Source organism: Shewanella putrefaciens, assembly GCF_016406305.1.
Taxonomy (GTDB): Bacteria; Pseudomonadota; Gammaproteobacteria; order Enterobacterales; family Shewanellaceae; genus Shewanella; species Shewanella putrefaciens_C.
Genome location: NZ_CP066369.1, coordinates 115343 through 346028, shown reverse-complemented (window position 1 = coordinate 346028; position 230686 = coordinate 115343). Strand labels below are relative to the sequence as shown.

Here is a 230686-nt window from a genome sequence, read left to right as displayed (position 1 = left end):
GGACATAAAAAAGGCTCCCTTGGGAGCCTTGTTGTTGCATTTTTTATGGCTTAAGGCGCGATACGCTCGACACGCTTCACCCAGCCTTCAGGGCCTTTAATATGGCCCTTTTGGATCTCGGTATACAGCTTGTAAATGCGCTGAATATGCTCACCCACTTCGCCGTTGCCCACAGTCACAACACGACCATCTTCAAAAATATAGGAACCCACAGCCGATACCACGGCCGCAGTCCCAAAGCCCCCCGCCTCGATAATTTCGCCGGACTCGATATCGGCAATAAATTTATCCAGCATCACGGTTTCTTGGCGAATTTCGCAGCCGAGCAATTCACCCAACTCCATAATGGATTGCGAGGTAATGGATTTTAAGATGGTATCGGTGAAGGTGGGGATAATCACAGTGCCGTCTTTCAGAATATGGAAGTGGTTCATCGCCCCCGCTTCTTCAATCTGTTGATTGGTCGAGTCAAGATACAACACTTGGGATGCACCAAACTGCGCTGCCGCTTTACCCGCACGCAATGAGGCCGCATAGTTACCCGCCGCCTTAGATGCGCCCGTTCCACCCGATACCGCGCGGTGATAGGTCTTACTGATCAACAAACGTATGCCTTTGTTCACGCCGGCGGCATAGTAAGCACCGCTAGGGCTCAAGACTACGCAGAAGGTGTAGCGTGAACTTGGGCTAACAGAGAGTCTATCTTCGGTCGCAAAAATAAAGGGACGAATGTATAAACAGGCGCCTTCTTGCATCGGGAACCAGAGACGATCCACATCGATCAAGGCATTGATCGCATCGATTTGCATCTGCTCATCGATATTCGGAATACAGACGATATCGGCGGAGCGATTCATCCGCTCGGCGTTTTTATTGATACGGAAAGTATAAATCTCGCCATCTTCATGCATAAAGGCCTTCGCGCCTTCGAAGATTGACTGACCATAGTGTAATGCCATTGCACCCGGCGCCATTTCAAATGGACCATAGGGAACAATTCGCGGATCACGCCATTCACCATCGCGGTAATCCATTAAAAACATATGATCGGTTCTGAGGCTACCGAAGCCCACATTCCCCTCGGGCTTGAATTGCTCAGTACGGCGCTCGGACGCAGGTTTTAAATTATATTTTATTTCCATCGCATACCACCTTGATTACTGAACAAGCAGACTAGGGAGCGATAGGAATAAAGTCAAGGGGGCTAAAGCCAATGACAAGTATTTTTGCCACAATAGGGGCGAGCTTCAGTCAGATGAGATAAGCCAATGTCAGACTATAAGATGATCCCCTGTGAGCACTACGATTACCTCGAACTCGCCTGCCTGCGCGGCTATCAACTTAAGATGGAGTTGATTGATGGCACGCAATGCCAGGGCCAAGCCATCACCACGCAGACAAGGGCAGACAAAACTGAGTGGCTTATCATCCAAGAGCAACAAACGAGACAATCCGTTAGGCTCGACCAGATAGCCGCCATCACGCCCCTTGAGCCTAATGCTGAATTTGGCAGGGTATTGATTGCGACTAAACAACTTTAACTAAGAGGATGACATGGCAAAAATGATTTTAGCGGTTGATATTGGTCATTGGACTGGTGGGCATAACGGTCAATATCCCCATCTCATTGAGTTTACTATGGCGCACCTAAATAGACCCTTTCATGTCAGCGAAGGTTGGGGACATGGTTTAGGTGGCGCGGCTTACTCACTCGCACAATTTGTCGAAACGCCTTATTACCTCAAACTCAAAACCGAGGCTCCTTGGGCGTTTGCCATTATCGAACAGAATTTAGCGCAACAGAATATTGATGCGATAGCCGCGGCATTCTCAATGCAATACGTGGATCATCCCCCCCTTGTCCCTGCACATTTAATGGAATACTTATCGCGCTAAAAATATGCAGGCTTAGATAGCTTAGTTAAAGAGTGTGTTAGGAGGATAAAAATCCACCGAGTTATGACACTCGGTGACAGGATGTTAAATAGGGATCGAAACAGGGTTATAAACCGAGTGGCAGAGTCGCTTCGCGCTTACAGCGCAACAGCCGCAATCACAGAAACTTCGACCAAATATTCCGGCTCAGCAATCGCTGCCTGCACACAAGCGCGGGCTGGCGCATGGCCCTTAGGCACCCAAGCATCCCATACCGCATTCATCGCATCGTAATCACCCATGTCTTTCAGATAGAGCGTCGCTGACAATAAATGCTCACGGGAACTCCCCGCCTGTATGAGCAAGCTATCGACTTCCTCTAACATGGTCGTGGTTTGCTCGGTGATATTTTGATATTTGTCCTTTGCCACTTGGCCACACAAATACACAGTACCTTGATGAATCACTATGCTACTCATGCGGGTGCCAACGTCTAAACGGGTAATGCTCATATTGATGTTCTCTTAAATCAGTACACTTGAAAAAGGCTTCGGCTCAAATCGAATCGGCCATTTTAGCGATAAACGAACCTTATGTCTGCGACGATAACTTAGGCCAAGGCGAATAGAAGCGCGCCATCAAGGCAAATAAACCGAGACCACAACCCACCACGGCCAACCAGACTAAAGGTAGCGCCACACCTAAATTCACCAATTGAAATCCAATCAGGGCCGAACACGCCGCCATCAGGGCAAAAGGCAACTGAGTCACCACATGGTCATGGGGTAAACAACCGGAACTGGTTGCACTCAGCACACTGGTATCCGAAATGGGCGAGCAATGATCGCCAAATACCGAGCCCGCCATCACGGCGCCCAATACGGGCAGCAACAAACTAACATCCATAGTGTGGGCAATCTCGCCACCAATCGGGATCATAATCGCAAAAGTGCCCCAACTCGAGCCAGTGGCAAATGCCATAAGGGCACAGAGTAAAAACATTCCCGCCACCAGCAATTGCGCCGACAGATACAGTTTGGCCCACGAGGCCAGTAAAGTTGCCACCCCTAAGTCTTGGATCACTGCACCTATCATCCAAGTGCAAAGCAGAATGGCGATGGCAAAGGTGATCATACGCACACCATGGCTAAGATCTCCAAATAGCGCAGGCATTCGTCGCCCCGAGAAACTTAACATCGCAAGGGTGACCAGTGTCGCCAGCAGACAAGCATTGCGCATAGACGCGCCAATATCGGCCTTAGCTAACCACTCTGCCAGATCCCACGCAGCCACCTGCTGTGCCCCTGACCACAGGGTTAACCCCACCGAAGCCCCAAGCAGAGTTAACATTGGCACAGCCAATAACCAAGGATTGCCCCTTGTATCTGCCTCGGTGACAGTCGTCGCCGAAAGCTCTTGCATCCGAGGAGGATTCTTGTCCATCTTCAAGGGGCGAAATCCCAACCCAAACCAAGCAACCAGCAGGGATAATCCTAAGGTGGATATAGCGTAAAAGTTGAGTGCGGCGACCTCAATAAAGGCCTGCAGCGGTGAGATAGGTAGAAAGCTTATCCCCGCGAGTAAAGCCATCACATAGGGACCCCAACTCGAAAAGGGTAATAAAGCACAGAGGGGTGAAGCATTCGAATCGACCAGATAGGCGAGCTGCTCATTGCGAATGCCATAACGCTGACTCAAGGGCTGACAAACATGACCCACGGCCAAACAGCTAAAAATGCCATCGATAAACACCAACCAACCGAGAAAAACGATCCCAAGGCGCGCCTGACGCTCGGTGCGTACCCTGTGATATAGCCAATCACCAAACTGCCCGACGGCACCACCCCGAGCCAATAACTGTGTCATGCTGCCGAGCAATAACATGGCGAGCAGAACATTAAGATGCCACCACTGCCAAGCGCCTTGGCTATAAAACTGTTTGAGCCCAATCTTGGCTAAGTAGCCGCCGGTTTGCATAATGTCGAAATGACTAATGATCAAGGCGCCGGAGATAATACCAACCCCGAGCGCAATCAAGGTTCGACGTAGCCACAGAGCCAAAATGAGGGTGAGCAACAGGGGAAGCATGGCGAGCAGGCTGGGTGACATAAGCCATTCCGATAATAAATAAAACCAAGAATACTAACGAGTTAATAACAAATGCAAAAAAACTTGAATTAGAACTCAGTTATCGGACGATTTTTCGCCAAACGGTAATAATCACTATTCCTTATGCTCTTGGCACTGCTAGAATCACAGTCCCATCCAGAAACCATAGGACTCTCCAGATGAGCCTTGAATTACTGTCCAAACTGGAAACCAAAATCCAGGCTGCACTCGAAACCATCGAGCTTCTAAAAATGGAGCTTGAAGAAGAGAAGCAAAAAGCTTCAACCTTGAGTGAGCATAATCAACAACTGAACGAGCAAAACCAACAACTGCAACAAGAACTCGCGTCTTGGAACGAAAAAGTCACTGGACTTGTTGGCCTGCTCAACAGCGAAATCTAAGCTGTTTTGGTTTGATGGTTCTGCGCTTCAATCAATTCGTTCAGTTCTAAAATAGCCTGCTTCACTTTTGGCAGGCTTTTTCTTGGCAATAAAAAACGTCCTTTCTCAAATTCTAATCGTCCTAAATCTTTAACCCATATCACGCCAGTCAGGAAAATGCGCGCATGCTTAACAATAAGCTTAGGTGCGTAGACAGGGAAAACTCTCATATAACCCCCAACATGCATTCTTGTTATTTTAAATTACAGTTGTTTGACAAAACGTTTATCCATTGAGTTTCATCTCCCCCACTCTTTTTTTCGATCTCTCACACCAAAACACATTAATCATATGATTTAATTGGCTTATATTGTGATATCTTTAACTCACGACAAAAGCGCCATTATATTGACACTTGCCATTTTTTTGACGCGATGATACATTAGCTGCGTTACTCAGGGTAAAAATGAGCCCTATGGCTCAAGTCCGTACTTTCCGTTAATCGGAAGTACGGTTTTTTTTTGCCAAATTCTAGCTAATACCTACGAATACACCGAAATACTGGTTCAACGTATTTTGGACTATATGTGCTCGCCAATAAAAAAGGAGCACTAGGCTCCTTTTTTATTACTCTTATATTATCAATAAGTTAGATTGCAGACAAATGACAAAGTCACTGCAATCCTGTGATAATTACTTTCTCGCTAAGTAGTAAGCGATATCTAATAGCTCGTCGAAGGACTTAACTGCACCATTTTCAACACGGTATTTGCCATTAACAACCAGTGCGGGTACGCCTGTCAGTTTCGCGTTTTCAGTATCGCGCTTCATTTTCGCCATTTGGGCTTTTACCATAAATGAATCGGCCGCAGCATCGAAAGTTTTACCATCGACCCCATTTGCCACAAACAAGGCACGCACATCATCACGGTTAGTAAAGTGTTGTTTCTTATCATGGATGGCAGCAAATAATGCGGCGTCGATTTTTTCACCCACATTGAGTTGGTGAGCCACGGCAAAAGCACGTGACATTTCTACGCCCATTTCTTTACCGATAAAATCGACGTGTGTCTGACTAAATTCCACACCCGCTGGCTTCTCGGCTAAGATTTTTGGTACGACGTTTTTGGAAAAGCTGTAGCAATGTGGGCAATAGAAAGAGAAAAACTCGGTGATCTCTGGCTTAGCAGTGGCTGGGCCATCGTTGATCACTGTGTAATGTACACCTTCTTGGTATTCCACAGCCGATGCCGCCAGTGGTGCTAATAACAACGCAGCGGCCATGAGTAATACTTTTTTCATAAAAATTCCTTAAATCAATTGTATAAATGAGCTGGAGCCTAACATATTCTATTTTTCGAGTGTAACTCAAGCCTAAGAGTTCAATCTAATGTCACAGGATATCTCTTTAATAGGGTATTAGGCTCAATGGCGGCTCATCGAGGGCAAATAATTGCTCCTTAAAAGCCAAGATCTGTTGCTCCCAGTACTTGTCATCCCCAAACCAAGGGAAGTTCATCGGGAAAGCGGGATCCTGCCAACGTCTGCCAATCCAAGCGTTATAGTGCACCATACGCAACGCACGCAGCGGTTCAATCAAGGCCAGTTGCCGAGTATCAAACTCACAAAACTCTTCATAGGCCTCGAGTAAAATCTCAAGCTGCATAAGTTGTTGCGCTCGGTCGCCCGTGAGCATCATCCACAGATCTTGGATCGCTGGCCCCATGCGGGCATCATCCAAATCCACAAAACCTGGGCCATCGGGCGTCCATAAAATATTACCAGGGTGTAGATCCCCATGGAGTCGAATAGCCGCAAAACCTTGACGAGCCCAAATGGCATTCGCCTTAGCTAACACTTGTTCTACCACAGTAAAAAATGCCACCCGCAGATTTGTCGGTACAAGCTCAGATTGCTTTAACCACGCAAGCGGCTCAGCACCCAATATTTGCGGATTAAGCGGTTCACGTTCACTGAACGCTTCCTGCCCCGCGTACTGATGCATACGGCCGATAAAACGGCCCACTAATTCCAACTGCTCCAAATTATCGACTTCAAAGGCTCGCCCCCCGAGGGAAGGAAACAAGGTAAATCGAAAACCTTGGTAGAAGTGCAGGGTTTTACCGTCTAAAACAACGGGCACCGCCATGGGAATATCTTCAGCGGCCAAGGCAAGCGCATAGTCGTGCTCTTCTTGAATTTGAGCATCGCTCCAGCGATTAGGGCGATAAAACTTCACCACAAAGCGCAGTCCTTCATCGCTGCGAAATTGATAGACGCGGTTCTCGTAGCTGTTGAGTGCCAGTAGCCCTGTCTCGGGATAAATGCCAAGGCTCTCAATGGCATCTAAGATCAAATCCGGAGTCAGGGCCTGAAAATGAAACTCGGCCCCCCTGTCGTCTTGATTCTCGGGTAGCGAGTTGTTTTGGTTAACCACATTTTGACTCATATCGATTCACTTATAGGTAAGGTTTTAGCAAAGTGGCCAGGTATTCCAACACCTCGAAATCGGCTTCCCGCTCGGTCGAAAGCCAACAAATGTTGCCGTAAAACTCATAATTGAGCCATAAATGACTCCCTTCAAACTCCAATAACCATTGATGCCTATCGGCACCCCATTGACGCTCGCGCACATGGCAATCTAATGCCGCCACCAGTGGTTCGGCAAAATCGGTGAAACGATCGAAATCAATCTCGGCACTAATCGCTAGGCTTAATGCCGCTTTATCTAAATGAATAGCTTGTAATTTCATGCTGACTTTTCGCTCAACTGCTGCATGACATGATCAAACCTTGGCCCCAGTCCGGTGGACGCTTGGCCAAGTCTTCATGTTCGGTTTGTTCGGCAAAGGGCTGACTCAGCACCTTTTGCAACCTGTGCAGCGGTGCCAAATTCCCCTCTTCTACCGCGATAATGGCCTCTTGGGCCAAGTAATTACGCAAAATATACTTGGGGTTTACGCTATTACGCTCGGCTTGCCAAGCGTTAATATCTGCGACAGCTCCCAATCGCCGTTGATAAGCCTGATACCAAGCATCAAATTCACTGGTATCGATAAAATCATCCCGCAGTGAACTCCATTGGCTGGTGGGATCTATTTTGCCGAATCGACGCCATGTTTGAGTGTAGTCGAGCTGATTTTTCTCCATTAACACAGTGAATCGGCCAATAAGCTCTAAATCTTGTTTATCTTGCTCCGCCGTCTGTATTGCCAAGGTTGGCAGACCTAACTTTGCCCGCATCAAACGCAAATAAGGTTGAACTAAGGCATCTTGGTATTGATTGAGCACGGCGATCAGATCATCGGATGGGATCACGGGCGTGAGCGCCTGCGCTAAGCGTTGCAGGTTCCATAGGCCAATTCCGGGCTGCTGGCCAAAGGCGTAGCGACCTTCGGGATCCGAATGATTACAGATAAAATCTTCTTGAAAGGTATCGAGAAACGCGAAGGGGCCAAAATCGAAACTCTCCCCTAAAATCGACATATTGTCCGTGTTCATCACCCCATGGGCAAAACCTATTGCCTGCCAATGGGCAATCATTCTGGCGGTATCTTGTACCACCTGTAAAAACCACGCTTTATAACCCGATGGATCGCAACTCAAGTGCGGATAATGCTGAGTAATAGTGAAGTTGAGTAATTGGGTCAGCTTATCGGCGCGGCCACGTTCGCTATGGCAAAAAAATTCAAAGTGACCAAAGCGAATATGGCTACGGGCTAAGCGCACTGTAATGGCTGCGGTTTCTTGGCTCTCGCGCCACACGGGTAAGTCAGAGCCAATTACAGCCAAGGCTCGGGTCGTCGGCACATGTAAATGATGCAGAGCTTCAGAGACTAAAAACTCCCGCACCGCTGAGCGCATCACGGCACGGCCATCGCCATGGCGCGAGTACGGCGTTGGACCACCGCCCTTTAGCGCCACATCCCATGCTCCATTGGGCCCTATCGCTTCGCCGAGAATGATCGACCGCCCATCCCCTAAACGCGGTGTATAACCCCCAAATTGATGGCCGCTATACACTTGGGCATAATAAGTCGCGCCATCGAGGGCGGCATTACCAGAGAGCCCCAGCAATAACGCCTCGTTGGGCTGAGTTAAGCCAATTAATTGCGCGGCATCGTCACTCCAGGCAAGCCAATGGGGATGGCTTATCCCCTGAGGGTAAACTTGGGAATAGAACTCTGGCAGCTGATTAAAAAAATCCTGTTTGAACTTCATCTCTACCCGCCTATTGGCTCAAGCTCTTACACACCAGCACCGACTTATCATCGAGCCCACAGAGATGCCCACATTGATAAACACCCGCGCCCATATCATCCCCCTGCCTTAAACGCTGCATACCCTGGGCTTTGCGCTGGCATTGTTCCAAGGTGTCGTAATAGCCATGAATATCCTCAGTTTGCAGCTGTGCCGCAGGTAGGGCGCTCACATCGTTATAGTAGAACAAGGTCCATTCGGGGGTTTTAGTGCAAGCACCCAAAAATAGTAACCCTAGCGTAAGGAACAGTCTCGGCGTGGCAAAACTTAGTTTCATCGTGTTAACCCATAAAAAAAGCGAACCTTAGTTCGCCTTTTGCGCATTCAGTTAACAGGGATTCTACACTGCCTAGGCGAGGGAAATAACCGCTTTTCGCCTAAGGGTTTATCCCGCTAATACATTATGCAGTGGTAGCCTTTGCCTGCGCTTTCTCGATACGGCTTATGCGTCCCTCAAATCCAGTGACAGTGCCATCGCTAAGCCCAAGAGTTAAGGCTTCTCGGCAAAGTGCGATGGCAGCATCGAAGGCTTGGATATCGTTAAGCAGTGTGGCCAAGTGTAAAAAACCTGTGGTTTTCAGCTCAACGCCTTTACCTTGCTCAGCACCAGCATCGCGGAAAAGGAGGAGATAAGGCTGTGCAAGTTGCGCCCCATAGTTAAGATAGTCGGCGGATTTTCGCTGTTTATAACATTCAGCAATGATATTTTGCAGTGCGGTGTAACGCTCAAGTACAGAGGCAGCCTGTTGATATTCTTCGAATGCCCGCTGCAGCGTGATATTTCCCCAAGAGCCTGGAGTAGCAATATCCATTGGCGAAGTCGAGGCCGGAGTGACAGACTCTGGTATGGCAGATACTGGTATGACAGGCTCAGGCATTTCAGGCTCGGTTGCCGCGGCGGATGTCAGAGTCTCAGACTCAGCGGGGGCTTCACCTAGGATGATCACTGCGTCTTTATTGTGGGCCGCAGGCATATCGACATCGATAATATCCTCGGTAATTTCAGTATGATTTATCTGCTCTTGGGATTCACGGGGCAGCAGCTCGGCTTCCACTGTGGTGATGCTCACAGGCTCGGCTTGCTTAATAACTGACGGTTCCGGCTCATCATTAGCAACGACTTCTGCCGCTGAATCGACTGACGTCACATCGGCAACGGATTTTTCAGCCGCCTCTTTAGACATCCTTGCCGCTTGCTCTTCCTTCGCCAAACGCTGGGCGCGACGAAATAAAAACACACCGACTACGATCAGTATAAATACGACTAAAATCTTCATTCTTGTTCACCTTTGATGGCCGCTTCTCGTCCAAAGCCATGTCAATTGACTTGCCAAACCGAAACCAATAAGGTGGCTGGCAATGGGGTCTATCCAAAAATTGAGCAGAGATTAACCGCTATTAAAGTCCATAGTGTCAGTGTAAATCAAGTATTTATGCCTTTTTATACGATCTTACGCTCAAATCGTTATAGTAAACTGCAGTAGACTGCCGCTTTACCTCTCCCTTTAATCTACGACTTAGCGAATGCCCATTTAAAGTAGGAAAAGCTTATGCAAAAAATACTGATCGTCGCCCACGCGAGCCCCTATGGAACTGAAAAACTATTTAATAGCTTACGCATTGCCTTAGCGTTAAAGGATTATGATGAACAAGCGGTTGATGTAAAACTCTTTTTAATGTCCGATGCCGTATTCGGTGTACTCAAGCATCAAACCACCCCCGACTTAAGCTACAACCTACAGCAGATGTTCGAAATCCTCCGAGCCCAGCAGGTGCCTATCCTACTCTGTAAGACCTGCGCCCAAGCGCGGGGCGTGACGGAAGAGCTGATTATCGATGGCGCACAAATAGGAACATTGCAGGATCTTACCCTCTGGACCTTAGAAGCCGATAAGGTCATACATATTTAGTTCGATTCATTTAAAGCATTATTTTGTGCGCATCTTCATAATTTGGCGCTTCTGTTTTGTCAGCGCCAACTTCACTGCCTATCATGGGATATCCGAGTAACACACTAAGGTATTCCCATGGGCTCAGCTGAACTACTGACGGGCAAACTGCTTTACGAACACCAAACGATTGCCGCCATGATGAAAATCTACTGCCGAGCGAAACACCAAGGCCAAGGTGAAAGCGGCCTGTGTGACGAGTGCCTAGCGCTATTAGATTATGCCGCGGTGCGCCTCGATCGCTGCCCCTATGGTCAGAACAAGCCGACCTGCAACAAATGTCCAGTGCATTGCTACAAACCTGAGCAGAAGAAAATGGTCAAAGAGATCATGATTTTCTCAGGTCCGCGCATGTTGTTACCGCATCCCATACGTGCAATCAAGCACTTACTGGCAGAGCGGACGCCCGTGCCTGAAGTCGTCCCCGAAGCCGCATCCAATCGACATCAACGCATTGCGATTTCGCAGAAAAATACTGAGTAACACTTTTGCGCCTCGAATTTCCCTGTTATAACAGGGCTCGAGGTATCGCACATGAACAGATCGAATGGACGAATTTAATACTTTTTTCGCTCAAGCCTACTGGTGGTTGTCGTTATTTGGGGGCTTACATTGCCTCGCGTTAGCTATTTATATTCGTTATTTTTACTCAGCCAATAATAATCAAAAACTGCTTGCTGGATTCTTAAGTCTTATCGCCCTTTACTTCCTCACGGGTATGCTCAACCGGGATAACTCCCCCATACCTATACATATTCTATTTAACCTGATTAACCCTATTTACTTTTTACTCATGCCCCAGCTCTACCTTTACTGCAAACGCAGCCTAGAGCAGAGCACTGAACCCATTGGATTTTCTAAGCATTATTGGCCTTCCCTCCTAACCCTGTGCCTTGCCATAGTGGATATTTCGCTCAGGTTTAATCTGCATAATGATGCTATCTGGTTCCAAGCTGAGTTCTTCCAATATCGCCAACATATAGATCTGAGTCATTGGGGTTTAGCACTCCCGCTCTTTCTTTTTATTCAAACTAGCTGTTACTTTGTCGCGCTCTGGTTTTTGTTTCGCCGGCACCAGCAGCATAAAAGCCAACCCGTTAATGACCCGCAGGAAACCCTAAGGTTAATTCATTTCCGTTGGTTATTTGGCCTGACTGTAGCCATGCTGCTTAACTGGTTAATTCGCGTATTTGTGGTGATACTTCCCTTCTATCTTGGGGATATTCTCTCCCCCTTATCCCATGCATTGCCGCGTTTAAGCTTACTGCTGAGTTTTTATTTCTTAGCCGCATATGGCCTGAAACAAATTACCCGTACGGCCTACTTAAAAGGCCATATCGCGGCGCCAGCACCTAAGGTTGAACCCCAGACAACGGAACTGTTAACGTCAGAGGAATTTGAATTTATTCAACAGCTTCAAAAAGAATCGAACGAAGTTAACTCAAAATCTGCCGAGATAACTCCCGATACTAAGAACTAAAAGCCCAATGCAACCTCAAAAGGTATATCGCGCCCACTGACTCATCCACACAAGCTGAACCTAAGCTGATATTTCTTCAGCTAAGGCTGTCATTTGTAACCACAAAGAGTAGTCTGATAGCACAAAAACCCGAGGAGGAAACCCATGAAATCATTTTTAACTGCCATTGCCGTCTCCACATGCCTATTAGCCAGCCTGTTTAGTGCTCCTGCGGTACAAGCGGATGAAAGCTACGATCAAGCCATCGCCAATTTTCAGCAAGCGAAAGAAACACGTAAATTTTTCGACACTGCCTATGGTTATGCCCTGTTCCCCACTGTGGGTAAAGGTGGCATTGGAATAGGCGCAGCCTATGGTAAAGGTCGCGTCTTTAAAGGTGGTGTTTATATGGGGGATTCTAGCCTGACCCAAATCTCTATTGGATTCCAACTCGGCGGGCAAGCCTATAGCGAGATCATCTTCTTTAAAGATGCTAAATCCTATGATGACTTCACCAGCGGTACATTTGAGTTTGACGCCCAAGCCTCGGCGGTTGCCATTAATGTAGGCGCGAATGCGCAGGTGGGAACGACGGGGAACTCTGCAGGCGCTGGACAGTCCGGTGGTAATCAATCGGCCAAGGGCGCATATATCAATGGTATGGCGGTATTTACTGCGGCTAAGGGCGGCCTAATGTTTGAAGCCGCGCTCGCGGGTCAAAGCTTTAGCTTCGAGCCGAAAGCCAACTAACCTAAAGAGAGATACTTAAAATAACGGCGAGCCCCAGTGCTCGCCGTTTTTGATATTGTTAATCTAAAACCTGTCGCTGCAAAATTAACTCTGTTGCCAACAAATCGGCATGGGTCACCCTATTTCGGCCCTTAGCTTTAGCGTCATATAAGGCTTTATCCGCACTAACGAGTAACGGTTCAATGCCAGTGATTTTGCGAGATGTCGCCACACCAATACTAATTGATAAGGTGATATCAGGATGGACATCAAGGATTTCAATCGCAAACCGCAGTTTTTCGGCTACCGCTAACGCCTGTTTGCTATCGGTTCTAGGCAAAATAACGGCAAATTCTTCACCACCTAAACGGCCAATAATGCCCTGTTGTTTTACCCCATCCTGCAATGCATGGGCACAGAACTTAAGCGCAGTATCGCCGACATTATGCCCATAGGCGTCATTAATTTTCTTAAAATTATCAAGGTCCAACATCAAAACACTCAAGGGTAAGTTTTCACTGACCATGATGTCCTTGGCATTATCAATAAACGCCCTTCTATTAAACAGGCCAGTTAAACCATCTAGGGATGCTAATGCTGATAACTCTTTGTTTAATTTATACAATCTAACTAAGAGTATGATCACAGTGCTGAAAATCATATAAATGATGCCAGTAATCACTAAGCTACCTTGAATAGTGCTTTTGGCGATAATTTGAATAAACAGTTCTGGTTTTATATAACAATATAAAGCTCTTACGAAAAATCCTAGCCCTAGTAATCCCGTCGAATAAATAAGCCATCTCTTTAATTTTTCGCTGCCAGACCAACAGCCTCTGGTCAAAATTAATGACATTAACATCAGCTGTATGCCAACGATAATACTGGCAAAGATGACCCGCATAACAATGTCATCGATATAAATCGACATACTTATGGGCATCAACAATATGGGTAATACAAATAGCCAGTTTGAGACTGTTTTATCGACTAGGCGAGCAAACGCTAAATAGCTGAATGAAAACGCCAAACTGACACAAAAATTATAAAAAACAATGGCAACTACAGGGGGTAAATGGGGGCGTGCAAAAAGCAGTAGGTTAGCGAAGCCATGGATGAACAGCGCTATAACCCAATATTTAGTCCCTTGATCTGTTCCCCTCTCTGCCATGAGCAATATTGCAAGCAGCCATTGGATAATCGCCTGCGTGATAATAAGCGTTGGTGAATCGAGTGCTATCATATTTTGGACTAATGCTTGATGCCTAGATTTAGGGAGAAATAGTAGCAGAGCCTATGTGCTCATCATATATAAAAAAGCCCGGCCACTTAAGCAACCGGGCTTTTACACTAAAGTTTAGAGATTGTGGTTTGGCTAGGGGGTTAACCGTCGCCATTCCACAGAACATCACTTATATAACATCACTTACATTTTACGACGACGGACCCACATCAGCGGCAGCAGTAACGCTAGCAGACCGCCCATGGCACCACCAGATGACTCCTTCGCTTCTGGCTTAGGCGCTGGTGGAGGTGTCACGACCTCAGGGTCAACACCATCTGAAGTCACTGTCAGTTCAAAGCTTTGAGAAGCGAGATCTGAAGGAACCGTTTTATCCGCAACAGTCACAGTGACCATAGTGCTACCGTGCCAATCTTTGTTTGGTGTCAGCGTTACTGTGGCATCGTTCTCATGTGAGCTGATAGCGCTAGTGAAGTTTTCACCCGTTACTGTAATGACTTTGGCATCACTTTCAGTATCAGAGAACATCACATTGAAGGTCGCAGTACCGTTTTCGTCCATTGTCAGGTCTGACAATTCAACCAGAGTAATAGTACCAACGACTTCTACTGGATGCGCAAGTGTGACCTGCTCTAGACCAGTGACATCACTGATCCAATCCATATTCAACGTCTGACCCGCAGCGGTTTCTGCTACGCGAACCTTAAAGCTAAGATCAAACTGAGTCGCTTCAGGACCTGTGTAGTCGTAACAAACTACTTTGTTTTGCTTCACTTTGTCTTTCAGGCCACCAAAGGCGTACTGAATACCCGTTTCCTGAGTATAAGGAATATTGAAGACATCCAGCGGGCCGTAGTGGCCGTGCATACCGATAGAACCAAAGTCAGCCTGTGTACCAAAGTCCATGGTGTCATAGGCCATCATAATTTCAAACTGACCTTCACCATAACGGTAGTTACGGTTCATAATCAGGTCGAAGGTATAACGGTCATCACGGATAGTTTCCGGGTTAGTCGGCTTAGCGCCAAACTGGTTAAAGGTAAAACGCTCGGTTCGAGAGTTAACCCACTCGACAATGATTTCATCGTCGCTGAATCCCAAGGTAATACCTGAACCTTCCCATGGTTTGCTGCTGTTTTGTTGCAGCGGTGTACTCAGCGCTTCCACTGGAATACTAAAACCTACGGAGTTTTCGTCGACCTGACCACGCCAGAACGGCGCGATAAATGGCCCGTATGGGTTCATATAGTAGGGGAACTTCGATTGCATTAAATGCTGGTAATCAAACCAGGCATCACCAAAGAACACAAAACCCTGAGGTGATACACGGAATTTGTCGTAGGTATTGTAAGCACCGTTGTTGAAGAACGACAGGCTCGCATCAGCTCCCCAATAGTCGGCAAGGTTGATCTGGAACGGATCGACCCACTTGTTATTGACGATCATACCGGCCCAGTCATCAGCCTTACCGCCCAAACCTGGCACATAGCCGTAGTTTTTCGCCAGACCAACAAAACCTTCACCATTACGGCCATAGTTTGGTACGCGGCACAATGGATCTGTATCACTGTCGGTAACATTGTAGGTATGCATCCAGTTGGATGAATCCTGTTGCACACCGGCAATACGAATGGTATCGCCTTCAACCGTTAAGTTGGCTTTCTGCTGAGCATTATTGATAGTGACAGAACCTGGAATTAAGGTCAGACCTTTTGGCAGTTTGGCACTTAAGTCAAAGTCACGGTCCATACCGCTGTTGTTTTCTACCACATGCAACGCAACATCAATGACTTCACCGCCTTTCACTTTGGTCGGTGCACTGATACTGATATCGTCCATTTCGCGGGTCAGTTTTAGCGGAATAGTACCAATACCGTCAGGTGTGCCAGTGGTACCCAGCTTTATAGCTGAATACACCACATCACCTTGTTCCAGCTCATCGATATCCCATTGAACATCAAGACTCGAAGGATTAACACCATCCGACGTTGCAGGACCTGACACGGTAATGTTGCCAGCAGCCATAGGCACAACTGCAGTAGCCACTTTATAGGTGTCTTTCAGGTCTGGAATAGTGACATTGTCAGGTGCCTGAGTTCTGGTGTTGGACAACATCACCCAATAATTACCCGGTTCTGGATTAGTCAGGCTGCAGTAGTTCAACTCAATCTCGGTCATCGACCCACAGAGCCACTCGTCGTTAAAGTCGGCTTTACCATCGTTATTGCTGTCTTTACCGATAAAAATCTGTAAAGCACCATTAATATTGCCATATTTCGATGCCCCTAAACCCTCCACGTGTTTCAGTACTTCAACCACTAAACGGGCACTGTCCGCTGGTACATTGATAATCCTTGTGTCGATATGACCCGGGGTATAATCATTGTCCATGTAAACAGGGAAATGGTTATTGTCTTGCGGTAAGGTCAGTTCAAAGGTATCAGCAATAGCGTGTCCCACTGTGCTGAATTCCAAACTGTCACTCGCTGGCAAAGGCAGGCCGGCAATATGATAAGCACCAGTATTGCGGTGCATTTTTGCACTTAACCAGTCAGGCAGATTATTACGGTCAAAGTTGACCGATACAGGCCAGTGTACTGCAGGAATATTGCTATTATCCGGCGTCAGGTGCACTTGGCTCCACAGTTCTAGCGTTTCCAGACCTTGTGCACTACGTAGTAACAGGGCATCTTTCCACTGGATATCCTGAATATTGGCTTTGATGACAATAGTCTGCGACTCACCGGCTTTGAGGCTGAACTGCGCCGGGAAAAACTCCAGTTTGGCGTTATTCATATCGATTTCGCCATAGGAAGGAATATTCCAACGATCGTAAGCCCATTCGCCGCCAGACATTGTCCAGCTGCCATCGCGGGTAGCTTTAACCGTCCGGGTCCAGCTACACACACCACGGTTACAGGAACTGTCTACCAGTTGTGGCAGGTTTAACTGACGTAAGTCACCCCCCTTAGTCGGGTTAGCGGCAATAAAATTCGCCACAGTTTCATCCATCACCAGGCCGCTGTTTATCGCAGCATGCACATCAATCCGCCCAGAACCGGCGCGATGTTGCGTAGCCGGGAAGCCTATGTCGTCGCCGATTAACGCCGCGCCACGGCGTACTGTGTTAGAAGCCGTCATCTCCAGTGCAGATTGCACTTCAGCTGGAGTCCAATCCTTATGGGCTTGGCGTACCAGAGCCATAGCACCGGCCACATGGGGCGATGCCATCGACGTACCGCTGATAATCGCCCAGTCACGTGAAGTGGTTGCACCCGCAGGGTCCAGTGGATGTTCATCGGCATAGGGTGCCAGAATATCCACACCTGGTGCTGCGACTTGAGGCACCATCGGCATTGAATAGCCATTCTCAAGGGCGAAACGTGACGGGCCTAAGGACGAGAATTCAGCCAGCATATCGGCTTTAACTTTATCCACACCAATGGTGATGGACCCACCTTGAATGGTGATTTGATGATCAGTATTACCATCCTTCAACCAGTTCAGGATCTGAATCCCCGCACTGTTGGTCACATGCAGGCCTGGCAGTTCAAAGAAATCATCATTAATATGATTATCTGTCGGTACGGCAGGGTTGAATTTGTCGTTATACAAAATAAAACCACCAGCACCACCGGCTTTAACGTTTTCAGACTTTTCTATCCGACCATTCTCGCCACGTTTACAAATAACAATTTCATCTGGCTGGAATGTGCCTGGGGCAAACTTAGTTTTACAGAGTTCATCACCAAAGTTGGCAGCAAGTACCGGACGACCGGTAACAGAGCCAGTGGAGTAACCGGCAATGGCATCATCCGCAGGTTTATCAGGATAATAGCTGACGTAAGGCGCTCTTTTACCACCGGTAAAACTGACACCATTATTCACTTTATCAAGGGTACGGTCATGGGTGCTAGCTGCAACCACCATCGACCATGGCGAGCTGTGGCCGATACTGGAGAAATTGACTTTTTTGCCATCGCCACCATTGTTACCGGCAGCAACAGCCACCGAAATACCCGCTTCACGGGCAGATAAAATCGCCTGTTCTACCGGGTCATCCCACGGAAATTGTTCGCCACCGCCGATGGAGAAGTTGATAACATCGACACCATCTTTAATCGCCTGCTCATAGGCCAGTAACAGCGCTTCTTGCGGGCAACCACCCGTTGCCATACAGACCTGGTAAGACACGATATTAGCATTTGGTGCTACACCAGAGGCAGAAGCGAAAGTGACACCATAATCACGACCATCGCTGGTATTAGTACCATCGACATTACCACCAGACTGCATAGGCACGTTTTCAATGTAGTTACCCGCAGCGGTGCCAGCGGTATGGCTACCGTGACCGTTATAGTCTTCACCCGTTGCCGGTGCTTTACCTTCGTAGCTGTCAGTAATCACAGGCCAGCTGTAGATACCAATTAATTTGTCGTTACACTCTTTGACGCCAGTGGCACATTCACCTAGGTAATTGCCTTTACCCAGTGGGTTAGTGTGGTCGTAACCCTCACCACCATTTTCACCTAAATCTTGGAATGCGACGTGGTCTGAGTTAATACCGGTATCGATAATACCCACAACCATACCTTCACCTTTAAACTCACTGTTGTCAGGTGTCTGGCCAACCCAAACCTTTTTCGCCCCAATAAATTCAGGGCCACGGTCAGTTTGGATCTGTAACATCTCAGCGCGTTGGATGTAAGCGACTTCAGGGGATTTAGCCAGCATAGCAGCTTGTTGCTGCGTCATACGCATCGCAAAACCGTTGATGGCATGGGTGAATCGGCTGCTAGTATCGGTAGCAACGCCCAGACGTTGTGCCTGTGCGATCACGGATTCTTGTTTGTTATTTAGGAAATTTTCATAAACACTGATGCGGCTTTCTTGCACTCCGCGAACTTCAGCGACAGAAACTTGGTCAGCGCCACGCTTCATACCACTTTGCGCGGTCAGTTCATTGCGGATCACCGCCTGAGCTGTTGCTTCCAAACCCGATACGCGACCATCGTAGGTTGCGACGGGTAAGTCACGTAAGCGTACAATGTAAACATCTTCGCCTGTGTGGTTGGCTTCTGGTTTAAATTTATCTTTGGCAGAAGCAGGGGCAATTTGCATATTGCGGCCACCAGGATATACACCCTGACGCGCACCGGCATTGATGCCTTGCGTTGCAGCTTTTTGCTGTTGTTGTACTTGCTGCTGTGGGTTTGCAGGCATAGGATTGAGCTGCTTCAACAGTACCGGGCTACCGGATTGAGCTGCTGCAGCCACAGTTGCACCATAGAGTGCAGACAGTATGGCTAGACTTACTGTTTTAAGATTCATTGTTACCTCCTTCGGGTAAACATATTATTATGTATCGTCTTGTATTCTGGTCTTATTTAGCTGACAGCCTGTTGGAGTTAGCGGCACTGAGTTTTCAGCGCAGTCACCGACACAGCGGTTCTAAGTTCCAAACAACAAGAAATCAATCCCATTGCCTGCCGTGCGAATTTTTGATGCTAAATTGAGCTTTAAAAAAACGCGCCTAACTTTTAACAAACAAACAATAATGCAACAAGAAATTAACTGTGCAAAAGTGTACCGCTGCCAAGACTGGGATACAGAGGCAGTGCCGAGGATGTTGTTTGTATTGGAATTGTTATAGGGCAGAAAATGAATAAGGCCCTGCATTGCAGGGCCTTGATCGAGTAGTAACAGTAGCGTCCTTGCTAAGGATCACTATTTCGTACAGATAGCCTGTTACTTCTTCACTGAAAAAATCCGACGTGTATAGATAAACGGCAGTAACAGCAACACAAACCAGCCCATTGAACCTGAACCAGAAGATGCTGGAGTTTCAGCGGCCGGGAAGGCACAGCTACCATTATCTTTGTTTGCCGCTGGGTCAAAGTTAGTAGCACCACTGTCGGTACAACCTAACTCGACACCATCAGACACCACAGTTAAGGCAAAACTCTGCACTGCTGCATCTGTTGGATTGACGCTATCGGCCACGTTCACTGTCACTGTAGTCTCACCATGCCAGTTAGCTTCTGGCGTAATAGTGACCTGAGCCCCCACTTCAGTTGCATTAACCATTGCACTGATATGTTCACCAGTCACGCTGACGTTGTTTGGATTGGCATCAATATCGGCGTATACAACCTGAATATCAAATGACGTATTTTCATCAACAGTCACATCATTAAAGCCTGGTAATGTGATATTGCCAGCAACATCAATCACATTGGCAATCACTTTCTGGCCCATACCACTGACATCACTGGTCAAATCCATAGCCAGAGTCTGACCCGCAGCAGTTTCAGCAACCCGGACCTGGAAGCTTAGGTCAAATTGAGTGGCTTCAGGACCTGTATAGTCATAACAGATCACCATATCGCGTTTTGTCACATCACTTAAATCGTTATAAGCCGCACTGATACCAGTTTCCTGGCCATAGGGATAACCAAAGATATCCAGCGGGCCATAGTTACCATGCATACCTATAGAGCCAAAGTCTTCTGTATCTGCAAAGTCCATGTCACCGTAGGCCATCACGATTTCGAACTCACCCGCACCGTAACGGTAAGCTTTGTTCATAATCAAATCAAAGGTATAACGGTCAGTATCTTCAGTACCCGTTGGAGTAACTCGGCCTTGCCAATTGACGCTCATACCCTGAGTACGTGAGTTCACCCATTCAATGATAACTTCATCAGTGGAGTAGGCCACTGCAATACCAGAGCCGCTCCATGGTTCGGCTCCATTTCGCACCAACGGCGTACCTAAGGCATCTACTGTCGTGTTCCAGCCCGGAGCATTAACGTCACGCTGACCACGCCAGAATGGAGCAACAAAAGGACCATAAGGTGTCATGTTGTACGGGAACTTCTGCTGCAATAAATGCTGCCCAGCGCTTAAAGCAGGACCAAAGCTGACAAAACCCTGTGGTGAAACAATGAAGCGATCATAGGTTGCGTAATCTTTGTTGTGGAAGAAGTGAATTTTACCTTCGTCACCCCAAAAGTTGGCCAGTTTAATCTCAAACGGGTTATTGGCTACCCAGTTCCAGTTTTCGTCGTAATAGCCTGTGCCTATCCAATCAGCGGCATTGCCACCCAGTTCAGGTACAAGACCATAATTTTCAGCTAAGCCAACAAAACCTTTACCATTGCGACCGTAGTTTGGCACCTGACACATGGCATCAGTTTCGCTGGTGGTCACATTGTAGTTACGCATCCAGTTCGTGGAGTCTTGCTGCACGCCGGCAATACGGATGGTATTTCCATCAACCACCAAATTAGCCTGTTGTTCAGCAGTACTGACTTTCACTGAATCTGGCACCAGCAATAAACCTTCAGGAATAACAGTGCTTAAATTAAAATCACGATCTGCACCTGTGTTGTTTTGCACTACATGCACTTTGACATCCAGTACATCACCACCACGGGCTTGGTCGTTTACAACGACTGTCACATCATCCATACCACGCTCTAAACGTAGAGGGATAAAGCCGACATTACCCGGCACGACGCTGCTGCCAATATCTACACCGGCATAAGCCACATCACCTTCCACCAGTTCATCTAAGGTCCAGTTTAAATCGATATCCACTGGAGCACCTGTAGTCACTGCAGGTCCCGTGACCTCTAAGCCGTTTGCCCCCTGAGGTACAACAGCCGTTGCCACTTTATAACTGTCGACCAGATCTTCAACTTTCACACCGTTATAGCCATATGGATCTGGGCCTTCTTCACGTGTCCAGTCCACCATATTGGTGCTGGTATTGCTTAACATGACCCAATACGAACCCGCATCAGGGTTAGTTAAACTACAATAGTTCAGCTCAATTTGAGTAGTGGAAGAACATAACCATTCCTCATCAAAATCAGCTTCGCCATTACCATTAAAGTCACGGCCGATATGAATGGCTAACGAGCCTTTTAAATCGCCATAATATTGGTTAAAACCTGGGCCTTTTAAGTGGTCCAGCACTTCCACCACTAAACGGGCCGAGCCTTCAGGTACGTCGATCAGCGATATCTGGTTGTTACCTTGCTCATAATCACCATCAAAATAGATAGGCTTATGATCATTATCCTGAGGCAAGGTGACTTCCGCAGTGTCAGCTTTCACGGCACCATGGGCACGGTAAACCACGTCTTTACTGGCAGCTAAGGGCAGATCCGCAATACGGTATCCGCCATTATCACGATGTACTGTCAGGTTCACAGCTTCTGGCAAGCCCATACGGTCAAAGTTGACCGAAACAGGCCAGTGTGATTTAGGGATCGAAGCATCTGAAGCTGTTAAGTTAACATTGGTCCACAACTCCAGACCGTCCATTGTATTGCCAGAACCAGAAAGCTCTGAATTGTGCTGCGCCAGAATATCTGCAATATCTGCTTTAACCACGATAGTCTGACTTTCACCCGCTTTCAGGCTAAAGCTTGCAGGGAAAAACTCCATTTTGGCGTTATGCATATTAATTTCGCCTGCTGATGGATTATTCCAGCGATCGTAAACCCAGGTATCTGCGCTTAATGTCCAGTTACCGTCACGGGTTGCAGTCACGGTGCGAACCCAGGAACAGACACCAACACGGCAATTGCTATCAACCAGTTGAGGTAAATTCAACTGGCGTACATCACCACCAGCTTTAGGATTAGCTAACTTAAAGTTGGCGACTGTTTCATCCATCACCAGGCCCGCATCAATAGCGGCTTTGGCATCCACTCGTCCGGCACCAGCTCTGTGCTGAGCTGCGGGATTGCCTTCTGGCAAAAATTCAGGATCTACATCACGGCGCACTGTTTGTGATGCCGTCATTTCCAGTGCAGATTGCACCTCTGCAGCAGTCCAGTCTGGATGCACCTGGCGAACCAGAGCCATAGCTCCTGCAATATGAGGGGAGGCCATCGAAGTACCACTGAGCATGGCCCAATCTTGCGATAAAGCAGAATTTGGATGCAGTGGATGCTCGTCGGCATAAGGGGCGTAAATATTAACACCCGGAGCGGAAATATTTGGCGCCAGATGGTGTTTGTAGGTACTAGAAGGGCCAAGCGAAGAAAACTTAGCCAGAATATCCCCGGCGGCAGGATCGATAGTGCGGGCTATTGAGCCGCCTGTAATAGTAATTTTATGGTCTGCACCACCGTCATTAAGCCAGTTAATAATATTCTGACCAGTGTTATTGCTGACATGAATACTTGGCAAAGGATAAGTATCATCAAACAACTGCATTTCTGCATCGGTGATCTCAGGGTACCACTCTTCGTTGTACAGAATAAAACCACCAGCACCACCCGCTAATACGTTGTGAGCCTTCGCTACTCGCGCATTAACACCACGCTTACAAATAACAATTTGATCTGAGGTAAAAGTACCAGGTGCAAAGGCGTTTTCGCATTTTTCATCGCCAAAATCAACCGCAACTACGGCATTGCCGTCCACAATACTGCCAGTTGAAAAACCTGCAATATCGTCTGGCCACTGTGCTTCAGGCTCAATATAGATGTAAGGCGCATAATTGCCACCACTTAAGCTAAGCAGGTTTTTTGTCACATTCAGTACACGGTCATGAGTGCTGGCTGCGACTACCATGGACCAGGGAGCACTATGGCCCAAACTGCCAAAATAGGTATTGTATTGGTCACCACCAGAGTTACCGGCCGCAGCAGCTACTAAAATTCCGGCTTCACGAGCGGCCAACATGGCCAATTCAGTCGCATCTTCCCAAGGGAAACGTTCAGCACCACCAATGGAGAAGTTAATGATATCCACACCATCTTCGATGGCTTGCTCATAGGCGCTCAGTACCGCTTCGGTTGGACACCCCTCTTCAGGCAAACAAACCTGATAGGAAATAATGTTGGCGTGTGGCGCCACTCCAGAAGTTGATCCAAAGGTAAAGCCCATACTGTCACCATCGCCATCACCTAAAGAAGGAGACAACAACGGCACATTTTCCACATAGTTACCTGCAGCAGTACCAGCCACGTGACTACCGTGCCCCTGATAATCCTCACCCGTTGCTGGTGCCTTGCCGCCATAGGCATCTGTGATCACAGGCCAGGTATAAACACCGATCAGTTTGTCATTACAGACTAATTTATCTGTCGCACAGTCACCAAGGTATACCCCTTCACCCAGAGGGTTGCTATGGTCATAACCATCACCACCTACATCAGCAAAAGCGATGTGATCAGTGTTAATGCCGGTATCAATAATACCAACCACTACACCTTCACCTTTTTGTGGAACGGTGGCCACGGTATTACCAGACCACACCTGATCGGCACCGATAAAGGTAGGGCCACGGTCAGTCAGTATTTTCTGCATGGTAGAGCGTTCAACAAACTCAACAGAGGGCAAGCTAGCTAGTTTTTTCGCCTGCTCCTGCGTCATCTTCATTGAAAAGCCATTTACAGCAGTGGTAAAACGGGCTGTTGTTTTAGCATTGATACCCAGCCCACTTGCGGCTTGTAAAACAGTTTCTTGTTTTTGTGTTAGATAGCTTTTGTAACTGTCAATACGTTCATTCGCCAGCGTTTCTACAGCCTCTATGCTCACCGCGTTGGTACGACTACGGTTGCCAATGGCAGCTTTGTCTGCTCCAGATTTAAGTTCAAGCTCACGTTTCACCACACTTTTGGCCGTAGCGGCAAAGCCTTTAACCCGACCATCGTACGCTGCAACTGGCAGGTCACGTAAGCGGACAATATAAACCTCTTCACCTGTACGTTCTGGTTCAGCAATAAACTTTTGCCGTGCAGAAGCAGGGGCAATTTGCATATTGCGGCCACCAGGAGATACACCCTGACGCGCACCAGCATTGATGCCTTGCGTTGCAGCTTTTTGCTGTTGTTGTACTTGCTGCTGTGGGTTTGCAGGCAGTGGATTGAGCTGCTTCAACAGTACCGGGCTACCGGATTGAGCTGCTGCAGCCACAGTTGCACCATAGAGTGCAGACAGTATGGCTAGACTTACTGTTTTAAGATTCATTGTTACCTCCTTCGGGTAAACATATTATTATGCATCGTCTTGTATTCTGGTCTTATTTAGCTGACAGCCTGTTGGAGTTAGCGGCACTGAGTTTTCAGTGCAATCACCGACACAGCGGTTCTAAGTTCCAAACAACAAGAAATCAATCCCATTGCCTGCCGTGCGAATTTTTGCTGCTAAATTGAGCTTTAAAAAACGCGTCCAACTATTAACATGGCAACAAGATGACAACAATGAATTAACTGTGCAAAAGTGTACCGCCGCCAAACATGGAATACAGGGGCAGTGCTGGGGATGTTGTTTGTATTAGAATTGTTACAAAACTAATAAAGACAATACGTCGGTCACTAAGGATGTGTACGGGTATCAATGCGGATGCTTTTTTCAGGAAGCGAATACAGAAAAGTGGGGATGAGGTATAAGAGCAAGGCAAAACCAAGACAATCGAAGCTGGTTATTCACCTTAAATGGACACTAACGCAGAAGAAAAACCGCCAAACGCAACCCTAAGGGTGCATTTGGCCAAATTGATGTTCGAAAGCTCAACAAGCCCTAGTCGTGGCCCCAGGGTGTTGGCGGTAGGGCAACTGGCTGGGTCAGATCAAAATCGACTTTAAAATCACGGTTTTCGCGGGTGAGTTGGTAACTAAAAGTCGTTGGCGTAATCGCCATATGCCACACATTAGTGACCGACTGAGTTAGGCCATTGTTGATGAAGTTATCGATGGACGCTTTATCAATAGGAAAAGACTGCCGCTGGTCAGTTCCCGCACTTGCCGTATCGCCGCCATACATAGTCACAGCATCTTCGCTGCCATCTTGATGGCGATGGTCATGCTTCAACCTGAGCCCCTGCGAGGTCTTCGTTAGCACCCAAGTGCGCGAATGGTCATCCCCCACATGGAATGGGATCTTAAGCTCAGTATCACTGCATTCACGTACATGCATAATCAAGGCTTTACCGCTAAACGCTGAATCCGCACTATCACCAGAAACCACTTTGCCAGCAAAAGCTTGGCCGCAGTGACTCGCAATTTGCGCAAAAAAGCTTTGCTGCTGTTGCGTTAACTTAGGTTGAGATTCGGCTTGGGTGGCGCTAACAGGCATGGCGCTCAAGCATAGAGCGGTAAGCCCTAACGCTTGTAGGGTAGGCATGGACTTCATTGTGTTCTCCATTTTATTTATTAGAAAACAACTTAGCATAGGGGGATAAATTCAAACTGAATTATCCCCCTATGCTTGTCTTGGTATTAGCGCAGGCTATTACCAACCAATATAGGTTCGGGAACGGTTACCTAAACGCTTCTTGATAAAGCGAGCCGTGACGATACTGCCGACCATCATGAACATGAAAATAGCCGCAGAGAAGAGCACGCTCGTTATCGCAGAACCAGGGGGGAAACGGAAACGGAATACGGTTGCCGCTGTATTAAATAACATATCAAACAGAGGATGGATAAAGAAAATCGCAAAACTCATCTCGGCAATTTCAACTAACCAAGGCAAGCGGCTGCGTTCCGACAACCATTCACAAAAATTCAATGTCAGCACGCACAGGCAAAGTTTCTGAATAAACTGCCAATCGATACCGTTATACTCAAACGGCGCTTTATGGTAATTGCCAATATGTTGTACTACGTAACTCTGCTCGACCAAACTCACGATTAAAAAAACGATGGCCAATCCGGTAATCATCCCCCCGAAACGTGTCACCAGACGTTCATCTTGGGAATATAAAATACCAATCAAATAGAAAGGCATAAAATACACCACAGAGTGGATAAAATTGATGTTACCTATGGGTCTGTGGAGCAGAATAGCGACTAGGCAACTGACGATAAATAAGGTCCAACGCATCTGCTGCGAACAGCGGATAAACCACAAAAATACGGGGGAAAATAAAAATACTGCCATGATGAAGGGAATATACCAATGCGGATACAGGATATAACCGTTGCGCACCGTATAAAAAATGCTGAGTAATACCTGACTAGGTGGCTGCTGCTCCATAAAAATCCAGCGCAGACACAGACAAAATAGCCCCACTAAGGAGACGACCAAGAAGGGATAAAGCACATTTTGTACTTTATTCTTCATAAACTTACTGTAGTCGAAGTCCTTATAAAAAATCCGGTGGAAAAAGTACCCCGAGATAAACACGAACAAAGCCGTGCCCCCCCTGAGTAAGTTCTCCAGCAGCAGTGGAAACCCTTCTCCAGAGTTATAAATACTGTGGCCAAGTACGATAAAAATAATCGCAATGCCGCGCATGTAGGTAAATTCGAGCTGATTTTTTCTCATATTAATTCATCGCACAGTAGAGGGTTCGTCCCTCAACAACACTCGCAGAAACCCTTATCGTGCCATGGACTTCCGACTCATTAAATACTAGATACTGCCCCTCACGTTGGAAGGGGAATGCCAAAGGTAACAGAGTTGCCGCCTCAATGCCCTCACAAAAATTTTGTATCGGTACATCGAGTAACGCACTACCACTTACATTTAAGTTACTGAATTGTGAACTCATCCCTAGATAGGCTTGGGCTATGTCACCTTGATAAGGCACCACATAAAAGCCAGAGCGGACCTCGCCCACATCGATAAAACTGCTGCTATCACTCACGCTCGGCATCACTAATAGCGGCACCTTAGGGTCCTGCACCTCTTGAAGTAATTGCGATAATTTTTGTTCAGTCGCGGGGTAATAAGCCAACATCTCCTGCAAGCGTTTCTTTTGCGCATTATGTGGCCCAACGGGTGGCGTAATAGCTTTAACCCGATTGAGCAATATATCCACGGGGAGCATGCCCGATATCACCGACTCTTTCCAAACATAGGGGTCTTGGGTTAAATCCAGCAATATTCCCGCCAACGCCCCAATATTTTCGGCTTCGGCGGCCCAACCGCCTAACATCTGCTGCTGTTGATAGTAGTTGTGAACATACTGCAACAGTATCTGTTGATATTCCAAATAGCTTTGGTTTTGACTCAAAAAGCGCGCCCCAGCGACTAACTCCACATATTTGGCGCTGCCTTCGACTAAGTCGTTTAAATAGCCGACTCTGTCCTCATTCGGTGCGGCCTGACGCCACACTTGTAACCAGTAGGCGGCATAGCCCAACTGCACCGTTTGCTGCTCAGGCTCTAATGCTGCCATCAAGGCATTGAATAGCTGTAGACGATAAAAGCGCGCATCCAGATTAAGCGGAAAGACTTCGCCTTCGTAGCGACGGCCTTCCTCTAACACTCGCCATTCGGACTGCGCATAAAAATGAAACGCCTCATGCAAGCTATTACCCGCCCACACTAAAAAGGGTAAATCAGTAGTTTTAGTGTCACTGGTAAATTGAATATTGGGTGCTTCGAGTTGAATTAACACCCCAGGCTGCCCCTGATACTGGGGAAAACCAAAATTAACGGACAAGCCGGAGCGCAAATTGACTGACTCTAAAACACTATTATCTTGAATGATTTCGCCACCAGGCTGACGCAGCCAGACGTTACCGCCATAACTAAAGAGATGCACTTTATCGTCGAGGCGAAACCCCGGCCACAGGGCTTCACTACGGCGACTATTTTGAGTCATGTAATCGAGGTACAAACGGGCGAGTTGTTCCGGAGATGCCTTATCGGCGAGCGCTGGGGTAGCGGCGGAGACACCTAGAAACCATAGGATCACCACCATAATATTTTTCATTTATTTGCCTAAACACACACAATGGGTTCACAAAACAGCGCTAGCATATAGCGCAATCAAGCAATAGTGAAACGTTTGCAAAAAAATATTTTTCCCTTAAAAAAGCTAAGGAAAAACCAAATCAGTGACTACTAATAAAATCATATTTTTAGCGTCAAAATGTCGATTTATCCCCGCTGTGAATCCCCAACTAAAGTCATCAATCCTTGGGATCCGTAGGTTCTTCTCCAAACCAACTGGCCAGCTTATCGGCGGCGAGCGCCTTCACCCCATCATCAATATAGAGTGTCACCATAGTCAGCGCAGCAGCCAAGGCGCCAAGATCGTCGGTAAAGCCCACTAAGGGCGTAAGATCGGGAATGGCATCTAGAGGGGAAATAAAATAGGCCAAGGCGCCGAGGATGACAGATTTAGCCCACTTAGGGGTATTAGGTTGTTGCGCGGCATAATAGAGCCACAGGGCCCGCTCGATCACCTCCCGGCCCGCCTGACGGCCAAAGAGTTTGATCTTGTTCCAAAATCCGCTATCGGTAAATTGCTCATCCGCCATCACATCTCTCCTGTCGCTTGAGATTGTTTGGGTATAACCCGTTTCCACTCACAGTGTACGACGATAAGCCGCAGGGGTCAGGCCAAATTGTTGCTTAAAACGTAAGGAAAACTTTTCCGCAGACTGATAACCACAGGCTAAAGCCACCTGCAATAATGGCTCAGCCGAATTTTGCAACATAGCCAAACCATGGCTAAGTCGAACTTCGACTAATAACTGCCTGAAGCTAGTGTCTTCTTGAGCCAATTTACGCCTCAGGCTGGCCGTACTCATATGTAATTTGTCGGCAATCTCCTCCTGCTGCCACGGCGCCGAGGGGCTCACGCCCATCAAGGCCAAAACCGCTTGAGTCACGCTATATTGCCTGTGCCCGTACAACCAATTCACACAGCCTTTATCGGGCAAACTCAGCAGTAATGCGGCCAAATAATGCAATTGAACAGACTCTGCGAGCGACAAAGTCAAACTCTGTAATAACGCATTCCAGGCTAAGTCGACTGCGCGCGATACATTTTGGACCGGCATAGGATCGCGCCAATCGGCATTGCCCGATAAAACACCTTGGGGTAAATCGTGGGGAAGCAGTAACTGCACCGCCCGATAGCGCCCAAGGAAAGGCCGATTAACAAAGCTGATATGCGAGCCCGCAGGAATTAACAGTAACTGACCTTGACCCACTAAAACGGATTCATCCTGCCACAGCAATGACTTTTCACCATGAATAACCCGAATAATCGACGGCTGGTGTACAGGGACTTGGGATAAAGATTGTGCCTGTTTCGAATCATACTCAAACATTTTGATCATGACACCAGCCTAGTGATTAATGGATTATCTGTTATATACCGCAGTCAACTTGGCACTGCCTAAGGCCTGTGCCCTGAGCATAAAGCCTAATAATGCAGGGCTGGCATCCTTTGGCAGCTCTAGCGCACTGGGCAATGCCCATACAATAAATTCATACCTATGCACACCATGGCCTTCAGGCGGGCAGGCACCACCAAAGTTTGTGGTGCCGAAGTCGTTTTTCAAGGCGATAGCGCCTTTGGGCAGACCATCGGCATGGGAACCTGCACCCTGCGCCAGTGATGTTTGCGCTGCGGGTAAGTTATACACCGCCCAGTGCCACCAACCGCTGCCCGTTGGCGCATCGGGATCATAGGCCGTGACAGCAAAGGCTTGCGTTCCCGCCGGCACTTGGGTCCAAGTCAGTTGCGGCGAAATATTTTCACCTTGGCAACCAAAGCCATTAAATACTAATTGCGGGGAGAGTTTATTGCCCTCGCTCATATCTTTGCTGGTTAATGTCAGCGCATTTGCCTGACCACATAAGCCCAGTACTAAACTTGCCCCTAGCCACCATTTATTCATGTCTATCTCCCATTGATGTTTCGACTTAGCTAATCTACGTCAATCCAAAAAATAACATCTGCCCTAAAACGGCAACTTTCTGCCCCAAATGCTCAAATGTGAGAAAAAAACTGTCATTTTTGCAATCTTTAAGCATGCCGGTGATTTTGTAAAGGAAATATCTGCATAAAAATGCAAAGGTGGCGTGCGGTATAAATCAAGATGTCTATTGTAATAGCCTTTTAATTAAGATTAGCAAAATAGCATAAGATATTTTATGCAAATAATTTTATTTAAATAATACTGACAATATTCATTTTCATAATTTAGCTAACCATACTTAAGTATTAATAATTCATTTTAATATTGGTAAACCAAGTTAAATTTAAGTCGTGATTATTAAAAAATAAGACATTGGTCATGCTTTTATTTATAACTGACATATAAACTCCACTCCGTAATAAAAACCCAGTCATTTTCTCTAAGTCATAATGGAGTTGTATATGAAGAGGAAATCTAAAATCATGGCACATATTAGGCGCACACGACATATCATGATGCCTAGCCAACGTGACTATTTCGATCACTCATTTATCTTCCTCCGCTAATCCTGCGCAGGTGGTAGGCCAAACGACAGTTAAGCCATGGTATTTGCATAGCATTACCAAACACTTACACCACTGTTATTTGTAGTCTTACTATCTCGCATCGCTATCACAGCATTCTTTTGTTAGTGCAGTTTAACTGCGGCTAAGCAACCCGCTTATCCAATAGAATATTATTCTACTTCTATTTTATTTAGCGGCTTAAGCATAGTCACAACTATTCTGCGCACGGAATTGCTATATCTAATTTTCATGCCTCAAACTTAATTAATTAGGTATAGGCACTGTTGTATCCAAAATTATTTAAAGTAAAAAGGAAATTAACAATGAAATTATTAAAAGTTGCCGCAAGCTTATCTGTAAGATCTTGTTTTGATATCGACAGAGAAGTGGTCAATGTATTAACTACAGATTTTTGTGATGTGGGTGCGGCCGTAGTCTCAGTTAGTGACGTTAGAAATGGTATTGTTGAAAAAATTAAAAACACCGGATTGAAACTACCGATTTTTGTTTCAGTTTGCTGCGAAGAAACCTTCCCTGATGATGTGTGCTTATCTATTACTGGGGTATTTGAACTCTGCGGTGATAATACTGACTTCTACGGAAAACAGGTTGAGACGGCAATCAATAAATATGAACAAGCGCTATTACCGCCCTTCTTCGGCACCTTGAAAAAATACGTTGAAATGGGTAACTCCACCTTTGCTTGCCCAGGCCATCAGGGCGGTCAATTCTTCCGTAAACACCCAGTCGGTCGTCAGTTTTTCGATTTTTTTGGCGAAACTATTTTCCGTGCAGATATGTGTAATGCCGACGTCAAATTAGGTGATTTGCTGATCCATGAAGGCGCACCACTCGACGCTCAAAAATATGCCGCTAAAGTCTTTAATGCCGATAAAACCTATTTCGTGCTGAACGGCACTTCATCATCGAATAAAGTGGCGACCAATGCGCTGTTAGCAAAAGGTGATTTAGTCTTATTCGACCGCAATAACCATAAATCGAACCACCACGGCGCGCTAATTCAAGCGGGCGCAACACCGATTTATTTAGAAACGGCACGTAACCCCTTCGGCTTTATTGGCGGTATCGACGCCCATTGTTTCCAAGAATCCTATTTACGGGAACGAATCCGCGAAGTTGCCCCAGAACGTGCCGATGAAAAACGCCCCTTCCGTTTAGCCATTATCCAACTCGGCACCTACGACGGCACTATTTATAACGCTCGCCAAGTAGTTGATCGTATTGGTCATCTCTGTGACTACATTCTGTTTGATTCGGCTTGGGTAGGCTATGAACAGTTTATTCCCATGATGAATGACTGCTCACCACTGCTACTGGAACTAACCGCCGAAGATCCCGGCATTATCGTGACTCAGTCGGTACATAAACAGCAGGCGGGTTTCTCACAAACATCGCAAATCCATAAAAAAGATAAGCATATCAAAGGCCAAGCGAGATACTGTAACCATAAGCGTTTCAATAACGCCTTTATGATGCACGCCTCAACCAGCCCCTTCTATCCTCTGTTTGCGGCGCTAGATGTGAACGCCAAAATGCATGAGGGTGCCAGCGGTCGCTATCTGTGGCGCGAAGCCGTAAAAGCCGGGATTGAGGCTCGTAAGTTATTGCTTAAAAAGTGCAAATATATCAAGCCATTCGTCCCAACTATGATCGATGGCCGCCTATGGCAAGAGTATGAAACCGAGCAAATGGCCGACGATTTACGCTTCTTCGAGTTTGAGCCAGGGCAAAAATGGCACTCCTTCGACGGTTATGAAAAAGGCCAATATTTCGTCGACCCCTGTAAATTCCTATTAACCACACCGGGCATTGATGCGCAAACGGGCCAATATACTGAGTTTGGTATCCCTGCGACTATTTTGGCTAACTTCCTACGGGAAAATAATATTATCCCCGAGAAGTGCGACTTAAATTCGATTTTATTCCTGATGACGCCAGCGGAAGATATGGCCAAGATGCAACATCTGGTCTCGCAAATCGCTCGCTTCGAGAAATTAGTCGATGAGGATGCGCCATTATCCGAAGTCTTACCTAATGTCTATAACGCCAATAAAGCCCGTTATAAAGACTACACCATCCGCCAACTCTGCCAAGAAATGCACAACCTTTATGTCAGCCATGACGTAAAACAACTGCAGAAAGAAATGTTCCGCCAAGCCCATTTCCCAAGAAAAGTGATGGACCCACAGGAGGCGAATCTCGAGTTTATCCGCGGCAAAGTGGAATTAGTCCCGCTAGCGCAAATTGAGGGCAGAATTGCCGCCGAAGGTGCGCTGCCATACCCACCAGGAGTGCTTTGTATGGTGCCAGGGGAAATTTGGGGCGGCGCGGTGCAGCGTTATTTCTTAGCCCTAGAAGAAGGTATCAATTTATTACCCGGATTCTCACCCGAATTACAGGGGGTTTATCTCGAAAATACCCCAGACGGAAAAATCCAAGCCTTAGGTTATGTATTAGCTAAATAACGAATATTGGCTGCGGCGTTAAATAACCCCGCGCTGCAGCCAGTTTCACACTTTATTATGAGTCACATAAATTAGGTCGTTATTATGAGTAAATCAGAGAATAAAATTGGCGTCGTCCAATTAACGATTATCACCATAGTGAATATGATGGGTTCAGGCATTATCATGTTGCCCACCCAATTAGCCCAAGTGGGCACTATTTCGATTTTATCTTGGTTGGTGACTGCCGCAGGTTCTACTGCGCTGGCATTTGCCTTTGCTAAATGCGGTATGTTCAGTAAAAAATCCGGTGGCATGGGCGGTTATGCCGAGTATGCCTTTGGCCGCTCGGGCAACTTTATGGCCAACTACACCTATGCGGTTTCACTGCTCATTGCCAACGTGGCCATTGCCATCTCGGCTGTAGGCTATGCCGCCGTATTGCTTGAAGTCAATTTAAGCCCTATGGCCATCTGTCTTGCCACTATCGGCGTGCTTTGGTTGGCAACGATTGCTAACTTTGGCGGCGCACGCATTACCGGTCGCGTGAGTAGCGTAACCGTGTGGGGCATTATCATCCCCGTGATTGGTGTGTCGTTAATTGGCTGGTTCTGGTTTGATATTGACCTCTACAAAGGTGCATGGAACCCCCATGAACTGCCCTTCTTTAAGGCATTAGGCGGCTCAATTGCGATGACCCTATGGGCATTCCTTGGCTTAGAATCTGCCTGTGCAAACTCTGAGGCAGTTGATAATCCAGAGAAAAACGTGCCTATCGCCGTAATGGGTGGCACCTTAGGTGCGGCGCTTATCTATATTGTTTCGACTAACGTGATTGCCGGTATCGTGCCTAACGCCGATCTTGCCTCATCCAACGCACCCTTTGGTTTAGCCTTCGCGCAAATGTTTAACCCTACCATAGGCAAAATCGTGATGGCCTGCGCCATTATCTCCTGTACTGGTTCGCTGCTCGGTTGGCAGTTCACCATTGCCCAAGTATTTAAAGCCTCGGCCGATGAAGGCTTCTTCCCGAAAATCTTCTCTAAGGTCAGCAAGGCCGATGCACCTATTTGGGGGATGACGATTATTGTCTCTATCCAAACCTTCCTGTCGTTGATGACTATTAGCCCATCACTCAGCAAACAGTTCGAAGCCCTAGTTAACCTCGCCGTAGTGACCAATATTGTGCCCTATATCCTGTCGATGGCCGCCCTAGGCGTGATGCAGAAACAACTGAAAGTACCCGCTAATAAGGCACGTGTGGCCAACGTCATTGCCGTGATCGGCGCCCTGTACAGCTTCTACGCCCTTTATAGCTCGGGTGAAACCGCCGTCATGCTCGGTGCGATAGCCACTTTCTTCGGCTGGACGATTTACGGGGTGATCTCCAATAAAACCCCCGTTACCAATGCTCGCCCAGCGTGAACACGGCTGGCTAGCACTGGATCTCCGTCCTTAAAACACACAGCCTGAGCCCTAGTGAGCCAATGCTAGGGCCAGTGCTGATACTTGCTCATTTTGGTGGAATTATGAATAAGACCCGCATCGCGTTACTGCTTCCCATACTATTGGCGGCCACCAGCAGCCAGGCAGTTGAGCTCTATAAAGATTCAAAAAACACATTAGATTTAAGTGGTTGGCTTGGTTTTGCCGCCCTAAATGACAGCCACGATACCTCAGTTATCGATGACTCCTCCCGGGTACGCTTTAGTTTTGAGCGCAGTGAAAAAAATGGCTGGACCGCCTTTGCCACCACGGAATGGGGCATCAATATGGTTTCGAGCGACGATAGCCTAGTGATGCAAGGTGGCAAACTCGCCGCCGAAAAGACCGAGGATTTCCTCTATAACCGCTTAGGCTATGTCGGCATGTCCCACGATGACTGGGGCAGTTTAAGTTTCGGTAAACAATGGGGCGCCTACTATGATGTCGCTGGCACCACAGATCTCCCCAATGTTTTTGCGGGCTATAGCGTTGGCGCCTACGCCTTTAGCGATGGCGGCCTCACGGGAACGGGGCGTGCCGATTCCGCCTTTATTTACCGCAATAGCTTTGGCCCAGTGCAAATTGCCCTGCAATACGCCGCCAAAACCAACGGCGATGTGATCCTTAAAAATGCTGATGGCAGCGAAATGGCTGACTCTGAACTGAGTTTCGATAGCAGCTACGGTGCCAGCATCACCTATTCGGTAACGGACAAATTCAAGCTACTCGCAGGCTTTAATCGCGGCGATTTTGAAGGCCACTTAGCTAATACCCAAGTTGATGAAACCAATGAGATTATCGGTATTGGCGCTATGTATGGTGACTATTACCACTATGCGGATAATCGCGAAGCGAGTGGCCTCTATGTCGGCTTTAACGCCCATCAGAGTAAGAAAAATGAATTAGTTGACGGCAACCTCTACGATGCCACAGGGGCCGAGTTGATGACGGCCTATCAATTCGATAACGGCTTTGTGCCTATGCTAGTCCTCAGCTATCTGGATTTAGACACAGATGCCAGCACGCCTATCCAAGGTAAATGGACCCGTCAATTTGCCATGCTGGGCCTGCACTATCGTTACAGCAACGACACTGTGATGTTTGCCGAAATGAAGCTGGATTTTAGCGATATGGATGATGCCGCCCAAGAAGCACTGCAAGACAACGGCTTTGCAGTGGGGATTAACTACTTCTTCTAGGGATAAGCACGCTTAAGTTCTAGGGATAGAGACACTTAAGTTTTAGGGATGGTGACGCTTAAGCATCGGCTCGCTGGTTAAGATATTGGGGATAACGGCTCACGTCGCTCATATCCGTGAGCCTTTTTGAGACTGAGGCGCGGTGCACGTTCCGTCTACAAACGCCCACCGCACCCTCATTGGATGGTTCCGCTGGTTTGCCATCACCTCTTCGCCACTCCAAAACAACAATGATGGAGTGGCTTTTTTACGCGCGATTTTACGCGCGATGCGAACTCACCCGTTACTTGGCTTGCTGGCGTCCCGAACCTCGCGATTGAGCGCCGCCCTTAGCCTGACCACCCGCTTTAGCTTGCCCGCCCGCTTTAGTTTGCCCGCCCGCCTTAGCACTTGACTGTCCAAATGGTGACTGTCCAAATGGCGCCTTGGCTCCTGGGCGGCTCGACTTAGGTGCATTTGGCTTAGCTGAGGTGGGCTTGCCCCCTTTAGTGCCGGCCTTTGGCTCGGCATTTCCCTGACCTTGAGCTGCGCCTTTAGCCGAAGCTTTAGATTTACCCTCGCCCTTACGGTCATCGAACTGATTACCCGAGAAACGCGTAAAGGCTTTTTGGCCTTGGTTGGCATCCTTCATCCATTTAGGCCCGCGCTCATTGCGCCCTTCTGGTGGCACTAATTGGTTGGGACTATTGCCAATCAAGTCTTCACGCCCCATGGCAATCAGGCCTTCACGGATAATCGGCCAACCTGCGGGATCGTGGTAACGCAGCAGCGCCTTATGCAGGCGGCGCTGGCGGCCCTTCTTCGGCACTGGCACTACTTCGCTGGTGTGCTTGACGTTTTTAAGCGAGTTAAGCTCAGTGTGATAAATGGTCGTCGCATTCGCCATAGGTGAAGGATAGAAGTTTTGCACTTGGTCGAGCTTGAACTTACGTTCCTTCAACCACAGGGCTAAATTCACCATATCTTCGTCGGTCGTGCCCGGATGCGCCGAAATAAAATAGGGGATCAGGAACTGCTCTTTACCCGCTTCCTTCGAATACTTGTCAAATAGCTCTTTAAACTTATCGTAGGCGCCCATGCCGGGTTTCATCATCTTGCTGAGCGGGCCTTCCTCGGTATGCTCAGGGGCGATTTTTAAGTAGCCACCCACATGGTGTTGCACTAACTCTTTGACATAGGCCGGATCTTCAATCGCTAAGTCGTAACGCACACCCGAGGCGATCAAAATCTTCTTAATGCCGGGCACGGCGCGGGCGGCGCGGTATAAATCGATAGTGTGTTTATGATCTGTGCCTAAATGGCCGCAAATCGAGGGGAACACACAGGATAAACGGCGGCAGGTTTTCTCCGCTTTTTCGCTGGTACAGCCGAGGCGATACATGTTGGCGGTTGGGCCGCCAAGGTCGGAAATCACCCCAGTAAAACCAGGCACTTTATCCTGAATATCTTTGATTTCTTTGATAATTGATTCTTGCGAACGGCTCTGAATTATCCGCCCTTCGTGTTCGGTAATCGAGCAAAAAGAACAGCCACCAAAGCAACCGCGCATGATATTGATCGAGGTTTTGATCATGTCATAGGCGGGGATTTTCGCCTTGCCATAGGCAGGATGCGGCACCCTTTTATAGGGTAAATCGAACACCGCATCCATCTCGTCGGTATTGAGCGGCCAAGCGGGCGGATTAACCCACACACCACGGTCACCGTGGGGCTGGAACAGCGCCCGCGCGCAGCCGGGGTTTTGCTCTTGGTGCAAAATCCGTGAGGCATGGGCGTATAAGTATTTGTCCTCTGACACCTTTTCAAAGGCGGGCAGCAGCACATAGGTTTTATCCCAGGGCTTAGGACGAGGCGGCTGCACACTGATGGCTTTTGGCGCCTCGTTATCGAAAATCTTTGCATCCGAAGGGCCAGATAAATTGGCACAGCCAACATCATCGGCACCATAGGGATTAGGGATAGGATCGATTTTATGTAGCTGGTCGATTTTGCGAGAATCCATGCCGCGCCATTCGGGCAAAGGCTCGCGGCGAATAACCGCAGTACCGCGCACATCGTGCAGATCGTTAATCGACTCACCCGCCGCTAAACGGCGCGCCACTTCGGCCAATGGCCGCTCGGCATTGCCGTACATTAAAATGTCGGCCTTGGCATCGAAAATCACACTGCGGCGCACTTTGTCCGACCAATAATCGTAATGGGCGATACGGCGCAGGCTCGCCTCAATCCCGCCGATAACCACCGGCACATCCTTAAAGGCCTCTTTACAACGCTGGGTGTACACAGTCACGGCGCGGTCGGGGCGCTTGCCACCGATATCGTCAGGGGTATAGGCATCGTCGGTACGGATACGGCGATCGGCGGTATAGCGGTTGATCATCGAATCCATATTACCGGCGGTGACGCCAAAAAACAGATTGGGACGACCTAACTGCATAAAGGCGTCTTTGCTCGACCAATCGGGCTGGGAAATAATCCCCACACGATAGCCTTGGGCTTCTAGCATACGGCCGATGACCGCCATACCAAAGCTGGGATGGTCCACATAAGCATCACCTGTGACAATAATAATGTCGCAGCTATCCCAGCCGAGCTTATCCATCTCCCTGCGGGACATAGGTAAGAAAGGCGCAGTGCCATAGCACTCGGCCCAATATTTGGGATGACTAAAAAGTGTGGATTCAACTTGCATTGATTTTGACCCGAAAGCGTAATGTCAAACAAAGGCGAAGCAAAAAGCGCCGCGCCGATTTAGGGACGCGGAGTATAGCAGGCAACCTAGGTTATGTGCGATTAAAAAAACACCAATCAGGGCATTTTTCAGGGTATTTCAGCCTCGGCAGTAATACCCTTAAATCGGCTATGGATATGGCTTCGGGGCGAGTGAGCAACGCCGTAGGCTTATAAGGTCTGGGCAAAATGCACGAGATTCACTAAAGCCAACGCGATGATCACTATCCAGGTCAGTAACACGCCCCAGAAACGGCCAAAATGATAACCGCCCTTGCCTTGAGTCAGGCCGATGGCATGGAGTAAACGCGCCACAATCCACACAGTACCAAAGCAGTGTAAATAGAATGGCGCTAAACCACCCGTTTCTGCCAACATCATTAAGATCAAAGCGATAGGCGCATTTTCAATCAGATTTGCATGGACACGCCCCGCCAAAACTAGGGCGTTATTACCGCCATCACCCAAACCAATTTTTTGGCTGCGTCTTAATTTCACCACCCGATAGGCCAAAGCCACTATCAATAGGCCAGTCAAGCTGGCGTACAAACCGGTAACCATCAAAGGCATGTTCCATTTCCTCATTGAAAAAATCGACTATAGCCCGAACCGCAAAAAATCAGCAATTTATTTGTATTAAGGTTAAAAGCCATTAACCTTTACGCGACAAGATAGGTTAATATGCGCCCGTGCTCCCTAACAACTTTAGAAACAGTGAATACCCCGATTGGATAACGAAGAGTTTATCAAAAAGCGTAAATTTATCATAAAGCTAGGTAAAGCCTTGCATAAGTTTGGCACACCCGCTTACCGCCTTGAAACCCACTTACAAACCGTTGCGCGCACCTTAGGTATCGAAGGGTATTTCCTGATCTCGCCAACGTCGATGACCTTTGTTTTACAGCACGATACAGATCAAGAATATAACCATGTGGCTAGGGTTAAACCCGGCGAACTCGATTTAGGCTCACTCGCTCGCACCGATGAGTTAGTCGATGAACTCACCTCGGGCAAGCGCACCTTAGCCGAAGCCTTAGACAGGCTCGAAGAAATTGCCAATAAACCCAACCCCTATGGTCCAGCCTTAACCTGTTTTTCCTTTGGCACCTCGGCGGCGGCCTTTGCCATGTTAATGGGCACAGGTTGGAACGATGTGTTTTGGTCAGGCCTATTGGGTCTCGTCGTTTACGGCTTTGTTTACCGAGCCGAACGCTCGGCCCGCATGACCGAAGTGCTAGAGCCCTTTGCCACTATCACCTGCGCCATTGCCGCCTGCGCCATTGCTCGCATCGACCCCAATATCAATATTCCCGTGGTGATCCTCTCCTCGATCATCATCTTTATTCCCGGTTTAGCCTTAACCTTAGGCCTTGCAGAACTGGCCGCACGGGATTTAATCTCGGGTACGGCGCGGATTATGGACGCGAGTATGCTGTTGTTTAAGCTGTACTTTGGTGCGGTGCTCGGCATGGCAATTGGTAAAGCCTTCTTTGGCGAAGCGATCCATATCGAACCCGAGGGCCTGCCCCGCTGGGCAATTTGGTCGGCGGTGCCCATTTTATCCATGGCTCTGGTATTTATCTTCAAGGCTCGCATGCAGGATTCCCCTTGGGGCGTGCTCGCGGGGATTGTCGCCTTTTTCTCCGCCATGCTGGGCGGGCATTTTTTTGGCGACTCTGTGGGGATTTTCTTCGGCGCCCTCGCAGTAGGGATTTACTCCAATCTTTATGCCCGCTGGATGAAAGCGCCCGCCTCTATCGCCCTGCTACAGGGGATAGTGATCTTAGTGCCCGGCAGTAAAACCTATATCGGTCTCAATGCGCTTATTTCCGGCGAGACTATGCTCAACCAGTCCCATATTGGCTCGCAGATTTTTTTAATCTTTATGTCGCTGGTCGCTGGGCTTATCTTCGCTAACGTTGTCGTCCCGCCAAGGCGAACACTATAAAAAATGAGGATCTGGCTGGAGCCCGTGCCCAGCCTCATTCTTAAGTTAACCTTAAGTAAAATCATCATCTTATTAAAATGTTTACTTGACTAACGGCTACTTCCTGTGTGTTATTAAATTGTGAATTGCAGAGTGAGTGTTATACCGCTGCAGTCGTCAATTCCACGGGAGTGAGCCTTTATGCAGAAATTCATCCAGTATGCATGCATCCTACCTTGTTGCATTGGCAGCCTAATGAGTGCCGCCAGAGCCGATGATGATGCCGGCGCTGCAACGGCCCATGCCCAAGTTAAAGTCCAAGAGACTAAAAACGTTAGCAAGATTGTGGTCGTAAGTAATCCCATCTTCGATGAATCCGCTCCCGATGCCTTTTTTATCCACCGCTGGGCAAACTACCTGCATATCAACACCAAAGAATATGTCGTTCGAGATAGACTCACCTTCACTGAAAATGATCAAGTCACTCAAAAAGATCTCGACGAATCCCAGCGCCTGCTGCGCGCCGAATCCTATATTCGTGACGCTAAGATTTATATTGCCGAGAAAGATCCGCAAGCCGACACTAACCCAGAGGATGAATCCATCGTCATTGAGACTTGGGATAACTGGTCATTATTGCCCACGGCGAGTTTTAGTAGCTCGGGGGGCGACACCAAATATTCCTTTGGGATCAAGGAAGATAACCTGTTCGGCACAGGAATACGCACCCGCTTAAAGTATCAATCCGATGAGTCGCGTACGGGGTACAAATTTGCCTTCGAAGCCCCTATCAGCATTATCGAACATGGCATAGTCGCGGCCGAGTTTTACGATAATAGCGATGGCCAAGCCAAGCATGTGTATGTGAGCAAACCCTTCTATGCCCTTAATACGCAAACCATGTACTCGGCAGAATATTTAGACGATAGCCGTATCGATACCCTGAGGCAGAACGGCCAAGATATAAATGAGTTTGCACACAGTGTCGACTACCTCAACCTGAAATACGGCTGGTTAATCGATAGAAATACTGACAACCTCTCCCGCATCATTACTGGTTTTACCCAAGATAAACATGAGTTTGCCAACTTAGACACCTACCCCAACTCTGAGCTACCCCAGGACAGGGACTTTATGTACCCTTGGGTGGCCTATGAGTTTATCCAAGATGATTTTCATGTACTGAACAATGTCCATCTGATCACTAATAACGAGGACTTTAATTTAGGTTGGCATCACTACGTACAATTTGGCTTAGAAACCAACGATATAGCCGATAACAATCCCCTAGGCTACCACCTTAAGTGGCAAAGTAGCGCTGGCTACAAGTTTGACGATCAGCTGTGGTTACTCGAAATGGGCGGTTCCAGTACGCTTGGGACGACTCAAGCAGACACCTATCAAGTTAATGCCCAAGCCGAATACTTCTACCAAATCAATCCTAAATGGACCGCCTATGGCAAGGCATGGGGCAGCATTTCCAACAATACCTATCTGGATCTCACTCAGGGGCTTGGGGATGACACTGGGGTGCGCGGTTATCCCAACGATTACCAATTGGGTGACAACCAATGGTTACTGACCGCCGAAATACGCAATTATCCCAATATTAATCTGTATCAGTTGGCAGAGCTTGGCTGGGCCGTCTTTACCGACCTAGGTCAAGCCTCGGGCGGGCCACTAGCCGAAAACAACGAAGTCAGCGGCCCACTGGGCAGTATTGGAATTGGCGCCCGCATTTACTCCTCTCGCTCCAGCTACGGCAACGTCGCCCATATCGACCTTTCCATCCCCTATACCGGCGGCGATTCAGTGAATAGCTGGGAATGGCGCTTCTTAGTCAAACAAAGCTTTTAAGTGGTTTGGTTAGTTCGCGTGCCAAAGTGACACAAGGATTGCGCATTGAACACTTTGCCACCATAATACCCATGTGACAGTTTGACACAACAGGAGATAAAAATATGGCAACGACTTTGCCTCGCATCACCGCTAGAGTTGATGTCGATACTCAAGATTTACTCACAAAGGCTGCGGCACTCGCTGGCATGTCCAGTATTAACTCATTTGTTTTGAATGCGGCAATCGAAAAAGCAAAACAAGTGATTGAACGTGAGCAAACTCTAAAGCTAAACCAAGCTGATGCGGTATTGCTGATGGAAGCGCTCGATAAGCCAACAGTCGTCAATACCAAACTCAAATTGGCGTCAGAGCGTTATGAGCGTAAAACCCAATAATGAACACGGTACTTCTCGACAAAGACAAGCACGATAGGAACCGTTTCAATTGTGGCACCGACGCCCTCAACAATTACTTTAAAGTCATGGCGAGTCAGCAAGCCAAGAAAGACAACACCAGAACGTTCGTTTTGGAAGATGATAATAACAACGCCCATATCATCGGCTTTTACACCCTAACGATGACCCCGATTGATTTGAAGGCATTGCCCGAGAAGTTACAGAAGAAACACCAATCTTCAACCTCAGGTGGTCTTATTGCTCGTTTAGCTGTTGATGACAGATATAAAGGAAAAGGTTTTGGCGAGTGGCTGCTTATTGATGCACTCCGAAAACTATTAGCTGCCAGTGACAGCGTAGCGTTCCCCTTTGTTATCGTTGATGCCAAAGACGGTGCAAAACACTTCTATGAACGCTATGGATTTCAAGCGTTTCAAAATGCTGAAAACAAACTCTTTGTGACTATTGCAGATATCAGGGCAAGTTTAGGCTAATTAACTAGGGCGTGAAGTGCATGGCCAATGATGTTCCATAGATCATACTGACATTTTCCATTTCACTAGGGATCAGCTGCACAAGAACGACCATGCCTAGATTACGCAACAAACACTAATGCCCGTGGCTCTCCGAGGGGATGGCGTATTCCTTTGACGCTAGTGTTATTGGCCAATTTATTAAGGAAGAAAAGTTATGCCTGCCCGATTTTTTCCTTTTATTTTAGGCTGAGCTCTCTACACAACCTTTTAGCTAAGGAGTCTAAATCACAGTAGATAGTTGTAGTGGCATAGTGAATTTGGCCACCTAATAAGAAATGTTATGATCCCCTCATAACCCATTTAGGTGACAACATGAATAAAAGTAAACGTGCACGATATAGCGCTGCCATTAAGCTTGAAACCGCTCAATTAGTCGTTGATCAAGGTTACACACAAGAAGCGGCGGCGAAAGCCATGAACGTGGGTAAATCGACGGTCAGTAAGTGGGTAACACAGCTTCAAATCGAGCGCCAAGGGCTTGCGCCTAAAGCCTCACCCATGACACCTGAGCAGATTGAAATCAGGGCACTTAAACGTGAAATTGAGCGCATAAATCTCGAGAAAGAAATCTTAAAAAAGGCTACTGCTCTATTGATGTCGGACTCGCTGAACAATTCTCGATAATCGAGAAACTCAATCAGAGCAACAAATACCCTATTTCAGTGTTATGCCACGTATTCAACGTGAACCGGAGCAGTTACCGTTATTGGATGAGCCGTGAGCTTTGTGTAACACCTGAACAGCGGCTTTTAGAATGTGAAATCAAAGCGATACATGCTGAAAGCAAACAGTCTGCGGGTGCGCGAAGTATCGCCACAATTGCCTCTGAACGTGGCTTTGCATTAAGTCGTTATCGGGCAACGCGGTTAATGAAAAAGCTCGGATTAGTGAGTTGCCAACAACCCAAACACCGTTATAAAAAGGCTGAAAATGAGCATGTGACTATCCCTAATGCACTCAAACGGCAATTTGCAGTTGTCGAACCTAACACCGTTTGGTGTGGCGATGTGACGTATATTTGGGCGGGTAATCGTTGGTGCTATTTAGCGGTTGTACTGGATTTATTTTCGAGAAAGGCCATTGGTTGGGCAATGTCATTTTCACCGGATACAGAGTTAACGGTAAAAGCGTTAGAAATGGCATTTGAATCAAGAGGAAAGCCTAAAAACCTGATATTCCACTCAGACCAAGGCTGCCATTATACCAGCCTGAAATACCGTCAACGGTTGTGGAAATATCAAATCACCCAAAGCATGAGCCGTCGCGGTAACTGCTGGGATAATGCGCCAATGGAGCGATTTTTCAGGAGTTTAAAAACGGAATGGATCCCGACACAAGGCTATAAGAGTTTTAGCGAAGCTAAACAAGATGTGACCGATTACATCATTGGTTATTACTGTGAAGTCAGGCCACATCATTACAATGCAGGATTGAGCCCAAATGAATCAGAGCGACGATTTTGGGAAGATTCTAAAGCTGTGGCCAAATTTAGTTGACCACTACAAGTATCCTCCACAACACCAAGCCTATGAAGTTGCTGTAGTATTTTTTCTCGGGCTTTGAAATCAATATCAATGAAATCAATAACACCTGTACTAACTTGTTCATCTAGAGACTTTGAGCAGTCCCCATGTACAGTAAAAACACTTTGTTGTGCTGACATTCTGCTATCAAGTGGGATTGTTTCAATTGCCATGGGATGTGAAGGCATAATATGCCTTGAACGTACAGCTAGATTAGCAGGTAAATAAGAGTCCAAGATTAATTTAGGTCTAGATAGGGAAATCTCTTTAGGATAGTTTTTTAGCTCTCCCTCGCCACTGTCAAAATACTGTTCCGTTTCTATGTGCCGTGTTTCATTTCCCATCTGGGATGGACAGTAAACTCGATCGATACCAATAAATTGCTCATTCAATTTAAACGGTTGGAGTATCCAAACTCGATGGTCGTTTTCCAAATTAGGCTTTTGTGTCAATGCAAAAAACAAAGCAACCAAAGGGGAGGCAGTCCAATCTAACAATCTTGTAGGTAAACCATGGTGTTGCATTACAGCATATAAATACCAAGGATTAGTATTACTAGTCTTATGATACTTAAGATGTTCTTTAAGAAATCTATAGGCAAGTGTTTCTTCTACTTCTGTAGTTATCTCATCCCAATGAATCCTTGGTTTCAAAGTGTACTGTGTAGAAGCTACACCTCTAAACCAACAATCCTCGAACTCAGTTACCAAACCTATAAACTCCTCGATGGAAGATATCTTCATTCAGTGGACTCCATTCTTAATATACTTCTTAACTCAGTTAGAGCTAAGATGATAGTTAACTAAACTAGCGTACCCGCATTAGAGAGTTATACGCCCTAGGCATTTGATTTAAATAGTTTTACCAAACATGACATCATAGTTCAACGAATCTAACAAAGGCTTTAGTTTATCCAATGAAATTAGATAAATATGAGAATATTTGTCATGTATCTCATCTCCTCGTTTAGAAGATTTGTGTCCTGCGATAGCTTTACTTAAAAACTCATTTGCTCCATTCGCTCGGATCAATGAAATGACCGTGTGCCTGAACGAATATAAAGTCAGCTTACAACCATCGATATCCCTTTCTGGCAAACCTATTTGCTCTCTTATTTAACTAGCCACCCATTGTTAAATTTCCAGAGCGCATGCTTATAAAAAGTCATTCTGATTACTGGAGGGGTGGTGAGAGATTAAACACTGTCATGTAAGTGACCGTTGACGGCATGGATGCCGTCGTCGAGCCCTCATGGATGAGTTCACGGCGTGTCACTGGAATGACAGTGTTAATCATCAGATGTATCTTCAGAGATACAGTAAGGTGTAACAACTCTCTGTTTCCCTATGTATTATTAGATAATAAACCAGCGTAAATCAGCTTTTTAGAAAACCTAGAGAGGGTTCGGCTCCTTCTCTTCTTTATGCATCAATTAATCGTACAGCCTGAAAAATAAAAGGCCTCGCATCGCTGCGAGGCCTTCTATATCGAAAGGTTTGAGTTGGCCGATAAGCCGGGTCCTGTCTTGGACAGTCATTCATCTAGGCCTGCAATCGCTCACAGGCTCAAGCGACCTACCCGGTTCCAACGCGAGCCACGTCATATGGAACCCTATTTGGTCTTGCTTCGGGTGGAGTTTACCTTGCTACGGACTATTGCTAGCCGCACGGTGCGCTCTTACCGCACCCTTTCACCCTTACCACCTTAGCCGAGGCTAGGATGGCGGTCTCCTCTCTGTTGCACTTGTCGTCGGTTCACACCGCCCAGGCGTTACCTGGCACCCCGCTCTTTGAAGCCCGGACTTTCCTCCCCGTTCTTGCGAACGCGGCGACTGTCTGGCCAACTCGGCGCGGATTATAGCCTAAGCCTCCTTTATGTACCACAGTTAATCCCAGTACCGAGTGCTGGCGCTTATAAATCAGACTCTAAACCGTATTTATACAGGGCGTTCTTTTTAAGACCGTGGATTTGCGCGGCAATCGCGGCGGCTTTTTTAAGGGGTAATTCTTCGCAAAGTAATTTTAGGGTGTTAATGGCAACCGTTGGAATGGCTTCATCGTCATTGAGGTGATAACCGTGCACCATCAGCACTATTTCACCCTTCTGCTGATTGGGATCGGTACTCACGGTGGCCAGCACGTCGGCGACTGGACCCGATAAAAAAGTTTCAAAGGTTTTGGTCACTTCCCGCGCCATCACCACATGGCGATCGCCGCCGAGCACCTCGACCATAGTCGTTAAACTGTGCTCAATACGGTGTGGCGATTCGTAAAAAATCAGCGTGCGCGGATCTTCTTTTAGTTCTAATAACTTGTCGGCTCTGGCTTTTTCCTTTGAGGGTAAAAATCCTTCGAAGGAGAAGCGATCCGATGGCAAACCGGAAGCGCTCAATGCGGTAATCGCGGCGCAGGGGCCGGGGAGTGGAATAACATTAAAGCCCGATTGACGCACATGGGACACGAGATGATAACCAGGGTCGGAGATCAGCGGCGTGCCCGCATCGGAAATCAGCGCGATTGACTGGCCCGCAGCCAGTTGATCCACAATCCACTGGGCACGAGCGCGCTCGTTATGGTCGTGAAGTGCAATAGTTTTAGTCGTGATACCAAAATGGCTCAATAACTTACCGCTGTGGCGTGTGTCTTCACAGGCGATCAACGAAACCTGATTTAGCACCTCTATGGCCCGTGAACTCATGTCGCCCAAATTACCTATGGGAGTGGGAACTATGTAGAGTGCGACGCTTTGGTCCATATATACCTCTGTAATGACAGTGCCAAGACTTTCGTCAAGCGCGAGAGAAGGTTAAACTAGAGGCAGCATCTTACCAGAGTGAAGCCCAGTGTTAAAAAGCCTGAATACAACTAAGTTTATTTCCGTGGCCATTTTATCGGCAGTTTTGGCGGGTTGTGGCACTCAAGCGCCTACAACCTCAACAAGTACAGCCCCCACAGCGGCCACCTCGTTAGCTTCTGCTCCTTTGGCGCCCAATGTGTATTTAGCACAGGCAAGCAACAGCAAAGATCCACAGCAGCGCGATATTAACCTGCTGTTGGCGGCGCATGCCTATATCAATGCCAACGATTATGCCGCCGCGCAAAAGCTGCTGAAGTCTATGTTGCCCAGTTTAACCCAGAGCCCAATACTATTGGCCGAGCATAAATACCTCACGGCCCGGGTACTTGAGCACACATCGACTTACCTCGATGCCTTAAATACACTTAACTATCCAAGCACTTGGGTGTTACCCAGTTGGCAAATGGCCACCTATCACCAATTTAAAGCTCACTTATACCAGTTAAATAAACAGCCGATTGAGCAAGTACGCGAGCTAAGTTTATTGACCGGCTATTTACCTCCCGCCGAGGCAAATGAGGTCAACAACCAAATTTGGCAAGTGTTACAACCTATGCATGAGCAAACCCTGCAGACCTTTACCCAAGATGCTAAGAATCCTGTGTTTGCCGGTTGGTTGCAGCTGGCTTATATTGCCAAACATTATGCCGTCGATCCCTCGCAGCTGGTGCGCTATTTAGGCGAATGGCAGAAACAAAACCCTTACCATCCTGCCGCGGCCAAACTGCCCGCCGATTTAGATCGAGCGTTAAACGCTAAGCCATTTACGCCCAAGAATATTGCCGTACTCTTGCCATTGACGGGCTCGAGAGCCAATGCCGCCAATGCGATTCGCCAAGGTATTTTGGCCAGTTACTTAGCGAAACCCAATGAGCAGGTTTCAGTGAATTTTTACGACACAGCCAATGATGCCGTTTCCGCCTATCAGCAAGCGGTAAATGCGGGCGCTGAATTTATCATTGGCCCGCTATTACCGAATGAAATCGATCAGCTATTGGCACTGAACACCACGGCAAGCACCGTGACAACAGCGGCGACAGGTGCGACAGGTGCAGCGCCGACTGCGCCAATTCCACAGCTATTTTTAAATCAGACCGACAAGTTCGTACCTGATATTAATAAGTTTTACTTTGCACTCTCCCCCGCGCAGGAAGCTGCCGACGCCGCCACTCGCATGTACCAAGATGGCGTGACCATGCCACTATTGCTCGCCAGCAACGATGCCATAGGTAAACGTATGGCCGAGAGCTTTATTCAGGCGTGGAAGAAAAAGAGTGATACTCCCATCGAAGTCTATTACTACGATGGCGGTGACAAAATGCGAACCACAGTACAAGATGCCCTTGGCGTACGCGATAGCCAAGAACGCATAGCGCGCATTAAAGAACTCTTAGGCAACTCAGTACAGGCCGATTTTCGCTCGCGCCAAGATATCGATGCCATTTATATGATCTCGACGCCGCAGGAGTTAACCCTGCTAAAAGCCTTTATCGATGTCAACTTTAGCGTCTTTACTCAGCCAGTGCCTTTGTACACATCTAGCCGTAGCCGTATCGATAATGAATCGAGCCAAACTGCGCAGGATTTAAATAACTTAACCATGAGTGATGCCCCTTGGCTAATGCAAAATAGCGAAGAAAACCTGATGGTTAATACCCTATGGTCAGGCTGGAATAACGGTCAAAAACGCTTGTTTATCATGGGTTATGACGCAATGGATTTGATCAGCAAACTCGCCCAAATGCGCTCATTCCCTGGCTTCCAGTTTAATGGCCGTAGCGGTGTCTTATCGGTTAATCCCGATGGAGTTCTCAACCGCCAATTGAGCTGGGGACGTTATCAGAGAGGCAGTTTTCGTCAACTATGACACCTGGACAGCAGGCAGAAACACTCGCCCAACGTTACCTTGAACAACAAGGGTTAACTTTTGTCGAGCGCAATGTCCGCTATCCCTTCGGTGAAATTGATTTAGTGATGCGCCATCAGAAGTATTGGGTTTTTGTTGAGGTGAAATTCCGCTCGGCAAACCAATTTGGTGGCGCATTACAGGCATTGAGCAAGGCCCAAATCGGTCGAATTCGTAAGGCTGCCAGCCATTATTTGCAAATTCAACGACTCGACGTCCCCTGCCGTTTTGATGTTATCGCCATGGATGAAGGGCAAATCCATTGGCTGGTCGATGCCTTTTGAACGTGACAGATGAATTATTTTTTAACGCTTATGCCTCAACTCCCCAGTGGAAATATGGCATGATAGCAACACTTTATCCTGAAAGGATGTATCCATGTTAGAACGCATTAAAGACAGCTTTACTGAATCTATCCAGACTAAAATCGATGCAGCCGAAGCACTGCCAGAATCCATCGCCAAAGCGGCCGAAATGATGGTGCACTGTCTTTTGGGCGGCAATAAAATCCTCGCCTGTGGCAACGGCGGCAGTGCCGGCGATGCGCAGCACTTCTCGGCCGAGCTATTAAACCGCTACGAGATTGAGCGTCCACCATTGCCAGCCATTGCCCTGTCAACCGACACATCGACCATCACAGCCATTGCGAATGACTATAGCTATAATGAGATTTTCTCAAAGCAAATCTTAGCCTTAGGTCAACCTGGTGACATTCTACTGGCCATCTCCACCAGCGGTAATTCTGGCAACGTGATCAAAGCCATGGAAGCGGCTCTCAGCCGCGATATGACCATAGTCGCCCTCACGGGTAAAGATGGCGGCGCGATGGCGGGCTTATTGAGTGTTGGCGATGTAGAAATCCGTGTGCCTTCCAATGTCACGGCCCGTATTCAAGAAGTGCATCTGCTGGTGATCCATTGCCTGTGTGACAATATCGACCGCACGCTTTTCCCACAGGATGAGCAACAATGAGGCACGTTGCCCCGTTATTAATGGTTTGCTTGCTGCTGCAGGGCTGTGCTGGTGCCGTTATGGTGGGCGCAGTGGGCGGCGCTGTGATGGCCAATGATGAGCGTACCGTAAAAACTCAGCTCGATGACACCAACACGGATTTTAAGATCACTAGCGCACTGCTGGAGCAAGAAGATCTTAAAAAACTCACCAATATCACGGGTGTATCGGTGAATGGCAATGTGCTTATGATAGGCCAAGCTCCAAACTCTATGCTCAGGGACAAGGCGATTAAAGTCGTGCAGGATCTTAAGCTTGGCGGCAAGATCCACAATCAAATCCGTATCGGTAATCCCACCTCCTTTACTACCCGCAGCAATGACACTTGGGTCACGACTAAGGTAAAGGGGCGCATGCTCAACGAGAAAGATTTGGATGTTACCCGCATCAAAGTGATCACTGAAAATGGAGAGGTCTTCCTGCTTGGGCTTATCCACCGCTCACAGGCAGATTTAGCCGTCGATATCGCCCGTAATACTGCGGGCGTGCGTAAAGTGGTTAAAGTCTTCGAATACGTCGAATAATCTCGGTTAAGCCTAAGCGATTAACGCTTAGGCTCGCCCTCTACGCCCTCAATCGCTAAGGGCTCGGCTCGCAAACGCTCGATAACCTTAGGCTGCTGGGCCAATAGCATTCCTATCCAAGGTAAAAATAACGACGGTAATACAATTAACGCGGCACCGACCCAACTCAAGCTATCCAGCCATTCATCGAACAGCAACCAACCCAAAAATACGATAAATAACAATCCAGTATATTCCGCTATCGCAATATCACTCGCCTGCGCCTTACGGTAAGCAAGCACGCAAAACCAATGGTAAATTAATAAAAATGCGTTGCTGAGTAAGGCTATACCGAGTAATCCCCAACTCATCCCCTGCAAGCCTTGGAAGGCGGCGATCAATAATGTGGCCGGAATGCCGAGCAAGTTATACAGCATAAGGGTGAGCACTGGATGCTCAGTATTTGGCACCTTTTTTAAGGTAAGTTGATTCACCGCAAAGGTAAAAGCCGAAAACAATACCGCCAGACCAAACCAATTCATCTCGCTTGGGCGCAGGATAATCAAGATCCCAACGAAGCCCAATAAGGCGCAGATGACCTGCCCAGTGGTAATGCGTTCCTTAAGAAACCAATAGCCCATTAGCATAATCATCAAGGGCGCCGAGTAAAACAACGAACTCACAGTGGCGAGCGGCAGCGCCATTAAACCGATAATTAAAAATAGCGCGCCAACTGAGCCTATGTTGGCACGCCAAAGGTGAACTGAAATATGTGTGGTCATTGGCCTTTGCGCATATAGCCACACGGGCAACAACATGAATACTGAACAGATTTGCCTTACGAGCAGAAAAGTGGCGGCATTAGCATCGTCCGGTAACCACTTGATCGATACATCGTAGAATGCGCTAAATAGATTACCCACTATCAATAAAATCAAACCGATAACTATAGGGCGCTGCATTTTATAACATCCATAAATTTCAATGGCTGCATGATAGAGCCCACAAAAGGTAAGCTGAAATGATGCTTTCTCATACTGAATGAATTAAATTCATACTAAATTTTTTATATATTGAAAAACATGAGAAAACTTCCTCCATTACGCGCACTACAGGTCTTTGAGGCCGCCGCGAGACAAGCCCACTTCTCTAAAGCGGCGGATGAACTGTGCATCACCCAAAGCGCGGTATCCCACCAAGTGCGGGTACTGGAAGAATATTTTGCGGAACAACTCTTTGACCGACAAGGCCGTAAGCTACAACTCACCCCAAAGGGCCAGAGTTTATTTATTGAGTTAGAACGCATTTTCAATGAATTAGGCGATCTCAACCTTAAGCTGCGTGATACGCCCAACCAGCAACTCTGTTTAGCCGTATATAGCTCATTTGCGGTTAAGTGGTTGATACCGCGCCTAACCGATTTTCGTCGCCAATATCCGAGTGTTAAAATCCGCCTCGAAATGATCACCCAAGATCCCGACTTAAGCACTAGCTCCGCGGATATCTTTATCGCCAGCAAGCTGAATCTACGGGGATATTGGCAACAATTGCTGCATAAGGAGCGTTTAATCCCCGTCTGTAGTCCCACTCTTTATCCTAAATGGCGTGACATCAGCCTAGATAATTTTCAGCAGCAAGCTTTACTGGTTGTGGATGAAGGGCCGCTCGGACTCGACTGGCGCAAGTGGTCATCGGCCCATACGATTCCGCTCAATAATGAGCAGCAACATATATTTAGCCACATAGTGATGGCGATTGAAGCCGCGATTGCGGGCCAAGGTGTCGCACTCGCTCCCGATTTTATGGTGGCGGGAGATATTGCAACCGGACGACTGGTTGCAGTGAATCTACCCGATGTGCATACAGGGTTTGAATTTACCTTCTTCTGTAAACAACGCCGCCTATCGGAACCTGCGATTGCCGCCTTCTCCTCTTGGCTAAAATCCCAGGCCCAAGCCTAAGATGAACTGACAGGCACAAAAAAGCCGACGCGAACGTCGGCTTAGTTTATCGATATCGATTGATTAGACTAATAAACCTATCTTCTCGTAGACTTTCTTCAGCGTCACTTCGGCGCGTGCCTGTGCATTCTCGGCGCCCGCTTTCATCACTTGATCTAAGTAAGCGCGATCGGCACGAATTGCGCGGTAACGCTCTTGCAGTGGCTCTAACATGCCCACAACCGCTTCACCGGCTGCAACCTTTAAATGGCCGTACATCTTGCCTTCGAACTCGGCTTCTAGGCTGGCGATGCTTTGACCCGTCACGCCCGACATTAGGCTCAGCAGGTTAGAAACGCCCGGCTTATTGTCAAAATCGAAACGCACGACTGGCGGCTCATCGCTATCTGTCATGGCTTTTTTCAGCTTTTTCAGCACGGATTTGGGATCTTCTAGCAGGCCGATAACGTTGTTACGATTTTCGTCCGACTTAGACATCTTCTTCAGCGGCTCCTGCAGCGACATCACCTTAGCGCCATGTTCGGGAATAAACGGCTCAGGAATAGTGAAAGTATCGCCATAGGCATTGTTAAAGCGAGTCGCGATATCACGTGTTAACTCAAGGTGTTGCTTCTGATCTTGGCCAACTGGGATTTCGTTCGCTTGATACAGCAGAATATCCGCCGCCATCAGCACAGGGTAACCAAACAGACCCACGTTGATGTTGTTAGCGTGCTTTTGTGACTTATCCTTAAACTGAGTCATGCGGCTCAACTCGCCCATTTGGGTGTAGCAGTTTAATGCCCAGCCTAATTGGGTGTGCTGCGGCACCTGTGACTGGATAAACACTGTACTCTTTTTAGGATCGACGCCACAGGCCAAATACAGGGCTAAAGTATCTAAACAGGCTTCGCGTAGCGCCTTAGGATCTTGGCGCACGGTAATGGCATGCAAGTCGACCACACAATAGAGGCAGTCGTGGCTATCTTGCATCGCAACCCATTGACGCAATGCACCCATGTAGTTACCTATGGTTAATTCGCCGGACGGCTGTGCACCGCTGAGTACTATGGGTTTGGTCATTACGTCATTGCTCCACTATCTATAAATAAAAAGAATCTATTAAATTAACGCTTTGTTGGATTTATCCAGTTCAAAATATCGTTAAATTGCTCGCAGACGGCATCTGGGCCAGCGAGCCCAATATCTTCACCGTAGTTGTAGCCATAGGTCAAGCCGATTGATGCAACACCTGCCGCTTTCGCCGCTAAAATGTCATTTTTAGAGTCGCCAACCATCAATAACTCGGCTTTATCTAACTGCCATTCCTTCAGCAGATGCTGCAGCGGTAAAGGATCAGGCTTCATCTTCGCAAGAGAATCACCGCCTAATACTAAGCTGAAAAAGCCATTTATGTTAAAGGCCTCGAGCAAAGGTAACGTGAAGCGGTAGGGTTTATTGGTGACAACGGCCAGCTTAAAGCCTGCATCAAACAAGGTTTGCAGCACTTGATGGACGTCGCTATACAGCGCACTGTGTTTCTCAAGGTTCTCTTGATAATGATGCATAAAAACTGGCATAGCCGCATCGAGTGCCGCCTGCTCGACCTCGGCACCGAGTGCATTGGTCATGGCGCGGCGCATCAACATCTCGGCGCCGTTACCAACCCAAGTGCGCACTTGGGTCTCTGAGCAAGTTGCCAAGCCTAATTCGGCTAAAGCTTCCTGGGTAGCAACGGTAAGATCGGGTACGCTATCGATAAGGGTGCCATCGAGATCAAATGCGATGGCTTTAATCTGCTCCCACATATCCTAAGCCCCAACTTTAGCCAGTTCGGCACGCATTTCATCCACTACGGCTTTGTAATCTGGCTTGCCGAAAATGGCCGAACCCGCGACAAACATATCCGCACCCGCCGCCGCGATTTCAGCGATATTATCGACCTTAACGCCACCATCGACTTCTAAACGAATGTCGAAACCACTGGCATCGATACGCGCACGTACTTGGCGCAGCTTATCTAAAGTTGAAGGAATAAAAGATTGACCACCAAAGCCAGGATTCACTGACATCAAGAGGATCACATCGAGTTTATCCATCACATGGTCAAGATAATGCAGCGGAGTCGCAGGGTTAAAGACTAAGCCCGCCTTACAGCCTGATTCTTTGATCAGCTGCAGTGTGCGATCAACATGCTCTGAGGCTTCAGGGTGGAAGGTAATAATAGACGCGCCGGCTTTAGCAAAATCAGGCACGATACGGTCGACCGGTTTCACCATCAGATGCACATCGATATCGGCGGTGATGCCATAATCACGCAGGGCTTTACATACCATAGGGCCAATCGTCAGGTTAGGCACATAGTGATTATCCATCACATCAAAATGCACTACGTCAGCGCCCGCATCTAACACGGCTTTAACGTCATCCCCTAAACGGGCAAAATCGGCGGATAAAATTGATGGAGCAATTAAGAATGGACGCATAACACACTCGCTGCAAATGGATAAAAAGTGCCTCATTTTACCCTTAGCGGCGTTAAGCCTCTATAGTCGAAGCCACATTTATGACGATTCGTCTCACGCTAAATGCCCGTAAAACATTACATATGGGGCCTTATTGTATGAATATGTCATCACTAGGCCAGGGTAGAGGCTAAATTATGCGAAGAAATGAGCGCTGATTGATAAATTATTGTTCATAAACTAAGCGGATTTGTTATACTCGAGTCGCTAATGTGCACCTAGAAGATTTCAAGGGAAGTATCATGAAAGTGCGGTTAACTCGGTTTTCTCACATTTTAGGCTCGGTGACCTTTAAGTCATCCATGATGTTGGCGTTTACTGCAGTGGTAGTCGCCACCTTAGCGTTTGGTGTTGAAAAACTAACAGTAAGCACTGATAACACTGCCTGCGCATGCAGTAGCGAAGCCCGCTACAACAATACGTTACCTAGCAGTCACCCCAATAATCGCTGTGCCAATCAAGCCCAAGCGTTAAGCTGGAAAACTTGGCTCACGGGCAAGAATCGCTCGAGTCAGTTTCATTTCGTCGATCTACTTGAGCTGTTACACGGTCATCAAGATAAACCTATTGATGATATGAAACCCACCAACTCACAACTTTCCTATTAATGTTTGGCCGCATCTGGCAGGTTTTCTACAGCACCTTAGCCGCTTTTTTCGGGGTGCAATCCAGTGAGAATCGCCAAAAGGATTTCCAAACTCATTCGCCACTCCCCTATATCATTATGGGGATTATGTTAGCGATAACCTTAGTCGTCAGTTTGATATTACTTGTTAGTCAGATACTTAGCTAAATATCTTCATCAAAGATTAACCCACAAAACTCATTCATCCTGCAGATCATAGTTTTCATCGTACAAGGCCATTAGCTCATCCACTTTATTGCGGCCATTGCCATTTTGGCTGATATTACGTTGCACTTGGATCTTTGCGAGGTGGGCGCCACGATATAACTCCCGCGTTAAGGGGATATCATGGTTACTGATCAGCACAGGGATGCCGCGCTCCAGCGCCGTATGGCGGGAATGGCGAGCGAGTAAGGCCTGATCATCTAAACTAAAACCCGCACCGACATAGGTCGTAAAGCTGGCGGTTGTCGATAATGGCGCATAGGGGGGATCACAATAAATAACATCGCCAGTACGAGTCTGCTCAAATGCTTGCTCGTAACCAATACACTTAAATTCTGCATTTTGTGCTTTTTCTGAAAAGGCCCAAATTTCCTTCTCAGGAAAGTAAGGTTTTTTGTATGAACCGAAGGGCACATTGAAACCACCCTTGCGGTTATAACGGCATAAGCCATTAAAACCATGACGGTTTAAATACAGGAAATACACAGCACGCTGGAAAGGATCGCGACATTTGTTAAAGTCGCTACGTACCCGGTAGTAGGCTTCCTTTTGGTTCATTTCATCGACGAATAGCTTTTTAGCCGCGTCGATATACTCGGCAGGCCTTTCCTTCACTATTTTGTACAGTTCAATCAGATCTTCATTGATATCGCAGAGCAAATAGCTGGGATAGTCGGTATTTAAGAATACGGAACCCGCGCCCACAAACGGCTCAACCAAACGGTCGCCTGCGGGTAAGTAGTTTGCCAACTCATCCACCAGTTTAAATTTTCCACCAGCCCATTTAAGGAAGGCTCTATGTTTTTTTATCATTTAACTTGATGAATGCCGACAAAAATAAAGGCCATGATTGTACTCTGTTTATTCTGAGATTTCACGATTTGGGTGTGTTTCTTGTAACTGATACGCCCCCAATTCGGTCCATTTTCTTACCCAAAGTGAGTCAAGACGATACTGTTTGGTTAACTTAGCCGCAGCCTCATGGGCCAATTTGCTATCACTGTAGTTACCCGCCAGTACAACCCAAAGATGCTTATACTTTGCGACTCGCACATCTTCTGCCTCTTCAAGCATTTTAAGGGTTTTATGTAGTGAATCTAATTGCGAAATCGTCGCAATCTGTATGGTATAACCCTTAGTGGGTTTCTGGAGTGGTGTAACCTGCGCCGACGTAATATCGGTTTTTGGTGCGGTATCGGCGCTATCTAACGGATTTGCGGCCTTAGTTTGTTCGAGCTGGGATTCTTCGAGCTTAGCGCCTTCAAGCTGGGGCGAATCTAAAGTGGTCGCGGGCTCAACATTCTCGGCTTTACTGCTCGCCTCATCGACGGGTAGCTCAGTCGCCGCATCTGATTCAGCCTGAGGTTGCTCACCATGAAAATCAGCCAGGGGATCCGCTTCGATTGTATCGAGCCGTTGTTGAGAAAGTTTAAATGACTCTGAACGCTGATGAAAATAAGCCGCCAACCGCTGCTGACCTAGAGCTAAAAATGCGGGCGAGTCAATTGCTGGGTAAGTGACTAGACTAGGCTGTGGTTCTGGAATAAGTGGCCGAGTAACAGCAAACCAAATCACCAACGCCACCAACACACTCACAACGCTGATGGAGACTATTTTATATCGCGTCCACAATGATTTTTTTTCTGGCTGACCATGGAGTGCCAATTCGAGCAGATTAACCACCTCTTGAGGTGTTCCTGTCTGTTTTTCGAGTTGAGCGCGCACTATATCCCTAGGAGTAAAAGGATTTTGATCACTACACCTTAGCAAGGTCTGATACAAAGCCTCACGCTCGGGAAGACTCAGCGGCTCAATGCTCACGGGCAGCACCTGTCGCCTTAATGACTCAGGCAACTGTGACAATAACTCCGCTAAAAATGCGGGCGGCACTGCCAAGGTCACGGCGATATTCTTACCCGCACATTGGATCTGATTGAGAATGATGCACTCGGCCCACAACTCTTTAGAAAGCAGATGGGCATCGTCGATGATGATATGCAGGGGCTTGGTTTGTGTGGATGCCACCCGCAATAAGGTTTCTGCGAGGGGAATTTCGTCGTCAAAAATGGGGGAAGAGATCAACTGCACTAAAATTTTACGGCGAATTTCAGCATTATCGGCATGCATAGGACAGATCACTAATGCCGCATTTGACTCGTCAAAATCGGTCGCTAATGCGGTTACGAGTGTGGTTTTACCTGAACCTTGGCCACCAGAAAGCACCAGCAGCTGATCGCTGTAACTGGCACTATGATGTAACCTTTGTACGAGGGCTTCCTGCGAAGGAAGTAAGACCAAACCCTGAAACGTCACTCGCCCACCACACCATGCTTATGCGCAGCGGATAACCTGTTCGAGGGTAGATTCAGGGACTTGACTAAATACGTCCGCTTGACCAATTGCCGTCGGGAGTACGAGTCGAATCTGACCGCCTAACACTTTTTTATCGCGTCGCATATGTTGAATGAAACTGTCGAAACCCATAGATTCCGGCGCACTCACGGGAAGATCGAAGGCTTGTAGTAATTGCACAATACGACAAACAATTGACTCATCAATCAATCCCAATGATCTAGCCGTTTGAGCAGCAAGGACCGTGCCAGCCGCAACGGCTTCGCCATGCAACCAATTGCCATAGCCCATCTCAGCTTCAATGGCATGCCCAAAGGTATGGCCTAGATTCAATAAAGCACGCACACCCTGCTCAGTTTCATCTTGGCTCACCACATCAGATTTGATCTCACAGCAGCGGGAAATTGCATACACTAGCGCCTCAGTGTCTAAGCGCTTGAGGGCTTGCACGTTATTCTCAAGCCATTGAAAAAATTCACCATCCCACATGATGCCATACTTAATCACTTCAGCCATACCGGCAGCAAACTCACGGGCTGGTAAAGTCTGTAAACATAGGGTATCGATCAATACGAGTTGCGGCTGATAGAAGGCCCCAATCATATTTTTGCCTAGGGGATGATTAACCGCTGTTTTACCGCCGACGGAAGAATCCACCTGCGACAATAGGGTTGTAGGAATTTGAATAAAATCGACCCCACGCTGATAACATGCGGCAGCAAATCCCGTCATATCACCAATCACGCCGCCACCCAAAGCCACCAGCACTGAATCTCGACCATAGTTTCGCTGCAATAATGCGGTGAAAATAGTGTCTAAATGCGCTAAGTCTTTGAATTGTTCGCCATCGGGGAGGATTACGCTCTCTACCTCACCAAACGAAGCCATCGTTTCTTGTATCTGCTTAAGATACAAAGGCGCGACAGTTTCATTGGTGACGATAAGAATACGTTTTTTAAGCAGGTAGCGAGACAAAGTCTCGCCATCACTCATCAAACTCTGGCCAATATAAATGGGATAACTACGTATACCTAAATCAACCTGAATTTGCTTCATCATTCTGCTTAGAAACCTAATTTCTCAATGATCTGATTTGCAACGATCTTTGCACTTTGATCATCGGTTTTAACGATCACATCGGCAATCTCTTCGTACAACGGGTTACGGATTTCAGCAAGACTCTCCAATACTTCTCTTGGGTCATCCACTTGCAATAATGGGCGTCGCTTGTCCCTCTGAGTACGAGCGACCTGTTTGTCGATAGTGGTTTCCAAATACACCACAATGCCACGCGCAGATAGATGATTACGGATATCTTTGCTCTGTACTGAACCACCACCGGTGGCAAGGACGATACCTTGTTTTTCAGACAGATCAGCAATAACCTGAGCTTCACGACGACGGAAGCCTTCTTCACCTTCGACGTCAAACACCCAAGCAATATCAGCACCTGTGCGTTGTTCAATCTCTTGATCTGAATCGTGGAATTCTAAATGCAGCATTTGCGCCAGATGGCGACCAATTGTGCTTTTACCTGCGCCCATAGGGCCTACCAGAAAAATATTACGTTTTTCAGCCATTTCTTGTACGTCTGAATCTTATTGAAAAGTATGCCTATATCGACTCATGATCAAGCCGACCTATATGTTACCTTGCTCTTATGAGACTTGACCGTGGATTATCTCAGTTTAAGGTCTACTATGGCAAGTCATGCGCGCTATTTATCTAAGAATTGTATTTCAGACATCATAAAGCCAGCAAGGGCTGCTGGCTTTATTCAATGTACAACAAATGATTAGAGCTTCTCATCCACGATCTTGGGTGTCACGAAAATCAGCAGCTCCTGGCGTTCATTTTTGTCTGTTGTGCTCCTAAACAAGAAACCAACCAGTGGAATATCACCCAAAACAGGCACTTTACTAACACGACTAATTAAGTTTTGTTGGTAAATCCCCCCCAGAACGATAGTTTCTCCGTTATCGACGAGCACTTGAGTACCGATACGCTGAGTGTCAATCGCCACCGCAGGCCCTGTTGGCGTATCTACGGTTTTACCCTGCGAATCCTGAGTAATTTCAAGATCAAGAATCACTCGATTATCGGGAGTAATTTGCGGTGTCACCCTTAGGGAAAGCACCGCTTTTTTGAAGGTGACCGACGTCGCACCACTTGAAGTGGATTGCACGTAGGGGATCTCGACACCCTGTTCAATATAAGCCGATTTTTGGTTAGAGGTGGTAATACGAGGGCTAGCAATAATCTCCCCTTTATTTTCTTGCTCTAACGCACTTAATTCCAAATCAAGAATGGTACCGTCCGCCAATTTAGCGACATGGAAGGCAATACTCGTTGGGTTCGTCACCGCGGCGGGCAAGTTAACATTCAAACGATCATTTATGGAGGGGACTGTGCCATTGGCGATACTTTCAGCGCCTTCAAGCGAACCTGAAGTCCCTTTGGTTCCCTGCTGGTCGGTAACTCCCCAGCGAATACCTAAGTCTTCCGAAACGTCATCTTTTACCGTCACCATACGAGATTCAATCAACACTTGGCGGATGGGGATATCGAGCACTTCGACTAAGCGATGAATATTCTCTATGGTCTCAGCGGTATCCTTTACTAGCACAGTGTTCGTACGCTCATCGACCGCAACGGAACCTCGAGGAGACAATAAACTCGAATCCGCGCTCTTTAACAACTCAGCTATATCTATCGCTTTGGCATAATTGATCTGCAAATATTCAGAATAAAGTGGCTCAAGCTCCTTCACTTCCTGTTGATTCTTAAGATTTTGGCTCTCACGAATCGCAAGCTCTTCACTCGGAGCCACCATCAAAATATTACCTTCGATGCGCTTATCTAATCCCTTAGTCTGTAGAATCAAATCCAACGCTTGATCCCATGGCACATCGTCTAGTCTTAGGGTGATATCCCCTTCAACCGTATCACTGGTCACAAGGTTAAAATTGTTATAATCGGCAATAATCTGCAATACCGTTCGAACGGAAATACTTTGGAAGTTAAGTGATAGGGTTTTACCGTTATATTTTTTATCTTCTTTCGTTGTCGCAACCCGCTCAACTTTGTTGATTGAGAGCCTAAACAGCTTATCTTCCTGTTTATAGTTGAACTCATAATTGCCAGCAACATCAATCAAGATCCGTGTCGTTAAATCTTCTTTGAAAGTTTCGAAACTCTTTACTGGCGTAGAGAAGTCTTGCACATCCATGACATAGAGTAAGTCACTCTTAATGTCTGTGTTATAGAGTTGTACCTCTAACTTAGCGCCAATTTGTTCAACGTTGACAGCCACTGAGCGGTTATTTAGAGAAACTAATAACTCTCCGCCCCCCTTGTCATTGCGCCGAAAATCGATATTACTGACACTATTAACGAAGGGATTGTCCGTATTCGCCTGCGTTCCCGCGACATTATCATTGATGGTTAAACGATAGGAATTCCCAACCACAGCGCCCTGATAGGGTTTTACCTTAGATAAACCTAAGGCGACTTTAAGGCTTGTATCTTGCTGCGTAGTGGTTATTTCATTCACGCCCACTTGATTAATAGGTAGGCGGTCTTTAGATAAGCCAGAAATGCTATCACCAAAGGTTAATACCAATTCTGCTGGCGCAGCATTGGAATCGATGACTGGCGGTGTCACCGCCTCTTCAAAGACCAGTTCAACCTCTAATTGGTGATCGACCAAGGCATGGTATTTGACATCTAATAATCGATTTGCCGCAAAACTCGACGGCAAAACTCCAAATACCAATGCGATCCCAATAACAGACTTGACCAAGCCTGAAGATATTAACGGGATTTTTATCGCGGCAGAAGATTTCATTATTCCCTCATCCTTCGCTCGTTATTCTCCAGAAAGAACTATGCTGTTTGATCGCTCGGACCAACAACCAGAACCATCTGGAATTAATTCTATTACTTCAACACTCTGTGAAGTCACTTTAACTATGCGGCCATTAAATAAACCTAAGTACTCGCCCACTCCCATCCGATATACGCTACCATCATTGGTCTCTACGAGTGCCCAAGTCATATCGGCGTCTTTCAAAGTGCCACGCATTTTCAGGTTATCTAACGCATAGGTTTCTAATCGTCCCTTACGACGTTTCAAATCCGGTTGTAAGCAATTTTTGCTGGTATCAATCACTTCTTCCGTTAATTCTCGAGAAGGTGGAACAAAGGGACTACGCATTAATTCTGCCTGATAGGCAAAATGTTCAAACTTGGGTGGCTCTTTCAAGGGTGGAATATGGGCCACATGTTGCGCTTTCGTTGTAGTAACAAATAGCTCTAAATCACTACGATCGCCAACACAACCCATTAAAAAAAGACTAAATGCCAATAAAGGTAAGAGTTTCATTATTTCTTCCCCTTTTGATTGGCAGGCTTTTCAGGGGGCAGCTCAGCACCTTCTTTAAAGCGATACGTCTTAGCTAAGATGTCCATAGCTAAGTTACCAGCCTCATCTCGTTTAATCGTAAAATCGTGCAAACTGACAATTCGAGGCAACTTTGCAACACCACTCACCATATTACCGATTTGATGATAATCCCCTGTCACTGACATTTTAATCGGGAATTCAATATAAAAATCCCGTTCAATTTCAGTCTCCCAATTTAAACTTTTGATACGTAAACCCGCATCAGTGGCGGCAAAGGTTAAATCGTCGAGTAATCCCGGCATTTCATTTTCAGAGGGCAGCATCTTCAGCAGTTCAGCAAACTGCTCTTCCATGATGGCTAATTGCTCACGGTAGAGTTTTAAGTTGGCTGCGAGTTGATACTTATTCTTAAAGTCATCCCGTAACTGCACTTCTTTATTTTGTTCCGCGTTATAAACATCTATTGCATCGGACACAACCAGAAAATAACCCGCAGCAAACACACAGAGTGCCAATAAAATTGCGAAAAAGGTTTTAACCTGATTAGGCCAAGCGCCAATATTTTCGAAGTCGATATCATTAAACTGACTTAGATCGAGTTTCATTTACTCGCTCCTTTTGCCGCTTTTGCAGGCTCTTCAACGATAGCGCCTTTGATGCTCACCCTTAAACTAAAGCGTTGCAATTGCCTTAACTCATCTTCTTGAGTCACGATAGATTGCATATTGGGATCCGTTAGCCACTCGGAAGCTTTAACCTTACGCATCATATTTGCGACGTTATTGTTGGACTCGCTGCGGCCTTCAATCAGCAATAGGCTCCCTTTCTTCTCAAGATTTGAAAGGTATATCCCAGGTGGGACAATGCGCACTAATTCATCCAACACATGGGTAGGTAAATTACGTGATTGTTGAAGGTTGAGAATAATTTCCGTTCGACGCTCGATGTCTTTCTTACGTTCAGTGATTTTTTTAATTTCGGCAATTTGCCTTTCGAGTAACTGTATTTCCGATTGCAGATAAGCATTACGCCCCCTTTGCTCATCGGTCATCATTTCCAGTAAGGAAAGCGCCACGTACACTAAAATGGCAGAGCCTAAAAATACAGCGGCCAATATACCAATGTAATCACGTTTCTGTTTTTCTCTTGCCTCTTCACGCCAGGGAAGCAGGTTTATGTTCGCCATTGACCGTAGCTCCTCAGCGCTAAGCCACAAGCAACCATATATTTGCTGATGTTAGGTTGCAGGATATTTTTTACCGATTCGTCTGCGTGCAAACATCCTTGAAAAGGATCCGCAATAATAGTGTGAACACCTAATTCATTGGCCAATAAATTAGCCATGCCTTCCAGTTTAGATGTTCCGCCACATAATACGAGGTAATCGACTTTATCTTTTCCACTCGAAGTACAATAAATTTGCAAGGTACGTTTAATCTGCTGTAACAACTGCGCTTGGAAGGGAGATAACACTTCAAACATGTAATTACGCGGCAAATCACCTTCAATCTTGGCTTTTTCAGCTTGCTCGTAGGACATGCCATAAAAAGATAAAATCGACTGCGTAAATAACTCACCACCAAAGGCCTGTTCACGGATAAAGGTGGTTTCACCGGACTCAACTACACAGAAAGTGGTCATGTTGGCACCGATATCGACCATGGCAACGGCTTTCTGTCGAGCGCCTTCGGGCAGTTGACCTAGCACTAATTCGACCGCACGTCCTAGGGCATAGCCTTCAACATCAACGACTTTTGTTTCGAGTTCGACCTCATCTAAGGCATCGACCCTCACATCGATATTATCGGTACGGCAAGCACTGAGCAGCACATCGACCTTAGAAGGATCTGTGCTGTTAACATTCAAGGTTTCAAAATCAATGCTGACTTCATCGAGGGAATAGGGAATAAGGTTGTCGGCCTCAATCTCAATCTGCGCCTCCATTTCTTCTTCGCTAAGCGAAGCGTCCATGTAGATCACTTTGGTCATGACCGCCGAACCCGATACCGCGACCGCAGCGTATTTTACCGATTTAGGTAAAGTTCGCTTTATTTGCCTTAAACATTCGACAACGGCATCGGCATCACGAATATCATGATCGTTAATAGCTCCCTTTTTTACGGGAACCGCTGCATGACTTAATATTTTGTATCCATCAGCAGTCTTACTCAGCAAAATGGCCTTAACTTCGTGGGAACCGATATCGATTCCAACCATCTGCGGAGCCTGACGCTTCCATAAATTTGAAAGCATAATCCGTTGTCACTTTATTATTTGTATTTCAGTAAAAGAGATTAGCACAAAATCAACTCGTTAAACGTATTTGTATAGAATGTTTCAAGATTTTACAAATGCTATTTTAGTGCTATCACGTTTTTGCTTCACCAAGACGTGCGCGCCTTATATACTGTCGCACTTAACTGAACATTAGGATCAATTTAGGTGAAGTGGTTAAAACGTATTGTTATAGCTCTATTCAGTCTAGCCCTTCTGGGCGTAGGCGCCATTGTTGCAGCATACTTTTATGTTTTGCCGGACCTACCGGATGTTTCAACACTAAAAAATGTGCAATTACAAACACCTTTGCGCATTTATAGCAGTGACGGCAAACTGATCTCTCAGTTTGGTGAGAAGCGCCGTATTCCATTAAAGCTAGATGAAGTGCCTAAACCTTTGCTGCAAGCTTTCCTTGCAACGGAAGATGCACGCTTCTATGAGCATGGCGGTATTGATCCTGTCGGCGTCCTGCGTGCCGCGATCGTGATGCTGACGACGGGAGAGAAAAAGCAAGGTGCGAGTACCATCACAATGCAGGTGGCGCGTAACTTCTTCCTTACCCGCGATAAAACGATTATTCGTAAAGTGAAAGAAATTTTTATTTCCTATCACATCGAACAATTACTCACCAAAGACGAAATCCTCGAGCTATACGTTAACCGAATTTACTTAGGTCAACGGGCCTACGGTGTGGGGGCCGCCGCACAGGTGTATTTTGGTAAGAATGTGCAGGATCTCAGCCTCTCAGAAATGAGCCTGATTGCGGGTTTGCCTAAGGCACCTTCGACTCTTAATCCTATTACTTCGCCTTCGCGCGCATTGGCTCGCCGAAATGTCGTTTTAATGCGGATGAATGAAGTGGGCTATATCAATCAAGCTGAATATGAAGCCGCTTTGCAAGAACCTTTAGTCGCTAAGTACCATGGCGCCGAAATTGATCTCTACGCCCCTTATATTTCAGAGATGGCACGGGATTATATGGTGCAGAAGTATGGTGAAGAAGCAGCCTACACCAATGGCTACAACGTCTACACGACGATTTCTTCAGATCTTCAACTCCTCGCCCAGCAAGCTTTGCGTAATAACGTCTACGCCTACGATGAACGCCATGGCTACCGCGGCCCTGCAGCGGTCCTTTGGACGGATGTCAAACCTGATAACGCCCAAATCCAAGCCGAACTCGCCAAGATAGTCCCAGTGCAGGAGTTACAACCTGCGGCGGTATTAAGTATCGACGGTCAACAGGCCAAGGTACTCACAGCGAAAGGTGAAACAAAAATCATCGAGTGGGATGGGCTTAAGTGGGCGCGCAAATTTATTACCGATAAACGCCAGGGCGCTGTGCCTAAGTCCGCCGCCGATATGCTCAATGTCGGTGAACGCATTTGGATCCGCAATAACGGCCAGCATTTGCAGTTGTCCCAAGTGCCCGAAGTTGCCAGCGCCACCGTATCGCTCGATCCCTATAATGGTGCCATTCGAACCTTAGTGGGGGGTTATAGTTTTAGCCAGAGCCAATATAACCGCGTGACTCAGGCCAAGCGTCAATTAGGTTCAAATATCAAGCCTTTCATCTATGCCGCGGCATTAGAAAAAGGTTTTACCCTCGCAACCTTAATTAACAACGCGCCGATCAACAAACCCGACATTAGCCAAGGCACCGCATGGCGCCCTAAAAACTCGCCCGATATCTACGGTGGTCCAACTCGCCTACGTGTGGGGTTAGCACAGTCGATCAACGTAATGTCGGTACGGGCCATGCGCCATATTGGTTTAGATGCTGCCATTGGCAAACTCACCAAATTTGGCTTTGACCCTAATGACTTACCGCGTAACGAATCTTTAGCCTTAGGTTCCCCTTCGGTCACGCCTCTGCAAGTCGCTACCGCCTTTAATGCGTTTGCTAATGGCGGCTTCTTAGTGGAACCCTTCTATATTGAGCGTGTAGAAGACTCCTATGGCAATGTGATTGAAAGAGCCAATCCGACGTTGGCCTGTAAACCCAATGGGGCTACGGCGCAGTCTTCAGACGAAGTGATGGCTTTTGGTGACAACAACTTAGCCGCTGAAGCGCCTGTGGCGCAGTGCTTTGAACAGACGGGGCGTTTTGCACCACAAATTATTTCCGAGCAAACCGCTTTCTTAATTACCGAAGCACTAAAGAGCGTGATCTGGGGTGGTGGTGATTGGAGTAAAGGCACCGGCTGGCAAGGTACGGCTTGGCGTGCGGCCCAGTTAATTAAACGACACGATATTGCCGGCAAAACGGGTACGACCAACGAATCCCGCGATACTTGGTTCAGTGGTTTTAGCCCAACACTTACTAGCACTTTCTGGGTCGGATTCGACGATCACGGTCGCCAACTGGGTAGAACCGCATGGAATGCCAACGGTGAAAAAGATCAGATCACAGGCACCGAAGCCGGAGCGAAAACCGCAGGACCAGGTTGGAATGAGTTTATGCACAATGTGCTAAAGGGCACGCCGGAAACCACGGCGATTCCACCCGAAGGAATTGTCTCTGTGCGGATCGATCTAGCGACGGGCAAACTGACTCGCAAAACCGATTACACCAGCGCGTTCGAATACTTTATCTCTGGCACAGAGCCGAAGGAATATATCAGCGAAACTCAGGATGAAAATAACCTTTTCATCGATGCGCCAGCGGATGACCTATTCCAGTAAACGAGTGATAAAAAGTCATTACCTATACGAGTAATAGCCAATAAACAACGCGACCTAAAGTCGCGTTTTTTATTGGTTTAAACAAGCTCGTTAACGAGCTTTTTTCGCCGCTATTGCCTGTTGAATTTGCGGCAGAGCGGTACCGCCGAGCACATCGCGTTTCGCTAAACAGGCTTCAATAGTGAGGTTGGGATAAACATCCTCCTCAATAATGGCGGCAAAGGTTTTTAACTCAGCCAAGGAGAAATCCTCCAGCGGAATTTGCTTCGCAATTGCGGCAACCACCACTTCACCGACAACATGGTGCGCCTCACGGAACGGCATGCCTTTAGACACCAAATAATCGGCCAGCTCAGTAGAATTTGCATAACCTTGCTGCGCGGCTAACAGCGCATTAGGACGATTAACCTTCAAACCCGATAACACTAACGCCGCCATATCGAGGCAAATTGCCCAGCTATCGACGACATCAAACAGGCCTTCTTTATCTTCCTGCATATCTTTGTTGTATGCCAAAGGCAGCGCTTTCATGGTAGTCAGAATACCCACTAAACTGCCATAAACCCGGCCGGTTTTGCCACGGATAAGCTCTAATGCATCGGGATTTTTCTTCTGTGGCATCAGGGATGAACCAGAGGTCACTTCATCACTCAGGGAAATAAAGTTTGCTTCACCCGAGTTAAAGAAGATCAGATCTTCGGCCATACGGCTCAAATGCATCATGCTGATCGATGCGGTTGAACAAAGTTCTACCACGTGATCTCTGTCTGATACGCTGTCTAAGCTATTCAGCGTTGGCGCAGCAAAGTTGAGCGCCGCAGCCAGTGCATGTCGATCCATTTTATAGGCCGTGCCAGCAAGAGCGCCTGAACCTAATGGGCAAGTGTTCGCACGGGTTAACGCATCGGATAAACGGCTGATATCCCGCTCAATCATTTCCACATAGGCCAAACACCAGTGGCCAAAGGTCACAGGTTGGGCGCGCTGCAAGTGAGTATAACCTGGCATGACAGCATCAAATTCACGTTCAGCCAAGGCCAGCAATTCAGCATGTAAGCTGTGAAGACGCGCGAGTAATGCTTTGCCTTCGGATTGACACCAAAGCTTTAAATCGGTGGCGACTTGATCGTTACGGCTACGGCCAGTATGGAGTTTTTTACCCAGATCGCCCACTTTGGCAATCAAGGCCGACTCGACGAAACTGTGAATATCTTCGGCGCCCGAGGCGAGAATAATGGCTGGATCGCCCTGCACTTCCACCAGCAGCTCATTGAGTGCTTTTTTCAAGTCGCTGCATTCAGTGGCCGTGATAATTCCCACGCTAGCAATCGCATCCGCCCAAGCGATAGAGCCGACCACATCCTGCTCGAACAGGCGATAATCCACGGGTAGCGAATCGTTAAATAATTTAAATAGCGCGCTGGTTTCGCCCTGAAATCTTCCACCCCATAAAGCCATGCTAAATCCCCTCTGTCACTGCTTTTAATTCGTTCAAGCCAATCCTAACGATATAAAAAAGGGCGCTAGGCGCCCTTTCTGTCGACCTATTACTTAGCGTTGAGTGCGCGGATGCGGCTCGCTAATGAGTACAGGCGGATAAAGCCTTCTGCGTGTTTTTGATCGTACACTTGATCTTCACCGAAGGTGGCAAACGCTTCGGAGTACAAGCTGTTAGGTGAACGCTTCTTCACTGCCGTTGCTTGGCCTTTGTAGAGCTTAACAACCACTTCACCGTTTACTGATTCAGCCAATGACTCAGATGCTGCCAGCAGTGACTTGCACAGTGGCGTGAACCAACGGCCGTCATACACTAGATGCGCCATTTGTGCGCCAACCTGCTCACGCCAGTTACGGCTGGTTTTATCCAACACTAACTCTTCAATCGCACGTAGTGCTGCGAACATCACAGTGCCGCCGGGAGTTTCGTAACAACCGCGGGACTTCATACCCACTAAACGATTTTCGGTGATATCGATACGGCCCACACCGTGGGGGGCTGCAATGGCATTCAGCTTCATCAGCACAGCATAGGGTGTTAACGCCTCGCCGTTCACTTTAGTCACACGGCCATTTTCAACTTCCAGTGACACATACTCAGGCTTGTTCGGTGCATCTTCAGGATCGGCAGTCAGCGTCCATACGCCTTTGCTTGGCTCGTTCCATGGATCTTCCAACTCACCGCCTTCATGGGAAATATGGAAGGCGTTAGCATCACGGCTATAGATTTTAGTCGCTGATGCTGACGTCTTAATATTACGCTCGGCTAAATAGTCCAGCAGATCTTCACGGCTCTGCATGGTCCACTCACGCCATGGCGCAATCACTTTTAAATCAGGGGCTAATGCCGCGAAGCAACCTTCGAAACGCACTTGATCGTTCCCTTTGCCGGTACAACCGTGGCATAGAGCATCGGCGCCTACTTTACGGGCCACTTCAACCTGCGCTTTGGCAATGATAGGGCGCGCCATTGACGTACCGAGTAAATAAGTGCCTTCGTAAATCGCACCGCTCGCAATCGTTGGGTAGATATAGTCTTTAACGAATTCTTCTTTTAGATCGACGATATGACATTCAGACGCACCTGAAGCTAAGGCTTTTGCGGTCAAGCCCACCAGCTCCTCTTCGCCTTGGCCAACGTCGGCGCAGAATGCGATGATTTCGCAGTTATCGTAGTTTTCTTTTAACCAAGGAATGATGGCCGAGGTATCTAGACCACCCGAATAGGCTAAAACCACTTTTTTCACGCCAGTATTTTTTATCTCGATAGACATCTTAAATTCCTATGACTCGTTTCTCACCTAGGAGAAAACAGGCTGCTAAACAGGGTTAATTTAACTAAATAAGGTTACCAGTACCGCATTTTGGGCATGCATCCGATTTTCGGCTTGTTGCAGAATTAAGGAGCCTGCGCCGTCCATCACTTCATCTGTTACTTCTACACCACGGTGGGCGGGCAAACAATGCATAAAGAAGTTAGCGCCCGCTTTCGCCATTAAGGCCTTGTTTACTTGGTATGGTGCAAACTTCGCTTTGATATCCGACAGCGGCGTTGGGTCACCCATGGAAATCCAAGTATCAGTATAGATAGCATCATGGCCTTCAATCGCATCGATATCAGAAGTGAGCACTATCTTAGCGCCATATCGCTTGGCGAGTTCTTGCACTTCTGCCACTACGTAGCCATCAGGAAAGTGACCCGCAGGGCAGATCACTGTCATGGTGGCACCGAGAATAGCCGCGCAGTACATCAGCGAGTTAGTGACATTATTACCGTCACCCACATAAGCTAATTTAGCTTTGCTGACGTCCTCAAACTGCTCGGCGAGGGTTAAAAAGTCGGCTAAGGCTTGGCACGGGTGATAAAGATCCGACAGCGCATTGATCACAGGCACTGTGCCAAACTGAGCTAATTGCTCTATGGTCGTATGGGAATAGGTTCTCGCCACAATCGCATCGGCCCAACAGGACAGGTTAGAAGCAAAGTCAGCGACCGATTCCCGTTTACCCAGTTCACCATTTTGCTGGTCTAGATATAAACAGTGGCCGCCGAGCTTATTAATACCGATATCGAAGCTAACGCGCGTTCTGAGTGAAGGCTTTTCAAATAACATCACCACACTCTTGCCATCCAGCGCATGGCGATACTCAGCCGGATTGGCTTTGATCGTCTTTGCCAAGGCAATGAGATCCTGTAACTGCTGCTGGGTTAAGTCTTTTATCGATAGTAAATGCTTCATAACCTACTCCGTTTATGGTTGGATTTGTGTGCCCACGGCTTCACCTTTTGCTAATGCGATTAATTGGCTTGCATCACGCCACGAGGCAACTTGAACCGCCTGCCCCATCCACTGCGCGACTTCGAGCGCAGCTTCAACTTTGACCTTCATTCCCTTTTCGATCACACCTTGTTTAACAAGGTCTGCTATCTGCTTGCCATTTAAACTGTGGATGAGCTGGCCTTTACCATCGAGCACCCCAGACACATCCGACAGCAGCACTAACTTGCCGCCCACTAATTTGGCTAAGGCCGTCGCCGCTTGGTCAGCATTGACGTTCAGCATTTGACCATCGTCCATCATGGCGATAGAGCTACAAATCGGCATCCAACCTTGCTCGAGGATAAACTTAAGATAAGTGCCATCTTTTGGCGTGACTTCGCCCACTAGGCCTAAACGTTCATCTTTAATCTTTGCTGAAACAGTATTGCCATCGGCGAGGCTCATGCCCACACTCACAATGCCAGCCTTAGTCGCTGCGCCTTGAAGAATTTTGTTCGAAGTGCCCGCAAGTGCACCGGCAATAATCGGCATTTGCTCGGGCGGAGTCACACGTAAACCCTCTAACTTGACGGTTTTCATGCCATTAGCCGCTAACTGCTCATCCACCAGACAGCCGCCGCCATGTACCATCAACACTTGCTGACCATTAGCTAACATAGCCGCAGCGGTTTCCATTAACCGCGCCATCCCCATTTCACATTGCAGCAGCGCACCGCCGACTTTAAGCACTAATACTGAGTTGTTGGTAGACATCTTGACGACTCTCTTAAATAACGATGAACAATTAAAGGTTAAAATGAATCTTTATGCATTGCAGCGCTTGGCTGGCAGCACCTTTCATCAAATTATCGATGGCACTAGCGACCACTAAGTAGCCGCTATTCTCATCAAACTTCCAACCTAAGTGACAGTTTGGTGTTAGCACCACATCATCCACTTTCGGGAACTGATTGTGCTTCACAGTAACCAATGGCGCCTGGTCATACACACTATAGGCCGCTGCGACATCGGCGGTGGTGGTGCCCGGTTTTAGCTGCACGGTAATGGTCGCTAAAATGCCACGCTTAAAGTTACCAAGGTGCGGGGTAAATATCACTTCTTGACCAAGCTGAGTGGCGATCTCGGGTTGATGCCTGTGGCCTAATACGCCGTAAGGTGTCAGGCTCACTTCACAAAAACTGGTATGTAACTGCGCTTTACGGCCCGCACCTGTTACGCCGCTCACGGCATTGATAACCGGATAAGCCGATGTCAGTAAACTCGCTAACGGTTTTAACGCTGTCAATGATGCGGTCGGGTAACAACCTGGCACTGCAATCATCTTAGTCGCAGCGATTTCTTTAGCATTCCATTCGGCAAGGCCATAGACGGCTTTGGCTAAAACTTCAGGATATTCATGCTCAAAGCCATACCACTTCGGATATTGCGCCACATCACTAAAACGATAGGCACCGCTTAAATCGAATACCGCTAAGCCTTGGCTATAAAACCAAGCCGCTAAATGCAGGCTCACCGAGTGCTCAGTCGCTAACACCACGGCATCCGCTTCGGCCACAATTTTTGCCTTAGCTTCGTCGGTTAAGGGCGAGAGAGATAAAGAAATATGACTATAAACCGGATACAAATCCGCTAAAGGTTTACCTTTATCTAAACTGTTTTCAGAAACATACAAGCCCTGAATCGTCAATCCTGCTTCGGCATGGATTAAAGCGGTGAGCTGTGCGCCTGTGTAACCACTGGCACCAATAATGGCGATATTTTTCATATGTATTTTTATAAACCGAATCAAAGAAACTTAAAGAATAGATGAATAGCGTACACGCAGCAGCGTATCCCTATGATGACAAGACTATCGTCGCAGGAAATGGTAATGGGTTGTTATTGTATTCACTGTCAGGTTAATGCTTTGCATCATGATATTCGCTCTACAGGTCACAGAGGGTGACTCATCTCAACTGCTGGCTAGACTACCACAAAGATCTACTTATGCAATATATGTGAATATATATTTTTAATTTATTTTTGTTTTTCCTGCACTCTCCCAAAGCATGGCGCCCCGTGACTTTTCAGCTAACTCGTTAATAATGCAGCTATCGGGGCTTAAATTCGTCCTTTTCATTAACAGCTAAGATACATAACCGCAAAGCTGAAAATGATGCACTTCATATTCACTTGCGCTAATTATCAAAAAATATTGCGTTAGTTCGCATATCTATTGAATATTCCTCAACAATTATTTGGATTGATTGCATATAAGATAAGTCAGTCGTATAAGTTATATGTTCCGCTGTTGACCATAGCCCCAAGTGATAGGTATTGTGCTAGCGGACTAAATGCTTATGTTTTTCTATTCGGAGTAACTATGGTGGTAACCAAGGCAGACAATGTGACGGATATGTATGCGTCATTAAGATCGAACGTGAGTATGTTAGGACAAATCCTTGGCGATACGATGCGCACCCACCTCGGCGATTCTTTTCTTGAGAAGGTTGAACAAATCCGTAAGCTGGCAAAAGACTCACGCCGTGGTGATGAAGCGGCTAGGGAGCAAATGCTAGAGCTGCTAACGGCCCTGCCAGACGAAGAGTTAGTCCCGTTTGCGAAAGCATTCAACCAATTCCTCAACCTCGCCAACTTATCTGAGCAATTCCATACCATTAGCCGTAACTGTGACGAGCTGGTTTGTGTGCCCGATCCCGTGGAGCAACTGCTTGGCCGTATGCTCAATGGCCGCATAGATCAAACTAAGATGTTGGATTGCTTAAAAACATTAGATATAGATCTGGTGCTCACAGCCCATCCAACGGAAATATCCCGTCGCACCCTGATCCAAAAATACGCCGCGATTGTCGACTGCCTTGCCGAGCAAGAAAACGACCAACTGTCGGATAGAGAACGTCAGCAAATCAATCTGCGCCTGCGCCAATTAATCGCACAAATCTGGCACACGAATGAGATCCGCCGTGAGCGCCCAACGCCAGTTGATGAAGCTCGCTGGGGATTATCCACTATTGAAGAATCCCTCTGGCATGCGGTACCTGACTTCCTAAGACAGCTTAACGACCAAGTTCAGCAACGCACGGGCCAACAATTACCTATCGATATAGCACCAGTGCGATTTTCAAGCTGGATGGGCGGCGATCGTGACGGCAACCCCTTTGTGACCGCCAAAGTCACCCAAGAAGTGCTCGATCGCAACCGCCATGCGGCGGCAAGATTGTTTTTAAAGGATATAGTGCTGCTGGTCGGCGAGCTGTCGATGGAAGAAGCCAATGATGAATTAAAGGCTTACACCAACAATAGCTGTGAACCCTATCGTTTTGTGCTGCGTTCATTAAGACAAAAGCTGCGCGATACCATAGATTACTTAAACGCTCGTATCGAAGGCCACAATCCTGAAGTCGATAAGTCGAGCCTAATTTGGCAAGAAAGTGATCTCAAAGCGCCGTTAGAAATGCTTTATAAGAGTTTAACCGACTGCGGCATGCGTTTGATCGCTAACGGTTTATTACTCGATATTCTCCGTCGTCTCGCCTGCTTTGGCATTCACATGCTCAGGCTCGACATTCGCCAAGATGCTGGCCGCCACTGCGATGTGCTCGCCGAGCTAACCCGTTACCTTGGCATGGGTGATTTCAATCATTGGGATGAAACCGAGAAACAAGCCTTCCTATTACGCGAACTCAGCAATCGCCGGCCATTGATCCCCAGCAACTGGCAACCCTCTGCCGATGTGGCCGAAGTGCTTAGTACCTGCCGTTTGATTGCTAAACATCCGGCTAAAGCACTTGGATCCTATGTGATTTCGATGGCGAGCAAACCCTCGGATGTATTGACCGTGTTACTGCTACTCAAAGAGACAGGTTGCTCACACTCAATGCGCGTGGTGCCACTGTTTGAAACCTTGAGTGACTTAAATAACGCCGCCGAGTGTATTACCGATTTACTCGATATCGACTGGTATCGTGGCTATACCAAAGGCATGCAAGAGGTGATGATTGGTTACTCTGACTCAGCCAAAGATGCCGGTGTTATGGCGGCGGCTTGGGCACAGTATCGGGCGCAGGAGCAGTTAGTTACAGTTTGTAAGCAAGCGGGTGTCAAACTCACCTTGTTCCATGGCCGTGGTGGCAGTATTGGTCGCGGAGGCGGTCCAGCACACAAGGCAATCCTATCGCAACCACCAGGTTCGGTCGATGGCCGCATTCGTGTCACCGAGCAGGGTGAAATGATCCGCTTCAAGTTTGGTCTACCCAAACTCGCGGTTCAAAGCCTAGCCCTTTATACCTCGGCCGTATTGGAGGCCACTTTATTACCTCCGCCGGAGCCTAAGCAAGAATGGCGCAACTGTATGGAACGTATCGCGCAGGAGTCCGTCAGTGCTTACCGGGGCATTGTTCGCGAAGAGCCTGATTTTGTAGCCTATTTCCGCGCGGCAACACCAGAGGTGGAACTAGGTAAACTACCACTCGGCAGTCGCCCTGCCAAACGGCGTGTCGATGGCGGCATCGAAAGTCTACGTGCCATTCCGTGGATCTTTGCTTGGTCGCAAAACCGTTTGATGTTACCGGCCTGGCTCGGTGCAGGTGAAGCCTTACAAGCCGCCAGTGAGCGTGGCGAGATGGGTTTACTGCAGGATATGGAACGGGAATGGCCCTTCTTCAGCACACGAATTTCCATGCTGGAAATGGTCTATGCTAAGGCTGAGCCTAATTTGGCTCGCTACTACGAAACCTGCTTGGTACCAAAAGACTTACACCATTTAGGTGAAACCCTGCGCCAACGCTTAGATCTCGGCATTAAAGTCGTGCTCGAACTGACAAAATCGGATAGTTTAATGGCGCATACACCTTGGAATCGCGAGTCAGTGAAACTACGCAATCCCTATATCGATCCATTAAACTTCTTACAGACCGAGCTATTAGCGCGGACACGTAAGGAAACCACTGAAACACCCGCCTCCGAACATGTACAGTTAGCACTAATGCTGACCATTGCTGGTGTGGCAGCGGGGATGAGAAACACAGGTTAATGAACAAAATCACCCGCACAATCTGCTTAGGGATCACTGTACTGCTTGGCGGCTGCGTCACCCAGTACAGTATCAGCGAGCGCGAAATGGAGCAGTACCTCAGTAAAGAAATTCACTTTGAGGTTAAGCAAGGCAATCAATTCGTTGGCGCAGAAGTGCGCATTAACGACATCAGTGTCAGGCTAGGGGAAAAACCTGACACTATGAGTGTGAGTGCCGCAACCCAAGTATCGATTAAGAATCCGATCTTTCCATTGAGTGCCAAACTCACTACGACGTTCGAGGCTAAACCTTGGTATGACAGCGCAACCCACAGTGTCTATCTGCGCCAGCTCGAATTAGTCAAAGTGGAGTCAACACCAAAGGATATTGAAAAAGCCATCAGCAGTGCCACGCCGCAGGTGATGGGCTATTTAAGACTATTCTTAGAGAACCAAGCCGTCTATGTGCTCGATACAAAAGATAGCAATCAAGCCTTAATGGCAAAAATGACCGAGAGTATTCAAGTTGCCCCTGGCAAATTAGTGCTTAAGTTCACTAAATAACGGCTCGTTTTATCGATAATCTTCTATAAAAAATGCTCCCTCGGGAGCATTTTTTTACAGACTCTAGCTTAGAGATATCCACAAATCCCTTACTTGCTAAATCGCCCAATCGATTGATAATCGACGATCACAGCTTCAGCTAAAAGCTCACGTCTTAGCATATCGTAGGCCACTGCCGCGCTTAAACTGCGCACGAGATCCCGCGAACGTCTCGGTAGTTTGATCATCTGACTATAAACGCCATTGCGGGTCGCTAATGCAATGGCAACTGTACCCACTGGCTTATCTTCTGTGCCGCCATCGGGTCCTGCAATACCACTGGTTGCCAGCGCATAATCACTGTCCAATATTTGCCTTGCACCCTTAGCCATTTCTTCCACAGTCGCAATTGAAACTGCGCCGTGATCGTCTAAGGTTGAAGGATTTACTCCGAGGACACGAACCTTAGATTCGTTACTATAAGTCACTAATCCGTGCTGTAAATAAGATGAACTACCGGGAAAATCGACCAATTGACTGGTGATCAAACCACCGGTGCAAGACTCGGCAACGCTTAAGGTCAAGCCTGAGTTTAGTAGCTTATAATGAATTTCTTCGGCAAGAGTGGCTTTATCTTCTGCGACTACCGCAGTACCCAGCACCATTTTGATGTGCCCAGCAACGCGAGGTAATACCGCAATAGCCTTCTCGCCACGGGCAAAAATCTTAATCTCAATATGCGGCATAGAAGAGCGATAACCGATTGTAATTCCCTCGGGTAACTCAAGTGGCTCTAACTTATCCGCCAACGCCGATTCACCATGGCCTATGGTCAATAGCTTCTTTAAAGCAACCTTTCCATCCAGATTAAACTCTTCGCGGATAAAAGGCACAAACTGTTCTGTAACCATATGCTTAAGCTCAAAAGGCACACCTGGGGTAAAGAATAACCAGGCACGATTAAGCTTAACTCTAAAACCACAGGCGGTACCCACTGGGTTATCGACCATCACCGCAGAGGCTGGCAACATGGCCTGTTTAAGGTTACTTAAGGGCATGACACGATTATTACGAGTAAACCAGTCCTCCAAACGCTCACGCCACTCGGCATTCTCAACCAATGACTCGCCCTTCGCCTTCGCCATGGCTAAAGCTGACATATCATCACTGGTCGGCCCTAGGCCGCCATTAACTAAAATCACATCGGCATGTAAGCTACGCTCTTGGAATACCGCGATCAGATCCTCGAGGCGATCGCCCACTGTGACTCGACGTTGAATTTCAATGCCATGCTCCATCATAGTACTAGCAAACCAAGCGGCGTTGGTATCAACAATCTGCCCCGCCAACACCTCTTCCCCAGTACAAATCATCTCTAATTTCATTATCTTCCCTTGAGTAAACATCACAAGTTTTGCCATAAGGTAGGTAACCACGCGCCGAATAGCAACTACAAACAATGAAATTAACTGCTGCGAAACTGTGAACACTGAGCACAAATCCGCCCAGCTACAGGGCAATTTTGCGCTACTCATAGCAAACACCGACTAAACTGATAGTTCAATGTTGTACTCACAAGCTCACGACAAGGTGAATGACTATGTTCAAAAGATGGATTTTACTCAGTGTATTGAGCATTTACTCGCTCAATACCCAAGCCGCAGTCGACATGTTTTTAAAAATTGATGGAGTAGATGGGGAAAGCCAAGACAGCCAACACCGTGGAGAAATAGATATACTCGCATGGTCATGGGGCGCCAGTAGCGACTCACGCAAAGTTTGTATTCAAGATATCAGCCTCACAAAATACGTAGACAGTGCATCACCTGAACTCCTGATGAATCAAGTCACCCATATTAAATATCCCAAAGCTACACTCGTAATGCGTAAAGCGGGAAGAGAGCAAAGCGAATACATTAATATCGAACTGACGAATGTATGGGTCTCGAGTCTTTCTACGGGTGGTTCAGGAGGAGAGGATCGCTTAACAGAAAACATTACACTGAATTTTGAGGAGTTAAAGTACAGCTATACACCAGAGAGCCCAGCAGCGGCCGTGTCGGCAACAATATCCAGCAGCAACCCATGCAAGTAGCATCACACAGTAATGGTATTTATGATTGCAGTTTCAAATCGCTACAGATTGTCTAAGGCTAACCAAGCCTTATATTACAAAAACAAAAAGCCCTCGCGATGAGGCAAGGGCTTTAATGTTTATTTGGATTTACTTATTCCAGATGCAAAAAAGCCAGCTTATTCAGCTGGCTTTGTTACATCTCAATGAGATAATTAGGCGCTTGGCGATGACCTACTCTCACATGGGGAGACCCCACACTACCATCGGCGCGATTGCGTTTCACTTCTGAGTTCGGGATGGGATCAGGTGGGACCACAATGCTATTGTCACCAAGCAAATTCGGTTTTAAACAAGACTCGAGAGCGCACTACGTGCTGCTAGATTCTAGATTCTAGATTCTAGATTCTAGATTCTAGGAACTAAAATCGGCTCTTATCTTATTTAATAATTCGGAAAGCTGTTTGTTTTCTGAGTCAACACTTCATTAAGTGCATATATTCTGTCTAAGTTCGCTTAGCAAAACCCATCTGGGTTGTATGGTTAAGCCTCTCGAGTCATTAGTACATGTTAGCTCAACGCCTCACAACGCTTACACACCATGCCTATCAACGTCCTAGTCTCGAACGGCTCTTTAGAGGTCTTATAGACCTAGGGATGACTCATCTTGGGGCTCGCTTCCCGCTTAGATGCTTTCAGCGGTTATCGATTCCGAACGTAGCTACCGGGCAATGCCATTGGCATGACAACCCGAACACCAGCGGTTCGTTCACTCCGGTCCTCTCGTACTAGGAGCAACTCCCCTCAATCATCCAACGCCCACGGCAGATAGGGACCGAACTGTCTCACGACGTTCTGAACCCAGCTCGCGTACCACTTTAAATGGCGAACAGCCATACCCTTGGGACCGACTTCAGCCCCAGGATGTGATGAGCCGACATCGAGGTGCCAAACACCGCCGTCGATATGAACTCTTGGGCGGTATCAGCCTGTTATCCCCGGAGTACCTTTTATCCGTTGAGCGATGGCCCTTCCATTCAGAACCACCGGATCACTATGACCTACTTTCGTACCTGCTCGACGTGTCTGTCTCGCAGTTAAGCTGGCTTATGCCATTGCACTAACCGTACGATGTCCGACCGTACTTAGCCAACCTTCGTGCTCCTCCGTTACTCTTTGGGAGGAGACCGCCCCAGTCAAACTACCCACCAGGCACTGTCCCTAACCCCGATTAGGGGTCTAGGTTAGAACATCAAAACTACAAGGGTGGTATTTCAAGGACGACTCCATCAGAACTAGCGTTCCAACTTCAAAGTCTCCCACCTATCCTACACATGTAGGTTCAATGTTCAGTGCCAAGCTATAGTAAAGGTTCACGGGGTCTTTCCGTCTAGCCGCGGGTATACGGCATCTTCACCGCAATTTCAACTTCACTGAGTCTCGGCTGGAGACAGCGTGGCCATCATTACGCCATTCGTGCAGGTCGGAACTTACCCGACAAGGAATTTCGCTACCTTAGGACCGTTATAGTTACGGCCGCCGTTTACCGGGGCTTCGATCATGAGCTTCTCTTGCGATAACCCAATCAATTAACCTTCCGGCACCGGGCAGGCGTCACACCGTATACTTCCTCTTGCGAGTTTGCACAGTGCTGTGTTTTTGATAAACAGTTGCAGCCACCTGGTATCTGCGACTCCCGTCAGCTTAGAGAGCAAGTCTCATCACCAACAAGAGCGTACCTTCTCCCGAAGTTACGGTACCATTTTGCCTAGTTCCTTCAGCCGAGTTCTCTCAAGCGCCTTGGTATTCTCTACCCGACCACCTGTGTCGGTTTGGGGTACGATTCCCGCTAACCTGAAGCTTAGAAGATTTTCCTGGAAGCATGGCATCAACTACTTCAGTCCCGTAGGACCTCGTCATCAGCTCTCGGCCTTAAGATTTCCCGGATTTGCCTAAGAAATCAGCCTACCACCTTAAACGCGGACTACCAACGCCGCGCTAGCCTAGCCTTCTCCGTCTCTCCATCGCAGTTAGCGGAAGTACAGAAATATTAATCTGTTTCCCATCGATTACGCCTTTCGGCCTCACCTTAGGGGTCGACTCACCCTGCCCCGATTAACGTTGGACAGGAACCCTTGGTCTTTCGGCGAGGGGGTTTTTCACCCCCTTTATCGTTACTCATGTCAGCATTCGCACTTCTGATACCTCCAGCGTGGGTTACCCCTTCACCTTCATCGGCTTACAGAACGCTCCTCTACCGCGCAACCCTAATGGGCTGCACCCGTAGCTTCGGTGGTATGTTTAGCCCCGTTACATCTTCCGCGCAGGCCGACTCGACTAGTGAGCTATTACGCTTTCTTTAAATGATGGCTGCTTCTAAGCCAACATCCTAGCTGTCTAAGCCTTCCCACATCGTTTCCCACTTAACATACACTTTGGGACCTTAGCTGACGGTCTGGGTTGTTTCCCTTTTGACGACGGACGTTAGCACCCGCCGTCTGTCTCCCGAGTAGTACTCATTGGTATTCGGAGTTTGCAAAGGGTTGGTAAGTCGGGATGACCCCCTAGCCTTAACAGTGCTCTACCCCCAATGGTATTCGCTCGAGGCGCTACCTAAATAGCTTTCGAGGAGAACCAGATATCTCCCGGTTTGATTGGCCTTTCACCCCCAGCCACAAGTCATCCGCTAATTTTTCAACATTAGTCGGTTCGGTCCTCCAGTTGATGTTACTCAACCTTCAACCTGCCCATGGCTAGATCACCGGGTTTCGGGTCTACACCTTGCAACTCAACGCGCAGTTAACACTCGGTTTCCCTACGGCTCCGCTATTCGCTTAACCTTGCTACAAAATGTAAGTCGCTGACCCATTATACAAAAGGTACGCAGTCACGGTCTCAAGAACCGCTCCCACTGCTTGTACGTATACGGTTTCAGGTTCTATTTCACTCCCCTCACAGGGGTTCTTTTCGCCTTTCCCTCACGGTACTGGTTCACTATCGGTCAGTCAGGAGTATTTAGCCTTGGAGGATGGTCCCCCCATATTCAAACAGGATGTCACGTGTCCCGCCTTACTCGTTTTCATCAATGGTTAGTTTTCGTGTACGGGGCTATCACCCTGTGCCGCTGCGCTTCCCAACGCATTCCACTAACACCCCACTGACTTAAGGGCTAATCCCCGTTCGCTCGCCGCTACTAGGGGAATCTCGGTTGATTTCTTTTCCTAAGGGTACTTAGATGTTTCAGTTCCCCTCGTTCGCCTCATGTAGCTATGTATTCACCACATGATGACCGCTTATGCGGCCGGGTTCCCCCATTCGGACATCGTTAGCTCAAATGCTTGTTACTAGCTCGCCAACGCTTTTCGCAAGTTACTACGTCCTTCATCGCCTCTGACTGCCAAGGCATCCACCGTATACGCTTAGTCGCTTAACCATACAACCCAAATGAGTTTCACATCACTTGAGTCGTTGCGACCAGCTGGTTTTACTTGTCTCACTTCTGACCAAAGAAGTGGACGCGCCTTAGACTTGAATATTCAAGACACTTAATAAAGTGTTTGAGAACTCAATGTTCAATGCTTTCGCATTAAACTTTTTTCGTATCAACACAACGACAGACATCATTGTGTTTAATACTATCAGCTTTCCAAATTGTTAAAGAACAAGCATCGTCGTTAAGACGTGCCACTCGCTCTACAAGAACAAGTTATCTGTGTGAACACTCAAAAACACGGATGTTTTTGTGTCGACTCGGCACGGATGCCATGTTGTCGACCCAACAAGCGTAAGTTAGTCGTATAGGTAAGGAGGTGATCCAGCCCCAGGTTCCCCTAGGGCTACCTTGTTACGACTTCACCCCAGTCATGAACCACAAAGTGGTGAGCGCCCCCCCGAAGGTTAAGCTACCCACTTCTTTTGCAGCCCACTCCCATGGTGTGACGGGCGGTGTGTACAAGGCCCGGGAACGTATTCACCGTGGCATTCTGATCCACGATTACTAGCGATTCCGACTTCATGGAGTCGAGTTGCAGACTCCAATCCGGACTACGACGAGCTTTGTGAGATTAGCTCCACCTCGCGGCTTTGCAACCCTCTGTACTCGCCATTGTAGCACGTGTGTAGCCCTACTCGTAAGGGCCATGATGACTTGACGTCGTCCCCACCTTCCTCCGGTTTATCACCGGCAGTCTCCCTAGAGTTCCCACCATTACGTGCTGGCAAATAAGGATAGGGGTTGCGCTCGTTGCGGGACTTAACCCAACATTTCACAACACGAGCTGACGACAGCCATGCAGCACCTGTCTCACGGTTCCCGAAGGCACAACCGCATCTCTGCAGTCTTCCGTGGATGTCAAGAGTAGGTAAGGTTCTTCGCGTTGCATCGAATTAAACCACATGCTCCACCGCTTGTGCGGGCCCCCGTCAATTCATTTGAGTTTTAACCTTGCGGCCGTACTCCCCAGGCGGTCTACTTAATGCGTTAGCTTGAGAGCCCAGTGTTCAAGACACCAAACTCCGAGTAGACATCGTTTACGGCGTGGACTACCAGGGTATCTAATCCTGTTTGCTCCCCACGCTTTCGTGCATGAGCGTCAGTCTTTGTCCAGGGGGCCGCCTTCGCCACCGGTATTCCTCCAGATCTCTACGCATTTCACCGCTACACCTGGAATTCTACCCCCCTCTACAAGACTCTAGTTCGCCAGTTCGAAATGCTATTCCTAGGTTGAGCCCAGGGCTTTCACATCTCGCTTAACAAACCGCCTGCGCACGCTTTACGCCCAGTAATTCCGATTAACGCTCGGACCCTCCGTATTACCGCGGCTGCTGGCACGGAGTTAGCCGGTCCTTCTTCTGTAGGTAACGTCACAGCTACAGTTTATTAAACTGCAACCTTTCCTCCCTACTGAAAGTGCTTTACAACCCGAAGGCCTTCTTCACACACGCGGCATGGCTGCATCAGGGTTTCCCCCATTGTGCAATATTCCCCACTGCTGCCTCCCGTAGGAGTCTGGGCCGTGTCTCAGTCCCAGTGTGGCTGATCATCCTCTCAGAACAGCTAGGGATCGTCGCCTTGGTGAGCCATTACCTCACCAACTAGCTAATCCCACCTAGGTTCATCCAATCGCGGAAGGCCCGAAGGTCCCCTCCTTTCCCCCGTAGGGCGTATGCGGTATTAGCAGTCGTTTCCAACTGTTATCCCCCTCGACTGGGCAGATCCCTAGGCATTACTCACCCGTCCGCCGCTCGCCACCTCAGAAGTAAACTCCCTTGTGCTGCCGCTCGACTTGCATGTGTTAGGCCTGCCGCCAGCGTTCAATCTGAGCCATGATCAAACTCTTCAATTAAAGTTTTGTTGTTTGACTTACGTCAAACGGCTCAATGAATTCTGTCATTTGTTTCCACTTTTAAAAAAGTGAAATCAAAATTATGTACATATTGCTATGAACACTCTTCATCATTGATTTAATTCTTTGACTGCCAACCCTAAGGCTAAGCAGTTTCGATTAACTCAACACCTGTGAGTGTCCACACAGATTTCTTGTTTTATCTTGTTAAAGAGCAACTCAATATTCGTAAGAGAACTTGAGTACCACACTGAGCGCCGAACGCTTCCAGTTGGCTAGGGCTGCGTATTCTACGCATTTCCCGTTTCGCGTCAAGGAGTATTTTTCAACTTCTTGCTGCGCTTGAATTAAGTGCTTAAAAGCTGCTCAATTCAACCTAACTCGTCAGCTTGCTTTCGCTGTCTGCCGTGTCAGTGGATGCGCATTATAGGGAGATTGAGAAAGTCCGCAAGGGCTTTTTAAATGAAAAAAGATCGCATGGCGATCTTTTAAACAATGGCGATTCTTTTCTATGCAAAGTGCCGATTAATTGGGCTTTTCACGGCCTTTATCAATAAAACCTTGGATTAATGAGACAGCTTTGGCGTCGTCCCAATCGACAAAAGATCGCACAAACGCAATGAGCTGACCGTCTTGATCTAGGATAAAGGTGGCAGGAATAGTGTCAAGTGGAAATACTTGTCCTAGGTTTTGCTCAGGATCGTAATAAGAGTTAAACCCTGCCATCCCGAGTGTGTTCAAAAACGATTGCACCTGTTGTTTACCTTCGGCATCGATGGATATTGGTAACAGCGCAAAGTCTTCCGCTTTAAACTTAGTTGCCAATCTCTCAATCGCAGGTAGCTCTCTTACGCAGGGTGGACACCAAGTTGCCCACATGTTCACCATGATGACTTTACCTTTGTAGTGGCTGAAGTCGATGGCTTTGCCATCGACATCATTAAATGCTACGGGTTTGATAGGGTATGTCTTAGGCAATACATTGATAAGATCGACCGTTGACTCTATCGGTTTAGTTGCCTGTTGCATGCCTGGATAAGCATAAGCACTGCCACCAGCCAATAGGGATAGGCAAGATAGAATCAATGTCGTCGCTAATGGATGTTTCATTTATTATCACGCTTGAGTAACGCATCCAACGCTTTTTGATCTTCGGCGCTGATTTCCTGTGGCGCATTGCCACTAATACGTTGCTTACGAATAAAGACAAAACCGATAAGTAACCCGAATAGCAATAGAGCTACGGGACCTAACCAGAGAATGTAGGTTTTAGTCTCCATTTTGGGCTTATAGAGTACAAACTCACCATAGCGGCTGGTCATAAACTCGATGATCTCCTCATCTCCTTTACCTTCATCAACCATCTTAAAGACTTCAAGACGCAAATCTCGGGCAACGGGTGAATTGGAATCGATCAAGTTTTGATTTTGACACTGTGGACAACGCAGTTCATGGGCCAAAGACAAACCACGCTTTTGATTTTCAGGTGTTTTGAATTCGTAAGTATCGACTGGTGTTGCCATGACGGCGGTCGTCATGCTGAACAACAGCACTAGACCACCGATGAGTTTTGTCAGCATTTTCATGATGCGCCATCCTTCACTGCTTCAGCTTGTAATTGTTGGATCATTGGGTAAAGGGTTTCACTCCATACACGCTGGTCGATTGGACCAGCGTAGCGATAGCGGATAATACCATTATGATCAACAACAAAACTTTCAGGCGCACCATAAACGCCAAGATCTAACCCTAAACGACCATCTTTATCATAAATATTGACGTTATAGGGATCGCCCTGACGACGTAACTCTTCTAATGCGGGACCACGTTCATCGCGATAGTTAATCCCATATATTGGCAGAAGATTTTTACGTTTTAACATCACTAAGAAAGGGTGCTCATATTTACAAGAGGGGCACCAAGTCGCCCACACATTGAGTAATGACACTTTACCTTTCAATTGCTCGTTCGTAATCATCTCTGCAGGTGTTTCGAGACGTTCCAGTTGGAAAGCCGGAATAGGCTTTCCTTCTAGGGCGGAATCCAGTTGCTGTGGATTCAAGAATAATCCTTTATATAAAAACACCCCCATGGCGAGAAATATGACCAATGGGATAAACAGAACCAACTTCTTCATACATTCCCCAACTATTGAGCCGTTGCCAATTTCGCTTTGCCAGCTTCCGGCTTAACAACTTCAGCGACCTTTGAGCGATACCGTTTGTCTGATGCCGCAAAGAAACCGCCGACCATCATAAAAATCGACCCGAACCATAACCAGCGAACGAAGGGCTTATAGTTCAAACGTACTGCAAACTCGGTGCTGCTGATAGGATCGCCCATAGTCACATACAGATCGCGGAATAGACCCCAGTCGATACCGGCTTCAGTCATATCCATAGTACGCACATTGTACTGGCGACGATCAGGCTTGAGTAATGTCAGTAATTTATCACCCTTATAAACCTCGATTTGACCTTGTTGCGCTGTGTAGTTAGGACCAACAACATTCTTAGTTTCAAGGTATTTAAAGGTATAACCCGCTAACTCTTGGGTGATACCTGGGCCCATACGAACACTTTTCTCAACCGAGTAGTTAGACACCATAGTGGCGCCAATCACTGAAACCGCAATGCCTAAGTGAGCGATGATCATACCAAGTTGGCTGCGTCCCATACGCGCTATGCTCACATCGCCGTCTTTTGGCTTAACAATGTTATAAGCCGCTCTGGCCGTCGCAAGAATAATCCATGTCGCGGCAGCGATACCACAGGCAACCCAAGCGTTAAAGGCGCCATCAATAATAAATGGCATCACAGCACCAATCGCAATTGAAATAAGTGCCGGCAGTAATAACTGACGCTTTAACTCACCCGCTTTGGATTTTTTCCAACGAATGATTGGACCTACACCCATAAAGCCAAATAGGACTAAAACGATAGGCACGAATACCGCGTTAAAGTATGGAGGTCCAACAGAGATTTTACCCATGCCTAACGCATCGATCAGCAGTGGATATAAAGTGCCTAACAGTACAGTACCCGCTGCAACCGTCAGTAACACGTTACAAACTAACAGCATGGTTTCTTTTGATTTCAGCTCGAAGCGCGCAGGACTGCTCATTTCGCTGGCACGGAAGGCAAACAAAGTCAGCGAACCACCGATGGCTAAACCAAGCAGTAATAGAATAAACATACCGCGGCTTGGATCGGCTGCGAATGAATGCACTGAGGTCAATACCCCAGAACGCACGATAAAGGTACCGAGTAAACTTAACGAGAAGGCAAAAATTGACAGCAATACCGTCCAGTTACGGAAGGCGCCGCGCTTTTCGGTCACAATCAAAGAATGAACCAGCGCAGTACCGACTAACCAAGGCATAAAGGAAGCATTTTCCACTGGATCCCAGAACCACCAGCCGCCCCAGCCTAATTCGTAATATGCCCACCAAGAACCTAACGCGATACCGCCAGTTAGGAAGATCCAAGCGGCTAATGTCCAAGGACGTGACCAACGAGCCCAAGCAGAATCTAAACGACCGCTCATTAAGGCTGCAATGGCAAAGGCAAAACTTACCGAGAAACCCACATAACCTAAATACAACATAGGTGGATGGAAGATTAATCCCACATCCTGCAGCATAGGGTTTAAGTCACGGCCTTCTGCTGGCATAGGGAATAAACGCTCAAATGGGCTCGAGGTGAGCAACATAAATAAGCTAAAACCAATCACTATCAGTGCTAACACCGCCAACACACGGGCAGTAAACACTTCTTCTAAGCCTTTACTAAATAAGGCAACCGATGCAGCCCAAGTCGACAGAGCGAATACCCAAAATAATAGTGACCCTTCGTGACCGCCCCATACGGCCGCAATCTTAAAGAAGATAGGTAACTGAGAATTTGAGTGATGCGCGACATAGGCGACAGAAAAATCATCGACGGCAAAACTATAACCAAGTGATATCACAGATAAAGTGATAAAGAAGAACATTCCATACGCTAACGGCCACGCATATCTCACTAAATATTGATCTTTACGGGCAACACCTATTAGGGGAACGCTGATTAATAAGAAGGCAAATGCCACCCCTATTATCAACGAAAAGTGTCCAAGTTCTGGGATCATGGGTTTTCCTCAGTCTCTAATAATATGTTGATTTAGAAAGATTCTAGACCAACGCACAACATGCTGTTCACACAAACGCACGAAATTTTGCTCATTTTAGTATTTGCTATTGTTCCTGTCTGCCTCTTTCGTACAAAACTGGGTGACTTGTCTCATTCTCAATTTTTGAGGTAAATAAAAGTCATATAAGGCCTACAGTTCTGGGTGTGACAGATAAATGAGCCTTAAGTTTCATACTGATTTGACAAGATGGATCAATTTGTGAACCAGTGCCCAACTATAAGCTTTCAGCGTCATGAATGCCTTATATTACTGTTCAATGAATAATCTTTACGTATAATCTTGCTTCCAAGCCGGCGGTAACACCGCTTTTATGCAAACTAAAGTGAATATAGAAACAATGACGACATTTTGGATTTTTATTGCGCTTGTTGTGTTAGTCAGCCTAACGTTGATTTGGATCCCGCATTTCAGACAACAAAAACTGTTACGCACAGAAGAGGCCGGCGTGCGTAAACAAACCAACCTCGAACTGTTTAATGAACGTCTGGCGACGCTTGAAAAAGAGCTTCGCGAAGAATTACTCGATCAAGCCGAGTTCGATGCCCTAAAGAAAGAGCTAGAAATCAGCTTGCTACAAGATATCAAACAAGCGGGTGATGATTCGTTAGTAAATCAAATCAAACCCAAAACCATCCTCTGGCCATCGATCATGTCGGTATGCTTGATTGCCATCTCGGGTTACCTCTATCAACATTTAGGTGCCTTCCAAAACATCGATAATGTCCAACCTGCTAATCCCCATGCAGGCATGGATACGGCGCAGATCATGGCGCAACGTGTGCAAATGATGGAAGCTCAGATTCAAGCAGAGCCAGAGAACAGCCAGGCATGGTTTAGCCTAGGCCATGCCTATGTCTCTGCAAACCAATTCGACAAAGCCATTGCCGCATTTGATAAAGTCATAGAGTTAGTGGGTAAGCACGCTGAATTGTTAGGCCCAAAAGCCACGGCTATGTACTACAAGGCTGGCCAGCAAATGACGCCGCCCATTCAGGCATTGATCGATGAATCCTTGGCAATGGATCCACAGGATCCGTCTACCCTGCTTCTCGTGGGTATGGATGCATTCTTCACGGCCAATTACCAAAAAGCGATCGCCTCTTGGCAAACCATTCTCGACAGTAACCGCACCGATGTTGATCGCGCCGCTTTGATGGAAGCCATCGAAACCGCTAATTTGCGGATGAAAGCTGAAACTACGGGTATGCCAAACGATGACACACACAAGCAAGCTCAGGTTGCGAACAAATCGGTGAGTATCGCTATCTCTATCTCCCCCGAACTTGCAGCCAAAGCTAGCCCAGAAGACACTATCTTTGTATTCGCCCGTGCAACTGAAGGCCCTAAAGTACCGTTAGCAGCGACTAAGGTCAGTGCGAAATCCTTACCTGTTACAGTGACATTGGATGACAGCACCAGCATGGGTGGCGATGTAAAATTAAGCCAAACCGCTAGTGTTGAAGTCATTGCCGTCTTATCTAAGCATGGCAATATCAAACCACAGGCTGGCGATATCCAAGGCAAGATCAGCAAAGTGAATGTGGGTGAAACCGCAAGTTTAGTACTGGATACCCAAGTACAATAAATCTTCTCCCATAGCGCTAAGTCTTGGCTTAGCGCAGACATAAAAAAACCGGCTTGCGCCGGTTTTTTTAACACTGAAAAAATTACTGAGCTTTAGACATAAATTCAATAGCTGCTTTGTAATCTTCATCAGTACAATCAGTACACATACCACCTGGTGGCATAGCGTTTAGACCAGTTTTCACACTTTTCACTAAAGTATCAATACCTTTAGCTAAGCGTGGTTCCCATTCTGCAGCGTTATGCGCTTTTGGAGCACCAGCAACACCCATGCTGTGGCATACGGTACATGCCTTATTATAAATAGCTTCAGCTTCTTGAGCTGATACGTTGACCGACAAAGTCAAAGCAGCGACTGCAGTCATTGCTAACAGTTTTTTCATGTTCAATGTTCCTAATGCAAATACGTACAAAGCTCGACGCTGCCCTTCTAAGGCAGACTCATAATAGCGCACTAAGATTACTACAAACTTCAATAAATCTCATCTTTTTGTGATTAGAATCTCAGCGTAAATCTAATCAGGCGACAAGCACGACAAATTCGTTAATATATTAGCAAGTCGTAAAAAAGTTCGATAAATATTGCGGTTATTGGAACCACATCAAATTGCTGACATCTAGTACAAAGCAAGTGTAAACCCCCCAATAACGTTTGTGTTAGAATCACTTGTGTTTCCTTCCGGCTTGAGATAGAGGGTTCAGTGACAAATATAACTTCAGTAAACACACTGGTATCAGCGAGCAAGCTGACATGTATCCGCGAAGAACGTATCCTGTTTGATGAATTAAGTTTTGAAATTAATGCTGGTGATATAGTCCAAATTGAAGGACCTAATGGCGCGGGCAAAACGAGCTTACTACGTATTTTAGCTGGCCTTTCGCGCCCCTATGCGGGACAAACCTATTATCTCAATGAAGATATCAACAGCTGCCGCGATGAATACAATGAAGACTTGTTGTATTTAGGCCACCTTGCCGGAGTAAAGTGCGAATTAACCGCCGAAGAAAACCTTAATTTCAATTTAAGAATCAGTGGTTATGATGATTTTGATACAGCGTCAATTTTAGCCAAAGTTAACTTAACTGGCTTTGAAGAAGCACTTGCAGGACATTTATCCGCTGGCCAGCACCGCAGAACCGCATTAGCGCGACTCTGGCACAATAACAGTAGAATTTGGATCCTCGATGAACCTTTTACTGCTATCGATAAAAAAGGGGTTGAAGAACTGGAGCAATTATTTATCCAACATGCGGATAATGGAGGTTGCGTGATCCTCACAACTCACCAAGATATGGGCATTATCAAAGATGATAGGCTTCGTAAAATTCGTCTAGATTATCGCTTCGTATAAGGTTAAGCACAATGAAAAGAGGCATCAGCTTTACCCAGGCATTTTTTACCTTGCTCCAGCGGGATCTCAAAATTGCCATCCGTCACCGTGGTGATATTTTTAACCCGTTATTATTCTTCGTGATGGTCGTGACCTTATTCCCTTTAGGCATTGGGCCAGAGCCACAGATGTTAGCCCGTGTTGCACCTGGGATCATTTGGGTCGCGGCGTTGCTCGCGTCTATGCTCTCGCTTGAACGTTTATTCAAAGCCGACTTTAGTGATGGCAGCTTAGAACAAATGCTGCTGAGTCCACAGCCCTTATCGATTCTTGTACTCGCTAAAGTACTCGCCCATTGGATACTCACCGGCGTACCACTGATTATCATAGCGCCACTGCTTGCGGTGCTGCTCAATCTCGATAGCAATAGTTACGGCGCGCTCATTGCGACACTCGCCCTCGGGACACCGGTTCTTTCGCTACTTGGCGCTATTGGTGTAGCGTTAACGGTCGGCCTACGCAAAGGTGGTGTGCTTCTCAGCTTGCTAATTTTGCCCCTGTATATTCCCGTGCTCATTTTCGCAACTAGCGCTATAGATGCGGCAGGAATGAATTTACCCTATGATGGTCAGCTCGCTATAATTGGCGCTATGTTGATCGGTTCGTTAACCTTGGCACCCTTTGCAATAGGTGCATCTCTGCGAGTGAGTACTAACTAAAATGTGGAAATGGTTACACCCTTACGCGGATCCTGAACGCGCATATAAATTATCAGGAACCTTATTTCCTTGGTTTGCTACCTTAGCCTGTCTTTTCATTACCGTTGGCACAGTCTGGGGATTGCTATTTGCCCCCACAGACTACCAACAGGGTGATAGCTACCGTATTATCTTTATCCATGTGCCGGCCGCATCAATGTCTATGGCCGCCTATATGGGTATGGCGACAGCCGCCTTTATTGGATTAGTCTGGCAGGTCAAACTGGCGGATTGGGCCGCAGCGTCCATCGCACCTATTGGTGCTGTCATCACCTTTATTGCACTCTTCACCGGGGCTGCATGGGGTAAACCTATGTGGGGTACTTGGTGGGTGTGGGATGCACGCTTGACATCGGAACTCGTGCTACTTTTCCTATACCTAGGCGTAATATCACTTTATGCATCATTTGAAGATAAAGTGCTTGCGGCTCGTGCTGCTGGGATCTTGGCGATCGTGGGTGTCATTAATATCCCTATTATCAAATACTCAGTTGAATGGTGGAGTTCATTACATCAGCCATCAACTATCCGTATTACCGAGAAATCGACCATGTCGACTGAAATGTTGTATCCACTTTTAATCAATATTTTAGGTTTCGGCCTTATGATAGGCGCCATCACTATTGTGAGATTTAAAGCAGAGATTCTAGCAAGGAATGGCATGCGCCCTTGGGTGCGTGAACTTGCAAAGGCTGAGGAGGTCAAATAATGCAATTCGATTCAATCAGTGATTTTTTCAATATGGGCGGCTATGCATTCTATGTCTGGCTATCCTACGGTGTAACCTTCTTCTGCTTGTCTACACTCATCATTACGAGTGCGCGTCAAAAACGCAAAGTACTGATTGAGATTGCGAAGAAAATGAACCGCGAAGAACGCCTTAAAGAAACTAGGAGTACCAAATCGTGAACCCAAGACGCAAAAAGAGACTGACGCTAGCTGTAGCATTAATCGGTGGTGTTGCCGCGATTGCTTCGCTTTTACTGTATGCGCTGAACTCCAACCTTAACCTGTTCTATACGCCCTCTGAGATTGTTCACGGCAAAACTGATACAGGAGTAAAACCGGAAGTAGGACAACGTATTCGTGTAGGTGGTATGGTGACTGTCGGCTCAATGGTACGCGATCCAAACAGTCTGCATGTGCAATTCGCAGTACACGATTCATTGGGTGGTGAAATCCTAGTAACCTATGATGACCTATTGCCCGATCTATTCCGTGAAGGACAAGGCATTGTCGCCCAGGGCGTGTTAGGTGAAGATGGCAAACTCGCAGCAACTGAAGTTTTAGCTAAGCATGATGAGAACTATATGCCACCAGAAGTTGCCGAGGCCATGGGCCAAAAACACGAAAAACTCGATTACAGCCAGCAGAATACGGCGGCGCCTAAGTAATCCATCTCCATTGCAAAAGCCTCTTCGTGAGGCTTTTTTATTCCTAAATTTCAGCGATAAAAGCTGAACTATAATAAAAGCAGTTTCCATAAAACAAACTGCACATGACTTCTATAACATCCATAGTCAACCGATCTCTGTTAATACTTCTGCTCGCATTTTGCAGCAACTTTACTAACGTCTATGCTGCGAAAGTGGTTGTTATTGAAAGTTATCATCAAGGTTATCTGTGGGACAAACAATATTATCAAGCCATTCTCGATAATCTCACTCCGCAACATGAAGTGAGTTATTTTGAAATGGATACGAAACGTATACCTAAGAACCAATATGCAGCACAGGCCGATCGGGCCTGGCAGTTTATCGAGCAACAAAAGCCGCAGCTTGTGATCCTGGCTGACGATAATGCCGTTAATTTCCTGCATCAAAGATTAAATATCAGTCAAATACCCGTGGTCTATCTCGGGGTCAATATGAATCCAAGAGAGTACCAACTCAATGAACATAAACTGTTCACCGGTGTACTTGAAAGACCATTACTTCGGCGCTCATTAATCCTTATCCATCGGCTGTTACCAAAATCAGAACATAGAAAAATATTGGTGATGTTCGATCAAAGTAATACATCAAAACTTGCGGCCGATTACATTAGCAAACAGCAATCAAGCATGTTGAGTGATATTGAGGTCAACGTAGTACAACTGAATCGCCTAGAGGAATGGCAGCAACAAGTACTGACAGCCAAGAAACAAGGTTTTACCGCTATTGTTATAGCACTCTATCAAACAGTAAGAGATGAAGGTAATCACTCTGTCGACGCCGAACAACTGCTTAAATGGATTGCGGAAAATACCCCTGTTCCTAATTTTGGGTTTTGGGGATTCAGTGTCTCCGCTGATGGTAACATAGGTGGCTATGTGTTAGATGGCTATCATCACGGAACCATAGCCGCGAAAATGGCAGCAAAGATCCTTACAGGTGAAAAACCAGAGGATATTTTTCCGGTAACGGATGACCTTGGAACCTATATGTTCAGTCGGCAAGGGGTTGAGAAATGGCAGCTAAACCTACCTAAAGAGATAGAAAAACAAACGCTATGGGTGGATTAAAGACGAATGAAAGGCATAAAAAAACCGGGCTATTGCCCGGTTTTTTAAATGTGTAACCTTAATTATTCAGCAGCTTCAACATCAACAGCTTGAGCAGCTTCTGGGCGACCAACTAGCTCGATGTAAGCCATTGGGGCTTTATCACCAGCACGTAAACCGCACTTAAGGATACGGGTATAGCCACCAGGACGTTCCTGGTAACGTGGACCCAACTCAGTAAATAACTTACCTACGACTTCAGCGTCGCGAGTACGTGCAAACGCTAAACGACGGTTTGCAACGCTGTCACTCTTAGCAAGTGTTATCAGAGGCTCAACTACGCGACGCAGTTCTTTCGCTTTAGCTACGGTTGTCTTGATGATCTCATGACGAACCAGTGAGCTTGCCATGTTACGGAACATAGCTTGGCGGTGGCTGCTGTTGCGGTTAAGTTGACGACCACTCTTACGATGGCGCATGACCTAATCCTTATAACCTAAATCTGTACAAACCTGAGACTTATAGGTCGTCTGCTAAACTAGCTGGAGGCCAGTTTTCCAAACGCATACCTAACGACAGTCCGCGAGAAGCCAAAACGTCCTTAATTTCAGTAAGAGATTTCTTACCTAGGTTAGGGGTCTTAAGCAGCTCAACTTCAGTACGCTGTACCAGATCTCCGATGTAATGAATCGCTTCGGCTTTCAAGCAGTTAGCCGAACGTACAGTTAGCTCTAAATCGTCGACAGGACGCAACAGAATCGGATCGAACTCCGGCTTCTCTTCTTTCAATTCTGGCTCAGTCACGTCACGCAGCTCAACAAACGCATCCAGCTGTTCGGCTAAGATGGTTGCAGAACGACGGATAGCTTCCTCAGGATCGATAGTACCGTTAGTGGTCATATCGATAACGAGTTTATCCAAGTCAGTACGCTGTTCAACACGAGCTGCTTCTACATTGTAGGCAATACGTGCGACTGGCGAGAAAGAAGCATCAACCAGCAAACGGCCGATTGGGCGATCATCGTCTTCGGTCTGTGCACGAGCAGATGCTGGCACATAACCACGACCACGCTCAACGCGAATACGCATGCTGATATCATTGTTACCAGTCAAATGACAGATAACATGATCAGGATTCACGATAGTGACATCACCATCATGCGTGATATCTGCTGCGATGACAGGGCCTGCGCCGGACTTGCTCAACGTAAGCATAGCCTCGTCTTTACCCTCGATAGTCACTGCTAACCCTTTCAGGTTTAACAAGATCTCAAGGATATCTTCTTGTACGCCTTCCTTACTGCTGTATTCGTGCAGTACACCGTCAATCTCGACTTCGGTAACCGCGCAGCCGGGCATAGACGACAATAGGATGCGACGCAACGCGTTACCTAAAGTGTGGCCGAAACCACGCTCAAGCGGTTCCAGTGTAACCTTGGCACGTGTTGAGTTAACCTGCTCGATATCAACGAGACGCGGTTTAAGAAATTCTGTAACAGAACCCTGCATTGTGTCCTCTCTTGTTTGTTAGCCTTACTTAGAGTAAAGCTCGACGATCAGCTGTTCGTTAATTTCCGCAGACAAATCGCTACGTTCTGGAACGCGCTTGAAAGCACCTTCCATTTTCGCGCTGTCGACTTCAACCCATGTAGGCTTCTCGCGTTGAGCTGCCACTTCTAAAGCCGCTTTAATACGAGCTTGAGTGCGTGACTTCTCGCGGATGCTCACAACATCATTCGCAGACACTTTGAATGACGGAATGTTAACAACACGACCGTTAACCATAATTGATTTATGGCTTACTAGCTGACGTGATTCTGCACGAGTCGCACCGAAGCCCATACGATAAACAACGTTATCTAAACGGGTTTCTAAAAGTTGCAACAGGTTTTCACCAGTGTTGCCTTTCAGACGTGCAGCATCTTTGTAGTAGTTACGGAATTGTTTTTCTAACACACCGTAAATACGACGAACTTTTTGTTTTTCGCGTAACTGTAAACCGTACTCTGACAGACGTGGCTTACGAGCGCCATGCTGTCCAGGTGCAGATTCCAGTTTACACTTTGAATCGATTGCTCTCACACCGCTTTTTAAGAAAAGGTCTGTACCTTCTCGGCGGCTGAGCTTGAGCTTGGGACCCAAGTATCTTGCCATGATCTTTCTCCAACTATCCTAATGAAACGGCGTTATACACGACGCTTTTTAGGAGGACGACAACCATTATGAGGGATCGGCGTCACATCGGTAATGTTGGTAATTTTATAACCAACAGCGTTCAGCGCACGAATGGCTGACTCACGACCTGGACCTGGACCCTTCACAAACACTTCAAGGTTTTTTAAACCGTAGTCTTGAGCAGCAGCACCTGCACGCTCAGCAGCCACCTGTGCAGCAAATGGAGTAGATTTACGTGAACCACGGAAACCTGAACCACCTGAAGTAGCCCATGACAACGCATTACCTTGACGATCTGTAATGGTGACAATAGTGTTGTTGAAAGAAGCATGGATATGAGCCATGCCATCTGCAACCTGTTTACGTACGCGCTTACGCGGAGAACGTGACGGAACTTTAGCCATTGCTTTACCTTCCCGTTACTTTCTAATTGGTTTACGTGGACCTTTACGCGTACGCGCATTGGTCTTAGTACGTTGCCCACGAAGAGGCAGGCTACGACGATGGCGGAGACCACGATAACAACCAAGATCCATAAGACGCTTGATGTTCATTGAAATCTCACGACGTAAGTCACCTTCTACAATGTATTTGGCGACTTCTTCGCGTAGTGTATCTATTTGAGCTTCGCTCAATTCCTTGATCTTAGCAGTTTCAGCGATTGCTGTAGCCGCGCAGATTGCTCTAGCGCGAGTACGGCCGATGCCGAAAATTGCAGTCAATGCGATGACTGTATGCTTTTGATCAGGAATGTTAATGCCAGCGATACGGGCCACTATGCACTCCTTAAGTTAAAGGCCAACTGCGAAAAGCCCGAAAGGATACTCGACAGCTGACAGATTTGCAAACAATATTTTGTTCAGCCCAAAATTGGGCTGAACAAATTTTCTTAATTAGCCTTGACGCTGTTTGTGTTTTGGTTCAACACAGATAACGCGTACAACGCCACTACGCTTGACGATCTTGCAGTTACGGCAGATCTTCTTCACGGAAGCTCGAACTTTCATTTCATCACTCCGTAAAGCTAATTAGCGACCAAAGCGATCTAAATTCGCTTTGTTTACTAGGTTAGCTTTCTTCATCACAGACTCATACTGATGAGACATCATATGGGTCTGAACCTGAGCCATGAAGTCCATGATCACAACTACCATAATAAGTAGTGAAGTACCGCCAAAATAGAACTGTACTTTCCATGCGATTAACATGAACTCCGGAATTAAACAGATAAAGGTAATGTATAACGCGCCTGCTAATGTCAAACGGGTCATTACTTTATCAATGTAACGCGAAGTCTGTTCTCCAGGACGGATCCCAGGGATGAATGCACCACTCTTCTTCAGGTTATCAGCTGTCTCACGTGGGTTAAACACCAACGCAGTATAGAAGAAACAGAAGAAAATAATTGCTGTTGCATATAATAATGAGTAAAGCGGTTGTCCTGGTGACACAGCCAGTGAAAAATCACTTAACCATGACATAGACTCATTTTGACCAAACCACTGAGCCAGTGTGCCTGGGAACAAAATGATGCTTGACGCAAAAATTGGAGGAATTACACCCGCCATGTTTATCTTCAAGGGTAAATGCGTGCTCTGCGCAGCGAACACCTTACGGCCCTGCTGACGCTTAGCATAGTTAACGACGATACGGCGTTGACCACGTTCCACAAATACGACGAAGTAAGTCACAGCAAATACAATCACCGCGAGCAACAACAATACTAACACATTCAAGTCACCTTGACGCGCCTGCTCAGCCGTTTGGCCGATAGCGGAAGGTAATCCAGCAACAATACCTGCGAAAATCAGAATCGAGATACCATTACCTATACCACGTTCGGTAATCTGTTCACCTAGCCACATCAGGAACATAGTTCCAGTAACTAAGCTGACAACCGCAACAAAGTAGAATCCAAAACCAATGTTGACCACAAGGCCAGGCACTAAATTTGGTAACCCAGTTGCTATACCGACCGACTGGAATGTACCCAGCACTAAGGTGCCCCATCGAGTATATTGACTGATTTTCTTACGTCCTGATTCGCCTTCCTTTTTCAGTTCAGCGAGTGCAGGATGCACCACAGTCAATAACTGCATAATGATAGATGCCGAAATATACGGCATGATACCCAATGCAAAGATAGAAGCACGCTCAAGGGCACCACCCGAGAACATGTTAAACATGCCAAGGATGGTTCCACTTTGCTGAGCAAACAGCTCTGCTAATACAGCTGCGTCAATACCAGGAATTGGCACAAACGAACCGGCTCTAAAGACGATAATCGCACCAATCACGAACAGGAGGCGAGCTTTCAACTCAGAAAGTCCACCTTTCGCGCTTTTTAAATCAAGTCCTGGTTTTGCCATCGACGTATTATTCCTCGATCTTACCGCCAGCAGCTTCAATCGCTGCACGTGCACCTTTGGTTACCTTCAGACCTTTAACAGTCACAGGGCGCTCAATGGTACCTGAAAGAACAATTTTCGCAAACTGGATGTTGCGAGTAATAACGTTCGCATCTTTCAGAGCGTTTAAGTCGATAACATCACCGTTAACTTTAGCTAGTTCGAGTACACGAACTTCAGCTGTTACCATAGCGCGACGCGAGGTAAAACCAAATTTAGGTAAACGGATCTTAAGTGGCATTTGACCACCCTCGAAGCCAGGGCGTACACCGCCACCAGAACGAGATTTTTGGCCTTTATGACCACGACCCGCTGTTTTACCTAAGCCTGAACCCATACCACGGCCTACGCGCTTTGGTGCATGCTTAGAGCCTGCAGCTGGAGATAGAGTATTTAAACGCATCTATTAATCCTCCACCTTAACCATGTAGTAGACCTTGTTGATCATACCGCGAACAGAAGGAGTATCTTCTAATTCAACAGTGTGACCAATGCGACGCAGACCAAGACCTGTTAAGGTTGCACGGTGTTTCGGTAAACGACCGATACCGCTTTTAGTCTGAGTAACTTTTACAGTTTTAGTTGCCATGGTGCATTACCCCCGAATTTCGTCAACATTCAGGCCACGCTTAGCTGCGATTTGCGAAGGTGACTTCATGTGCACCAATGCATCGACAGTCGCGCGAACGATGTTGATCGGGTTAGTAGAACCGTATGCTTTTGACAGAACGTTATGAACGCCTGCTACTTCCAATACGGCACGCATTGCGCCACCGGCGATAATACCGGTACCCTGTGATGCTGGTTGCATGTATACACGTGAACCAGTATGACGACCTTTAACTGGGTGATGCAGAGTACCTGCATTCAACTCCACGGTCACCATGTTACGACGGGCTTTTTCCATAGCTTTTTGAATTGCTGCTGGAACTTCGCGCGCTTTACCATAGCCATAGCCGACCTTACCATTACCGTCACCCACTACTGTTAGTGCTGTGAAGCTAAAGATACGACCGCCCTTAACTACTTTAGAAACACGATTAACTGCAATCAATTTCTCTTGCAGATCGTCTTTTTGCTGAGCTTCTAATTTAGCCATTTTTATAACCCCTTAGAACTGGAGGCCAGCTTCACGAGCAGCATCTGCTAGAGCAGCTACACGACCGTGATACTTGAAACCAGAACGATCGAACGCAACAGAAGTTACGCCTTTTTCGATCGCGCGCTCAGCAACAAACTTACCTACTGCTTTAGCCGCGTCTACGTTACCGGTACTCTTCAGTTGCTCTTTAACCGCTTTTTCCACGGTTGAAGCAGCTGCCACCACCTGAGCTTCAGGATTGATCACCTGAGCATAAATGTGACGCGGTGTACGATGTACAACCAGACGGTTCACGCCCAGCTCTTGGATCTTCTTACGAGCGCGAATAGCGCGACGTAAGCGAGATGTTTTCTTATCCATATCGCGTTACCTACTTCTTCTTAGCCTCTTTACGGCGTACTTCTTCGTCGTCATAGCGAACACCCTTGCCTTTGTATGGCTCTGGTGGACGATATCCGCGAATCTCAGCAGCGACTTGGCCAATTAACTGTTTATCAACGCCACGGAGGACGATGTCAGTTTGGCTAGGGCACTCTGCAGTAACGCCTGCGGGCAGTTTGTGTACTAACGGATGAGAGAAACCTAAAGTCAGGTCAATATCAGCACCGACGAGTTTCGCACGGTAACCAACGCCAACTAACTTTAACTTACGCTCAAAACCTTGAGATACACCAACAACCATGTTGTTTACTAATGCACGAGTTGTACCAGCCTGTGCCCAAGCGTTAACTACGCCTTCAACAGGGAGGAACTTAACTACGCCATCTTCAATTACAACATTGACCGCATTGTTGATCACTCGAGTCAGACTACCTTTCGCGCCTTTGACGGTCAGGGTCTGTTCGTTTAAGGTCACCTCTACGCCAGCTGGAATAGATACTGGTGCTTTTGCTACACGAGACATTCCTAGCTCCTTATGCTACGTAGCAGATAACCTCGCCACCCATGCCTGCAAGGCGGGCGGCACGATCAGTCATCAAGCCTTTAGAAGTGGACACAATTGCGACACCCAGTCCGCCCATCACCTTTGGAAGTTCGTTTTTACCTTTGTAAATACGAAGACCAGGACGACTTACGCGCTGGATAGTCTCAACGACTGGTTGGCCTTGGAAATACTTTAAAGTAATTTCCAGTTCAGGCTTGGCTTCATCTGCTACGGCGTAATCAGCGATGTAACCTTCTTCTTTAAGCAGTTTCGCAATAGCGACTTTCAACTTAGCAGAAGGCATCTTCACAGATACTTTGTTAGCAGCTTGGCCGTTACGAATACGGGTTAACATATCCGCAATAGGATCTTGCATGCTCATATTAGCTTACTCCGTGACAAGTGCTTACCAGCTAGCCTTACGTAGGCCAGGAACTTCACCACGCATGGTTGCTTCACGTAACTTGATACGGCTTAAGCCGAACTTACGTAGGAAACCATGTGGGCGACCAGTTTGATTACAACGATTGCGTTGACGCGCAGCGCTGGAATCACGTGGTAGAGCTTGCAACTTTAATACTGCATCCCAACGATCTTCGTCAGAAGAAGTTGGACTGACAATAATAGCTTTAAGAGCGGCGCGCTTTTCAGCGAACTTAGCTACGAGCTGTGCACGTTTAACTTCACGTGCTTTCATTGATGATTTTGCCATTACGCTACCCTTATTTCTTGAATGGGAAGTTAAAAGCGTCTAACAAAGCACGACCTTCTTCGTCAGTCTTCGCAGAGGTAGTGATAACAATATCCATACCGCGAATTTTATCGATTTTATCGTAATCGATCTCTGGGAAAATGATCTGCTCACGCACGCCCATTGCGTAGTTACCACGGCCGTCAAACGCTTTAGCGCTTAAGCCACGGAAGTCACGAATACGTGGGATTGCGATATCGACTAAACGCTCTAAGAATTCCCACATACGCTCACCGCGCAGGGTCACTTTACAGCCAATAGGGTAGCCTTCACGGATTTTAAAACCAGCAACTGATTTACGAGCAACAGTTACTACTGGTTTTTGACCAGCGATCGCAGTCATATCACGGAGCGCATGCTCCATAACTTTTTTGTCTGCAACTGCTTCGCCAACACCCATGTTCAGGGTGATTTTCTCAATCCGAGGGACTTGCATGACACTGGTATAACCGAACTTTTTAGCAAGTTCAGCGACAACAGTCTCTTGGTATTTATCATGCAGTTTCGCCATCGTTTACTCCAATTACTTAACGAGTTCACTGGTCGATTTGAAGAAGCGAACTTTTTTGCCATCTTCAAAGCGGAAACCAACGCGATCAGCTTTGCCAGTGGCAGAGTTGAAAATCGCTACATTTGATGCTTGTATCGGTGCTTCTTTCTCAACAATACCGCCAGCTACGCCCAATTGTGGGTTTGGCTTTTGGTGTTTTTTGACAAGATTGATGCCTTCAACAATTAATTTACCAGTAGGTAGGACTTGAGAAACTTTAGCACGTTTACCCTTGTCTTTACCTGCCAATACAATCACTTCGTCTTCACGACGGATTTTAGCTGCCATTTTGAAGCTCCTTACAGTACTTCTGGTGCCAGCGAGACAATTTTCATGAATTGCTCATTACGCAATTCACGTGTCACTGGTCCAAAGATACGAGTGCCAATCGGCTGCAGGTTGTTGTTCAAAAGAACCGCTGCATTCCGATCGAAGCGAATGACAGAACCGTCTGGACGACGTACGCCTTTCTTAGTACGGACTACCACCGCGTTATACACATCACCTTTCTTCGCTTTAGCGCGAGGAATCGCTTCTTTTACAGAAACTTTGATAATGTCGCCGATACCGGCATAACGACGATGAGAGCCACCCAAGACCTTAATACACTGAACTCTGCGTGCGCCGCTGTTACATGCGACGTCAAGAGTCGATTGCATTTGGATCATTTTAAGTGCTCCGCTATCGTTACTACACAATTCCCACTATGGGACTATAAACGCCAATTTTTGCTATTAATTTAGTCAAAAATGGCGCGCAAATATAACACCATAAAAGTGGAAAGTATAGTATTAAAAAACAAACGGCCCCAAATACTGGAGCCGTTTACCTAAATACCTAATTATCTTAGGCCTTTGATACTACTTCAACCAGGGTCCAAGATTTAGTCTTAGACAAAGGACGGCATTCGCGAATTGCGACTACGTCACCTTCATTGCACTGATTCGTTTCGTCATGTGCATGGATCTTAGTCGTACGCTTAATGTATTTCCCATAGATTGGGTGTTTCACTTGGCGTTCGATAGCTACAGTAATGGTTTTATCCATTTTGTTGCTAGTCACACGACCCTGCAAAGTACGGATTTTATCAGACATTATGCACCCGCCTTAGAAGTAATAATGGTCTTAACGCGCGCAATATTACGGCGCACTAATTTCAGTTGATGAGTCTGAGTCAACTGACCAGTGGCGTGTTGCATACGCAGGTTGAACTGCTCACGCAGCAGACCAAGTAGTTCAGCGTTCAGTTCTTCAACGCTCTTTTCTCTTAGTTCGCTCGCTTTCATTACATCACCGTCTTAGTTACGAAGGTAGTCTTAATTGGAAGCTTGGCAGCAGCTAAGGCAAACGCTTCACGAGCGATCACTTCAGAAACACCATTCATCTCATAAAGAACCTTACCAGGTTGAATCTGACATACCCAGTATTCAACGTTACCTTTACCTTTACCCATACGCACTTCAAGAGGCTTAGAGGTAATCGGCTTGTCCGGGAAAACTCGAATCCAAATTTGTCCCTGACGCTTAATGTGACGTGTCATGGCACGACGTGCAGATTCGATCTGACGTGCAGTTAAACGGCCACGGCCGACTGCTTTCAGACCAAAAGTACCAAAGCTAACTTCGGTACCGTTCGCTAGACCGCGGTTACGGCCTTTGAACATCTTGCGAAACTTCATACGTTTAGGTTGCAGCATTGCCGGCTCTCCTATTTACCACGAGGCTTGCGCTTAGGTTGCTGCTGTTTCGGCTCTTCAATCTGTGGCAGCATTCCGTCCAGAACTTCACCTTTGAAGATCCAAACTTTAACACCAATCACACCGTATTGAGTGTGACTTTCAGATGTAGAATAGTCGATATCAGCACGCAAAGTATGTAAAGGTACACGACCTTCACGATACCACTCAGAGCGCGCAATCTCAGCACCGCCTAGACGGCCACTAACTTCAACTTTGATACCTTGAGCACCAATACGCATTGCGTTTTGTACCGCGCGCTTCATAGCACGACGGAACATCACACGACGCTCTAATTGCTGCGCAATAGAGTCAGCAACTAATTTGGCATCTAGCTCAGGTTTACGGATCTCAGCGATGTTAATTTGAGCAGGAGTGCCAGCAAGTTTAGAAACTGCAGCACGCAATACTTCAACGTCTTCACCTTTCTTACCAATCACAACGCCTGGACGGGCAGTGTGAATCGTAACGCGGATGCTTTTCGCTGGACGTTCGATAACAATCTTAGATACTGACGCAGCTTGTAGCTTCTCTACAAGAAACTTACGCACTTCCCAGTCGCTGTTCAGATTATTCGCATAATCTGACTTATCTGCGTACCAGGTAGAGATCCAAGGCTTGGTGATACCCAGACGGATACCATTAGGATGTACTTTCTGTCCCATTGCTCTCTCCTAGCGATCTGATACAACCACAGTAATGTGGCTGGTACGCTTCATGATACGATCAGCGCGGCCTTTAGCACGTGGCATGATACGCTTCATAGTTGGACCCTCGTCAACAAAGACGGCTCCTACTTTTAGCTCATCAATATCCGCACCTTCGTTGTGTTCGGCGTTTGCGATAGCTGAGTCAAGTACTTTTTTAACCAGTACGGCGGCTTTCTTCGGGCTGAAAGTCAAAATTTCGAGTGCCTTAGCAACAGGCAAACCACGAATTTGATCGGCAACCAGACGGGCCTTCTGCGCAGACGTACGGGCAAAACGATGTTTAGCTAAAACTTCCATCTTATTCCTCCCGTATTAACGCTTCTTCGCTTTCTTATCAGCAGCATGGCCGCGATAAGTGCGAGTTGGTGAGAATTCACCAAGTTTGTGGCCGATCATTTCGTCAGTTACGAACACAGGAACGTGCTGACGACCATTATGGACAGCGATGGTCAAACCAATCATATTTGGAATGATCATAGAGCGACGTGACCAAGTCTTAATAGGCTTTTTGTCACCGGCTTCCATCGCTTTCTCTACCTTCTTCAGCAAGTGCAGGTCAATGAAGGGACCTTTCTTGAGAGAACGTGGCATGGCGAATCCTCTTACTATTTATTACGACGACGTACGATGTACTTGTCAGTGCGCTTGTTACTACGAGTCTTATAACCCTTAGTTGGCACACCCCATGGAGTCACTGGGTGACGACCACCAGAAGTACGGCCTTCACCACCACCGTGTGGATGGTCTACTGGGTTCATTGCAACACCGCGAACTGTTGGGCGAATGCCTCTCCAGCGCTTAGCACCTGCTTTACCTAACTGGCGTAGCATATGTTCGGCATTACCAACTTCACCAAATGTTGCGCGGCAATCAACTGGCACTTTACGCATTTCGCCAGAGCGAAGACGTAGAGTGGCATATGCGCCATCACGAGCAACAACTTGTACATAAGCACCCGCTGAACGCGCGATTTGAGCACCTTTACCAGGCTTCATTTCTACAGCGTGCACAACAGAACCTACAGGAATGTTGCGCAGTGGCATTGCGTTACCGGTTTTGATTTCGGCTTCAACACCAGACTGGATTTTGTCGCCAGCTTGCATGCCTTTAGCAGCAAGAATATAACGACGCTCACCATCCGCATACAGTACTAGAGCGATGTGCGCAGTACGGTTTGGATCGTATTCCAGACGCTCAATCTTTGCAGGGATACCATCTTTATCGCGTTTGAAGTCGATTAAACGGTAATGCTGCTTGTGACCACCACCTACGTGACGGACAGTGATACGGCCAGTATTGTTACGGCCACCACTTTTAGATTTTTTCGCCAACAGGCCAGCAAAGGGTTTACCCTTATGCAGGTCAGTGTTCACCACTTTAACAACGTGGCGACGACCTGGAGAGGTTGGCTTACACTTAATAACTGCCATGATAATTCTCCTTTGCTTACTCAGCGCCGCCGACGAAATCGATGTCAGCACCAGCAGCTAGAGTCACATAGGCTTTTTTCCAATCGCTACGACGACCAGTACGGCCACCAGTGCGTTTAGTTTTGCCTTTGCTCACTAAAGTGCGAACTGAATCAACTTCAACTTCAAATAGCTTAGCAACAGCAGCTTTAATTTCAGCTTTAGTTGCATCGATAGCTACGCGGAAAACAACAGTGTTGTGCTTCTCAGCGTTCACAGTGCTCTTTTCAGAGATGTGTGGAGCGAGAATAACTTTTAGCAAACGTTCTTCGCGGATCATCATGCTAGCATCTCCTCGATTTGCTTCACTGCGTCAGCAGTCACAAGCACAGTGTTGAACGCGATCAGACTCACTGGGTCTAGACCCGCTACGTCACGAACGTCAACCTTGTACAGGTTACGAGCTGCTAAGAATAAGTTCTCATCAACTTCTGCAGTTACAATCAGAACGTCTTCTAGGTTCATTGCTTTTAACTTTGCTTTCAGCTCTTTAGTTTTAGGAGCTTCAACGCCGAAAGATTCAACAACAACCAGACGCTCTTGACGTACCAATTCAGACAGAATGCTTTTCAGCGCGCCGCGGTACATCTTTTTGTTAACTTTTTGGCTATGATCTTGAGTTTTAGCAGCGAATGTTACGCCACCGCCACGCCAGATTGGGCCCTTGACACTACCAGCGCGAGCGCGGCCAGTGCCTTTTTGGCGCCATGGCTTTTTGCCAGAGCCAGTTACTTCCGCACGAGTCTTTTGGCCACGAGTGCCTTGACGCGCGTTTGCAGCGTACGCTACAACTACCTGATGAACCAGTGCCTCGTTAAAGTCACGGCCGAAGGTAGTTTCGGAAACTTCAAGAGCGCTTTGTGCGTCTTTCAATACCAATTCCATTACTATCTCCTCAGACCTTAAGCTTTAACTGCAGGCTTGATGATCAGGTCGCCATTAGTTGCGCCCGGAACAGCACCTTTAACCAGTAGCAGGTTACGCTCAACATCTACACGAACAACTTCTAGATTTTGAGTAGTAACACGCTCGGCACCCATATGGCCTGACATTTTTTTGCCTTTAAATACGCGACCAGGCGTCTGGTTCTGACCAATAGAACCGTTCGAACGGTGCGACAAAGAGTTACCGTGAGTCATATCTTGAGTACGGAAGTTCCAACGCTTAACGCCGCCTTGGAAACCTTTACCTTTTGATTGACCAGTAACATCAACTTTCGCTACATCAGCGAAAATATCAACATTTAGCTCAGCACCAACTTCAATGCCCTCGCCTTCACCGTCTGCCAGACGCACTTCCCACAAACCACGACCGGCTTCAACACCGCTCTTGGCAAAGTGACCTGCTTCTGGTTTAGTGATGCGATTGGCTTTTTTGGTACCAGTAGTAACTTGAAGCGCGCGGTAGCCGTCAGTTTCTAAAGTTTTCACTTGAGTAACACGGTTGCCAGCAACTTCAATTACTGTAACAGGTATTGAAACACCATCTTCAGTGAAGATGCGAGTCATACCAACTTTACGACCAATAAGACCGATAGCCATCTCTCAAACCTCTTCTAAGGATCTCAATTAACCCAAGCTAATCTGTACGTCGACACCAGCCGCAAGATCTAAACGCATTAACGCGTCTACAGTCTTTTCAGTTGGCTCTACGATGTCAACCAGGCGCTTGTGAGTACGTAATTCGTACTGGTCACGAGCATCTTTATTAACGTGCGGAGAGATCAAAACGGTATAACGCTCTTTGCGCGTAGGTAGTGGAATAGGACCACGTACCTGGGCGCCAGTACGCTTAGCAGTTTCAACGATTTCCGCTGTAGACTGATCAATTAAACGATGATCAAATCCTTTCAAGCGGATACGGATTCTTTGGTTCTGCATTGACCAGAGCTCCTAAAATGGACACATAAAAAATCACCCTCTAGCTTCTTCCTTATTGGAAAAGCAGAGCGAGATGATTTAACCGTTCGACTCCCAATCGGAGCCGCTATGATAATGATTAACTTAATTGACTAATCATTTATATTCGTCGACCTAGGTCAACGAGGGGGCCATTATACCCATCTAAATTTAGATATCAAGCCCACTGTGTAAATAGTCATCAAAAAGACTATTCAACTTCAGAGTGGCGAGCATTTTACACAAAATTTAAAATAACGCTAGCCCCAAAATAAAAAAGGAAGCCTAGGCTTCCTTTTTCAGCATTGTTTCTAAGCTCGCGATTAAGCGAAAATCTTAGCTACAACACCAGCGCCTACTGTACGGCCACCTTCACGGATTGCGAAGCGTAAACCTTCGTCCATCGCGATTGGGCAGATCAGAGTCACTTTCATCTTGATGTTGTCGCCTGGCATTACCATCTCTACGCCTTCTGGCAGTTCGATAGTACCGGTTACGTCAGTTGTACGGAAGTAGAACTGTGGACGGTAGCCTTTGAAGAATGGAGTGTGACGTCCACCTTCTTCTTTTGACAGCACGTATACTTCTGATTCAAAAGTGGTGTGTGGGTTGATTGAACCTGGCTTCGCTAATACTTGACCACGTTCTACGTCATCACGCTTAGTACCACGTAACAAAATACCACAGTTCTCACCTGCACGACCTTCGTCAAGCAGTTTACGGAACATTTCTACACCAGTACAAGTCGTCTTAGTCGTTGCACGTACACCAACGATTTCAACTTCGTCGCCTACGCGAACAATACCACGCTCAACACGACCAGTTACTACTGTACCACGGCCAGAGATTGAGAATACGTCTTCGATTGGCAGTAGGAACGGCTTATCGATGTCACGTTGTGGTTCTGGAATGTAAGAATCCAGAGCCGCTGCTAATTCAATGATCTTCGCTTCCCACTCTGGCTCGCCTTCTAGCGCTTTCAGAGCTGAACCTTGGATTACTGGTAAGTCATCACCTGGGAAATCGTATTCTGATAACAGTTCACGAACTTCCATCTCAACTAGCTCTAACAGCTCTTCGTCATCTACCATGTCACACTTGTTCATGAACACGATGATGTACGGTACGCCAACCTGACGAGAAAGCAGGATGTGCTCACGAGTCTGTGGCATTGGGCCGTCTGTAGACGCTACTACTAGGATCGCGCCGTCCATCTGTGCAGCACCAGTGATCATGTTTTTAACATAGTCAGCGTGGCCTGGGCAGTCTACGTGTGCGTAGTGACGTGAAGGCGTGTCATATTCGATGTGAGAGGTATTGATGGTAATACCGCGCTCACGCTCTTCTGGAGCGTTATCGATTTGAGAGAAGTCTTTAGCTTCGCCACCGTAGGTCTTAGCCAGTACGTGAGAGATAGCTGCAGTCAGAGTGGTTTTACCATGGTCAACGTGACCAATGGTGCCCACGTTTACGTGAGGCTTAATACGTTCAAATTTAGCTTTTGCCACGATATATTCCTTTCTTTTCAGAATAGTCCAGTCAAAGCTGGACCATATAACATTTATGTCGTAACTGGAAATTAGCTACGAGATTCAATAATCGCTTTCGCAATGTTTTGCGGTGCATCAGAGTACTTCAAGAACTCCATAGAGTACGAAGCACGCCCCTGAGTTGCAGAGCGCAAATCAGTTGCATAACCAAACATTTCAGAAAGAGGCACTACAGCATGGACTATTTTGATGCCACCAAAGCCATCATCCATACCTTCAATCAAACCACGACGACGGTTTAAATCACCAACCACGTCACCCATGTAGTTCTCTGGGGTAGTGACTTCTACTTTCATGCAAGGCTCGAGCAACACAGGTTTCGCCTCAAGCGCACCCTTTTTGAAGCCCATAGAACCCGCAATTTTGAACGCCATTTCATTCGAGTCCACATCATGATATGAACCATCGAACAGAGTGACCTTCACGTCCAACACAGGGAAGCCAGCGAGTACGCCGTTCTTCATCTGTTCTTGGATACCTTTATCAACCGCAGGAATGAATTCACGAGGAACCACACCCCCTACAATCGCATTGATAAATTCGTAACCAGCGCCTTCTTCATTAGGCTCTAGTTTTAACCAAACATGGCCGAATTGTCCACGACCACCTGATTGGCGTACAAATTTACCTTCCGCTTCAACTGATCCACGAATGGTTTCACGGTAGGCCACTTGAGGCTTACCTACGTTACATTCAACACCAAATTCACGACGCATACGGTCGACAATGATGTCTAAGTGTAACTCACCCATTCCTGAAATCAGAGTTTGTGATGATTCTTCGTCAGTTTCAACCCGGAATGAAGGATCTTCCGCTGCAAGCTTTTGCAGCGCGATACCCATCTTATCTTGGTCAGCTTTAGACTTAGGCTCAACGGCAATGGTAATTACTGGCTCAGGGAACTCCATACGTTCCAAGATCACTTTATGATCGTTATCACAAAGCGTATCACCCGTAGTGACTTCTTTTAAGCCAATAGCCGCGGCAATATCACCAGCACGGACTTCTTTCAGCTCAGTTCGATCGTTGGCGTGCATTTGCACGATACGACCGATACGTTCACGTTTCTGTTTAACAGAGTTGTAAACGCCTGACCCCGATTCGAGTACGCCTGAGTACACACGGATAAAGGTTAGAGTGCCTACGAATGGATCTGTAGCAATCTTAAATGCCAATGCAGCAAAAGGTGCATTGTCATCTGATGGGCGTTCTACTTCTTGCTCATTTTCGTCGATGCCCTTAATTGGAGGCACATCAACGGGAGCTGGCAAGAATTCTACTACCGCATCGAGTACCGCTTGAACGCCCTTGTTCTTAAATGCAGAACCACAGGTCGCTAAAACGATTTCATTATTTATAGTACGTTGACGCAGCGCTTTTTTGATCTCGTCTTCTGATAGGGTACCTTCTTCAAGGTATTTATCCATCAGCTCATCCGAGGCCTCGGCGGCAGCTTCGATCAGATACTCATGCATTTCAGCAGCTTTAGCCGCTAAATGCGCTGGGATCTCTTCATAAGTAAAAGTCATTCCCTGGTCTGCTTCATTCCAGTTAATGGCTTTCATCTTGATTAAATCGATCACGCCGGTGAAGTTTTCTTCTGAACCGATATTTAATTGGATCGGTACACAAGTCGCTCCAAGGCGAGTTCTGATTTGCTTCACTACACGTTCAAAGTCCGCACCTGCGCGGTCCATTTTGTTAACAAATACGAGGCGTGGAACGCGGTATTTGTCAGCTTGACGCCAGACGGTTTCCGATTGGGGTTCAACACCTGAAGAACCACAGAAAACCACAACGGCGCCGTCAAGGACGCGCAAAGAACGCTCAACTTCAATAGTGAAGTCAACGTGACCAGGGGTATCGATGATATTGATGCGGTGTTCAGTGAATTGAGCATCCATACCACGCCAGAAGGTTGTTACAGCGGCAGAGGTAATTGTGATACCACGCTCTTGCTCTTGAACCATCCAGTCAGTGGTCGCGGCGCCGTCATGCACCTCACCGATTTTATGAGACAAACCGGTATAGAACAGAACACGTTCTGTTGTGGTGGTTTTACCTGCATCCACATGAGCACAAATACCGATATTACGATAACGCTCAATTGGGGTTATACGAGCCACGATTATACCCTCTCCACCAAGACGGTTGTCTTGGCAATATCAACAACAATGGTGTGGACCTAAGCCCACACCATCAGATTACCAACGGTAATGAGCAAAGGCCTTGTTAGCTTCAGCCATGCGGTGCACGTCTTCACGCTTCTTAACAGCAGTACCTTTGTTTTCAGACGCATCTAGCATTTCACCTGCTAGACGTAAAGCCATAGATTTTTCACCACGCTTACGAGCAGCTTCAACTAACCAGCGCATCGCCAGTGCGTTACGACGCACAGGACGAACTTCACATGGTACCTGGTACGTAGAACCACCCACGCGACGAGATTTAACTTCGACTGATGGGCGAACGTTGTCCAGGGCTGCTTCAAGGATAACTAAATGGTTTTCGCTTTTCTTTTCAGCGATAACGTCTAGTGCCTTGTAAATAATTTTTTCTGCAGTCGACTTTTTGCCGTCTTGCATAATGACGTTGATGAACTTAGCCAGCAACTCACTGTGAAACTTTGGATCTGGTAGGATTTTACGTTGTCCTACAACGCGACGTCTTGGCATAACAATTCTCCGTATGCTTCAGGGATTTCCAAAACTGGAATTCTCAAAATAAACTAGCTTGGCCTTACTTAACGGATAAGTTAAGACTTAGGACGCTTTGCACCGTACTTAGAACGACTTTGGCGACGTGAGCTCACGCCAGCACAGTCTAGTGCGCCACGGACAGTGTGATAGCGAACACCTGGTAAGTCTTTAACACGACCACCACGGATTAAGATCACGCTGTGTTCCTGCAGGTTGTGGCCTTCACCGCCGATGTACGAAGTAACTTCGAAACCGTTAGTTAGACGCACACGAGCTACTTTACGTAGTGCAGAGTTAGGTTTTTTAGGGGTAGTAGTGTACACACGTGTACAAACACCACGCTTCTGTGGGCACGCATTCAACGCAGGCACGTTAGTCTTGTCGACTTTTGGCGCGCGTGGCTTACGTACCAACTGGTTTACAGTTGCCATGTATAGCTCCGAGTCAGTTGAATCAAACTCAACGATAAGGTGTGAAAAATCTATATCCCACAATGGTGGGACGCGGAATTTTAGAAAGGTAATACCGGACTGTCAAGAAATAGCCAACTTTTGCGGCATTTTACAAGAAAAAAGGCGCCAAAGGCGCCTTTTTGTTACAAACTGATTACTTAATCTTGGCTGCCAGCCAAGTTTAACAGATCAGCGAGGTTCTGTTCCGCTTCACTTGCAGTGATCTTATTCACTACAACTGGCTCGTCTTTCTTAGCACGGGCATCATTACGGGTCTTGTGATATGCGTAACCTGTACCGGCTGGGATCAGACGGCCTACGATAACGTTTTCTTTCAGACCACGCAGTTGATCGCTCTTACCACCTACGGCGGCTTCAGTCAGTACGCGCGTTGTTTCTTGGAACGAAGCTGCAGAGATAAAGGACTCAGTTGCCAGAGACGCTTTAGTGATACCCAACAGTTCACGTTCGAAGGTCGCAGGTACTTTGCCCTGTGCGATCAGTTCGCGGTTAGCGATCTTAACGCGTGACACTTCAACTTGCTCACCTTCTAAGAACTCAGTGTCGCCAGCAGAAGTAATTAAGCACTTACGCAGCATTTGACGGATGATCACTTCGATATGCTTATCGTTGATCTTCACGCCCTGCAGACGGTAAACGTCCTGCACTTCGTTCACAATGTAGTTAGCTACGTTGTGGATGCCACGTAGACGCAGAATGTCATGCGCCGCTTCTGGACCGTCAGCAATAACTTCACCACGTTCGACTTTTTCACCTTCGAACACGTTTAAGTTACGCCATTTCGGGATCATCTCTTCGTATTGATCGCCACCGTCGGCAGGTGTAATTACCAGACGACGCTTGCCTTTAGTCTCTTTACCAAATGAGATGGTACCGGAGATTTCAGCCAGAATAGCAGGCTCTTTTGGTTTCCGCGCTTCGAACAAGTCAGCAACGCGTGGCAGACCACCGGTGATGTCGCGTGTTTTAGACGATTCCTGCGGAATACGTGCTAAGGCGTCACCCACGTTGATTTGCGCGTTGTCGTCAAGGTTAACGATCGCACTACCGGGTAAGAAGTACTGTGCTGGCACTTCTGTACCTGGGATCATCAAGTCAGCCCCGTTAGCGCCAAGCAGGCGGATCATTGGGCGCATTTCTTTACCCGCAGTACCACGCTGACCAACGTCAAGGATCACGATTGATGACAAACCTGTCAGCTCGTCTGTTTGACGTGTCATAGTGACACCATCAATCATATCAACGAACTTGATGCTACCCGCTACTTCAGAAATGATTGGGTGAGTATGTGGGTCCCAGTTAGCGATGATATCGCCCGCTTCAACCGCCGCATCTTCCAGCTTCTCAAGTACAGTACCGTATGGCACTTTGTAACGCTCTTTCTCACGACCTAACTCATCGATGATGGCCAGCTCAGAAGAACGAGAAACGATAACCAGTTTGCCGTCGCTGTTGGTAACATGCTTAGCATTGTGCAGTTTCAATGAACCCGAGTTTTTCACTTGGACGTTGTTTTCTGCAGAAGCTCTTGATGCCGCACCACCGATGTGGAACGTACGCATCGTTAACTGTGTACCAGGTTCACCGATGGATTGTGCTGCCACAACACCAATGGCTTCACCGTGGTTGATGATATGGCCACGGGCCAAGTCACGACCATAACAGGCGGCACATACACCGAAATCGGTATCACAGGTAATTACTGAACGTACAATCACTTCGTCGATTGAATGCTCTTCTAACTTGTCACACCATGCTTCATCGAGCAGCGTGTTACGTGGTGCTAATACGTCTTCAGTGCCTGGGTAGAACACATCAACGGCAACCACACGACCCAATACGCGTTCACGTAATGGCTCAACTACGTCACCACCTTCGATAAGCGGCTTCATTGTCAGACCTTCGTGGGTACCACAATCGTCTTCGATGACCACTAAATCTTGAGCAACGTCAACCAGACGACGAGTCAGGTAACCCGAGTTCGCTGTCTTCAATGCGGTATCGGCAAGACCCTTACGCGCACCGTGGGTTGAGATGAAGTACTGAAGAACGTTCAGACCTTCACGGAAGTTAGCCACAATTGGGGTCTCGATGATTGAGCCGTCAGGCTTAGCCATCAGACCACGCATACCCGCCAACTGACGGATCTGTGCGGCACTACCACGAGCACCTGAGTCAGCCATCATATAGATGCTGTTAAACGAGGCTTGTTTCTCTTCAACGCCATCACGGTTAATCACTGTCTCAGTTGACAGGTTTTCCATCATAGCCTTAGAAACTTTTTCGTTAGCACTTGCCCAGATATCGATTACTTTGTTGTAACGCTCACCAGCAGTAACCAGACCTGATTGGAACTGCTCTTGAATTTCAAGAACTTCCGCTTCAGCGTCGGCAACTAAGGTGTACTTCTCTGCTGGGATCACCATGTCGTCAATACCGACAGATGCACCAGAGATAGTGGCGAAACGGAAACCGGTATACATCAATTGGTCAGCGAAGATAACGGTATCTTTCAGACCCAGTTGACGGTAACAAGTGTTCAATAATTTAGAAATCTGCTTTTTGCCCATGTTCTGGTTAACCAGATCAAATGACAAACCTGCTGGCAAAATTTGTGACAGCAGTGCACGACCCACAGTCGTATTCACGATACGGCGTTGTTCTGTGCGCTCACCATTGTCACCAATAATGGTTTCAGTGATACGCACTTTCACGCGGGCATGCAGTTCAGCAGCGCCAGTTGCGTAAGCTTTTTCAACTTCAGCAACAGACATAAATGCCATACCTTCACCACGACCGTTGATACGTTCACGGCTGGTGTAGTACAGACCCAATACCACGTCTTGAGACGGAGTGATTACAGGCTCGCCGTTGGCAGGTGACAGGATGTTGTTGGTAGACATCATCAGGGCACGGGCTTCAAGCTGAGCTTCCAGTGTTAACGGTACGTGTACCGCCATTTGGTCACCGTCGAAGTCGGCGTTGTATGCCGCACAAACGAGTGGGTGTAACTGGATGGCTTTACCTTCAATCAGTACGGGTTCGAACGCTTGGATACCTAATCTGTGCAGTGTTGGTGCACGGTTAAGCATCACTGGATGTTCGCGGATCACTTCATCCAGAACGTCCCATACTTCCGCCACTTCACGCTCTACCATCTTCTTAGCCGCTTTGATGGTTGTCGCTAAGCCACGACCTTCTAGCTTGCCATAGATGAATGGCTTGAACAGTTCCAGTGCCATCTTCTTAGGAAGACCACATTGGTGCAGACGTAAAGTAGGACCTACGGTAATAACCGAACGACCAGAGTAGTCGACGCGCTTACCGAGCAAGTTCTGACGGAAACGACCTTGCTTACCTTTGATCATATCGGCCAAAGATTTCAGAGGACGTTTGTTAGAACCGGTAATAGCACGACCACGACGACCGTTATCCAATAGCGCATCAACAGACTCTTGTAACATACGCTTTTCGTTGCGTACGATAATGTCCGGCGCAGCTAAATCTAACAGACGCTTCAAACGGTTGTTACGGTTGATCACGCGGCGATACAGATCGTTCAGATCTGATGTCGCGAAGCGGCCGCCATCGAGCGGTACCAGCGGACGTAAGTCAGGCGGTAACACTGGCAGTACTTTTAGGATCATCCACTCAGGCTTGTTGCCTGAGGTGAAGAATGCTTCCATCAGCTTAAGACGTTTAGTCACTTTCTTGCGACGGGTCTCAGAGTTGATTGAAGGTAATTCTTCACGCATTTGTTCGATTTCTTTCGCTAAATCGATAGCACGTAGCAGTTCAAGAACCGCTTCGGCGCCCATTTTAGCTTCGAACTCATCACCGTATTCTTCCAATGCATCCAGATAGGTTTCTTCTGTCAGCATTTGGCCACGTTCGAGGCTGGTCATGCCAGGCTCGATCACGACGAATGATTCAAAATACAGTACGCGTTCGATATCACGCAGCGTCATATCCAGCATTAAACCGATACGAGACGGCAGTGATTTTAAGAACCAAATGTGCGCAACTGGACTAGCCAGTTCGATGTGACCCATACGCTCACGGCGTACTTTAGTCTGAGTGACTTCAACGCCACACTTTTCACAAATAACACCACGGTGCTTCAAACGTTTGTACTTACCGCACAAACATTCGTAATCTTTGACTGGGCCAAAGATACGCGCACAGAACAGACCTTCACGCTCAGGCTTGAAGGTACGGTAGTTAATGGTTTCTGGCTTCTTAACTTCACCAAAAGACCAAGAACGGATCAGATCAGGCGATGCCAGACCAATTTTGATGCCGTTAAATTCTTCAGTCTTGCTTTGCTGTTTCAGAAACTTTAATAAGTCTTTCACGTTTCTCTCCTGAAGGAGTTAAACCGGGTACTCCGCGACTGCGGAGTACCATTCTGTTGCCAAACGCGGCTACTGCCTACGCTTATTCCTGATCCAACTCGATATTAATACCGAGTGAACGGATCTCCTTCAGTAACACGTTGAAGGACTCTGGCATGCCAGGTTGCATCTGATGGTTACCGTCGACGATGTTCTTATACATCTGAGTACGACCGTTAACGTCATCCGATTTCACGGTGAGCATTTCTTGAAGCGTATAAGCGGCACCATATGCTTCCAGTGCCCACACTTCCATCTCCCCGAAACGCTGACCACCGAACTGAGCTTTACCGCCCAGTGGTTGTTGAGTCACTAAGCTGTACGAGCCGGTAGAACGGGCGTGCATCTTGTCATCAACTAAGTGGTTCAGTTTGAGCATGTACATGTAACCTACTGTTACTTGACGCTCAAATTCGTTACCGGTACGACCATCATACAACTTCAGCTGACCAGAGGTTGGCAAGCCTGCAAGCTCAAGCATCTGCTTGATCTCTTTCTCTTTAGCACCGTCGAATGCAGGAGTCGCAATCGGGATACCACCCTTCAGGTTTTGGGCAAGACGCATCACTTCATCATCGGTGAATGAATCGATATCGACGCGCTGCTGCACTTCGTCACCTAACTCATAAACTTGCTTGATGTAACCACGTACTTCAGCCAGCTCGCGCTGTTCTTCAAGCATCGCAGTGATCTTGTTACCAATACCTTTAGCCGCGGCGCCCATATGGACTTCAAGTACCTGACCAATGTTCATACGTGATGGAACACCTAGTGGGTTCAATACGATGTCTACTGGGTTACCTTGCTCGTCATATGGCATATCTTCGATTGGGCAAATCTTAGAGATAACACCCTTGTTACCATGACGACCCGCCATCTTGTCACCAGGTTGGATAGTACGCTTAACCGCTAAGTAAACCTTAACGATCTTCAGTACGCCTGGCGCCAAGTCATCACCTTGGGTGATCTTGCGACGTTTGATTTCAAACTTCTTATCGAAGTCTGCTTTCAGCTCTTCATGCTGCTCAGCTAATTGCTCAAGTTCAGTTTGTTTTGCTTCATCGTCAATGACTTGAACCAATACATCTTTACGTGGCATCGCTGCGATTTGGGTTTCTGTGAAACCAGCACCTAACAATAGGTTGCGAGCACGGCTCAATACGCCTTCTTCAAGGATCTTGAACTCTTCGCCTAAGTCTTTACGTGCTTGGGCGATGTGCATTTCTTCGATTTCAACAGCACGCTTGTCTTTTTCAACGCCGTCACGGGTAAATACCTGAACGTCGATGATAGTGCCCTTAACAGAGTTAGGTACACGCAGTGAGCTGTCTTTAACGTCAGACGCTTTCTCACCGAAGATAGCGCGGAGTAACTTCTCTTCTGGTGTTAGCTGTGTTTCGCCCTTTGGCGTTACTTTACCGACCAGAATGTCGCCGCCCTTCACTTCTGCACCAATGTAAACGATACCTGACTCGTCGAGTTTCGACAGGGCAGACTCACCTACGTTTGGAATATCAGCCGTGATTTCTTCGCTACCCAGTTTGGTATCACGAGCAATACAAGACAGCTCCTGAATGTGGATAGTTGTGAAGCGGTCTTCTTGCGCTACGCGCTCAGAAATTAAGATCGAGTCTTCGAAGTTGTAACCGTTCCAAGGCATGAACGCGATACGCATGTTCTGGCCAAGGGCTAAGTCACCTAAGTCAGTAGACGGACCGTCTGCTAACACGTCACCACGAACCACTGGCTCGCCAACGGCACAACAAGGGCGTTGGTTGATACAAGTGTTTTGGTTAGAACGGGTGTATTTAGTCAGGTTATAAATGTCGATACCGGCTTCGCCTGGGCGTAGCTCATCTTCATTGACTTTAACAACGATACGGCTCGCATCAACGTAGTCGATCACGCCGCCACGCTTAGCTGACACTACAACACCTGAGTCAACAGCTAGCGTACGTTCAATACCTGTACCTACTAACGGCTTTTCAGAGCGCAGTGTTGGTACGGCTTGACGTTGCATGTTCGCACCCATCAATGCACGGTTAGCGTCGTCGTGTTCTAAGAACGGGATCAGTGATGCAGCAACAGAAATAATCTGCTGTGGCGATACGTCCATGTATTGAATGTCAGACGCGCGCATAAAGGTAGATTCACCTTTGTGACGACAGGCGATCTGTTCTTCAACCATGCGGCCTTGAGCATCAACTTCGATGTTCGCCTGTGCAATCACATAACGACCTTCTTCAATCGCTGACAAGTATTCCACTTCGTCAGTGATCACACCGTCTACCACTTTGCGGTATGGGGTTTCTAAGAAGCCGTAGGAGTTAGTACGGGCAAAACTTGCTAATGAGTTGATTAGACCAATGTTTGGACCTTCAGGGGTCTCAATTGGACATAAACGACCATAATGCGTTGGGTGTACGTCGCGGACTTCGAAGCCAGCACGTTCACGGGTCAAACCACCTGGGCCAAGGGCAGAAATACGACGCTTATGCGTTACTTCTGACAGCGGATTGTTTTGGTCCATGAATTGTGACAGCTGAGAAGAACCGAAGAACTCTTTCACCGCTGCAGAAATTGGCTTAGCGTTGATTAAATCCTGTGGCATCAGCTCGTTCAGATCGCCTAAAGACAGACGTTCACGCACGGCGCGCTCAACACGGACTAAACCTACGCGGAATTGGTTTTCAGCCATTTCACCGACGCTACGAATACGACGGTTGCCCAAGTGATCGATATCATCGACTTCGTCGAAACCGTTACGGATATGAATGATATTCTTCATTACCGCGACGATGTCTTCTTTAGACAATACACCGCTACCTTCGTCATCAGGAATGCTGAGACGACGGTTGAACTTCATACGACCTACTTTAGACAGGTCATAACGCTCTTCACTGAAGAACAAGTTCTGGAATAGTGCTTCGGCAGCATCTTTGGTTGGTGGCTCGCCAGGACGCATCATGCGGTAGATCTCAACCAGCGCTTCTAAGCGGTTAGTGGTTGAATCGATACGCAGCGTATCTGAAATATAAGCACCGTGATCTAGCTCGTTAATGTATAACGTGCTGATATCTTTAATGCCGGCCAGTGATAATTTTGCTAAGTCTTCTAAGCTGATTTCACTGTTGGCAGACACTAATACTTCACCCGTGTCCGGATCGATATAATCTTGAGCAGCATATTTGCCCACGATATATTCAACTGGCACTTCGAGTTCAGTGGTATTGGTTTTTTCTAACTGGCGAATATGGCGCGCAGTAATACGGCGACCGGCTTCAACCAGTACAGAACCCTCGGCATCCTTGATGTCATAGCTGGCGGTTTCGCCACGTAGACGCTCAGGAACCAACGCCATCACTAGCGTATCTTTCTTGATCTTGAACTCAACGCGTTCGAAGAACAGATCGAGGATCTCTTGAGTTGAATATTCTAATGCACGCAGAATGATAGTCGCAGGTAATTTACGGCGACGGTCAATACGTACGAAAAGTGCATCTTTAGGATCGAATTCAAAGTCAAGCCATGAACCACGGTAAGGAATAATACGTGCGTTATACAGCACCTTACCCGATGAGTGGGTTTTACCACGGTCGTGATCGAAGAATACGCCTGGGCTACGGTGTAATTGAGAAACGATTACCCGCTCAGTACCGTTGATTACAAAGGTACCGTTATCCGTCATCAATGGGATATCACCCATGTAGACTTCTTGTTCTTTAATATCTTTTACAGTGCCCGCCGCTGCTTCACGGTCATACAACACCATGCGTAATTTAACGCGTAGTGGTGCTGAGTACGTAACACCGCGGATCTGACACTCTTTCACATCAAAAACAGGCTCGCCAAGCTTATAGCTGACGTATTGCAGTTCTGAATTACCAGAAAAGCTCTTGATGGGAAAAACGCTACGGAAGGCGGCTTCAAGACCGCGCTCACCGGTAGGATCTTGATCGGTGAACTTCTTAAAAGAGTCTAACTGAATAGACAAAAGGTAAGGAATATCCAACACCTGTGGACGCTTACCAAAGTCTTTGCGAATACGCTTCTTTTCAGAATAGGAGTAAACCATGGGTTTCCTCTGCTTACGAGATGTGACCAAGACTGAATCAATAACTTAGGTTATTACATTCAGCACGTTTGCCCATCACCGTTGATGGCAAGAACCTAACCAGTAATCTCTGCTAGGGACTGCAAAATCTGGCGACAAACGGTGAAAAAAAATCGCCGGCGCATATAGCGCAAAAAAGGCCGACGGTTAAAAAACCGCCAGCCTCCACCCAAGTGGCTTGGGTGAGCAAGCTAAATAATAGCTTACTTGATTTCTACTGAAGCACCAGCTTCAACTAGTTCTTTCTTCAGAGCTTCAGCTTCTTCTTTAGAAACAGCTTCTTTAACTGCTACTGGAGCAGCTTCAGACATAGCTTTAGCTTCTTTCAGGCCTAAACCAGTTGCGCCACGGATGGCTTTAATTACTGCAACTTTGTTGTCGCCGTGTGCAGTCAGAATTACGTTGAATTCTGTTTGCTCTTCAACAGCAGCAGCAGCTTCGCCACCACCAGAAACAACAGCAGCAGCGGCAGAAACGCCGAACTTCTCTTCCATTGCTTCGATCAGTTCAACAACTTCCATTACAGACATAGCTGCAAAGGCTTCTAAGATTTGGTCTTTAGTGATAGACATAACAAATGTTTCCTATTGTTCTGAATTCAATTTCATTAAGCAGCCAGCTTGAAATTAAGCGGCTTCTTGTTTTTGATCGCGCAGGGCGGCCAGTGTACGAACGAACTTGCCAGCAGATGCTTCTTTCATAGTCATCATTAACTGAGCTAGTGCTTCTTCGTATGTTGGCAGTTTCGCCAAACGATCAATGTCAGCTGCAGGGATGAAATTCCCTTCAAAGGCTGCGCCTTTAACTTCGAAATTAGCTTGCTCTTTAGCAAAGTCTTTTAACAGACGAGCTGCAGCACCTGGGTGCTCATTAGAGAAAGCAATCAAAGTTGGGCCAGTGAACGTCTCTGCTAGGCACTCAAAAGCTGTACCTTCAACAGCACGTTTCGCTAATGTGTTACGTACTACACGTACATATACACCAGCTTCACGCGCTTTTTTACGCAGACCGGTCATAGCACCTACAGTTACACCGCGAGAATCGGCGGCTACTGCAGATAGCGCACCTTTGGCAGCTTCGTTGACTTCAGCAACAATCGCTTTTTTGTCTTCGAGTCTTAATGCCATTGGCTTTACTCCTGGATTCTACCTAGGGTATTCCCTAGTATTTACCATACTAAATACTTATGTATTTAGTGACTTACGGTGCAGATTATCCAGTAAAAAAATTTAGCTGGGGCCTGACACCGTCTACGCAGGAAATTAAGTAAACCGTTAAAGTAAACACCTGCGGTCTTGGACGGAAGCCTAGTTTCTTGCACTTAAAAAGTGCCTAAAACAGGCTTCAACCCACAAAGTGCGCGCATTATAGACTAATGCGCTCACCTTGTAAAATTAGTTAGCTGTATCGAGAGTCGCTTGGTCAACAGCAACACCTGCACCCATAGTGGTGGAGATGCTTACTTTCTTCACGTATACACCTTTTGCAACTGCAGGCTTAGCCTTTTTCAGTGCAGTGATTAACGCTTCCAAGTTTTCTTTCAATTGAACTGGTGTGAAATCCACTTTACCGATAGTAGTGTGGATAATACCGTTCTTGTCGTTACGGTAACGAACTTGACCAGCCTTGGCATTCTTAACAGCTTCAGCAACGTTTGGCGTTACTGTACCTGTTTTAGGGTTAGGCATTAAACCACGTGGGCCTAAGATTTGACCTAACATACCAACAACGCGCATTGCATCTGGAGATGCGATAACTACGTCAAAGTTCATTTCACCGGCTTTGATTTGCTCAGCCAGATCGTCCATACCAACTAGCTCAGCACCAGCTGCTTTTGCAGCTTCAGCATTTGCACCTTGTGTAAATACTGCAACGCGAACGTCACGACCAGTACCGTGTGGCAACACTGTTGCACCACGAACGTTTTGGTCAGATTTACGTGGGTCGATACCCAAGTTAACTGCTACGTCTACACTTTCAACGAATTTTGCAGTTGCTAATTCTTTTAACAGAGCAACAGCTTCGTTGATATCGTAGCTTTTAGTACCGTCAACTTTCTCGCGGATTACGCGCATGCGTTTAGTTAGCTTTGCCATTATATTAATCCTCTACAACCAAACCCATTGAACGCGCAGTACCTTCGATTGAGCGAGTCATCGCTTCAATGTCAGCACCAGTCATATCGGCCGCTTTAGTTTCAGCAATTTCCTGAATCTTAGCGCGAGCGATAGTACCCACTTTCTGAGTATTAGGACGTGGAGAACCTGATTTCAGGCCTGCTGCAGTCTTTAATAAGAAAGACGCTGGCGGTGTCTTAGTTTCAAAAGTGAATGAACGGTCACTGTAAACAGTGATCACGACTGGAATAGGCATGCCTTTTTCCATTTTTTCTGTACGGGCGTTAAACGCTTTACAGAATTCCATGATGTTCACACCTTTTTGACCCAGAGCTGGACCAACTGGTGGTGAAGGGTTCGCAGAACCTGATTTTACTTGTAGCTTAATATAAGCATCAATCTTCTTTGCCATCTGACATTTCCTCAGTTTGGGTTCAAACGCGCATCAGCGACATGCTGATATGCTCCCCCGAAAACAACGGGTGCGGATTATATAGAAATCCGCACCCGTTGCCAAACGGATTTTGTAGTTTATTTAATCAGCCTTTTTCGACCTGATTAAAATCGAGCTCAACCGGTGTCGAACGACCAAAGATCATTACCGACACTTTCACGCGACTCTTATCATAGTCCACTTCTTCAACGGTACCGTTAAAGTCAGCAAATGGACCATCACACACGCGAACGACTTCACCAGGTTCAAAGATAGTTCTGTGAGTGGGTGAAGCAGTGGTTTCTTGTAAGCGACGCAGAATAGCTTCTGCTTCGCGATCTGAAATTGGGGCAGGACGATCAGAAGTTCCGCCAATAAAGCCTAAAACACGCGGGATGCTTTTGACTAAATGCCAGCTGTCATCGTTCATTTCCATCTGTACTAATACATAGCCAGGGAAAAATTTACGTTCACTCTTACGACGCTGACCTGCACGCATTTCGATAACTTCTTCAGTCGGAACTAATACTTCACCGAAGTATTGCTCCATGCCGTGCATCTTAATGTATTCAATCAGTGACTTACAAACTCGGCCTTCATAGCCAGAGAATGCCTGCACTACATACCATCTTTTTTTAGCTTCTTTAGCTTCAGTCATTCGAGGTGCCTATACGCCAGTGATAAAATTGACAATTCGCATTAACACAGCATCCATACCCCAAAGAACCAGAGCTAAGATACCCGTTGCAGCAAGGACAATAAAAGTGGTGTTAAGCGCTTCTTGACGCGTTGGCCATACAACCTTACGCACTTCAATTTGCGACTCACGAGCGAAAGCCAAGGCTTTTTTACCCTTTTCTGTCTGTAGCGCAATAAAACCAGCAATAGCGAATGCAACGATAACGCCAAGCGCGCGTATGACGGCACTCGTTTCGCTATACATTTGATTGCCAATAACAGCAGCGGCTAGCAAAATGATCGCTAAACCCCACTTCACGATATCCAGAGAATTGTTCTGGTTTTCAGTATTTGTTGTCATCGGTTATTCCGTTACTCAATACGGCCTGAGCTTGAGCACAATAATTAGGGACATAGGACCCAGTTACAATACGCTTTTCGATACTCTGCATTTCCGAACACCCTTAGAAACGCAATCGCATAAGCTCAGGGTCAAAAATCGGCCATAGATTGTATTCTTATTCGACTTTGTAAGCAAGGATACGCAGTCGATGCAAGCCACAAAACCTAGCAAATAATCGACTTAAATAAAAAAGGAAGCCTAGGCTTCCTTTTTCAGCATTGTTTCTAAGCTCGCGATTAAGCGAAAATCTTAGCTACAACACCAGCGCCTACTGTACGGCCACCTTCACGGATTGCGAAGCGTAAACCTTCGTCCATCGCGATTGGGCAGATCAGAGTCACTTTCATCTTGATGTTGTCGCCTGGCATTACCATCTCTACGCCTTCTGGCAGTTCGATAGTACCGGTTACGTCAGTTGTACGGAAGTAGAACTGTGGACGGTAGCCTTTGAAGAATGGAGTGTGACGTCCACCTTCTTCTTTTGACAGCACGTATACTTCTGATTCAAAAGTGGTGTGTGGGTTGATTGAACCTGGCTTCGCTAATACTTGACCACGTTCTACGTCATCACGCTTAGTACCACGTAACAAAATACCACAGTTCTCACCTGCACGACCTTCGTCAAGCAGTTTACGGAACATTTCTACACCAGTACAAGTCGTCTTAGTCGTTGCACGTACACCAACGATTTCAACTTCGTCGCCTACGCGAACAATACCACGCTCAACACGACCAGTTACTACTGTACCACGGCCAGAGATTGAGAATACGTCTTCGATTGGCAGTAGGAACGGCTTATCGATGTCACGTTGTGGTTCTGGAATGTAAGAATCCAGAGCCGCTGCTAATTCAATGATCTTCGCTTCCCACTCTGGCTCGCCTTCTAGCGCTTTCAGAGCTGAACCTTGGATTACTGGTAAGTCATCACCTGGGAAATCGTATTCTGATAACAGTTCACGAACTTCCATCTCAACTAGCTCTAACAGCTCTTCGTCATCTACCATGTCACACTTGTTCATGAACACGATGATGTACGGTACGCCAACCTGACGAGAAAGCAGGATGTGCTCACGAGTCTGTGGCATTGGGCCGTCTGTAGACGCTACTACTAGGATCGCGCCGTCCATCTGTGCAGCACCAGTGATCATGTTTTTAACATAGTCAGCGTGGCCTGGGCAGTCTACGTGTGCGTAGTGACGTGAAGGCGTGTCATATTCGATGTGAGAGGTATTGATGGTAATACCGCGCTCACGCTCTTCTGGAGCGTTATCGATTTGAGAGAAGTCTTTAGCTTCGCCACCGTAGGTCTTAGCCAGTACGTGAGAGATAGCTGCAGTCAGAGTGGTTTTACCATGGTCAACGTGACCAATGGTGCCCACGTTTACATGGGGCTTAATACGTTCAAATTTAGCTTTAGCCATGGTATTGCCTCAATCCAAGAGTCTTGGTGATGAAAACTTACATATAGAAAAAATCCGATGCATATAAATGACATCGAACCGATTATGTTAGGTATAGGAGCTTAGTTTAGAAAGGCTGGTGCTGATAGGCAGATTCGAACTGCCGACCTCACCCTTACCAAGGGTGTGCTCTACCAACTGAGCCATATCAGCAACTAAATTTGGAGCGGGCAGCGGGAATCGAACCCGCGTTATCAGCTTGGAAGGCTGGAGTAATACCATTATACGATGCCCGCGCAACCTAACTAAGGCTACCTAACTACCTTGAAAAAATGGTGGAGGGAGAAGGATTCGAACCTTCGAAGGCGGAGCCGTCAGATTTACAGTCTGATCCCTTTGGCCACTCGGGAACCCCTCCAGTAAAATGGTGCCGGCACCAAGAGTCGAACTCGGGACCTACTGATTACAAGTCAGTTGCTCTACCAACTGAGCTATGCCGGCAAATCATTTCGGAACGGGATATTAGGTAAATGTGACCCTGAGTGCAAGCAAAAAACACCTATTTGTTTAAAAAAAGCAGCCAAACGATGTTTTTTTACACGTTAATGGCATTTGACGATGAATTAAACATCGAATACAACCCTGTAGGAGTGAAACAAGGCCCTAATCGCTGATTTAGTATTGTCGCCAATAAAGTCATGGTGTACTGTGCCTTTCCTAAGCTGAGGAAAGCCAATGACATCTATAAATCCAATTCAAAAAGCACTCTATCTTGCCTTTGAACGCACCCAATGGTCCGAGTTAAGGGATTCTGTCCCCCTAACGCTGAGTGAACAGGATTTGGAAAATCTTCGGGGTATCAATGAGAAGGTCTCACTCTCTGAGGTAACAGATATTTATCTTCCCCTGAGTCGGTTACTTAATTTAATCGTGAAGGCAAAACAGCAACGCGGTTTAGTACTTGATGAATTTCTAGGGCAAAAACCTTCTTCGAGTCCTTACATTATTAGCATTGCAGGCAGTGTGGCCGTAGGAAAAAGTACTACGGCGCGTATTCTACAGGCATTGCTGCAGCATTGGCCCGAGCATCCTAAAGTCGATTTAGTTACAACCGATGGCTTTCTGTATCCATTAGCCGATCTAAAACGTAAAGGGCTGCTTCAGCGCAAAGGGTTCCCAGAAAGTTACGATATGAAAATGTTGGTGGAGTTTATTTCTGCCGTAAAATCTGGCCAGGCACATGTTAAAGCGCCGATTTATTCCCACGTCACCTATGACAGGATCCGCAATCAGCACCAGACTGTCTCACAACCCGATATTTTGATCCTCGAAGGACTCAATGTTTTACAAACGGGATTAGATTCTCCCGTGGATACTCGTAGGCCATTCGTTTCTGATTTTGTTGATTTTTCTATTTATGTTGATGCTGAAGAAACGCTTTTAAAGCAATGGTATAAAGAGCGTTTTTTACAATTTCGTAAAGGGGCTTTTAGTGATGAAAAATCCTACTTTCACCACTATGCAAACCTTAGTGATGAGGAAGCAAACAGCATTGCCGCCAACATTTGGGACACCATCAATGGCCCCAATTTATTGCTCAATATTCAACCCACCCGAGAAAGAGCCCATTTGATCCTACAGAAAGGTCAGGATCATCTCATGTCACATGTATTAATGCGTAAATAACACGCTAATTTTAACGTGCCCTTAGGCTAATCTCACCGCCGATGAAAGCTTGAATACCATCGGCGGTTTCGAGCAATACAGCGCCCTGCTCATCTACGCCGCGACAAATACCGTCAACATGATTTTCGCCCATCAGCAAACGGATCTCTTTGCCATAGAATAAGTCAGCCTCCTGCCAACGCACCTTAAATGCCGCCAAACCCTCACGCTCAAATAATTGTATATCTCGCTTAAGCTGCTTTTGTAGCGCAATCACTAGATCGGTTTTATCCGGCATAGTTGCTAAGGTCGATAAATCACTCCAAGGCTGATCAATGCCCTTAGCTTGCTCTTCCGACATAGCCATATTCACGCCGATACCAATAATCAGCTGGCACTCGCTATCGGCCTGTCCCGACATTTCAATCAAAATACCCGCTAACTTCTTATGGTTGAGATAAATATCATTAGGCCATTTAACCCCAATGTTTTCAACGCCATAGGATTTAAGCACTTCAACTAAAGTACAAGCTACAACCAGACTTAATCCCATAGCCTGTGCCATGCCCTGTGGGAATGACCAAAATTGAGAGAAGTACAGATGGTGGCCATAGGGAGATACCCAAGTGCGCCCCCTCCGGCCGCGCCCGGCAGATTGATACTCGGCCACACACACATCACCACGTTTGAGTTCACTTGTGTGACTCAACATAAAAGCGTTGGTACTTGGGATTTCATCAAAATAAAAACATCGATCTTCAATAGATTGCACCAAACGTACCGGATCAATCAAAGAAATAGCATGGGCAAGTTTATAGCCTCGACCTTTTACGCTATAGATAGATACCCCATAGGTTTCTAACACATCAATATGTTTATTCACTGCGGCGCGCGAAATCCCAAGTTCAGTGGCTAACTGCTCGCCTGAAACAAATTGCCCGCTTGATAATAAAGCTAATATCTGGCGTTTTCTTCCCCAATGATCAGACATGCAAATCTCCTTCGCCGTTAGCCCCGATGATTCTAGGTTCAGCTTCTAGCACTACACCAAATTGATCCCGTACTTGCGTAATAACATGCAGCGCTAGGCGGCAAATATCATGCCCCGTTGCTCCGCCTCGATTCACTAAAACTAAGGCTTGCTTGTCATGCACTGCCGCATTACCGAGCACAAAACCTTTCAGTCCGGCTTGTTCAATCAACCAGCCTGCCGCTAATTTCACTGTAGCATCCGCTTGCGCATAACCCACAATGGTTGGAAAGCGCTGTGCTAAATCTAGATAACAGGCCGCACTAACAATAGGGTTTTTAAAGAAACTGCCGGCATTGCCAAGCACAGCAGGATCAGGAAGTTTTTCACTACGCACTTGGCATACGCGTTCAAAAATCTCATGCGCTGTAACGGTTGCAGGATCAAACGATTGCAATGGACCATAGGCCAAACGCGGTTGCCAACGTTTAGCTAAGCGCAGCCCAACAGCGGTCACTACCGCGAGATTGCGCAATTTGTCTTTGAAAATAGACTCTCGGTAAGCAAATTGACACTCAGCAGTGCTGATGCGCACAAACTCACCCGAGGGTAAATCAAGATACTCAACCCAATCACACACATCACATAGTTCAACACCATAAGCGCCAATATTCTGAATAGGTGATGCACCAACCGTTCCAGGAATTAATGCCATATTCTCCAGCCCGAACATGCCATGCTCGAGCGTAAACTGAATTAACTCGTGCCAATTCTCACCCGCCTCAACCTCGAGGTAAAACGCGTCTGTGTCTTCTGATACTTTTATCCCTTTCGATAAAATCCTAACAACTGTGCCGTTAAAGTCCTCCGTAAAGACCAGATTACTACCGCCACCAAGCACCAGCATAGGCAACTGCTGTTGCCATAGTGGTAGACATATCGCCTTAATAGCATCTTTTGAGTGCGCCTCAACAAGATCGGCACAAGACTGGGCTAAACCAAAGGAATTAAATGATTGAAGGCTATGAGATAGAGACATGTGTTTGTTCAATGACGACAAAAGCGTATTGTAACTGCTAAAAGCGCGGATTGCAGCTCATGCTAGGGAAGATGGCTTGATGAAGAGCAGAAAGAAAAGTAGGAAAATCACTCAGATTCATAAATTCCAGATGCAAAAAAGCCAGCTTATTCAGCTGGCTTCGTTACATCTCAATGAGATAATTAGGCGCTTGGCGATGACCTACTCTCACATGGGGAGACCCCACACTACCATCGGCGCGATTGCGTTTCACTTCTGAGTTCGGGATGGGATCAGGTGGGACCACAATGCTATTGTCACCAAGCAAATTCGTTTTAAACAAGACTCGAGAGCGCACTGCGTGCTGCTAGATTCTAGGAACTAAAATCTGCTCTTATCTTATTTAATAATTCGGAAAGCTGTTTGTTTTTTGAGTCAACACTTCATTAAGTGCATATATTCTGTCTAAGTTCGCTTAGCAAAACCCATCTGGGTTGTATGGTTAAGCCTCTCGAGTCATTAGTACATGTTAGCTCAACGCCTCACAACGCTTACACACCATGCCTATCAACGTCCTAGTCTCGAACGGCTCTTTAGAGGTCTTATAGACCTAGGGATGACTCATCTTGGGGCTCGCTTCCCGCTTAGATGCTTTCAGCGGTTATCGATTCCGAACGTAGCTACCGGGCAATGCCATTGGCATGACAACCCGAACACCAGCGGTTCGTTCACTCCGGTCCTCTCGTACTAGGAGCAACTCCCCTCAATCATCCAACGCCCACGGCAGATAGGGACCGAACTGTCTCACGACGTTCTGAACCCAGCTCGCGTACCACTTTAAATGGCGAACAGCCATACCCTTGGGACCGACTTCAGCCCCAGGATGTGATGAGCCGACATCGAGGTGCCAAACACCGCCGTCGATATGAACTCTTGGGCGGTATCAGCCTGTTATCCCCGGAGTACCTTTTATCCGTTGAGCGATGGCCCTTCCATTCAGAACCACCGGATCACTATGACCTACTTTCGTACCTGCTCGACGTGTCTGTCTCGCAGTTAAGCTGGCTTATGCCATTGCACTAACCGTACGATGTCCGACCGTACTTAGCCAACCTTCGTGCTCCTCCGTTACTCTTTGGGAGGAGACCGCCCCAGTCAAACTACCCACCAGGCACTGTCCCTAACCCCGATTAGGGGTCTAGGTTAGAACATCAAAACTACAAGGGTGGTATTTCAAGGACGACTCCATCAGAACTAGCGTTCCAACTTCAAAGTCTCCCACCTATCCTACACATGTAGGTTCAATGTTCAGTGCCAAGCTATAGTAAAGGTTCACGGGGTCTTTCCGTCTAGCCGCGGGTATACGGCATCTTCACCGCAATTTCAACTTCACTGAGTCTCGGCTGGAGACAGCGTGGCCATCATTACGCCATTCGTGCAGGTCGGAACTTACCCGACAAGGAATTTCGCTACCTTAGGACCGTTATAGTTACGGCCGCCGTTTACCGGGGCTTCGATCATGAGCTTCTCTTGCGATAACCCAATCAATTAACCTTCCGGCACCGGGCAGGCGTCACACCGTATACTTCCTCTTGCGAGTTTGCACAGTGCTGTGTTTTTGATAAACAGTTGCAGCCACCTGGTATCTGCGACTCCCGTCAGCTTAGAGAGCAAGTCTCATCACCAACAAGAGCGTACCTTCTCCCGAAGTTACGGTACCATTTTGCCTAGTTCCTTCAGCCGAGTTCTCTCAAGCGCCTTGGTATTCTCTACCCGACCACCTGTGTCGGTTTGGGGTACGATTCCCGCTAACCTGAAGCTTAGAAGATTTTCCTGGAAGCATGGCATCAACTACTTCAGTCCCGTAGGACCTCGTCATCAGCTCTCGGCCTTAAGATTTCCCGGATTTGCCTAAGAAATCAGCCTACCACCTTAAACGCGGACTACCAACGCCGCGCTAGCCTAGCCTTCTCCGTCTCTCCATCGCAGTTAGCGGAAGTACAGAAATATTAATCTGTTTCCCATCGATTACGCCTTTCGGCCTCACCTTAGGGGTCGACTCACCCTGCCCCGATTAACGTTGGACAGGAACCCTTGGTCTTTCGGCGAGGGGGTTTTTCACCCCCTTTATCGTTACTCATGTCAGCATTCGCACTTCTGATACCTCCAGCGTGGGTTACCCCTTCACCTTCATCGGCTTACAGAACGCTCCTCTACCGCGCAACCCTAATGGGCTGCACCCGTAGCTTCGGTGGTATGTTTAGCCCCGTTACATCTTCCGCGCAGGCCGACTCGACTAGTGAGCTATTACGCTTTCTTTAAATGATGGCTGCTTCTAAGCCAACATCCTAGCTGTCTAAGCCTTCCCACATCGTTTCCCACTTAACATACACTTTGGGACCTTAGCTGACGGTCTGGGTTGTTTCCCTTTTGACGACGGACGTTAGCACCCGCCGTCTGTCTCCCGAGTAGTACTCATTGGTATTCGGAGTTTGCAAAGGGTTGGTAAGTCGGGATGACCCCCTAGCCTTAACAGTGCTCTACCCCCAATGGTATTCGCTCGAGGCGCTACCTAAATAGCTTTCGAGGAGAACCAGATATCTCCCGGTTTGATTGGCCTTTCACCCCCAGCCACAAGTCATCCGCTAATTTTTCAACATTAGTCGGTTCGGTCCTCCAGTTGATGTTACTCAACCTTCAACCTGCCCATGGCTAGATCACCGGGTTTCGGGTCTACACCTTGCAACTCAACGCGCAGTTAACACTCGGTTTCCCTACGGCTCCGCTATTCGCTTAACCTTGCTACAAAATGTAAGTCGCTGACCCATTATACAAAAGGTACGCAGTCACGGTCTCAAGAACCGCTCCCACTGCTTGTACGTATACGGTTTCAGGTTCTATTTCACTCCCCTCACAGGGGTTCTTTTCGCCTTTCCCTCACGGTACTGGTTCACTATCGGTCAGTCAGGAGTATTTAGCCTTGGAGGATGGTCCCCCCATATTCAAACAGGATGTCACGTGTCCCGCCTTACTCGTTTTCATCAATGGTTAGTTTTCGTGTACGGGGCTATCACCCTGTGCCGCTGCGCTTCCCAACGCATTCCACTAACACCCCACTGACTTAAGGGCTAATCCCCGTTCGCTCGCCGCTACTAGGGGAATCTCGGTTGATTTCTTTTCCTAAGGGTACTTAGATGTTTCAGTTCCCCTCGTTCGCCTCATGTAGCTATGTATTCACCACATGATGACCGCTTATGCGGCCGGGTTCCCCCATTCGGACATCGTTAGCTCAAATGCTTGTTACTAGCTCGCCAACGCTTTTCGCAAGTTACTACGTCCTTCATCGCCTCTGACTGCCAAGGCATCCACCGTATACGCTTAGTCGCTTAACCATACAACCCAAATGGGTCTTTCTCTCATCGCTTGCGATTGGATTGTTATGCCGCATTATGAGTCTCGCTTGTCAATCATGTAGCGCTGCTACACTCATTCCTCGCTCACCTCACGGCTTTGCCTAACAACCCACTTGCTGCGCTTGCTACAGTCGAAACTGTCAAGACTTTTGAGTCGCATTGCGACCAGCTTGGTTTTACTTGTCTCACTTCTGACCAAAGAAGTGGACGCGCCTTAGACTTGAATATTCAAGACACTTAATAAAGTGTTTGAGAACTCAATGTTCAATGCTTGCGCATTAAACTTTTTCGTATCAACACAACGACAGACATCATTGTGTTTAATACTATCAGCTTTCCAAATTGTTAAAGAGCGGGCTTAAAAAAGCCAAAGATAATTTTTCAGTTTATCTTTGGCATCTCTATCCATAATGCATGTCACTTGTTAACTTAAAACAAGCTGTAAATGGTGGAGCTATGCGGGATCGAACCGCAGACCTCCTGCGTGCAAGGCAGGCGCTCTCCCAGCTGAGCTATAGCCCCATTTACATGCAGTGCGAGTAAGTAAGATGTTCCAAACCTCTAAAAGGATTGGTTTGCCAATCGTTTCTTATCAAGGCGGATAATGGCGACGTTTATTCTCTTATTACAAGAATCTAAACGAGTCATTTTCCAACGCAGAGAAGGAATGATTGGTGGGTCAGAGTGGACTTGAACCACCGACCTCACCCTTATCAGGGGTGCGCTCTAACCAGCTGAGCTACAGACCCATCTTATTGATAAATCTAAGTTCACCTAGAACCACCGACCTCACCCTACTCTTTATGAAGGGATTGGGGTGCTAACCAGCTGAGCTACAGACCCATCTTTTACTCTTTCTTCTATCAAGCAAATCTGTGTGAACACTCAAAAACATCGAGTTAGTCGTATAGGTAAGGAGGTGATCCAGCCCCAGGTTCCCCTAGGGCTACCTTGTTACGACTTCACCCCAGTCATGAACCACAAAGTGGTGAGCGCCCCCCCGAAGGTTAAGCTACCCACTTCTTTTGCAGCCCACTCCCATGGTGTGACGGGCGGTGTGTACAAGGCCCGGGAACGTATTCACCGTGGCATTCTGATCCACGATTACTAGCGATTCCGACTTCATGGAGTCGAGTTGCAGACTCCAATCCGGACTACGACGAGCTTTGTGAGATTAGCTCCACCTCGCGGCTTTGCAACCCTCTGTACTCGCCATTGTAGCACGTGTGTAGCCCTACTCGTAAGGGCCATGATGACTTGACGTCGTCCCCACCTTCCTCCGGTTTATCACCGGCAGTCTCCCTAGAGTTCCCACCATTACGTGCTGGCAAATAAGGATAGGGGTTGCGCTCGTTGCGGGACTTAACCCAACATTTCACAACACGAGCTGACGACAGCCATGCAGCACCTGTCTCACGGTTCCCGAAGGCACAACCGCATCTCTGCAGTCTTCCGTGGATGTCAAGAGTAGGTAAGGTTCTTCGCGTTGCATCGAATTAAACCACATGCTCCACCGCTTGTGCGGGCCCCCGTCAATTCATTTGAGTTTTAACCTTGCGGCCGTACTCCCCAGGCGGTCTACTTAATGCGTTAGCTTGAGAGCCCAGTGTTCAAGACACCAAACTCCGAGTAGACATCGTTTACGGCGTGGACTACCAGGGTATCTAATCCTGTTTGCTCCCCACGCTTTCGTGCATGAGCGTCAGTCTTTGTCCAGGGGGCCGCCTTCGCCACCGGTATTCCTCCAGATCTCTACGCATTTCACCGCTACACCTGGAATTCTACCCCCCTCTACAAGACTCTAGTTCGCCAGTTCGAAATGCTATTCCTAGGTTGAGCCCAGGGCTTTCACATCTCGCTTAACAAACCGCCTGCGCACGCTTTACGCCCAGTAATTCCGATTAACGCTCGGACCCTCCGTATTACCGCGGCTGCTGGCACGGAGTTAGCCGGTCCTTCTTCTGTAGGTAACGTCACAGCTACAGTTTATTAAACTGCAACCTTTCCTCCCTACTGAAAGTGCTTTACAACCCGAAGGCCTTCTTCACACACGCGGCATGGCTGCATCAGGGTTTCCCCCATTGTGCAATATTCCCCACTGCTGCCTCCCGTAGGAGTCTGGGCCGTGTCTCAGTCCCAGTGTGGCTGATCATCCTCTCAGAACAGCTAGGGATCGTCGCCTTGGTGAGCCATTACCTCACCAACTAGCTAATCCCACCTAGGTTCATCCAATCGCGGAAGGCCCGAAGGTCCCCTCCTTTCCCCCGTAGGGCGTATGCGGTATTAGCAGTCGTTTCCAACTGTTATCCCCCTCGACTGGGCAGATCCCTAGGCATTACTCACCCGTCCGCCGCTCGCCACCTCAGAAGTAAACTCCCTTGTGCTGCCGCTCGACTTGCATGTGTTAGGCCTGCCGCCAGCGTTCAATCTGAGCCATGATCAAACTCTTCAATTAAAGTTTTGTTGTTTGACTTACGTCAAACGGCTCAATGAATTCTGTCATTTGTTTCCACTTTTAAAAAAGTGAAATCAAAATTATGTACATATTGCTATGAACACTCTTCATCATTGATTTAATTCTTTGACTGCCAACCCTAAGGCTAAGCAGTTTCGATTAACTCAACACCTGTGAGTGTCCACACAGATTTGCTTGATATATTGTTAAAGAGCGTTGACCATTCGCTTACACACTCAGTGTTTTCAGCGGGTCAGGGCTGCGTATTCTACGCATTCCCATTAGTGCGTCAAGTAGTTTTTTCAACTTTCTTAACTCTCATCGTTTAGCTCGCTAACCGATGAACTGCTTGGCTTTCTTGGCTTAACTTGCGTTTCGCTGTCTGCCGTGTCAGTGGATGCGCATTATAGGGAGCTGCGGATTTTGTGCAAGGGCTTTTTATTGATTAGCAAACTGTACGCCGACATTTTAAACATCATGTTCAATTTTTGTCTGTTTATGCCTATTTTTAAGATTATAAAATGGATATTTACCTAATAATTGATAATTCACGCTCAATTTTTCGGCAGCGCTCTAGTGTAAAAGTAAATAATTCATTACCATATGGCTTGCTGTTAACAGTTATTTATCATTTTCTATTTCACCAGAGAGCATTCATATGCAAAAGTCATTTCTTATTGTCTTGATTATCGCCGTCCTTGGCGCCGTAGCGCTATCTCAGTTCGCACCGACATTACCTGCTTATATCGCTTTTGTTGCTGGCGTTATCATTACTACTCTTGTTTTTAAATTTGCACCTGAGACGTCATCTACACAGAGTGCTGATGAACAGTATGTTGGACCGACGATGACACTCTATGTAGGCAACTTGCCATATCGAGTTCATGAAGGCGAAGTGAAAGTATTATTTGGGGAGTTTGGTCCAGTTAATTCTGTGCGTTTGGTGCGTGACCGTAAAACAGGACGTCGTAAAGGTTTTGGGTTTGTTGAGATGTCAGAGTCGGGCGCCCAAAAAGCCATGGTTAAACTTAACGATTATAACTTCCAAGAAAGGACCTTAAAGGTAAGAGAAGCTAAAACCCAAGACTCTGAAGGCACTGAACGCACGGGTACCGACGAGTAATTTCTCCACCTGACTGTTTATTAGTTGCTTATGTTATTAGTTGCTTGTGGTGATTCGCTCGATAGTTGAAAAACCACAAGCAACTAATGTTGTCACTAGTCCCTCGCTAATTTCTGCTTTTGTATAATAAGCCTGCATCACTAACTTTTCTGCTGCATTTTGATTCTCGCTGTGGCTATTCGCTTGGGCTAAAAGCGACACCACTCTGTTTGCAATCGCTTCCCCTGAATCGAGGAGAGTTACACCGGCTCCAAGCACTTGCTGCAGTTCACTGCGGATCATGGGGAAATGCGTGCATCCCAAAACGAGTACATCTAGATTAGCTGCAACCACAGGCGCTAATAAGTCTGCTAGCCTGTGCATATCCAAGGCTCCTGTGGCCACTTTTTGCTCTGCCATCCAAACTAACTCCGAACAACCAAAAAGCTCAACGTGACAATCACCAGCAAACTGGCTGATTAATTCATGGGTGTAATGGCGTTTGACCGTGCCAGGGGTGGCTAATAATCCAATTCGTTTATTTTTTGAAATGCGTGCCGCGGGTTTAATGGCCGGGACAACGCCGACGACGGGAATGTTTAGCTTTGCCCGTAGGGCGGGTAATACGACTGTGCTCGCCGTGTTACAGGCCACCACCACAATTGCCGCATCGGTGCGAGCGACTAATTCAGCGATTAAAGTGACACACCCAGAAACCAACACTTGTTCATCAAGCTCTCCATAGGGCAATCTGGCATTATCGAACAGATAGCAGTAGTGGCTCTGTGGGAGTAATTTGCGGATTTCTGCCAGCACTGATAAACCACCAATCCCAGAATCAAATACTAATATAGGTCGCGACAAGTTAGTCTCCAGTTTGACGCTGTGCATAGGCAACGAATAGAGTGGATAGATTTAACGATGAGGAACTCAGCGCGCGGATTTTCCCACAGCTTTGCCCAAATCGCAAAAGCAAGATACTGGACATTCGTGCCACCTAGTATAATATTTGCGCCCCAATTTACAGCCACGGTGAATCGACAATGAATTTAGCAGCAATGGACCCTCAGACCTATGATACACAGTTAGAAGCTAAGCGTATCAAGCTAGAACAAGCCTTTGCCCAATTTGAAACACCGAGTGTTGAAGTTTTCGCCTCAGAGCCTGCCCATTATCGTATGCGCGCCGAGTTTCGCGTGTGGCATGAAGGTGATGATTTATACTATTACATGTTTGATAAAGTGCTGAACGAAAAAGTCCGTTGCGATCAATATCTGCCAGCAAGTACGCTTATCAATCAAATGATGTCGGCATTAATTGCACAGTTAAAACCCAATCACAGCCTGCGCCACAAATTATTCCAAGTCGATTTTTTGTCGACCCTAAGTGGCGAAATTTTAGTGTCCCTGCTCTACCACAGACAACTTGATGCGCAATGGCAGGCCGAAGCCTGTGCATTAAAAGCCACATTAAGCCAGCAGTTTAAGGTCAATATTATCGGCCGTGCCCGTAAACAGAAAATCGACTTAGACCGAGACTTCGTTGTTGAATCTTTAGAAGTGAATGGCAGCACTTTTCTATATAAACAAATCGAGAACAGCTTTACCCAACCTAATGCGAAAGTGGCGGTAAAAATGTTGGAATGGGCTATTGATGTTACCCAAGACAGCCAAGGCGATCTGTTAGAGCTTTATTGTGGTAACGGTAATTTTTCTATTGCACTAGCGCAAAACTTTAATCGTGTACTCGCCACCGAACTTGCCAAACCTTCCGTGGATGCGGCGCAATACAACATTGAAGCCAATAACATTGAAAACCTACAGATTATTCGTATGTCGGCCGAAGACTTTAGTGATGCTATGGCGAAAAAACGCAGTTTTAGACGCCTAGAGGGAATCGATCTCGATAGTTATGTGTGCAATACCATTTTTGTCGATCCGCCACGGGCGGGGATCGATCCAGATACCTTAGCCTTAGTACAAGGTTACGAGCGAATTTTATATATTTCCTGCAATCCCGAGACCTTAAAAGACAATCTGGAACAACTGTACACAACCCATAAGGTCACGCGCTTTGCCCTATTTGATCAGTTCCCCTACACAGATCACATGGAAACAGGTGTGCTGCTAGAGCGCATTAAATAAGGTTTTCTTACAGTTTAAATCATCAGAAAATCTATCTGGGTACGGCGCTGGGTACGGGGGCCTTTAAAACGCTCAATTTCCGATAGCCTTTACTACCCAAAAGTCCACCAGCAATGCTGGTGGCGAAATCTTACTAATGCATAGTTTGGGCAAGCGAAGACAGACCACTAGTCTTTAAAATATTCAAAATCTATAGGGCTGCTCTTCAACTTGTGTCCAGTTAAGCTAGTCGTCGGTAGCAGTTTGGATCTGAATATTTTTATTTTCAATAAAACCATTATTTAACAATGGATAGCATGTTTTATTTTGTGGTAATTCGCATTGATACCCACCGATATACCCACCATTTGGGATTTATAAAGAGAACACATTAAACAGAATGCGTTAGTTTCAATTAGGTCTTTTTAGTTGTGTACTACCTTTTAAACGCTCTTCGAAATGGTCGTGTAAATGTGGCATAAAGTAGTGCAGTATTACAAATGGAGCCCCCCAGCGTTCTATCTCGGTAAATATGTTTTCGTAAAGTCGAGTGATTAAGCTTTGTGCGGACTCATTTTTGTTAAACTCACTTGTATTTTTGATGAGTTTTTTCATTGGCTCAACTGCATTCATAGTGTAAATGGTTTCACGTATAGCTACGGGATACGTGAAATACTTGGTAAAATATTCCCATTCTTTGTACCAAGAATCTACCACATCAGGATATTTGTCTCCCCAAATAACCCTTACTTCAGATAACACTAATTCTGCTTCAGTTATGCTCTGTGCCATCTGGATTTTTTGTAAATCATCATTAAAGTTTTTTTGGTCTTCGAGTAGTACCGATTCAGTCGAGCTTCTAATTTTTCCTAAGATACATAGCTGTAGCTCTGTGTGTGGATATTGCGTTTTCAGCGCGGCCATAGAATCCTTATGGCTAGTATCTGAACAGATAGTCAGGATCTCTTTAACTCCACGTTTTTTAAAGTCGTTCAGTATGTGTGCCAAACTATGATTATTGTCTATATTATCAGATAGATATAAATCTAATAGTTCAATATTACCAGCCTCGTTGAGCGCGCAAACTGTACTCACAATGAGATCTTTTTCTTTTGTTTCATGATGATTCTGAATGATCCAAATCACTGGATATATTGAGTTTAATTCGCGTTTTCGTCTATTTTTTATCTCAACGGGTAATTGGCGATAAATTGCTTTAATAATACCTACCTTATTAATGGCGTTTACTATTGGTACACTACGGTTAGCTCTGGGTTGGCCTTTAATGACTGATGAATGAGGCACTTCCCCTTCAGGCATATCGTTTGATATTGGGATTTGTTCTTTGACAGTCGCGGTATCAGTTATGTTGTGTGGATGGGCGACACTGTCATGTTCAGGCGAATTTTTAATCGTGTTACTTGGCTCACTATTGCCTATAACCTTGTGGTCTTCAGCCGGAAGAGTCGTTTCACTTTGCTTCATCGATGGCAGAGATGATGCTCTGTCGCATTTCATAGTGTCTTTGTGCTCATTTAAGACTTCTGGTTCTATTAACTCACCTTGCTTGATTGTGTTTGACAGCAACTCTTTGTTTATTTGAGTAATTGTATTTGTTGTGGCCGTTGGGTTAGCATTGAAGTGTTCGTGAGCTGTAGGAGTGCTTTCCTCTATTTTGTCTTTGGTTTGCTGATCTAAATCTTCGTGCCCGTCGATAATGTCCGAAGCAGAAAATTTATTTTTGATTCCATGACCATTTTTTAAACCTTTCTCTCTCGATTTTTTTTCATGTTCGAAGTCAATGACATTCTCACCAGCTGGCTTTGCCCCGCTTTGTTGGGCTTGTTTCTTGCTTGAGGCCTGCTTTTTTTGAAGAGCTAGCTCTTTTTGAAAAGCAATGTCTTTATCCTCTATGGTTCTATTGATTTTTTGCTTCTTACTACTTGTTTTGACTAATTCATTTTTAATCAATGACGGGTTCCATTCCTGTATCATTTCCGAGACTAATTCAGATTTTTTACTGTTTTTACTGATTTTTTCCAATTTATTAAAAGTAGCACTGTCGATTGTCACAGTGAAGGAGACTTTACCCTTCGAATTCCTCCTACATTTTCTTGTTCTCCAGGTCCCCCCCATCGTTTTTGCAATGACTGTTGTTGATTCTAATGTGTAGCCTCGCTGTACCATTTGATCTGCGAGTGAACGGACGATGGTATTGGTGTCGATATATTCATATGGAATATAGAACCCTTTCTTATACAGATAATCTCTGATCCATTTGATACTGTCTGGAGTCTCAGAATTCAAAAAACTGAAAAGCTTTATTATATTACCATGCATTAGAGTCATCTAATTTTCCGTTTCTGCATATTTAAAAATATTAGAAATTTCTGTGTCATTACATTGTAACGTTACAAGTAACAACATTAATCGTTTATGACCAATTATACTAGGGTTTTCTTAGCAAGAATGTGTATTATTGGTAAACACTTATGGAGTATAAAGGACATTTAATAGTGAACGTACTTGAATCAATGACGGATGCACCGCCTGAAACTAGATTGTTGCTGCTCCAATGGTCCACCTTACAAGGCGGTCTTTTTATTGGTGGTGACATACAGGATTTAAGTAAATTGTTCAAAATGCCAAAGAGAACTATCACAGCTGGTTTGCACTATTTAGTGCAAGAAGGGTATATGTCAAAATTCCCAAACCTTGATGTGAGTCCTTCACCCGATAAGCCGCGCCCACGTTTCCACTTTCAATTGACCATTGAAGGGTATCGCCGCAGCCAAGATACACTCGCGGCTTGTGGCTTCCATGAAGAGTTAAGATATGTGCTGTTTGGTACGAGTCTGAAGTTGCCTAGGCAAGGCATTCGCTTGCAATGGGCATGCTTAGTGTTATTGGCTAATAAAGCTGGCTATGCCATTGGATATTCGACTGAAACTTTAAAAAAATGGTCGGGTTTATCGGACAAACAATTGGAACAAAATTGGAACTTTTTGGTGAAAGCTGGTGCAATCTCTTTAGTAGCCAAAGAAGTTAAAAACAGTGATTTTTTTGTGGCTTTACCCACAATGTATAAGCTCGAACTCCGCAGTGCAGCCTTAAATTGCGTAAATTTTGGCGTGCCTGTACAGCAAGGCCATTTGCAGGAATTTAACTTTTTAAGGAAGGTCATCAGCTTCAATAGTAAGATCCAGCAACAAAAGAAACAGCAGCAGACTCCATTGCAAAATAGTGTTCTTGATGACAAGTCGTATTTAGCAATGGCTAAAGGTTTTCTTGATCTCAGACTACGCGTTTACATTCACCATCTATGCGTATCTACGGTGCTGTTAGGGTTATTGCATGAGAAGGTACTTGATACTTCTCAAGACATTTTGAAGAATGAAACACTACAACGGTTTATCAGATCGGCCTTGGAATATGGTTTGTGCATACCAGAAAGTTTAGTCATTTCAGCCAAAGGTCTACATTCGAACGATGATAACGATCAGCAACCAACTGAAAACGATACTGCTCATTTTATTGACTTTGCCCTCAAAGCTCTAACGGATGAGTTGATGTTTAAAATTGCTGAGTTTGCACCATTTCTAAGATTATTCGTTCGTGAATATAAGCTATTTCCAAATTTTGTTGGGTGGTTACCTGGACATTTTATGCATTCAACCCGAACGATAAAGCTTGCAAAGGTTGAGAAGAAAAGTGAGCAAACTGAAGCTCTGGTAGGCGATGATGTAAGCAGTGAACAGCAGAGTAGAGAGGAGCGTGAGTTTACCACTTTTGTCTTGCAACTATGGTTACCTACCTCAGCTAAGGTCAAAGATAGCATGGCGCTGGGTGATCAGATCTTGGCTTACCAAGGATGGAATTTGGTGAATTCTCCAAATATTGTAAAGGTCAATGAAATCAAAGTTCACAAAATGCGCTTCGGTTGTGACTAAATGGTCGTTTAATTGTCGAGCGATGTGAGATCTTATCGCCCTTGTTTACCCGATCTACTGCTCAATGATTGACGGGGATTTCAGTTATTGCGATTGTCTGTTTGTTAATACTACAACCCTGTAGCCATACCTACTACTCAATACTATTCCTTCAGCCAGTATCTCTAACACTACCTTACCCATGAACATACAGGGTTAGCTGCCATCAAAGGCGTGCTAACCTAGACTGAGTAATATCAAGCCCTTTAGGGCTTTTGAGTTATAAATTACACAAACCCCATACGTTATGTAACTTAACCAATATGGGATATCAATATGTACTCTCGTCACACCTCAAACACTAACCTTACCGTCATCAGCAATGGCCAATACCAAGGTCTCAATGTTTATCCTCGGCCACTAAGCGCTGAATACTTAAACGCTATTTTACAGACCTTACAAGCTGCCCTGAATGAGCACCCTCGTACCTTTATGGTCCGGTTTGATTTGCATCTGCCACAGCTCAATTTTCGTGACTCACCTATAGTTTATGATTCAACGGTGATCAGCAAATTCTTTAAATCTCTGAGTGCTAAAATCCAGCATGATAGGCTTATCAAGGGCCGTGAGGGTAAGCGGGTGCACCATTGTACTCTGCGTAATATTTGGGCAAGGGAGCGAGCTGATGCCAATACAGACCATTACCACATCGCTATCTTCCTCAATAACGATGCCTATAGCCATCTCGGTAACTACAATCGAAGTGGACAAAACCTGAGTACTAAGATTGTTGAAGCCTGGGCCAGTGCTTTAGGGCTCGATGATTTCAGTACGCGGCATTTAGTCCATTTTCCAGAGGATACGCCAGTTTATTATCTCAATCGTAACGCACCGAATTATCCCCAAACCTTTGCGAGTGCTTTATTCCGCTTGAGCTATTTTGCCAAGCTAGAGACCAAGCATTATGGTGATAGAACTCGTTCATTCGGTTGTAGCCGTATTTAAACAGGGTGTCTGAGTGGTTAGCTTACTTAGCACTTAGTGCGGTTGTTACTGGGACGAGTACGAATGGGGAAAAAATGGCAAGGGGCTAAAATCCCTTGTTTAAGACTCTTTGCTGATACAGTCTCTATCAGTAGCCGGCTTCCTTTTGGTGGCGTATACACAATACTGTCAATCGTTCACCGCCATCATACTGGTACATTGCCAAATAACCTGTGTCACCAAAGTCAATCAGCAGTTCCCTAAAGCTAAAGTCATTGTCATCGATAGGCCGGCCAATGTCTGGATAGCTTTCCAGTTTTCTAATGGTATTGATTATGGCGCTGGCAGCCCGTTGTACGGCGGGAGGATTTTTACTGCGAAGAAACTCACGTAAGCGCTCTAAATCACGTAATGCTGTGGCGGTGAAGATTATTTGTGGCATGTAGGGGATGCCTTTTCATTTTCACTTCCCCAGGACTCTAGCCAACTAACCACTTCGTCACCGGTAACGTGCAAGCCTGATGTCTGGTGTTCTTCCCATGCGCGTAACGCCTCTTGCTGCAGCGCCTCGCGTTTCTCTTCTCTCTCAACGTACTCACGGATCGCTTCACGCATCATCCAGTGTGATGAACGTTTACGAGTTTCGGCTAAATGCTCGACTCTGGCTTTAATATCGGCATCTAATTTAACCGACACGGGTTTGATTGTGCTCATCTGTTACTCCATAGGTAATGCTTGGTACTACTAGGTAATACCTTAGCATAACGTGGTACAAAAAAATAATGATTACACGGTTTACTCATCTGCTCGAGCAACGCCATGAGAAAAATGACGTTAGCAGGATAGTTTGTATCACTGAACTGGGCATAAATTTTGTGCTGGTATCGCGCTAATCTTTAGCATAAAAGCAAGAGGGGTGAAACGATAGCGGCGAGCGGTGCCGCTTCGTTTCTTAGGTTTGGATGATGTGTTACTGAGTACTCTCTCAATACTGCAGGTGAAGCATTAAGACCTTAGCCACTGCCATGCACCGGCTATTAGCTCAGTGCCCGCTTTGACGCCATTGATGCCTACTTCTGCAGTAGTGAGTATGGTGTTTAAGCCGGTTTCTAAACTGCCTGTAACAAGCTTGAACCCTGCATCAGTTATTTCTCCTTGGCTTAAGCAAGCATAACTCTCACCCAGGGTTTGCGTGGTGCCTTTTAGTAAGCATTCTGCAGGTTTAGCGACAAGGTCCCCAGGTGTCCCTAGCAGCGTGTTGACGTTATCGGGTAATCCTAGGTATTCACCGGTCATCTTAGCGGCGGTAGAGGCTAACACGACGTTTGCGACAGTTCCCGCTGCCAGCTTTGAAGCAGTGCTCCCCAGTAAGCCTGCTCTGGCTGAGCCTTGCAGGGCAAGGTGAGTGAGATTACTGACTTGATTAGAGGTACTGCTCCCTTCTAAGCATTCGTTGACGAACTGCTCACAATTGTTCGTAGCAACGCCGTATGGGCTGTGACCCAGTTGACTGCGCGCTAGCTCAATAGCTTGATGGGGAAACAAGCTGGACTTTTTCACTCTGATCTTATCGCCACCCGCAAATTGCTGCAGATCGATTTCTTCGATGATGCCCTGTTTAGATAAGTGAATCACATTGCCACGGCCGACATACAGGCCATGGTGTTCGGTTAAGCCAAGCGGATCGATATTGGTGACGAGGTGATCGCCAGGTTGTAATGCTTGCATAAATGTTTCCTTAGCCAGGGGGCATCATTGTGCCCCTCCATTACGCCATGCTGACTTAAGCTAGCTGTAGGTTGTTCGCGTTGATGGTCTATTGGCTGTGTGGGGGGATTAAAGGGGAGACGCTATTCAGTAAGTGATAAGCGCGGGTTAGATTTCCAGTTCGACAAAGTCCTTATCGATATCGTCTTGCTCAATACCGATATACCGCAGGGTGGTTTCTTCGGCGCTATGCCTGAGCATCTTCATTACTCGGCCAATGTCTTTGGTTTGTTGATACAGCAGATAGCCACGGGTTTTGCGCATCGAGTGGGTGCCTAAGGCGATTTTGAGTTCTTCACCAATCATCGCCAGTGCTCGGCAGATATAGCGGCGTGACAAAGGCGCGGGTTTGATGTTTTTAGCCCTTTGATTACGATAGGACTGAAACAGGTAGATATGGTTAGGATGCTCGCGTGCAATTCGTTGTATCCGTTCCAGCGTCTTTTGGTTGAGTTTGATATTGGCGATTTTGCCGGTTTTGGACTCCTTAATGATGAGTCTATCGCCGTGGATATCACTGAACTTAATCGAGAGTAAGTCAGAGATCCTAAGGGCGAGATTAAGGCCGATATTCCACACATCGGCCAGTTGCTGGCTAAACTGTCTTTCCAGTAGGTAGCTAATAAGCTTAACGGTGTCTTGATCTTTAACCGCGTGAACCTCAGGCATGGTCATGTTCCTCTTTTTGGCTATAGCGTATTTTGGGGCACTTGTGTTGTTGAAAGCCGCATGGGATAAGGGTTTGAGTGTTCCCGTTTTAGGATTCTGGGAACTTGATTTGGCTAAGTGGTTTAATCCAAACTGACCTTCACCTTGTAAACTCCCATATCGAAATAAGTGGCAAAGTTTTGGGTAAATAAATCGATTAATGCTATGCATTCCCGCTCGCCAATCCAGCCGCTAAACAGGCTATAGACCTGCTTGCTGTTAAAGCAGATATCGATGTCTTTAACCAGCTCAGGGAAGGGATGGCCGCGAAAAGCAAAGTCGGTGACGTAAACTAAACGCCAGTGATCTTGTTGTTTCTCAAGCCGGACTTCGACGGGATGAAAGCCACCATCTTCGGCGCTGTAATCTGGATCTCTAAAATTGAGCGTGATCGCGTTGGCATCTTTTGGATCTACGTTAGCTAGTTCCTTTTCAATGACTTGGTAAAAACGATTAGGCATCGCTGGCAGTTGGTTACGGTTAATGATTAATTTCATGGGATATTCCTTCTTTGATTTACGCGCACACGCAAGAGCCTAGGAGCTAAAACTCCTAGGCTCTTGCTGTGTTTGCTGGTGGGGTAAAAATTGCGTGAAACGAGTCTGATGGAGCGTGATGAGGTATTAGGATGCGCTTTGGTGTTACAAGGTTATCGAAGGGGCAAATGTTAATGCGGATTGTGGTTTGTCAGCGGTTTGATAAATCGCAATATACAAATAACCGTGGCTGCCAAGTGTGTCGGCCTCACAGGTAAAACCAGCGTGCTCAATGGTGACGCAGTGCTGCTCAGTGGCATCAATCTCGCCGGTGGCCACCAGCCGTTCAAGCTGTTTAACCATGGCGGGAAAGGCCTCGACAAATGGTTGTCTAATTGCTGATGGAAATTCACCGACAAAGCTTGAACGGTCATGGAGATAATCCAAGTGCTGACCGCGCAAAATCAGCCTCGCGCCAAAGCGGGGAGATACTTTACGGGGCAAGCCCCAGGCGTGTTCAATATCGAAAAGTTTTAGCGTTGTCATAGTGACCTCGATGGTTGAAGGATGAAACTAAGGGAGTGGGATGCTTGTTAGCGGACTAGCGGGAGCGGTGATAAATGCCTAGGCGAGTACAAGCGGTGAATACAGCTTACTAACGGAGTGGATGCAGGAAAGGTAACAGTCTTTAGGTATGCACACTCCAATTGGGCTGCTCATTGCTGCCATGGTTAAAGTACACCCCGTTGATCACCCGCTGCCATTCACCTATAGGCACCCCATAACTATCACAGGGGCAAACATAGCGGCAAAAGGCAATCTCCTTGGGTAAGTGTTCAACCACATCACGGTGAAATACACTCAATACGGTTTTATGCAGCTTTGGATTAGGTGCCACAATCGGCTTGCCAATCACTTGGCCCATGGCATTGAGCGGCCGCACAAACATCGGCAAAATCAGCTCAACCGCTAAGCGGTTACGCAGTTCAGGAAACGCGGCGCAGGCCTCGGCAACACAGGCCTGTGAAAAACTATCGGTAAATTCAATCATGATGGACTCCTTGATTTAGCGTGGCAGGTTTAAACGCTGGCTAAAGTAAGCCGCGCTCAGCAAAGGACACTGGCGTGCGGCCAACCACTATATGGTCAAGCACGCGCACATCGATAAGCGCTAATGCATCGGTTAACCGTTGAGTGATGTTCTTATCTGCAGCTGAAGGTTCAGACTCGCCAGACGGGTGGTTATGGGCAAAGATCACCGCTGCTGCATTGATGGCCAATACCGCTTTAACCACTTCTCGAGGATAGACACTGGCGGCATCTAAAGTGCCAAAGAACAACTCTTTAAACTCGAGTAATTGATGTTGGTTATCGAGCAGCATCACCGCAAACACCTCCCGCTCATAGCCGCCCAGTTTGTAAGTTAAGAAATCCTTAGTGGCTTGAGGGTTGGTATAGGCATCTTTCTTTACATAACGTTCGGCAATGATATTGGCGGCTGAAGCGAGGATGACATCATCCGAGGGCGGCCATAGCGTCACAGGTCGAATGGTAGTTCTGGTGTGCATAGGTTTTGTTGACATATCAGGCTCCTGGAAAGTGTTAATGGGCTTATGCACAGGAGTGATATATATCTGAAAAGATTTGGAAATAAGGAAAAAGTTAAAAATTACTCGAAGGACATATGTAATGAGACAATAACCGAGAAACTCATCATGAAACTAATTCGCCTTACAAAAGTTATGGATTACACAGGACTAGCGCGTTCCACTATCTACAAGTACATCGCAGAAGGAACATTTCCCAGACCGGTGTCACTCGGTAGCCGAGCTGCCGCTTGGGTAGAAAGTGAAGTGCAAGAATGGATTTTAACAAGAATAGAGGAGCGAGATGCCCAAAGTGCAACCGTTTAAGCCCATATCAACATCCGTTTTACTGCACATTAATTAACTTCAGAATATCCCTTACAACCTCCCGCCTTCAAAGGCTAAGAGTTGTCCGCCATTACTAGATTGAAATGCTTTTTCTTGGCTGAATCCCTCTATAAGTAATCCTATAAGCAATAACTAAAAATAACCTAACTAAACCAAGGGAACGACCGAAAAAAGCTAGGGTAAGGGCAAAATTCAGAGCTTACTTAGTTACAACACTTTCTGTCACGATGAATTAAGTACTTGAATGATTAACTATTCAAGCAGGGCAATAACTTGACATATAGACAAGCGCATCGCCCTCACCGGCATGCGCCTGTCTTGTCGCCCTGATGATCAACTCAAGGGGTGGATACTCCATCCCTTAGTTCTTCGCCTTCAAAGCGTTTAACTCCAGTTATGCTTCAAAAGACGAAGAGAACGTAGTTACATAGTCAAATCACCTGCCAAGAAAACCTGCGGAGGCTTTGAAGATACTCCAAGGGATAATGCCGCCCAACAGCGTGACAGCTTGGTACAAAGACTGTGTGCTATCTCACTGGATTAGATGGATCTTTTCTGACACAATCCTAAAAATTATTTGCATCAATCTAAATGGTCTAATCGCTTAATAAATCTGCTTTGAACATGATATTTGAAAGCTTTTAGGCGGTTACCGTTGCAGTTTTTGCTACAAGATTTGCCACAAGAATAATAAGAGGTGAGGCACAGGGATGGTCGATACAATTCCAAGCTATGAAGAGATGATGCCTGCAGTGCTTAAGGTGCTGGCGGATGGAGAGGTTAAAACACTCCAGCAGATGTACCTCGCTGTTGCTAACCATTATGGTTTTACCGCTGAGCAGTTAGCTCGAACAATTCCGAGTGGCAAAACCACATATGTTAGAAGTCGGGTTGGCTGGGCCAAAACCTATATGGTTAAAGCCGGACTTATTAGTCAGCCCAAACGCGGTGTTTGTCAAATTACCCAAGGAGGTCGGGAAGCTCTGGCTAGTGGAAAGCCGATTGATAACCACTACCTTGCACAATTTGAAGACTTTAATCGCTTCTTAAGTACCAGCAATGAGCCATCGACTACCAACAAAGCATCCTCTGAAGTTAACAGAAGTCGTGGCAAAGGGTTAACTCATCAACATGATGAAGCTCAAACTCCTACAGAGTTAATCGATATCGCCTTTACCGCCCTTAATTCAGCCCTTGCCGATGAATTGATTGAACAAATCCACACATTATCGCCTAAGTTTTTCGAGCAGCTGGTGGTCGACTTGATGTTGGCTATGGGCTACGGTGGCAGTCATAAGGATGCTGGTAAAGCAACCCAATACAGCAGCGACGGCGGTGTAGATGGTATCATCAAAGAGGATAAGCTCGGGCTAGACTCCATCTACCTGCAAGCCAAACGCTATCGCGATAACACAGTCGGTAGGCCAGATATTCAAGCCTTTGCTGGTGCGCTCGACATGCACCGCGCCCGCAAAGGGGTATTTATTACTACCTCAAATTTCAGTAAAGACGCCCGTGATTTTGTTACCCGTATTGAAAAACGCATCGTGCTGATTGATGGCCATGAACTGGCAGCCCTGATGATAGAGCACAATGTTGGTGTTTCGACTCGCGAATTGTATGCCGTTAAGGCAATCGATTCAGATTACTTTGCAGAAGAGTGAGCTATCTAGCTAACAAATTACGCTCGATAACATGCTGAAAACATATATGAAATAAAGCAGGCTTGGATATGACTGGATCGGAAAAGCAAACACGTATAGAGCTTATTGATAAACAGCTTCTGCTTGCAGGCTGGAATATTGATGATCCGACTGCAGTTATTCAGGAGTTTGATATTGTAACCGAACTGCCAGAAGGAGTCTCTGAGCCCCGCTCTAGGTTCGAAGGACACCAATTTAGTGATTACGTTTTACTCGGAAAAGACGGTAAACCGTTGGCTGTAGTCGAAGCAAAGAAAACTTCAAAAGATGCTGCTATTGGTCGCGAGCAAGCTAAACAATATTGTTATAACATTCAAAAGCAGTGGGGAGGTGAACTGCCATTTTGCTTTTATACCAATGGACACGAACTCTACTTCTGGGATCTTGAAAATGCCGCGCCGCGTAAAGTGGTCGGTTTTCCCTCGCGCGATGACTTAGAGCGCTTCGCCTATATCCGTCGTAATCGCAAACCGCTCACGCACGAATTTATTAATACTTCTATTGCAGGCCGTGGTTATCAGATCCGTGCCATTCGCTCCGTGCTTGAAGGCATCGAAAAAAAGCAGCGCGATTTCTTGTTGGTGATGGCAACCGGCACTGGTAAAACCCGCACCTGCATCGCCCTTTCCGATGCACTGATGCGCGCGTGTCATGCTGAAAAAGTCTTGTTTTTAGTTGATCGTATCGCTTTGCGCGAACAGGCACTGGCCGCTTTTAAAGAGCATATGCCTAACGAACCACGCTGGCCTAACGTGGGTGAAAAGCTCATTGCCAAAGATCGGCGGGTTTACGTGGCCACTTACCCCACCATGCTCAATATCATCCGCGACGAATCACAGCACTTATCACCGCATTTTTTTGATTTCATCGTGGTCGACGAAAGCCATCGCTCCATCTACAACACCTTTGGCGAGGTGCTCAGTTATTTCAAAACTATCACACTTGGTTTAACCGCCACACCTACGGACATTATCGACCACAACACCTTTGAGCTGTTTCACTGCGAAGATGGCATCCCAACCTTTGCCTACACCTACGAAGAGGCAGTCAACAACGTACCGCCTTACCTCAGTAATTTTCAGGTCATGAAAATCCAGACCAAGTTTCAGATGGAAGGCATCAGCAAGCGCACTATCTCATTAGAAGACCAGAAAAAATTGATCCTGCAGGGTAAAGAAATCGAAGATATCAACTTCGAAGGTACACAGCTGGAAAAACAGGTAATCAACAAGGGCACCAACGCCCTGATCGTGCGCGAGTTTATGGAAGAAGCCATCAAGGATACCAACGGCGTACTGCCCGGCAAAACCATCTTCTTCTGCGCCACCAAAGCCCACGCTCGGCGCATCGAAGAAATCTTCGACAAGCTCTACCCGCAATACCACGGCGAGCTGGCTAAGGTATTGGTGTCGGATGACCCGCGCGTTTACGGTAAAGGTGGCTTGCTCGACCAGTTCACCAATAACGACATGCCGCGCATTGCCATCAGTGTGGATATGCTAGATACAGGCATCGACGTGCGCGAAATCGTTAATCTCGTCTTTGCTAAACCCGTTTACTCCTACACCAAGTTCTGGCAAATGGTTGGGCGTGGTACCCGCTTGTTGGAAACCAGCAAACCCAAGCCCTGGTGTCTGGAAAAGGATGTGTTTTTAATTCTCGACTGCTGGGATAACTTCGAATACTTCAAGCTTAACCCCAAGGGCAAAGAGCTCAAGCCCCAGCTGCCTCTACCAGTTAAGTTAGTAGGCTTGCGTTTGGATAAAATCGAAGCTGCTAACGACAGGGGGAATATCGATACCGCCGTGCGTGAAGTCACCAAGCTACGCAAGCAAATTGCCGCTTTACCGCAGAATTCTGTGGTCATTAAAGAAGCCGCAGCTGTACTTGCCCGCCTTGAAGATGAAAACTTCTGGCTAACCCTTAACCACGACAAGCTCGAATTTTTGCGGGCTGAGATAAAACCGCTATTTCGCACCGTATCTGAAGCGGATTTCAAGGCGATGCGCTTTGAACGAGATATTCTGGAATACTCGTTAGCAATTTTACAGGAAGAAAAACAACAAGCCGAAACCCTTAAAGAGGGTATCATTGAGCAAATCAGCGAGCTGCCGCTTTCGGTGCCCTTTGTCAAACTCGAAGAAGAACTGGTCCGGACCGCACAAACTTCACTGTATTGGAACAAGGCCGACGAAGACTGCTTTGATGAGTTGTGCATCAAACTAGGCCCCTTGATGAAATTCCGTGAGCAAAGCACCGGGCAACAACAAACTCACCTCGATTTAGTTGATGAACTGCATAAAAAAGAATGGGTGGAATTTGGCCCAGATAATGAAGCCGTGAGTGTTTCGCGCTACCGTGAGATGATAGAGAACTTAATTGCCGAACTGACAGAACATCATCCGGTGCTTAAAAAGATCAAAAACGGCGAAGTAGTAAACGTTGATGAAACCCATCAGTTGGCTGAGCTACTACACGAAGAACGTCCACACATCACTGAAGACCTGCTGCGCCAGGTGTATAAAAACCGCAAAGCGCATTTTTTGCAGTTTATTCGTCATATTCTCGGTATTGAGGTGCTGAAAAGTTTCCCTGATGAGGTCCACACTGCGTTTGAGCAGTTTATTCGAGCGCATAATACGCTAAATAGCCGTCAGTTGGAGTTTTTAAATTTGCTGAAAAACTTTATCATTGAGCGCGAAAAAATTGACAAGAAAGATCTCATTAAAGCCCCTTTCACCGTGCTACACCCTCAGGGTATTCGCGGGGTTTTCAGCCCAAATGAAATTAATGACATTCTGCAGTTAGCACAGATGCTGGCGGCCTGATAAAGGTAAACTCATGTTACAAAACAACCCCGAACTCAAAAGCAAAATCGAGCAGCTTTGGAATAAGTTCTGGAGTGGTGGTATTAGCAACCCGCTTACTGCCATCGAGCAAATCACCTACCTACTGTTTATGAAGCGCCTCGATGAGCTTGATTTAAAACGTCAATCTGATGCTGAGTGGGTGGATGAAAAATATATATCAAAATTTGATGGCACCTGGATACCTCCAGAGTATAGAGCCCGAAGAGAGGAGCAGGATACCGAAGAGGATTGGGCTAAAAAGCTAGATGACGAAAAAAAGTATCAAATTGAAAAACGCACTCTTCGCTGGAGTGAGTTTAAGCACATGCAGGCTGAAGACATGCTTCAGCATGTGCAAGGCAAAGTATTCCCGTACTTAAAAGACTTAAACGGGTCAGAAAGTAACTTCACCCACCACATGAAAAACGCTGTATTTATCATCCCTAAACCAGCGTTGTTGGTGGAGGCGGTAAAAACCATCGACGAAATCTTCGAGGTGATGGAGCAGGACTCTCAGGAAAAAGGCCAGGCTTTTCAGGATATCCAAGGTGATGTCTATGAGTTCTTACTCTCTGAAATTGCCACTGCTGGTAAAAATGGCCAGTTTCGAACCCCGCGTCATATCATCAAGCTGGTGGCGGATTTAGTACAGCCGCAACTGGGCAATAAAATTGCTGATCCAGCCTGCGGCTCCGGAGGCTTTTTGCTGGGTGCATACCAGTACATTGTGACTGAACTTGCTAAAAAAGCGGGCTCAAAAAACCTCATACCTGATGAAGATGGCTTTGTGCGTACCTCTGTCGCCGCAGCCCTTACCGAAAAGGCTCAAGCCATCTTAAGTGCGTCACTTTGGGGTTATGACATCGACCAAACCATGGTGCGCTTAGGTTTAATGAACCTGATGATGCACGGCATTGACGAGCCTCATGTCGACTACAAGGATACTCTGAGCAAAAGCTATACGGAGGAGGCCGAGTACGACATCATCATGGCCAACCCGCCCTTTACTGGCAGCATAGATAAAGGCGACATCAACGAAAACCTCCAGCTTTCTACTACCAAATCAGAACTGCTGTTTGTCGAAAACATCTACCGACTGCTTAAAAAAGGTGGCACCGCTGGGGTTATTGTGCCGCAGGGGGTGCTGTTTGGTTCCGGCAAAGCCTTTAAAGATTTACGCAAAATCTTGGTGGACCGCTGTGATTTGGAAGCGGTGATCACCCTGCCCAGTGGCGTATTTAAGCCTTATGCAGGGGTCAGCACTGCCATCTTGTTATTCACCAAAGTTTGGGGGCCAAAAGACAAGGTGGATAAACCTGCTACCCAGTATGTGTGGTTTTATGAAATGGCCGCCGATGGTTATTCGCTGGATGACAAACGTACAAAGCAAGAAGGCTATGGTGACCTACAAGATATTGTCGCCAAATTTCATGCCCGCAGTGTTACCACCGACACCGACCGCACCGCCAAATATTTTATGGTGCCGCGCCGCGAGATTGAAGCCGAAGACTATGATCTGTCACTGAGCCATTACAAAGAAGATGTGTTTGAAGAGGTGCATTACGATGCGCCCGGCGTGATTTTGGAACGGCTGATTCAGGCGGAAGTGGGCGATGTGGATGAAGCTGATTTGGGCAAGGTGCAAAGCGGCATTGTGCGCGAGCTGTTAGAGCTGAAGGGGATTATCAGATGAGAAGCCGTTACCAAGTAGAAGAGCTTGGAAAACATGTTCATCAGGTAAGCAGCAGAAATCGATCTAATGTTGATATCGAGGTGTTTTCAGTAACAAACTCAGAGGGTTTTACCCGATCAACTGAATACTTCAGTAAAGAAGTATTCAGCAAAGATGTGTCCAATTATAAAGTCGTTAAACCAAATCAGTTCGCTTATAACCCGTCACGAATCAACGTTGGCTCAATAGACTATCTTCGTCATTCATCTTCAGTTTTGGTAAGCCCATTATATATTGTATTCGAGTGTGGCAATGATATTCATGCAGACTATTTGCTGCGTTACCTAAAAAGCGATTGGGGCAACGCACAAATCAGAGCAAACACTGAAGGCGCAGTAAGAGACTCACTAAAATATAAGGGCTTAGAAAACGTTAAATTCCCTTTTGCGCCCATCAACGACCAAATCCGTATTGCCCATTTGCTCGGCAAAGTGGAAGGGTTGATCGCCCAGCGCAAACAACATCTACAACAACTCGACGATCTGCTGAAAAGCGTGTTTTTGGAGATGTTTGGGTTTCGCGATCAAACCTATGCGAAATGGTCGGTTGATAAGCTAGCAGTGTATACCGAGGTGGTATCAGGTGTTACCAAAGGGAAAAAGTACAAAACTGATGAATTGATTGAAGTCCCGTATATGCGTGTTGCAAATGTGCAAGACGGTCACTTCGTGCTTGATGAAATAAAAACCATCTCGGTTACTGAGAAGGAGTTTGGACAATATCAGCTTCGGTTTGGCGACTTGTTGCTCACTGAAGGTGGTGATCCTGACAAACTTGGAAGGGGTTCAGTTTGGGAAAACCAGATTGAAAAATGTATCCATCAGAATCATATTTTTCGTGTCCGAATCAATAACTTTTCAGAGTTAAATTCGTACTATTTGAGCGCTCTCATCGGTTCTCGTTATGGAAAATCTTATTTTCTAAAGTCGGCGAAACAAACAACCGGGATCGCGTCAATTAACTCTACACAACTGAAGAATTTCCCAACTGTCATCCCCCCAATTGAGCTCCAAAACCAATTTGCCACCATCGTCGAAAAAGTCGAAGTCCTTAAATCTCGCTATCAGCAAAGTTTGAACGACCTAGAATCACTCTACGGCGCACTTAGCCAGAATGCCTTTAGAGGTGAACTGGATTTATCGCGGGTGCCTTTGCCTGATGTTCAGGTCGATGCCGAAGAAACTAACTCTTTGGAACAGGCTGAAATGCCCCAAACTGAAGGTACTGCCATCAACCTGCCCGATACCGATTATCTGCTAGAGGCGCTAACGAATACGTCGTTACGCGACCGTTTGCTATGCGAGTGGCTGGAAAGTTATTGCCTGCAAATCGGTACAGCGGAATTTTCTACCTATAGGTTTTTAGCTGCAGCACAAACTCGTATTGCTGAGTTGCACCCAGATAACGAATTTGAGCTGGGTGCAAGCGATTACGACATCGTTAAAAACTGGGTTTTCGACGCATTAGCATCAGACAAGTTAAGCCAGAGTATGGATGAAGGAAATAATCGCCTTCGATTAGCTAAGGGAAAGTCTGCATGAAACTTCTGCGCCTGAAAATCACCGACCCTAACGGCTTTCGCAGTTTGCCCTGTGGCTTTGAACATCACTTTCGTAGTGAATGGACACTGCAGGAAGAGCTGGCGAATAACGAAGGCTTTGCGCCCTTCGTTTGCGCCGGACCCAATGGCAGTGGTAAATCCAACTTACTGGAAGTATTGGGCGCGATTTTCTATCAACTTGAAATTCAACGAGTCAGGCGCAGCTTTTTACCCGAAGCCCTGCAAAATGACGAACAAGATCTTTCACCCTCAGCCTTTGAATTAGGCTATCTGATTCGTGTACCTAAAGAATATCGTCGCCAAGACAGCCCAGAATGGGCAAAAGTCAAGGTTTGGAAAAATGATGGTGAAACGGTTCGCTTTATGTGGGAAAACCAGGGCGATTTTGATACCAATATCAATGAAGTATTTGGCAGCGGCTACGCCGACATTATCTTGCCGCAATACGTACTAGGTTATTCCTCCGGCGAAAACGAAATCTTAAGCCTGCCATTTTTTAAAATGCGCTTTATCCAGTTTGATGAATACTGGAATGCCCTAAGCCAGCAATTGCCTTACCCAGGTTATCCGGAAGCCCGCATGGCGTATCTGGATAACAGTTTCAGTCAGGCCATATTGCTGTGCAATTTGCTGTTTCAGGAAGAAGCAACCCTGCAGCCCTTTCGTGAGGATGTCGGCATAGAGTCGCTGAAAGAATTCCGCATTATTCTGCGTCGCACTATTTTGCTAACGCCAGAACAGCTTGAAAGCTTTGTCAGCAACAATGAAAGTCAGCCACAAACGTTGGAAAGCATCATCAAAGACCACCCGGCACTGACTGCCGAAGAAGATGAGCTGGGCAACACCCGTTACCGCTTGAATCTTTTGCAGCTTTTAGAAGGCGATGAAAAATCGTCGCGCATGATCAGTGCACTGAAGCGCTGCGCAACGCTGAGTTTCGAGGATGACACCAGCGATAGTTTGATATTGGATTACTGGGTAAATGAAGCGACCAAGCAAGCTTTTAGAGAAAATTTCAGTAACGATCCGCTATCGCTATTCCAAGCGTTTCAGGTATTGCTCACCTTGAATTTGTACACGGTAGGCGATGCGATCAAGGCAGATTTGTACCAGAGCAATAGCCACTATGTGAGCGAAACAATTCCAACTCTGGCATCGGACCAACGCATAATGCGTTTTAAGTTTGTGCGCTTTAGTAAGGTCGGATGTGATGAACCTTTAATGCTCAAAGAATTATCCGATGGCGAACACCAGTTATTACACAGCCTTGGCCTGTGCCTGCTGTTTCGCAATACCAACAGCCTGTTTTTGTTGGATGAGCCCGAAACCCACTTTAATCCCGACTGGCGCGCCAACTTTATCAGCCGACTGCGGCAGTGCTTCCCTAAAGATGCTGATACAAGTCAGGAAATGCTGATCACCACCCATACCCCGTTTTTGATTTCTGATAGTAAGCCAGAAAAGGTATTAGTATTCAGTAAAGATAAAATTACCCGCAAAGTCAGCATCACTCACCCCAAATACAATACCCTAGGTGCCTCGATTAACAAAATCACCATGAATACCTTCGGTAAACGCGAAACCATCGGTGCTTACGCGAAAGGCATATTAGATGACTTGCGTAAACGCTTCGAGCAAGACGGCGAGGAGAATGAAGCGCTGATCAACGAAATCCATCAGCAATTGGGTGACTCGGTTGAAAAGCTGCTGCTGATCAAAGCTATTCTTGACGGCGAAGCAAACGATAGCGAAGAGGGAAATCAATAATGCTTTTTGCTTACACTTACGTACCGCATCAAATGGAAAAGATGCAGGAATTTATCGATTTTATTTTCCATCACGTGTGGTGTAAGGCACCGACTAACGGTCCATTCGATCTGGACCTCTTTGCTGCTAATGCCGACTTACAAGAAGTAATGACTGCATTTTTATATTCCGATGCCGCAGGAGCTGATTTCTTTTACGGCAATATTGAACGTATTCACGGATTATTTGCTAGGTTAAGCACAGCCGAAATCGCACAATTCACATTGTGGTATCAAGGCAATAATGATTTAGTGAAAGTGTGTGACAATGATCCGACTGCTTATCTCGCCCGCTACAGTGATATAGCTGTCAATCATAGTGATATAGCCGACCTTCTAGGCACCTTCTTCAAAGGGTTATATTCTCAATCATTGCTTAATCTTGCAGCTTTGCGTGCTAAGATCGGTGATATTGATGACCATTACCAAACATTCGTACAAACAAATAAAGCTGGCAAATGTCCCTTTTGCGGCATGAATGATTTACTGGGGGCAAACCATATTCCCAGAGAAGCCTACGATCACTATCTGCCAAAAGCGATATACCCGTTTAACTCCATCAACTTCATGAATTTGATGCCAGCTTGCCACCATTGCAATAGCAGCTATAAAACCAGCAAAGATCCTGCATATATACCAAAAGATCCTACACGCTTAGTGCATCGTCGCGCTTTTTTTTATCCTTACACAACGGCCCCCCATATAATCGACATCCATATCGCGCTACGAACGTCAGACATTGAAAAGTTGGCTCCTGAAGACATAGTTATTACGTTCGGCCCCGCGGCTGCCAACGAGAAAATTGAAACCTGGAAAGATGTCTATGGTATTGAAGAGCGCTACAAAGCCAAGCTCTGCAGTGAAAATGATGGCAAGTACTGGCTGACACAAGTGCTCGATGAGTGGAAAGAAGACGATCGAATGCCTGCTGATTTTCTTCGCACTTTAGCGCGGCAAACCGATAAAAAACCTTACGCCGAATGTAATTTTCTGAAAAAGCCATTTCTGGATGCTTGTTGTAACAATGGTTTGTTCGACGCATTACCACAACCTGAGCAATAAAAGATACCATGATTAAAACTGCGTTGGGTATGTAAAGCCAATTTGAGCAAATCGACACGATTAATAAGCTCTATCGGATCTTGTTTGGCAGAACATAAGCGGATCGTTTGCTAAGTTGTTAGATTTATAAATCAAGGAGTGATGATGATACTTGGGGAAACCTTAGCTGGCTTACAACTGATGGAAAAGTGCCTTTCTTGGTTCAGAGCAAGATTGGGGCCTACAGTGACGGATACACCCGCCAGCCGCTTCCTCGCCTTGTTTGATGCCCACGGTGTCAAGCCTGGCCAAATTCCCGATTTCTTTGGCCACGGTCTAAGCATTGCCGATTGTCACTCTACAGAATCACTCACTAAGGTGTTAACTTCTGATCTGATGGAAAAAGCGGCGCAGCTTTTTGGTATCAATAGAGATTGGTTGGATTGTGCTAGTGATGTGGTTTACGAGCCGCATTCCTTTTATAAAAATCCTCAAGGATTCGATGCCTATTTAAAAAGTATTGCACTTGAATCACATATACCTTTGCGGGCGACCTTGTACATGCCCACCTGCAATAACTTATTTTATCCTGATGACTCTGGGGTATTGGTGATATCTGTTCCCGTGGGAGAGGTTAATCAACGAACTATATATCGTTTTGAATTGGTCCATTATGATCGTATTTGTTACTGGCACTGTAGAGGTTATTTGGCCGCAAATTTGGCTTCTATGCTTAGAAGGTATGCGGTCGTTTATGGTTCATACGTAGCAGCCAAAGTGCTTGAGCCTGTTGCGCAAGGGCAAAGATTGCCTGTTTACGATTATGGGTCACAAGACGCTTTCCGGTTGAAGGTAAAAGGTCGTGTTTCAATTGAAGAGTTGATTTCACACCCTGATAAATATTTGGAGGGGGTCGATCCTGAAACTAACAAATTTGGGCACCGTGCTGCTATCGATCTATGGCTGAATATGGCAGACCAAATGCGTACCCGAAGTCACGCGGAGCATTCTCGTATAGTGTTGAAATTCGAAGAGGCACTGAAGTCTTTAACATAGAGGGTTACAGGCAAGAAGTATTGCCTCTCGAATCACAAACATCTCACATTCTTTGCTTTAGGTCGTTGAATAGCTTCTAAGGCTGTTGCACAGAACCAAGCCTACAGAGCCTGCAGCTAAAAAACCTAGCCACTTGTTTTTACTTGTAAGGCCTAAAGCACCTATTGCAACAACTGCCAGCAGTTGCCCAGAACCTTTGTTATCACCTAGAAGCCTATTAGCGAAGTGCTCACAGTTAAAGCTGAACGGACAATAACGTTTATTTTCATTTTTGATTTTCTCAAGTTGACTCAGCAAAGCGTCAGGGTCCACTTTCGTTGAACGCTGATATTTCAGTTCTTTTCCTTGAGCGAATTGTTCAATAGATACCACTTCCACATTGTTATCTGGCGAGTTATGTGCCACTAAATTTTCACTAACTATAACACCTACGTGCATTACAGCCCCCTTGCTGCGATAGACTCGATCACCTATCATCATTTTTGTATCTTTATGCATTAACCTCTCCTATAGTGGTTAAAATGAATTTAATTTCAAAAAAAGAATTTGCATGCGTTTAACGCATGTAAATACTAAATGTATTTTCCATAGGAAATCAAGAGCCTTATGACAAATATCGAACAAACGACTTACTCTGCTGTTATGGGAGCTGTGGTTAGTAGCATTCGGCGAGAGAAGGGGATCGAGCAAATTGATGTGGCAAATCGAATGGGCTTGTCTCAGGCAAGTTATAGTCGCTTAGAAGGAGGTAAGGCGACCTTCTCTATTGATCAGGTCTTTCTTGTTGCTGACGCTTTAAAAATTAGTCCTTCAGAGCTATTTCAACGAGTTTGCACGACGATAGGAAAGTTAGAAGCTGAACAGTTTGGGGTTGTTGCCCAGCAAAGAAGTAATGCAATAGGAAGTCAGGATTCTCAAGTGGGGACTTTAGTGGCGGGTGCTGCATTAGGGGCCTTGTTGATTGGGCTACTGAGTAAATCCAAGTAAGTAGACTTATGAGTAAGAAGGCAAGAGTGCTTTGTTTACGCCAATAAATTGATTTGCAGGTAAAAATGACTGTCAAAGTATCTCATATCACTCACATTGATAATCTGTTCAGCATTCTTACCCAAGGATGCTTGTGGTCCGATCATAAGCGCATTGAACTTGGTTTAGTTAACCAGAATATTGGCTATAGCCATATAAAGCAGCGCCGTTTAGTTCGTCTTGTGAATGTGGCTGCTGGTGGGAGTATTGGGCAATATGTACCGTTTAATTTTTGCCCTCGCTCCGTGATGTTATTTGTGATCCATAAAGGCCATGATGACTATCAAGGTGGGCAAGAGCGCGTATTACATTTGATCAGTGATATCGAGACCATTCGACTGACTAACGATAATTGCTTTTTTACCGATATACATGCAGATTTGGATTATGCCGAACAAATAGATGATTTCACTCGTATTAATGAATTGGACTTAGAGCGGATCATTAATGAACGTTATTGGTCAGACTTTAAAGAGGAGAAGCAGGCCGAATTTTTGGCATTCGAATCTGTGGCATGGCACACTATCCGACAAATCGGGGTAAAGACCCAAGCGGTAGCAGAAGAAGTGAGCGTATTACTACAAGCTGTACAGCATAAGCCTGAGGTTATTGTGCGGCCACAGTGGTATTACTAGAGGTTAAAATGATTACTTATCACAAAGGCAATATATTGCACGATCAAGCTGATGCAATCATCAATACTGTTAACACAGTAGGGGTGATGGGTAAGGGCTTGGCGTTGCAATTTAAAAAAGCCTTTCCTGACAACTTCAAAGTATACAAAAAAGCCTGTGACGATAAGTCGTTGATCACAGGTACTGTGCTTCCCGTTTCTCTGAATTCAATCAATTCACCTTTTTATATCATCAATTTCCCTACTAAAGCGCACTGGAAAGGCCAATCTAAGCTCGAATATATTGAGTCAGGTTTGGAGAGCCTTAAAGCTGAAGTTCGCCGTCTTGGCTTAAAATCAGTCGCTATTCCTGCTCTAGGCAGTGGATTGGGTGGTTTGCCCTGGCATGAGGTTGAGCAAGTAATACAGACTTCGCTCGCTGAGTTGCCTGATGTTGATTGGCGCGTTTATCCACCACAAACAGCGCCTAGTGCAGAGCTTATGCCTAATCAAACTCGACGCCCACGAATGACAATTGGCAGAGCAGCAGTTTTAGGTTTGATCGATCGCTATGTATCTACAGGTTTTGGCTACAGATTGTCATTACTTGAAGTGCAAAAGTTAGTTTACTTTTTGACAGTGGTAGGCGAGCCATTGAATAAGGTGGTGTTTAAAAAACATCATTATGGGCCTTACGCTGATGTACTCCGTCACGTACTCGATAAGATGGAAGGTCACTTTATTTCGGGTTATGCCGATGGTTTGAATAAGCCAGAGACACCTATTGATCTCAAAGATGATGCCGCCAAGGAGGCTTTAGGTTTCTTAGCGCAACACTCAGAGACTAAGCAGCGTTTTGATAAAGTGGCTAAGCTAATTGAAGGGTATGAGTCTCAGAACGGCATGGAACTACTGTCAACGGTTCATTGGGTTGTGACACAAGAGTCAAATCCTGCACTGTCTGCTGAAGAGTTGATTGAGCGGGTTCATAGCTGGAATGCGAGAAAGGCTACAATGAAACCCGCTCATATTCTTGCAGCATGGGAACGCTTAAGCGAACAAGGCTGGTTGCAGTTAAAAGCCCAAGTCTAACGATTTTTAGTTGGCGTTATCCTATAGCATTAAGCCTCTTCATTGAGGCTTTGTTATGCGTTTTTCCGGATAGGGTTCTTCTAACTCTTCAAGATGGCCTGTACTGAGGTACTAAAGTTCCCGTCTAATTAGTTAGGCGGCATAAGGGGTTAGCACCTCCTGTATCAGATTAAGGTCAACTCAGTAGGTAACTGTCCAGCTCCCATTATTGGTTACTACGTCAACTTGCGTTAGATCACACGAGCCTCCATAAGAGACAGAAGTAGATTGACCAAATTTAAGCTGTTTGGGAAAACCTTTTTTCTCGAAAAGGCTTTCACAGTTGCCTCTGTTTACAATGATGTCGTTTACTATGACATCATCTTCAATAGCCTTGACCTTCACTTCGATTGATTTCATATACAAGCCCGCCCTGTCGTAAACTTCAATTTCAACATTCGGTTTAGAATCACTGCAAGCACTAATCATTCCGAGCAGTGCAAAAGTAAAAAGCAATTTCTTCATTTTAAATACACCTTAAATTAGTGATAAACCGCTAACGATGATGGCCATTAAATGGAATATTTATTGTGTTTAGCCTGCTGTAAATTGGCATTCGCATTTTTAGCTCTAATCGTCACCATGGACGGTATTGCACTGTGCTACTAGCTGATTGGTAATCAATAGATTGAGGCCCCTATCCACACTAGGGGCCTAATTGAATGTTTAAATTGTGCTATTAGCTGCATTTTTAGTTTTAACAAAAACAGTGATGGAATAACCAATCCCATACATGGCGGCAAAGATCCCCCATCCAGCTGAAGCTTCTAGATCGATTTCTGCAAATGCAGAAGCAAGGATTAAGCATAATGGGAAAAACACCATTCCTATGATTGACATGGTTTTTACGACTGACATGTGTAACTCCTTTTAATTAGCGTGTTTGAAGACACTGTTTGTTCCGAAAGAAAACATTTACTTTCTATCGGTGGGTGTTCTTAATGTAAAAACGGCCATATGACCACTATACAGGTCTAAATGTAATGTTTATAGCGTGGTTTGTCTATCCTGTGTCCGTGAGAATTATCCAGTATTCAATATCCTGGGGTTCTCTAGTGAATGAAGATGAAGTGTTAAAGATGGGCATGGCTTTTGGTCGGGCGGTTAAATTACGCCGCGTCGAGCTAGGCTATAACCAAGAGGGGCTTGCTGATAAGGCTGAACTTGCCAGATCATTTGTATCGAGTATTGAACGTGGTGTAGCGAAGGCATCTATAGCTTCAGTGTGGAAACTGGCCCAAGCGCTGAATTGCAATCCATCGGATTTATGGGTAACGGCCGAGAGGCTTTATGACTCACGCTGATAGATGAAACTAAGAGTTAAACTGTTCTAACTTGATTTGAGTCTACGCTCACGAATGCAGACTCAATCAAACCCGGCTCACAAAGTCCATGCGTTTTAATGCCATATTTACTGTTTGGCTATTGCCACGTTCTAGTGGATCGCGATCTTAAGGAAAACATAAACTCTATGTTTACTAATGTGTTTCATTGTCCCGAGGATTCCGGGCATTTGTTCGGTTAGCGGTAATGCCTCTTAAAAATAATCCGCTCATTCTCGATACGAAGGCATGATTATCTCCCTGACTTAAAAGTAAAATAAAATCAAATAAAGTGTTTACTCTATGTTGCCATAATGTATTTATTTTTGTATTGTCATTTGACAAAAATGGATATTGGACTAAAGGGAATATCATGTTGCCACTGTGGACACTGCACCGTAACTCATCTCTTGCCGCTTTAATGCTATTGCTTTGTTTTGTCTGGATGCCAAATAGCGCAGCTGCACTGCCCCCTGTAACCCCGCCACTGAGTGGTAGCAAGATAAGTTCAACAATCGAGTTGCACTGGAACATTGATTGTACGGTGACGGCTGTCAATATTCAGGAATCTACTGACGGCAATGCTTGGAGCACTGTTTATAGTGGACTTGGTAGCCCTGATGAGGGGACTACTCCACCAATTTTGATGGCACTTTCATTTGACGGCGGTTCTGGAACATATTGCCCTGGCTGGACAAGTGCTCGCTCTGCGAATCTCTCAGGTAAAACACTCTCAGGCTATTACTACCGCATCAATGCCTGTATTGGTACGGCATGCAGCGCCTACAGTGCCAGTACGCTTGTTGGCACCGCACCTACGGGTGGAACGCCCTCTCAATCATCAACCCTAGCCAGTATTGCGACTATCCCGGATGCCAGCAACTCGTTAGCATCTCCCGCATTTGATGAATTAGTGGGTGAAATTAACGGTCAGGCTACGGTTGATGGTGGCGCGTTTTCTTACACCGTGCCGCTAACAGTCGCGCCGGGGCGAAATGGTATGCAGCCCTCGCTATCACTTAATTACAGCAGCCAAGCGGGAGAAGGCTTGGCCGGAATGGGCTGGTCACTGTCAGCGTATTCCAGTATTTCACGCTGTAGCCAAATCTATGACTTAGATGCAACCGCAAGCAATGCAACTTACAGCAGCAATGACAAGTTGTGCTACAACGGTAGTCGACTTGTGGTGACGACAGCCCCCAACTCCAGTGTACGGGGCGTTTACGGGGCATTAGGTACTTTTTATAAAACCGAACGCAATTCCACTGTCATCATTGAACAGTTGGGTGGCGCACTCAATACCAGCACTACCTACTTCAAAGTTTACGAGGCTAATGGCACGTATCATCTTTTAGGAAGCAACGCCAATAGCAAAATCGTCCCCGGGGGGTTAAGTATCACGTCATCTTGGTTACAGCAGCTAACGCGAGATGCGCATGGTAACGAAGTCACGTATTTTTACGATACCTCTTCAGCAGGGAATCGATACCTTCAAGACATTTATTACACAGGCTATAAAGGCACTCAGGGTTCGCGCAGTGTGCACATTAACTATACGGCTGTACCCGCAGAAACCAGTTACCATTGGGGTGGCTATAGCATTAACAATAAGCGCATGAGTAGTATAGATGTACTGATTGATGGTGGCGTAAAAGCGCAGTGGCTATTCAATTATGCGCCCCTCTCTCCAGCAGCGCGTAACGATGCGGCGAGACTTGCCAGCTTATCTTACTGTGATGGTACTGACCCCAGCCAATGTCTGAATACCGATTTTGGTTGGTTTGAGCGTATTTATCAGCATAACTTGATAACAAACCATGCGCTTGCAGCCATCAATGACAATTACACCGTTGGCTTAGCTGTGCGCAAAGACAATGACTATGACGGTGATGGCGTGGTGGATTTATCGATTCCATTAGATGGTATCTATCTTTCTCGGGGCGGTAAAAAGGTCAGTTATCGAACTTTGCCATATAAGAGTGCTGAAAACTGGGCCGGAGACGTTAATGGCGATGGTGTTCCCGCATCTAATGAATACAGTACCAATGTGGTCAACGGTGCCATTGATTATGACCTTGATGGGGCCGATGATTTTATCTACACCGATAATAATTCGCAGTTAATCATCACGAGTTTGCTTCCCAACGGCGCTATCAAGCGCACCTATTCCACCGGGATTAATGCCACGTGTTATGCGTCGGTTTATCGCGATATTGGCGATAAGTTTTGCGCTAGCCATGTCATGGATTTCGATGGGGATGGTCGCAAAGACATTCTATTAGCCACCAACAAGCAAGCCGGTGTCGGTAATTTCACCCTCACCTATAAGGCTTATCAGCGTAAAGCTGTGGGTGATGGTTTTGATTATCGCGGCAGTTTCAGTGTCAGCGCTGCAGAGCCGTTAATCCCCATGGATGTTGACGGTGACGGTGAGCCTGATTTAGCACCAAGCCAATTTAATTCAACGCTAAAATGGTACAAGGTTGTCTTTAACCGTGCGAATAACACGGTTTCATTTATTGAGAAAAACCAAACCTTTGCCATTAGTGTCGATAAAATGTATCGCGCCACACCAAGCCGGTGGGTCGATTTCAATGGTGATGGATTAAGCGATATTTTAACCCTGCACAAAGTCAAAAGTACCGACAACTTTTTTACTCGTTACATCATTATTAACAAAGGAGCCGGATTATTTGAAGCGCCTTATAACACGGGAATAAAAGAGCTCGCTTGGACGGTTGATGGCGGTAAGATTGCCAAAGACCCGCTCTATGGCGGGCCTGCAGGCTATGTGCATGAGCGCTTTATTCAGTTTGTGGACTATAACGGTGATGGTCGCCAAGACATTCTATACCCAGATAGACTCCGTAAAAAATACACCTATGAATGTTGGACTTGGAGCTCCAATGAGGCCTGTGCAGCCGTTGATGGTGCATCAGCCCCTAAGTTTTACGACTACGATGTGTGGCATTGGAATGTGCTACTGACTAACCCTGATGGCAAAACCTTTACCGATGTGCAATTGCCAGTTTATGGTGCGTTAGCAACATTATCACCGATTGATTTAACGGGTGATGGCCGCGTTGATTTTGTCTCTGGGGTGGGTTTTGAGTCGGATGCAGTCAAGCGCACTTGGTTCTATGGCAGTAAGCAAGGTGGCAAGCCGAGTAGTTACCCGGTAGGTTTTCTAGTGTTTGCCCATGCAGCGACACAGGATACGGTCATTAACAGTGTTAATACTGGCATGGGGCAGAAACTTCAACTGGATTATACCCAGCTGAAACAGCGCTACAGTGTTGCAGAATCGACATTAAATTATCCTTATGTTTACTTCACCAACACCATGCGAGTGGTATCAACCTTAAAAAGCGATAATGGGGTTGGTGGGGTCGATACCACCCAATACAGCTATAAAAATGCGCGTTTTCATGTCGCAGGACGCGGTTTTCAAGGTTTTAGCGACATCATTGAAACGCGCACCGATGCACTTAACAGTGAAAGCCTCACCACTCTGACTCAATTTGAACAGACCTTCCCTTGGTCTGGGATGGTGAAGTACAAAAAGGTCACCGATAGCCGCAATAACAACACGCTCAGCGAATATTCAGTACAGAAAAATGCCCCTTTATCCAGTAGTTATGTGGTCGGCCAAAGCGCGTGTTTTTACCCTCAAGAAAGCACGACCACAAAATGGACTGTTAACCCAAGTGCCAGAGTTTCAACGGTCAAAGAGACCACACTTAAAAATGCCCACTGCCAAGTGACCTCAAACACGGTTACCAGTGAAGACAATACGGTGCTGCATACTCAAACCACTAACCAAGCTTTTACGAATAGTCTCGGCTGGTTAATGCCGACGGTGAGCAGCACCAATCAAACGGTAGCCTATAAAACAACCCATGAAAGTGTGGTGCTTAATCCCGCGAACACCGCAACGGGCAAAAGAGTCACCCATACCTATGGCACCAATGAGCAGGGTGTTGTGGCACTCACATCGACTAAGGTCGAGGGCATTGGCTCCTTAACCGGCACTGGAAGTACGACGCAATTTAGTGCTTATGACCCCTATGGGCATGCATTAAAAACCACTGTCGGTGACCGCTATACCCAAGTCTCCATGAGTAATGATGGTTACTTTGTGTATCAAACATTTAATGCCCAGTGGCCGGGTGTCGCGTCGTCAACAACGCAATACGACCCCTTGACCGGTGCAGTGCTCACCTCGATAGATATCAACGGTGTGACCACCACCAATACCGTGAATTTTATCGGCAAAATCACCAGCAGCGGCAGCGCTAAAGGGGCCACAGTCGTCACGCCAACCGTGTATAGCAGTATGGAATGGTTAACTGGCAATTATGCCTACAGCGTCACGCAGCGAAGCAGTGGCCAACCGGAAACCATCGTCTATTTTGATAGCTTAAATCGAGAAGTGAAAACCGTTACGGCTGGGTTTGCTGGGGATATTATTACCGCAAAACACTATGACGTTAGAGGCAATTTGGTGAGCGAGACTAGACCAACCCAATCCTATGGGACGGCTGAAGTCGTGCAGTATCAAGGCTTTGACGTATTGGGTCGACCCAGTCACAAGTTATATGACGACGGCATGGTCTCCTATCAATCGCAATACACTTATGTTGACGGTATTCGAACCGATATCGATGTATCGGGCGACTTTAATCTCCAAATGAGTCGCAGCTATAACAGCTTGGGCCAACTGCTGAGTACAACCGATGCTAAAGGGCATCACAGCTATTTTGCTTATAATGCCGCTGGTTTACCGGTACTCATTCAAGATGTGCTCGGCAGTCGTATCACTGCGCAATATGATGATTTGGGGCGCAAGGCATGGTTTGATGACCCCAATATGGGTAAGTGGCGATTCAGTTACAACCAGTTTGGTGAGTTAGCTACCCAAACTGATGCGCGCAATCTCGTCACCACGTTTACCTACGACAAACTGGGCAGACAAACAAAGCAAAGCAATACTCAAACTACACGCACTTGGGTGTATGACACCACGGTCGGTAATGGCAAGTTGTATCAAGCCAGTGTCTCTGGGCACACCCAAACGCACAGTTACGATACCGTGGGGCGAATGATACAAACCATCACCCAAATGGGCGGCCTTAACCTAACGGAAAAGTACGCCTACGACAGTCAATTTGGTCGCCTCAAAGCGATGGCTTTCCCCAGTGGTGAGCATGTTGCTTACCGTTTCAATGATAACGGCTATCTGATTGAAGACTATCAACGCTTTACCGATGGCAGTGAATTGTCTCTGCGCACGATTGAGGCGTACAGCGCCTTAGGGAGTGTCAACCAGCAACGATTCAGCAACGGTAAGATACAACAATTCTTCCGCAATGAAGCTGGCTCTCCACTTTCGATTTGTACCAGTAATAACGGCAGTTGTAGCACGGTCGGTATTCAGTATCTTAACTATGACTACGATGCTATGGGCAATCTGGTTCGGCAAGAAAATGCCATCGCCCGCTTTGCAGAGGATTATAGCTACGATGAACTGATGCGGGTCGATAATTCCACCAAAACCATTAAAGGCACCACGTATGCGCCTATCAATTATGACTATGATGCCGCGGGGAATATTCTGGTCAAAGGCGATTATGGCAGCAGTTATCTCTATGGTAACGTGGGTAAAGGTTTAGGGGGTAATGCAGGCCCCAACGCGATAAGACAGTTTATTCGCGGGGGTACAACCTACAACTTTACCTATGATAACAATGGTAATCGGTTAATTGGCGATGGGGCGACCTTAACTTACGATGACCAAAACAAGCCGTTAACTGTGGTGCGTAATGGCACCACCAGTACCTTTAGTTATGATGCGAATGGTCAGCGTTATAAACAGGTGAAGCAGCAAGGTAGCAGCATCACGACTACCTACTATGTGGGCAGTTTTGAACGTGAGGTCAGCAGCAGTGCCACCATCGATAAGACTTACATCGGTGACCACACCATCAAGATGAAAGCCCATGTGGGGAGCTTAGGTAATCTATCGCCATTTCAGCATGTATTAAGGGACCACCTAGGCAGTGTCGATACCTTAATCGATGGGCAAACGGGCGCAGTTCTGCAATACCGGGGTTATGATGTGTTCGGCCGGCCACAGGATATTGCCGCAGGCAATGTATTACTGACGGCCTGGCAAGGCGTGACTAAGGGCTACACCAATCACGAGCATTTGAATGAGCAGCAGTTAATTCATATGAACGGCCGGATTTACGACTTTAATGTCGGCCGCTTCTTAAGTGTTGACCCGTTTTTACAGTTCCCTGAGAACAGCCAGAGTGCGAACCCTTATTCGTACATTTTGAATAACCCCATGGCAGGGACGGATCCGACGGGTTACGCCTGTGCAGGCTCAAATCTAGAAAGTGTCTGTGATAACTATTTTAAGGATAATAACATCGTAACGGAGAACATGAAGCTGACTGATGCTATCTCCAATACGTTAAACAACGGCAAAGCAACAGCATCAAATGGGCAAGCAAATGAGTTGCAGATGGCCCAAACTGGCGGAGCAGCCAAGCAAGAGAAGAAAGCCGTTGGATTGCAGCTGAATACAGACAAACAAAGTTTAAGCTATGGTAATGATCCTAGCTTTATCAAAGGATATGATTCGGTCGAAGGCGATATGTCTGGAATTCTTTCTATGACTGGTCCGGCGCTTGCTGTTGATGCCGTAAAAGCAGGTATTGAAACAGCGAATGAAATTGCAGATGAGTATGAAAAATCTGGTCTTTCTATGTCCACCTTCATCGTTGCAGGAAAAGCTGCTGGTGAGGCTGCTATTGATGTTGGGGCGAAAAAGCTTAGACTGCCTGGGGTTGCAACGAGGACAGGGCCTAAAGGTGTAGACCCCAATCATCATAACGCGAATGTGATGGTTAGGGACGCAAACGGAAATGTCGTTAGTCATGAGCGCGTTGTAAGTGGAAATATGACGACTACTGAAAAAGCTCTAGGCTTCCCCAAAAATACGTTGGCTTCACATACTGAAGCTAGAGCCGTTACCAGCACGCCACTGAAAACTGGCGACACAATGACGATTACTGGTCAACGTCCTCCATGCCCATCCTGCAAAGGCTATATGAACAGAGCTAGTGCAGAAACGGGAGCGACTATACGCTATCAATGGCGCGAAAATGGGCAAACGCAACGTTGGACAGCAGGCGGAAATTAATTAGGAAATTGCTATGAACTATTGCTTTGACGCTACTCACATATTTACTCAAGATGACGGCTACATGGTTATGATTGGTTTTGCCGATGATGAACTTGAACCAACTAAATTCGTCATACTTCAAAAAGCACATGAGTATGATGACCAAGACAAAAAAATGGGTATGGACAAGATACACATTCAGGTTGCAGATGAGTCTAGGTCAAAATATGGTGGCATTAATGCTGTAACTATTGTTGAAGGAGTTATAAGAGTGTCGTTGTCTGAAGACACTAAGTTTGCGTTATCTATAGATGGCGATATAGAAGCAGCAGTATCACGGGAACATCCTGCTTTTGAAGAGGTGAAATCACAGTTAAAGAAAATATGTGAGGAGGAGCAGATAGCTTTTTCTGAATGAGGTAAACAATAAAGAGATAGGACAAGCATAACTCTTTTTCTAATCAGCCCCATCTTCATGGGGCTTTTTATTGCCCAAGACTAGGCGATTTGACCAGCAGCCTGAGCAGTCGTGACCAGTAGAAGTGGGCAGCCTTTAACAGCCGTGTGCTCAACTTGGTGCAGCGCCGCCATAGTGGCGGCACTGGCGTAATTGAGCGTTTCTACTGTTCATGAGTGATCAGTTCTACTGCTGTGGAGTGATCAAGCTGCTGTTAGCGTTGCCTCTTCGAAGTTATGCTGGTTATAAATCCCTTACTACGACATCATCAAACTGTCAGATCGTGTATGAGTCACTGCATATCCATAATTTTCAATTCGCCATTTTAGGAGTGTTGATAATATCCTTCAAATATTGTGACAATTTTTCCAACGCTTCCCTTCGCTCATCGAAATAATCATGCTTGCTTATAAATACCCTCCTCTTTTTAGTTGATATTTTAAGCAATTTTCTGTGGTGATAAAGGCACCACATTTTCAATCATTAGCGTTTCGAGCTTCTCACCCCAAGCTTGCAAAACTGATAATTGCTCCTGCAAATAATCGTGGTGATTATAGACTCGCAGCATCCCAGGAAGCTGATGACCAACCGTCTTTTCAATTGCCACTATGTCTAGTCCCATTTCACTGCATCGACTGATAAAAGTACGGCGCAAGTCATGAGGCGAGAAATGTTCAAGATTTGACGGCAGGTTACGTTTGATATGAGAGCGAATCGCAGAGGGCTCTTGTACTTTATCTAAGCCAACCTGAGGCCATACCAATTTCCAATGACTAGGGACACTCTCACGTTGCTCTAGCAGCTGTTTAACGAGGTAGTCGCTTAGTGGTAATTGGCGACTATCTTGGCTCTTCGTGTGCCGATCTTCTGAACTCGCAGGCAGCAGCCAAAGCTGCTTATCAAAATCAATTTCACTCCAGCGCATTTCAAGTACGGTACTGATCCTTTGTCCACACCCAAGTAAGAAATTTAATAGTCGAATATTGGCAGCATCAGTTCGCCAAGAAGGCAAACTTGTTAGCAATATTTTCAGCTCGGAGAAACTCAGATTTCGCCTTGTGATTTTCGTCCCACCACCCACATCTCTTGCCCTCAATAACGGAGCAGGATGCGTATCGACCATATTCAACGCTAAGGCATGCTTGATAACCTGATTGATGATCTTGTGACACACCCCTATAGCGCCAGCCATCCTCCGACCATTTTTATCCACCTTAGCATCAAACACTTTATTGAGATCATTCATTCTCAAATCAGCTAATTTAATGTTGCCAAGATACGGCTTTATGTCGCGTAAATAGATGGCTCTTGCCTGAGAACCCCGCAATTGCTTTGATAGTTGCTTCTCATCAAAACTCACAAAAGCATTATCAAATGTTTTCGCTTCCTCTTGCTCGCGATGCTCTCTTAACAATTCTTGCTTAGGATTTTTGTTATTTTCTAGCCAGCTACGGAAACGCCCCGCCTCTTTTCTAGCCTGCTCTAATGTCATCCCGGTTTCGGGTCTCGACTTGTCGTATCGGCCCATTGAGATTTTTTCGTGCTTCTTACCAACTTGAAATCGAAATACCCAAGTCATAGTGCCAGTTGGGCGGACGCGGATGTTGAGCCCCTCAATTTTTTTATCTGGGATTAGGTACTCTTTATCTTGCGGACTCAATGCTTGTAATGTGGCATTGCTGCTAATTCGCTTTGTGGTCATGAGTAAACCTCAACAATTCTGGGTACGGCTTGGGGTACGGCGACGGGTGAGTTTTCATTGTATCCCCAGAGATAACTATGGACAACAATAAAAATAAAATCATATAAAATCAATTTGATAAATGACGACGTTGGACTTGTGTGGACACCAGTAGATTAGAAATCCTTTACACAGATCACATGGAAACAGGTGTGCTGCTAGAGCGTCGTTAGAGATAGCTTTCTCAGCTGTACACATAAAAACATAAGGAGCCTATGGCTCCTTATGTTTTTTCAGCTAAATCAAATCGAAACTAACGATGTTCAACCTTATGTTGCAATGCTTCTGCGCCCTTAGCGACCATACGCAATTGCATGACCAGTTGATCGGCAAGCACTTTTCTATCGGCACGCTTCATATCCAGTGCCGATGCGCCAGCATTGAATACTAAGGTCACTAATGCCTCGGCCTGCGCCCTCGCCAACATAGGTGTACGCCCTGCGGTGGCCTCAGTGTAATGGGCCAGCTCAGAGATAAAATGCTCAATCTCACGGGCCACAGCCGCACGGAAAGCCGCCGAAGTGCCAGAACGCTCGTGCAACAAAATTCGAAACACATTGGGATTAGAATCAAGTACTTCCATAAAAGTATCGACGGAAATACGGATAACACTCCCACCTGCTTCGGCTCGCTGACGGCCCTTGCGCATCATTTGTCTTAGGGTGAGCCCGCCCTCGTCCACCATAGTCAGACCGAGTTCGTTCATATCCTTAAAATGACGATAGAAGGATGTTGGTGCAATATTGGCTTCCCTTGCCACTTCCCGCAAACTCAGACTCGAGAAACTGCGCTCAGCACTCAACTGATTAAAAGCAGCATCAACCAATGCCCTACGAGTTTTCTCTTTTTGCTGTGCACGAATACCCATTCTCAAATCCGCTAACTGAATGTAATAGCGCGATAATACCGCTTTTAAGCATTAAACACAGCCCCATCGACCTTGACCAAACAATATTGCTAGGCTAAATTAGCTTACAGTTGTACGCTCAAATGCGGATATTGGAAACTTATAATGAAAAAACCCCCTATCATCTGGCTTAATGTCAGTTTGTTTACTGTGACCTTCCTTAGCGCGGTCATACTTGTCCCTTGGCGCGGTATCGTGCACGGTTATGGTGCCAGCGAATGGATTGCCTTTATTGTGTTAGCCTTTGCCAGTGGTTTATCCATCACGGCGGGTTACCACAGACTTTGGTCACATAAGGCCTATAAAGCCCACCCCGCAATCCGCTTTCTTTATGCCCTTGGTGGCGCTTTAGCATTACAAAATAGTGCATTACATTGGGCATCTGATCACCGAGTTCACCATAAGCATGTCGACGATAACGACAAGGATCCCTACTCGGCTAAGATGGGTTTTTGGTACAGCCATATTGGTTGGATGTTGCGTGAATACCAGGCGCAGCGTTACCACGATTATCAAAACGTGCGCGATTTACAGAATGACCGTATCGTCATGTGGCAGCACAAGCATTATTTGGCACTTGTACTATTGATGAACATTGGTTTACCCGCATTTTTGGGTTGGCTCAATGGGGACATAGTTTCAATGCTGTTGATGGCTGGCCTATTGCGCTTAGTGGTAGTGCACCACTGTACTTTCTTTATTAATTCACTCGCCCATGTTTGGGGTAGCCAACCCTACACGGATAAAAATACTGCACGGGATAATGGTTTCCTCGCCATGTTGACCTACGGTGAGGGTTATCATAATTTCCATCATATTTTCGAAAATGACTATCGTAATGGCATTAAATGGTGGCACTACGATCCAACCAAATGGTTGATCAAGGCGCTGTCGTGGATGGGGCTAGCTAAAGATTTGCGCACTAGCCCACAGGAACGCATTGAAAGTGCACGCCTACAGATGCAATTACTTCGTACCAAAAACAAAGTAGTTCACTTACCTAATGCCGATGAAATCATTGAAAAAATACAAATTGAGTACGAGCTGCTGAAGGAGCATTTGCTTGACTATTATCAAGCGAAAAAGACCCTATTAGAAGCAAAGCGCAAGCAGCTTGTCGATCAACAATTACTTCTGCAGGTTGAAGAACTCAAATCCCGCTTTTTAATCCAACAGAAGAACTGGAAGAGCTTAACGGCAAGTTATAGCTAAACCACAATTCTGCGCGAAAGTCTTACGGCCACCTTGCATGGTGGCCGTATCTGATTATGATGATGCCTCAATCAATTTTTACAGGATGTTGAGCTCATGTCTGCTCCTTCGCTAACACTCTTAGAAAACATTAAACTCACAGAATATAGCCATGGCGCTGGTTGCGGCTGCAAAATATCTCCAAAAGTGTTGACGACTATTCTTGCCTCACAGCTTCCCGTTTTTACCGATCCCAACCTATTGGTTGGCAATCAAAGCCGTGACGATGCCGCCGTTTACAAGCTCAATGACGACATTGGCATCATTAGCACGACAGATTTCTTTATGCCCATAGTGGATGATCCCTTCACCTTTGGCAGGATAGCCGCAACTAATGCCATCAGCGATATCTATGCTATGGGCGGCACCCCTATGATGGCCATTGCGATTCTAGGTTGGCCGATTAATAAACTCCCGGCAGAAATTGCCCAGCAAGTCGTCGATGGTGGTCGCCAAGCCTGTATGGAGGCGGGGATCATGCTAGCGGGAGGCCATAGTATTGATGCACCCGAGCCTATTTTTGGTTTAGCTGTGACGGGGCAAATAGCCTTAAGTGATTTAAAACAGAACGATACCGCCAAGGCGGGTGATCGTCTGTATCTAACTAAGCCGATAGGCATTGGCATTTTAACCACGGCACAAAAACAAAAAAAACTCCAAGATGAAGATAGCCTGATCGCAGTCAATGCTATGTGCCAACTTAATACTATCGGTGCCGCTATCTCAAAAATTCATGGTGTTAACGCCCTCACCGATGTCACAGGTTTTGGCCTTGCGGGACACTTACTCGAAATGTGCCAAGGCGCTAAGCTTGCGGCTAAACTCAGATTCGATGCGGTTCCGCTATTACCACGCGCTTTAGATTACTTAGCCTTAGGTTGTATTCCTGGTGGCACACAGCGCAATTTTGACAGCTACGGCGAGCACTTACCCACACTAACCGATCACCAAAAAGCCATATTGTGCGACCCACAAACCAGTGGTGGGCTATTGGTCGCCGTGTCGAAGGAAGCCGAGGCCGAACTTGTGGCCCTACTAGAAGCGAATCACATTCCGCCTATCTGTATCGGTAGCCTTGAGGAACCCACATCCAATGCTGGCGTGGTTTTGTGTTAATGCAATCTTTGATAGTGCCCACGTCACAGTACCGTGAAATATTCCTAAACCAGCAGCCACTGATGGATGTTAGGGCGCCTATTGAATTCAGTCGTGGCGCCTTTCCAAACTCGACTAACCGACCCTTAATGCTCGACAGTGAAAGGGAAAAAGTCGGCACTTGCTATAAACAATTTGGTCAGCAAGCAGCGATTGAATTAGGTCATTCCCTAGTGAATGGCCCCATCAAGCAGCAAAGAATCGAGGCTTGGTTACATTATTTCAACGCCAACCCTAATGCCTATCTTTATTGTTTCCGTGGGGGGCTACGCTCACAGCTTACTCAGCAATGGTTAAAGGACGCAGGCCTAGAGGTGCCTTACATTCAGGGCGGTTATAAAGCCATGCGCCAGTATTTAATTGGTGTAATTGAAACGGCCCCCAGCCTGCAACCTCTGCTGAGCTTGAGTGGAATGACTGGTTGCGGTAAAACCGATTTTCTACTTGAACGTAAAGAAGCCGTGGACCTTGAAGGTATCGCCAACCATAGGGGATCCAGTTTTGGCAAAAATATTGATCCACAGCCGACACAAATCAACTTTGAAAACCAACTCGCAATCGCATTGCTACACCATCAGGCCAGTGATGCCGCATGTTTGTTACTCGAAGATGAGAGCTTCCTGATCGGCCGTTCAGCGTTGCCACAGACCTTTTACACCGCCATGCAAACCGCCGACGTTCTGGTATTAGAGGAGGCGGACGACATCAGACTGCAACGGTTACTCAATGAATATGTGCATAAAATGCATAGTGGATTCTGTGATCGCTTAGGCGCCGAAGCGGGATTCGCCGCCTTTAGCCAGTATCTGTTACAGAGTTTAGTGAGTATTCGTAAGCGCTTAGGGGGTAAACAGCATCAAGAACTACAGGAGATGATGCAGCGGGCATTAACCCAGCAACTCCACCAAAATGACACTTCACTGCATTTAGCATGGATAGCAGTGTTGCTGCACAAATATTACGACCCAATGTACGAATACCAGTTACAAAAGAAATCCGAACGGATCCTCTTTAGGGGCACACATCAGGCCATGCATGAATGGTTGGATAACTATCGGTTGTCCCAATAAAAAAGTCAGCATAAAAAGATAACCGCAAACTTTATTGCGGTTATCATTCTCTACAGCATTAATCACTTACGCCCTATCGAGTAAGCCCGCCACTTGGGCTCTTAAGCTGTCTTTATTCACGTCTTTGCCATCAATAGCATCTGTTAAACACACACTCACCTTTGACCAAAAACGCTTTGGCATAGTGGTTAGTGCATGTCCATCCTTGTGACTAAAGTAAGAGCCCCACAATCCATGCAGTGCCATAGGGATCACTGGGACGGGATCTCTGGCGAGGATTTTATCGATTCCGGGACGGAATTCACCTAATTCACCGTCGGGGGTTAAACGCCCTTCAGGAAAAATACACACTAATTCATCATTTATCAGCGCTTCGTGGATGGTCTCAAACGCTTGGTTATAGGTGGTTTCACTCTGTCTAGGGGAGCAGATAGGGATCACCCCAGCGTGGCGGAATAGATATTTCAGCAGAGGGATCTCGCTGATAGATTTATCCATCACAAAACGAATAGGCCGAGTCGATGCCCCCATAATAATCAATGCATCCACATAACTCACATGGTTACAGATAATGATACCAGCACCTTCCTTCGGAATTTTCTCGCGGCCTGTGACAGTCACGCGATACATCACATGGCTAAGTAAGTAACTGATAAATCGCTGGGTAAATTCTGGCACTTGCGAATACACATACAGGGCGACCACAAAATTCATCACTGCTAGCAGTAAAAATAGCTGTGGAATACTCCAACCCATCATCCCAAGCAGCAACATAGACAATAGCGCCGAAGCCACCATAAATAGGGAATTCATAATGTTATTCGCGGCAATGGCCTGGGCGCATTCGCCCTTGGTCGCACGGGATTGAATGAAGGCATACAAGGGCACGATAAATAGACCACCGCTGACACCTATCATAAAAAAGTCCAGCATCACCCGATAATGCTGCGACTCGGCAATAAAACTTGTTACCCCGTAAACCAAACTGGTATCGGTGGGCGCCGGTGGAATAGCCCAAAGTAAGTCCACCCCAAAGAGCGTTAATCCCAGCACCCCAAAGGGCAATAGACCTAATTCCACATGGCCAAAGGAGAAGCGCTCACAAACAAAGGAGCCCACAGCAATGCCGATAGAAAACAACCCCAGCAGTAAGGACACCACAGTTGCACCTGAGTGCAAGTGCAGCTTGGCAAAGTTGGGGAACTGCGTTAGATAGGTTGCACCTAAAAACCAAAACCAACTGATCGCCAGAATCGCCATCCAAATTGAAGGGGTCTGACGGGCTTTTTTGATGCTGCGCCAAGTCCCCGATAAGGGCCTAAAGCGTATTTTCTCTATGACTCCCTGCGGCGGTAATGCGGGTATGGCTCGGCTAGATAAATACCCAGCTAATGCCAGTACGGCAACGGTAATGGCCGACCATAGGGTTGCATTGGTCCCCGAAACCAGAATGCCTGCACTCAGTGTACCCACTAAAATCGAGAGAAAAGTGCCCATTTCAACCCAAGCATTGCCTGTCACTAACTCATCTTCTTTCAAGGCTTGGGGCAGCAGGGAATACTTAACAGGGCCAAAGTAGGCAGATTGGCTCCCTGTTAAAAACAGCAGTAATAACATCATCATATAATTTTCGCTAACAATAGCGAGGGCGGCACTAAACATGATAATGACTTCAAGCAGTTTTAAACGGCGGATAAGTTTTGCCTTGTCCATATTATCGGCGACTACACCCGCATGGGCCGAAAACAGGAAAAACGGCAGAATAAAAACCCCAGCGGCTAGATTGACAAACATATCGACACTGATAGGTAAGTCTTTGACTTGGCTAAAGGTCACTAGCAGCAACAACACATTCTTATAGATATTGTCATTCAGCGCGCCAAGACACTGAGTCGCAAAATAAGGCAAAAAGCGTTTTGTTAATAGCATGATAGCTCCCTCTGATAACCCATTCCCTGTAAATAAGCCTGCACATGGCTTTCGAGCAAATCCCGTAGAGATAGCGTTTGGGCGAAGAGTTTATTATCCAGCGATAACATTGTCAGCCCATGGATCCCGCCCCACAGCACGCGGCTCATGCTCAAATGGCGCTCCGCTGCCATCTCGGGGAATAACTGCGCCACTTCCTGTTCAATTAGCGAAAACAATCTCGCAATCCACTGTCCTTGGGATTCTGGCAGCGGCTCAGAATCGAGCAATTGCAACTCAAATACTAGCTTGAAACATTGGCGCTGCTCGTGGGCAAACAGACTATACTCCGATGCCATTGCAATGATTTTACCGACACCACTGGCAACACTAACCGCTGCTAGCCTCCCGTGTAAGGCATGCAGCGTCGCCTCTGAAACCGCCAAAAGCAAGTAGTTATAACTGCCAAAGATGTTAATTAAGGTACTGGGCACATAGCCAATTTGGCTGGCCACTTTACGCAAACTTAGCCCGACAACCCCCTGCTCTGTCAGCAACTCGGTTGCAGCTTGTATTGCCATAGCGCGAATTTCATCATGGCTATGTTCTTTACGTCTCGCCATCAATATCACTCCCTGTTAGATAGCAAGAGACTAACAGCGGCACAAATAAAAAACAATGTTCAAAATAAGATTATTTTGCATACAGTAATGGATAAATAGTGTGGGATCTTATTGAAGAGGATGGATAAAGACGAGATAAAGACAGGCATCCAAATTCCGATTCACTCAGGAAACAGAATGGGGCTGCGGAATAAAACGATCAAAACGGCATAAAAACGGCGTGTTCAGTCAGCACGCCGGCGACGATTTTAATTCAAAGGTGACTTTTTATTGGGATCACTTTTGCTTCAAAGAGAAGAGCGAGCATTAAGGCTTACGATAGACCATCACGACTCTATCGGCTCCCGCGCCAAAATAATCCGCTTCAAATGCGGAATCGACAAAACCTAAGTGTCGATATAGGCCGTGGGCAGGATTCGTTGGGTCAACCGTTAGCTGCACCCGCTGCACAGGGCCTGGCAGTTGGGCCAAACATTGCTGTATCAAACGCTTACCCACTCCTTGGCCTCGGGTCTGCTCACTCACTGCGACGGATAAAATCCACATACATTCAGGATCGCCACTCTGGGCGCAGAGCAAATAACCTTGCACACTGTTATCTTTATCCACAGCAACTAAAAATTGCTCTGGCCAACAATCAAATCCTTGGCGGAAGAAAAAATCGGGATAGCTATGTTCGCCAAAAATGGCCTGCTCAAGCTGATAAACCGCCAATAACTCTGACTTTAATACCGGACGTATAGACTGCATTCGAAATTTATTCACCAATTAAGATCTTATCCCACTCTAAATTCGGGGCACCCACCACAATAAAATTAGGATTTTCTAGGGTGTCTCGCTCGTTGTAGGTCAAGGGCTGCAACTCAGTATCCATTAACTGGCCACCCGCCTCCTCGACAATAATTTGCGCCGCTCCCGTATCCCATTCCCCCGTTGGCCCGACGCGCACGTAGCAATCGGCTCGCCCTTCGGCGACGAGGCAACTCTTCAAGGCCGCACCGCCCATCACCACCAGCTCACAATGTTTAGGGTGATTAAAGAGCGTTAAAACCGATTGTGGATCCTGACGGCGACTCACAGCCAATCTTAGTGAGACCTTTTCACGGTGCTCAATTTGACGACTACAAATACGCACTTCCTGTTTATCCGTGCGTTTATAGGCACCTAATCCCGCGATTGCGTAATAACACACCTGCGTCATTGGCACATAGACCACGCCCATCACTGGGCGGTTATGCTCCACCAGCGCAATAATCACCGAGAAATCACCGCTGCCAGCAATAAACTCACCCGTGCCATCGAGTGGATCGACAAGCCAGTAGCGCTTCCATTCCCCTCGCACCGCCAAGGGAATATCGGCGGCTTCCTCGGATAACACAGGAATATCGGGCGTAAGGGCGGTCAATCGATCACAAATGATTTTATTGGCAGCCAGATCCGCAGAGGTCACTGGGGTATTATCCGACTTAGTTTCCCGCTCAAAGTTGCCCTTTAGGTAAATATCTCGGATGGTACGGCCTGCATCCGTTGCAATCGCAATCACCTCATCGATCAACTCTTCTGGCTTCATAACAACTCCAATCGCAAACTTCGCGAATGTTTTGCAAGCATTCTGGCTTTGAACGCTTAAAAGGAAAAAGATTATTTAAGTTGTAAATACTTTTGCGCTAAAAACAACGCGCTGACACTACGGGACTCAGAAAAATCAGCATTATCGAGCAAAGCTTCCCAATCGGCTAATTCCCAAGGCACCACTTCGATAGGTTCTGGTTCATCCCCTTCGAGGCGGCTTTCATACAGATCTTCGGCAAGGAAAATCTGCATCTTACTGGAAAAATAACCTGGGGCGAGGCTAAGTTCTTTAAGCAAAGTGAGCTTATTGGCACCAAAGCCGATTTCTTCCTGCAACTCACGGTTAGCGGCATCAATGGCAAGCTCCCCGGGATCGATAAGACCTTTTGGAAAACCAAGCTCATAACAATCTGTTCCTGCAGCATATTCTCTCGCCAGCAGTATTTGACCTTGATGAATAGGCACTATCATCACAGCTCCACGACTGCCACCTTTCATACGTTCGTACTGACGTTCAACACCGTTAGAAAACTTAAGATGTACCTGCTCGATTTGGAACAATCGACTCCTAGCGACAACTTCGGTATGCAAGATTTCCGGCTTTTTCTGCCGCTGCGACATAACTGCCTCTGGATAAAAATAGCGATAAACTAAATAAGATAAGTGACAATCTTACTATCCTGTCTTTAATCTACAACCTGAATTTATGATGTGTTGCAAAAGATAAGCGGCATTTTTTTGCGGTAGAACTCACAAACCAAGCTAGGCCTAAGTGAATGGGCTTATCCTTTTTCTAAAAAAACGGGGGATTTTGATAGCTAAAACGGGCAAAAGCCAGTTTATTGATCACGCGCCAAGATCAAAAAACTGGCAAAACCCTTTTATGTTGCGATGCCGTTTAAAACTGATAGCGTAGATTAAACTGGGAACTGAGGAAGTCATTGGGCTCTATATCCACATACTGATAGCCAAGTCCCACCGACCAAGCATCGGTGAATTGATAGCTAAAGCGCACGCCAGCATACCAATCCGTACCATCCAAATCCGTCTTTAAGCTGGTGTTTCCCATAGTGCTACTGATATCCGCTTGCCAATAGAACAAGCCGACTGGTACTTCAAATCGCCAACCTTCATGCTGTAACAGGGTGAAACGCAGCCCTAACATCACACCGTCTGCAAGTACCGGAGTCACGCTCTTCACCAACTCGTGGTACTGCTCCGGTGTTAAGCTCGCGCCTTCAATCCTTGCGCTTCCTTCACCAAAGTCGGCATAACCTAATTCTACCGCCATTGTTGGCGTCCATTGGTACCCGACACTCACACCAAAGGCAGTATCGCTGTTATCTATCGAGCTAACGACTCCCTCGCCCACCTGTGGCTGTAGATCTTGTATGCCATTATCGGTCTTGGCCTGTCCGATAAATCCCTCCACATACCAATCGGAGGCATTGGCCTGCTGGATTGAACTCAGTAGCAACAACCCCAATGCGACTTTTTGCCACTCTCTACGACGGATTAAACCACCCGCAAGGATCAAAGCTATTGCCCATAGAGACATGCTACCTCCCCCCGATTTATTATCTATGACCACTTCTTGATACGCCTTCACAGTGATAAGAACTTGCCCACTCGCTTCTCCGCCCAAACCATCACTCACTTGATAAGTCACTGTATCTACTCCATCAAATCCGGTTTTAGGGATGTAGCGCAGTTTGTTTGACTCGACAGACACTGTCCCTTGCTGTGCACTCGCACCCACGAGAGATAACATATTGCCGTCAGCATCTGTGTCATTACTCAACACATCGAGCAACAGGCTAGTTCTGTCATCGGTTGCAGCACTGTCGTTTACGGTAATTGGTGTCGTATTGCCGTTCACAATCACAGTCAACTCACTACTCGCAGTGCCGCCTTTGCCATCGGTGATGCTATATATCAGCACATCGGTACCGATAAAATCGGTTGCGGGCATATAACTAATTTGCTGATTAGCAAGAACAGTGACAGTGCCGAACTCACTGATGACTTGAGTGACAGTTAAGCTATCACCATCGCTATCCGTATCATTAGCAAGCACATTAACATCTAGACTCTGATTCCATGGGATGGAAGCCGCATCCGGATTCGCCACAGGTAAATGGTTACCATTGAGCATCACCGACACCCCACTTGGGTCGACAATAGTGCGGTTAGCCACACCATCATCATCGTTAGGGCCGCCATCTTCGATGGTTAACTGCACGCACCAGTGTCCCTCGGTTAATCCCGGAGCCCAACGACTATCCCCAGGTGGTGGACAGAAACCACGTTCGCCCTCAGTACTAGCAACATTGTTGCGTTCATCGATCACAAAGTCCTGCCAACCATTTGGTGTGTTGAACTTACGATAAACCGCATTTGCGGGGATCGGCGCGCGTTGTGGCAACACTAAGCTGTAACTTTGACCTTGTTGCGGCAATCCAGTCGCAATGAAGTCAAAAATGCCCCCCACATTGGCAGCCACAGCATCCTCAGCTACGGCATTGGGCTGTAGCTGTACGCCACTCTGCCCTTGTCTTAGGGCAATATTACCCAGACGTAAACAAACGCCCGCTTGCCCCTCTGCCAAGAAGTACACAGGTTCAAGCTCACCCTCTGGCATAACACTACAATCGCTATTCGCATCCAAATAATCTGGAACACCGTCACTATCCGTATCGGTGAAACCTTCCTGATCATCTGGTATTAAGTCATCGTCGGTATCGGCGCCAGTCAATACAGGTAAACTTGGACGCACGACGATGTACACTTTTTCAGTCGTAGACAGTGCTGGCAGGCCATTATCGGTGGCTGTCAGGCTCACGGGATAAATGCCAGGTTGCACCGCAACAGGTGAGAAGAACATACCCGCATCGTCGGATTGCAAGCTCAACGAACCACTATCCCAGGATAAGGTTAAGCTATCTTGCATGTTCGCATCCGTCACTTGTGTATGAAAATGTACCTCACCGCCATCTTGCGCCACGATAAGCTGGTTCGCTCCGGCCTGAGTGACCTCTAAACTCACTTTAGGAGCAATATTTGCCTCAGTGATCCACACCTGAGTCTGCTTCTTACTCCCCAGATTCAAACCAGTGTCTAGGGTGATCAGCGCATCTTCATCCCCTTCAATCACAGCATCCTCCGTGGTGCTAAAGCGGATCTGTGCCATTTGTCCAGAGGTAACCTCCACCACACCATCGACCAGATCGTGGTCTGCATTACCTGCCGAGCCCGATACTGTATAGGGGATGGATAGCGGATAAGTAGGCGCATCACCATTGAGATGCACACTGACTACTACCTCGTTACCTTCACCGACAACTTGATCCTTACTCAGCGAAATTAAGGGGTTGACCTTCACCTTCTGCGCCTTGATTGCTTTATTTCCATCACGGTCCACTGCTTGCCAGTACGCCAAATAGTTGCCTGGCGCGAAGAACAGGCTCTTATTCACCAGAGAAACCGGTAATGGATGCCCATTTCGATCGACCGCTTTAGCAAAACCCAGCTTCACTCGGGTAAATAGCCCAGTTGCATTCACTTCGACATCATCAGGCAAAGTGATAACAGGCTGGAGATCAGACTCAGCACCTTCAATCAACAGGTTCACAGTGGCGTTTGCCCGCCCTTTATTATCATCACTGATGGTATAACGCAGTGCAACGGGTCCGACGTAAGCTTCAGGTGCAGTAAATATCAATCCCTCGTCGCCAATTTGAACGCTGCCGATATCCGCCGCGGCACCATCAATCGTCAGCGGATCACCATCCACATCCACATCGTTCGACAGTACCGTTAGGGTATAGATATCACCCTCGACACCGGTGAGCGTATAACTGTCGTCAACGGCTTGTGGTTCATCATTCACCGGAGTGACTGTTATCATCACAGTACCGGGCTCTGAACTCAGCTCAACATCCTTGGCGATAAAACTAATCAGATCTGTGCCGTTGAAATCCTTCTCAGGGGTATATAACCAAACGGAACCGTGCTGCTCTAGGGTGCCAGATCCTGGCTGAGCGACCACTTCATAGGTCAGCGGATCACTATCTGCATCCTCTGCGGACAAAGTGATCATGATTGAACTATCTTCCTCTAACGTCACGGTCGAACCTATCGCAACCGGTGCATCGTTTACGTTGGCCACTGTGATGCTAAAACTTTGCTCGGCCGTTAAACCGTCCGAGTCCATCACTTTCAGTGTCACTGCATGCGACCCCACATCGGCATTGCTTGGTGTACCACTTAAGACTCCGTTCGCCGCATTAAAGCTTAACCAACTCGGTTTAGTCAGCGCGCTTAAGGTCAACACGTCGCCCACATCGCTGTCACTCGCCGCAAAGCTGTAGCTGTAAGCTGCATCTTGGGTGGCACTGGTGATTGCCGTAGAACTAATCGTTGGCGCATTGTTAACGTTGGTCACTGTGATACTAAAGTTTTGCTCGGCCGTTAAGCCGTCCATGTCGGTGACTTTCAGTGTCACTGCATGCGAACCCACATCGGCGTTACCTGGCGTGCCACTTAAGACGCCAGTCGCCGCATTAAAGCTTAACCAGCTCGGCTTAGTCAGCGCGCTTAAGGTCAACACATCACCCACATCGCTGTCGCTCACCACAAAGGTGTAGCTATAAGCTGCATCTTGGGTGGCGGAAGTTATCACCGTCGAACTAATCGTTGGTGCATCATTAACGTTGGTTACTGTGATGCTAAAACTTTGCTCGGCCGTTAAACCGCCAGTATCGGTGACTTTCAGTGTGACCGCATGGCTGCCCACATCGGCGTTACCTGGTGTGCCACTTAAGACGCCGCTCGCCGCATTGAAGCTTAACCAACTCGGTTTGGTCAGCGCGCTTAAGGTCAACACATCACCCACATCGCTGTCGCTCACCGCAAAGGTGTAGCTGTAAGCCGCATCTTGGGTGGCGGAAGTTATCGCCGTAGAACTAATCGTTGGTGCATCATTAACGTTAGTCACTGTGATGCTAAAACTTTGCTCGGCCGTTAAACCGTCCGTATCGGTGACTTTCAGTGTGACCGCATGGCTGCCCACATCGGCATTGCTTGGTGTACCACTTAAGACGCCTGTCGCCGCATTAAAACTTAACCAGCTGGGTTTGGTCAGCGCACTTAAGGTCAACACATCGCCCACATCGCTGTCGCTCACCACAAAGGTGTAGCTATAAGCTGCATCTTGGGTGGCACTGGTGATTGCCGTAGAACTAATCGTTGGCGCATCGTTTACGTTGGTCACTGTAAGATTGAAAGCAGGTAGGCTCGCACTGAGCACTCCGTCACTCACACTGATCACAATTGCCGTCATTACACCAACATCGGCATTACTCGGCGTGCCAGTTAATTCCCCTGTTGTTGTATTAAAGCTCGCCCACGAAGGTCGATTTGTAATATCAAAAACTAAGCTACCACCGTCCACATCTGCACCTGTTGGCAGGAAGTGGTAGAGTGCACCTTGGGCCACATTGGTCGCAGGTATCCCAATAATAGTAGGGACACTATTCACCACAACATTAAAGGTCCGAGTGCTAGCATTACCCGCAACATCTTCGAGCGTCAGGGTGATGGTGCTCGTGCCCGATCCCAGCGCAGTCACAGTTACACCTCTGTCGGCATCGCTTCCTGCCAATACAACATCCGCAAGTGGAACCACTGCGGTATCAGAACTCGCTGGCGTCACCAAGATATCCGTCGCAGCGGTTACATCATCGGCAATAGTAAAGGCGAGCGTAGATGAGCTCTCACCAGGTTGAATGTTTTGATGATCAATCGCTGAGGAAGTGGGTGCAGTCGTATCAATAGTCACAGATAGGGTGCTCGATGCGACACTGCTATTTCCTGCAATATCAGTCGCAACCGCTGTGATGCTATGGGTTCCAGGGCTCACGCTCGTTGCGTTAACACTCCAGGCACCACTCCCATCCGCATTGACTGTACCAAGCTCACCATCAAGATGGCTGCTAAGGACAACGCTGGTGCCGGCCTCTGCAGTGCCCGTCAGTACGAGCGTCGTATTCTTGGTGATATTATCCGTTGAACTCACACCTGAATCACTTGCCGCATCGAGATCAGGCGCAGAAGGTGCGACAGGTACAGTGGCGTCTTGAGTAATAGTAGGGACATTCTGAGGCGCAGAAACATTACTCGCTGCATCGCTGGCAACCACGACAAAATTATTGTCACTGTCCGTCGATAATGCAGCGCTCAGGGTCCAAGCGCCCGCCACCACAATAGTATCATCCAACACAGTCGCATTATCGGCAACGCCATCATTGTTCACATCGGCATAGAGACTGATTGTCAACCCATCTTCAGCGTGCGTACCGCTGATCAATGTCGTTGTCTGATTGCTACTGATGGCGCCAGCAGGCGTAGTAACCACAGGCTCGACGGGGGCAGTCGTATCAACAATCACATTGGCACTGTTCCACTGGCTATAGCTTAAGTCGGCATCGTTGCTGCCCGCATCTCGCATAGTGTCGCCATTAAGTGCGATGCCATTGGCATCGACAATTAACCCACTCGCCCCCGTATTGTCACCCGCTTGAACTGTATATCTATAGGTCAGCACACCACTCGCCGCAGACACAAACACAGCCTGACGAGCCACACCATCGATATCGAGCGACAGCGTAGAAAGTGTGCCAGAAACCGTCACATCCTCGGTCAAGGTGAGAGTGATATCGATAGCACTGCCGACGCCATAATGACCATCGTTAACATTAACCACATTCACCGCGGGAATTGCAGCATCCTTCGATATGGTATCGGTCACTGCGGGACTAGAAACATTACCCGCCGCATCGGTTAGGGTCAGGCTTACAGTCAGGGTGCCATCCCCTAAGCCACTCACATTTATATTGGTGATCTGCTGTGACGCACTCACGACGGCAATAGTGCCAGTGACAGGTGTGCCTGAACTGCCGGTAATAGTGTAATTTGCGCTGGTTCCCACCTCCGCACTCGCTAAGGTCAGGCTAATCGCATTTTGATTTGCCTGAGTCACCGACGTCTGGTCAAAACTGACGCCCGAAATAGTTGGTGCATCCGTATCGACCGAGTGTGTTGTGCCGGCACTATAGGCACCGAGTGCATTACCCGCATCATCGACAATATCACTCGCTGTATGGCCTACCTTCAGACTACCCGTACCCGATATGCCATTAACAGTGATGGCAACACCCGTTCCAGAGCTAGCGGAAACGCTCGAAATAGTGCCAGATGCAGTGCCTGTGCTCGCCAGGGCAAAATCATCCATCGTCAGACTATTCACAGATTCGCTAAAGGCGAGATTGAATATCACACTGGTATCCGCGGCCGCAGCACCTCCTGCGGGAATCGAGCTAGTTATCGAGGGAATTTGTGTATCGAGCGTAAGCGCAAGTGCCGCCGACGCCACGCCAGTATTGCCAGCGGCATCGGTCGCAGTGGCCGTAATGTTATGCACTGAATTACTGGTTAATAGCGGGGTAAACGACCAATTTCCAGCGCCATCGGCAGTTGTTGTACCCAAGACACCATCGATGCTTGTAAGCGTTACTGTGCTATTCGCCTCGGCGCTGCCTGTGAGTGTCGGAGTGGTATCGTTGGTTACATTGTCTGTGCTGCTGATCCCGGAATCGGAGGCCATAGCTAAATCTGGAACAGAGGGAGCCAAAGGCGCATCGCGATCGACAGTATGACTTGCGCCACCGGTATACGCAGCGGTATAGCCATTAGTGCCATTACCATTACCGGATGCATCTTGGATATTGGAATTCGCTTTGACATCGAGTCTCAAACTACCCGTGCCACTCACAGTATTCACAGTCACATCAACACTGTTTCCAGATACCGCAGAAACGCTGGCAATACTGCCACTTGCCGAGCCTGTTGCTGTGAGCACAAAATCATCGGCAGAGAAATTGCTCGCTACCTCATCAAAACTCACAGTAAATACGAGACTAGCCGCATTCGCTGCGGGTGAGCCCGATACCACCACGCCAGTAACAACTGGTGGAGTAACATCGGCAACGGTAAAGTTCCAATCGGTTTTATTACTAATGCCGGCGTAAAGGTTACCCACCAAGTCGGTAATAGCCCCATTGGCGATTTGAATGTAATAACTGGTATTTTCCACTAGGTTAGCGGCTGGATTAATAGTCAACACACCAGCCGTTATCATTAGCTGTCCGGCTGGTGAACCCACATCAATGGTCGCTACGAGCACATCGTCGGTGTTGTAAATAATGATATTACCGCTACCGAGTTGAATAGTTTCATTCATGGTCAGCACAAAATTGGCATCGACTGCCACCCCAACATCGCCATCTAGGGGATTCAAACTCTGCACTGTCGGTGCGGCTGTATCCACGAGAATTGCGACAGTTGAACCAACCGAGTTCAGCGTGAGCACTAAATCATTACCCGCGCCGTCAAGTAAGGTTCCCCCGTTGGCATCAACGCTAGATGCCAAGCCAATACCATCGGTATCGTTATCACCAGACTGCACTGTATAACTAAAGACTAAATTGGAGGTTCCGGAACCACTGATATATGTGGCATAACGGGTTGCTCCGTCAATGGTTACGGCGATACGCGGCGTACCACCTCCCGTATTAACAATCACATTTTCAGTGCTGCTCACCGTAAAGCTCAAGGCTTCTCCAACCACATACGTATCATTTGCTGGGACAGCAACGCTACTCACAATAGGCGCTATCGCATCCACTAATACGGACGAGGTATTACCGACTGCATTTAAGGTTGAGCTCAAGCTATTACCAGAACTCTCTTTTAAGGTGCCGCCATTGGCTTCTATCGATCCCGCGATCGCTATTCCATCAGCATCGAGATCGCCACTCTGCACTGTATAGCGGAAAGTCAATGCGCTGCTACCGGAGCCGGAAAGATAACTGGCATACACAGTAGATGCACCGAGCGTCAATGCAATACGCGGCGTGCCACCAGCAGTATTCACTGTAATCGCTTCACTGGTATTAACGGTAAAATCGAGGGATTGACCGGTAATATAAGTTGCATTAGCCGGAACGCTAACACTGGTTACCGCTGGCACCACATTATCCACAGTTGCATTACTGCTATCAGCCTGGGTTTTGCTATTGCCCGCATTATCCGTGGCCGTGACCGACACATTACGACTCGATGCATTAATGGCACCCGCAACTAAGGTATAAGTCGCCGTCCAAGTACCGCTGCTATTGGTTGCCGCGACAGCGGCGCCACCACCAAACTGGCTGAAATCAACCGTTGCGGCACTGATGGTATCGCTGTTATCGTCACCAATGACAGAATTGTCCCAGCTGGCCGTCACTGTATCGCCTACTATGTAAGCGCCCGCAGTACCTGTGCCGCCGGAAATACCGATATACACATCGGATACCAATGGCACAATACTATCAACTGTCGCGTTGCTGGTGTCTGCAGTTGTTGTAGTGTTGCCCGCGTTATCAATCGCAGTAAGACTGATATTGCGATTTGTGGCATCAATAGCACCTGAGGTAATAGCGTAGGTTGCTGTCCAAGTACCGCTACTATTGCTCGCCGCCACCGCAGCACCGCCACCAAATGCAGAAAAGTCCACAGTAGCACTGCTGATAGTGTCGGTGTTGTTATCGCCACCCGCGGTATTATTCCAACTGGCGGTTACTGTATCGCCAATTTTATAGGCACCTCCGGTACCAGTAGCACCGCTGATGCTAAGACGGTTATCTGTGACAACTGGCGCAACGTTATCCACAACGGCATTGGTTGTGTCAGCAGTAGTAGTGTCCCCTTGGGCATTGGTTGCGGTCACGCTGACATTACGACTGGATGCATCAATCGCACCAGAGGTGATGGTATAAGTTGCCGTCCAGGTTCCGCTGCTATCCGTCGCAGCCACAGCGGCGCCACCACCAAATTGCGAGAAATCGACAGTCACACCTGTGATACCGGCATTATTATTGCCGCCAGCGGTATTATTCCAAGTTACAGTAACGGTATCGCCAATTTTGAAGGCTCCCCCAGACCCTGTTCCCCCTGAAATGCTGATATTGCCATCGGTTACTGTCGGCGTGGTTGACGCCGTTAATTGACTGCTATCTGCCGTGGTTAAACCACCAGAAGATGCACGCAAATTGAAAGTTTCACTACCCGCACCAGAATTGATGTAGGTAATTTGCATACTGGTAAAAGTGGATACGCCACTGCTGGGCGTGATAGACACTGTGGCACCATTACCATCGGTATCTCCCGTCCCCGTGATCGTCGCGCTGCCCGCACCGTTAACTTCCGCCAAGGTAATACCTGTAGCATAACCCGTGTCCACAATGCTGTTTGCATCGCGTGCCGATACGATTGGCACAGTAGAGAAAGCAGTGTTCTGACCGCTAATGACGCTAGTAGGTGCAGGTTGAGTATCGAATACCAATTGGGTGGCTACTACATCTGAGGTTACAGAATTGCCATCAACAGTCGGCAAATTTGAATCAACGCCATCCTGATCATTCGCGGTCAGAGTGAATGCTTGCTGATCGGCGGTGGCGGTATAAGTCAAGTTGCTAAATGTCGCCACACCCGCGGTCGCCGCTTGAGTAGCGTTGGTTAAGTTTCCCGCACTGGACTCGGTCAAGGTAAGGGTTTCGGCGAAGTCCACATCGGTATTGCCGAACGCATCACGCGCCACAATAACAGGTTGGGTCGTCAATGCCGCGCCGGAAACAGAACCCGCAGGCTGAGTGGTAAAGACTAGCTGGCTAGCGACCACATCAAGGGTTGTGCCGCTGCCATTGGTGATGGCACTCTGCCCGCTTGCCATTTGCGTGCCGCTGCCGCCGACCGTGAGGTTAGTATCGCCATCCACACTCAAAAGAATTGTGCGATCTTCTGTGAGCGCCGAGTTGTCGTTGTAGTAGGCATTCACTGTGTAGGTTTCATTGCCGCCGTTAGCAACGGAAATGCTCAGGCCGGAGAAGGTAATAGTATCGCTACCCGCACTGTAGGTACCAGCCACATTGCTGGCATCCAGCCCGTTCAGGCGCCAGGTAATTTTGCCGCGATCAGCATCGGTACTGGTGCCACTCACGTTGACAACAATTTGAGAGACAGTGGTCGCAAGACCGTCTGAAGTTCCGCCATCTGTGATGGTGAAGTCAAAAACACCCACAGCTTCACCGACCGTATCAATGGTGGTGGCAAGACCAATAGGCTCAACAACGCCGCCTGCAGCGGTGAGGGTGGCGTCAGAGTTGGCAGGAGGAGTATCTATTGCATTCACGATTGTGAAACCATAAAACTCAAAGTTCTCCGGCCCATCATTTGCAGCAACACAAGCACTAGCGCAATCAAAAAATAATTTGAACCCTTTTAGTTTAACACCAGAAAAATTCCCTAACTGCCCAGCTCCAAAGGTGAAGGTTTGAGCACCTGCACTTCCGTTAACAGCAGAGGATGTGACCGTTCCGCCACTCTGCAAGTAACCGACAATACGCAGATTAGTAAATTCACTAGAGTAGCCAGCGTACTCGCCTCCCGTTAATCCAGTTAACTCAAATGCAGTGGTATTGGTACCATCTGCACGCAAATAAAAATAATGGTTAGTGCTAGTCGCCCCGCCATGCATGTAAGCAAAATTGCCAATGCTATTGCCTAGATTTTGAGTGACGCCATCGCCACCCTTAGCGGTTAATCTGAAATGAGTAGGAGCGGGCTGTGAGAGCTGTGCCGTTCCCTGTCCGCTCCAACCTACAAAACCATAAGTGTTATTTGCAGCTGGCGTCAGCACACCCGAAAAATCCCTTAAAGCTTTTTCAGAAAACGCCAAAGTAGATTCAATATTTCCGCGGGTAATTTCTAAATCCCAGTCGCCCTGTAATTCAGCATTGCCGGTTAAATTATTGGAGGCAGCAATATCCAAGCCCGTGTTATTACTGATGATATCCAGCAACGCTTCACCGGCTTCATTCGCTGCCAGATCGCAACCGTAAAATAATAAATCGCCACCTTCACGCACCGCGCCTTTTAACGCGGCAAATGCGTGCACTTCACGCTGAATTGTCTCCGGGGTAATGCGTGAATTACCGAGCAAAATAGCGCCCGCTTGTGCGTGGGAAACCACATGAATAGCGGCAAGATTTTGGTGGCCATCAAGTGCATTAATTAATTGCGGTAATCCAGCGATAGAAGAATCTAACTCTACCAATTGCACACTAGGTTTAAGGGCCCGACGCAATACCGATTTATCAGCTTCAGCCACTGCGCCATCAACAATCACCAGCTCACGCACCGGATGTGCACTCTGGATATCCAGTTGATCACCAGATAAATCAATTAGATCCTGTGGTAGAGAGGTGTCTGAACGCAATAATAGATCGGTCGATGCACTTATCGATGAACTCAAATAGGATCGCTGATAACTCGGCGCCGCGATTGCACCAGCACCATAGAGTCCAAATGGTAATAACAGCGAGGAAAACCCACTAAGTAGTGCGTGTCTCATGATAAGTGATTCCCTTCATTTTTTGCGTTAGGTGCTACAGGTTTTTTACTCGCAATAATATTGGCGGCAGTACCGGTTTGATCTTGCCAAAAATCCATCTCTTGATATTTCATAAATAAGTCAGGCGGTAAAATACTGCGCCTACTTTTGTATTCCACTTTCCGTTTAACACTGTGCAAACCTTTGACCCCAAGATTGTGATCAAACTCATTTTCAGCATAGTCGACATGATTAAAATCGTGATCGAATTGCGGTTCGCCAATAAAACGATAGATTAACTCCAGCGTGCGTGCCGGATGCTGGGTAAGCAGATCATAATCCACTAATAGCAAGCGATCAGAAAACTCGCCGTAATAGGCTTCCTTGAGTGCCGTCCATGCACTTCCAACCGTGCCACCAGCGTTGATTAATGACTCACAGCGGCTATACACAGTCTGACGTGAGGCCGCATTGAACATACGGCTGTAGTCAAATGGGTTTTTCCGGTAGATCACTTCAAAACTATCCATAATCCAAGCCGGATTGCGCACACAACAAATCACTTTAAAATCATCAACCAACTCTACCAATTGGTGCAAACGGGCAGTCCAGTGACGGTTGGTGTCAAAAATCACCGGATGGTTTTTATCTTGGTAATAAGCATCAATTAATGCCCGACAAATGACCTTACGCTTATGTTCATCGAAAAATGAATAGGACTCACTACCCGCCCCCATTTGTTCGAGGGCGCCATTCACAAGCCCTGCCACAGGGCTACTCATAGCCGCATGAAAGCGTGGATTTTGCCGAAGTATACCTGCGAGCAGCGTCGAGCCTGCACGCGGTAAACCTGAAATAAAATGTATTTTGTTTGGCATCAATGTGACTTACTAATTAAAAATATTTATTAAAAATAACTTCCCGACAAACATGCCGGGAATCATTCATCAATTAATTGCGTGCCGGAAATACGCCGTAAAGGGCAATACAATAATTCAATGCCAGAAATGGCTGACGGTTTTCATGGGGTAGACCATCACCACTTATACCTAAAGTTTGCGGTGCCATAGCGGTATTTAATGTACCCGGTGCGGTCTGCATATAGTTGACTATGCCACCACTACGTCCATCCTTCGCCAAATACGCATTTTCTGCCGGAGAAGACAAAGAGCCCAGATTATTCAAACCGGTCAGCGTGTGGTTGTGTGCTGGCATTTCAGTGGAGATCAGCGTCACCCCATTTTCGCCAAACTGTTCACCCCAATCCCAGATTCTCAGTCCGGGCCCCTGACCTACTCCCGCAACGACCTGCCCTTGCAAATTAGGCAATTGGAACGTGGTTGTACCATTGCCACCATACGTAATTCCGATAATTGAAAACAACGCGGTATTACTTGCGATTGATAATATCTGGCCATTACACAGCGCCCAATTGTGGGGAGCGAAGCTGAATGGCAACAAACGGATTTCACCAATAAATGGATCCATAATTTCACTCCTTAATTACGCGATGGGAAAATGCCTTCAATACACATGATGTAATTTATCGCTGTGGTAGGCATGATGTTATTGTGTGGTTGTGTTCCCCCTGTGGCTTGCACACTGAGTGCATTCATAACTTGGGGATCGGCACCGCTAGATGGCAAAGGAGCATAAATATTATCGGTATTACTGTGGGCAAAGACATTACCCGCAGGGCTAGGTGATGTGGAGGGGCTTGCTGTGCTCGCCGAAAAACTGTGGCTGTGTGAAGGTATTTGCGGCGTTAACAAGGTCACGGATTCAACACCAAATTGCTGGCCAATAATGCGGGAAGTAAGGCCTGGGCCATTTCCCTGCCCAACCGGCAGCCGGCCGCGCAAATCAGGCATCTGGAAAGTGGTGACTCCATCGCCGCCGTATGTCGTTCCAATCAGAGCGAAAAGCGTAGTCTGCTCGCTAATACTTAATAGCTGACCCGCGCACAACAACCAACCTCTCGGTGCAAAGCTACCCGCAAACAGACGGATATCACCAATATAAGCATCCATAGTGATTCTCCTCTAGTTACGTGAAGGGTAAATGCCTTGAGTGGCAATGCAATAATTCATCACCAGTGAAGGCTGGCAATTTTCATGGGCTTGATTGCCGCCGGTACTGGATACCGTTGCTGGGTCCAACGCTTGTAAACTTGCAGCGGACCCATACAGATTGACCTCACCTGCTGCATTTTTGGCGGCGGCAATATTATTGCCTGCAAACAACGTGGTATCGCCGGCAGTAGAACTGGCCATCACGAGGTGATTGTGTACTGGCAGGTTGTTAGGTACTAGGGTTACATTTTCTGCACCCGCCTTACTGCCCTGAGGCAAACCTGCACTAACATTAGGATGAACCGGTATGCGCCCCCGTAAATCAGGCAACGCAAAGGTATTGACACCGTCGCCACCGTAGGTCGTACCCAAGAGTGAAAAAAGCGCTTGGTTGGTGTTGATGGGCAATAATTGCCCAGCACACAAAGTCCAATACTTAGGTGCCCAGTTGTAGGGGAGAAGCTTAATTTCTCCGAGAAAAAAATCAGACATCCATGACTCCTTATTAAAAGTAAACCTGTCTAAACGTCATCAGGTTGATTACACAAATTTCCTCTACCCCGAAACAACATTACCTATGGTGATGGCCACGATAGCCACTCTTGAGTAGGCGAGATTTCAAAAGGAAAGAAACCCAAGCGAAGGTATAACTGTTTCGCACGCATATTTTGTCGATCGACGCTTAGACTCACACTCGCCTCTTTTGCTTGGGCATAGGCTTTTACCGAATCCAAAATGACTGAACCATAACCATAGCCCCGAAATTGCGGCGCGATGACAAAGTCGACGATATGTACGCCGTTAGCAGAGGGATTAAGCATGATTTTGCCAATAGGAATTGATTGATATTCAATGATTAGAGTCACAGCTTGAGGATATTGGGCAGCGTAACCCGCTTGCTGTAAGCGGTATTGTTGTTGCACTAACAGCTCTCGCTGCTGCGGGGAAAGCGGTAATAGAGACAGTTCAGTTTTTGCAGAACAAAATAGTGCAAATACAAAAGCATCGTCATTTTTATAGGCATAACGCAATGAATAGGCTTTAGGTAACACTATGTCTTCTACCATCAAACACATTCCCTGTAATAGTTAACTCTAACAGCGCTTTATAGTTCATCAATTCGCCGTGGCTGCTCGGGGTAACGAACACAATTCGACAAATAGAATGGCAAATTTAAAGAGTAATTCAGGGGAATGCGCTCGCAGAATAAAACGGCTAACGGCTTGAAAGTACATGATTGTATTTTCCATCCCTAGAATAAAAATGTTAACTTTCTGATATTTTTAATATACACAATTGGCTAAAGCTAGTTTACGTCACTCTAAAATACAAGAGTCATGTTAATTTTTGGTTTCAAAATGGTGAAGGTTTGACCAGTTACAAAAGCTGTGGATCTGTTCTTTTTGCTCAACCGTAAAAAAGCTTTGCTTAAATTGTGAATCAGCCATAAAGGGTTGCGTGGCCGTTTTAGAGTGTATTAACTGGCATTGTTCGACTTGGTTGCACTCCTCTTGAGAGAGAGCCAACGAAAACCAGTTTGCGATTTTATTCGCTATCACGGGTAACAGCTCCTGATAATCCACGACCATCACTTGGCTACGCTGACTCATCTCTAACCCATACCCCAATAACAAGCGCAATACCTTGCATTGATACTCCAGTATCGACTCCTCCTCTGGTACTGATAATTCACGGAATAAAGGTCGAGACGGTTGTCGCACCATATGATATCCAGCAGACTTTTGCTGTGAGGCTAAGATCTCGACGGGATCTCTAAGTAGCAATAACACGGGAACTTGAGGATAAAGTGATAGGATCAACGGCCAAAACTGCAAATCCCACGCATTCCATTTAATCAATAAATGCTGTTCAGGATGAAACAACTGACCTTGGGTATCAATGCAAAATGTTAAAGCCGCACGTCTCTGTGTGTCTGATAGGCTCCTGTCCAGTAGCACTTGAGTCAACAAAGGCGATTCAGATAACACCCTGCATTTAGGCAACCCCGCAAAACTGCGCGACACTAAGGTAGATCCACAGCGGGAGAGGTGAAATATAAATCCGGCAGGCTGCACTTGTTTTACCAGTCCAGAAAGATTTAGCGCTGGTAAGAGAGCGGTTTTAGGTTTGATCAAGGCAGACAATAACTGACCCCGCACGGCAGAAATATGCTCAGAGTAGAAAGGGTGAATCGGTTTTTCTGCGGCGGACATCCACTCTAATACTCTGCGCTTAGGATCATAGTCTGCTGGCGCCCAAAACTGGCATAAAAGGGAAAAATCTGGAGCTAAAACTTGCCGATTCCCTGCCCACAAAATCGCCAGCAGTTCCTCATCACCATAGTCTGACAAACGCCAAAATCGCCGCAAATATTGGCAAAACCCAACCATAGTCGTCGCCTTGCCTAACTCTCTCAAGGCTGCGGGGTTATGGACTAACGACCAATAGTGTTGTTCAGGGTTCATAAGGGATACATGTTAATGTACTGCACCATGCGCGGCAGTTTAGCCCGATTGGGGGTCGCACCGTGGGGCAAGGCATGGTGCCAAATGATTAAATCACCGGCATTGGCGGCTATGAATTTAATCGGCCACTCGAGCCAATTCTGTTGCTGAAGCTCAATATCAGACTTGTTCTGACTACGCAGCCACTCCTCTATCTTGAGATGGAATCCGGGGACGCAACAGAATGCACCTTGCTCTGCGCTAGTATCGGTCAGGTAAATTAATCCTTGGGTGCCAAACTCGACGGGGAGTTGTAATGGCATATCCCAATGCATACCGGGCCCAGGGAAATGCCATGCAGAAGTTTCGGGGGGGTTGAAGCTGACTCTGTCGGTTGTCATCACCAGATCGGTTCGCTGCCACAACTGCTCAAATACTTGGCGGATTAACGGCGTCCGACGATTCCTATCGAGAGTGGGATGACGAAACAGCTGCAGCATAATTTTCTGCATAAATTCATGGGATTGATACCAAGTCGCAGGATCCTGTTCATTCGCATCTAACTGTTGCCAAATCAAGGCCCGCGTCGCGGCGCATTGTTCTGCCGATAACACTTGAGGGATCACTAAGTAGCCTTCACGCTGCCAAAACGCAAGTTGGGCATCGCTGAGTACTTTACTCGGGGGTGATAGGCTCACTTGGGTTGGCGCAGTCCCTTGGGATAAGTCACGCAAGTGTTGATTAATACCGTCAATATCCGCGGCAGTAAGTTTAGTGATCTGTCGAATAGCATTGATAAATTCTTGTTGGTTATCATATTGGTAGAGCACTTTCATCCCAGGCTCTAACCCCACACCACAGAGATCGAGCAAGGCTTTATCTAAACGCCATTCGTTAACCAGTTCAGTAAATGGCTCCCCCCGTTTGCGTAGCTGTACTTTTTGCCAGAGCCGCTGCAAATGATAAATGCCTAAACAGCTTAAATCGTCACTCCCTGCCAGTGCCATTTTGTGCTCCTGATACTCGAATTTAAAGTCAGGATACTCACCCTGTTGGTAGCAAAAGCGAATTTGACTCAACGGCTTAAGCCTAAGTGATTTTTTATATTGCTCCAGAGTCAATTGGGACTGATTTTCGGCTAAGCTATGCTCTCCATATACTCGAACTTGGGTAGTGAGCTTAAGGGTAACCGCTTGGGGAGGAAAGTCTGGCAACGGCAAACTGCCCGTCAATATGCTCAGATCTCCCTGCTTGAGCCGGCGGGCGTTGGGCAAGTCGAGGCGGAATAATGGCCCTAAATAGGTAAGATCCTTGCCCTTAATATCGAGCCATGCGTCCAGTTCAATCGACTCTGGGATCAAACCACCGCCTTCCCGAAGATAAGCCTGTAGATGGCTAAAGATTTGCACCTGAGGCTCCTGCTGTAACAGATGCTTCATGGTTTCCGAGATAATGAGATCAAAGGTTTGCTGCGGTTCGGGTTGCCAAAGGGTAGCATCGGCGCAGACAAACGCCACCACACGATCGGCTAACTGAAAATGTTTAATCAGCTTGGCGACTTTATCTAACGAGGCATGATGAATGTCGAGCAAAGTCACTTGAATTTGACTCGCAGAAAATAGCGGCAGCAGAGGCAATAGTAGCCAAGCAAATGGCCCTGTACCCGCATATAAAATCTGTACCGTACGCCGTGGATTTAGCGCTAGCTTATCCTGAATCGCTTGATAAATACCCTGTATAAACACCCGCCCGCGTTCGGGATCTTCGGCGCACTGGGCCGCAGTCGTGAGCGATACCGCCTTACCAAATGGTGTAATACTCGCCTCTGTATCCAAAAAATACTCGGGGTGTAATTCAATCTCGGTCATGGCACATAATTGCACCAGCATAGGGTCGATAAGCCGTTTAGCCTCCCCTGCCGAAGGGGCCTGTAATAGCGCGTTGGCGAAGTGTATTAACATTGCAATATCTGCACCCTGCCCGGATTCAAGCTCTGATTTTTGCGGCATAGACCCATTCCCTTAGCCAAGTATTCACTTCACAATCAATCACTAAATTGATGCGTGCTTCCTGTCCTTTATTCTCGACCCAATGGACTTGATCGGCATTGATATACCAAAGCTCTCCAGCCCGCATAGGCACACGCTTGCCATCCACATAAAAATTTAAGGCATCATTGGTTTGCAGTGGTAAGTGCAATCTTGCTTCGCCCTGCGCTAAACAGAGCCCTATATCTCTATGGGGTTTGATCTCTGCGCCCGGATACAATCGCATCAAACGTACCGATTTAATCGGGCAAGTTAATGACTGAAGTAAACTGAGTAAGGTGGGGCTCGAATCTAGACAAGGTAAATTCTGCCAATGTTTGCCAGCAGTAATGGCAAAGGCTTGCAAGATAGGATGTGCAGTTTGATACTCGACGGCGCAGCGCAAAGGTAGCACATCCCAACCCCCTTGGTGTCCTTCGCTATAATCACTATGATTCACATGGGGCAACCAATTTTGCCGCAGCAAGGCGGTTAGCTCTTGCTGTAAACTAAGGGGGTTTGAAACTTGATCTAATAGGGCAAAAGAGCAGATATCCATATCCAAGTGTCTTATTTATAGGCAAAAAATGAATTAACCAAGCCTAGCACAAAGTGTTCAGCATACAAGATGTACTGCTTGAAATCCCTGTAGACACTCAGTTTGGTCTGCTTAACAACACAGGAAATACCCATGTTTGACTGGAAGACGATTGATACTGTACTGCTCGATATGGATGGCACCCTGCTCGATTTACACTTCGACAACCATTTTTGGTTGAACCTAGTGCCACAGGAGTTGGGCAGACAGAGGGGAATAAGTCACGACCAAGCACAGCAATTAGTGGTCGATGCCTATGGTAAAGTGGCGGGTACGCTGGATTGGTATTGTCTCGACTATTGGCAGACGCAGCTTCAGCTCGACATTATGGGCCTACACCGCACTTTGGTTGATCGTATTCAGTTGCGCCAAGATAGTATGCCCTTTCTCGATGCCCTTGCCGCGGCGGGTAAAAAACGGATTTTAGTGACCAATGCGCATCCTAAGAGTCTCGCCCTAAAGCTTGAACATACTGAGCTTGCGATAGGCTTAGATGCCATGATCTCAAGCCATGAAACGGGTTATCCCAAGGAGCATCCACAATTTTGGCAGACATTGTTTGAAAAATTTGCTTTAGATCCAAGCCGTTGCCTCTTTATCGATGACAGTGAACCTATACTCAATGCTGCGCGCATCGCTGGAGTGGCCCATCAACTGGGGATCAGCAATCCCGACAGCCAAAAGCCGCTCAAAGCCTTTAATGATTTCCCCGCGATTGACGATTACCACTTGCTCTTGGATGATCTTCGCCGCTAGTACCGAATTGACTCCCATAAAAAAGGCACCACGGGGTGCCTTTTTTGCTGTTCTTATCAACAGAGGCTTAGAGCCCAGGAATTCGCCCTTGATACACCACAGGGAAATAGCCATCACTACCACGTTTGCCTAACATACTTAAGGAGTTACGCATATCTTCTGGCTGCTGATTGGTTTCTTTAATCTTAGCCGCAACCTTAAGCATATTGCCTTCATCCAACTGCAGCGTGCCGACAATCCCCAGTTGGTTTTTGCTCTCATCGGTGGCGAGTTGCGCTTTACCGTCAACACAACTTAGGCCGAGTTCGATATTGCCAAGCGGGTAATCGCCAAATTGGTTTTTCACATTGGTTTGATTTAAAAACAGTTTGCCCGTTAACTGCTCACACCAAGGCTTGCCCTGTTCTAGGGTTTCAACCAGCAGACTCACCTCACCTTGGATCTCGGTCCTAAAGGGCAGCTTAGCGTTGCCAATCAAGAAACTATCGGGCGCTTCGAAGCGTAAACCCTGGGCGCTAATTCCGCCCATAGACCAAGTCACAATCCCTTTAGCACTTACGGGGGTTGCGCGGCTGCCGACTTGGATATCGACGCGCGCTTTACCTAACAACAATGCCCAAGGACTCAGTTCCCAACGCACTTGCTCAAGTTGTCTTTGCTGTAGGTTCAAGCTCTCAATACTACCGGACCAAATACTGCCACTCACCCCTGACACTTTCACGTTTGCAGGCAATGGTGCTAGGCTCAGCGCTATGTTGGCCGGGAATAATGCCACTAAAAAGACTAAATAAATCAGTACGCCTATGATGATTTTTTTTATCAAGCTCACAACTACACCTTACCTATTGCGCTAATTGGATGCGTCTCACTTTGACATAACCTGGCGCGTCGGCCTCCGCCAAATCCACACTCTCAAGGGACAAACCCTTTGTTTGCACTAGCTCGCCAAGATAACCGAGCAAGGCATCGAATGGCACATCGTCCATCCACACTTGGATCTTATCGCCCTGGGGTTGCATGCGAGTGATCACTAACCCATAGTTGCCCGCTGTTTGGTTAACGACTGAACTTAAACTCCCAGAGGCGCTAGGTTTAGCCCCTGCTTGCTTAAGGCCTGCAATTTTATTAGCCGTCTGTTTTACATAGTTTAAGGTCTGTTGCTGTGCACTAAGATTACGCAGTGCATCGGCCTCAGCCTGGGCTATGGGCGCCCAAATGCCCCAATAGAGCACTCCCACCACTAAAAATACGCCACCAAACCCGACTAACTGTTGCTCACGGGATGCAAGCCCTTGCCACCAAGTCCGCAAATTATCCATCTTATTTGCTCCTCAAAGTTAAGGTGCTGGTGACTTGATCTTCACCGCTATTCATAGTGCCGCCATCCATTTGGAAACGACGGCCAACAATCTCTTTAAACTTCTCAATTTGCGCGTAGTCCTTGGCGGTGACTTGCATACGGATCTCGTTGCGGGCGCTCTCAAATCTTAAGGTGTTTGGTTTGAGTTCTGGCACTTGTTTAAAGGCATCACGCAAACCATCGAGCATCGCAAAAAACTCGGCGCCACTGCCTTGTCCCTGTAAGGAGCGCAATTGGCTTTCCATCTGCGAACGTAGGTTCACTATCCGAGAATTCCCCGGCACCACCTGTTGATAAATGGACTCGCTCTGGGCTTTTAGATCGGCAATCTGGCCGTTCACTTGGTAGATGGTCAGCCCTTTGTTCACTAATGCCAACAGACAAGCGACAACAAGCACGATTGCGGCATTTTTCCATTGGAGTAGCTGCTTACTGTACTCGCGCTTGGGCGTATACACCCCCGTGAGTAAATTAACGGGCGCATGTAAAATGCCACGAGCGAGCACTAACATCGGCAGATCTAAAGGTTGAGGTTTAAGCTCCACACCTTCGAGGGCCATCTCGGTATAGCTCGCCACTGAGACTTCTTGCCCTTTTTCGACGAGTTGTTTCATCGCCACTGGCAGCCAAGGCAGAGGCAGGCTCTGTCCCGTGCCAAGGCCCGTTCTCAGCAGCAGTTCATTCCCAAAATTCATTGCCGCCCATTGGCATTCCTGCAATGGCAAGGCTAAACAATCTGGGACGATACGTTTGACCTTTAACCCCGCTTCGGTCAAACAATTCAGCCAAGTTTGCATTTGCTCGTGGGCAACCGCAATCACACTTAACGCGTCGCCACTCCGCGGCCCAACGGTAAAATGCATGGCATCTACATCATCGGCGATGGATTCTTCCAGCATAAAAGGCAGTGCCTTTAGGGCTTGGCGCTGGCCTTTTTCAGGCAGATTCACGCTGGTTAATGTCATCGCCGAGGCTGGCACAAGCACATCGATGGGACGATTTCCCGCCCGCTCGGTTAAGCTTGATAAACCTTGGGCGTTGGCAAGTTCGCCAGAGGCGATAATCTCTTGTTCTTGCTCGGACCATACCAACCAAGAGCAAGCCTGCTCTGCGGTTCTGCCTAAGCGAATAAATAGCCGTTCACTCACAGTTTTTCTCCACCAGCTTCAACCTTAAAGGTTGAGCGTGTTTGCTATTATTTTTGTCCACCAAACTGACGGGTGAGCACATCGATTTTGTTACCGCTGCTCGTTTTGAGCACGCTCTCCATCCTAAAGATGGCGTTGTCGACCTTAGCGCCGGAGGCGAGGAGGAAATACTGACTGTCCACCACAAAACTGGACTTCATCGCATCTTCCCACTTGATCGACCCCATGGAGGAGGAGCCATAAAAATCATCAATCTTGGCAAAACCATCACCTGGGCGTTGATTGATAACACTTTCCGCTTCACCGATGGAGATCTGGTTATCGACCATGGCGGCGAGTAATGCGGCTTGCTCAACCTCTAGGGTGTTTACATTGAGCAGTTGTCTATCATTCCCCGGAATAACACAAATATAGGGCAATAATTTCAGATAAATATCTTGGGTGTAACCTATCACTGCCCTTAACTCACTGCGGTGGTTCATCAGGGTATTCGCCGCACGATAGGGAACATTTCGAGCTTCGTATTCCGCATCTTCGGCGCCATAGGGACTCGCCACAGTGTCTTCATCGACATAATCTTTCAGTGTTTGCGTTAGATGATCTGCGGTAAAATCATCCATCCCTAAACTGGTTAATAATGCCTTATATTGTCTCGCCGCTAAGGGCAGTTTAGGTTGGCCGTTTTCCAGTTCTTTCGTGGTGACCGACAGGGCATTTAAATTAAAACAGGCCCGCATATCGGTGATTTTGCCGCCAATTTCACCATGTTCAGCCGGAAAAACCACATCACTCATCGCCCAATATTGCTGCCTGTGCACCCGTCCTTCTGAGTCCTCTAAATCCTGCTTAAGGATCTTCTTCGCTAACTCTTCGGCCGATATCGCGTACCAATAGGCTTGATCGTACTGGGCTAAGTTTAAGGTTCGGCGCATCGACAACTGATTGCGACTGGTAATGTTAGTGGCAATGATCACCACTAAGGCCACGATCAGCAGTACCACAATCAAGGCAACGCCGCGTTGTTTAGACCGAGACTGGATTCTCATTCGCGGCCCTCTGCATCAGGATCACCTTCTCCAGAATCGCCGGAACCATTACCCGAGCCATCATCCGAACCATCACCACTGCCATCATCATCTTTATCTTTGTTCGCATCGTCCGGATTTTCGTCTTTATTATCGTCATCCTGAGACTTCTCTGGTGCGCTAGCACCCAGCGGCAGCATAAACTTACGCTGGATTTTGCCTAAACCTTCAATTTCAATTTCCATCGCAATAGCTTTAGGTAGCTTAGTCGCCTCGACTTTACGCTCCCATTTATCTTCCATAAAGAAGGAGTATTCCACCGATAACACTTTGTCGATAATCACCGTTTTAAGCGGCTCGGCACCAAATTCGGGTTCTGGATAGGGAAAATACCAACGCTCCAATCGCCCTTCCCGCACGACATAGGCCACAGACTGCAAACTACCGCGGGGCAGCAAACCGTCGGGATTGAGCCAGCCTAATCGGTAGAAGACTAAGGCCTCAGACTCCGATTCTAAAATATCATTACCGGTCTGAAAGACTGTATTACCGCGGCCACCTTCAAGTAATCTGGGGGTACGTGCCACCATTTGGCTCAGGTCACGCTCTATCGCGCCAAAGCCTTGCTGCAATGCCTTTAAACGAACCGAGAAGTTTTTTGTCACTTCATCGTTAGTCAATACTGTGCTTAATACCGCATTGGCGGCCAAACCTATCATGGCGAAAATCGCAATTGCGATCAGCATTTCTAGCAGGGTAAACCCCCCGTGAGCCTTAGTTCGTTTTAAGGACATAACTGCTCACTTGTGCTGCAATACGCTGATAACGCTCATCTTCACTGACGCTAATACGGATCATGCGAAAGTTATCATCCGTGGTTTTCACTACTTCCTTGCGCCAATACCAATCCTTACCCGCCAGTTCTACCTGCCCTTCTTTTTTGCCAAGCTCCGGAAATTGGGGATCGAGTCTGGCGTCCACCATTTGGTTATCTGCCACCCATTGGGCCAAGGTACGGGATTCCAGAATCGGCATATTCGCCATCTGCTCACCTAGGCTCTTAGTGATCGACACAGCCGCGATAGAAAACACCGCCAGCGCCACAATCACTTCGAGTAAGGTCATGCCCTTAGAGTGCTTCATCGGGGCGTCCTAGGGTTACGCGACCAAGTGCATCACCAACAACCAATACATCGATTTCGCCTTGGTCTGTCTTTGCAATAAAGCTGAGTTCAAAGGCGCTCATTTCACCGCTCGGTAGCAACAGGATCTGTGGCTCAGGGTGTTTCTTCTTATCCTCAGCCGAAGGCTCTATCAGTGGCTCTTCAAACCAAGATTCGTCAGTTTCATCCTCTTGCACTAAGGGCAAACCGTCGAGCACCAGATTGAGGGTGACGCCCGGATCCATCTGTTTTTCAGACAGTATTCTGTCTTTCTCCAGTGGGTGCCATTTACTGTCTTTATAATACACAAACTGATAGCTGGTTTTTTCAACCACAATACCGACAAAATAACCGCTCAATACCGTTTCATCGAGCACTAATTCAGTGGCGGCAATAAACTGCTGCGCCGTTCTCTCTAGCGCCTGTTGTGGCCCAGAATTGCCAATAGACATAGTCACCGCGGCAGCGGCGAGTCCCATTAGCAGGATCACCAGCATCACCTCCATTAAGGTGAAGCCGGCGTGACGCAGTTTTAACATCTATTGGAAGTTCTGTAGGTTCCAGTTACCGATATCATCCTCGGTACCTGGTTGGCCATCAGGGCCCGCGCTGAAGATATCGAGCTTGCTGTTTTCGCCTGGGCTCAACAACAGATAGTTATTGCGCCATGGATCCTGTGGCAAACGTTTTACATAACCTTCATCGCGGTAATTACGCGGTTCTGGTGAAATGGTTGGCTTTTGCACTAAGGCTTCTAAACCCTGCTCAGTCGTTGGATAGACACCGTTATCTAACTTGTACATATCTAAGGCATTTTCGAGTGCGACTATGTCAGATACGGCTTTTTGTTGGTCGGCTTTATCTTTGTTACCCATTAAGTTTGGTACCACCATAGAGGCTAAAATACCGAGGATAACGATCACCACCATCACTTCGAGTAAGGTAAAACCTTGGTGTTTTTTGTTCATTTGCATCTATTACTTCTCCTAAAAAATCGGCGCCATTACAGAATGTCCATGGCCCATAAATCTAAAAAATTAACCGCTAATCAAATTGTTTAGCGCCAATATAGGTTGCAAAATTGCCATCACGATAAAGAGCACAACCCCCGCCATGCTCACCACCAACATAGGTTCGAATACCCCAAGGGCAATAGTCACATTCCCCTCAAATTCCCTATCTTGGTTGTCCGCAGCCCGCTCTAACATCTGTTCTAGCTGGCCACTCTTCTCTCCCGAGGCAATCATATATAACATCATTGCTGGAAACAGCTTAGTGTTAGTCAACGCGGCGCCTAGGCTAGTTCCTTCCCGGACCCGAGCGGTGGCATCATCCACGGCAGCCCGAACCCTGACATTCTGTAAGACTTCGCTGGCGATACGCATGCCATCGAGCAAAGGTACCGAACTGGCCGATAAGATACTTAAGGTGCGGGCGAAACGCGCGGTATTTAAGCCTTTACTGACTCGGCCAATGACGGGCATTTTCAGCAAAAAACTGTGGTATTTCATCCTAAATGCCGCCGATTTCAACATCCGCTGAAACACAACGAACAGCATCACAATCGCCAGCACCAAAAACAGGCCATAATTTTGCACAAAGTCCGAGGCGGCAATCAAGAAGCGAGTCGTCGCTGGCAGTTCGGCCCCCATGTGCTCGAATTGCCCCACCACCTTAGGCACCACAGCCGCAAGTAATACCGAAATAACCCCGATAGCCACAAGCGTTAACACTATGGGATAGATCATCGCCTGCTGCAGCTTAGATTTGAGTTGTTGGCGGCGTTCGGTGTAATCGGCAAGCCGATTGAGCACGACTTCTAAGTGACCGGACTTTTCACCCGAGGCCACCATGGCGCGGTATAAATCATCAAAAATATGCGGAAATTCTGCGAGGGAGTCCGCTAGGCTATAGCCCTCTACGACCCTAGAGCGCACCGCCATAATCATGCTCGCCAGACGGTCCTTTTCACACTGTTGCCCGACCGCTTTGAGGGATTCCTCAATGGGCAAACCGGCAGCAACTAAGGTGGCAATTTGGCGGGTGATCAGTGCAAGTTCAGCGACCGAAATCCCCCGCTTAAAGAAGGCAAAACCACTGCTCTTGGCTTTAGCCTCTTTCTCGGTGACGGGGAGAATTTCCAACGGCATCATGCGCTGATCGCGCAATTGGCTGCGGGCGTGTCTAGCGGTATCCGCCTCTATCACGCCCTTGAGTTGCTTTCCCTTGGCGTCCAGCGCCTTATATTCGAATGCTGGCATAGCTTACTCCTCGCGGGTCACCCTGAGCACTTCTTCGAGTGTGGTGATGCCTGAGAGCACTTTACTCATGCCATCGTGGCGAATACTCGGTACAAACTGACGAATATATTTCTCGATCGCTAACTCACCGCGACCGCCGTGAATAAGCTCGCGCACATTATCATCCACCAGCAATAACTCGTGGATACCTGTACGGCCGCGATAACCGCTACTACCGCAGGCCTTACAGCCATTGGCACGGAAAATATGGCGTGGGTCATCTGCTGTAATTCCCAGCAACTCGCGTTCACGCTCATCGGGCACATGCTCTGTCTTACATTTTGGACATAGAGTGCGGATCAAGCGCTGGGCCAAGACACCAAGCAAGCTCGAGGATACGAGGAATGGCTCGACACCCATATCCTGCAAACGGGTAATAGCACCGGATGCGGTGTTAGTGTGCAGAGTCGAAATCACCATATGCCCCGTCAGTGACGCCTGCACCGCAATTTGCGCGGTTTCAAGGTCACGGATCTCACCTATCATCACCACGTCTGGGTCTTGACGCAAAATCGCCCGCAGACCACGGGCGAAGGTCATGTCCGCCTTAGTGTTAACTTGGGTTTGACCTATGCCTTCTAATTCATATTCGATCGGATCTTCAACGGTTAAAATGTTGGTATCTTTGGAGTTAATTTCGGTAAGACCCGCATATAGCGTCGTACTCTTACCCGAACCCGTTGGGCCAGTGACTAAGATAATGCCGTGGGGACGACGGATAAGTTCATCGAACTTCACGCGGATGCCATCCGTCATACCTAATTGTTTTAAATCAAGATTACCGGCGTTTTTATCGAGTAAACGCAGCACTACCCGCTCACCGTGGCTCGATGGCATAGTCGATACCCGCACATCCACCGCACGGCCCGCAATTCGCAGGGAAATACGGCCGTCCTGGGGCACGCGCTTCTCGGCAATATCGAGGCGCGCCATGACCTTAATCCGCGACACTAACAGTGACGACAGCTTACGGTTTGGCTTAAGTACTTCCTTGAGTACGCCATCGATACGAAAACGCACTACCAGTTGTTTCTCGTAGGTCTCAATATGGATATCCGAGGCTTCTTCTTTAATGGCTTCAGATAACAAGGCGTTGATCAGCTTGATAATGGGGGCATCATCATCGCCCTCAAGTAGATCTTCGGTTTGCGGCAACTCTTCGGCAAGGGTGAATAAATCCATCTCGTTGCCAATATCTTCCATCAGTTGCTGGGCTTCTGAGGAATTAGCCTGATAGGCCTGGGTTAACTTAGCCTCAAATTTACCCGCCTCGAGCTGCACTAAGGGTAAATCCACACCCGAATAACGGCGCGCTTCGAGCATGGCGGCCAAAGGAGTTTTAGCGGTATAAAACAAGCTCAGCTCGCCATTTTCACCATAGGCTAAAATCACCTCATGGCGATGGGCGAAGGCGAAGGGTAAGCGCTCTTTACTGCTGGAGCGAAATACCTCATCACCCTCGGCTTCAAGACCTAGCTCATTCGACACTAGGCTTAAATCCTCGACTTGGGATACTTGTATCTCACTCATTGGCTTCATCTTTCTTTTTGCTTTCATCCAGCGTCTTGAGGGTAGAGTCCGTTTTACGCATCTGGGTATCTAGGCCTTTACCTTCTTTGTAACGCTCTAAAATATCGTTCACTTCCGGTGGCAAGTATTCAGACTGGTTCCACTCCTCTAATACTGGCACTTGAGTGTCCGGCATTAGATTGACACCACGCTCCTGCTGCTCAAGCTGCAAGGCTCTGAAATAGTTATATTTGCGACCCGCGATCCCTTCCATAGTCACACCATCACGGATAATGGTTGGCTTAATAAAGATCATCAGATTCTTCTTGGTCTTCTTACTGGAAGAAGATTTGAACAGATGACCTAGGATAGGAATATCACCCAAGAAAGGCACCTTTTGCACGCTTTCCTGCACTTCTTCGTTGATCAGACCACCAAGCACCACAATTTGACCCGAATCGGCCATCACTGTGGTGGTTAAACGCCGGGTAGCGAAGGAGATATCCACGCCCGTGTTGCCATTGACACCGGAGACTTCTTGCTCGATAGCCAGTTTAACGGCGTTGCCCTCGTTAATTTGAGGCACCACTTTAAGCTTCACCCCAACCTCTTTCCGCTCAACGGTTTGGAATGGGTTACTGTTGTTCGAGCTAGCAGTTGACCCCGTCAGGATAGGGACTTCATCACCGACGATAAACGAGGCTTCTTGGTTATCTAAGGTAGTGATAGAAGGCGTTGCGAGTACGTTAGAGTTAGTGTCACTCGAGACGGCCTGGATCAGCGCGCCAAAGTCACCCATGGCCACACCCCAAGCCATACCGTTAACTTTACCCAACGCTTGGGCTAGCAGGGTGATATCACCCTTAGTATCCGGATTCGTTGTCGTGACAGGATTACCATTACCATCGATAGTCGTGACTGTATCCCCATCTTCTCCCTGTGCCTGCCAGATACCCGCGCCGATTTCGCCTATGGTTGGACCTAGGTTATTAAACTGAGTACCGCCACCGGCTTTCGAGGCCCATTGCACACCAAAGCCAACGTTATCCCCCTCGGCGACTTCCACGATAATGGCTTCAACCAGTACCTGGGCACGACGAATATCGAGCTGGTTGATCACACTTTCTATGGTACGCATTTGATCTGGCTCGGCACTGATCACCAGAGCATTGGTATCGGTATGCGCCATAATGTTGATTTCATTGCGGCGTTTAGCTCCAGCCTGGGCGCTTGGATCTTTTTCACCTTCCAGTTTTTGCGCAAAACCGGTCAGCACTTCAACTAAATCTTCCGCCTTGGCATAGCGTAAATAACGTACCTTAGTATTGCCTGTGCTCGCCTGCTCGGCATCGAGGCGGTGGATAAGCTCAACCACACGCTGGCGGCTCTTTTCATCGCCACTCACCACAACGGCGTTAATACGCTCATCCGCGACCACCTTTGGCGCTTGACCGGGTAATTGCGATTGGTTCGCCGTTGCACGGTAGAGGGTATCGATAATCCGTACCATCTCACCGGCAGAAGCAAACTCTAACGGCACCACTTGTACCGAGGTATCGCCCTGTTTATCCACGCGGCGAACAATTTCCACTAACTTATTCACCACGGCGGCACGGCCGGAGAGCATCAACACGTTTGACGGATCGTAGTTAACTACGTTGCCGCCACCGGCGTTATCGTTTAACTGACGCAGCAGCGGCGCGAGTTGCTTCGCCTCTGTGTTATACAGCGCCACAATACGGGTCACCATTTCATCCCCAAGGCCAGGGTCGTTGTCGTTGGCAACACGGATAGCAGCGGTTTTAGCGTCTTTGTCTTTGATGACCTTAATGACGTTATTTTCCATCTCGACTATGGCATAGCCGTAGACCTGCAGGACGTTGAGGAAAAATTGGTAATACTGTTCATCGTTCAGCAAGTCGTAACTGCGCACGTTGATTTTGCCGCGTATCGTTGGGTCAACAATAATGGTCTTATTCAGATTTTTACCAACGATGTTGATAAATTCTTGGATATCGGTGCCTTTAAAGTTGGCCGCATATTGTTCGGACCAAACAAATTGGGAGGTAAACATGGCGGCGCCCGCCACAACTCCGGCAATCAGTTTGCGTCGAATCCTTTTGTTATTCATTATTTTACTTTCCTCTAACGCGTGTTATTGCGGCAAACTAAACATGATTTCAACCAATTGTCCTTCCCGCTCAACCATAATGGAAACTTCAGTTAGCTCAGGTAATTGGCTCATCATTTCTAATGCCTGACTCATCACGGTCAGGTCATATCCATTAATCGATTTAGCTAAGTCATTGGCTTTAAAGCCTGCTTGTTTAAATAAATTGACATCTTTGCCGGGGTTCAGACGATAGCCGACCACATTTTCACCCTGTTTTACCGGAGAAATGGCGATGTAATCGGTAATTTTACTGGGGTCGGCCAATAGCTCGCTGCGGGATTCGGCCAACTCTTGGGAGATTTCTGCATTTTTACGCTGATCGACACGGCTGGCGACTTCAACTTTATCGCCCTTGGCTTTTTGTAACTGCTGATTGGCGGGGCTTTGACTGGTATAGACTAGACCGTCGAGCATCAAGGTCTCATAGCGGCCTGCGTTAGTGATAATAATACGGTCGGCGTAGACTTCTTTGAGTGAGGCTGAGGTGCCTTTAATCTTATCGCCAAGGCTGTAGGTTTCTTGACTGCCACTGGATTCGATAATGGCGAGGCCCTTTTGATCGGCCGTCGAAGCCACCACACCCGTTAACTGGATAGACAGGGTCGTCTTAGGTGCATCGGTCACAGTTTCAACGACTTCAGCCTTAGGTTGCTCGGATTTAGGCGCGGCAGTGCCGAAGAGTCCCAGTTGCTGCAGAGCGGCGAGATCGACTTGCCCAGCCCCTTTTCCAGTCGTCACGGCCGTCGGGGACCAAGCGCTTGGGGATGAGGTTGTCGGTACGAGTTTCCATGTAATTTGCGCGGCTAACAGTAAACTCGCCACTAAACCTAGCCAGAAAACAAACTGGCTCAATGGCTTATGTGGGATACCGGCGGCTTTCGCGATAACTTTATCTAATAAATCCATATTTATGTGGACCCTCAATACAGGTCTCTATTCTGATTAGGTAATAATAATGCCCGCCACATGCTAACCTAGGCTGCATTTGGCAACAACCCCATAACAGTATTGCAATTGGCGAAAATTGCCCAATTATGCTAACTTTGCCCGCCTTAAAAGGGTGTGAAGCATGCCTCCCTTTAACATAATAGAAATGCGACTCACGCATTTTATTACTCAGCATGTGAACTCATCGATCTTTTATCTTGGAGACACTATGACGCAAAGTGCTAGCGACAACACCAGTGTTCGACTCGACAAATGGCTGTGGGCCGCGCGTTTTTACAAAACCCGCGCCATTGCCAAGGAAATGATCAATGGCGGCAAAGTACATTACAACGGCGCGCGCGCCAAATCTAGTAAGAATGCCGAGATAGGTGCCGTCCTTAAGATACGCCAGGGATATGACGACAAAGAGATCGTCATAAAAAAATTATCAGAATTGCGCCAAAGTGCGTCAATTGCGCAAGAATTGTACGAAGAAACGGCAGCCAGTGTGGCAAAACGCGCGGTAAACGCCGAAGCGAGGCGATTGAACATACTCAATAATCCTGCGCCAGACCATAAACCGGATAAGAAGCAACGACGTCAGCTCATTCGGTTTAAAGACTTCTAGGCTTTAAAAGTTACTCAATAGTGAGACACAAGATGAACCAAGATATTTTACACCGCTACCTGTTCGACAATGCCGATGTGCGTGGCGAACTGGTACAACTGCAAGACAGCTATCAACATGTGATAGGTTCACATGCTTATCCCCCAGTGCTACAGGTTTTGCTCGGCGAGTTGATGGCCGCGACCTCATTGTTAACCGCCACCTTAAAGTTCAGTGGGGATATCAGTGTTCAGTTACAGGGAAATGGCCCAGTGTCACTGGCGGTGATCAACGGAAATAACCTGCAACAACTCCGCGGCGTGGCACGCTGGGATGGCGCATTAGCCGATGACGCTAACCTTGCCGATCTCTTTGGCGAAGGCTATATGGTAATCACCCTCACGCCAGATGAAGGTGAGCGCTATCAAGGGGTTGTGGCATTAGACAAGCCCACATTGGCCGCCTGTGTTGAGGAATACTTCAATCAATCTGAGCAGTTGCCTACCTCACTCTGGTTATTTGCTGACGGTAAACAAGCGGCGGGGATGTTCCTACAAATTCTGCCAAGCCAAGAAGATCACAACCATGACTTCGAGCATTTGAGCCAGTTAACCTCGACCATTAAAGCCGAAGAGTTATTCACTTTAGAGGCGCAGGACGTATTACACCGCTTGTATCATCAGGAAGAAGTGCGCCTATTCGACCCTATCGAGGTGAGCTTTAAGTGCACTTGTTCACGGGAGCGCAGCGCCGCGGCAATCAAGACTCTCGACCGCGCCGAAGTTGAAGCCATTCTGGCCGAAGATGGCAATGTCGCTATGGGTTGTGAATACTGCAACGCAAACTATGTGTTCGATGGCATAGATATAGCGGCAATATTCGCCAACGGTCAATCGGCAAATACCCAACAGTAATCAATAGATTAATTAAAAATGGGCACATTTTTGTGCCCATTTTTTTATTCCGCAGCGATCTAGCTCACACTTTACTCCCCGCTTAGGCTACAATCGCCACACTTTGTCCCAGAGCGTGACTCGGGTGATAAATAAACAAATCGGCAGACGATCGATAATAAAAATAACCTTATAAATACAAATACATGGAGACCTCACTATGGCAGATGGATTACACCGCGTTCACTACAACCCTTCAACAGCACAACTGGTCGAATTTGCCCTGCTACGCGGCGAAGGTGAATTGACCGCCAATGGCGCATTAGTCGCAAAAACAGGGGCACGCACAGGCCGTTCACCCGGCGATCGTTTTATTGTAAAAGAACCCGGTTCGGCAGCCGATATCGAATGGGGCCCAGTTAACCAAGCATTTGATGCGGGTGCCTTTGAAGGTTTATGGGCGCGGGTAGAGGCCTTCCTCGCCGATAAAGAGCTGTTTGTCTCCGACCTCGAAGTGGGTGCAGATGCAGAACACTATCAGCCAGTAAGAGTCACCACTCAATACGCTTGGCATCAACTGTTTGCCCGCAACCTTTTTATCATTCCAGAAGAATTTAACCGCCAAGATAAGCCCGTATGGCAAATCATTAATGCCCCTGACTTTGTCTGCGATCCAACGCGCGACGGCACCAACTCAGAGGCGGCGGTGATCTTAAACTTCGCCGAACGCAAAGTGCTGCTCGCGGGCCTGAAATACGCCGGCGAAATGAAAAAGTCTATGTTCTCGGTGCAGAACTTCCTGCTACCCGCCCAAGGTGTGCTCCCTATGCACTGCTCGGCCAACGTAGGTAAAGATGGCGACACTACGCTATTTTTCGGCCTATCTGGCACGGGTAAAACCACGCTATCGGCCGATCCAAAACGTTTCCTGATTGGTGACGATGAACACGGCTGGGCACCGGGCGGCGTATTTAATATCGAGGGCGGTTGCTACGCTAAATGTATCGATTTAAGCCAAAAAAATGAGCCCGTGATTTGGGATGCGATTCGTTTCGGCACTGTGCTCGAAAACGTCGTGATGGATGAACATCGCGTGCCAAACTACAAAGACGGCAGCCTGACGGAAAACACCCGCGCGGCCTACCCGCTAGAGCATATCGCCCAGCGTAAAGAAGATAACCGTGGCGCCGAGCCCCATGCGGTAGTGTTCTTAACCTGCGACGTGTCTGGCGTATTGCCACCGGTTTCTATCCTGAGCAAAGAGCAGGCGGCGTACCACTTCTTGTCGGGTTATACCGCCAAGGTGGGTTCGACTGAAATCGGCTCAACCTCGGCCATTCAATCGACCTTCTCAACTTGCTTCGGCGCGCCTTTCTTCCCTCGCCCTGCAGGCGTGTATGCTGAACTGCTCATGAAGCGCATTGAGTCCTTCGGCAGCCAAGTGTACTTAGTCAACACTGGCTGGACAGGCGGTCCGCATGGCGTTGGTAAGCGTTTCGATATTCCAACGACCCGCGCTATCGTCGATGCGATTGTCAGCGGTGAGTTGAAAGATGTTGAAACCGTCCACTTAGACACCTTGAACCTTGCCGTTCCTGTCGCTGTGGCGGGTGTGGATAGCAATTTACTCAATCCAATGAATACCTGGAGCGATAAAGCGCTATACGCCGAATATGCTCAAAAACTGGCCGAAGCTTTTACAAAAAACTTCGCTAAGTATCAAGTATCCGACGCTATCCGCAACGCAGGCCCCAAAGCATAAGCACTTAAACTGCAGAATTATAAGTAAAAAAAGCGCCGATCCAGTAATGGATCGGCGCTTTTTATTGGGCGTGAATATCGTACTTTTTTAGGTGATTTACCCGCATTTATCTCTTAAAAAAACGAAAGAAATTTAATTTTAGGTTGAATTTTTGTCTCTAAAACGTCTTAATAGATAGCTGGTGCGCATATTATGTTAGCGCTATTTCTTTCCCTAATTCACATTTAAAACTAAGGAGACATTATGTCAGCGGTACATGCTGCAGATGAAAATCCCATCTCACAGGCTATAGGTTCCCTCTGGGAACACCTCACCGAATCCATTCAATATTTCTGTTTATATGCCCTGTTAAGTACCTACCTCTTAGTCATTTTGAAACAGTGTTTCATTAGCGATAACAAAGCACTAGGAGGAGATGATCGATGAACTCCCTCTCTTACGTTTCATTGGCTATTTACTTTATTGCCATGCTCGCTATTGGTTTGTTCGCCTATCGCAAGTCGACCGATGATGTATCCGGCTATATTTTGGGTGGCCGCCAAGTCAGCCCGCAGGTCACTGCACTCTCGGCCGGCGCCTCGGATATGAGTGGCTGGATGCTGATGGGACTACCCGGCGCTATGTTTCTCGTTGGGTTTGAAACCCTCTACATCGCCCTCGGATTATTAATCGGTGCTCTAATCAATTATCTGGTAGTAGCCCCTAAATTGCGGGTCTATACTGAGGTCGCAGATAACGCGCTGACTATTCCTGAGTTCTTCGCCAAACGCTTTGGTCAGGCCGATAACAGTATTCGCATTATTGCCGCGGTGATCATAGTGATCTTTTTTACCCTCTATACCTCGGCGGGTTTAGTCGCGGGCGGTAAATTATTCGAATCCGCCTTTGGGCTGAACTACGATATCGGCCTAGTCGTTACCTTAGCCGTAGTAGTGTCATACACCCTGCTGGGGGGATTTTTAGCCGTCAGCCTCACCGACTTTGTGCAAGGCTGCATTATGTTTGTCGCCTTAATCTTAGTGCCTTTCGTGGCCTATCAAGAATTTACCAGCGCAGATCGCATGATGAACTTTGCCTATCAGTCGATCCCGCATTTTACCGATGCCATGCAAAATGTAACGCTGCTTGGGCTAATCTCTAGCCTCTCCTGGGGGCTTGGGTATTTCGGCCAGCCGCACATTATTGTGCGCTTTATGGCGATCCGCTCGGTTGCCGACATTAAAACCGCGAGACGCATCGGCATCAGTTGGATGACAGTGACCATTATCGGCGCCTTAGCGACGGGATTAGTCGGTATCGCCTACGCCAATAAATTTGGGATGAAACTGTCAGACCCTGAAACCATCTTTATCGTGTTTTCAGAGTTACTGTTCCACCCCTTGGTCAGCGGCTTCCTTCTGGCAGCGATTTTAGCGGCGATTATGAGCACAATTTCATCGCAGCTATTAGTCTCTTCGAGTTCGTTGACCGAAGATATTTACCGCACCCTCTCGAAGAAAGACGCGAGCGAAAAAGAGATGGTGAAAATGGGTCGTTACGGGGTTGCTGGTGTGGCGATAGTGGCTACCTTGCTGGCGCTCGACCGCTCTAACAACATCCTCTCCCTGGTGAGTAACGCTTGGGCAGGTTTTGGCGCCGCCTTTGGTCCGCTGGTATTGTTTAGTTTGTATAAAGCGAACCTCACCCATAAAGCGGCGATCGCGGGCATTATCTCGGGCGCATTCACGGTACTCTTTTGGATTTACGCGCCAGTGCTGGCCGACGGTAAGACCTTGAGCAGCTTAGTGTATGAGATGATCCCAGGCTTCGTGGTGAGCAGCACTGTTATCTACCTCGTCAGCCGATTCGATACCGATCCTTGTCCTAAAACCACCCAGCAATTCCATCAGGCCGGTCGTGTATTGGCCGAGGAAAGCTAAGGAGGCGTTATGACAGACTCTCCCCGTAAACGTATCGTCGTCAAAGTGGGGAGCGCCTTAATCGCGCCCCACAAGCAAGGTTGCAGTAGCCATTATCTCTTGGGCATCGCGCAGTTTATTACCTACTGCCGCGTCCAAGGGATACAAGTGGTTTTGGTTTCATCCGGCTCGGTTGCCGCCGGGTGGCATCATTTTGGTACTGACGAAAAACCCAGCGTGACAGTTAAGAAAGCCATGGCGGCAGCGGGTCAGGCGGATATGATGGCGACGTGGAATAAGCTATTTGATTTTCCGACCGCCCAATTGCTGCTGACCCATGGCGATTTACGTAATCGCGAGCGTTATATCAGTATTCGAGACACCATTTTTAGCCTGCTCGAACACGGTTTAATGCCGATTATCAATGAGAATGACGCCGTGACCGCCGACAAACTTAAGGTTGGCGATAACGATAATCTCTCGGCCATGGTGGCGGCTGCGGCCGATGCCGATACCTTGATCATTTGCTCGGATGTGGATGGGCTCTATGATCAAAATCCCCACGAGCATCCCACTGCCAAATTGATCAAGCAAGTGACTGAAATCAATGCCGAGATCTACGCCATGGCGGGAGGCGCCAGCAGCGATGTTGGCACGGGTGGTATGCGCACTAAGATCCAAGCCGCTGAGAAAGCCATCTCCCATGGCATTGAGACCTTTATTATCAATGGCTTTAATGCCGACTCCTTTAGCCAACTGCTAAAGGGGCAAAATCCGGGCACCCTCTTTACCCCCTACGAGAAACCGATGCAGGAACATTTGCATTGGATGACCCACACCTCGCAAGCGCAGGGCGAAGTGATCGTCGAGGATGATTTTAATCTCGCACTCGATCAGCATAGCGAGCAGCTAACCAGCGATGATGTGGTTGAAGTAAAAGGGGATTTTTCAGTAGGCGACACCATTCTAGTGCGTAAAGGCGATGGCACTAAGTTGGCGAAAGCCAAATCCAACTACAGCAGTTGCCTACTGAGCTTTATTACCGAGCAGGATGATCAGGCGTTTGCCAGTGAATTCCAGCAAAAAACCGGACCGATTATTTCCGATAAGAATATCGCCATTCTTAAATCCATTGGAGTGGATAAACTATGAGCCTAATCAAACAAATATCTGCCGATGCCGCCCATGCGGCCCGCACACTCGCCCAACTCGATGAGTCGTTAAAAAATACCGTTTTACTGGATATGGCGCGCTTATTAAGGGAAAAAACCTATGATATACAAAGTGCGAACCTGATTGATGTGCACCGCGCAACACAGGACAACCTAAGTCCTGCCATGGTCGATCGCCTCACCTTAAACCAAGATCGCATCGAGGCCATGGCGCAAGGGATAGAAACCATCGCCGCCCTGCCCGATCCCGTTGGCCGCGAGCGTTATATAGGAAAACGGCCAAATGGCTTGTCGATCAGCAAGATGCGTGTGCCACTCGGCGTGGTGTGTATGATTTATGAGGCGCGCCCGAATGTCACCGCCGATGCCGGCGCATTGTGCTTTAAATCCGGTAATGCGGTGATCCTGCGTGGCGGTAAAGAAGCACTGCACACCAGCCAAGTGATAGCCAACATTTTACAGGCGGTACTGACTGCCTATGGCTTACCTAAAGCACTTATCAGCGTGATCCCAAATCCTGACCGCGCCCTGATGTTAGAGCTGATGCAACAGCGGGAGTTTATCGATGTGATCATCCCCCGAGGTGGCGAAGGACTGATTAATTATGTGACTGAAAACAGCAGCATTCCGGTTATTCAACACTTTAAGGGCGTGTGCCATTTATATGTGGATAAAGACGCCAATCAAGATATCGCCTTGGATTTGCTGCTCAATGGCAAAACCCAACGCACGGGAGTGTGCAATGCCCTCGAAGGCTTGTTAGTGCATAAGGATATCGCGCCGCGATTCCTGCCCCGTGTCGCCAAAGCACTGGCGGAGCATCAAGTTAAGATCAATGCTTGCCCCCAAGCCGCCGCGTATTTCGACGCCTGCACTTATATGGCAGAAGAGGATTTTGGCCAAGAATACTTGGACTTAGAGATAGCCATTCGCCAAGTCGACAGCTTTGAAGTCGCCACCCAACATATCGACAAGTTTGGCAGCCATCATACCGAGGTGATTTGCACCGACAATGAACTCACCGCCGCCCGCTTTCAACGCACAGTGGATGCCGCAGTGGTGATGGTCAATGCCTCATCGCGTTTTTCCGATGGCAGCGAACTCGGCCTCGGCGCCGAAATCGGCATAGCCACCACTAAGCTACATGCCTACGGCCCCATGGGACTCGAAGCCCTAACCACGGAAAAGTTTTTAGTTTCAGGCACAGGGCAGATTAGGGCTTAGCGATTATTAGCAGAACGGGATTTACTGATTGTGAGCCCTGCAAATGATTAAGCACTGGCATTCCAGTGACACGCCATTAACTCGTCCCTGAGGGCTCGACGGCGGCATCCATGCCGCCAACGGTCACTTACATGCCAGTGCTTAACCTACCTAACCAATTAATAAAATTATAGATTTTTTACAACTATACATTATGAATAATTTTACAATGGGTGGAGCATTAAATTTCTCTACTGTATTCTTTTATTCGTAAAAAGTAGCTGTATTTAGTAATTGCTCACTAAAATTGAAAATATCATCAAGTTTATCAATTGGATGTCGTGTTTCATCTTTATCCGGACCTATGATACCTAAGTATTTTTGTTTGGCATTGAAATGTAAACGGCAGAGTGGCTTCCTGTTATTGTCATCGAGCAATATACCAAAGTAGCTTTGGGTATCTCTTGCGATTACTCGGCTTAAGTCTACTTTCTGTCTAAGTATTGCTTTTATTATGTTGTAACCTTCTATTTCCTCGCTTGTTGTTACAACTTTTGCTTTTTCATCTTCGGTTTTTACAATGACTTCTTGCTGCTGGGCTTCTGACGCTGCTTTGTCATTGCTTAATGCTGTTTTTAAGCGCTCATTGATGCTATCACTTAAGAATTGCATAAGTGCTTTGTGGGTAATGTCGTAAAACTGCTGCTTTACTTTTGGGGTTAGCGTGCCTTCATAGCTACGTGAAGCAAAGAATCTTACGAATTCTTCTTCAGGTTCTTTAAATTGTTCTGCAATAATTTTTTTTATTTGGCTTAAGTATTTTAGCTCGCCAGCACTACTAACTATTGAATCTATATTAAATACTGATTTAGCAAGCTTTTTTACTTCAGGAATAATGTGCTCATCTATGCTTTCAAGATCAAATTTTAAAAATGGTTTTTCATCCATTTTGTTTGGGGCGTCTGAATCAGTAAATATTTGATATTCAGCCCCATTGGTGAGTATGGCTAGACGGGCGTTGGTGACAGAAAAGTATCTAAACAGTTGGGATGCGTGTTTTATTGTGAGCTTCTCACCGTATTTTTTACACTCTATCAGTATTTGTACTTCACCATCTTTCATTAGAGCGTAATCAACTTTCTCGCCTTTTTTACTGGCCGTATCAGCCGTAAATTCTGGTATTACTTCTGTTGGATCATATACATCCCAGCCTAAGACTTTGTCTAAAAACGGCATAATCAGCGCATTTTTAGTGGCTTCTTCTGTTAGTAGGTTATTTTGAATTTGTGGTATGCGTCTTGCGAGTACATTTATACGTTCAATAAAATCCATCTCATTGCCCTCTATGTTTGGGTATTAGTACCAAACTACATTATCTTAGATCAGTACGGAGTACCAAATAACTTTGCAAAGTTGGCCATGCAGGTAATTGATTCATATTCCATTAGCACTCTTATATGCACTTACTATAGGCATTAAAATTATGCTTTAAAGGTTACAGAGAAATACCGAAATTGAAGAAATTAAGCACTCTCGCGGAAGTGACCGTTGGCGGCATGGCCGCTCATTCACATCCATGTGATCGCGACATTCGCACATCCATATGCAGCAGATGCCGCCGTCGAGCCCTCAGGGACGACTTCTTATAAAATAAAAAGGTGGCGTGTCACTGAAGTGAGAGTGCTTAATAGCACCCGTTACTAAACCCTGTACAAAACTTCGCGGCATAGTTTACTCCACCCCATCACATTGGGATTTACCCGCTTGATAACAGCTGGGTTGCCGTGGGCAGACTGCGCCGCGGGAGCAGATAAGCCGAGCATCGTTTTTAATGCCACGCTCAATCCAGTTGATATTCAATATCTTAGCCACACTCACTAAGTCACTTTTAATATGCTTAGGAATCGTGACAGAGCCGCCACCAGAGACGCAGGCGGCTTTTAAATCATGGGCGATAGAGAGCGCATCTTTACCTTGGGCTTCAATTGCCGGGTTTAAGTCGATACCAGCGCAGAGCACATGGGGGTTGCCCGCCGAGTCTTCGACCTTAATCGACTCGCAGCAGTAAATCCGTGGCTCATTGCCCACATTTAAAATTGAAATTTGCGCCGAAGTGCCGACCGTTGGCTCGCTGATCATCCTAAATACTGCCCAGTGCTGGCATGGGTCCTCGACTAGCCGCATATTGCCCCACGGCAGGGGAATACCATTGCCACGGTAAACCGCTTTGAGTTTGCCTGGCGCGTAGGCATCAAAATAATGCCAATGGGGATAAGGCGATACCACAGTCATGCGCCGCATGGCGACCGAGGCCGACACTTGCAGCTGCTTATGCACTTCAATCTCATAACCGTGGCGGTCGAGCAATTGCCGATAGGGCACTTTAGGGCACAACAGGGCGCCGGCAAAAAAGCTCGATTCAAAATCACGCCACGCATGCAAAATATCCTGTGCATTCAATGTATTGGATTGCATGGTCACTTCTTCATCCATCTCCAGTTTGCGGCCCGAGATCATCACACTCTTAAGCCCATCTTTGTTGTGTAATACACAATGGCCGATATGGGCGGCGAGATCGTACTTAAGCCGGCTGGGGCGGTTTTTAAGCATTTTATTGATGTAAATCGTGCTCGGCGGCTCGAAAAATGATGTGACTAACTGGTGCGAACTGATGCCTCGCTCGTCGATAACTTCCTGTGGCGTGCTATCAATCCATTTGATTTTTAAGCCTATGCCCTTGGCGATATCCAGCATATCTTCGAGGGATAATGGCATACGTTTAAGCCCAACCTCCTCGGCGGCGCGCTCAAGATCGGGAAAATGGTTTTGATGGTGTTCCTGATGGGCGCGGATCAACAAATGGGCAAATTGCCGACCCGAGATCCCGGTCTGCGATAACATTTCCGGTATCGCTATTTGCAAAATATCATTGGAAAACAAAAAGCTGGGCTCGAGTGCCATGCCGCTAATCCCACCACGGCGACCCTTATCTGGCGTGATGGCGCTTTCTTCGGGCACATCATCTAAAAACCAGTCGACCTCTTTCTGAAACACGGCGGCGATCACCGCCAACATCTCGGCACTCGGCACCCGTTTTCCGCGTTCGATCATCGACAAATATGACACAGAGGGCGCACTGCCCGCATCGACGCGGATGCAACGTGCCGATAAATCTTCCATGGTTAAATTGTTACGTTTCCGTAGGTTACGTATTTTAGTCCCGAGGAAGTGTGATTTTCTCATCAAGCTCTGGTCATTGCGCATTTTGTAAAATTCACATTGTAAAATTTTTATTGTGAAATTGTAGTCAAAAAAAGACTAGACTACAAATCAAGCAATCAAGGAAAGACTAATGCGCACAAGCTAAGCCATTCCAGTACCAGAAATGCTTAACGATTCACCTTAAAAGTGGATAAGCACTTAAAGCGGACAAACCAAATTGAAGACAAACTTTGATAGGCCACAAGTTAAATCAAAAACCTGAATTTTTTAAATTGAAAGAGTAAGAGGAACGAGCGATGAATATGTCAATGATCCAGAGCAACCAGATCCAACCGAATCTAAATAGCCTCATCGCAGAAGAAGTGCTCGCCGTGGCCCAAGTGAACGTCGCCGAGCACGAGAAAATCGCCAAGGCGAAACAGTTCCTCGACAGAGCCTTTCCACTTAACTCGGGTTCACATCAGGATGTGAGCAGTTATGTGGTTTACTATCAGCACCTGTTGGCCTTTTTCGCCGATGGTAGCCACAGTGGTTTACGTCAGCCAAAACAGTTTGTGGCCTTTAACGGCACCAAAGACTCCCCCAGCGCCATAGTGTTGCAGGATCAAGGTTGCCATGTAGAACTCAGTTTCGACCGCAGCGGTATGATAGGAGCAAGGGATCTGGCCAATCTGGAAGATGTCCAAATCGAAGCGCCATTATCGATGGAAACAACGGAAGCTCGTTCTAGCGCTTCTCGCCATTGGCTCAGTTTGCTGCATGCGGGTATGTCCAGTGCTAACGATACCCAAGATAAACAATTTACCGCCAAGGATGGTGGTGATTACAGCTTGAAAAATATAGTAAATTTATAATCTATCGAGGAGATTAACGGATTTAAGTTAATCTCCTTCCCTTCGCTGCTACTTTATCTCGTCATCCGTCATCCGTCATCCGTCATCCGCAGAACAGTAAATAAAACTGACTAATCAATTAAGTTAAATTGATTTTATTGAAGCAAGCAGTCACAGCTATAATGCCCTCCACTCAACCTCCAAGATCCATCCCTATTAATCGCCATATTGTGGCTGCCGCTTAATATGAAGATCTGTGTTGGAACGATAAACCCTAATCGCTCGAGCCTAAGGTGTTATGAATTCTTCGTCGACATTGACCCAACAGAATAAACGTCAGCGTATTATTTTCATTTGTGCGGGCCTGTTATGCCTCGCGCCTTTTATCTCGTCCCCCATGGCGTTAGTGCTGGGCTTCACCTTAGCCAGTCTTGGCTGGGTGCCAACCCAATGGAATATTGCCGCACTCACCAAAAAACTCCTGTCTTATTCGATCATTGGCTTAGGGTTTGGGATTAATTTAAATGCGGCGATCGAGGCGAGCAGTAACAACTTTGGCCTAATTGTCGGCTCCATTTTTTTTACCTTAGCCCTAGGCTTTGTACTCACCCGCGCACTGAAATTTGATCCAGTCACGGGTCACTTGATTGCCTCCGGTACCGCTATTTGCGGTGGCAGCGCCATTGCCGCAGTGGCGCCAGCCATCAATGCCCGCAACGATCAAACCGCCACGGCATTGGCCTGCGTATTTGTGCTCAATTCAGTCGCGCTATTTTTATTCCCAGCACTCGGCCACTTGCTCAATATGAGCCAATACGATTTTGGCGTGTGGAGTGCTATCGCCATTCACGATACTTCATCAGTTGTTGGCGCGGCTTCGGCCTACGGCGATGAAGCCTTAAAAACCGCAACCACCATTAAACTCGCCCGTGCCCTGTGGATCATCCCGATTGCATTGGTCAGCGCTATGCTGTTTGGTGGCGATAAGCGCAAACTTAACCTACCGTATTTTATCGGTTTTTACTGTTTAGCCATTGCGGTGGCCCATTGGTTGCCACAATTTAATGCCGTGTATGACATCCTATTTACTGTGTCAAAACGTGCCTTAGTGCTGTGTTTGTTTTTGATTGGTGCGGGAATTACAGTGCAGAAAATGCGGGCGAGTGGCCCCAAACCGCTGTTGCTTGGGGTGATGCTGTGGGCAGCAATCGGAATAATGTCTCTAGTGTATATTTTGTATTTTCAATAACTAAAGCTTAAGGTTACTCGGCACTTGGCTTGATCCGCCAAGCCCAACTGAGGACGCCAACAAAGGCAGAAAATTCGATAAGTGAACGCACTAACCCTGTGGTTTGCGTCGAAGCGATCAAGGCAATCAGGGAAAACACGATAATCAGCCAGTTTTTCAATTGCATCTTCCTGCAAACTTAGGGGATGCTCATTATTGTTTAGAACTAAAAACTCAGCAAATATCGATTTTCAATAACAAATAGCTATAACAGCTAAGCCCATGCTGTGGTCATTAGGCCGCCTGATGGCTTGACCCCGCTTCGTTCGCTGCAAGATCTTGATTATGCTCTTGAATAAAGTCTTCCATAAACCAAGCACAAAAAGTATGGCGTCCATCGACTGCCGCTTTACCATAAATGGTCGAGGCCTGCTGCCTGACGGTTTTTTCTTTAGTCTGGCGCACTTCGGCAATTTCTTTAAAACTTAGGCCCTTAAGCAGTAAAAATGCCACTTGCTGCTCACTCTTAGTAAAGCCCCAAGTCTCGAATTGCTGCGACACGGCTTGGCTGTATTCTTGTCTGGCAGAACGCATCTGCGTCGACAGATTGTCGATTTTTTTATCCGCATGCTCGAGCCGTTTAGCCAAGGCTTTAACCTCGCGGGAGCGGCGAATAAGGTCATAACTTAAGTACATAGCACCAATAGCCGTAAGCACTAACAGTACGGCTTCCTGCGCGATATGCCATTGGGGAATACCCAATTGCATGTCGGAAGTGATGTCGAAAAGCTTAAAGCACATGATCAAGGCCAACAGACCAATAATGACAAGATCCTTCATTTAAAACTCCTAAACAAAAGCAAAATCAACCAATTATTTTATGGGACATATGTACCATGGGCGGTTTTATGATACATGTCCCCCACGACTTTCCCCCACCAATCCCTACACTGACAGTACACTTTAATACCATAGAATCGTCCTATGTCTGTCAGTACGTCTTGTATCAAGTTATGTCTGTTGGCAAGCTTAGTCAGCAGCAGTTTCCTGTGTCTCGCCGCGAATTCCGAACCTTCTGCTAATTTCGAGCTATCTCAAGCACTCTCCACCAGCCAAGCTAGATTAGATTCTTTATCTCAATCGGGCGGTCAGTTACCGCCATCGCAAATAAATTTAAGCAGTTCATCTTGGCTCAATGGTCTACCGAGCATTAGCCTGAGCCACTTAGGTAGCCTAGATAATGGTAACAGCTACGAGCAGGAACTCTCACTCAATTTGCCAATAAAATCCCCTGCTTTGCACAGTAGCGATAAACAAATTAAACAACTCACCCAAGGCATTCAGGTACAACAAGCCGCGCTGCAGGGCCTGTATTTATCGGGATTATTGCGCCAAAGCCTGTGGGAACATCGCCTCGCCGCCGTAAAACTGGCCCAGTTAGATCGCAAGAGCCAATTACTCGACAAACTCCATAGTCAGCAAAAGCAACTCACGGATGCGGGCGAACTGCCGATTGCCAACATACTCCTGTTAGAACGCGAACTGGTGGATATTGCACTGGAGCGGGTCGACCTTAACCAGCAACTGGCCGAGGCGCTTGCCCTCTACCAGCAACTTACCGGGCAAGAGCAAATACCGCAGAACATAGCCGAAACTGCGAGGCCACTTTCTACGGGCACTCAAAACAATGACATGCTAGCGCAGCATCCGTTGTGGCAACTGTTAAGCCTGCAAAAGCAGCAACAGCTGTTGATCATCCAAAGCCAGCAAGCGGGGAATAACGATCCTTGGACTGTCTCACTCACGACCAAAAATACCGCCGATAATCAAGTCGATGATCAACAGCTTGGCATCGCCGTTTCTGTGCCACTGACCTTAGGTTCAGCCCTATCGCAAACCGAATTATCCCAATGGCAACAA

Annotated in this window: 202 protein-coding genes, 6 tRNA genes, 6 rRNA genes and 1 other RNA gene (1 of these 215 only partly in view); 67 read left to right on the top strand and 148 right to left on the bottom strand. The window is 47.1% G+C overall.

Going from position 1 to position 230686, the window contains the following annotated elements; genetic code table 11:
- Positions 1 to 50: 50 nt before the first annotated feature.
- Positions 51 to 1142: a branched-chain amino acid aminotransferase gene (locus JFT56_RS01570; RefSeq protein ID WP_198781997.1), complete on the bottom strand. Its 1092-nt coding sequence runs from the start codon at positions 1140 to 1142 to the stop codon at positions 51 to 53.
- Between the two features lie 126 nt (positions 1143 to 1268).
- On the opposite strand from JFT56_RS01570, the gene JFT56_RS01565 reads away from it, so the two are divergent.
- Together JFT56_RS01565 and JFT56_RS01560 are read left to right on the top strand one after the other, a co-directional pair.
- A complete protein-coding gene (locus JFT56_RS01565; RefSeq protein ID WP_198781996.1) occupies positions 1269 to 1541 on the top strand; it encodes a Rho-binding antiterminator in 273 nt (90 codons plus the stop codon).
- A gap of 13 nt (positions 1542 to 1554) precedes the next feature.
- On the top strand, positions 1555 to 1896 hold the full coding sequence (locus JFT56_RS01560; RefSeq protein ID WP_198781995.1) for a hypothetical protein: 342 nt from the start codon (positions 1555 to 1557) through the stop codon (positions 1894 to 1896).
- Between the two features lie 137 nt (positions 1897 to 2033).
- Here the strand turns inward: JFT56_RS01560 and JFT56_RS01555 are convergent, their stop codons facing one another.
- A complete protein-coding gene (locus tag JFT56_RS01555) occupies positions 2034 to 2387 on the bottom strand; it encodes a RidA family protein (protein WP_198781994.1) in 354 nt (117 codons plus the stop codon).
- A 79-nt stretch (positions 2388 to 2466) separates the two neighbouring features.
- The gene (locus tag JFT56_RS01550) at positions 2467 to 3984 is read right to left on the bottom strand and encodes a Na+/H+ antiporter NhaC family protein (RefSeq protein ID WP_198781993.1); all 1518 of its coding nucleotides are present in this window, start codon (positions 3982 to 3984) and stop codon (positions 2467 to 2469) included.
- A gap of 179 nt (positions 3985 to 4163) precedes the next feature.
- On the opposite strand from JFT56_RS01550, the gene JFT56_RS01545 reads away from it, so the two are divergent.
- The gene (locus JFT56_RS01545; RefSeq protein WP_198781992.1) at positions 4164 to 4385 is read left to right on the top strand and encodes a cell division protein ZapB; all 222 of its coding nucleotides are present in this window, start codon (positions 4164 to 4166) and stop codon (positions 4383 to 4385) included.
- Here the strand turns inward: JFT56_RS01545 and JFT56_RS01540 are convergent.
- The 7 genes from JFT56_RS01540 to JFT56_RS01510 form a co-directional block, all read right to left on the bottom strand.
- Positions 4382 to 4594, bottom strand: coding sequence for a DUF1107 domain-containing protein (locus JFT56_RS01540; protein WP_011070699.1), 213 nt, complete (start codon positions 4592 to 4594; stop codon positions 4382 to 4384). The genes JFT56_RS01545 and JFT56_RS01540 overlap by 4 nt on opposite strands.
- A gap of 463 nt (positions 4595 to 5057) precedes the next feature.
- On the bottom strand, positions 5058 to 5666 hold the full coding sequence (locus tag JFT56_RS01535) for a thiol:disulfide interchange protein DsbA/DsbL (RefSeq protein ID WP_198781991.1): 609 nt from the start codon (positions 5664 to 5666) through the stop codon (positions 5058 to 5060).
- Positions 5667 to 5772: 106 nt separating this feature from the next.
- Positions 5773 to 6813 carry a serine/threonine protein kinase gene (locus JFT56_RS01530; RefSeq protein WP_198781990.1) on the bottom strand — a complete coding sequence of 347 codons (1041 nt, stop codon included), beginning with the start codon at positions 6811 to 6813 and terminating at the stop codon, positions 5773 to 5775.
- 10 nt (positions 6814 to 6823) lie between these two features.
- Positions 6824 to 7117, bottom strand: a complete 294-nt coding sequence (locus JFT56_RS01525) for a DUF3630 family protein (RefSeq protein WP_198781989.1) — start codon at positions 7115 to 7117, stop codon at positions 6824 to 6826.
- Between the two features lie 13 nt (positions 7118 to 7130).
- Positions 7131 to 8585, bottom strand: a complete 1455-nt coding sequence (locus tag JFT56_RS01520) for a protein adenylyltransferase SelO (protein ID WP_198781988.1) — start codon at positions 8583 to 8585, stop codon at positions 7131 to 7133.
- Between the two features lie 10 nt (positions 8586 to 8595).
- Entirely contained in the window at positions 8596 to 8901 is a 306-nt protein-coding gene (locus tag JFT56_RS01515; protein ID WP_198781987.1) for a hypothetical protein, read from the bottom strand.
- Positions 8902 to 9025: 124 nt separating this feature from the next.
- Entirely contained in the window at positions 9026 to 9901 is an 876-nt protein-coding gene (locus JFT56_RS01510; RefSeq protein ID WP_198781986.1) for a hypothetical protein, read from the bottom strand.
- Between the two features lie 273 nt (positions 9902 to 10174).
- On the opposite strand from JFT56_RS01510, the gene JFT56_RS01505 reads away from it, so the two are divergent.
- The 4 genes from JFT56_RS01505 (at position 10175) to JFT56_RS01490 (ending at position 12782) form a co-directional block, all read left to right on the top strand.
- Complete coding sequence (locus tag JFT56_RS01505; protein ID WP_198781985.1) at positions 10175 to 10534, top strand: DsrE/DsrF/TusD sulfur relay family protein; 360 nt, start codon at positions 10175 to 10177, stop codon at positions 10532 to 10534.
- 117 nt (positions 10535 to 10651) lie between these two features.
- A complete protein-coding gene (locus tag JFT56_RS01500; RefSeq protein WP_198781984.1) occupies positions 10652 to 11056 on the top strand; it encodes a nitrous oxide-stimulated promoter family protein in 405 nt (134 codons plus the stop codon).
- A gap of 64 nt (positions 11057 to 11120) precedes the next feature.
- The gene (locus JFT56_RS01495; protein WP_198781983.1) at positions 11121 to 12053 is read left to right on the top strand and encodes a hypothetical protein; all 933 of its coding nucleotides are present in this window, start codon (positions 11121 to 11123) and stop codon (positions 12051 to 12053) included.
- 144 nt (positions 12054 to 12197) lie between these two features.
- A complete protein-coding gene (locus JFT56_RS01490) occupies positions 12198 to 12782 on the top strand; it encodes a YSC84-related protein (RefSeq protein WP_198781982.1) in 585 nt (194 codons plus the stop codon).
- 58 nt (positions 12783 to 12840) lie between these two features.
- Here JFT56_RS01490 and JFT56_RS01485 read toward each other — a convergent pair whose 3' ends face one another.
- The 9 genes from JFT56_RS01485 to JFT56_RS01445 all read right to left on the bottom strand — a co-directional run bounded on the left by JFT56_RS01485 (position 12841) and on the right by JFT56_RS01445 (position 30617).
- Positions 12841 to 14004 carry a GGDEF domain-containing protein gene (locus JFT56_RS01485; RefSeq protein ID WP_198781981.1) on the bottom strand — a complete coding sequence of 388 codons (1164 nt, stop codon included), beginning with the start codon at positions 14002 to 14004 and terminating at the stop codon, positions 12841 to 12843.
- A 183-nt stretch (positions 14005 to 14187) separates the two neighbouring features.
- Positions 14188 to 19335, bottom strand: coding sequence for a S8 family serine peptidase (locus JFT56_RS19985; protein ID WP_198781980.1), 5148 nt, complete (start codon positions 19333 to 19335; stop codon positions 14188 to 14190).
- 417 nt (positions 19336 to 19752) lie between these two features.
- Entirely contained in the window at positions 19753 to 24999 is a 5247-nt protein-coding gene (locus tag JFT56_RS19980) for a S8 family serine peptidase (protein WP_198781979.1), read from the bottom strand.
- A gap of 552 nt (positions 25000 to 25551) precedes the next feature.
- A complete protein-coding gene (locus JFT56_RS01470; RefSeq protein ID WP_198781978.1) occupies positions 25552 to 26163 on the bottom strand; it encodes a hypothetical protein in 612 nt (203 codons plus the stop codon).
- Between the two features lie 99 nt (positions 26164 to 26262).
- Positions 26263 to 27300: an acyltransferase family protein gene (locus tag JFT56_RS01465; protein ID WP_198781977.1), complete on the bottom strand. Its 1038-nt coding sequence runs from the start codon at positions 27298 to 27300 to the stop codon at positions 26263 to 26265.
- Position 27301: 1 nt separating this feature from the next.
- On the bottom strand, positions 27302 to 28696 hold the full coding sequence (locus JFT56_RS01460; protein ID WP_198781976.1) for a hypothetical protein: 1395 nt from the start codon (positions 28694 to 28696) through the stop codon (positions 27302 to 27304).
- Positions 28697 to 28895: 199 nt separating this feature from the next.
- Positions 28896 to 29246 carry a YkvA family protein gene (locus JFT56_RS01455; protein WP_198781975.1) on the bottom strand — a complete coding sequence of 117 codons (351 nt, stop codon included), beginning with the start codon at positions 29244 to 29246 and terminating at the stop codon, positions 28896 to 28898.
- Between the two features lie 48 nt (positions 29247 to 29294).
- A complete protein-coding gene (locus tag JFT56_RS01450) occupies positions 29295 to 30053 on the bottom strand; it encodes a helix-turn-helix transcriptional regulator (RefSeq protein ID WP_198781974.1) in 759 nt (252 codons plus the stop codon).
- A 24-nt stretch (positions 30054 to 30077) separates the two neighbouring features.
- Positions 30078 to 30617: a YbhB/YbcL family Raf kinase inhibitor-like protein gene (locus tag JFT56_RS01445; protein WP_198781973.1), complete on the bottom strand. Its 540-nt coding sequence runs from the start codon at positions 30615 to 30617 to the stop codon at positions 30078 to 30080.
- A gap of 470 nt (positions 30618 to 31087) precedes the next feature.
- Here JFT56_RS01445 and speFL point away from each other — a divergent pair, with 470 nt between their 5' ends.
- From speFL to JFT56_RS01425, 4 genes are all read left to right on the top strand, one after another.
- The gene (speFL, locus tag JFT56_RS20060) at positions 31088 to 31204 is read left to right on the top strand and encodes a leader peptide SpeFL (protein ID WP_367303096.1); all 117 of its coding nucleotides are present in this window, start codon (positions 31088 to 31090) and stop codon (positions 31202 to 31204) included.
- 323 nt (positions 31205 to 31527) lie between these two features.
- Positions 31528 to 33690 carry an ornithine decarboxylase SpeF gene (speF, locus tag JFT56_RS01435; protein ID WP_198781972.1) on the top strand — a complete coding sequence of 721 codons (2163 nt, stop codon included), beginning with the start codon at positions 31528 to 31530 and terminating at the stop codon, positions 33688 to 33690.
- 84 nt (positions 33691 to 33774) lie between these two features.
- The gene (potE, locus tag JFT56_RS01430; protein WP_198781971.1) at positions 33775 to 35094 is read left to right on the top strand and encodes a putrescine-ornithine antiporter; all 1320 of its coding nucleotides are present in this window, start codon (positions 33775 to 33777) and stop codon (positions 35092 to 35094) included.
- Between the two features lie 104 nt (positions 35095 to 35198).
- Positions 35199 to 36353 (top strand): porin, encoded by a 1155-nt coding sequence (locus tag JFT56_RS01425; RefSeq protein ID WP_198781970.1) that lies wholly within the window; start codon positions 35199 to 35201, stop codon positions 36351 to 36353.
- 283 nt (positions 36354 to 36636) lie between these two features.
- On the opposite strand, the gene JFT56_RS01420 is transcribed toward JFT56_RS01425, so the two are convergent.
- On the bottom strand, positions 36637 to 39045 hold the full coding sequence (locus JFT56_RS01420) for a YgiQ family radical SAM protein (RefSeq protein WP_198781969.1): 2409 nt from the start codon (positions 39043 to 39045) through the stop codon (positions 36637 to 36639).
- Between JFT56_RS01420 and JFT56_RS01415 the strand changes: the two genes are divergently transcribed.
- Complete coding sequence (locus JFT56_RS01415) at positions 39027 to 39260, top strand: hypothetical protein (RefSeq protein ID WP_198781968.1); 234 nt, start codon at positions 39027 to 39029, stop codon at positions 39258 to 39260. The genes JFT56_RS01420 and JFT56_RS01415 overlap by 19 nt on opposite strands.
- Here JFT56_RS01415 and JFT56_RS01410 read toward each other — a convergent pair.
- Positions 39255 to 39653, bottom strand: coding sequence for an MAPEG family protein (locus JFT56_RS01410; RefSeq protein WP_198781967.1), 399 nt, complete (start codon positions 39651 to 39653; stop codon positions 39255 to 39257). The two genes, JFT56_RS01415 and JFT56_RS01410, sit on opposite strands and share 6 nt — an antisense overlap.
- Before the next feature lie 157 nt (positions 39654 to 39810).
- Here JFT56_RS01410 and JFT56_RS01405 point away from each other — a divergent pair, with 157 nt between their 5' ends.
- From JFT56_RS01405 to JFT56_RS01385, 5 genes are all read left to right on the top strand, one after another.
- Positions 39811 to 41031 (top strand): threonine/serine ThrE exporter family protein, encoded by a 1221-nt coding sequence (locus JFT56_RS01405; RefSeq protein ID WP_198781966.1) that lies wholly within the window; start codon positions 39811 to 39813, stop codon positions 41029 to 41031.
- Positions 41032 to 41211: 180 nt separating this feature from the next.
- The gene (locus JFT56_RS01400) at positions 41212 to 42867 is read left to right on the top strand and encodes a hypothetical protein (RefSeq protein ID WP_198781965.1); all 1656 of its coding nucleotides are present in this window, start codon (positions 41212 to 41214) and stop codon (positions 42865 to 42867) included.
- Positions 42868 to 42971: 104 nt separating this feature from the next.
- On the top strand, positions 42972 to 43244 hold the full coding sequence (locus tag JFT56_RS01395; protein ID WP_198781964.1) for a DUF1778 domain-containing protein: 273 nt from the start codon (positions 42972 to 42974) through the stop codon (positions 43242 to 43244).
- A complete protein-coding gene (locus tag JFT56_RS01390; protein ID WP_198783470.1) occupies positions 43241 to 43738 on the top strand; it encodes a GNAT family N-acetyltransferase in 498 nt (165 codons plus the stop codon). The genes JFT56_RS01395 and JFT56_RS01390 overlap by 4 nt, the downstream gene beginning before the upstream one ends.
- 354 nt (positions 43739 to 44092) lie before the next feature.
- A protein-coding gene (locus JFT56_RS01385) for an IS3 family transposase (RefSeq protein WP_198780141.1) occupies positions 44093 to 45276 on the top strand; the annotation gives its coding sequence in 2 pieces (ribosomal slippage) (positions 44093 to 44348 and positions 44348 to 45276; 1185 coding nt in all).
- Here JFT56_RS01385 and JFT56_RS01380 read toward each other — a convergent pair.
- The 3 genes from JFT56_RS01380 to rsmI all read right to left on the bottom strand — a co-directional run bounded on the left by JFT56_RS01380 (position 45198) and on the right by rsmI (position 48057).
- A complete protein-coding gene (locus JFT56_RS01380) occupies positions 45198 to 46046 on the bottom strand; it encodes an FRG domain-containing protein (protein WP_198781963.1) in 849 nt (282 codons plus the stop codon). The genes JFT56_RS01385 and JFT56_RS01380 overlap by 79 nt on opposite strands.
- A 750-nt stretch (positions 46047 to 46796) precedes the next feature.
- Positions 46797 to 47150, bottom strand: an RNA gene (gene rnpB / locus JFT56_RS01375) — RNase P RNA component class A.
- Between the two features lie 64 nt (positions 47151 to 47214).
- A complete protein-coding gene (rsmI, locus tag JFT56_RS01370) occupies positions 47215 to 48057 on the bottom strand; it encodes a 16S rRNA (cytidine(1402)-2'-O)-methyltransferase (RefSeq protein ID WP_007651514.1) in 843 nt (280 codons plus the stop codon).
- An 88-nt stretch (positions 48058 to 48145) separates the two neighbouring features.
- On the opposite strand from rsmI, the gene JFT56_RS01365 reads away from it, so the two are divergent.
- The 4 genes from JFT56_RS01365 (at position 48146) to dolP (ending at position 51600) form a co-directional block, all read left to right on the top strand.
- Complete coding sequence (locus JFT56_RS01365) at positions 48146 to 50026, top strand: penicillin-binding protein activator (RefSeq protein ID WP_198781962.1); 1881 nt, start codon at positions 48146 to 48148, stop codon at positions 50024 to 50026.
- A complete protein-coding gene (locus JFT56_RS01360; protein WP_198781961.1) occupies positions 50023 to 50349 on the top strand; it encodes a YraN family protein in 327 nt (108 codons plus the stop codon). The genes JFT56_RS01365 and JFT56_RS01360 overlap by 4 nt, the downstream gene beginning before the upstream one ends.
- Positions 50350 to 50443: 94 nt before the next feature.
- Positions 50444 to 51037: a phosphoheptose isomerase gene (locus JFT56_RS01355; RefSeq protein ID WP_007651521.1), complete on the top strand. Its 594-nt coding sequence runs from the start codon at positions 50444 to 50446 to the stop codon at positions 51035 to 51037.
- Complete coding sequence (dolP, locus tag JFT56_RS01350; protein WP_198781960.1) at positions 51034 to 51600, top strand: division/outer membrane stress-associated lipid-binding lipoprotein; 567 nt, start codon at positions 51034 to 51036, stop codon at positions 51598 to 51600. The genes JFT56_RS01355 and dolP overlap by 4 nt, the downstream gene beginning before the upstream one ends.
- Before the next feature lie 20 nt (positions 51601 to 51620).
- Here dolP and JFT56_RS01345 read toward each other — a convergent pair whose 3' ends face one another.
- The gene (locus JFT56_RS01345; RefSeq protein ID WP_198781959.1) at positions 51621 to 52541 is read right to left on the bottom strand and encodes a DMT family transporter; all 921 of its coding nucleotides are present in this window, start codon (positions 52539 to 52541) and stop codon (positions 51621 to 51623) included.
- Positions 52542 to 52661: 120 nt separating this feature from the next.
- Between JFT56_RS01345 and JFT56_RS01340 the strand changes: the two genes are divergently transcribed.
- Positions 52662 to 53540 (top strand): LysR substrate-binding domain-containing protein, encoded by an 879-nt coding sequence (locus JFT56_RS01340; RefSeq protein WP_198781958.1) that lies wholly within the window; start codon positions 52662 to 52664, stop codon positions 53538 to 53540.
- A 63-nt stretch (positions 53541 to 53603) separates the two neighbouring features.
- On the opposite strand, the gene trpS is transcribed toward JFT56_RS01340, so the two are convergent.
- Genes trpS through rpe form a run of 3 tightly spaced genes read right to left on the bottom strand, consistent with a single transcriptional unit; the run spans position 53604 to position 56005 of the window.
- A complete protein-coding gene (gene trpS, locus JFT56_RS01335) occupies positions 53604 to 54602 on the bottom strand; it encodes a tryptophan--tRNA ligase (RefSeq protein WP_198781957.1) in 999 nt (332 codons plus the stop codon).
- Between the two features lie 44 nt (positions 54603 to 54646).
- Positions 54647 to 55327: a phosphoglycolate phosphatase gene (locus JFT56_RS01330; RefSeq protein ID WP_198781956.1), complete on the bottom strand. Its 681-nt coding sequence runs from the start codon at positions 55325 to 55327 to the stop codon at positions 54647 to 54649.
- A 3-nt stretch (positions 55328 to 55330) separates the two neighbouring features.
- Positions 55331 to 56005, bottom strand: coding sequence for a ribulose-phosphate 3-epimerase (rpe, locus tag JFT56_RS01325; protein ID WP_014611722.1), 675 nt, complete (start codon positions 56003 to 56005; stop codon positions 55331 to 55333).
- A gap of 281 nt (positions 56006 to 56286) precedes the next feature.
- Between rpe and JFT56_RS01320 the strand changes: the two genes are divergently transcribed.
- Both JFT56_RS01320 and JFT56_RS01315 read left to right on the top strand, forming a co-directional pair.
- Positions 56287 to 56652 carry a hypothetical protein gene (locus JFT56_RS01320; RefSeq protein WP_198781955.1) on the top strand — a complete coding sequence of 122 codons (366 nt, stop codon included), beginning with the start codon at positions 56287 to 56289 and terminating at the stop codon, positions 56650 to 56652.
- Complete coding sequence (locus tag JFT56_RS01315) at positions 56652 to 56837, top strand: DUF2970 domain-containing protein (RefSeq protein ID WP_198781954.1); 186 nt, start codon at positions 56652 to 56654, stop codon at positions 56835 to 56837. Before JFT56_RS01320 ends, JFT56_RS01315 begins: the two co-directional genes overlap by 1 nt.
- A gap of 30 nt (positions 56838 to 56867) precedes the next feature.
- On the opposite strand, the gene JFT56_RS01310 is transcribed toward JFT56_RS01315, so the two are convergent.
- The 9 genes from JFT56_RS01310 to JFT56_RS01270 all read right to left on the bottom strand — a co-directional run bounded on the left by JFT56_RS01310 (position 56868) and on the right by JFT56_RS01270 (position 65904).
- Positions 56868 to 57707, bottom strand: a complete 840-nt coding sequence (locus JFT56_RS01310; protein WP_198781953.1) for a Dam family site-specific DNA-(adenine-N6)-methyltransferase — start codon at positions 57705 to 57707, stop codon at positions 56868 to 56870.
- A 48-nt stretch (positions 57708 to 57755) separates the two neighbouring features.
- Positions 57756 to 59207: an AAA family ATPase gene (locus tag JFT56_RS01305; protein WP_198781952.1), complete on the bottom strand. Its 1452-nt coding sequence runs from the start codon at positions 59205 to 59207 to the stop codon at positions 57756 to 57758.
- Positions 59208 to 59225: 18 nt separating this feature from the next.
- A complete protein-coding gene (aroB, locus tag JFT56_RS01300) occupies positions 59226 to 60302 on the bottom strand; it encodes a 3-dehydroquinate synthase (protein WP_198783469.1) in 1077 nt (358 codons plus the stop codon).
- Between the two features lie 8 nt (positions 60303 to 60310).
- A complete protein-coding gene (gene aroK / locus JFT56_RS01295; protein WP_011791077.1) occupies positions 60311 to 60826 on the bottom strand; it encodes a shikimate kinase AroK in 516 nt (171 codons plus the stop codon).
- Positions 60827 to 61041: 215 nt separating this feature from the next.
- The gene (locus JFT56_RS01290; RefSeq protein WP_198781951.1) at positions 61042 to 63093 is read right to left on the bottom strand and encodes a type IV pilus secretin PilQ; all 2052 of its coding nucleotides are present in this window, start codon (positions 63091 to 63093) and stop codon (positions 61042 to 61044) included.
- Positions 63094 to 63114: 21 nt separating this feature from the next.
- Positions 63115 to 63630 carry a pilus assembly protein PilP gene (locus JFT56_RS01285; protein WP_198781950.1) on the bottom strand — a complete coding sequence of 172 codons (516 nt, stop codon included), beginning with the start codon at positions 63628 to 63630 and terminating at the stop codon, positions 63115 to 63117.
- Positions 63630 to 64256: a type 4a pilus biogenesis protein PilO gene (locus tag JFT56_RS01280; RefSeq protein WP_198781949.1), complete on the bottom strand. Its 627-nt coding sequence runs from the start codon at positions 64254 to 64256 to the stop codon at positions 63630 to 63632. Before JFT56_RS01280 ends, JFT56_RS01285 begins: the two co-directional genes overlap by 1 nt.
- A complete protein-coding gene (locus tag JFT56_RS01275) occupies positions 64253 to 64837 on the bottom strand; it encodes a PilN domain-containing protein (RefSeq protein ID WP_198781948.1) in 585 nt (194 codons plus the stop codon). Before JFT56_RS01275 ends, JFT56_RS01280 begins: the two co-directional genes overlap by 4 nt.
- Positions 64825 to 65904: a pilus assembly protein PilM gene (locus JFT56_RS01270; RefSeq protein ID WP_037459539.1), complete on the bottom strand. Its 1080-nt coding sequence runs from the start codon at positions 65902 to 65904 to the stop codon at positions 64825 to 64827. The genes JFT56_RS01275 and JFT56_RS01270 overlap by 13 nt, the downstream gene beginning before the upstream one ends.
- Positions 65905 to 66093: 189 nt before the next feature.
- Here JFT56_RS01270 and JFT56_RS01265 point away from each other — a divergent pair, with 189 nt between their 5' ends.
- The gene (locus JFT56_RS01265) at positions 66094 to 68613 is read left to right on the top strand and encodes a penicillin-binding protein 1A (protein ID WP_198781947.1); all 2520 of its coding nucleotides are present in this window, start codon (positions 66094 to 66096) and stop codon (positions 68611 to 68613) included.
- A 90-nt stretch (positions 68614 to 68703) separates the two neighbouring features.
- Here the strand turns inward: JFT56_RS01265 and argH are convergent, their stop codons facing one another.
- From argH to argC, 5 genes are all read right to left on the bottom strand, one after another.
- Positions 68704 to 70071 carry an argininosuccinate lyase gene (gene argH / locus JFT56_RS01260; protein WP_198781946.1) on the bottom strand — a complete coding sequence of 456 codons (1368 nt, stop codon included), beginning with the start codon at positions 70069 to 70071 and terminating at the stop codon, positions 68704 to 68706.
- An 89-nt stretch (positions 70072 to 70160) separates the two neighbouring features.
- Complete coding sequence (locus tag JFT56_RS01255) at positions 70161 to 71384, bottom strand: argininosuccinate synthase (RefSeq protein ID WP_198781945.1); 1224 nt, start codon at positions 71382 to 71384, stop codon at positions 70161 to 70163.
- A gap of 60 nt (positions 71385 to 71444) precedes the next feature.
- Positions 71445 to 72350, bottom strand: coding sequence for an ornithine carbamoyltransferase (locus JFT56_RS01250; RefSeq protein ID WP_198781944.1), 906 nt, complete (start codon positions 72348 to 72350; stop codon positions 71445 to 71447).
- A gap of 12 nt (positions 72351 to 72362) precedes the next feature.
- Positions 72363 to 73145, bottom strand: coding sequence for an acetylglutamate kinase (gene argB / locus JFT56_RS01245; protein ID WP_198781943.1), 783 nt, complete (start codon positions 73143 to 73145; stop codon positions 72363 to 72365).
- A 31-nt stretch (positions 73146 to 73176) separates the two neighbouring features.
- On the bottom strand, positions 73177 to 74157 hold the full coding sequence (argC, locus tag JFT56_RS01240) for an N-acetyl-gamma-glutamyl-phosphate reductase (protein WP_198781942.1): 981 nt from the start codon (positions 74155 to 74157) through the stop codon (positions 73177 to 73179).
- Positions 74158 to 74754: 597 nt separating this feature from the next.
- Between argC and ppc the strand changes: the two genes are divergently transcribed.
- Both ppc and JFT56_RS01230 read left to right on the top strand, forming a co-directional pair.
- The gene (ppc, locus tag JFT56_RS01235; protein WP_198781941.1) at positions 74755 to 77424 is read left to right on the top strand and encodes a phosphoenolpyruvate carboxylase; all 2670 of its coding nucleotides are present in this window, start codon (positions 74755 to 74757) and stop codon (positions 77422 to 77424) included.
- Positions 77424 to 77969, top strand: a complete 546-nt coding sequence (locus JFT56_RS01230) for a DUF1439 domain-containing protein (protein ID WP_198781940.1) — start codon at positions 77424 to 77426, stop codon at positions 77967 to 77969. Before ppc ends, JFT56_RS01230 begins: the two co-directional genes overlap by 1 nt.
- An 89-nt stretch (positions 77970 to 78058) precedes the next feature.
- On the opposite strand, the gene JFT56_RS01225 is transcribed toward JFT56_RS01230, so the two are convergent.
- Positions 78059 to 79333 (bottom strand): CinA family nicotinamide mononucleotide deamidase-related protein, encoded by a 1275-nt coding sequence (locus tag JFT56_RS01225; protein ID WP_198781939.1) that lies wholly within the window; start codon positions 79331 to 79333, stop codon positions 78059 to 78061.
- Between the two features lie 215 nt (positions 79334 to 79548).
- On the opposite strand from JFT56_RS01225, the gene JFT56_RS01220 reads away from it, so the two are divergent.
- On the top strand, positions 79549 to 80043 hold the full coding sequence (locus JFT56_RS01220; RefSeq protein ID WP_198781938.1) for an Hcp family type VI secretion system effector: 495 nt from the start codon (positions 79549 to 79551) through the stop codon (positions 80041 to 80043).
- Positions 80044 to 80243: 200 nt separating this feature from the next.
- Here JFT56_RS01220 and rrf (JFT56_RS01215) read toward each other — a convergent pair.
- The 7 genes from rrf (JFT56_RS01215) to JFT56_RS01185 form a co-directional block, all read right to left on the bottom strand.
- Positions 80244 to 80359, bottom strand: a 5S ribosomal RNA gene (rrf, locus tag JFT56_RS01215).
- 202 nt (positions 80360 to 80561) lie between these two features.
- A 23S ribosomal RNA gene (locus JFT56_RS01210) occupies positions 80562 to 83455 on the bottom strand.
- A gap of 369 nt (positions 83456 to 83824) precedes the next feature.
- A 16S ribosomal RNA gene (locus JFT56_RS01205) occupies positions 83825 to 85367 on the bottom strand.
- The 16S, 23S and 5S rRNA genes sit together here, the layout of an rRNA operon.
- A gap of 525 nt (positions 85368 to 85892) precedes the next feature.
- Positions 85893 to 86477 carry a TlpA disulfide reductase family protein gene (locus JFT56_RS01200; RefSeq protein WP_198781937.1) on the bottom strand — a complete coding sequence of 195 codons (585 nt, stop codon included), beginning with the start codon at positions 86475 to 86477 and terminating at the stop codon, positions 85893 to 85895.
- Positions 86474 to 86953: a heme lyase NrfEFG subunit NrfF gene (nrfF, locus tag JFT56_RS01195; protein WP_198781936.1), complete on the bottom strand. Its 480-nt coding sequence runs from the start codon at positions 86951 to 86953 to the stop codon at positions 86474 to 86476. Before nrfF ends, JFT56_RS01200 begins: the two co-directional genes overlap by 4 nt.
- On the bottom strand, positions 86950 to 87504 hold the full coding sequence (locus tag JFT56_RS01190) for a DsbE family thiol:disulfide interchange protein (protein ID WP_198781935.1): 555 nt from the start codon (positions 87502 to 87504) through the stop codon (positions 86950 to 86952). Before JFT56_RS01190 ends, nrfF begins: the two co-directional genes overlap by 4 nt.
- 11 nt (positions 87505 to 87515) lie before the next feature.
- Positions 87516 to 89495, bottom strand: coding sequence for a heme lyase CcmF/NrfE family subunit (locus JFT56_RS01185; RefSeq protein ID WP_198781934.1), 1980 nt, complete (start codon positions 89493 to 89495; stop codon positions 87516 to 87518).
- Positions 89496 to 89895: 400 nt separating this feature from the next.
- Here JFT56_RS01185 and ccmI point away from each other — a divergent pair, with 400 nt between their 5' ends.
- The gene (gene ccmI / locus JFT56_RS01180; protein WP_198783468.1) at positions 89896 to 91143 is read left to right on the top strand and encodes a c-type cytochrome biogenesis protein CcmI; all 1248 of its coding nucleotides are present in this window, start codon (positions 89896 to 89898) and stop codon (positions 91141 to 91143) included.
- 82 nt (positions 91144 to 91225) lie between these two features.
- On the opposite strand, the gene JFT56_RS01175 is transcribed toward ccmI, so the two are convergent.
- On the bottom strand, positions 91226 to 91525 hold the full coding sequence (locus JFT56_RS01175; RefSeq protein WP_198781933.1) for a c-type cytochrome: 300 nt from the start codon (positions 91523 to 91525) through the stop codon (positions 91226 to 91228).
- A gap of 318 nt (positions 91526 to 91843) precedes the next feature.
- On the opposite strand from JFT56_RS01175, the gene ccmA reads away from it, so the two are divergent.
- The 6 genes from ccmA to JFT56_RS01145 all read left to right on the top strand — a co-directional run bounded on the left by ccmA (position 91844) and on the right by JFT56_RS01145 (position 95734).
- On the top strand, positions 91844 to 92494 hold the full coding sequence (gene ccmA, locus JFT56_RS01170) for a cytochrome c biogenesis heme-transporting ATPase CcmA (RefSeq protein ID WP_198781932.1): 651 nt from the start codon (positions 91844 to 91846) through the stop codon (positions 92492 to 92494).
- 11 nt (positions 92495 to 92505) lie between these two features.
- Complete coding sequence (ccmB, locus tag JFT56_RS01165; protein ID WP_007644473.1) at positions 92506 to 93192, top strand: heme exporter protein CcmB; 687 nt, start codon at positions 92506 to 92508, stop codon at positions 93190 to 93192.
- A 1-nt stretch (position 93193) separates the two neighbouring features.
- Positions 93194 to 93940 carry a heme ABC transporter permease gene (locus JFT56_RS01160; protein ID WP_198781931.1) on the top strand — a complete coding sequence of 249 codons (747 nt, stop codon included), beginning with the start codon at positions 93194 to 93196 and terminating at the stop codon, positions 93938 to 93940.
- A complete protein-coding gene (gene ccmD, locus JFT56_RS01155; RefSeq protein ID WP_198781930.1) occupies positions 93940 to 94140 on the top strand; it encodes a heme exporter protein CcmD in 201 nt (66 codons plus the stop codon). Before JFT56_RS01160 ends, ccmD begins: the two co-directional genes overlap by 1 nt.
- Entirely contained in the window at positions 94137 to 94625 is a 489-nt protein-coding gene (ccmE, locus tag JFT56_RS01150; protein WP_198781929.1) for a cytochrome c maturation protein CcmE, read from the top strand. Before ccmD ends, ccmE begins: the two co-directional genes overlap by 4 nt.
- 194 nt (positions 94626 to 94819) lie before the next feature.
- On the top strand, positions 94820 to 95734 hold the full coding sequence (locus JFT56_RS01145) for an ABC transporter substrate-binding protein (RefSeq protein WP_233095557.1): 915 nt from the start codon (positions 94820 to 94822) through the stop codon (positions 95732 to 95734).
- A gap of 62 nt (positions 95735 to 95796) precedes the next feature.
- Here the strand turns inward: JFT56_RS01145 and rplQ are convergent, their stop codons facing one another.
- From rplQ to JFT56_RS00920, 45 genes are all read right to left on the bottom strand, one after another.
- The gene (gene rplQ / locus JFT56_RS01140) at positions 95797 to 96192 is read right to left on the bottom strand and encodes a 50S ribosomal protein L17 (RefSeq protein WP_007644470.1); all 396 of its coding nucleotides are present in this window, start codon (positions 96190 to 96192) and stop codon (positions 95797 to 95799) included.
- Positions 96193 to 96232: 40 nt separating this feature from the next.
- Complete coding sequence (locus tag JFT56_RS01135) at positions 96233 to 97222, bottom strand: DNA-directed RNA polymerase subunit alpha (protein WP_007644468.1); 990 nt, start codon at positions 97220 to 97222, stop codon at positions 96233 to 96235.
- Positions 97223 to 97246: 24 nt separating this feature from the next.
- Positions 97247 to 97867: a 30S ribosomal protein S4 gene (rpsD, locus tag JFT56_RS01130; protein WP_198781927.1), complete on the bottom strand. Its 621-nt coding sequence runs from the start codon at positions 97865 to 97867 to the stop codon at positions 97247 to 97249.
- A gap of 32 nt (positions 97868 to 97899) precedes the next feature.
- A complete protein-coding gene (gene rpsK / locus JFT56_RS01125; protein ID WP_006083577.1) occupies positions 97900 to 98292 on the bottom strand; it encodes a 30S ribosomal protein S11 in 393 nt (130 codons plus the stop codon).
- Positions 98293 to 98307: 15 nt separating this feature from the next.
- A complete protein-coding gene (gene rpsM, locus JFT56_RS01120) occupies positions 98308 to 98664 on the bottom strand; it encodes a 30S ribosomal protein S13 (protein WP_198781926.1) in 357 nt (118 codons plus the stop codon).
- A 117-nt stretch (positions 98665 to 98781) separates the two neighbouring features.
- A complete protein-coding gene (gene rpmJ, locus JFT56_RS01115; protein WP_006083579.1) occupies positions 98782 to 98895 on the bottom strand; it encodes a 50S ribosomal protein L36 in 114 nt (37 codons plus the stop codon).
- A 21-nt stretch (positions 98896 to 98916) separates the two neighbouring features.
- Positions 98917 to 100257: a preprotein translocase subunit SecY gene (gene secY / locus JFT56_RS01110; RefSeq protein ID WP_007644459.1), complete on the bottom strand. Its 1341-nt coding sequence runs from the start codon at positions 100255 to 100257 to the stop codon at positions 98917 to 98919.
- 7 nt (positions 100258 to 100264) lie between these two features.
- A complete protein-coding gene (rplO, locus tag JFT56_RS01105) occupies positions 100265 to 100699 on the bottom strand; it encodes a 50S ribosomal protein L15 (RefSeq protein ID WP_006083581.1) in 435 nt (144 codons plus the stop codon).
- Positions 100700 to 100702: 3 nt separating this feature from the next.
- Positions 100703 to 100885 (bottom strand): 50S ribosomal protein L30, encoded by a 183-nt coding sequence (gene rpmD, locus JFT56_RS01100; protein ID WP_006083582.1) that lies wholly within the window; start codon positions 100883 to 100885, stop codon positions 100703 to 100705.
- A gap of 6 nt (positions 100886 to 100891) precedes the next feature.
- On the bottom strand, positions 100892 to 101395 hold the full coding sequence (gene rpsE / locus JFT56_RS01095; protein WP_007644438.1) for a 30S ribosomal protein S5: 504 nt from the start codon (positions 101393 to 101395) through the stop codon (positions 100892 to 100894).
- A 12-nt stretch (positions 101396 to 101407) separates the two neighbouring features.
- Positions 101408 to 101758: a 50S ribosomal protein L18 gene (gene rplR / locus JFT56_RS01090; RefSeq protein WP_007644436.1), complete on the bottom strand. Its 351-nt coding sequence runs from the start codon at positions 101756 to 101758 to the stop codon at positions 101408 to 101410.
- A 10-nt stretch (positions 101759 to 101768) separates the two neighbouring features.
- Positions 101769 to 102302 carry a 50S ribosomal protein L6 gene (gene rplF, locus JFT56_RS01085; protein WP_011787578.1) on the bottom strand — a complete coding sequence of 178 codons (534 nt, stop codon included), beginning with the start codon at positions 102300 to 102302 and terminating at the stop codon, positions 101769 to 101771.
- Between the two features lie 10 nt (positions 102303 to 102312).
- Positions 102313 to 102705 carry a 30S ribosomal protein S8 gene (gene rpsH / locus JFT56_RS01080; protein ID WP_007644434.1) on the bottom strand — a complete coding sequence of 131 codons (393 nt, stop codon included), beginning with the start codon at positions 102703 to 102705 and terminating at the stop codon, positions 102313 to 102315.
- Positions 102706 to 102729: 24 nt separating this feature from the next.
- Positions 102730 to 103035: a 30S ribosomal protein S14 gene (gene rpsN / locus JFT56_RS01075; RefSeq protein WP_007644433.1), complete on the bottom strand. Its 306-nt coding sequence runs from the start codon at positions 103033 to 103035 to the stop codon at positions 102730 to 102732.
- 10 nt (positions 103036 to 103045) lie between these two features.
- Positions 103046 to 103585, bottom strand: a complete 540-nt coding sequence (gene rplE / locus JFT56_RS01070; protein WP_011787576.1) for a 50S ribosomal protein L5 — start codon at positions 103583 to 103585, stop codon at positions 103046 to 103048.
- A gap of 12 nt (positions 103586 to 103597) precedes the next feature.
- A complete protein-coding gene (gene rplX, locus JFT56_RS01065; protein ID WP_007644431.1) occupies positions 103598 to 103912 on the bottom strand; it encodes a 50S ribosomal protein L24 in 315 nt (104 codons plus the stop codon).
- Between the two features lie 11 nt (positions 103913 to 103923).
- Positions 103924 to 104292: a 50S ribosomal protein L14 gene (gene rplN, locus JFT56_RS01060; protein WP_006083590.1), complete on the bottom strand. Its 369-nt coding sequence runs from the start codon at positions 104290 to 104292 to the stop codon at positions 103924 to 103926.
- A gap of 178 nt (positions 104293 to 104470) precedes the next feature.
- Complete coding sequence (gene rpsQ, locus JFT56_RS01055) at positions 104471 to 104719, bottom strand: 30S ribosomal protein S17 (RefSeq protein WP_198781925.1); 249 nt, start codon at positions 104717 to 104719, stop codon at positions 104471 to 104473.
- The gene (rpmC, locus tag JFT56_RS01050; RefSeq protein WP_007644429.1) at positions 104719 to 104910 is read right to left on the bottom strand and encodes a 50S ribosomal protein L29; all 192 of its coding nucleotides are present in this window, start codon (positions 104908 to 104910) and stop codon (positions 104719 to 104721) included. Before rpmC ends, rpsQ begins: the two co-directional genes overlap by 1 nt.
- On the bottom strand, positions 104910 to 105320 hold the full coding sequence (gene rplP, locus JFT56_RS01045) for a 50S ribosomal protein L16 (protein WP_006083593.1): 411 nt from the start codon (positions 105318 to 105320) through the stop codon (positions 104910 to 104912). The genes rpmC and rplP overlap by 1 nt, the downstream gene beginning before the upstream one ends.
- Before the next feature lie 11 nt (positions 105321 to 105331).
- Positions 105332 to 106024 carry a 30S ribosomal protein S3 gene (gene rpsC, locus JFT56_RS01040; protein ID WP_007644428.1) on the bottom strand — a complete coding sequence of 231 codons (693 nt, stop codon included), beginning with the start codon at positions 106022 to 106024 and terminating at the stop codon, positions 105332 to 105334.
- Positions 106025 to 106033: 9 nt separating this feature from the next.
- Positions 106034 to 106366: a 50S ribosomal protein L22 gene (gene rplV / locus JFT56_RS01035; protein ID WP_006083595.1), complete on the bottom strand. Its 333-nt coding sequence runs from the start codon at positions 106364 to 106366 to the stop codon at positions 106034 to 106036.
- Between the two features lie 15 nt (positions 106367 to 106381).
- Entirely contained in the window at positions 106382 to 106660 is a 279-nt protein-coding gene (gene rpsS / locus JFT56_RS01030; protein WP_006083596.1) for a 30S ribosomal protein S19, read from the bottom strand.
- Positions 106661 to 106674: 14 nt separating this feature from the next.
- Positions 106675 to 107499 (bottom strand): 50S ribosomal protein L2, encoded by an 825-nt coding sequence (gene rplB / locus JFT56_RS01025; RefSeq protein WP_007644390.1) that lies wholly within the window; start codon positions 107497 to 107499, stop codon positions 106675 to 106677.
- 16 nt (positions 107500 to 107515) lie between these two features.
- Positions 107516 to 107818 carry a 50S ribosomal protein L23 gene (rplW, locus tag JFT56_RS01020; RefSeq protein ID WP_025008843.1) on the bottom strand — a complete coding sequence of 101 codons (303 nt, stop codon included), beginning with the start codon at positions 107816 to 107818 and terminating at the stop codon, positions 107516 to 107518.
- Positions 107818 to 108423 (bottom strand): 50S ribosomal protein L4, encoded by a 606-nt coding sequence (gene rplD / locus JFT56_RS01015; protein WP_007644364.1) that lies wholly within the window; start codon positions 108421 to 108423, stop codon positions 107818 to 107820. The genes rplW and rplD overlap by 1 nt, the downstream gene beginning before the upstream one ends.
- 17 nt (positions 108424 to 108440) lie before the next feature.
- A complete protein-coding gene (gene rplC / locus JFT56_RS01010; RefSeq protein ID WP_007644356.1) occupies positions 108441 to 109079 on the bottom strand; it encodes a 50S ribosomal protein L3 in 639 nt (212 codons plus the stop codon).
- Between the two features lie 27 nt (positions 109080 to 109106).
- Complete coding sequence (rpsJ, locus tag JFT56_RS01005; RefSeq protein WP_011070616.1) at positions 109107 to 109418, bottom strand: 30S ribosomal protein S10; 312 nt, start codon at positions 109416 to 109418, stop codon at positions 109107 to 109109.
- 341 nt (positions 109419 to 109759) lie between these two features.
- On the bottom strand, positions 109760 to 110944 hold the full coding sequence (gene tuf, locus JFT56_RS01000) for an elongation factor Tu (RefSeq protein ID WP_198781918.1): 1185 nt from the start codon (positions 110942 to 110944) through the stop codon (positions 109760 to 109762).
- Positions 110945 to 111015: 71 nt separating this feature from the next.
- Positions 111016 to 113112 carry an elongation factor G gene (gene fusA / locus JFT56_RS00995; protein ID WP_198781924.1) on the bottom strand — a complete coding sequence of 699 codons (2097 nt, stop codon included), beginning with the start codon at positions 113110 to 113112 and terminating at the stop codon, positions 111016 to 111018.
- A gap of 78 nt (positions 113113 to 113190) precedes the next feature.
- Positions 113191 to 113661: a 30S ribosomal protein S7 gene (gene rpsG, locus JFT56_RS00990; protein WP_007644345.1), complete on the bottom strand. Its 471-nt coding sequence runs from the start codon at positions 113659 to 113661 to the stop codon at positions 113191 to 113193.
- Between the two features lie 80 nt (positions 113662 to 113741).
- Positions 113742 to 114116 (bottom strand): 30S ribosomal protein S12, encoded by a 375-nt coding sequence (rpsL, locus tag JFT56_RS00985; RefSeq protein WP_037457737.1) that lies wholly within the window; start codon positions 114114 to 114116, stop codon positions 113742 to 113744.
- Positions 114117 to 114295: 179 nt separating this feature from the next.
- Positions 114296 to 118513: a DNA-directed RNA polymerase subunit beta' gene (gene rpoC / locus JFT56_RS00980; RefSeq protein WP_198781923.1), complete on the bottom strand. Its 4218-nt coding sequence runs from the start codon at positions 118511 to 118513 to the stop codon at positions 114296 to 114298.
- Between the two features lie 82 nt (positions 118514 to 118595).
- Entirely contained in the window at positions 118596 to 122627 is a 4032-nt protein-coding gene (rpoB, locus tag JFT56_RS00975; protein ID WP_198781922.1) for a DNA-directed RNA polymerase subunit beta, read from the bottom strand.
- A 242-nt stretch (positions 122628 to 122869) separates the two neighbouring features.
- Positions 122870 to 123238, bottom strand: a complete 369-nt coding sequence (gene rplL / locus JFT56_RS00970; protein ID WP_198781921.1) for a 50S ribosomal protein L7/L12 — start codon at positions 123236 to 123238, stop codon at positions 122870 to 122872.
- Positions 123239 to 123292: 54 nt separating this feature from the next.
- Positions 123293 to 123793, bottom strand: coding sequence for a 50S ribosomal protein L10 (rplJ, locus tag JFT56_RS00965; protein ID WP_007644320.1), 501 nt, complete (start codon positions 123791 to 123793; stop codon positions 123293 to 123295).
- A 267-nt stretch (positions 123794 to 124060) separates the two neighbouring features.
- Entirely contained in the window at positions 124061 to 124762 is a 702-nt protein-coding gene (gene rplA / locus JFT56_RS00960) for a 50S ribosomal protein L1 (protein ID WP_198781920.1), read from the bottom strand.
- A 4-nt stretch (positions 124763 to 124766) separates the two neighbouring features.
- Entirely contained in the window at positions 124767 to 125195 is a 429-nt protein-coding gene (rplK, locus tag JFT56_RS00955; RefSeq protein ID WP_011787565.1) for a 50S ribosomal protein L11, read from the bottom strand.
- A gap of 127 nt (positions 125196 to 125322) precedes the next feature.
- Complete coding sequence (gene nusG / locus JFT56_RS00950) at positions 125323 to 125874, bottom strand: transcription termination/antitermination protein NusG (RefSeq protein ID WP_198781919.1); 552 nt, start codon at positions 125872 to 125874, stop codon at positions 125323 to 125325.
- A 9-nt stretch (positions 125875 to 125883) separates the two neighbouring features.
- The gene (gene secE, locus JFT56_RS00945; protein WP_007644299.1) at positions 125884 to 126255 is read right to left on the bottom strand and encodes a preprotein translocase subunit SecE; all 372 of its coding nucleotides are present in this window, start codon (positions 126253 to 126255) and stop codon (positions 125884 to 125886) included.
- A gap of 278 nt (positions 126256 to 126533) precedes the next feature.
- Positions 126534 to 127718, bottom strand: a complete 1185-nt coding sequence (gene tuf, locus JFT56_RS00940) for an elongation factor Tu (protein ID WP_198781918.1) — start codon at positions 127716 to 127718, stop codon at positions 126534 to 126536.
- Positions 127719 to 127834: 116 nt separating this feature from the next.
- Positions 127835 to 127910, bottom strand: a tRNA-Thr gene (locus JFT56_RS00935).
- Between the two features lie 9 nt (positions 127911 to 127919).
- Positions 127920 to 127993: transfer RNA gene (locus tag JFT56_RS00930), tRNA-Gly, on the bottom strand.
- A 37-nt stretch (positions 127994 to 128030) separates the two neighbouring features.
- A tRNA-Tyr gene (locus JFT56_RS00925) sits at positions 128031 to 128115 on the bottom strand.
- 7 nt (positions 128116 to 128122) lie between these two features.
- Positions 128123 to 128198 (bottom strand) — tRNA-Thr (locus JFT56_RS00920).
- Between the two features lie 234 nt (positions 128199 to 128432).
- On the opposite strand from JFT56_RS00920, the gene coaA reads away from it, so the two are divergent.
- Positions 128433 to 129383 (top strand): type I pantothenate kinase, encoded by a 951-nt coding sequence (coaA, locus tag JFT56_RS00915; RefSeq protein WP_198781917.1) that lies wholly within the window; start codon positions 128433 to 128435, stop codon positions 129381 to 129383.
- A gap of 10 nt (positions 129384 to 129393) precedes the next feature.
- Here the strand turns inward: coaA and birA are convergent, their stop codons facing one another.
- From birA to JFT56_RS00880, 7 genes are all read right to left on the bottom strand, one after another.
- Positions 129394 to 130353 (bottom strand): bifunctional biotin--[acetyl-CoA-carboxylase] ligase/biotin operon repressor BirA, encoded by a 960-nt coding sequence (gene birA, locus JFT56_RS00910; RefSeq protein ID WP_198781916.1) that lies wholly within the window; start codon positions 130351 to 130353, stop codon positions 129394 to 129396.
- On the bottom strand, positions 130346 to 131371 hold the full coding sequence (murB, locus tag JFT56_RS00905) for a UDP-N-acetylmuramate dehydrogenase (RefSeq protein WP_198781915.1): 1026 nt from the start codon (positions 131369 to 131371) through the stop codon (positions 130346 to 130348). The genes birA and murB overlap by 8 nt, the downstream gene beginning before the upstream one ends.
- Positions 131372 to 131559: 188 nt before the next feature.
- A 5S ribosomal RNA gene (gene rrf / locus JFT56_RS00900) occupies positions 131560 to 131675 on the bottom strand.
- Between the two features lie 173 nt (positions 131676 to 131848).
- Positions 131849 to 134742, bottom strand: a 23S ribosomal RNA gene (locus JFT56_RS00895).
- Between the two features lie 467 nt (positions 134743 to 135209).
- Positions 135210 to 135285 (bottom strand) — tRNA-Ala (locus tag JFT56_RS00890).
- A 150-nt stretch (positions 135286 to 135435) separates the two neighbouring features.
- Positions 135436 to 135512 (bottom strand) — tRNA-Ile (locus JFT56_RS00885).
- Between the two features lie 163 nt (positions 135513 to 135675).
- A 16S ribosomal RNA gene (locus JFT56_RS00880) occupies positions 135676 to 137218 on the bottom strand.
- Between the two features lie 658 nt (positions 137219 to 137876).
- On the opposite strand from JFT56_RS00880, the gene JFT56_RS00875 reads away from it, so the two are divergent.
- Positions 137877 to 138341, top strand: coding sequence for an RNA-binding protein (locus JFT56_RS00875; RefSeq protein WP_198781914.1), 465 nt, complete (start codon positions 137877 to 137879; stop codon positions 138339 to 138341).
- Positions 138342 to 138377: 36 nt separating this feature from the next.
- Here JFT56_RS00875 and murI read toward each other — a convergent pair whose 3' ends face one another.
- A complete protein-coding gene (murI, locus tag JFT56_RS00870; RefSeq protein ID WP_198781913.1) occupies positions 138378 to 139184 on the bottom strand; it encodes a glutamate racemase in 807 nt (268 codons plus the stop codon).
- Between the two features lie 179 nt (positions 139185 to 139363).
- On the opposite strand from murI, the gene trmA reads away from it, so the two are divergent.
- Positions 139364 to 140464 (top strand): tRNA (uridine(54)-C5)-methyltransferase TrmA, encoded by a 1101-nt coding sequence (gene trmA, locus JFT56_RS00865; RefSeq protein ID WP_198781912.1) that lies wholly within the window; start codon positions 139364 to 139366, stop codon positions 140462 to 140464.
- A gap of 390 nt (positions 140465 to 140854) precedes the next feature.
- On the opposite strand, the gene JFT56_RS00860 is transcribed toward trmA, so the two are convergent.
- On the bottom strand, positions 140855 to 142792 hold the full coding sequence (locus tag JFT56_RS00860) for a transposase (RefSeq protein WP_198781911.1): 1938 nt from the start codon (positions 142790 to 142792) through the stop codon (positions 140855 to 140857).
- Positions 142793 to 142959: 167 nt separating this feature from the next.
- Between JFT56_RS00860 and JFT56_RS00855 the strand changes: the two genes are divergently transcribed.
- Entirely contained in the window at positions 142960 to 144393 is a 1434-nt protein-coding gene (locus JFT56_RS00855) for a hypothetical protein (RefSeq protein ID WP_198781910.1), read from the top strand.
- A 315-nt stretch (positions 144394 to 144708) separates the two neighbouring features.
- On the top strand, positions 144709 to 145377 hold the full coding sequence (locus tag JFT56_RS00850) for an inovirus Gp2 family protein (protein ID WP_198781909.1): 669 nt from the start codon (positions 144709 to 144711) through the stop codon (positions 145375 to 145377).
- A gap of 127 nt (positions 145378 to 145504) precedes the next feature.
- On the opposite strand, the gene JFT56_RS00845 is transcribed toward JFT56_RS00850, so the two are convergent.
- The 8 genes from JFT56_RS00845 to radC all read right to left on the bottom strand — a co-directional run bounded on the left by JFT56_RS00845 (position 145505) and on the right by radC (position 149890).
- Positions 145505 to 145798, bottom strand: coding sequence for a type II toxin-antitoxin system RelE/ParE family toxin (locus JFT56_RS00845; protein WP_198781908.1), 294 nt, complete (start codon positions 145796 to 145798; stop codon positions 145505 to 145507).
- Positions 145786 to 146070: a CopG family ribbon-helix-helix protein gene (locus JFT56_RS00840; protein ID WP_198781907.1), complete on the bottom strand. Its 285-nt coding sequence runs from the start codon at positions 146068 to 146070 to the stop codon at positions 145786 to 145788. Before JFT56_RS00840 ends, JFT56_RS00845 begins: the two co-directional genes overlap by 13 nt.
- Before the next feature lie 291 nt (positions 146071 to 146361).
- Positions 146362 to 147084, bottom strand: a complete 723-nt coding sequence (locus JFT56_RS00835; protein ID WP_198781906.1) for a lecithin retinol acyltransferase family protein — start codon at positions 147082 to 147084, stop codon at positions 146362 to 146364.
- A gap of 147 nt (positions 147085 to 147231) precedes the next feature.
- Complete coding sequence (locus tag JFT56_RS00830) at positions 147232 to 147792, bottom strand: tyrosine-type recombinase/integrase (RefSeq protein WP_198781905.1); 561 nt, start codon at positions 147790 to 147792, stop codon at positions 147232 to 147234.
- 122 nt (positions 147793 to 147914) lie between these two features.
- Positions 147915 to 148328 carry a DUF2787 domain-containing protein gene (locus JFT56_RS00825; RefSeq protein WP_198781904.1) on the bottom strand — a complete coding sequence of 138 codons (414 nt, stop codon included), beginning with the start codon at positions 148326 to 148328 and terminating at the stop codon, positions 147915 to 147917.
- Between the two features lie 144 nt (positions 148329 to 148472).
- Positions 148473 to 148853 (bottom strand): type IV toxin-antitoxin system YeeU family antitoxin, encoded by a 381-nt coding sequence (locus JFT56_RS00820; protein ID WP_198781903.1) that lies wholly within the window; start codon positions 148851 to 148853, stop codon positions 148473 to 148475.
- Between the two features lie 142 nt (positions 148854 to 148995).
- Complete coding sequence (locus tag JFT56_RS00815; protein WP_011920075.1) at positions 148996 to 149358, bottom strand: hypothetical protein; 363 nt, start codon at positions 149356 to 149358, stop codon at positions 148996 to 148998.
- Positions 149359 to 149398: 40 nt separating this feature from the next.
- Complete coding sequence (radC, locus tag JFT56_RS00810) at positions 149399 to 149890, bottom strand: RadC family protein (RefSeq protein WP_376711957.1); 492 nt, start codon at positions 149888 to 149890, stop codon at positions 149399 to 149401.
- 132 nt (positions 149891 to 150022) lie between these two features.
- Between radC and JFT56_RS00805 the strand changes: the two genes are divergently transcribed.
- The 8 genes from JFT56_RS00805 (at position 150023) to JFT56_RS00770 (ending at position 161988) form a co-directional block, all read left to right on the top strand.
- The gene (locus JFT56_RS00805) at positions 150023 to 150220 is read left to right on the top strand and encodes a helix-turn-helix transcriptional regulator (RefSeq protein WP_037459496.1); all 198 of its coding nucleotides are present in this window, start codon (positions 150023 to 150025) and stop codon (positions 150218 to 150220) included.
- Between the two features lie 731 nt (positions 150221 to 150951).
- Positions 150952 to 151905, top strand: coding sequence for a restriction endonuclease (locus JFT56_RS00800; protein ID WP_198781902.1), 954 nt, complete (start codon positions 150952 to 150954; stop codon positions 151903 to 151905).
- Between the two features lie 68 nt (positions 151906 to 151973).
- The gene (locus JFT56_RS00795) at positions 151974 to 154772 is read left to right on the top strand and encodes a DEAD/DEAH box helicase family protein (RefSeq protein ID WP_198781901.1); all 2799 of its coding nucleotides are present in this window, start codon (positions 151974 to 151976) and stop codon (positions 154770 to 154772) included.
- A gap of 13 nt (positions 154773 to 154785) precedes the next feature.
- Positions 154786 to 156486 carry a type I restriction-modification system subunit M gene (locus JFT56_RS00790; RefSeq protein WP_198781900.1) on the top strand — a complete coding sequence of 567 codons (1701 nt, stop codon included), beginning with the start codon at positions 154786 to 154788 and terminating at the stop codon, positions 156484 to 156486.
- Positions 156483 to 158066: a restriction endonuclease subunit S gene (locus JFT56_RS00785; protein WP_198781899.1), complete on the top strand. Its 1584-nt coding sequence runs from the start codon at positions 156483 to 156485 to the stop codon at positions 158064 to 158066. Before JFT56_RS00790 ends, JFT56_RS00785 begins: the two co-directional genes overlap by 4 nt.
- Positions 158063 to 159853, top strand: coding sequence for a restriction system-associated AAA family ATPase (locus JFT56_RS00780; protein ID WP_198781898.1), 1791 nt, complete (start codon positions 158063 to 158065; stop codon positions 159851 to 159853). The genes JFT56_RS00785 and JFT56_RS00780 overlap by 4 nt, the downstream gene beginning before the upstream one ends.
- Positions 159853 to 160953, top strand: a complete 1101-nt coding sequence (locus tag JFT56_RS00775; protein ID WP_198781897.1) for an HNH endonuclease — start codon at positions 159853 to 159855, stop codon at positions 160951 to 160953. The genes JFT56_RS00780 and JFT56_RS00775 overlap by 1 nt, the downstream gene beginning before the upstream one ends.
- A 141-nt stretch (positions 160954 to 161094) precedes the next feature.
- On the top strand, positions 161095 to 161988 hold the full coding sequence (locus JFT56_RS00770) for a hypothetical protein (protein ID WP_198781896.1): 894 nt from the start codon (positions 161095 to 161097) through the stop codon (positions 161986 to 161988).
- Between the two features lie 57 nt (positions 161989 to 162045).
- Here JFT56_RS00770 and JFT56_RS00765 read toward each other — a convergent pair whose 3' ends face one another.
- Entirely contained in the window at positions 162046 to 162486 is a 441-nt protein-coding gene (locus JFT56_RS00765; RefSeq protein ID WP_198781895.1) for a hypothetical protein, read from the bottom strand.
- Between the two features lie 108 nt (positions 162487 to 162594).
- Between JFT56_RS00765 and JFT56_RS00760 the strand changes: the two genes are divergently transcribed.
- From JFT56_RS00760 to darG, 3 genes are all read left to right on the top strand, one after another.
- Positions 162595 to 162975, top strand: coding sequence for a helix-turn-helix domain-containing protein (locus JFT56_RS00760; protein ID WP_007651325.1), 381 nt, complete (start codon positions 162595 to 162597; stop codon positions 162973 to 162975).
- A 65-nt stretch (positions 162976 to 163040) separates the two neighbouring features.
- Positions 163041 to 163649 (top strand): DUF4433 domain-containing protein, encoded by a 609-nt coding sequence (gene darT / locus JFT56_RS00755; RefSeq protein WP_198781894.1) that lies wholly within the window; start codon positions 163041 to 163043, stop codon positions 163647 to 163649.
- Positions 163650 to 163657: 8 nt separating this feature from the next.
- Entirely contained in the window at positions 163658 to 164719 is a 1062-nt protein-coding gene (darG, locus tag JFT56_RS00750) for a macro domain-containing protein (protein WP_198781893.1), read from the top strand.
- Between the two features lie 180 nt (positions 164720 to 164899).
- Here the strand turns inward: darG and JFT56_RS00745 are convergent, their stop codons facing one another.
- Both JFT56_RS00745 and JFT56_RS00740 read right to left on the bottom strand, forming a co-directional pair.
- Positions 164900 to 165223, bottom strand: a complete 324-nt coding sequence (locus tag JFT56_RS00745; RefSeq protein ID WP_198781892.1) for a hypothetical protein — start codon at positions 165221 to 165223, stop codon at positions 164900 to 164902.
- A gap of 201 nt (positions 165224 to 165424) precedes the next feature.
- The gene (locus JFT56_RS00740) at positions 165425 to 165616 is read right to left on the bottom strand and encodes a hypothetical protein (RefSeq protein ID WP_007651320.1); all 192 of its coding nucleotides are present in this window, start codon (positions 165614 to 165616) and stop codon (positions 165425 to 165427) included.
- A 125-nt stretch (positions 165617 to 165741) separates the two neighbouring features.
- On the opposite strand from JFT56_RS00740, the gene JFT56_RS00735 reads away from it, so the two are divergent.
- From JFT56_RS00735 to JFT56_RS00725, 3 genes are all read left to right on the top strand, one after another.
- Complete coding sequence (locus JFT56_RS00735) at positions 165742 to 166062, top strand: helix-turn-helix domain-containing protein (protein WP_083820801.1); 321 nt, start codon at positions 165742 to 165744, stop codon at positions 166060 to 166062.
- 391 nt (positions 166063 to 166453) lie between these two features.
- Positions 166454 to 173290, top strand: a complete 6837-nt coding sequence (locus JFT56_RS00730; protein ID WP_198781891.1) for a SpvB/TcaC N-terminal domain-containing protein — start codon at positions 166454 to 166456, stop codon at positions 173288 to 173290.
- Positions 173291 to 173303: 13 nt separating this feature from the next.
- Complete coding sequence (locus JFT56_RS00725) at positions 173304 to 173690, top strand: Imm10 family immunity protein (RefSeq protein ID WP_198781890.1); 387 nt, start codon at positions 173304 to 173306, stop codon at positions 173688 to 173690.
- Positions 173691 to 174168: 478 nt separating this feature from the next.
- Here the strand turns inward: JFT56_RS00725 and JFT56_RS00720 are convergent, their stop codons facing one another.
- Both JFT56_RS00720 and fabR read right to left on the bottom strand, forming a co-directional pair.
- Complete coding sequence (locus JFT56_RS00720) at positions 174169 to 175431, bottom strand: tyrosine-type recombinase/integrase (RefSeq protein WP_198781889.1); 1263 nt, start codon at positions 175429 to 175431, stop codon at positions 174169 to 174171.
- A 292-nt stretch (positions 175432 to 175723) separates the two neighbouring features.
- Complete coding sequence (fabR, locus tag JFT56_RS00715) at positions 175724 to 176338, bottom strand: HTH-type transcriptional repressor FabR (protein ID WP_011070594.1); 615 nt, start codon at positions 176336 to 176338, stop codon at positions 175724 to 175726.
- 144 nt (positions 176339 to 176482) lie between these two features.
- Between fabR and JFT56_RS00710 the strand changes: the two genes are divergently transcribed.
- The 3 genes from JFT56_RS00710 (at position 176483) to mnmH (ending at position 179853) form a co-directional block, all read left to right on the top strand.
- Positions 176483 to 177589, top strand: coding sequence for an acyl-CoA desaturase (locus tag JFT56_RS00710; RefSeq protein ID WP_198781888.1), 1107 nt, complete (start codon positions 176483 to 176485; stop codon positions 177587 to 177589).
- A gap of 96 nt (positions 177590 to 177685) precedes the next feature.
- Complete coding sequence (gene selD / locus JFT56_RS00705) at positions 177686 to 178744, top strand: selenide, water dikinase SelD (RefSeq protein ID WP_198781887.1); 1059 nt, start codon at positions 177686 to 177688, stop codon at positions 178742 to 178744.
- A complete protein-coding gene (mnmH, locus tag JFT56_RS00700) occupies positions 178744 to 179853 on the top strand; it encodes a tRNA 2-selenouridine(34) synthase MnmH (RefSeq protein WP_198781886.1) in 1110 nt (369 codons plus the stop codon). Before selD ends, mnmH begins: the two co-directional genes overlap by 1 nt.
- Before the next feature lie 66 nt (positions 179854 to 179919).
- Here mnmH and JFT56_RS00695 read toward each other — a convergent pair whose 3' ends face one another.
- The 14 genes from JFT56_RS00695 to JFT56_RS00630 form a co-directional block, all read right to left on the bottom strand.
- A complete protein-coding gene (locus tag JFT56_RS00695) occupies positions 179920 to 181782 on the bottom strand; it encodes an MFS transporter (RefSeq protein ID WP_198781885.1) in 1863 nt (620 codons plus the stop codon).
- Positions 181773 to 182384 carry a TetR/AcrR family transcriptional regulator gene (locus JFT56_RS00690; RefSeq protein ID WP_198781884.1) on the bottom strand — a complete coding sequence of 204 codons (612 nt, stop codon included), beginning with the start codon at positions 182382 to 182384 and terminating at the stop codon, positions 181773 to 181775. The genes JFT56_RS00695 and JFT56_RS00690 overlap by 10 nt, the downstream gene beginning before the upstream one ends.
- 306 nt (positions 182385 to 182690) lie before the next feature.
- Positions 182691 to 183134 carry a GNAT family N-acetyltransferase gene (locus tag JFT56_RS00685; protein WP_198781883.1) on the bottom strand — a complete coding sequence of 148 codons (444 nt, stop codon included), beginning with the start codon at positions 183132 to 183134 and terminating at the stop codon, positions 182691 to 182693.
- Between the two features lie 7 nt (positions 183135 to 183141).
- Complete coding sequence (cysQ, locus tag JFT56_RS00680) at positions 183142 to 183954, bottom strand: 3'(2'),5'-bisphosphate nucleotidase CysQ (RefSeq protein ID WP_198781882.1); 813 nt, start codon at positions 183952 to 183954, stop codon at positions 183142 to 183144.
- A gap of 71 nt (positions 183955 to 184025) precedes the next feature.
- Positions 184026 to 184577: an ADP compounds hydrolase NudE gene (nudE, locus tag JFT56_RS00675; RefSeq protein ID WP_198781881.1), complete on the bottom strand. Its 552-nt coding sequence runs from the start codon at positions 184575 to 184577 to the stop codon at positions 184026 to 184028.
- A gap of 277 nt (positions 184578 to 184854) precedes the next feature.
- Positions 184855 to 196467 carry an Ig-like domain-containing protein gene (locus JFT56_RS00670; RefSeq protein WP_198781880.1) on the bottom strand — a complete coding sequence of 3871 codons (11613 nt, stop codon included), beginning with the start codon at positions 196465 to 196467 and terminating at the stop codon, positions 184855 to 184857.
- The gene (locus JFT56_RS00665; protein ID WP_198781879.1) at positions 196464 to 197324 is read right to left on the bottom strand and encodes a sulfotransferase family protein; all 861 of its coding nucleotides are present in this window, start codon (positions 197322 to 197324) and stop codon (positions 196464 to 196466) included. Before JFT56_RS00665 ends, JFT56_RS00670 begins: the two co-directional genes overlap by 4 nt.
- A gap of 73 nt (positions 197325 to 197397) precedes the next feature.
- Entirely contained in the window at positions 197398 to 197934 is a 537-nt protein-coding gene (locus JFT56_RS00660; RefSeq protein WP_198781878.1) for a phage tail protein, read from the bottom strand.
- Positions 197935 to 197945: 11 nt separating this feature from the next.
- The gene (locus JFT56_RS00655; RefSeq protein WP_198781877.1) at positions 197946 to 198476 is read right to left on the bottom strand and encodes a phage tail protein; all 531 of its coding nucleotides are present in this window, start codon (positions 198474 to 198476) and stop codon (positions 197946 to 197948) included.
- A 12-nt stretch (positions 198477 to 198488) separates the two neighbouring features.
- Positions 198489 to 199010 carry a phage tail protein gene (locus tag JFT56_RS00650; RefSeq protein ID WP_198781876.1) on the bottom strand — a complete coding sequence of 174 codons (522 nt, stop codon included), beginning with the start codon at positions 199008 to 199010 and terminating at the stop codon, positions 198489 to 198491.
- Positions 199011 to 199093: 83 nt separating this feature from the next.
- Positions 199094 to 199585, bottom strand: a complete 492-nt coding sequence (locus JFT56_RS00645; RefSeq protein WP_198781875.1) for a GNAT family N-acetyltransferase — start codon at positions 199583 to 199585, stop codon at positions 199094 to 199096.
- A 273-nt stretch (positions 199586 to 199858) separates the two neighbouring features.
- Positions 199859 to 200983 (bottom strand): sulfotransferase family protein, encoded by a 1125-nt coding sequence (locus JFT56_RS00640; RefSeq protein ID WP_198781874.1) that lies wholly within the window; start codon positions 200981 to 200983, stop codon positions 199859 to 199861.
- Complete coding sequence (locus JFT56_RS00635) at positions 200980 to 202971, bottom strand: phytanoyl-CoA dioxygenase family protein (RefSeq protein WP_198781873.1); 1992 nt, start codon at positions 202969 to 202971, stop codon at positions 200980 to 200982. Before JFT56_RS00635 ends, JFT56_RS00640 begins: the two co-directional genes overlap by 4 nt.
- Complete coding sequence (locus tag JFT56_RS00630) at positions 202949 to 203548, bottom strand: aspartyl/asparaginyl beta-hydroxylase domain-containing protein (RefSeq protein WP_198781872.1); 600 nt, start codon at positions 203546 to 203548, stop codon at positions 202949 to 202951. The genes JFT56_RS00635 and JFT56_RS00630 overlap by 23 nt, the downstream gene beginning before the upstream one ends.
- A gap of 132 nt (positions 203549 to 203680) precedes the next feature.
- Here JFT56_RS00630 and yrfG point away from each other — a divergent pair, with 132 nt between their 5' ends.
- The gene (yrfG, locus tag JFT56_RS00625) at positions 203681 to 204343 is read left to right on the top strand and encodes a GMP/IMP nucleotidase (protein ID WP_198781871.1); all 663 of its coding nucleotides are present in this window, start codon (positions 203681 to 203683) and stop codon (positions 204341 to 204343) included.
- A gap of 67 nt (positions 204344 to 204410) precedes the next feature.
- Here the strand turns inward: yrfG and JFT56_RS00620 are convergent, their stop codons facing one another.
- From JFT56_RS00620 to gspC, 12 genes are all read right to left on the bottom strand, one after another.
- Positions 204411 to 205172 carry a type II secretion system protein N gene (locus JFT56_RS00620; RefSeq protein ID WP_198781870.1) on the bottom strand — a complete coding sequence of 254 codons (762 nt, stop codon included), beginning with the start codon at positions 205170 to 205172 and terminating at the stop codon, positions 204411 to 204413.
- A 13-nt stretch (positions 205173 to 205185) separates the two neighbouring features.
- Positions 205186 to 205662 carry a type II secretion system protein M gene (locus tag JFT56_RS00615; RefSeq protein WP_198781869.1) on the bottom strand — a complete coding sequence of 159 codons (477 nt, stop codon included), beginning with the start codon at positions 205660 to 205662 and terminating at the stop codon, positions 205186 to 205188.
- 1 nt (position 205663) lies between these two features.
- A complete protein-coding gene (gspL, locus tag JFT56_RS00610; RefSeq protein ID WP_198781868.1) occupies positions 205664 to 206851 on the bottom strand; it encodes a type II secretion system protein GspL in 1188 nt (395 codons plus the stop codon).
- A gap of 47 nt (positions 206852 to 206898) precedes the next feature.
- A complete protein-coding gene (gspK, locus tag JFT56_RS00605; RefSeq protein WP_198781867.1) occupies positions 206899 to 207897 on the bottom strand; it encodes a type II secretion system minor pseudopilin GspK in 999 nt (332 codons plus the stop codon).
- Positions 207894 to 208670: a type II secretion system minor pseudopilin GspJ gene (gene gspJ / locus JFT56_RS00600; RefSeq protein WP_198781866.1), complete on the bottom strand. Its 777-nt coding sequence runs from the start codon at positions 208668 to 208670 to the stop codon at positions 207894 to 207896. Before gspJ ends, gspK begins: the two co-directional genes overlap by 4 nt.
- Positions 208651 to 209019: a type II secretion system minor pseudopilin GspI gene (gspI, locus tag JFT56_RS00595; protein ID WP_198781865.1), complete on the bottom strand. Its 369-nt coding sequence runs from the start codon at positions 209017 to 209019 to the stop codon at positions 208651 to 208653. The genes gspJ and gspI overlap by 20 nt, the downstream gene beginning before the upstream one ends.
- On the bottom strand, positions 209006 to 209578 hold the full coding sequence (gene gspH / locus JFT56_RS00590) for a type II secretion system minor pseudopilin GspH (RefSeq protein WP_198781864.1): 573 nt from the start codon (positions 209576 to 209578) through the stop codon (positions 209006 to 209008). The genes gspI and gspH overlap by 14 nt, the downstream gene beginning before the upstream one ends.
- Complete coding sequence (gene gspG, locus JFT56_RS00585; protein ID WP_269819998.1) at positions 209579 to 210013, bottom strand: type II secretion system major pseudopilin GspG; 435 nt, start codon at positions 210011 to 210013, stop codon at positions 209579 to 209581.
- 63 nt (positions 210014 to 210076) lie between these two features.
- Positions 210077 to 211300 (bottom strand): type II secretion system inner membrane protein GspF, encoded by a 1224-nt coding sequence (gspF, locus tag JFT56_RS00580; RefSeq protein ID WP_198781863.1) that lies wholly within the window; start codon positions 211298 to 211300, stop codon positions 210077 to 210079.
- A gap of 3 nt (positions 211301 to 211303) precedes the next feature.
- Entirely contained in the window at positions 211304 to 212869 is a 1566-nt protein-coding gene (gspE, locus tag JFT56_RS00575) for a type II secretion system ATPase GspE (protein ID WP_198781862.1), read from the bottom strand.
- Entirely contained in the window at positions 212862 to 214979 is a 2118-nt protein-coding gene (gene gspD / locus JFT56_RS00570; RefSeq protein ID WP_198781861.1) for a type II secretion system secretin GspD, read from the bottom strand. The genes gspE and gspD overlap by 8 nt, the downstream gene beginning before the upstream one ends.
- A gap of 24 nt (positions 214980 to 215003) precedes the next feature.
- On the bottom strand, positions 215004 to 215927 hold the full coding sequence (gene gspC, locus JFT56_RS00565; protein ID WP_198781860.1) for a type II secretion system protein GspC: 924 nt from the start codon (positions 215925 to 215927) through the stop codon (positions 215004 to 215006).
- A gap of 250 nt (positions 215928 to 216177) precedes the next feature.
- Here gspC and hslR point away from each other — a divergent pair, with 250 nt between their 5' ends.
- The 6 genes from hslR to JFT56_RS00535 all read left to right on the top strand — a co-directional run bounded on the left by hslR (position 216178) and on the right by JFT56_RS00535 (position 223504).
- On the top strand, positions 216178 to 216576 hold the full coding sequence (hslR, locus tag JFT56_RS00560) for a ribosome-associated heat shock protein Hsp15 (protein WP_198781859.1): 399 nt from the start codon (positions 216178 to 216180) through the stop codon (positions 216574 to 216576).
- Between the two features lie 32 nt (positions 216577 to 216608).
- Complete coding sequence (gene hslO, locus JFT56_RS00555) at positions 216609 to 217469, top strand: Hsp33 family molecular chaperone HslO (RefSeq protein ID WP_198781858.1); 861 nt, start codon at positions 216609 to 216611, stop codon at positions 217467 to 217469.
- Positions 217470 to 217668: 199 nt separating this feature from the next.
- Positions 217669 to 219210: a phosphoenolpyruvate carboxykinase gene (locus JFT56_RS00550; RefSeq protein WP_198781857.1), complete on the top strand. Its 1542-nt coding sequence runs from the start codon at positions 217669 to 217671 to the stop codon at positions 219208 to 219210.
- A gap of 422 nt (positions 219211 to 219632) precedes the next feature.
- On the top strand, positions 219633 to 221129 hold the full coding sequence (gene putP, locus JFT56_RS00545) for a sodium/proline symporter PutP (RefSeq protein ID WP_198781856.1): 1497 nt from the start codon (positions 219633 to 219635) through the stop codon (positions 221127 to 221129).
- A gap of 9 nt (positions 221130 to 221138) precedes the next feature.
- The gene (gene proB, locus JFT56_RS00540; protein WP_198781855.1) at positions 221139 to 222260 is read left to right on the top strand and encodes a glutamate 5-kinase; all 1122 of its coding nucleotides are present in this window, start codon (positions 221139 to 221141) and stop codon (positions 222258 to 222260) included.
- The gene (locus tag JFT56_RS00535; protein ID WP_198781854.1) at positions 222257 to 223504 is read left to right on the top strand and encodes a glutamate-5-semialdehyde dehydrogenase; all 1248 of its coding nucleotides are present in this window, start codon (positions 222257 to 222259) and stop codon (positions 223502 to 223504) included. The genes proB and JFT56_RS00535 overlap by 4 nt, the downstream gene beginning before the upstream one ends.
- A 243-nt stretch (positions 223505 to 223747) precedes the next feature.
- On the opposite strand, the gene JFT56_RS00530 is transcribed toward JFT56_RS00535, so the two are convergent.
- A complete protein-coding gene (locus JFT56_RS00530; RefSeq protein ID WP_198781853.1) occupies positions 223748 to 224815 on the bottom strand; it encodes a type I restriction endonuclease in 1068 nt (355 codons plus the stop codon).
- Between the two features lie 399 nt (positions 224816 to 225214).
- Positions 225215 to 226747 carry a DUF3612 domain-containing protein gene (locus tag JFT56_RS00525; protein WP_198781852.1) on the bottom strand — a complete coding sequence of 511 codons (1533 nt, stop codon included), beginning with the start codon at positions 226745 to 226747 and terminating at the stop codon, positions 225215 to 225217.
- A 254-nt stretch (positions 226748 to 227001) separates the two neighbouring features.
- Here JFT56_RS00525 and JFT56_RS00520 point away from each other — a divergent pair, with 254 nt between their 5' ends.
- Both JFT56_RS00520 and JFT56_RS00515 read left to right on the top strand, forming a co-directional pair.
- Positions 227002 to 227559 carry a malate synthase gene (locus JFT56_RS00520; RefSeq protein WP_198781851.1) on the top strand — a complete coding sequence of 186 codons (558 nt, stop codon included), beginning with the start codon at positions 227002 to 227004 and terminating at the stop codon, positions 227557 to 227559.
- Positions 227560 to 227836: 277 nt separating this feature from the next.
- On the top strand, positions 227837 to 228787 hold the full coding sequence (locus JFT56_RS00515; RefSeq protein WP_198781850.1) for a YeiH family protein: 951 nt from the start codon (positions 227837 to 227839) through the stop codon (positions 228785 to 228787).
- A 13-nt stretch (positions 228788 to 228800) separates the two neighbouring features.
- On the opposite strand, the gene JFT56_RS00510 is transcribed toward JFT56_RS00515, so the two are convergent.
- Positions 228801 to 228947 carry a hypothetical protein gene (locus JFT56_RS00510; protein WP_198783661.1) on the bottom strand — a complete coding sequence of 49 codons (147 nt, stop codon included), beginning with the start codon at positions 228945 to 228947 and terminating at the stop codon, positions 228801 to 228803.
- Positions 228948 to 229060: 113 nt separating this feature from the next.
- Positions 229061 to 229606 (bottom strand): helix-turn-helix transcriptional regulator, encoded by a 546-nt coding sequence (locus JFT56_RS00505; protein WP_198781849.1) that lies wholly within the window; start codon positions 229604 to 229606, stop codon positions 229061 to 229063.
- Between the two features lie 144 nt (positions 229607 to 229750).
- On the opposite strand from JFT56_RS00505, the gene JFT56_RS00500 reads away from it, so the two are divergent.
- On the top strand, positions 229751 to 230686 hold the 5' portion of the coding sequence (locus JFT56_RS00500; RefSeq protein WP_198781848.1) for a metal transporter. 306 nt of this gene lie beyond the right edge of the window; 936 of the gene's 1242 nt are visible here — the first part of the coding sequence; the start codon lies at positions 229751 to 229753; its stop codon lies off the right edge, out of view.

What these genes read in the sequence shown, in the direction of transcription:
- JFT56_RS19985 (WP_198781980.1), bottom strand. Translation starts at nt 19,335, where the DNA reads ATGAATCTTAAAACAGTAAGTCTAGCCATACTGTCTGCACTCTATGGT.
- JFT56_RS00825 (WP_198781904.1), bottom strand. Translation starts at nt 148,328, where the DNA reads ATGAAATTAATCATTAACCGTAACCAACTGCCAGCGATGCCTAATCGT.
- JFT56_RS01315 (WP_198781954.1), top strand. Translation starts at nt 56,652, where the DNA reads ATGTTTGGCCGCATCTGGCAGGTTTTCTACAGCACCTTAGCCGCTTTT.
- JFT56_RS00685 (WP_198781883.1), bottom strand. Translation starts at nt 183,134, where the DNA reads ATGCAGTCTATACGTCCGGTATTAAAGTCAGAGTTATTGGCGGTTTAT.
- murB (WP_198781915.1), bottom strand. Translation starts at nt 131,371, where the DNA reads ATGTCTCTATCTCATAGCCTTCAATCATTTAATTCCTTTGGTTTAGCC.
- JFT56_RS01280 (WP_198781949.1), bottom strand. Translation starts at nt 64,256, where the DNA reads ATGAAACTCGATCTAAGTCAGTTTAATGATATCGACTTCGAAAATATT.
- JFT56_RS01500 (WP_198781984.1), top strand. Translation starts at nt 10,652, where the DNA reads ATGGGCTCAGCTGAACTACTGACGGGCAAACTGCTTTACGAACACCAA.
- JFT56_RS01175 (WP_198781933.1), bottom strand. Translation starts at nt 91,525, where the DNA reads ATGAAAAAACTGTTAGCAATGACTGCAGTCGCTGCTTTGACTTTGTCG.
- JFT56_RS01320 (WP_198781955.1), top strand. Translation starts at nt 56,287, where the DNA reads ATGAAAGTGCGGTTAACTCGGTTTTCTCACATTTTAGGCTCGGTGACC.
- JFT56_RS00630 (WP_198781872.1), bottom strand. Translation starts at nt 203,548, where the DNA reads ATGGATATCTGCTCTTTTGCCCTATTAGATCAAGTTTCAAACCCCCTT.
- JFT56_RS01505 (WP_198781985.1), top strand. Translation starts at nt 10,175, where the DNA reads ATGCAAAAAATACTGATCGTCGCCCACGCGAGCCCCTATGGAACTGAA.
- argC (WP_198781942.1), bottom strand. Translation starts at nt 74,157, where the DNA reads ATGAAAAATATCGCCATTATTGGTGCCAGTGGTTACACAGGCGCACAG.
- rplC (WP_007644356.1), bottom strand. Translation starts at nt 109,079, where the DNA reads ATGGCTATCGGTCTTATTGGTCGTAAAGTTGGTATGACTCGCATCTTC.
- gspE (WP_198781862.1), bottom strand. Translation starts at nt 212,869, where the DNA reads ATGAGTGAGATACAAGTATCCCAAGTCGAGGATTTAAGCCTAGTGTCG.
- JFT56_RS01270 (WP_037459539.1), bottom strand. Translation starts at nt 65,904, where the DNA reads ATGCTTTCAAATTTATGGAAGCGTCAGGCTCCGCAGATGGTTGGAATC.
- JFT56_RS01525 (WP_198781989.1), bottom strand. Translation starts at nt 7,117, where the DNA reads ATGAAATTACAAGCTATTCATTTAGATAAAGCGGCATTAAGCCTAGCG.
- JFT56_RS00535 (WP_198781854.1), top strand. Translation starts at nt 222,257, where the DNA reads ATGAGCCTAATCAAACAAATATCTGCCGATGCCGCCCATGCGGCCCGC.
- JFT56_RS01275 (WP_198781948.1), bottom strand. Translation starts at nt 64,837, where the DNA reads ATGGCGAACATAAACCTGCTTCCCTGGCGTGAAGAGGCAAGAGAAAAA.
- JFT56_RS00795 (WP_198781901.1), top strand. Translation starts at nt 151,974, where the DNA reads ATGACTGGATCGGAAAAGCAAACACGTATAGAGCTTATTGATAAACAG.
- JFT56_RS00745 (WP_198781892.1), bottom strand. Translation starts at nt 165,223, where the DNA reads ATGAAGAAATTGCTTTTTACTTTTGCACTGCTCGGAATGATTAGTGCT.
- JFT56_RS01410 (WP_198781967.1), bottom strand. Translation starts at nt 39,653, where the DNA reads ATGCCTTTGATGGTTACCGGTTTGTACGCCAGCTTGACTGGCCTATTG.
- JFT56_RS00770 (WP_198781896.1), top strand. Translation starts at nt 161,095, where the DNA reads ATGATGATACTTGGGGAAACCTTAGCTGGCTTACAACTGATGGAAAAG.
- rplO (WP_006083581.1), bottom strand. Translation starts at nt 100,699, where the DNA reads ATGCGTTTAAATACTCTATCTCCAGCTGCAGGCTCTAAGCATGCACCA.
- JFT56_RS00665 (WP_198781879.1), bottom strand. Translation starts at nt 197,324, where the DNA reads ATGCCAAACAAAATACATTTTATTTCAGGTTTACCGCGTGCAGGCTCG.
- JFT56_RS00550 (WP_198781857.1), top strand. Translation starts at nt 217,669, where the DNA reads ATGGCAGATGGATTACACCGCGTTCACTACAACCCTTCAACAGCACAA.
- JFT56_RS01420 (WP_198781969.1), bottom strand. Translation starts at nt 39,045, where the DNA reads ATGCAAGTTGAATCCACACTTTTTAGTCATCCCAAATATTGGGCCGAG.
- JFT56_RS00785 (WP_198781899.1), top strand. Translation starts at nt 156,483, where the DNA reads ATGAGAAGCCGTTACCAAGTAGAAGAGCTTGGAAAACATGTTCATCAG.
- secE (WP_007644299.1), bottom strand. Translation starts at nt 126,255, where the DNA reads ATGACAACAAATACTGAAAACCAGAACAATTCTCTGGATATCGTGAAG.
- gspD (WP_198781861.1), bottom strand. Translation starts at nt 214,979, where the DNA reads ATGAATAACAAAAGGATTCGACGCAAACTGATTGCCGGAGTTGTGGCG.
- JFT56_RS00655 (WP_198781877.1), bottom strand. Translation starts at nt 198,476, where the DNA reads ATGGATGCTTATATTGGTGATATCCGTCTGTTTGCGGGTAGCTTTGCA.
- gspC (WP_198781860.1), bottom strand. Translation starts at nt 215,927, where the DNA reads ATGGATTTATTAGATAAAGTTATCGCGAAAGCCGCCGGTATCCCACAT.
- JFT56_RS00645 (WP_198781875.1), bottom strand. Translation starts at nt 199,585, where the DNA reads ATGGTAGAAGACATAGTGTTACCTAAAGCCTATTCATTGCGTTATGCC.
- JFT56_RS00710 (WP_198781888.1), top strand. Translation starts at nt 176,483, where the DNA reads ATGAAAAAACCCCCTATCATCTGGCTTAATGTCAGTTTGTTTACTGTG.
- nudE (WP_198781881.1), bottom strand. Translation starts at nt 184,577, where the DNA reads ATGTCGCAGCGGCAGAAAAAGCCGGAAATCTTGCATACCGAAGTTGTC.
- JFT56_RS01160 (WP_198781931.1), top strand. Translation starts at nt 93,194, where the DNA reads ATGTGGAAATGGTTACACCCTTACGCGGATCCTGAACGCGCATATAAA.
- speF (WP_198781972.1), top strand. Translation starts at nt 31,528, where the DNA reads ATGAAATTATTAAAAGTTGCCGCAAGCTTATCTGTAAGATCTTGTTTT.
- rplX (WP_007644431.1), bottom strand. Translation starts at nt 103,912, where the DNA reads ATGGCAGCTAAAATCCGTCGTGAAGACGAAGTGATTGTATTGGCAGGT.
- JFT56_RS01225 (WP_198781939.1), bottom strand. Translation starts at nt 79,333, where the DNA reads ATGAAATTAGAGATGATTTGTACTGGGGAAGAGGTGTTGGCGGGGCAG.
- JFT56_RS00515 (WP_198781850.1), top strand. Translation starts at nt 227,837, where the DNA reads ATGAATTCTTCGTCGACATTGACCCAACAGAATAAACGTCAGCGTATT.
- JFT56_RS00520 (WP_198781851.1), top strand. Translation starts at nt 227,002, where the DNA reads ATGAATATGTCAATGATCCAGAGCAACCAGATCCAACCGAATCTAAAT.
- rpsL (WP_037457737.1), bottom strand. Translation starts at nt 114,116, where the DNA reads ATGGCAACTGTAAACCAGTTGGTACGTAAGCCACGCGCGCCAAAAGTC.
- JFT56_RS01555 (WP_198781994.1), bottom strand. Translation starts at nt 2,387, where the DNA reads ATGAGCATTACCCGTTTAGACGTTGGCACCCGCATGAGTAGCATAGTG.
- rpsE (WP_007644438.1), bottom strand. Translation starts at nt 101,395, where the DNA reads ATGGCTAAATTAGAAGCTCAGCAAAAAGACGATCTGCAAGAGAAATTG.
- JFT56_RS01540 (WP_011070699.1), bottom strand. Translation starts at nt 4,594, where the DNA reads ATGAGAGTTTTCCCTGTCTACGCACCTAAGCTTATTGTTAAGCATGCG.
- birA (WP_198781916.1), bottom strand. Translation starts at nt 130,353, where the DNA reads ATGTCTGATCATTGGGGAAGAAAACGCCAGATATTAGCTTTATTATCA.
- darG (WP_198781893.1), top strand. Translation starts at nt 163,658, where the DNA reads ATGATTACTTATCACAAAGGCAATATATTGCACGATCAAGCTGATGCA.
- JFT56_RS01250 (WP_198781944.1), bottom strand. Translation starts at nt 72,350, where the DNA reads ATGAAGCATTTACTATCGATAAAAGACTTAACCCAGCAGCAGTTACAG.
- rplR (WP_007644436.1), bottom strand. Translation starts at nt 101,758, where the DNA reads ATGGATAAGAAAACATCTCGCTTACGTCGCGCTATTCGCGCTCGTAAG.
- argB (WP_198781943.1), bottom strand. Translation starts at nt 73,145, where the DNA reads ATGTCTACCAACAACTCAGTATTAGTGCTTAAAGTCGGCGGTGCGCTG.
- JFT56_RS01330 (WP_198781956.1), bottom strand. Translation starts at nt 55,327, where the DNA reads ATGTGGGAGCAGATTAAAGCCATCGCATTTGATCTCGATGGCACCCTT.
- JFT56_RS01535 (WP_198781991.1), bottom strand. Translation starts at nt 5,666, where the DNA reads ATGAAAAAAGTATTACTCATGGCCGCTGCGTTGTTATTAGCACCACTG.
- JFT56_RS01285 (WP_198781950.1), bottom strand. Translation starts at nt 63,630, where the DNA reads ATGAAACTCTTACCTTTATTGGCATTTAGTCTTTTTTTAATGGGTTGT.
- rpmD (WP_006083582.1), bottom strand. Translation starts at nt 100,885, where the DNA reads ATGGCAACTAAAACTGTAAAAGTTACTCAGACTAAAAGCGGTATCGGT.
- rpmJ (WP_006083579.1), bottom strand. Translation starts at nt 98,895, where the DNA reads ATGAAAGTTCGAGCTTCCGTGAAGAAGATCTGCCGTAACTGCAAGATC.
- JFT56_RS00530 (WP_198781853.1), bottom strand. Translation starts at nt 224,815, where the DNA reads ATGGATTTTATTGAACGTATAAATGTACTCGCAAGACGCATACCACAA.
- JFT56_RS00775 (WP_198781897.1), top strand. Translation starts at nt 159,853, where the DNA reads ATGCTTTTTGCTTACACTTACGTACCGCATCAAATGGAAAAGATGCAG.
- trmA (WP_198781912.1), top strand. Translation starts at nt 139,364, where the DNA reads ATGAATTTAGCAGCAATGGACCCTCAGACCTATGATACACAGTTAGAA.
- rpsQ (WP_198781925.1), bottom strand. Translation starts at nt 104,719, where the DNA reads ATGTCTGATAAAATCCGTACTTTGCAGGGTCGTGTGACTAGCAACAAA.
- JFT56_RS19980 (WP_198781979.1), bottom strand. Translation starts at nt 24,999, where the DNA reads ATGAATCTTAAAACAGTAAGTCTAGCCATACTGTCTGCACTCTATGGT.
- JFT56_RS01560 (WP_198781995.1), top strand. Translation starts at nt 1,555, where the DNA reads ATGGCAAAAATGATTTTAGCGGTTGATATTGGTCATTGGACTGGTGGG.
- speFL (WP_367303096.1), top strand. Translation starts at nt 31,088, where the DNA reads ATGGAGTTGTATATGAAGAGGAAATCTAAAATCATGGCACATATTAGG.
- cysQ (WP_198781882.1), bottom strand. Translation starts at nt 183,954, where the DNA reads ATGAAGCCAGAAGAGTTGATCGATGAGGTGATTGCGATTGCAACGGAT.
- JFT56_RS00820 (WP_198781903.1), bottom strand. Translation starts at nt 148,853, where the DNA reads ATGACAACGCTAAAACTTTTCGATATTGAACACGCCTGGGGCTTGCCC.
- JFT56_RS00725 (WP_198781890.1), top strand. Translation starts at nt 173,304, where the DNA reads ATGAACTATTGCTTTGACGCTACTCACATATTTACTCAAGATGACGGC.
- rpsH (WP_007644434.1), bottom strand. Translation starts at nt 102,705, where the DNA reads ATGAGCATGCAAGATCCTATTGCGGATATGTTAACCCGTATTCGTAAC.
- JFT56_RS01450 (WP_198781974.1), bottom strand. Translation starts at nt 30,053, where the DNA reads ATGATCAAAATGTTTGAGTATGATTCGAAACAGGCACAATCTTTATCC.
- gspG (WP_269819998.1), bottom strand. Translation starts at nt 210,013, where the DNA reads ATGCAAATGAACAAAAAACACCAAGGTTTTACCTTACTCGAAGTGATG.
- rplL (WP_198781921.1), bottom strand. Translation starts at nt 123,238, where the DNA reads ATGTCTATCACTAAAGACCAAATCTTAGAAGCCTTTGCAGCTATGTCT.
- JFT56_RS01290 (WP_198781951.1), bottom strand. Translation starts at nt 63,093, where the DNA reads ATGAAATCTTCTGCCGCGATAAAAATCCCGTTAATATCTTCAGGCTTG.
- hslR (WP_198781859.1), top strand. Translation starts at nt 216,178, where the DNA reads ATGACGCAAAGTGCTAGCGACAACACCAGTGTTCGACTCGACAAATGG.
- JFT56_RS00635 (WP_198781873.1), bottom strand. Translation starts at nt 202,971, where the DNA reads ATGCCGCAAAAATCAGAGCTTGAATCCGGGCAGGGTGCAGATATTGCA.
- JFT56_RS00815 (WP_011920075.1), bottom strand. Translation starts at nt 149,358, where the DNA reads ATGATTGAATTTACCGATAGTTTTTCACAGGCCTGTGTTGCCGAGGCC.
- rplF (WP_011787578.1), bottom strand. Translation starts at nt 102,302, where the DNA reads ATGTCTCGTGTAGCAAAAGCACCAGTATCTATTCCAGCTGGCGTAGAG.
- JFT56_RS00860 (WP_198781911.1), bottom strand. Translation starts at nt 142,792, where the DNA reads ATGACTCTAATGCATGGTAATATAATAAAGCTTTTCAGTTTTTTGAAT.
- ccmB (WP_007644473.1), top strand. Translation starts at nt 92,506, where the DNA reads ATGAAAAGAGGCATCAGCTTTACCCAGGCATTTTTTACCTTGCTCCAG.
- JFT56_RS01495 (WP_198781983.1), top strand. Translation starts at nt 11,121, where the DNA reads ATGGACGAATTTAATACTTTTTTCGCTCAAGCCTACTGGTGGTTGTCG.
- JFT56_RS01395 (WP_198781964.1), top strand. Translation starts at nt 42,972, where the DNA reads ATGGCAACGACTTTGCCTCGCATCACCGCTAGAGTTGATGTCGATACT.
- JFT56_RS01515 (WP_198781987.1), bottom strand. Translation starts at nt 8,901, where the DNA reads ATGAAACTAAGTTTTGCCACGCCGAGACTGTTCCTTACGCTAGGGTTA.
- gspJ (WP_198781866.1), bottom strand. Translation starts at nt 208,670, where the DNA reads ATGTCCTTAAAACGAACTAAGGCTCACGGGGGGTTTACCCTGCTAGAA.
- JFT56_RS00730 (WP_198781891.1), top strand. Translation starts at nt 166,454, where the DNA reads ATGTTGCCACTGTGGACACTGCACCGTAACTCATCTCTTGCCGCTTTA.
- JFT56_RS01355 (WP_007651521.1), top strand. Translation starts at nt 50,444, where the DNA reads ATGTTAGAACGCATTAAAGACAGCTTTACTGAATCTATCCAGACTAAA.
- JFT56_RS00840 (WP_198781907.1), bottom strand. Translation starts at nt 146,070, where the DNA reads ATGAGCACAATCAAACCCGTGTCGGTTAAATTAGATGCCGATATTAAA.
- JFT56_RS01490 (WP_198781982.1), top strand. Translation starts at nt 12,198, where the DNA reads ATGAAATCATTTTTAACTGCCATTGCCGTCTCCACATGCCTATTAGCC.
- JFT56_RS00850 (WP_198781909.1), top strand. Translation starts at nt 144,709, where the DNA reads ATGTACTCTCGTCACACCTCAAACACTAACCTTACCGTCATCAGCAAT.
- JFT56_RS01470 (WP_198781978.1), bottom strand. Translation starts at nt 26,163, where the DNA reads ATGAAGTCCATGCCTACCCTACAAGCGTTAGGGCTTACCGCTCTATGC.
- JFT56_RS00835 (WP_198781906.1), bottom strand. Translation starts at nt 147,084, where the DNA reads ATGCAAGCATTACAACCTGGCGATCACCTCGTCACCAATATCGATCCG.
- coaA (WP_198781917.1), top strand. Translation starts at nt 128,433, where the DNA reads ATGACATCTATAAATCCAATTCAAAAAGCACTCTATCTTGCCTTTGAA.
- JFT56_RS01460 (WP_198781976.1), bottom strand. Translation starts at nt 28,696, where the DNA reads ATGAAAAATATTATGGTGGTGATCCTATGGTTTCTAGGTGTCTCCGCC.
- JFT56_RS01400 (WP_198781965.1), top strand. Translation starts at nt 41,212, where the DNA reads ATGCAGAAATTCATCCAGTATGCATGCATCCTACCTTGTTGCATTGGC.
- aroB (WP_198783469.1), bottom strand. Translation starts at nt 60,302, where the DNA reads ATGAAGCAAATTCAGGTTGATTTAGGTATACGTAGTTATCCCATTTAT.
- rplB (WP_007644390.1), bottom strand. Translation starts at nt 107,499, where the DNA reads ATGGCAGTTATTAAGTGTAAGCCAACCTCTCCAGGTCGTCGCCACGTT.
- JFT56_RS01255 (WP_198781945.1), bottom strand. Translation starts at nt 71,384, where the DNA reads ATGTCTATCGAGATAAAAAATACTGGCGTGAAAAAAGTGGTTTTAGCC.
- JFT56_RS01190 (WP_198781935.1), bottom strand. Translation starts at nt 87,504, where the DNA reads ATGAAGAAGTTGGTTCTGTTTATCCCATTGGTCATATTTCTCGCCATG.
- JFT56_RS01445 (WP_198781973.1), bottom strand. Translation starts at nt 30,617, where the DNA reads ATGAATAAATGGTGGCTAGGGGCAAGTTTAGTACTGGGCTTATGTGGT.
- JFT56_RS00660 (WP_198781878.1), bottom strand. Translation starts at nt 197,934, where the DNA reads ATGGATCCATTTATTGGTGAAATCCGTTTGTTGCCATTCAGCTTCGCT.
- JFT56_RS01380 (WP_198781963.1), bottom strand. Translation starts at nt 46,046, where the DNA reads ATGAAGATATCTTCCATCGAGGAGTTTATAGGTTTGGTAACTGAGTTC.
- JFT56_RS00780 (WP_198781898.1), top strand. Translation starts at nt 158,063, where the DNA reads ATGAAACTTCTGCGCCTGAAAATCACCGACCCTAACGGCTTTCGCAGT.
- rpsK (WP_006083577.1), bottom strand. Translation starts at nt 98,292, where the DNA reads ATGGCTAAAGTTCCGTCACGTTCTCCGCGTAAGCGCGTACGTAAACAG.
- JFT56_RS00800 (WP_198781902.1), top strand. Translation starts at nt 150,952, where the DNA reads ATGGTCGATACAATTCCAAGCTATGAAGAGATGATGCCTGCAGTGCTT.
- nrfF (WP_198781936.1), bottom strand. Translation starts at nt 86,953, where the DNA reads ATGAAAATGCTGACAAAACTCATCGGTGGTCTAGTGCTGTTGTTCAGC.
- JFT56_RS00765 (WP_198781895.1), bottom strand. Translation starts at nt 162,486, where the DNA reads ATGCATAAAGATACAAAAATGATGATAGGTGATCGAGTCTATCGCAGC.
- JFT56_RS01570 (WP_198781997.1), bottom strand. Translation starts at nt 1,142, where the DNA reads ATGGAAATAAAATATAATTTAAAACCTGCGTCCGAGCGCCGTACTGAG.
- rplW (WP_025008843.1), bottom strand. Translation starts at nt 107,818, where the DNA reads ATGATCCGCGAAGAACGTTTGCTAAAAGTTATTCTCGCTCCACACATC.
- rplV (WP_006083595.1), bottom strand. Translation starts at nt 106,366, where the DNA reads ATGGAAGTTTTAGCTAAACATCGTTTTGCCCGTACGTCTGCGCAGAAG.
- radC (WP_376711957.1), bottom strand. Translation starts at nt 149,890, where the DNA reads ATGTCAACAAAACCTATGCACACCAGAACTACCATTCGACCTGTGACG.
- gspF (WP_198781863.1), bottom strand. Translation starts at nt 211,300, where the DNA reads ATGCCAGCATTCGAATATAAGGCGCTGGACGCCAAGGGAAAGCAACTC.
- JFT56_RS00875 (WP_198781914.1), top strand. Translation starts at nt 137,877, where the DNA reads ATGCAAAAGTCATTTCTTATTGTCTTGATTATCGCCGTCCTTGGCGCC.
- gspK (WP_198781867.1), bottom strand. Translation starts at nt 207,897, where the DNA reads ATGAGAATCCAGTCTCGGTCTAAACAACGCGGCGTTGCCTTGATTGTG.
- rpsS (WP_006083596.1), bottom strand. Translation starts at nt 106,660, where the DNA reads ATGCCACGTTCTCTCAAGAAAGGTCCCTTCATTGACCTGCACTTGCTG.
- gspI (WP_198781865.1), bottom strand. Translation starts at nt 209,019, where the DNA reads ATGAAGCACTCTAAGGGCATGACCTTACTCGAAGTGATTGTGGCGCTG.
- darT (WP_198781894.1), top strand. Translation starts at nt 163,041, where the DNA reads ATGACTGTCAAAGTATCTCATATCACTCACATTGATAATCTGTTCAGC.
- rplA (WP_198781920.1), bottom strand. Translation starts at nt 124,762, where the DNA reads ATGGCAAAGCTAACTAAACGCATGCGCGTAATCCGCGAGAAAGTTGAC.
- putP (WP_198781856.1), top strand. Translation starts at nt 219,633, where the DNA reads ATGAACTCCCTCTCTTACGTTTCATTGGCTATTTACTTTATTGCCATG.
- JFT56_RS00760 (WP_007651325.1), top strand. Translation starts at nt 162,595, where the DNA reads ATGACAAATATCGAACAAACGACTTACTCTGCTGTTATGGGAGCTGTG.
- hslO (WP_198781858.1), top strand. Translation starts at nt 216,609, where the DNA reads ATGAACCAAGATATTTTACACCGCTACCTGTTCGACAATGCCGATGTG.
- selD (WP_198781887.1), top strand. Translation starts at nt 177,686, where the DNA reads ATGTCTGCTCCTTCGCTAACACTCTTAGAAAACATTAAACTCACAGAA.
- tuf (WP_198781918.1), bottom strand. Translation starts at nt 127,718, where the DNA reads ATGGCTAAAGCTAAATTTGAACGTATTAAGCCCCATGTAAACGTGGGC.
- JFT56_RS00790 (WP_198781900.1), top strand. Translation starts at nt 154,786, where the DNA reads ATGTTACAAAACAACCCCGAACTCAAAAGCAAAATCGAGCAGCTTTGG.
- argH (WP_198781946.1), bottom strand. Translation starts at nt 70,071, where the DNA reads ATGGCTTTATGGGGTGGAAGATTTCAGGGCGAAACCAGCGCGCTATTT.
- rplP (WP_006083593.1), bottom strand. Translation starts at nt 105,320, where the DNA reads ATGCTGCAACCTAAACGTATGAAGTTTCGCAAGATGTTCAAAGGCCGT.
- JFT56_RS00735 (WP_083820801.1), top strand. Translation starts at nt 165,742, where the DNA reads ATGTTTATAGCGTGGTTTGTCTATCCTGTGTCCGTGAGAATTATCCAG.
- JFT56_RS01360 (WP_198781961.1), top strand. Translation starts at nt 50,023, where the DNA reads ATGACACCTGGACAGCAGGCAGAAACACTCGCCCAACGTTACCTTGAA.
- JFT56_RS00720 (WP_198781889.1), bottom strand. Translation starts at nt 175,431, where the DNA reads ATGACCACAAAGCGAATTAGCAGCAATGCCACATTACAAGCATTGAGT.
- rplJ (WP_007644320.1), bottom strand. Translation starts at nt 123,793, where the DNA reads ATGGCATTAAGACTCGAAGACAAAAAAGCGATTGTTGCTGAAGTCAAC.
- JFT56_RS00670 (WP_198781880.1), bottom strand. Translation starts at nt 196,467, where the DNA reads ATGAGACACGCACTACTTAGTGGGTTTTCCTCGCTGTTATTACCATTT.
- JFT56_RS00845 (WP_198781908.1), bottom strand. Translation starts at nt 145,798, where the DNA reads ATGCCACAAATAATCTTCACCGCCACAGCATTACGTGATTTAGAGCGC.
- aroK (WP_011791077.1), bottom strand. Translation starts at nt 60,826, where the DNA reads ATGGCTGAAAAACGTAATATTTTTCTGGTAGGCCCTATGGGCGCAGGT.
- JFT56_RS01520 (WP_198781988.1), bottom strand. Translation starts at nt 8,585, where the DNA reads ATGAAGTTCAAACAGGATTTTTTTAATCAGCTGCCAGAGTTCTATTCC.
- rplQ (WP_007644470.1), bottom strand. Translation starts at nt 96,192, where the DNA reads ATGCGCCATCGTAAGAGTGGTCGTCAACTTAACCGCAACAGCAGCCAC.
- rsmI (WP_007651514.1), bottom strand. Translation starts at nt 48,057, where the DNA reads ATGGACCAAAGCGTCGCACTCTACATAGTTCCCACTCCCATAGGTAAT.
- JFT56_RS01340 (WP_198781958.1), top strand. Translation starts at nt 52,662, where the DNA reads ATGAGAAAACTTCCTCCATTACGCGCACTACAGGTCTTTGAGGCCGCC.
- rpsC (WP_007644428.1), bottom strand. Translation starts at nt 106,024, where the DNA reads ATGGGACAGAAAGTACATCCTAATGGTATCCGTCTGGGTATCACCAAG.
- rplE (WP_011787576.1), bottom strand. Translation starts at nt 103,585, where the DNA reads ATGGCGAAACTGCATGATAAATACCAAGAGACTGTTGTCGCTGAACTT.
- JFT56_RS00695 (WP_198781885.1), bottom strand. Translation starts at nt 181,782, where the DNA reads ATGCTATTAACAAAACGCTTTTTGCCTTATTTTGCGACTCAGTGTCTT.
- rplD (WP_007644364.1), bottom strand. Translation starts at nt 108,423, where the DNA reads ATGGAATTGGTATTGAAAGACGCACAAAGCGCTCTTGAAGTTTCCGAA.
- potE (WP_198781971.1), top strand. Translation starts at nt 33,775, where the DNA reads ATGAGTAAATCAGAGAATAAAATTGGCGTCGTCCAATTAACGATTATC.
- rpsG (WP_007644345.1), bottom strand. Translation starts at nt 113,661, where the DNA reads ATGCCAAGACGTCGCGTTGTAGGACAACGTAAAATCCTACCAGATCCA.
- JFT56_RS01565 (WP_198781996.1), top strand. Translation starts at nt 1,269, where the DNA reads ATGTCAGACTATAAGATGATCCCCTGTGAGCACTACGATTACCTCGAA.
- JFT56_RS01510 (WP_198781986.1), bottom strand. Translation starts at nt 9,901, where the DNA reads ATGAAGATTTTAGTCGTATTTATACTGATCGTAGTCGGTGTGTTTTTA.
- ppc (WP_198781941.1), top strand. Translation starts at nt 74,755, where the DNA reads ATGGTGGTAACCAAGGCAGACAATGTGACGGATATGTATGCGTCATTA.
- rpe (WP_014611722.1), bottom strand. Translation starts at nt 56,005, where the DNA reads ATGCGTCCATTCTTAATTGCTCCATCAATTTTATCCGCCGATTTTGCC.
- rpmC (WP_007644429.1), bottom strand. Translation starts at nt 104,910, where the DNA reads ATGAAAGCGAGCGAACTAAGAGAAAAGAGCGTTGAAGAACTGAACGCT.
- JFT56_RS01425 (WP_198781970.1), top strand. Translation starts at nt 35,199, where the DNA reads ATGAATAAGACCCGCATCGCGTTACTGCTTCCCATACTATTGGCGGCC.
- rplN (WP_006083590.1), bottom strand. Translation starts at nt 104,292, where the DNA reads ATGATCCAAATGCAATCGACTCTTGACGTCGCATGTAACAGCGGCGCA.
- secY (WP_007644459.1), bottom strand. Translation starts at nt 100,257, where the DNA reads ATGGCAAAACCAGGACTTGATTTAAAAAGCGCGAAAGGTGGACTTTCT.
- trpS (WP_198781957.1), bottom strand. Translation starts at nt 54,602, where the DNA reads ATGACCAAACCCATAGTACTCAGCGGTGCACAGCCGTCCGGCGAATTA.
- JFT56_RS01220 (WP_198781938.1), top strand. Translation starts at nt 79,549, where the DNA reads ATGTTCAAAAGATGGATTTTACTCAGTGTATTGAGCATTTACTCGCTC.
- JFT56_RS01345 (WP_198781959.1), bottom strand. Translation starts at nt 52,541, where the DNA reads ATGCAGCGCCCTATAGTTATCGGTTTGATTTTATTGATAGTGGGTAAT.
- mnmH (WP_198781886.1), top strand. Translation starts at nt 178,744, where the DNA reads ATGCAATCTTTGATAGTGCCCACGTCACAGTACCGTGAAATATTCCTA.
- ccmI (WP_198783468.1), top strand. Translation starts at nt 89,896, where the DNA reads ATGACGACATTTTGGATTTTTATTGCGCTTGTTGTGTTAGTCAGCCTA.
- JFT56_RS00525 (WP_198781852.1), bottom strand. Translation starts at nt 226,747, where the DNA reads ATGCGCAATGACCAGAGCTTGATGAGAAAATCACACTTCCTCGGGACT.
- JFT56_RS00650 (WP_198781876.1), bottom strand. Translation starts at nt 199,010, where the DNA reads ATGTCTGATTTTTTTCTCGGAGAAATTAAGCTTCTCCCCTACAACTGG.
- JFT56_RS01545 (WP_198781992.1), top strand. Translation starts at nt 4,164, where the DNA reads ATGAGCCTTGAATTACTGTCCAAACTGGAAACCAAAATCCAGGCTGCA.
- JFT56_RS00690 (WP_198781884.1), bottom strand. Translation starts at nt 182,384, where the DNA reads ATGGCGAGACGTAAAGAACATAGCCATGATGAAATTCGCGCTATGGCA.
- JFT56_RS00805 (WP_037459496.1), top strand. Translation starts at nt 150,023, where the DNA reads ATGAAACTAATTCGCCTTACAAAAGTTATGGATTACACAGGACTAGCG.
- JFT56_RS00615 (WP_198781869.1), bottom strand. Translation starts at nt 205,662, where the DNA reads ATGGATAATTTGCGGACTTGGTGGCAAGGGCTTGCATCCCGTGAGCAA.
- JFT56_RS01485 (WP_198781981.1), bottom strand. Translation starts at nt 14,004, where the DNA reads ATGATAGCACTCGATTCACCAACGCTTATTATCACGCAGGCGATTATC.
- yrfG (WP_198781871.1), top strand. Translation starts at nt 203,681, where the DNA reads ATGTTTGACTGGAAGACGATTGATACTGTACTGCTCGATATGGATGGC.
- nusG (WP_198781919.1), bottom strand. Translation starts at nt 125,874, where the DNA reads ATGACTGAAGCTAAAGAAGCTAAAAAAAGATGGTATGTAGTGCAGGCA.
- JFT56_RS01550 (WP_198781993.1), bottom strand. Translation starts at nt 3,984, where the DNA reads ATGTCACCCAGCCTGCTCGCCATGCTTCCCCTGTTGCTCACCCTCATT.
- rpsD (WP_198781927.1), bottom strand. Translation starts at nt 97,867, where the DNA reads ATGGCAAGATACTTGGGTCCCAAGCTCAAGCTCAGCCGCCGAGAAGGT.
- JFT56_RS01185 (WP_198781934.1), bottom strand. Translation starts at nt 89,495, where the DNA reads ATGATCCCAGAACTTGGACACTTTTCGTTGATAATAGGGGTGGCATTT.
- JFT56_RS01200 (WP_198781937.1), bottom strand. Translation starts at nt 86,477, where the DNA reads ATGAAACATCCATTAGCGACGACATTGATTCTATCTTGCCTATCCCTA.
- ccmD (WP_198781930.1), top strand. Translation starts at nt 93,940, where the DNA reads ATGCAATTCGATTCAATCAGTGATTTTTTCAATATGGGCGGCTATGCA.
- JFT56_RS01530 (WP_198781990.1), bottom strand. Translation starts at nt 6,813, where the DNA reads ATGAGTCAAAATGTGGTTAACCAAAACAACTCGCTACCCGAGAATCAA.
- JFT56_RS01135 (WP_007644468.1), bottom strand. Translation starts at nt 97,222, where the DNA reads ATGCAGGGTTCTGTTACAGAATTTCTTAAACCGCGTCTCGTTGATATC.
- JFT56_RS01465 (WP_198781977.1), bottom strand. Translation starts at nt 27,300, where the DNA reads ATGAGAAAAAATCAGCTCGAATTTACCTACATGCGCGGCATTGCGATT.
- JFT56_RS00505 (WP_198781849.1), bottom strand. Translation starts at nt 229,606, where the DNA reads ATGAAGGATCTTGTCATTATTGGTCTGTTGGCCTTGATCATGTGCTTT.
- JFT56_RS00640 (WP_198781874.1), bottom strand. Translation starts at nt 200,983, where the DNA reads ATGAACCCTGAACAACACTATTGGTCGTTAGTCCATAACCCCGCAGCC.
- rplK (WP_011787565.1), bottom strand. Translation starts at nt 125,195, where the DNA reads ATGGCAAAGAAGATTGATGCTTATATTAAGCTACAAGTAAAATCAGGT.
- rpsN (WP_007644433.1), bottom strand. Translation starts at nt 103,035, where the DNA reads ATGGCAAAATCATCAATGAAAGCACGTGAAGTTAAACGTGCACAGCTC.
- fabR (WP_011070594.1), bottom strand. Translation starts at nt 176,338, where the DNA reads ATGGGTATTCGTGCACAGCAAAAAGAGAAAACTCGTAGGGCATTGGTT.
- rpoB (WP_198781922.1), bottom strand. Translation starts at nt 122,627, where the DNA reads ATGGTTTACTCCTATTCTGAAAAGAAGCGTATTCGCAAAGACTTTGGT.
- rpsJ (WP_011070616.1), bottom strand. Translation starts at nt 109,418, where the DNA reads ATGCAGAACCAAAGAATCCGTATCCGCTTGAAAGGATTTGATCATCGT.
- JFT56_RS01310 (WP_198781953.1), bottom strand. Translation starts at nt 57,707, where the DNA reads ATGATAAAAAAACATAGAGCCTTCCTTAAATGGGCTGGTGGAAAATTT.
- proB (WP_198781855.1), top strand. Translation starts at nt 221,139, where the DNA reads ATGACAGACTCTCCCCGTAAACGTATCGTCGTCAAAGTGGGGAGCGCC.
- JFT56_RS01455 (WP_198781975.1), bottom strand. Translation starts at nt 29,246, where the DNA reads ATGGCGGATGAGCAATTTACCGATAGCGGATTTTGGAACAAGATCAAA.
- JFT56_RS01230 (WP_198781940.1), top strand. Translation starts at nt 77,424, where the DNA reads ATGAACAAAATCACCCGCACAATCTGCTTAGGGATCACTGTACTGCTT.
- gspH (WP_198781864.1), bottom strand. Translation starts at nt 209,578, where the DNA reads ATGTTAAAACTGCGTCACGCCGGCTTCACCTTAATGGAGGTGATGCTG.
- JFT56_RS00830 (WP_198781905.1), bottom strand. Translation starts at nt 147,792, where the DNA reads ATGCCTGAGGTTCACGCGGTTAAAGATCAAGACACCGTTAAGCTTATT.
- JFT56_RS00740 (WP_007651320.1), bottom strand. Translation starts at nt 165,616, where the DNA reads ATGTCAGTCGTAAAAACCATGTCAATCATAGGAATGGTGTTTTTCCCA.
- dolP (WP_198781960.1), top strand. Translation starts at nt 51,034, where the DNA reads ATGAGGCACGTTGCCCCGTTATTAATGGTTTGCTTGCTGCTGCAGGGC.